The organism is Pseudomonas sp. FJ2-5-13 (assembly GCF_029201605.1).
Taxonomy (GTDB): domain Bacteria; phylum Pseudomonadota; class Gammaproteobacteria; order Pseudomonadales; family Pseudomonadaceae; genus Aquipseudomonas; species Aquipseudomonas lactis.
The window spans coordinates 4,764,354-4,995,039 of the sequence record NZ_CP104045.1 but is presented as its reverse complement, the minus strand read 5'-3'; the positions used below and the strand labels follow the sequence as shown (position 1 = coordinate 4,995,039).

Annotated in this window: 198 protein-coding genes, 3 tRNA genes and 2 pseudogenes (1 of these 203 running past the window's edge); 116 read left to right on the top strand and 87 right to left on the bottom strand. The window is 59.5% G+C overall.

All coding sequences use genetic code 11. From position 1 onward, the window contains the following. Window positions 1–833 carry the 5' portion of a queuosine precursor transporter gene (locus tag N2A98_RS22050; protein WP_044268316.1) on the bottom strand. The gene continues 31 nt to the left of window position 1, outside the view, so only the first 833 of its 864 coding nucleotides appear in the window; its start codon is at window positions 831–833; its stop codon lies off the left edge, out of view. Continuing rightward, window positions 820–1,425, bottom strand: a complete 606-nt coding sequence (locus N2A98_RS22045; protein ID WP_078466397.1) for a helix-turn-helix transcriptional regulator — start codon at window positions 1,423–1,425, stop codon at window positions 820–822. The genes N2A98_RS22050 and N2A98_RS22045 overlap by 14 nt, the downstream gene beginning before the upstream one ends. Before the next feature lie 212 nt (window positions 1,426–1,637). Between N2A98_RS22045 and N2A98_RS22040 the strand changes: the two genes are divergently transcribed. The 7 genes from N2A98_RS22040 to N2A98_RS22010 all read left to right on the top strand — a co-directional run bounded on the left by N2A98_RS22040 (window position 1,638) and on the right by N2A98_RS22010 (window position 9,517). Continuing rightward, a complete protein-coding gene (locus N2A98_RS22040; protein WP_275622644.1) occupies window positions 1,638–2,723 on the top strand; it encodes a pyridoxal phosphate-dependent aminotransferase in 1,086 nt (361 codons plus the stop codon). Window positions 2,724–2,971: 248 nt separating this feature from the next. Beyond that, window positions 2,972–3,637, top strand: a complete 666-nt coding sequence (locus N2A98_RS22035; RefSeq protein ID WP_275622643.1) for a LuxR family transcriptional regulator — start codon at window positions 2,972–2,974, stop codon at window positions 3,635–3,637. Between the two features lie 249 nt (window positions 3,638–3,886). Continuing rightward, window positions 3,887–4,951, top strand: coding sequence for a fatty acid desaturase family protein (locus N2A98_RS22030; protein ID WP_044268307.1), 1,065 nt, complete (start codon window positions 3,887–3,889; stop codon window positions 4,949–4,951). A 4-nt stretch (window positions 4,952–4,955) separates the two neighbouring features. Further along, window positions 4,956–5,927 carry a proline dehydrogenase family protein gene (locus N2A98_RS22025; RefSeq protein WP_044268305.1) on the top strand — a complete coding sequence of 324 codons (972 nt, stop codon included), beginning with the start codon at window positions 4,956–4,958 and terminating at the stop codon, window positions 5,925–5,927. 14 nt (window positions 5,928–5,941) lie between these two features. Further along, window positions 5,942–7,192 carry an ATP-grasp domain-containing protein gene (locus N2A98_RS22020; protein ID WP_078803763.1) on the top strand — a complete coding sequence of 417 codons (1,251 nt, stop codon included), beginning with the start codon at window positions 5,942–5,944 and terminating at the stop codon, window positions 7,190–7,192. Continuing rightward, window positions 7,192–8,394 carry an MFS transporter gene (locus tag N2A98_RS22015; protein WP_044268299.1) on the top strand — a complete coding sequence of 401 codons (1,203 nt, stop codon included), beginning with the start codon at window positions 7,192–7,194 and terminating at the stop codon, window positions 8,392–8,394. Before N2A98_RS22020 ends, N2A98_RS22015 begins: the two co-directional genes overlap by 1 nt. 1 nt (window position 8,395) lies before the next feature. Beyond that, a complete protein-coding gene (locus N2A98_RS22010; RefSeq protein ID WP_044268296.1) occupies window positions 8,396–9,517 on the top strand; it encodes an aminotransferase class V-fold PLP-dependent enzyme in 1,122 nt (373 codons plus the stop codon). A 10-nt stretch (window positions 9,518–9,527) separates the two neighbouring features. On the opposite strand, the gene N2A98_RS22005 is transcribed toward N2A98_RS22010, so the two are convergent. The 8 genes from N2A98_RS22005 to N2A98_RS21970 all read right to left on the bottom strand — a co-directional run bounded on the left by N2A98_RS22005 (window position 9,528) and on the right by N2A98_RS21970 (window position 18,602). Then, complete coding sequence (locus N2A98_RS22005) at window positions 9,528–10,244, bottom strand: hypothetical protein (RefSeq protein WP_032903659.1); 717 nt, start codon at window positions 10,242–10,244, stop codon at window positions 9,528–9,530. Between the two features lie 84 nt (window positions 10,245–10,328). Continuing rightward, window positions 10,329–11,582 (bottom strand): aspartate aminotransferase family protein, encoded by a 1,254-nt coding sequence (locus N2A98_RS22000; protein WP_275622642.1) that lies wholly within the window; start codon window positions 11,580–11,582, stop codon window positions 10,329–10,331. Between the two features lie 109 nt (window positions 11,583–11,691). Then, a complete protein-coding gene (locus N2A98_RS21995) occupies window positions 11,692–12,705 on the bottom strand; it encodes a sensor domain-containing diguanylate cyclase (RefSeq protein ID WP_275622641.1) in 1,014 nt (337 codons plus the stop codon). Between the two features lie 137 nt (window positions 12,706–12,842). Next, window positions 12,843–14,744 (bottom strand): alkaline phosphatase D family protein, encoded by a 1,902-nt coding sequence (locus tag N2A98_RS21990; RefSeq protein ID WP_275622640.1) that lies wholly within the window; start codon window positions 14,742–14,744, stop codon window positions 12,843–12,845. Window positions 14,745–14,859: 115 nt separating this feature from the next. After that, window positions 14,860–15,045: a hypothetical protein gene (locus tag N2A98_RS21985; protein ID WP_044268282.1), complete on the bottom strand. Its 186-nt coding sequence runs from the start codon at window positions 15,043–15,045 to the stop codon at window positions 14,860–14,862. A 142-nt stretch (window positions 15,046–15,187) separates the two neighbouring features. Beyond that, a complete protein-coding gene (locus N2A98_RS21980; RefSeq protein ID WP_044268278.1) occupies window positions 15,188–17,416 on the bottom strand; it encodes an ATP-binding protein in 2,229 nt (742 codons plus the stop codon). Beyond that, a complete protein-coding gene (locus N2A98_RS21975) occupies window positions 17,413–18,027 on the bottom strand; it encodes a biliverdin-producing heme oxygenase (protein WP_044268276.1) in 615 nt (204 codons plus the stop codon). Before N2A98_RS21975 ends, N2A98_RS21980 begins: the two co-directional genes overlap by 4 nt. 212 nt (window positions 18,028–18,239) lie before the next feature. Then, window positions 18,240–18,602, bottom strand: coding sequence for a response regulator (locus N2A98_RS21970; protein WP_044268271.1), 363 nt, complete (start codon window positions 18,600–18,602; stop codon window positions 18,240–18,242). Between the two features lie 162 nt (window positions 18,603–18,764). Between N2A98_RS21970 and N2A98_RS21965 the strand changes: the two genes are divergently transcribed. The 4 genes from N2A98_RS21965 to N2A98_RS21950 all read left to right on the top strand — a co-directional run bounded on the left by N2A98_RS21965 (window position 18,765) and on the right by N2A98_RS21950 (window position 20,227). Then, window positions 18,765–19,196, top strand: a complete 432-nt coding sequence (locus tag N2A98_RS21965; protein ID WP_044268269.1) for a VOC family protein — start codon at window positions 18,765–18,767, stop codon at window positions 19,194–19,196. A 30-nt stretch (window positions 19,197–19,226) separates the two neighbouring features. Continuing rightward, the gene (locus N2A98_RS21960; protein ID WP_044268267.1) at window positions 19,227–19,601 is read left to right on the top strand and encodes a cytochrome c family protein; all 375 of its coding nucleotides are present in this window, start codon (window positions 19,227–19,229) and stop codon (window positions 19,599–19,601) included. A 201-nt stretch (window positions 19,602–19,802) separates the two neighbouring features. Then, the gene (locus N2A98_RS21955; RefSeq protein WP_235369362.1) at window positions 19,803–19,997 is read left to right on the top strand and encodes a T6SS effector amidase Tae4 family protein; all 195 of its coding nucleotides are present in this window, start codon (window positions 19,803–19,805) and stop codon (window positions 19,995–19,997) included. Then, entirely contained in the window at window positions 19,994–20,227 is a 234-nt protein-coding gene (locus N2A98_RS21950) for a hypothetical protein (protein ID WP_078803760.1), read from the top strand. The genes N2A98_RS21955 and N2A98_RS21950 overlap by 4 nt, the downstream gene beginning before the upstream one ends. A 266-nt stretch (window positions 20,228–20,493) precedes the next feature. On the opposite strand, the gene N2A98_RS21945 is transcribed toward N2A98_RS21950, so the two are convergent. Continuing rightward, window positions 20,494–20,865, bottom strand: a complete 372-nt coding sequence (locus tag N2A98_RS21945; protein ID WP_275622639.1) for a PH domain-containing protein — start codon at window positions 20,863–20,865, stop codon at window positions 20,494–20,496. Between the two features lie 156 nt (window positions 20,866–21,021). Here N2A98_RS21945 and N2A98_RS21940 point away from each other — a divergent pair, with 156 nt between their 5' ends. Beyond that, window positions 21,022–21,657, top strand: coding sequence for a LysE family translocator (locus N2A98_RS21940; protein ID WP_044268262.1), 636 nt, complete (start codon window positions 21,022–21,024; stop codon window positions 21,655–21,657). A gap of 8 nt (window positions 21,658–21,665) precedes the next feature. Here the strand turns inward: N2A98_RS21940 and N2A98_RS21935 are convergent, their stop codons facing one another. Then, entirely contained in the window at window positions 21,666–22,358 is a 693-nt protein-coding gene (locus N2A98_RS21935; protein WP_032895378.1) for an NBR1-Ig-like domain-containing protein, read from the bottom strand. Between the two features lie 228 nt (window positions 22,359–22,586). Between N2A98_RS21935 and N2A98_RS21930 the strand changes: the two genes are divergently transcribed. The 3 genes from N2A98_RS21930 to N2A98_RS21920 all read left to right on the top strand — a co-directional run bounded on the left by N2A98_RS21930 (window position 22,587) and on the right by N2A98_RS21920 (window position 24,057). Then, entirely contained in the window at window positions 22,587–22,823 is a 237-nt protein-coding gene (locus N2A98_RS21930; RefSeq protein ID WP_275622638.1) for a hypothetical protein, read from the top strand. 81 nt (window positions 22,824–22,904) lie between these two features. After that, complete coding sequence (locus tag N2A98_RS21925) at window positions 22,905–23,393, top strand: 2OG-Fe(II) oxygenase family protein (RefSeq protein WP_275622637.1); 489 nt, start codon at window positions 22,905–22,907, stop codon at window positions 23,391–23,393. Between the two features lie 25 nt (window positions 23,394–23,418). Then, entirely contained in the window at window positions 23,419–24,057 is a 639-nt protein-coding gene (locus N2A98_RS21920; RefSeq protein WP_044268254.1) for a LysE family transporter, read from the top strand. Here the strand turns inward: N2A98_RS21920 and N2A98_RS21915 are convergent. Further along, window positions 24,028–24,357: a hypothetical protein gene (locus N2A98_RS21915; RefSeq protein ID WP_034133612.1), complete on the bottom strand. Its 330-nt coding sequence runs from the start codon at window positions 24,355–24,357 to the stop codon at window positions 24,028–24,030. The two genes, N2A98_RS21920 and N2A98_RS21915, sit on opposite strands and share 30 nt — an antisense overlap. A gap of 192 nt (window positions 24,358–24,549) precedes the next feature. Further along, entirely contained in the window at window positions 24,550–25,386 is an 837-nt protein-coding gene (locus N2A98_RS21910; protein ID WP_125970662.1) for a hypothetical protein, read from the bottom strand. Window positions 25,387–26,605: 1,219 nt separating this feature from the next. Between N2A98_RS21910 and N2A98_RS21905 the strand changes: the two genes are divergently transcribed. From N2A98_RS21905 to N2A98_RS21880, 6 genes are all read left to right on the top strand, one after another. Then, entirely contained in the window at window positions 26,606–27,721 is a 1,116-nt protein-coding gene (locus N2A98_RS21905; RefSeq protein ID WP_275622636.1) for a DUF4365 domain-containing protein, read from the top strand. Between the two features lie 31 nt (window positions 27,722–27,752). Further along, window positions 27,753–28,418, top strand: coding sequence for a hypothetical protein (locus N2A98_RS21900; protein WP_275622635.1), 666 nt, complete (start codon window positions 27,753–27,755; stop codon window positions 28,416–28,418). 162 nt (window positions 28,419–28,580) lie between these two features. Further along, window positions 28,581–31,517 (top strand): KAP family NTPase, encoded by a 2,937-nt coding sequence (locus N2A98_RS21895; protein WP_275622634.1) that lies wholly within the window; start codon window positions 28,581–28,583, stop codon window positions 31,515–31,517. A gap of 346 nt (window positions 31,518–31,863) precedes the next feature. Continuing rightward, window positions 31,864–32,142 carry a hypothetical protein gene (locus tag N2A98_RS21890; protein WP_125970659.1) on the top strand — a complete coding sequence of 93 codons (279 nt, stop codon included), beginning with the start codon at window positions 31,864–31,866 and terminating at the stop codon, window positions 32,140–32,142. Between the two features lie 257 nt (window positions 32,143–32,399). Beyond that, a complete protein-coding gene (locus N2A98_RS21885; protein ID WP_275622633.1) occupies window positions 32,400–32,696 on the top strand; it encodes a hypothetical protein in 297 nt (98 codons plus the stop codon). A 474-nt stretch (window positions 32,697–33,170) separates the two neighbouring features. Then, window positions 33,171–33,548: an Ltp family lipoprotein gene (locus N2A98_RS21880; RefSeq protein ID WP_017846201.1), complete on the top strand. Its 378-nt coding sequence runs from the start codon at window positions 33,171–33,173 to the stop codon at window positions 33,546–33,548. 206 nt (window positions 33,549–33,754) lie between these two features. On the opposite strand, the gene N2A98_RS21875 is transcribed toward N2A98_RS21880, so the two are convergent. The 3 genes and pseudogenes from N2A98_RS21875 to N2A98_RS21865 all read right to left on the bottom strand — a co-directional run. Next, window positions 33,755–33,934 (bottom strand): hypothetical protein, encoded by a 180-nt coding sequence (locus N2A98_RS21875; RefSeq protein WP_017846200.1) that lies wholly within the window; start codon window positions 33,932–33,934, stop codon window positions 33,755–33,757. A gap of 94 nt (window positions 33,935–34,028) precedes the next feature. Beyond that, entirely contained in the window at window positions 34,029–34,871 is an 843-nt protein-coding gene (locus N2A98_RS21870; protein ID WP_275622632.1) for a chromosome segregation protein SMC, read from the bottom strand. 98 nt (window positions 34,872–34,969) lie between these two features. Continuing rightward, window positions 34,970–36,175 (bottom strand): annotated as a pseudogene (locus N2A98_RS21865) (DUF927 domain-containing protein); the annotation flags it as partial. A gap of 379 nt (window positions 36,176–36,554) precedes the next feature. On the opposite strand from N2A98_RS21865, the gene N2A98_RS21860 reads away from it, so the two are divergent. Further along, window positions 36,555–36,863: a DUF3077 domain-containing protein gene (locus N2A98_RS21860; protein WP_275622631.1), complete on the top strand. Its 309-nt coding sequence runs from the start codon at window positions 36,555–36,557 to the stop codon at window positions 36,861–36,863. 165 nt (window positions 36,864–37,028) lie between these two features. Here the strand turns inward: N2A98_RS21860 and N2A98_RS21855 are convergent. After that, window positions 37,029–37,113 (bottom strand) — tRNA-Leu (locus tag N2A98_RS21855). Between the two features lie 108 nt (window positions 37,114–37,221). On the opposite strand from N2A98_RS21855, the gene queA reads away from it, so the two are divergent. From queA to N2A98_RS21825, 6 genes are all read left to right on the top strand, one after another. Next, the gene (queA, locus tag N2A98_RS21850; RefSeq protein ID WP_044268117.1) at window positions 37,222–38,271 is read left to right on the top strand and encodes a tRNA preQ1(34) S-adenosylmethionine ribosyltransferase-isomerase QueA; all 1,050 of its coding nucleotides are present in this window, start codon (window positions 37,222–37,224) and stop codon (window positions 38,269–38,271) included. A 5-nt stretch (window positions 38,272–38,276) separates the two neighbouring features. Further along, complete coding sequence (gene tgt / locus N2A98_RS21845) at window positions 38,277–39,392, top strand: tRNA guanosine(34) transglycosylase Tgt (protein WP_032803964.1); 1,116 nt, start codon at window positions 38,277–38,279, stop codon at window positions 39,390–39,392. A 43-nt stretch (window positions 39,393–39,435) separates the two neighbouring features. Beyond that, entirely contained in the window at window positions 39,436–39,774 is a 339-nt protein-coding gene (yajC, locus tag N2A98_RS21840; protein WP_003175975.1) for a preprotein translocase subunit YajC, read from the top strand. Between the two features lie 62 nt (window positions 39,775–39,836). Further along, window positions 39,837–41,705, top strand: coding sequence for a protein translocase subunit SecD (gene secD / locus N2A98_RS21835; RefSeq protein WP_003194025.1), 1,869 nt, complete (start codon window positions 39,837–39,839; stop codon window positions 41,703–41,705). A gap of 9 nt (window positions 41,706–41,714) precedes the next feature. Beyond that, on the top strand, window positions 41,715–42,629 hold the full coding sequence (gene secF, locus N2A98_RS21830; RefSeq protein ID WP_032895384.1) for a protein translocase subunit SecF: 915 nt from the start codon (window positions 41,715–41,717) through the stop codon (window positions 42,627–42,629). A gap of 123 nt (window positions 42,630–42,752) precedes the next feature. Beyond that, window positions 42,753–43,295 carry a glycine zipper 2TM domain-containing protein gene (locus N2A98_RS21825; RefSeq protein WP_003194023.1) on the top strand — a complete coding sequence of 181 codons (543 nt, stop codon included), beginning with the start codon at window positions 42,753–42,755 and terminating at the stop codon, window positions 43,293–43,295. Between the two features lie 205 nt (window positions 43,296–43,500). On the opposite strand, the gene suhB is transcribed toward N2A98_RS21825, so the two are convergent. Beyond that, on the bottom strand, window positions 43,501–44,316 hold the full coding sequence (suhB, locus tag N2A98_RS21820; protein WP_005791195.1) for an inositol-phosphate phosphatase: 816 nt from the start codon (window positions 44,314–44,316) through the stop codon (window positions 43,501–43,503). A gap of 145 nt (window positions 44,317–44,461) precedes the next feature. Here suhB and trmJ point away from each other — a divergent pair, with 145 nt between their 5' ends. From trmJ to N2A98_RS21715, 21 genes are all read left to right on the top strand, one after another. Further along, a complete protein-coding gene (gene trmJ, locus N2A98_RS21815) occupies window positions 44,462–45,232 on the top strand; it encodes a tRNA (cytosine(32)/uridine(32)-2'-O)-methyltransferase TrmJ (RefSeq protein ID WP_275622630.1) in 771 nt (256 codons plus the stop codon). A 2-nt stretch (window positions 45,233–45,234) separates the two neighbouring features. Continuing rightward, window positions 45,235–46,017 (top strand): serine O-acetyltransferase, encoded by a 783-nt coding sequence (gene cysE, locus N2A98_RS21810; RefSeq protein WP_044268105.1) that lies wholly within the window; start codon window positions 45,235–45,237, stop codon window positions 46,015–46,017. Window positions 46,018–46,319: 302 nt separating this feature from the next. Continuing rightward, window positions 46,320–46,811 (top strand): Fe-S cluster assembly transcriptional regulator IscR, encoded by a 492-nt coding sequence (iscR, locus tag N2A98_RS21805; protein WP_003194020.1) that lies wholly within the window; start codon window positions 46,320–46,322, stop codon window positions 46,809–46,811. 50 nt (window positions 46,812–46,861) lie between these two features. Further along, on the top strand, window positions 46,862–48,076 hold the full coding sequence (locus tag N2A98_RS21800; protein WP_003194019.1) for an IscS subfamily cysteine desulfurase: 1,215 nt from the start codon (window positions 46,862–46,864) through the stop codon (window positions 48,074–48,076). Between the two features lie 99 nt (window positions 48,077–48,175). After that, window positions 48,176–48,562, top strand: a complete 387-nt coding sequence (gene iscU, locus N2A98_RS21795) for a Fe-S cluster assembly scaffold IscU (RefSeq protein ID WP_003175965.1) — start codon at window positions 48,176–48,178, stop codon at window positions 48,560–48,562. A gap of 28 nt (window positions 48,563–48,590) precedes the next feature. Next, window positions 48,591–48,914, top strand: a complete 324-nt coding sequence (iscA, locus tag N2A98_RS21790; protein WP_003175963.1) for an iron-sulfur cluster assembly protein IscA — start codon at window positions 48,591–48,593, stop codon at window positions 48,912–48,914. An 8-nt stretch (window positions 48,915–48,922) separates the two neighbouring features. Next, the gene (gene hscB, locus N2A98_RS21785) at window positions 48,923–49,444 is read left to right on the top strand and encodes a co-chaperone HscB (RefSeq protein WP_044268102.1); all 522 of its coding nucleotides are present in this window, start codon (window positions 48,923–48,925) and stop codon (window positions 49,442–49,444) included. Between the two features lie 51 nt (window positions 49,445–49,495). Continuing rightward, window positions 49,496–51,358 carry a Fe-S protein assembly chaperone HscA gene (gene hscA / locus N2A98_RS21780; protein WP_044268098.1) on the top strand — a complete coding sequence of 621 codons (1,863 nt, stop codon included), beginning with the start codon at window positions 49,496–49,498 and terminating at the stop codon, window positions 51,356–51,358. A 3-nt stretch (window positions 51,359–51,361) separates the two neighbouring features. Continuing rightward, the gene (gene fdx, locus N2A98_RS21775) at window positions 51,362–51,703 is read left to right on the top strand and encodes an ISC system 2Fe-2S type ferredoxin (protein WP_047711727.1); all 342 of its coding nucleotides are present in this window, start codon (window positions 51,362–51,364) and stop codon (window positions 51,701–51,703) included. A gap of 14 nt (window positions 51,704–51,717) precedes the next feature. Continuing rightward, on the top strand, window positions 51,718–51,918 hold the full coding sequence (gene iscX, locus N2A98_RS21770) for a Fe-S cluster assembly protein IscX (protein WP_003194015.1): 201 nt from the start codon (window positions 51,718–51,720) through the stop codon (window positions 51,916–51,918). Window positions 51,919–52,009: 91 nt separating this feature from the next. Then, window positions 52,010–52,435 (top strand): nucleoside-diphosphate kinase, encoded by a 426-nt coding sequence (gene ndk / locus N2A98_RS21765; RefSeq protein ID WP_003175956.1) that lies wholly within the window; start codon window positions 52,010–52,012, stop codon window positions 52,433–52,435. Between the two features lie 29 nt (window positions 52,436–52,464). After that, window positions 52,465–53,613: a 23S rRNA (adenine(2503)-C(2))-methyltransferase RlmN gene (gene rlmN / locus N2A98_RS21760; protein WP_003194014.1), complete on the top strand. Its 1,149-nt coding sequence runs from the start codon at window positions 52,465–52,467 to the stop codon at window positions 53,611–53,613. Window positions 53,614–53,625: 12 nt separating this feature from the next. Next, the gene (gene pilW / locus N2A98_RS21755) at window positions 53,626–54,384 is read left to right on the top strand and encodes a type IV pilus biogenesis/stability protein PilW (RefSeq protein WP_044268096.1); all 759 of its coding nucleotides are present in this window, start codon (window positions 53,626–53,628) and stop codon (window positions 54,382–54,384) included. Beyond that, window positions 54,384–55,379, top strand: coding sequence for a RodZ family helix-turn-helix domain-containing protein (locus N2A98_RS21750; RefSeq protein ID WP_044268094.1), 996 nt, complete (start codon window positions 54,384–54,386; stop codon window positions 55,377–55,379). The genes pilW and N2A98_RS21750 overlap by 1 nt, the downstream gene beginning before the upstream one ends. A 2-nt stretch (window positions 55,380–55,381) precedes the next feature. Next, the gene (gene ispG, locus N2A98_RS21745; protein ID WP_003175952.1) at window positions 55,382–56,491 is read left to right on the top strand and encodes a flavodoxin-dependent (E)-4-hydroxy-3-methylbut-2-enyl-diphosphate synthase; all 1,110 of its coding nucleotides are present in this window, start codon (window positions 55,382–55,384) and stop codon (window positions 56,489–56,491) included. 23 nt (window positions 56,492–56,514) lie between these two features. Beyond that, on the top strand, window positions 56,515–57,804 hold the full coding sequence (gene hisS / locus N2A98_RS21740) for a histidine--tRNA ligase (protein ID WP_275622629.1): 1,290 nt from the start codon (window positions 56,515–56,517) through the stop codon (window positions 57,802–57,804). Between the two features lie 41 nt (window positions 57,805–57,845). Beyond that, a complete protein-coding gene (locus N2A98_RS21735; protein WP_032895393.1) occupies window positions 57,846–58,487 on the top strand; it encodes a YfgM family protein in 642 nt (213 codons plus the stop codon). Next, on the top strand, window positions 58,480–59,631 hold the full coding sequence (bamB, locus tag N2A98_RS21730) for an outer membrane protein assembly factor BamB (RefSeq protein WP_003194009.1): 1,152 nt from the start codon (window positions 58,480–58,482) through the stop codon (window positions 59,629–59,631). Before N2A98_RS21735 ends, bamB begins: the two co-directional genes overlap by 8 nt. A 260-nt stretch (window positions 59,632–59,891) precedes the next feature. Continuing rightward, complete coding sequence (gene der, locus N2A98_RS21725; protein ID WP_003194008.1) at window positions 59,892–61,361, top strand: ribosome biogenesis GTPase Der; 1,470 nt, start codon at window positions 59,892–59,894, stop codon at window positions 61,359–61,361. A 134-nt stretch (window positions 61,362–61,495) separates the two neighbouring features. After that, on the top strand, window positions 61,496–62,644 hold the full coding sequence (locus N2A98_RS21720) for a pyridoxal phosphate-dependent aminotransferase (RefSeq protein WP_047711723.1): 1,149 nt from the start codon (window positions 61,496–61,498) through the stop codon (window positions 62,642–62,644). Continuing rightward, on the top strand, window positions 62,632–63,423 hold the full coding sequence (locus N2A98_RS21715; protein WP_032897777.1) for an amidohydrolase: 792 nt from the start codon (window positions 62,632–62,634) through the stop codon (window positions 63,421–63,423). The genes N2A98_RS21720 and N2A98_RS21715 overlap by 13 nt, the downstream gene beginning before the upstream one ends. A gap of 179 nt (window positions 63,424–63,602) precedes the next feature. Here N2A98_RS21715 and leuA read toward each other — a convergent pair whose 3' ends face one another. From leuA to N2A98_RS21680, 7 genes are all read right to left on the bottom strand, one after another. Continuing rightward, a complete protein-coding gene (gene leuA, locus N2A98_RS21710) occupies window positions 63,603–65,282 on the bottom strand; it encodes a 2-isopropylmalate synthase (protein ID WP_275622628.1) in 1,680 nt (559 codons plus the stop codon). A gap of 365 nt (window positions 65,283–65,647) precedes the next feature. After that, window positions 65,648–69,232 carry a membrane-targeted effector domain-containing toxin gene (locus tag N2A98_RS21705; RefSeq protein WP_275622627.1) on the bottom strand — a complete coding sequence of 1,195 codons (3,585 nt, stop codon included), beginning with the start codon at window positions 69,230–69,232 and terminating at the stop codon, window positions 65,648–65,650. A gap of 117 nt (window positions 69,233–69,349) precedes the next feature. After that, the gene (locus tag N2A98_RS21700) at window positions 69,350–69,622 is read right to left on the bottom strand and encodes a hypothetical protein (RefSeq protein WP_275622626.1); all 273 of its coding nucleotides are present in this window, start codon (window positions 69,620–69,622) and stop codon (window positions 69,350–69,352) included. A 410-nt stretch (window positions 69,623–70,032) separates the two neighbouring features. After that, window positions 70,033–74,148: a membrane-targeted effector domain-containing toxin gene (locus tag N2A98_RS21695; protein WP_275622625.1), complete on the bottom strand. Its 4,116-nt coding sequence runs from the start codon at window positions 74,146–74,148 to the stop codon at window positions 70,033–70,035. Between the two features lie 141 nt (window positions 74,149–74,289). After that, the gene (locus tag N2A98_RS21690; protein ID WP_032895399.1) at window positions 74,290–75,111 is read right to left on the bottom strand and encodes a M23 family metallopeptidase; all 822 of its coding nucleotides are present in this window, start codon (window positions 75,109–75,111) and stop codon (window positions 74,290–74,292) included. A gap of 3 nt (window positions 75,112–75,114) precedes the next feature. Continuing rightward, the gene (gene xseA / locus N2A98_RS21685) at window positions 75,115–76,494 is read right to left on the bottom strand and encodes an exodeoxyribonuclease VII large subunit (RefSeq protein ID WP_161904601.1); all 1,380 of its coding nucleotides are present in this window, start codon (window positions 76,492–76,494) and stop codon (window positions 75,115–75,117) included. Between the two features lie 10 nt (window positions 76,495–76,504). Further along, on the bottom strand, window positions 76,505–77,395 hold the full coding sequence (locus tag N2A98_RS21680; protein WP_069557283.1) for a LysR family transcriptional regulator: 891 nt from the start codon (window positions 77,393–77,395) through the stop codon (window positions 76,505–76,507). A gap of 101 nt (window positions 77,396–77,496) precedes the next feature. On the opposite strand from N2A98_RS21680, the gene N2A98_RS21675 reads away from it, so the two are divergent. The 7 genes from N2A98_RS21675 to N2A98_RS21645 all read left to right on the top strand — a co-directional run bounded on the left by N2A98_RS21675 (window position 77,497) and on the right by N2A98_RS21645 (window position 85,959). Then, on the top strand, window positions 77,497–78,264 hold the full coding sequence (locus N2A98_RS21675) for a sulfite exporter TauE/SafE family protein (protein WP_044268074.1): 768 nt from the start codon (window positions 77,497–77,499) through the stop codon (window positions 78,262–78,264). Window positions 78,265–78,419: 155 nt separating this feature from the next. After that, a complete protein-coding gene (locus tag N2A98_RS21670; RefSeq protein ID WP_032895403.1) occupies window positions 78,420–78,968 on the top strand; it encodes a hypothetical protein in 549 nt (182 codons plus the stop codon). A gap of 218 nt (window positions 78,969–79,186) precedes the next feature. Next, the gene (gene guaB, locus N2A98_RS21665) at window positions 79,187–80,656 is read left to right on the top strand and encodes an IMP dehydrogenase (protein WP_003193998.1); all 1,470 of its coding nucleotides are present in this window, start codon (window positions 79,187–79,189) and stop codon (window positions 80,654–80,656) included. 80 nt (window positions 80,657–80,736) lie between these two features. Then, window positions 80,737–82,314 carry a glutamine-hydrolyzing GMP synthase gene (gene guaA / locus N2A98_RS21660; protein WP_078466377.1) on the top strand — a complete coding sequence of 526 codons (1,578 nt, stop codon included), beginning with the start codon at window positions 80,737–80,739 and terminating at the stop codon, window positions 82,312–82,314. 243 nt (window positions 82,315–82,557) lie between these two features. Then, window positions 82,558–84,012: a TrkH family potassium uptake protein gene (locus N2A98_RS21655; RefSeq protein WP_044268070.1), complete on the top strand. Its 1,455-nt coding sequence runs from the start codon at window positions 82,558–82,560 to the stop codon at window positions 84,010–84,012. A gap of 116 nt (window positions 84,013–84,128) precedes the next feature. Then, complete coding sequence (locus N2A98_RS21650) at window positions 84,129–84,902, top strand: SDR family oxidoreductase (protein WP_275622624.1); 774 nt, start codon at window positions 84,129–84,131, stop codon at window positions 84,900–84,902. 151 nt (window positions 84,903–85,053) lie between these two features. After that, window positions 85,054–85,959 carry a LysR family transcriptional regulator gene (locus tag N2A98_RS21645; protein WP_275622623.1) on the top strand — a complete coding sequence of 302 codons (906 nt, stop codon included), beginning with the start codon at window positions 85,054–85,056 and terminating at the stop codon, window positions 85,957–85,959. 219 nt (window positions 85,960–86,178) lie between these two features. Here the strand turns inward: N2A98_RS21645 and N2A98_RS21640 are convergent, their stop codons facing one another. Together N2A98_RS21640 and treR are read right to left on the bottom strand one after the other, a co-directional pair. Continuing rightward, window positions 86,179–86,949: an APH(3')-II family aminoglycoside O-phosphotransferase gene (locus tag N2A98_RS21640; RefSeq protein WP_044268061.1), complete on the bottom strand. Its 771-nt coding sequence runs from the start codon at window positions 86,947–86,949 to the stop codon at window positions 86,179–86,181. Between the two features lie 14 nt (window positions 86,950–86,963). Next, window positions 86,964–87,668: a trehalose operon repressor gene (gene treR / locus N2A98_RS21635; protein WP_032895407.1), complete on the bottom strand. Its 705-nt coding sequence runs from the start codon at window positions 87,666–87,668 to the stop codon at window positions 86,964–86,966. A 254-nt stretch (window positions 87,669–87,922) separates the two neighbouring features. On the opposite strand from treR, the gene treP reads away from it, so the two are divergent. The 5 genes from treP to N2A98_RS21610 all read left to right on the top strand — a co-directional run bounded on the left by treP (window position 87,923) and on the right by N2A98_RS21610 (window position 95,517). Further along, a complete protein-coding gene (treP, locus tag N2A98_RS21630; protein ID WP_014719803.1) occupies window positions 87,923–89,365 on the top strand; it encodes a PTS system trehalose-specific EIIBC component in 1,443 nt (480 codons plus the stop codon). Between the two features lie 122 nt (window positions 89,366–89,487). After that, entirely contained in the window at window positions 89,488–91,134 is a 1,647-nt protein-coding gene (gene treC / locus N2A98_RS21625; protein ID WP_044268055.1) for an alpha,alpha-phosphotrehalase, read from the top strand. 166 nt (window positions 91,135–91,300) lie between these two features. Beyond that, on the top strand, window positions 91,301–92,521 hold the full coding sequence (locus N2A98_RS21620) for a carbohydrate porin (RefSeq protein ID WP_044268053.1): 1,221 nt from the start codon (window positions 91,301–91,303) through the stop codon (window positions 92,519–92,521). A 183-nt stretch (window positions 92,522–92,704) separates the two neighbouring features. After that, complete coding sequence (ptsP, locus tag N2A98_RS21615; RefSeq protein WP_275622622.1) at window positions 92,705–95,239, top strand: phosphoenolpyruvate--protein phosphotransferase; 2,535 nt, start codon at window positions 92,705–92,707, stop codon at window positions 95,237–95,239. 2 nt (window positions 95,240–95,241) lie between these two features. Next, window positions 95,242–95,517 (top strand): PTS transporter subunit EIIB, encoded by a 276-nt coding sequence (locus N2A98_RS21610; RefSeq protein WP_044268049.1) that lies wholly within the window; start codon window positions 95,242–95,244, stop codon window positions 95,515–95,517. 124 nt (window positions 95,518–95,641) lie between these two features. Here N2A98_RS21610 and mltF read toward each other — a convergent pair whose 3' ends face one another. Then, window positions 95,642–97,102, bottom strand: coding sequence for a membrane-bound lytic murein transglycosylase MltF (mltF, locus tag N2A98_RS21605; protein ID WP_003193988.1), 1,461 nt, complete (start codon window positions 97,100–97,102; stop codon window positions 95,642–95,644). Window positions 97,103–97,388: 286 nt separating this feature from the next. On the opposite strand from mltF, the gene purL reads away from it, so the two are divergent. The 4 genes from purL (at window position 97,389) to N2A98_RS21585 (ending at window position 103,588) form a co-directional block, all read left to right on the top strand. Further along, window positions 97,389–101,285, top strand: a complete 3,897-nt coding sequence (gene purL / locus N2A98_RS21600; RefSeq protein WP_044268047.1) for a phosphoribosylformylglycinamidine synthase — start codon at window positions 97,389–97,391, stop codon at window positions 101,283–101,285. A gap of 4 nt (window positions 101,286–101,289) precedes the next feature. Beyond that, window positions 101,290–101,601: an NGG1p interacting factor 3 protein, NIF3 gene (locus tag N2A98_RS21595; protein WP_047711711.1), complete on the top strand. Its 312-nt coding sequence runs from the start codon at window positions 101,290–101,292 to the stop codon at window positions 101,599–101,601. Between the two features lie 271 nt (window positions 101,602–101,872). After that, window positions 101,873–102,319 carry a hypothetical protein gene (locus tag N2A98_RS21590; protein WP_275622621.1) on the top strand — a complete coding sequence of 149 codons (447 nt, stop codon included), beginning with the start codon at window positions 101,873–101,875 and terminating at the stop codon, window positions 102,317–102,319. 1,005 nt (window positions 102,320–103,324) lie between these two features. Beyond that, window positions 103,325–103,588, top strand: a complete 264-nt coding sequence (locus tag N2A98_RS21585) for a DUF6124 family protein (RefSeq protein WP_275622620.1) — start codon at window positions 103,325–103,327, stop codon at window positions 103,586–103,588. Window positions 103,589–104,241: 653 nt separating this feature from the next. Here the strand turns inward: N2A98_RS21585 and N2A98_RS21580 are convergent. Next, window positions 104,242–104,709 (bottom strand): EF-hand domain-containing protein, encoded by a 468-nt coding sequence (locus N2A98_RS21580; protein ID WP_275622619.1) that lies wholly within the window; start codon window positions 104,707–104,709, stop codon window positions 104,242–104,244. A 289-nt stretch (window positions 104,710–104,998) separates the two neighbouring features. Here N2A98_RS21580 and N2A98_RS21575 point away from each other — a divergent pair, with 289 nt between their 5' ends. After that, on the top strand, window positions 104,999–105,283 hold the full coding sequence (locus tag N2A98_RS21575; protein ID WP_044272421.1) for a hypothetical protein: 285 nt from the start codon (window positions 104,999–105,001) through the stop codon (window positions 105,281–105,283). A gap of 78 nt (window positions 105,284–105,361) precedes the next feature. Here the strand turns inward: N2A98_RS21575 and nagE are convergent, their stop codons facing one another. From nagE to N2A98_RS21540, 7 genes are all read right to left on the bottom strand, one after another. After that, window positions 105,362–107,059, bottom strand: coding sequence for an N-acetylglucosamine-specific PTS transporter subunit IIBC (gene nagE, locus N2A98_RS21570; protein ID WP_047711709.1), 1,698 nt, complete (start codon window positions 107,057–107,059; stop codon window positions 105,362–105,364). A 26-nt stretch (window positions 107,060–107,085) separates the two neighbouring features. Continuing rightward, a complete protein-coding gene (gene ptsP, locus N2A98_RS21565) occupies window positions 107,086–109,596 on the bottom strand; it encodes a phosphoenolpyruvate--protein phosphotransferase (protein ID WP_275623630.1) in 2,511 nt (836 codons plus the stop codon). A gap of 30 nt (window positions 109,597–109,626) precedes the next feature. After that, entirely contained in the window at window positions 109,627–110,649 is a 1,023-nt protein-coding gene (locus N2A98_RS21560) for an SIS domain-containing protein (protein ID WP_125970639.1), read from the bottom strand. Beyond that, a complete protein-coding gene (gene nagA / locus N2A98_RS21555) occupies window positions 110,630–111,736 on the bottom strand; it encodes an N-acetylglucosamine-6-phosphate deacetylase (RefSeq protein ID WP_047711706.1) in 1,107 nt (368 codons plus the stop codon). Before nagA ends, N2A98_RS21560 begins: the two co-directional genes overlap by 20 nt. A 22-nt stretch (window positions 111,737–111,758) precedes the next feature. Then, window positions 111,759–112,505 (bottom strand): GntR family transcriptional regulator, encoded by a 747-nt coding sequence (locus N2A98_RS21550; protein WP_078803722.1) that lies wholly within the window; start codon window positions 112,503–112,505, stop codon window positions 111,759–111,761. A 262-nt stretch (window positions 112,506–112,767) separates the two neighbouring features. Next, window positions 112,768–113,271 (bottom strand): L,D-transpeptidase family protein, encoded by a 504-nt coding sequence (locus tag N2A98_RS21545; RefSeq protein ID WP_275622618.1) that lies wholly within the window; start codon window positions 113,269–113,271, stop codon window positions 112,768–112,770. Between the two features lie 36 nt (window positions 113,272–113,307). Beyond that, window positions 113,308–113,856 (bottom strand): NUDIX hydrolase, encoded by a 549-nt coding sequence (locus tag N2A98_RS21540; RefSeq protein WP_044272407.1) that lies wholly within the window; start codon window positions 113,854–113,856, stop codon window positions 113,308–113,310. Window positions 113,857–114,003: 147 nt separating this feature from the next. Here N2A98_RS21540 and N2A98_RS21535 point away from each other — a divergent pair, with 147 nt between their 5' ends. The 5 genes from N2A98_RS21535 (at window position 114,004) to purT (ending at window position 117,246) form a co-directional block, all read left to right on the top strand. Continuing rightward, window positions 114,004–114,606: a CoA pyrophosphatase gene (locus N2A98_RS21535; protein ID WP_032895425.1), complete on the top strand. Its 603-nt coding sequence runs from the start codon at window positions 114,004–114,006 to the stop codon at window positions 114,604–114,606. Between the two features lie 35 nt (window positions 114,607–114,641). Then, entirely contained in the window at window positions 114,642–115,166 is a 525-nt protein-coding gene (locus N2A98_RS21530) for a gamma carbonic anhydrase family protein (protein ID WP_044272404.1), read from the top strand. After that, window positions 115,163–115,378, top strand: a complete 216-nt coding sequence (locus N2A98_RS21525; protein WP_003193973.1) for a DUF1289 domain-containing protein — start codon at window positions 115,163–115,165, stop codon at window positions 115,376–115,378. The genes N2A98_RS21530 and N2A98_RS21525 overlap by 4 nt, the downstream gene beginning before the upstream one ends. A 148-nt stretch (window positions 115,379–115,526) precedes the next feature. Continuing rightward, window positions 115,527–115,994: a preQ0 transporter gene (locus N2A98_RS21520; protein WP_003193971.1), complete on the top strand. Its 468-nt coding sequence runs from the start codon at window positions 115,527–115,529 to the stop codon at window positions 115,992–115,994. A 70-nt stretch (window positions 115,995–116,064) separates the two neighbouring features. Next, on the top strand, window positions 116,065–117,246 hold the full coding sequence (gene purT, locus N2A98_RS21515) for a formate-dependent phosphoribosylglycinamide formyltransferase (protein ID WP_017139720.1): 1,182 nt from the start codon (window positions 116,065–116,067) through the stop codon (window positions 117,244–117,246). A gap of 105 nt (window positions 117,247–117,351) precedes the next feature. Here the strand turns inward: purT and N2A98_RS21510 are convergent, their stop codons facing one another. From N2A98_RS21510 to ccsA, 3 genes are all read right to left on the bottom strand, one after another. Then, window positions 117,352–118,662, bottom strand: coding sequence for an MFS transporter (locus tag N2A98_RS21510; RefSeq protein ID WP_044272400.1), 1,311 nt, complete (start codon window positions 118,660–118,662; stop codon window positions 117,352–117,354). Between the two features lie 345 nt (window positions 118,663–119,007). Further along, window positions 119,008–120,246, bottom strand: coding sequence for a transporter associated domain-containing protein (locus N2A98_RS21505; protein ID WP_275622617.1), 1,239 nt, complete (start codon window positions 120,244–120,246; stop codon window positions 119,008–119,010). A gap of 12 nt (window positions 120,247–120,258) precedes the next feature. Next, the gene (ccsA, locus tag N2A98_RS21500; protein ID WP_169918754.1) at window positions 120,259–121,062 is read right to left on the bottom strand and encodes a cytochrome c biogenesis protein CcsA; all 804 of its coding nucleotides are present in this window, start codon (window positions 121,060–121,062) and stop codon (window positions 120,259–120,261) included. A 241-nt stretch (window positions 121,063–121,303) separates the two neighbouring features. Here ccsA and ffh point away from each other — a divergent pair, with 241 nt between their 5' ends. The 6 genes from ffh to N2A98_RS21470 all read left to right on the top strand — a co-directional run bounded on the left by ffh (window position 121,304) and on the right by N2A98_RS21470 (window position 125,371). After that, a complete protein-coding gene (gene ffh / locus N2A98_RS21495) occupies window positions 121,304–122,680 on the top strand; it encodes a signal recognition particle protein (RefSeq protein ID WP_003193965.1) in 1,377 nt (458 codons plus the stop codon). Between the two features lie 251 nt (window positions 122,681–122,931). Further along, on the top strand, window positions 122,932–123,183 hold the full coding sequence (gene rpsP, locus N2A98_RS21490) for a 30S ribosomal protein S16 (RefSeq protein WP_003175899.1): 252 nt from the start codon (window positions 122,932–122,934) through the stop codon (window positions 123,181–123,183). A 5-nt stretch (window positions 123,184–123,188) separates the two neighbouring features. Further along, on the top strand, window positions 123,189–123,725 hold the full coding sequence (gene rimM, locus N2A98_RS21485) for a ribosome maturation factor RimM (RefSeq protein ID WP_003175898.1): 537 nt from the start codon (window positions 123,189–123,191) through the stop codon (window positions 123,723–123,725). Then, complete coding sequence (gene trmD / locus N2A98_RS21480) at window positions 123,707–124,480, top strand: tRNA (guanosine(37)-N1)-methyltransferase TrmD (protein ID WP_153475158.1); 774 nt, start codon at window positions 123,707–123,709, stop codon at window positions 124,478–124,480. Before rimM ends, trmD begins: the two co-directional genes overlap by 19 nt. Window positions 124,481–124,525: 45 nt before the next feature. After that, window positions 124,526–124,876, top strand: a complete 351-nt coding sequence (gene rplS / locus N2A98_RS21475) for a 50S ribosomal protein L19 (RefSeq protein WP_003175895.1) — start codon at window positions 124,526–124,528, stop codon at window positions 124,874–124,876. A gap of 81 nt (window positions 124,877–124,957) precedes the next feature. Beyond that, window positions 124,958–125,371 carry an acyl-CoA thioesterase gene (locus N2A98_RS21470; protein WP_003193963.1) on the top strand — a complete coding sequence of 138 codons (414 nt, stop codon included), beginning with the start codon at window positions 124,958–124,960 and terminating at the stop codon, window positions 125,369–125,371. Here N2A98_RS21470 and N2A98_RS21465 read toward each other — a convergent pair whose 3' ends face one another. Next, window positions 125,372–127,180, bottom strand: coding sequence for a sodium:proton antiporter (locus N2A98_RS21465; protein WP_014719784.1), 1,809 nt, complete (start codon window positions 127,178–127,180; stop codon window positions 125,372–125,374). A gap of 107 nt (window positions 127,181–127,287) precedes the next feature. On the opposite strand from N2A98_RS21465, the gene xerD reads away from it, so the two are divergent. From xerD to N2A98_RS21435, 6 genes are all read left to right on the top strand, one after another. Beyond that, a complete protein-coding gene (xerD, locus tag N2A98_RS21460) occupies window positions 127,288–128,184 on the top strand; it encodes a site-specific tyrosine recombinase XerD (protein WP_044272389.1) in 897 nt (298 codons plus the stop codon). 148 nt (window positions 128,185–128,332) lie between these two features. After that, complete coding sequence (locus N2A98_RS21455) at window positions 128,333–129,064, top strand: thioredoxin fold domain-containing protein (protein ID WP_003193960.1); 732 nt, start codon at window positions 128,333–128,335, stop codon at window positions 129,062–129,064. Window positions 129,065–129,192: 128 nt separating this feature from the next. Beyond that, a complete protein-coding gene (locus N2A98_RS21450) occupies window positions 129,193–130,497 on the top strand; it encodes a homoserine dehydrogenase (protein ID WP_032895431.1) in 1,305 nt (434 codons plus the stop codon). A gap of 67 nt (window positions 130,498–130,564) precedes the next feature. After that, the gene (gene thrC / locus N2A98_RS21445; protein ID WP_003193958.1) at window positions 130,565–131,974 is read left to right on the top strand and encodes a threonine synthase; all 1,410 of its coding nucleotides are present in this window, start codon (window positions 130,565–130,567) and stop codon (window positions 131,972–131,974) included. Window positions 131,975–132,260: 286 nt separating this feature from the next. Then, the gene (locus N2A98_RS21440; RefSeq protein ID WP_275623629.1) at window positions 132,261–135,833 is read left to right on the top strand and encodes a transporter substrate-binding domain-containing protein; all 3,573 of its coding nucleotides are present in this window, start codon (window positions 132,261–132,263) and stop codon (window positions 135,831–135,833) included. A gap of 779 nt (window positions 135,834–136,612) precedes the next feature. Continuing rightward, the gene (locus tag N2A98_RS21435; RefSeq protein WP_044268032.1) at window positions 136,613–137,857 is read left to right on the top strand and encodes an EAL domain-containing response regulator; all 1,245 of its coding nucleotides are present in this window, start codon (window positions 136,613–136,615) and stop codon (window positions 137,855–137,857) included. On the opposite strand, the gene N2A98_RS21430 is transcribed toward N2A98_RS21435, so the two are convergent. After that, complete coding sequence (locus tag N2A98_RS21430; protein ID WP_275622616.1) at window positions 137,826–138,488, bottom strand: response regulator transcription factor; 663 nt, start codon at window positions 138,486–138,488, stop codon at window positions 137,826–137,828. The two genes, N2A98_RS21435 and N2A98_RS21430, sit on opposite strands and share 32 nt — an antisense overlap. 207 nt (window positions 138,489–138,695) lie before the next feature. Between N2A98_RS21430 and N2A98_RS21425 the strand changes: the two genes are divergently transcribed. After that, window positions 138,696–138,980, top strand: a complete 285-nt coding sequence (locus tag N2A98_RS21425; RefSeq protein ID WP_020301357.1) for a DUF3509 domain-containing protein — start codon at window positions 138,696–138,698, stop codon at window positions 138,978–138,980. 170 nt (window positions 138,981–139,150) lie between these two features. Here the strand turns inward: N2A98_RS21425 and N2A98_RS21420 are convergent, their stop codons facing one another. Continuing rightward, on the bottom strand, window positions 139,151–140,350 hold the full coding sequence (locus N2A98_RS21420; RefSeq protein WP_072435087.1) for a CaiB/BaiF CoA-transferase family protein: 1,200 nt from the start codon (window positions 140,348–140,350) through the stop codon (window positions 139,151–139,153). A gap of 137 nt (window positions 140,351–140,487) precedes the next feature. On the opposite strand from N2A98_RS21420, the gene N2A98_RS21415 reads away from it, so the two are divergent. Further along, window positions 140,488–141,030 carry a YaeQ family protein gene (locus tag N2A98_RS21415; RefSeq protein ID WP_003193952.1) on the top strand — a complete coding sequence of 181 codons (543 nt, stop codon included), beginning with the start codon at window positions 140,488–140,490 and terminating at the stop codon, window positions 141,028–141,030. A gap of 158 nt (window positions 141,031–141,188) precedes the next feature. Further along, on the top strand, window positions 141,189–142,898 hold the full coding sequence (gene recJ, locus N2A98_RS21410; RefSeq protein ID WP_044268020.1) for a single-stranded-DNA-specific exonuclease RecJ: 1,710 nt from the start codon (window positions 141,189–141,191) through the stop codon (window positions 142,896–142,898). A 139-nt stretch (window positions 142,899–143,037) separates the two neighbouring features. On the opposite strand, the gene N2A98_RS21405 is transcribed toward recJ, so the two are convergent. The 4 genes from N2A98_RS21405 to N2A98_RS21390 form a co-directional block, all read right to left on the bottom strand. Beyond that, complete coding sequence (locus tag N2A98_RS21405; protein WP_275622615.1) at window positions 143,038–144,318, bottom strand: AcvB/VirJ family lysyl-phosphatidylglycerol hydrolase; 1,281 nt, start codon at window positions 144,316–144,318, stop codon at window positions 143,038–143,040. Next, window positions 144,318–146,960, bottom strand: coding sequence for a bifunctional lysylphosphatidylglycerol flippase/synthetase MprF (mprF, locus tag N2A98_RS21400; RefSeq protein WP_047711697.1), 2,643 nt, complete (start codon window positions 146,958–146,960; stop codon window positions 144,318–144,320). Before mprF ends, N2A98_RS21405 begins: the two co-directional genes overlap by 1 nt. 280 nt (window positions 146,961–147,240) lie before the next feature. Continuing rightward, window positions 147,241–147,317, bottom strand: a tRNA-Met gene (locus N2A98_RS21395). A 166-nt stretch (window positions 147,318–147,483) separates the two neighbouring features. Then, window positions 147,484–147,560: transfer RNA gene (locus N2A98_RS21390), tRNA-Met, on the bottom strand. A 278-nt stretch (window positions 147,561–147,838) separates the two neighbouring features. Here N2A98_RS21390 and dinB point away from each other — a divergent pair. After that, a complete protein-coding gene (gene dinB, locus N2A98_RS21385) occupies window positions 147,839–148,897 on the top strand; it encodes a DNA polymerase IV (RefSeq protein WP_003193948.1) in 1,059 nt (352 codons plus the stop codon). Window positions 148,898–149,373: 476 nt separating this feature from the next. On the opposite strand, the gene N2A98_RS21380 is transcribed toward dinB, so the two are convergent. The 4 genes from N2A98_RS21380 to N2A98_RS21365 form a co-directional block, all read right to left on the bottom strand. Next, window positions 149,374–150,327 (bottom strand): hypothetical protein, encoded by a 954-nt coding sequence (locus N2A98_RS21380; protein WP_044270891.1) that lies wholly within the window; start codon window positions 150,325–150,327, stop codon window positions 149,374–149,376. A 20-nt stretch (window positions 150,328–150,347) separates the two neighbouring features. Then, window positions 150,348–152,063, bottom strand: a complete 1,716-nt coding sequence (locus tag N2A98_RS21375) for a proline--tRNA ligase (RefSeq protein WP_019817246.1) — start codon at window positions 152,061–152,063, stop codon at window positions 150,348–150,350. Window positions 152,064–152,248: 185 nt separating this feature from the next. Further along, on the bottom strand, window positions 152,249–153,781 hold the full coding sequence (locus N2A98_RS21370; RefSeq protein ID WP_044270894.1) for an AmpG family muropeptide MFS transporter: 1,533 nt from the start codon (window positions 153,779–153,781) through the stop codon (window positions 152,249–152,251). A 43-nt stretch (window positions 153,782–153,824) separates the two neighbouring features. Further along, on the bottom strand, window positions 153,825–154,187 hold the full coding sequence (locus tag N2A98_RS21365) for an MGMT family protein (RefSeq protein WP_034133585.1): 363 nt from the start codon (window positions 154,185–154,187) through the stop codon (window positions 153,825–153,827). Between the two features lie 147 nt (window positions 154,188–154,334). Between N2A98_RS21365 and N2A98_RS21360 the strand changes: the two genes are divergently transcribed. The 5 genes from N2A98_RS21360 (at window position 154,335) to groL (ending at window position 158,957) form a co-directional block, all read left to right on the top strand. Further along, the gene (locus tag N2A98_RS21360) at window positions 154,335–155,342 is read left to right on the top strand and encodes a DUF481 domain-containing protein (RefSeq protein ID WP_044270899.1); all 1,008 of its coding nucleotides are present in this window, start codon (window positions 154,335–154,337) and stop codon (window positions 155,340–155,342) included. Between the two features lie 102 nt (window positions 155,343–155,444). Beyond that, window positions 155,445–156,176 carry a HugZ family protein gene (locus tag N2A98_RS21355; RefSeq protein WP_275622614.1) on the top strand — a complete coding sequence of 244 codons (732 nt, stop codon included), beginning with the start codon at window positions 155,445–155,447 and terminating at the stop codon, window positions 156,174–156,176. Between the two features lie 66 nt (window positions 156,177–156,242). Further along, window positions 156,243–156,719 (top strand): FxsA family protein, encoded by a 477-nt coding sequence (locus N2A98_RS21350; RefSeq protein ID WP_275622613.1) that lies wholly within the window; start codon window positions 156,243–156,245, stop codon window positions 156,717–156,719. A 247-nt stretch (window positions 156,720–156,966) separates the two neighbouring features. Then, the gene (locus N2A98_RS21345; RefSeq protein ID WP_003193940.1) at window positions 156,967–157,260 is read left to right on the top strand and encodes a co-chaperone GroES; all 294 of its coding nucleotides are present in this window, start codon (window positions 156,967–156,969) and stop codon (window positions 157,258–157,260) included. A 50-nt stretch (window positions 157,261–157,310) separates the two neighbouring features. Beyond that, window positions 157,311–158,957 carry a chaperonin GroEL gene (gene groL / locus N2A98_RS21340; RefSeq protein ID WP_044270906.1) on the top strand — a complete coding sequence of 549 codons (1,647 nt, stop codon included), beginning with the start codon at window positions 157,311–157,313 and terminating at the stop codon, window positions 158,955–158,957. Between the two features lie 724 nt (window positions 158,958–159,681). Here the strand turns inward: groL and N2A98_RS21335 are convergent. Further along, complete coding sequence (locus N2A98_RS21335) at window positions 159,682–160,395, bottom strand: phosphatase PAP2 family protein (protein ID WP_212614663.1); 714 nt, start codon at window positions 160,393–160,395, stop codon at window positions 159,682–159,684. A 50-nt stretch (window positions 160,396–160,445) separates the two neighbouring features. Next, the gene (locus tag N2A98_RS21330) at window positions 160,446–162,395 is read right to left on the bottom strand and encodes an LTA synthase family protein (RefSeq protein WP_275622612.1); all 1,950 of its coding nucleotides are present in this window, start codon (window positions 162,393–162,395) and stop codon (window positions 160,446–160,448) included. A gap of 201 nt (window positions 162,396–162,596) precedes the next feature. On the opposite strand from N2A98_RS21330, the gene colR reads away from it, so the two are divergent. From colR to N2A98_RS21305, 5 genes are all read left to right on the top strand, one after another. Continuing rightward, window positions 162,597–163,280, top strand: coding sequence for a two-component system response regulator ColR (gene colR / locus N2A98_RS21325; RefSeq protein WP_003193936.1), 684 nt, complete (start codon window positions 162,597–162,599; stop codon window positions 163,278–163,280). Beyond that, window positions 163,270–164,550, top strand: coding sequence for a HAMP domain-containing sensor histidine kinase (locus N2A98_RS21320; protein WP_003193935.1), 1,281 nt, complete (start codon window positions 163,270–163,272; stop codon window positions 164,548–164,550). The genes colR and N2A98_RS21320 overlap by 11 nt, the downstream gene beginning before the upstream one ends. 188 nt (window positions 164,551–164,738) lie before the next feature. Next, entirely contained in the window at window positions 164,739–165,419 is a 681-nt protein-coding gene (locus tag N2A98_RS21315) for a class I SAM-dependent methyltransferase (protein ID WP_003193934.1), read from the top strand. Between the two features lie 4 nt (window positions 165,420–165,423). Further along, a complete protein-coding gene (locus tag N2A98_RS21310) occupies window positions 165,424–166,143 on the top strand; it encodes a lipopolysaccharide kinase InaA family protein (protein ID WP_003193933.1) in 720 nt (239 codons plus the stop codon). Further along, a complete protein-coding gene (locus N2A98_RS21305; RefSeq protein ID WP_003193932.1) occupies window positions 166,140–166,367 on the top strand; it encodes a hypothetical protein in 228 nt (75 codons plus the stop codon). The genes N2A98_RS21310 and N2A98_RS21305 overlap by 4 nt, the downstream gene beginning before the upstream one ends. Before the next feature lie 175 nt (window positions 166,368–166,542). Here the strand turns inward: N2A98_RS21305 and N2A98_RS21300 are convergent, their stop codons facing one another. The 3 genes from N2A98_RS21300 to N2A98_RS21290 are packed head-to-tail and all read right to left on the bottom strand — an operon-like array spanning window position 166,543 to window position 170,178. Then, window positions 166,543–167,640, bottom strand: coding sequence for a DUF1513 domain-containing protein (locus N2A98_RS21300; RefSeq protein ID WP_032902721.1), 1,098 nt, complete (start codon window positions 167,638–167,640; stop codon window positions 166,543–166,545). Between the two features lie 2 nt (window positions 167,641–167,642). Continuing rightward, window positions 167,643–168,707, bottom strand: a complete 1,065-nt coding sequence (locus tag N2A98_RS21295) for an imelysin family protein (RefSeq protein WP_003193930.1) — start codon at window positions 168,705–168,707, stop codon at window positions 167,643–167,645. A gap of 31 nt (window positions 168,708–168,738) precedes the next feature. Then, window positions 168,739–170,178, bottom strand: coding sequence for a di-heme oxidoredictase family protein (locus N2A98_RS21290; RefSeq protein WP_275622611.1), 1,440 nt, complete (start codon window positions 170,176–170,178; stop codon window positions 168,739–168,741). Window positions 170,179–170,318: 140 nt separating this feature from the next. Between N2A98_RS21290 and N2A98_RS21285 the strand changes: the two genes are divergently transcribed. Further along, entirely contained in the window at window positions 170,319–170,882 is a 564-nt protein-coding gene (locus tag N2A98_RS21285; RefSeq protein WP_003193928.1) for an NAD(P)H nitroreductase, read from the top strand. A 135-nt stretch (window positions 170,883–171,017) separates the two neighbouring features. On the opposite strand, the gene N2A98_RS21280 is transcribed toward N2A98_RS21285, so the two are convergent. The 7 genes from N2A98_RS21280 to gap form a co-directional block, all read right to left on the bottom strand. Further along, window positions 171,018–173,156: a methyl-accepting chemotaxis protein gene (locus tag N2A98_RS21280; RefSeq protein WP_275623628.1), complete on the bottom strand. Its 2,139-nt coding sequence runs from the start codon at window positions 173,154–173,156 to the stop codon at window positions 171,018–171,020. Window positions 173,157–173,294: 138 nt separating this feature from the next. Then, window positions 173,295–173,696: a YbaN family protein gene (locus tag N2A98_RS21275; RefSeq protein ID WP_044270915.1), complete on the bottom strand. Its 402-nt coding sequence runs from the start codon at window positions 173,694–173,696 to the stop codon at window positions 173,295–173,297. Window positions 173,697–173,852: 156 nt separating this feature from the next. Beyond that, window positions 173,853–174,461: a biliverdin-producing heme oxygenase gene (locus N2A98_RS21270; protein WP_078803712.1), complete on the bottom strand. Its 609-nt coding sequence runs from the start codon at window positions 174,459–174,461 to the stop codon at window positions 173,853–173,855. Window positions 174,462–174,599: 138 nt separating this feature from the next. Then, complete coding sequence (locus tag N2A98_RS21265; protein ID WP_275622610.1) at window positions 174,600–177,164, bottom strand: TonB-dependent receptor; 2,565 nt, start codon at window positions 177,162–177,164, stop codon at window positions 174,600–174,602. Window positions 177,165–177,279: 115 nt separating this feature from the next. After that, the gene (locus N2A98_RS21260; RefSeq protein ID WP_069558518.1) at window positions 177,280–178,248 is read right to left on the bottom strand and encodes a FecR domain-containing protein; all 969 of its coding nucleotides are present in this window, start codon (window positions 178,246–178,248) and stop codon (window positions 177,280–177,282) included. 74 nt (window positions 178,249–178,322) lie between these two features. Continuing rightward, window positions 178,323–178,841 carry a sigma-70 family RNA polymerase sigma factor gene (locus tag N2A98_RS21255; RefSeq protein ID WP_003193922.1) on the bottom strand — a complete coding sequence of 173 codons (519 nt, stop codon included), beginning with the start codon at window positions 178,839–178,841 and terminating at the stop codon, window positions 178,323–178,325. A 223-nt stretch (window positions 178,842–179,064) separates the two neighbouring features. Further along, window positions 179,065–180,066, bottom strand: a complete 1,002-nt coding sequence (gene gap / locus N2A98_RS21250; RefSeq protein ID WP_003193921.1) for a type I glyceraldehyde-3-phosphate dehydrogenase — start codon at window positions 180,064–180,066, stop codon at window positions 179,065–179,067. Between the two features lie 221 nt (window positions 180,067–180,287). Between gap and edd the strand changes: the two genes are divergently transcribed. From edd to N2A98_RS21230, 4 genes are all read left to right on the top strand, one after another. Beyond that, the gene (gene edd, locus N2A98_RS21245; RefSeq protein WP_275622609.1) at window positions 180,288–182,114 is read left to right on the top strand and encodes a phosphogluconate dehydratase; all 1,827 of its coding nucleotides are present in this window, start codon (window positions 180,288–180,290) and stop codon (window positions 182,112–182,114) included. Continuing rightward, window positions 182,111–183,067 (top strand): glucokinase, encoded by a 957-nt coding sequence (locus tag N2A98_RS21240; RefSeq protein WP_044270924.1) that lies wholly within the window; start codon window positions 182,111–182,113, stop codon window positions 183,065–183,067. Before edd ends, N2A98_RS21240 begins: the two co-directional genes overlap by 4 nt. A 138-nt stretch (window positions 183,068–183,205) precedes the next feature. Next, window positions 183,206–183,940, top strand: a complete 735-nt coding sequence (locus tag N2A98_RS21235) for a response regulator transcription factor (protein WP_003193918.1) — start codon at window positions 183,206–183,208, stop codon at window positions 183,938–183,940. Continuing rightward, window positions 183,930–185,399, top strand: coding sequence for an ATP-binding protein (locus N2A98_RS21230; RefSeq protein ID WP_275622608.1), 1,470 nt, complete (start codon window positions 183,930–183,932; stop codon window positions 185,397–185,399). The genes N2A98_RS21235 and N2A98_RS21230 overlap by 11 nt, the downstream gene beginning before the upstream one ends. A gap of 440 nt (window positions 185,400–185,839) precedes the next feature. On the opposite strand, the gene N2A98_RS21225 is transcribed toward N2A98_RS21230, so the two are convergent. Beyond that, a complete protein-coding gene (locus tag N2A98_RS21225; RefSeq protein WP_003193916.1) occupies window positions 185,840–186,769 on the bottom strand; it encodes an AraC family transcriptional regulator in 930 nt (309 codons plus the stop codon). A gap of 327 nt (window positions 186,770–187,096) precedes the next feature. Here N2A98_RS21225 and N2A98_RS21220 point away from each other — a divergent pair, with 327 nt between their 5' ends. Both N2A98_RS21220 and N2A98_RS21215 read left to right on the top strand, forming a co-directional pair. After that, the gene (locus N2A98_RS21220) at window positions 187,097–187,438 is read left to right on the top strand and encodes an antibiotic biosynthesis monooxygenase family protein (protein WP_044268011.1); all 342 of its coding nucleotides are present in this window, start codon (window positions 187,097–187,099) and stop codon (window positions 187,436–187,438) included. 41 nt (window positions 187,439–187,479) lie between these two features. Continuing rightward, window positions 187,480–187,725 (top strand): hypothetical protein, encoded by a 246-nt coding sequence (locus tag N2A98_RS21215; RefSeq protein ID WP_044268008.1) that lies wholly within the window; start codon window positions 187,480–187,482, stop codon window positions 187,723–187,725. Here the strand turns inward: N2A98_RS21215 and N2A98_RS21210 are convergent. After that, window positions 187,718–187,807, bottom strand: a pseudogene (locus tag N2A98_RS21210) (outer membrane lipoprotein carrier protein LolA); the annotation flags it as partial. The gene N2A98_RS21215 and the pseudogene N2A98_RS21210 overlap by 8 nt on opposite strands. A 17-nt stretch (window positions 187,808–187,824) precedes the next feature. Beyond that, window positions 187,825–188,445 carry a flavin reductase family protein gene (locus N2A98_RS21205; RefSeq protein ID WP_044268006.1) on the bottom strand — a complete coding sequence of 207 codons (621 nt, stop codon included), beginning with the start codon at window positions 188,443–188,445 and terminating at the stop codon, window positions 187,825–187,827. Window positions 188,446–188,622: 177 nt separating this feature from the next. On the opposite strand from N2A98_RS21205, the gene N2A98_RS21200 reads away from it, so the two are divergent. Continuing rightward, a complete protein-coding gene (locus tag N2A98_RS21200) occupies window positions 188,623–189,378 on the top strand; it encodes a membrane protein (RefSeq protein ID WP_032895467.1) in 756 nt (251 codons plus the stop codon). A gap of 101 nt (window positions 189,379–189,479) precedes the next feature. On the opposite strand, the gene N2A98_RS21195 is transcribed toward N2A98_RS21200, so the two are convergent. The 4 genes from N2A98_RS21195 to N2A98_RS21180 form a co-directional block, all read right to left on the bottom strand. After that, window positions 189,480–190,799 (bottom strand): MFS transporter, encoded by a 1,320-nt coding sequence (locus N2A98_RS21195; protein ID WP_275622607.1) that lies wholly within the window; start codon window positions 190,797–190,799, stop codon window positions 189,480–189,482. A 279-nt stretch (window positions 190,800–191,078) separates the two neighbouring features. Next, the gene (locus tag N2A98_RS21190) at window positions 191,079–192,404 is read right to left on the bottom strand and encodes a sigma-54 dependent transcriptional regulator (RefSeq protein ID WP_275622606.1); all 1,326 of its coding nucleotides are present in this window, start codon (window positions 192,402–192,404) and stop codon (window positions 191,079–191,081) included. Beyond that, complete coding sequence (locus tag N2A98_RS21185; RefSeq protein WP_047711683.1) at window positions 192,398–194,164, bottom strand: ATP-binding protein; 1,767 nt, start codon at window positions 194,162–194,164, stop codon at window positions 192,398–192,400. Before N2A98_RS21185 ends, N2A98_RS21190 begins: the two co-directional genes overlap by 7 nt. Before the next feature lie 581 nt (window positions 194,165–194,745). After that, window positions 194,746–196,269 carry a fumarate hydratase gene (locus N2A98_RS21180; protein ID WP_003193907.1) on the bottom strand — a complete coding sequence of 508 codons (1,524 nt, stop codon included), beginning with the start codon at window positions 196,267–196,269 and terminating at the stop codon, window positions 194,746–194,748. 332 nt (window positions 196,270–196,601) lie between these two features. Here N2A98_RS21180 and N2A98_RS21175 point away from each other — a divergent pair, with 332 nt between their 5' ends. Next, the gene (locus N2A98_RS21175; RefSeq protein WP_275622605.1) at window positions 196,602–197,543 is read left to right on the top strand and encodes an iron-sulfur-binding ferredoxin reductase; all 942 of its coding nucleotides are present in this window, start codon (window positions 196,602–196,604) and stop codon (window positions 197,541–197,543) included. 573 nt (window positions 197,544–198,116) lie between these two features. Here N2A98_RS21175 and pyk read toward each other — a convergent pair. Continuing rightward, on the bottom strand, window positions 198,117–199,568 hold the full coding sequence (pyk, locus tag N2A98_RS21170; RefSeq protein ID WP_003193904.1) for a pyruvate kinase: 1,452 nt from the start codon (window positions 199,566–199,568) through the stop codon (window positions 198,117–198,119). A gap of 173 nt (window positions 199,569–199,741) precedes the next feature. Between pyk and N2A98_RS21165 the strand changes: the two genes are divergently transcribed. Next, the gene (locus N2A98_RS21165; protein ID WP_003193903.1) at window positions 199,742–200,116 is read left to right on the top strand and encodes a hypothetical protein; all 375 of its coding nucleotides are present in this window, start codon (window positions 199,742–199,744) and stop codon (window positions 200,114–200,116) included. Window positions 200,117–200,338: 222 nt separating this feature from the next. After that, window positions 200,339–200,698, top strand: coding sequence for a PilZ domain-containing protein (locus N2A98_RS21160; RefSeq protein ID WP_044267885.1), 360 nt, complete (start codon window positions 200,339–200,341; stop codon window positions 200,696–200,698). Between the two features lie 52 nt (window positions 200,699–200,750). On the opposite strand, the gene N2A98_RS21155 is transcribed toward N2A98_RS21160, so the two are convergent. The 6 genes from N2A98_RS21155 to N2A98_RS21130 are packed head-to-tail and all read right to left on the bottom strand — an operon-like array spanning window position 200,751 to window position 207,421. Next, complete coding sequence (locus N2A98_RS21155; RefSeq protein ID WP_275622604.1) at window positions 200,751–202,082, bottom strand: DUF58 domain-containing protein; 1,332 nt, start codon at window positions 202,080–202,082, stop codon at window positions 200,751–200,753. A 7-nt stretch (window positions 202,083–202,089) separates the two neighbouring features. Further along, window positions 202,090–203,085: a MoxR family ATPase gene (locus tag N2A98_RS21150; RefSeq protein WP_275622603.1), complete on the bottom strand. Its 996-nt coding sequence runs from the start codon at window positions 203,083–203,085 to the stop codon at window positions 202,090–202,092. Further along, window positions 203,082–204,239: a DUF4350 domain-containing protein gene (locus tag N2A98_RS21145; RefSeq protein ID WP_275622602.1), complete on the bottom strand. Its 1,158-nt coding sequence runs from the start codon at window positions 204,237–204,239 to the stop codon at window positions 203,082–203,084. The genes N2A98_RS21150 and N2A98_RS21145 overlap by 4 nt, the downstream gene beginning before the upstream one ends. Further along, window positions 204,236–205,765 (bottom strand): DUF4129 domain-containing protein, encoded by a 1,530-nt coding sequence (locus tag N2A98_RS21140; RefSeq protein WP_275622601.1) that lies wholly within the window; start codon window positions 205,763–205,765, stop codon window positions 204,236–204,238. Before N2A98_RS21140 ends, N2A98_RS21145 begins: the two co-directional genes overlap by 4 nt. Then, window positions 205,752–206,732, bottom strand: a complete 981-nt coding sequence (locus N2A98_RS21135; protein ID WP_047711679.1) for a stage II sporulation protein M — start codon at window positions 206,730–206,732, stop codon at window positions 205,752–205,754. The genes N2A98_RS21140 and N2A98_RS21135 overlap by 14 nt, the downstream gene beginning before the upstream one ends. Beyond that, window positions 206,729–207,421, bottom strand: coding sequence for an RDD family protein (locus N2A98_RS21130; RefSeq protein ID WP_044267870.1), 693 nt, complete (start codon window positions 207,419–207,421; stop codon window positions 206,729–206,731). The genes N2A98_RS21135 and N2A98_RS21130 overlap by 4 nt, the downstream gene beginning before the upstream one ends. Window positions 207,422–207,587: 166 nt before the next feature. Between N2A98_RS21130 and sbcB the strand changes: the two genes are divergently transcribed. Then, entirely contained in the window at window positions 207,588–209,015 is a 1,428-nt protein-coding gene (gene sbcB / locus N2A98_RS21125; protein ID WP_275622600.1) for an exodeoxyribonuclease I, read from the top strand. Between the two features lie 90 nt (window positions 209,016–209,105). Here sbcB and mvaT read toward each other — a convergent pair whose 3' ends face one another. Then, window positions 209,106–209,480, bottom strand: a complete 375-nt coding sequence (mvaT, locus tag N2A98_RS21120; RefSeq protein ID WP_019821235.1) for a histone-like nucleoid-structuring protein MvaT — start codon at window positions 209,478–209,480, stop codon at window positions 209,106–209,108. A gap of 351 nt (window positions 209,481–209,831) precedes the next feature. On the opposite strand from mvaT, the gene purU reads away from it, so the two are divergent. Further along, window positions 209,832–210,680, top strand: coding sequence for a formyltetrahydrofolate deformylase (gene purU / locus N2A98_RS21115; protein ID WP_003193893.1), 849 nt, complete (start codon window positions 209,832–209,834; stop codon window positions 210,678–210,680). A gap of 124 nt (window positions 210,681–210,804) precedes the next feature. Here purU and N2A98_RS21110 read toward each other — a convergent pair whose 3' ends face one another. From N2A98_RS21110 to N2A98_RS21095, 4 genes are all read right to left on the bottom strand, one after another. Further along, on the bottom strand, window positions 210,805–211,914 hold the full coding sequence (locus tag N2A98_RS21110; RefSeq protein WP_275622599.1) for a lysylphosphatidylglycerol synthase transmembrane domain-containing protein: 1,110 nt from the start codon (window positions 211,912–211,914) through the stop codon (window positions 210,805–210,807). After that, window positions 211,902–212,654, bottom strand: coding sequence for a polysaccharide deacetylase family protein (locus tag N2A98_RS21105; RefSeq protein ID WP_078803701.1), 753 nt, complete (start codon window positions 212,652–212,654; stop codon window positions 211,902–211,904). The genes N2A98_RS21110 and N2A98_RS21105 overlap by 13 nt, the downstream gene beginning before the upstream one ends. Beyond that, complete coding sequence (locus tag N2A98_RS21100) at window positions 212,647–213,768, bottom strand: glycosyltransferase family 1 protein (RefSeq protein ID WP_044267860.1); 1,122 nt, start codon at window positions 213,766–213,768, stop codon at window positions 212,647–212,649. Before N2A98_RS21100 ends, N2A98_RS21105 begins: the two co-directional genes overlap by 8 nt. A gap of 207 nt (window positions 213,769–213,975) precedes the next feature. After that, window positions 213,976–215,865 carry a methyl-accepting chemotaxis protein gene (locus N2A98_RS21095; protein ID WP_047711676.1) on the bottom strand — a complete coding sequence of 630 codons (1,890 nt, stop codon included), beginning with the start codon at window positions 215,863–215,865 and terminating at the stop codon, window positions 213,976–213,978. Between the two features lie 205 nt (window positions 215,866–216,070). Between N2A98_RS21095 and N2A98_RS21090 the strand changes: the two genes are divergently transcribed. Continuing rightward, entirely contained in the window at window positions 216,071–217,549 is a 1,479-nt protein-coding gene (locus N2A98_RS21090) for a helicase HerA-like domain-containing protein (protein ID WP_047711675.1), read from the top strand. 4 nt (window positions 217,550–217,553) lie between these two features. Here N2A98_RS21090 and N2A98_RS21085 read toward each other — a convergent pair whose 3' ends face one another. After that, entirely contained in the window at window positions 217,554–218,009 is a 456-nt protein-coding gene (locus N2A98_RS21085; protein WP_003193887.1) for a DciA family protein, read from the bottom strand. Between the two features lie 306 nt (window positions 218,010–218,315). On the opposite strand from N2A98_RS21085, the gene secA reads away from it, so the two are divergent. The 3 genes from secA (at window position 218,316) to N2A98_RS21070 (ending at window position 223,481) form a co-directional block, all read left to right on the top strand. Beyond that, window positions 218,316–221,051, top strand: coding sequence for a preprotein translocase subunit SecA (gene secA, locus N2A98_RS21080; RefSeq protein WP_275622598.1), 2,736 nt, complete (start codon window positions 218,316–218,318; stop codon window positions 221,049–221,051). Between the two features lie 124 nt (window positions 221,052–221,175). Continuing rightward, window positions 221,176–222,393 (top strand): bifunctional glutamate N-acetyltransferase/amino-acid acetyltransferase ArgJ, encoded by a 1,218-nt coding sequence (argJ, locus tag N2A98_RS21075; protein ID WP_032895495.1) that lies wholly within the window; start codon window positions 221,176–221,178, stop codon window positions 222,391–222,393. A 143-nt stretch (window positions 222,394–222,536) separates the two neighbouring features. Then, on the top strand, window positions 222,537–223,481 hold the full coding sequence (locus N2A98_RS21070) for a Nudix family hydrolase (RefSeq protein WP_047711674.1): 945 nt from the start codon (window positions 222,537–222,539) through the stop codon (window positions 223,479–223,481). Window positions 223,482–223,607: 126 nt separating this feature from the next. Here the strand turns inward: N2A98_RS21070 and N2A98_RS21065 are convergent, their stop codons facing one another. From N2A98_RS21065 to N2A98_RS21055, 3 genes are read right to left on the bottom strand one after another with little or no spacing between them, the layout of a single operon-like run. Beyond that, a complete protein-coding gene (locus N2A98_RS21065; RefSeq protein ID WP_032895497.1) occupies window positions 223,608–224,186 on the bottom strand; it encodes a cob(I)yrinic acid a,c-diamide adenosyltransferase in 579 nt (192 codons plus the stop codon). Between the two features lie 2 nt (window positions 224,187–224,188). Next, the gene (locus tag N2A98_RS21060; RefSeq protein ID WP_275622597.1) at window positions 224,189–226,225 is read right to left on the bottom strand and encodes an ATP-binding protein; all 2,037 of its coding nucleotides are present in this window, start codon (window positions 226,223–226,225) and stop codon (window positions 224,189–224,191) included. Between the two features lie 46 nt (window positions 226,226–226,271). Continuing rightward, window positions 226,272–227,189, bottom strand: a complete 918-nt coding sequence (locus tag N2A98_RS21055; protein ID WP_275622596.1) for a putative 2-dehydropantoate 2-reductase — start codon at window positions 227,187–227,189, stop codon at window positions 226,272–226,274. Between the two features lie 123 nt (window positions 227,190–227,312). Here N2A98_RS21055 and N2A98_RS21050 point away from each other — a divergent pair, with 123 nt between their 5' ends. Continuing rightward, window positions 227,313–227,798 (top strand): YajQ family cyclic di-GMP-binding protein, encoded by a 486-nt coding sequence (locus N2A98_RS21050; protein WP_003193880.1) that lies wholly within the window; start codon window positions 227,313–227,315, stop codon window positions 227,796–227,798. A gap of 136 nt (window positions 227,799–227,934) precedes the next feature. After that, the gene (locus N2A98_RS21045; RefSeq protein ID WP_056791140.1) at window positions 227,935–228,777 is read left to right on the top strand and encodes a mechanosensitive ion channel family protein; all 843 of its coding nucleotides are present in this window, start codon (window positions 227,935–227,937) and stop codon (window positions 228,775–228,777) included. A 181-nt stretch (window positions 228,778–228,958) separates the two neighbouring features. On the opposite strand, the gene N2A98_RS21040 is transcribed toward N2A98_RS21045, so the two are convergent. Beyond that, the gene (locus N2A98_RS21040; protein WP_275622595.1) at window positions 228,959–230,257 is read right to left on the bottom strand and encodes an OprD family porin; all 1,299 of its coding nucleotides are present in this window, start codon (window positions 230,255–230,257) and stop codon (window positions 228,959–228,961) included. Window positions 230,258–230,686: the final 429 nt, after the last annotated feature.

Genomic DNA, 230,686 nt, shown 5'->3' with positions numbered 1-230,686 from the left:
CCATAGGCGGGCAGGATATTGAAGAACGCAAAGCCGACTTTGATCGCGATCTGGACATAAATCATGCTGAGGATATCGCTGGTCTGCATCGCCCCGTAGAAGGCAATGAAGCAGAACAGGAAGCTGTCGATAATCACCGCGAAGAACGTACTGAGGAATATCCGCAGGTACAGGTACCTGGAGTTGGTCAGCTCCTTGATCTTGCACAGCAGGTAGGAGTTTATGTTCTCCGACACCAGGAACGACACCGAAGAGGCCACCAGCACCGACGATACTTGCAGGATCACGTCGGTATAAGGCCCATCCAGCTTCCAGCCCGGCAGCCCCGGCAGGAACGTGGAGCCATACAGCAGGATGATGATCATCGCGTTGCTGGCAAACGCAAACAGAATGGCCCGCCTGGCCAGGCGCAAACCAAAATTCTCGTTGAGCAAGTCCACGATCAAAAAGGTCAGCGGGTACAGGAACGTGCCCGGCGTGACGATGATGCCCAAGGACTCCAGATAAATCGGCTTGGTCGCGGCAATGCTGGTGAAGATATAGAAGGTGAACAGCAGCAAGTTCAGGATGATGTAGATCATCCAGGAGTTTTCATTGCGGTCGTTTATCTCGTAAGCGGTCAGTGCTCCGCCTTGGGAATAGAACTTCTTGTACAGGTTCTTGATTTCCATCTTGTTGAAGTTGTCCATCATTTCGCTGCTGAGCACTTCACTCAGCTTGATCTTGAGGACCTTGCCCGTGGCGATCACCATGATCACCGCCAGGCGCTTGTCATTTTCAAAACCCAGCAACTTGTATTTGCTGTTTTCAACGGCGCCCTCAGATGGTGTCATTGAAGCGCTCCTCAAGGATGTCGCCGATGACACACAACCGGTCTGAGTTCCCGCAGGGTTCGAGGGTGATGAACAGCTTCTTGGTGGCGCGGTCGTATACCAGCTTTTCTTTATCGTCGCTCGACGAGCCTTTCTGCACGATCAGCAAGTCCCCCGGTTCGTTGAGGCCGGGAATTCCGTGCTCCAGGCGCACGCCGATCAGGTTGCAGGCGCTGCCAAAGTAGTAGGTCAGTGGATGAAGCGTGGCCAGTTCACCGATGCGCTTGCCCAGGTTCTGCATGAGCAGGCTTTCCTTGAGCACAGGCACTGCCGCGGGGTTCTTGTTACCCAGCGGGGAAACGTTGCTCTCGATGACTTCCTTGGCCTCAAAACTGATGGTCTCGATTTCTTCGTAGGACACGCCAAAGAAGTCCGAGATCTTGCGAATCGTCGACTGCTGTACGTTAACGACCTTGCCTTCCAGGATGTTGTAGATAGTCGTCCTGGTCAGGCCGGCGGCACTGCTTAACGAAAGCTGGGTTTCGCCACGACTCTTGATCAAGTACTTGATGTTGCTCTTCAAGTGCTCGGTTTTTTCCCGTCTGTGTATCAAGTGCTCACCACTTCCATTTAGTCATCAGTCCATGCCGGCACAACCCGATGTTGCGGGTTTGGCGGCAGTGAAAGTGTTGCATGCGCCCGCTATAACAATAAAGTACTGAGTGCAGGGATACGCCTTGGTGGTAAATCCGGCAACGGCTTTCTCGTCATACTCTTCTGAACGGCCTGCGCGAATCCCTCGCGCCTCTACAAGGAGTAGTCACCATGGTGCGTGTCAGTCGTCGATCCCTTCTCGCCCTGGGCGCGGCCCTGCCTGTGATGGGGCAGCTCAATTGGGCCGTCGCCAGCCCGGCGCCGACGAAATCTGACAAGGTGCTGCTCAATTACAACGAAAGCCCCTACGGTCCTTCAGACGCGGCTCGCCAGGCGATGCAGCGCGCGATAGCGGCGTCCGGACGTTACCCTTACGGGGATATGTACGCATTGGCCGCGCTGTTCGCCCAACAACAGGGCATAGCCGAAGAAAACGTCGGGGTATTTGCCGGCTCGATGGCCGCCCTGCGTTACGCGGTGCTGGCGTTCACCAGCCAGACCCGCGGCCTGGTGATGGCCACGCCGTCCTACGAAGTACCGCGCCAGGCGGCCGAGTCGATCAAGGCGCGGGTGCAAGAAGTGAACCTCGACGCCCAGCATGCCCACGATGTGCCTGCCATGCTCGCGGCGGACCCACAGGCCGGCATGCTGTACCTGTGCAACCCCAACAACCCGACCGGTACGCTCACCTCGACCGAGGCCATCCGCCAAGCCCTGGCGCACAAACCCAAGGGCAGCGTGCTGGTAGTGGACGAGGCTTATATCGACTTCTGTGACGCCCCCAGTTGCGTGAGCTGGGTCAACGACCATGACGACCTGCTGGTGCTGCGCACGTTCTCCAAGATCTACGGCATGGCCGGTGCGCGCCTGGGCCTGGCGATCGGCCACCCGGCGCTGCTGGAGCGGTTGGCGGTGTTCGGCGGCGACAACGTCCCGGCCGGCGCCAGCTTGTTGGCCGCCCGTGCCAGCCTGGAAGACGCGCAACTGGTGGGCCAACGCAAAGCGCGCAATGCCAGGTTGCGCGATGAGACGATCGCCTGGCTCAAGGGCCGGGGCTTTACCTGCACCGTTTCCCACAGCAATTGTTTCATGATCGACGTGAAGCGCCCGGCTGAGCAGGTGATTGAGCGGTTGGCCGCACAGAATGTGCTGGTTGGGCGGGTGTGGAAGACTTGGCCGCATTGGGTGCGGGTGACGGTGGGTAACTCGCGGGAGATGGAACGTTTTCGCGAGGCCTTTGCGACGCAGGTGGTCTGATCAGGCGGCGCTATAGCTGCTCACGGTCGGTTCGCCATCGGAAGCACTGGACAAGGCCGTCAGGCATGTTTCATTCTTTCCCCTGTTTAGAGAAATTTCCTACGGAGTGGGTCGGCTCTGATCAGAAGCTTCCGGATTGAAGCACTTCCGTCAGATCGCTAGCTTCACCCCGTTGTCACTCATCAGGGATGATATTCATGCGAAGCGATGGTCAAGCCAATAACAACACGCTCATTCAGCCCGCTGATGTGCGTCAATTGCTCGATGCGGAGCTGAGTCGACGTGGCCTCGGACATTTCGAGGTTTATCAATGCGGGCCGACGCTGGATGAAGCGGAAATCATCACCAATTACCCCGATGCGCTGGACCGCGGTGACGCGGCGGATGATTTTTACCAACGCGGTCAATTGTTGTCCTTGTCCAAGCGCCGCATAAAACCGTTTTTCTGGAGCGATGAAAACATCCTGGCCCCTGCGGCAGAAGCGGTGCCGGTGCCGGGGCCTTGTGCACCTGTGGGCGAGGGCGCCAGTTTTATTGTGCATGGCAACCAGGGTTTTTATTCCATTCTCAACCTGTGCAGTTTCGGAGAGCATCAACAGTTTCGCGAAAGAGTGCTGGCCAACAAAAGCGAACTGCAGATGCTGCTGGTCTCGGTTTACGATGAGGCGCTGGAAAGTGGCGCAACCTCGCTCGCCCCTGTTGTACGGAAAACCGTGCTGACTCCTCGCGAAACAGAGGTATTGTCCTGGACCAGCCTGGGCAAGACCTATAACGAAATAGCGCTCTTGGTCTCAATGAGCCCGCGTACGGTAAAGTTTCATATGAAGAATATCTTCAGCAAGTTGAATGTCACCAACGGCAAGTCCGCAATCCGTAAAGCCTTGCAACTGGGCTATATCCGCGAACAGGCCTGATCCGCAGGCACTCCCTTGTAAAAATACCGCGCTCGCCGATGAGTTTTCATCGGCGAGCGCGCGCGTGCACGCCTGATTTGGCGCTACCTGTCTAAAAGGGCAGCTTGTTCACTGTTAAGCGGTGCTTTAGTTTTTTTGCAGCCGATGAGTCTAGCTCAGGCAAAAAAAACAATAGCCGCAGCACTCAAAAATCCTCTTCGTCCTGCGCGGATCGAGTGTTGCAGCGTGCCGCTTAATTATGGAGTGATTATGCTGGTCGATAAAAACAAAGAACCTGCTAGCGAATACGCTGCTGGTATTTCCCGGGAAACATTCGGGATGCTTAAGCACTTGTGTAAAAAAGATAACTATCACTGGGCCATCGCACTGGGTAAGGACTATGCAATTATTGCTTTTGCCATTTACCTGTCGTTGGGCGTCAGCTATTGGTTCTACCCGGTTTCGCTGTTTTTGATCGGCACCACTCAACGTGCTTTGACTAACGTACTGCACGAGTCAACCCACAAGGTGCTGGCGAAAAATCGTGCGATCAACTGGTTTGCCGGTACGTTTCTTTCTGGGTACCTGGTCTTCCACTTGTACCAGTCCTACAGCACTTCGCACATCAAGAACCACCACGTGCACTTGGGGCATCCAGAAAAAGACCCTGACTACAATTTCCATCTCAAGTGCGGCCTGTATGACCTTCAACAAAGCGAGCGCGAGTTCTTCTTGAAGAACGTCGTGATGGCGCTATCCGGCTACAGAACCCTTCAGTACATCAATTATGTGGTCAAGGACCGTGTCCAGGGGCAAGACCCGCGCATCCGCAAGGAACGCATGATGATGTGGGCTTATTGGGCGGTGATTTTTGCTGTGGTCGCCTGGTTTGGGGTGGTCGCTGAATTAGTGTTGTTCTGGCTGGTGCCGCTGTTTACCACCGCCGTGGCCGTAGGCTGGATCATCGAGCTGGCCGAGCATTATCCGATGCCGGCCGTTGAGACCGACAAGCTGTTGTTGACCCGCAACCGTAAAGGCAATGTGCTGGAGAACTTCTTTTTCGGTCGCCACGACGACAATTACCACCTCGTGCACCACCTACATCCGTCCATTCCCCACTGGAATATGCGCAAGGCTCATAAGCTGCTGATGACTCACCCTGAGTACGCGCGCTGGGACAACCTGTGGGCCGGGATCTTTACCCGTGATCGGCAGAGCCGCCATAAGGAAACGTTGCTCAGTTACGCGGCCAAGTTCCGCGCCCACAAGATTGCCAACCACACCGACGATTCGAGTTTCGCACGTCGTATGCTCAACCAGTCCTACGGGGTTTAATGCCATGAACACGATCGACAACAGCCTGCTGGCAACCCTGGCCCTGAAGAAACTGGCGGCGAACAAAACCTATCGCGATTTGTTCCTGCAGAGCGAGACGCTACGCGACTTCCTGCGGCCTGCCGCTCTTCGTTACATCATCTCCGAAGATCGCCTGGAGATGCTTGATAAGCTTGGGGCCCTGCTGGAGAAAGGCTATCGCACCGGTGTCGAGTTCGTTGGCGAGGAAGCGACGACATTAGCCGAGGTCACCACGGCTACCGATGAGTACCTGAAACTCATCGACTTGATTGCACAGCACCCCAAGCTTGGAGAACCCCCGCAGTTGGGGTTCGACCTGTCCAACGTCGGCACCATCATTTCCCGCGAACTGGCGATTGAGAACTGCTCGAAGATCCTGACCCACGCAGCCGATAAGGATATCGGTGTGATCATCAGTATGGAGCGTTCTCAATGGACGGATTCGATCCTCGATATCTTCCTGCAACTGAGCGGGCGCTTCCCCAACGTGGGTATCACCTTGCAGGCGCAACTGAATCGAACCCCGGATGACCTCGGGGCGGTCCTGGAAACCGGCTGCAAAGTACGCTTGGTCAAAGGCGTCTATGCTGAGCCTGCCGCGATTGCTTTACCGCGTGGCAATGCGCTCAACGAGCGTTACCTGGGGTTACTGGACCGAATCAATGGCGGCCGTGGTCCGTTCGCTTTCGCGACCCAGGACCCATTGCTGGTTGAAGAAATCCTCACCAGCCGCATCGCCGACCGAGGCGAGCTGGAGATGCTTCACGGTGTGCGCCCTGAATTGATTCAGAAGGTAAAAAACCAGGGTCAGGTTAAGGCCCGCGTGTCGGCGGTGTATGGCACCAACTGGTACCTGCACCTGTTGCACCGTGTGGCTGAGTTTCCGCAGAACATTTTCCTGGCGCTGGATGACGTGGCTTCGCCACGGGCCTCTGAAACCGCCACTCATTACTGAAAAAGGACATTCTTATGAAGCAGTACGTCGCATTGGTGGATGTCTACTCGAGCGGTAATTTCCTGCCGCAATATTTTCGGGACGCTGGCTTCAGTCTGATCCATGTACAGAGTACTCCAGTGTTGATGCCGAGCATGCTCGGCCCGGATCTGTCGGAGTTCGAACACAATTTGGCGTTCAACGACAACGCTGAAGAGATCGTGCAGCGCCTGCGCGAATTCAACGTAGTCGCCGTCATTGCTGGCCAGGAGCCCGGCGTGCCATTTGCCGATTACTTGAGCGAACAACTGCAGTTGTCCACATCCAACGGCAGCGCGGGGTCACGTGCTCGCCGCGACAAGTTTGAGATGATCAATAAAGTCGCGGCCGCGGGCCTGTTGACCGCCCGCCAGATCAAATCCTCGGACCCCGAGCAACTGCTGGCTTGGGTAGAGGCCGGCCATGTGTTTCCGTGCGTGATCAAACCGCTGAGCTCGGCTTCGACAGACGGCGTCTCGATCTGCCACAACGTCGAGGACGTCAAGCGCGCCTGTGAGGAGGTCATATCCAACCTGGACATCTTCGGCCTGGCCAACACCGAGATTCTTTGCCAGTCCTACCTCAAGGGCCCGGAGTATATCGTCGATACCGTCAGCCGTGATGGGCAGGCCTACGTCTGTGGGATATGGCGCTATGTGAAGCGTGAAATCAGTGGCGGCAAGAACATCTATGACCGTGACGTTCTGATTGCGCCGGACAGTGCCGAGGCCAACGTACTGGTCGATTACATTGTGCAGGCGCTCAAGGCGTTGGGTATCAATAATGGCCCAGCCCATTCGGAAGTGATCCTCACTGAAGCCGGCCCTGCGCTGGTAGAAGTCGGTGCTCGCTTGAACGGCAACATGGAGCCCCGATTCCACGACATCAGCCTGGGCGGCAACCAGGCGCAGCTCACCTACCTGGCGTACTGCGATGGTGAGGCGTTCAAGGCAAACTATGCCGGCAAGCGCTATCAAAAACTCAAGGAAGCCTGTGTCATTAACACCGATACCACGCTGCAAGGTGAGGTCACTGGTTTCAACGACTCCGCTATCCACTTGATCGAGGCGCTGCCCTCGGTGCATAAGCTGAGCGTCAAATACAAGGCCGGCAAGTTGATGAAAAAGACCGTGGACCTGCTCAGCAGCCCCCTGCGGGTGTTTCTGGTATCGGAGAGCCAGCGCAGTATCGACGAGGATTACGAGCAGATTCGCCAGAACAAAGACAACGTCTATGTGATCCGCTGATGATGGGCACCTATCGCGCTTTACGTGGGCTCAATGCCCGCTTGCAGTTGCTGTTCCTGATCACCCTGGTGTTCCGCATGGGCACCATGGCGTTCCCTTTCTATGCGGCGTACCTGATTCATCAGCACGCCGTATCGGCGGGCACCGCAGGTTTGCTGGTGGGCGTGTATGGCGCGGGTGCGTTGTTTGTTGACTTGATCATCGGCGGGGTGATCAAGCGTTTTTCTGCCAATCGGGTGATCCTCGGTTCGTTACTGCTCAACGCGGTGCTGCTGCTGATCATTCCGTCGGTGGAGAACACCGCGGTGTTGTTTGTGCTGTCGTTTCTGTGGGGGGGCTGCTACGAAGCATTCACCCCCGCCACGTTCTCCGAAACTGTAGCTCACAGCAGTAGCGAATCGCGCAAGGTGGCGTTCTCCTGCAACCGCCTGGCGATCAACATCGGCATGGCAATCGGGCCGCTCTTGGGCAGCCTGATTTTCCTGAGTAACGCCGATGCGGTGTTCTACCTCAACGCGGCGTTGTCCCTTGTCGCCTTTATCGCCTGCCTGTGGCTTGGGCGTACGGTACCGGTGACACAAGGGGCTGGCGTTGCCAGTAAAGGCAACGGGCTGCCAGAAAACGCAATGCACGAGCGTTCGCGCTTGCTGGTGATTCTGCTGGCGGCGTTGCCGGTGCACATCGCCTATGCACTGCCGCCAACGTTTCTGTCGGCCTACATCATCAACTACACCGAGTTGCCGGCTTACTACGTCGGCATCATCTTTTTTATCAATGCACTGCTGGTGATTCTGTTCGAAGTACCGATTAACCAACGCATGTCGCACCTGTCGAGCAGTCGCTCCCTGGTGGCCGGTTTCCTGATGGCCGGCGTAGGGTTTTTCCTGATGGGCTTCAGCCATATCGGTGCGTTGTTGCTAGCCGCGACCGTGCTATGGAGCCTGGGGGAGATGGTCGTGTTCCCCAGTATCACCCACTACGTCAGCAGTATCTCCAGCCGTCACACCGTTGACCGCAACCTCGGCTATTACTCGGCGGGAGTGAATATCGGCGTAATGATCACACCGCCGCTGGCGTTCATGCTGATGTCACAGCCATCCCTGCCTTCGCCGTGGCTGCTGGCGGGTACGGTATTGCTGTTGTTCGCAGTGGCAGTGGGCGTGATGAAAGGATCGGCTGTTTTGTGGAACAAGGAAGCATGAAATGAATAGGGTGCATTTGAACACTGCCGGTGCGGGCCTGATGTCGTCGGCCACGCTCAATGCTATACAGCGTTTTACCTCCATTGAAGCGCAGATAGGCAGCTACGAAGCCGAGCTTGCCTATGAAGAGTTGCTCAACGTCGACCTGTACCGGGTGATGGCCGGGCTGTTGAATGCCCAGCCTTCACAGATTGGTTTTTTCAGCAGTGCCACCGAAGCCTGGACAAGCATCCTCGGCAAACTGCAATTTCCCCAGGGTAAGCGGGTCTGGGTATCAACTTCTGAGTACGCGGCAAACCTGATCTTTTTCAACTACCTCAAGCTATCGTGTGGCATTCGCGTCGAAGTGATCCCCACCACGGCCACCAGCCCGCTGGACTTGGAGTGGGTGCGGCGTCATTTGGACGATGATGTGTTCCTGGTCAGTGTGTCGCACCTGCCTTCGTGTTGTGGGGTGATCAATCCGGTGGAAGCGCTGGGGGCACTGCTCAAGGACGCGAATGCGTTGTATGTGGTGGATGCCTGCCAGTCGTTGGGGCAGTTACCGCTGGATGTGCGCGATATCCACTGTGATTTATTGACAGGTGCGGGCCGCAAGTTTCTCTGCGGGCCCCGTGGCAGTGGTGTTGCTTACGTGTCGCCACGATTGCTTGGCCAATTGCAGCTCAATTTTGCCGATTTGCACGCCGCCAGCACAGATGGCCAGGTCAACCGGCTGGACGTGGCCAGTGCGCGGGTGCTGGAAATAGCTGAAAAAAGCCTCTCGGCCCAGGTGGGCTTGCATACGGCGCTGCAGGAATATGTGCAGGTCGGCGGCGGGCAGGTGAGTACGGAGCCCTATGCGCTGTTGATGAAGGAATTGCGACGCCTGCCGCAGTTGACGCTTATGTGTGATCAGTTCGAGCAGACTGGAATTGTCTCGTTTGTGCCGCACAACCTGCCGGCCAAGGCATTTGTCGGCCAAGCCCGCGAGCTGGGGCTCAACTTGTGGGCAGGTACCACCGCTCATACTCCGTTGTTGCTTAAAGACTTGGGCGTCACACACTTTGTGCGTGCCTCGGTGGGCCGGCATATCACTCTCGCCCAAGTCGAGCAGGCTCTGTTGACCCTGCGTAGTTTGTAGTGTCGGGCAATTACTGGGCGGCGATGGCGTAACCGTCAAAGGCGCTTTGCTGTTGCAGCGCGGTCACGATGCTCTTGCGCGTGACCGGCTGCTCGGCGCCGCTGTTGTCGATGAAGGTTTCGCTCGCAAGCTCCGCCTCGCTGCCTTCGCCCACAAAGGTGAAGCCCAGGAACTCCAGCGCTTCGCGGTCCACGTTGAGCTTGGAGCGCGGCGTGCGCAGCGGCAGGGTGACGCTGATGCCATCCTTGCTGATCACAAACACTTCGGTGTCTTTCTTGGTGCGTGCAGCCTTGCCCTTGCCGGCGCTCGGGTTGCTGATGGCCTGGTGCGACTGGTTAAGCACCTTGAGGGCCAGGCCGTAGACCAGTTCCTGAAACTCTGGGTCGTCCTTGAAGCTGGACAGGATGCGGCTGATCGAGAACTGGCTGCTCAGGTGTTCCAGCGCGGCGTTGTCTGCGGCTTCGGCGTCTTTCAATTGCTTGAGCTGGCCCATCAGCTCATAGGCTTTGTCATCGTCAAAGGCATCATGGGCCTGGCGGATGGCAACGCGCAGCTCGCGGATCTGGTCGCTTTCCTTGGAGGTGTGAAACGCGTCCAGCACCATCTCGCTGATGATCTTGGCGGCTGGCACATGCTGTGAAAGATTGATGGCGTTTTCGTATTCGGCTTTGGCGTGCAGGGCGACTACGGATTCTTCGGCGGATTTTTCGGTGTAGGAATCAGACATTAAAATTTCACTGCGTAGTATGCGGAGAGACAAAAAAACGTCGGGCATTTTCAGCGGGTGAGGGGATCAGGTCAAGGCAGGCCGCTATTCGTCCAACTGTGTGAGACACGCCTGGAGAATATCCAGGCCTTCCTTCAACACCTCAGGCTCGATGGTCAGCGGGGCCAGCAAGCGTACGATGTGCCGCGACTTGCCGCTGGGCATCAGCAGCAAGCCCGCCTTGCGCGCCAGCTCCAGCAGTTGCGCCAGTTGCTTGGGGGCGGGTGTGCCGTCGGCATGGGCCAGTTCAATGCCCCGCATGGCGCCGACACCGGTAAGGCGGCCCAGGTAGGGCGACAGTTGTTGCGCGCGCCAGGCTTCATAGCGGCCCACAATCGCGGCCTCCTGCGCGACGCCCCACGCGTTCAGATGTTCATCGCTCATCACCTCAAGGGTCGCCAGCGCCGCCGCACAGGCGATGGGATTACCCGAGTACGTACCGCCCAGGCCGCCTTTGGGCAGGTTGTCCATCAGCGCCTTGCGCCCGAGCACCGCCCCCAGTGGCATGCCGCCGGCGATGCTTTTGCCGAGCAGCAGCAGGTCCGGCTCGATGCCCAGGCGCGAGAAGGCGAAACGCTGGCCGGTGCGCCCGAAACCCGACTGGATTTCATCAATGATCAGCAGGATGTTGTGCTGGTCGCAGAAGCGCCGCAGAGCCTGTGCGAAATCAGTGTCCAGGGCGAGAAAACCGCCTTCGCCCTGCACCGGCTCGATGATGAAGCAGGCCACATCGTTTACGTCGATTTCCACGCTGAACAGACGGTCCATGGCCTTCAGCGCTTCGGCGCAGGTCACACCATTATCGGTGCTGGGGTAGGGCAGGTGATACACAGGGCCGGGCAGTACACCAACCTTCTGCTTGTAGGGCGCGACCTTGCCATTGAGGTTGAGGGTTGCCAGGGTGCGCCCGTGGAAGGCGCCGTCAAAGGCGATCACCGCCGTGCGCCCGGTGGCACCACGGGCGATCTTCAGGGCGTTTTCGGCCGCCTCGGCGCCGCTGTTGGTGAGCATGCCGCTGACCGGGTATTCCACCGGGATAAAAGCGCTGAGACGTTGCATCAGCTCGATGTAGGGCGTATGCGGTGCGGCGTTGAACGCGTAATGAGTAAGCCGGGTGGCTTGCTCGCAAATCGCCGCCACCACGGCCGGGTGGCAATGGCCCAGATTGAGTACGCCGATACCGCCCACAAAGTCGATGTAACGCTTGCCCGCCGTGTCCCAGACTTCGGCGTTTTTACCGTGGCTCAGGCTGATGGGATGAACGATGGAAATCGACTGACTGATGGTGGCGTGGCTCATGACGGGAAGGCTCTGCGGTGGCGTGCGGGAGCTTATCTAAGCTGCGCGCCGGGCCTTGCCGCAAACGAAATAAAGTTGCCGGGTCATTCCACCTTGGAAGGAGCTGCGGCTATTCCGACACCCCATCCTTGCCCGCCGCCTTGGACCGATACAAGGCTTGATCGGCCCGCGCCATCAGCGCAGCCGGGGATTCCCCCATGCGCCGCTCTACTACGCCCAGGCTCAGGGTAACGTTCAACGCGCCCAAGGGGGTCGCCGTCTTGATTTTATGGCGAATCCTTTCGGCCAGCTCTTTGGCCGTGTCCAGGCTGCTTTTGGGCAGCACCACCATAAATTCATCGCCGCCCCAGCGCGCCAGCAAGTCGCTTTTACGTACACAGGCTTCCAGCTGTTCCACTACCCGTATCAGGGTCTGGTCGCCGACGCCGTGGCCGTATTGGTCATTGATCGGCTTGAAGTCATCGACATCCATGGCCACCAGCGCCAGTGGCAGGCGGAAGCGCTCGGCACGGTCGCATTCTTCCAGCAGTACTTTTTCCAGGCGGTACCGATTGGCGATGCGCGTCAGGGCGTCCCGCTCGGCCAAAGAGCGGTTTTCGTCCAGTTGCAATTGCAGTTGCTGGTTGACGCGCGACAACTCAAGGGTGCGCTCCGCGATTAGTGCTTCCAAGGACTGGTTGCGCTTTTGCAGCTGTTCGATGGAGCATTTGCGTGTATGAATATCGCGGTGTGCGCCCACCATGCGCGCCACGGAACCGTCGGGGTTGCGGGCAATGACGTAGCCACGGTCCTCGATCCACAGGTACGTACCGTCTTCTTTGCGACAACGGTATTCGGCCCGGTAATGAGGGGCGCGTTGGCAGATGTAGTCATCGAACCCGGCCATCACGCGGGGGTAATCCTCGGGGTGGATCACGTTCTCCCAGGTGAACACGCTGTTTTCCAGGGAGTGGTGGGAGTAGCCAAGCATTTCGTACCAGCCGGGGTTGCGGTAGACGAAGCCGGTGTTGGCGTTCCAGTCCCAGATGCCATCACTGACCAGTTCCATGATGGCGTGCAACAGGTCGACGTTAAGGTCGGACACCTCATTGCGTAGCGGTTCTTTGCCGGATGTATCGTCCATCTGCGCGCTTCCTGCGGGGGCTGGCGCCCAAGGCCAGTCATGGTTGAAGCCGATACTCCGTGGCTGGCGCTACTGTACATCGGCGCTTGCGCGCTTTGAATAGGGCAGGTGTGCTGCTTATGACGAGTGGCGAAACGCTATTTTTCTGGCGCCATCATCTTTGTCCGAGGCCTTCCATCCGCGTTGTGCTGGTAAATGGACTGCGGTTGGCCCTGCTCATTGAAAAATACCTGGCCAATGCCTGCCGAGTTCCACAATCGCTCACCCGCTTCGGCGTGCTCGGGAATATAGGGCACCACCTGCATGGTGCGCCGGCGAGTAAACCAGTTGAGCGGCGAACGCGGGGAGTAGAGCCAGCGGTTGAGGCGGTCGAACCATTCCAGCAGGCGCGGCGGGAACTCGTTCTTGATGCCGCTGCTGGTGATTTGCCAGATATTGGGGCCGCCGTTGCGGTGGCGGATCAGCACTTGGTAGACAAACGAGTAATGCACGTCACCGGAAAGGATCACGTAGTTACCCGGCGTGCGTGAGTGGCGCAAGATATTCAAAATCACCTGGGCGGCGCCGCGGTGAGCCATCCAGTTCTCGGCGTCCACCAGCAGCGGGAAACCGCACCAGCTGAAGACCTTTTGCACCGTCTCGATCAGCTTGACGCCAAAGACCGGCGCGGGCGAGACAATGATGGCTGACGGGTGGTCCAGCAGGGCTTGTTGCAGTTCACTCAAGGCTTCCCAGTCCAGCAGGCCAGAGGGTTGCTTGAGGGTGAACTCGCTGCGCCAGCGTCGGGTGCGGGTGTCGAGTACCACCAGTGCCGGGCTGGTGGGCAATACGTAGTGCCACTGCTGGAATTTCAGCAGGGCCTCCAGCAACGCGTCTTGCGCCGCTGTGTCGAGATGATTGCCTTGTGCCTGGCCGGTGAGTGCCTGGGTCTGGCTCAGGAGTTCGCCAAATACCTGGGGCTGGTTGCCCCAGCCTTGGCATAGCAGATACGCCAGCAAGGCATTGCCGATGATGCGTTTGGAAAAGGGATGGCCGTAGGCGGTTTCTTCCCACTGCGCGCTGAGGTTCCAGTCGTCGGTGACGTCGTGATCGTCAAACATCATCAGCGTCGACAGGTGCGCGAACACCCGCGCCACTCCAGGCAGGCCGTCGCGGAACTGATTGATATGAACCTGTTCGCGGGCGTAGCGTTGCTGTTCTTGCGCGCTCAGCGGCGGCGGTTCTGGCGTGATCAGCGCCCAGGGTGCTGGCGACCAGGCCAGCAGGTACATCGCGATCACTTCGGCAAAGGTCACCAGGTGATTGTCGGCGGTGCTGCTGGTGAAGATCGGCTTCTTCACGCCGCCGAAAAAGCGTTCGCGCAAGGTCTCGTTACTGTCCAGTGCAGGGAGCAGGTCGGCCCGGTGGTAATAGCTGGCGTGATGCCCATAAAGGCTGGCGCTGTCGCTCACCACCGCGCCCTCCAGGTACTCATCGAACAGGCCCAGGCGCGCAATCAGCCCATGAATGGCGCGGAGCATGGGCCCTGCGACGTCGTCGGCGTAGATCTGGTCGCCATTCATCATCAATAAGGCTGGGCGGTCGAGCGGGGTGCGAGCATCCGCCAACAGGCGGTCGACACACAACAAGCCTTCGTCGGCGCGGTGGTGGGGTTTACGGCACGAGCCATGCACCAAGTGGTGGATGCGGCTATGCAGCACGAAGCTGGGCGTAGTGGCGTCGCCATACAGCAAGTGTGGTGCCCATTGTGCAATGCCGAGGCCGTCAATCAACAGGTCGTAACCGATGATTTCATCCTGTGGCAGGGCGTGGCTCAGGGCGATGTCGATCAGGTGGATAAAGGCATGGCGCCCGACGGGCACGACTTGGCAGTGCGTTGCATCGAGTGGGATATCCAGCGCCTCACCCGAGGGTAATTGCAGCCTAAAGCACAGGGGCAGGGCACGACTGCCCACCAACCAGATAACCAGGCGTTGCGGCTCCAGGCGCCGTAGGAGCGGGCCGGCAATGACCGCGGGCAAAGTGTCGGGTTGAAGCATGAAGAATGCTGCTCATACCAAATGGAACTGGAGAGGATAACGCAGAGGATGTCAGTGTTTTGTTAACGGAGTGCAGCGCTGTGCGCTGCACTTGTTGCCGGTGGCCCGTAACGGTTTAAGTCAGCTTGCCGCCTCCAATGGAGTCCAGACCCGAATTTTTGGGTTTTGGTTGGGTATGTTGCTCCTGTTGGTTGCTGTCAACCGGCGAAGAGGTGGGCGCGGGATTGGCTGGAGGCTGGTTATCTTTCATGCCTTGCTGGATGTTATAGCTGAAGCTGCTAAACGAATTGCCAACGATCATCGGTAAAACCCCTTACTCAATTGGAGGATGGTTATCGCATCAATACTCCCTTTGACTGCGCACTGATTGAGTGGAGCTGGCCGGTTTTTTCGTTCCCGGCCATAGGTAACCAAATGTCTGGCTTGTAGGATTTGAGAGCGTTTCAAGCAGGCTTAGGCACCGTAAACCTGAATTCACTGCCGCGGCCCAATTCGCTTTCGGCCTCGATGCGCCCACCATGGGCCTGGACAATCCCCTGGGTGATATACAGTCCCAGTCCGCTGCCGGTGGGGTTGTTTTCAGTCTGGGTCCAATAGCGATCGAACACATGGGGCAGGTCGTCCGGCGCAATGCCTTCACCGGAGTCGCGCACCGAAAATACAATCTCCTCGCCGTTGCTCATGGCGCTGATGCCGATGTTGCCCTGGCGCGGGGTGAATTTGATCGCGTTGCCGATCAGGTTTGACAGCACCTGGAACAAGCGCTCCGGGTCGGCTTTGATCTGCAGGCCAGGCTCGACATTGAACGACAGGTCGATGCCCTTTTCCGAGGCCAGGGGCGCCAGCAGCGAATACGCCTCTTCAAAAATCTGGCTGACGTCCAGCGCCACCGGCTTGACCACATAGCGGCCGGCCTCGATTTTCGAGGTGTCGAGCAAATCCTCCAGCAACACGTTCATGCGCCCGGCAGCCTGTTGCATGGTGTCGATGGCGGAAGAGATGCGCCGTGAAGTGTGGGGGCCATCGGAGCTGAAGGCTTTTTGCATCATGCCGCAGAGCATGGAGATGACGGTCATGGGGTTGCGCAGATCGTGGGAAACCACCGCGACCAGTTCGTCCCGCGCACGCACCGCTTGTTGCTCGCGCAGCACCTGTCGGGACAGGTCGTTCTCCAGGGCCGAGCGGCGCAAATCATTGGCGGCAAACAGGTCGCCATGGCTCCATTTGGTGGAGATGCCGGCCATTTCCACTTTCCAGATTTCAAACGAGGTACGTGGGCGAAGGCGCATGCCCGCGTCGCAGGTTTCCAGGTTCAGCGGCTTGTTCGGGTCGCCACTCCAGTGGATGTTCTCTTTGACTTCCGGGCGAAACCACAACACGCCGTTATCCACAGGCTTGGGCAAGCTCATGGCAAGCACGCCGCTGGCCACGCTCTGATACTCGGCGGCAGGCGGATAAACCGAGGCCAGGTTATGGCTGGAAAATACCGGTGCGCCGTTGCCCTGCAACCACTTGTGCAGCGCGCGTATCTGCGCCGGTTCCGGGCAGTTGCCGTAGCGGTGCAATTGTTTATCTTCGATGATCGCCACGCCACCAGAGAGGGTCAGGTCCATCAGCATTCGGCCTTGCTGGGCCAGGCCGTCGAATACGTTATTGGCAGAGGCCTTCATCGCCAGGTCCAGCAGCGCCAGCGCTTCGACTTTTTCTTCGCGCTGGCGGGTCAGCTCCAGGGTCTCCATGGCACTGATCTGCAATGACAGCACCTGGCCGATGGTCTGACAGGCCATGCGCAAATCGTTAGGCACCAGCAGTGGCTCGCGGTTGCCGCAGCTGATCAGGCCCCAGAGTTTGTCGCCCTTCATCAGTGAAATACTCATGGACGACAACACGCCCATGTTCTGCATGTACTGGCAGTGAATCGGCGACACGCTGCGCAGGGTGGCGAAGCTCAGGTCCAGGGGCTGGCCCGTGTCCGGGCGCAATTTGGGCAGCAGCGGTACTGGTTCGTAGGACGCATTCGGGATGATCCGTAGCCAGTTGGTGCGGTACAGCTCGCGAGCCTGTTCGGGGATGTCGGACGCGGGGAAGAACAGCCCGTTGAACAGCTCCATGGACGGCGCCGAAGCTTCGGCGATCACCTGGCCATGGCCTTCTTCTTCGAAGCGATAGATGAGCACCCGGTCATAACCGGTCATGGCCTGGATTTCGTTGACGCTGATGGTGTAGAGCGCCTGCAAGGTCTTTGCCGATTGCAGGCGATGCAGCATTTTGCCCAGGTCGCTGGTGCGGCCATTGTGCGCACGGGGTTTGAAATCCTTGAGCCGGGGTTCGAATTCCAGCACCAACACGCCCTGGTGGCGATGCAACAGGCCTTCGAACTGCTCACCCTTGAAGGTGATGAGCAGGGGCGGCGAGTCCAGGAATGCGCTGTCCTCGGCCATGGTTTGCACGGCCTGGGCGTACTCCTCGCCAATCAACCTGTGCAACGGTTGATTCAACAGCGCCTCGGGGGTGTGGCCGAACAACGTACCGACGTTGGCACTTACCTGAATGATGTTCAGGCCGGGCTCCGACAAGGTCAGCAGCACGCCGTGGGGCTGGATGGCCCCCGGAAAACGAATGGGTTCGTCGGCGCAGTTGGCAAGCAGCTCTTCAAAATCTTCGGGTTTCATAGCAATACCTCCTGGCTGTCGAGCCATTGCTCAAAGCCGCTGAATGTCGAACGGGCCGCCATCACCGCGCGCGCGGCGGTATGTGTATCCAGTGGCTGGCGGGCCAGATAATCGAGGAAATCTTTCCAGCGCCGTCCGGTCTCGGCGCCGTATACATTGAGAAAGGCACCGCCGTTGTCGGCGTTCACACCCAGGCGCAGGGCCATTTCCCGGCGCAGCACTTGGCCGCCCAGGGTGGCGCCTTCCAGCACATACAGGGCGCCGAGGCACGCAGCCGGTGTGTCTAATACGGGGAGTTGGGTACAGCGAGGCAGGGCATGGATGGCGTGGTCAGTCAGGCCGAGTGCGTGCAGGTCATGCACCAGTGTTGGCGTTTTCACACGCAACGCAGACTCATATCCCTCGGGAATCAAACCGCTGTCATACAGCGCCGCTTCCATTGGCTGATAAAAGCCGTAATACGCCTGCAGCAAGCGCCGATACCACTGGGCATCCAGGCGCTCGGAAAAAAACGGCAGGCGCTGTTCCAACGCCACATGCAGCAGGCCCGTGCCCGTGCGCAACGTTTCCAACAAGGAGGGCGCACTAACGTCATGGGCCTGTGAATGCATTCAATGAGCTCGAACTGTGGGCCTGTCGGCCATGAATGACGCGTGAAAATGGGCGACGATTCTACACAACTCATTGTCGTCAGCTGAACGCAGAAGCGAAAAGGCTGACCAGCGGATCAGAAAAGTCGCTCCCTGCACATTACATGACCGCAGACCGGGCCCTCAAGTTCGGTTGAAATGATATCGAGCTGCTATCAATGCAGGGGCAGGCCCTAGTGCATCAATGCCGTCTGCACGCACTCGAGCAAGTGGTCGGTACTCCACGGTTTGGGCAGAAACCGCACCGAACTGCCCAACTCGGCGGCGATTTTCGTATTGCCTGAGGTCAGCACCACCTGCACTTCAGGCCAGCGATGGGCGACCACACGGCTCAAGTCATAACCATTGAGCAAACCGGGCATTTGAATATCACTGACAATCAAATCCACCGGGTCATCGCCGCGCTCCAGGTAAATCATCCCTTCGTCTGCCGATGCAAACGATGTCACCACCGCACCAAAGTCTTCCAGCACATCCACCATCAACGCCCGAATGATCTCGTCGTCTTCCAATACCAAAATCGATGGCTGAGCCATGATCCTTACTCCACCATCAGGGGTTCAGTAAGGTGGAGTGGAAGGTGGCCGGATAGGTTCGATTGGATGTTTTTTAAACGATGGGTGGTCATTTGGCTGCTTGTGAACTCTGGGCGCGACAATCCGTTAAGGTGAACGCCACCCCGCCTTCCAAGGAATGCCATGTTCAACCGTAACCCGCTCGTGCCGGAACTGATCGTCACCCGCCTCAGCGCCAGCCTGGCGTTCTGGGTCGAACAGCTAGGTTTCGCCATTGCCTATCAGCGCGCAGAAGAAGGCTTTGCCTACCTCGACCTGCACGGCGCGCAAATCATGCTCGAACAATACGACCCCGATGCCGGCCAGTGGCTCACCGCACCGTTACAGTCACCGTTTGGGCGCGGCATCAACCTACAAATCGATGTGCCCGCCGTGGCGCCTATCCTGCAACGCCTGGCGCAACTCGGCTGGCCATTGTTCCGCGATGTTGAAGATGCCTGGTACCGAGCCGGTGACGTGGAGGCCGGGCAACGCCAGTTTATCGTGCAAGACCCGGACGGTTATCTGGTACGCCTGGTGGAGCGGCTGGGGGAAAGGCCGGTCGAACAGGCATAATCGACGGCAACAGCCGATAGGGAGACCTGAATGAAGTATGTGTTATTGAGCCTCGCCCTGACCGTTATCGCTGCCCCCGCGCTCGCTGCCGGCGACGCCGAGGCGGGCGGCAAACTCTTCACCAAGACCTGCGGCGGCTGCCACAGCATCGGTGAAGGCGCGCGGGGAGGTTTTGGCCCGGAACTGAACGGCATCATTGGCCGGCCTGCCGGTACTACAACGGACTACCAGTATTCGGATGCGATGAAAAATTCGGGCGTGGTGTGGACGCGGGAAAAACTGGCGGCCTACATCGAAAATCCGAAGTCGGTGGTGAGTGGCACGCGGATGATCTTCTGGGGGATCAGTGACCAAGAGAAGATTGAAAATATCCTGGCGTACTTAGCGACATTCCAGCCCAAGTGAGGCGCCCAGGCTGACGGCTACCACCGGGCACAACGCGATCAGAGGCGGGGGGCTTGCCTTCATGCCCGTCAGTTAAACGCAGCCCCTTGTGGGAGCGGGCTTGCTCGCGAAAGCGGTGGGCCAGTGACTGAATAGGTGACTGATACAAAGCATTCGCGAGCAAGCCCGCTCCCACATTGAACTGGGTTCGGCTCAAGGTATATCTTTTTCAAAGTTTTTTGGCGCCGAGGGAATGAGACGTTTGGCAATCGCAGCGGTGACCACATTGACCTTTGGAATGGACGGCGGTTGACGGATTGGCTGAGTTATCCGCGTATCCAGCTGGGGTTTTCGATTGAGGGAACGTTCTCGGACTATCACGAGTCCAGGGAAATCTGGTTTTGGAAGGTCATATGAAGCTGGTTAAGGGCGTGGTGTTTGTCGTCGGGCTGGTTGTAGTGGCGCTCGGAGTGTTTAACGGTTTGGTGGTGGCCGTGTCTGCGTATTTTGGGCCGTTTTACCAAGGGGATGCGGATCAGAGCAGGAATTTTGGGTTTTGGTTGGTTGGGAATGGGGTTGTGGTTTTGGGAGCGGCGTTGAGCGGGGCGGTTTGGTATGGCAGGCGTTTGAGTAGGGGGCGGGAATAATGGTGTACGTCCACGGGGTTAAGAGGCGACTTAAAATTAGGCGAGCTGTGCGACGCTGAACCTGTGGCGAGGGAGCTTGCTCCCGTGACGGCCTGACAGCGGGCGTTGGTGTAGCTGACGCGCTGCGATCCAAATGTGGGAGCTGGCTTGCCTGCGAAGACGGCCTGACAGCTGACACAGTTATACCGAGTACATATCCATTCCTGAGGTAACGGCCACCTAGGGTTCCGCCCCAACGGTGGCTCACTTTTGAACAGCGATGTGGGTCAACTCAGCAGATGCTTGGAAATCAGCCGGGAGATTTCCACGATCGAGGTCTTGCCGGTGAATTCGAACTTCACCTTCCCCAACGAAGAAAAGTAAATCTCCAACTCCGAATCCAGATCAAACGTCCCTGAAGTTTCCACCGAGTACGCCACGATGTTCTTGTACGGCAATGAAGTGAAGTCCTTCTTGCTGCCGGTAATCCCCTGCACGTTCACCGCAATGATGCGTTTGGTGGTAAACACGACGCCGTCGCGCATGGCTTTGTAGGCGTCGACCACTTCTTCACCGTCCAGCAGCAGGGCCGCTGCGCGTTCGGCGTATTCGTTGTTTTGCTTGAGTTTGAAGAAGCCTTTGTTGTTGAAGTCGATCATGTGCCTGTCCTGGGTAAGTGGTGCCGCGGGTGTATGACGTTTTACTTGCGGATCTGTATCTAACGCCTGGGCCTGCAAGCCCCTAGCATGACGCTCAACACGACCGCGTCGGCGAAGGATTTCACGCTGGCAGCCTAAAAAACCAGGAGCCAATCCATGCCTGATATGTCCAGCTTGCTCGCCTACGGCCTGATTTCACTCGGCATGGTACTGACTCCCGGGCCGAACATGATCTACCTGATTTCCCGCTCCATCTGCCAGGGGCGCACGGCCGGGTTGATTTCTCTCGGTGGGGTGGCGCTGGGGTTTGTGGTGTATATGGTGTGCGCGGCGCTGGGTATCACGGCGTTGGTGATGGCGGTGCCGTTTGCCTACGACGCGTTGCGGTTCGGCGGGGCGCTGTATCTGGTGTACCTGGCCTGGCAGGCGGTCAAGCCGGGTGGGCGCTCGCCATTCCAGGTGCGCGACTTGCCCAAGGACAGCCCGCGCAAGTTGGTGACCATGGGCTTGGTCACCAACCTGCTCAATCCCAAAGTGGCGGTGATGTATTTGTCGCTGCTGCCCCAGTTCATCGACCCGAATGGGCATGGCAGTGTGCTGATGCAATCCCTGGCGCTGGGTTCCCTGCAGATTGTTATCAGCGTGAGCGTCAACGCGGTGATTGCCTGCATGGCGGGTTCCATCGCGGTGTTCTTTGTCACCCGGCCGGGTTGGCAGGTGCTGCAGCGCTGGCTGATGGGGTCGGTGTTGATGGGCTTGGCGGTGCGGATGGCGGTGGAAGGGCGGCGCTAAATCTGCTTTCAGCGTGCCATGACGTTGACGATCACATGCAGGATGAATGCAGGCCCGTAGCAGGGGCGCCCGTGTTCATCTTCGATACGCCAGATCGAGGTGACCGTACAGGTCTCCCGCGGCGCTCCAAACTCCACCGTGATATGCACCGGCTGCCCAGGCAGGGTTTCGGCGATCGGCACCTCGCTGTCAAGGCTGCGCAGATGGCTGTCCATCACCACTTCCAGGGGCGCGCCTGTAGCCGTTCGACGGGCGATGACGTATTCACCGTCGACTCGTACCAAGCGTCGACCGCGCCAGGCGCGGGTGCCGACATTCTGGATCTCCCAGGTTTTCTGAAATGTTTCGCCTGGCAACACGACGGTCTGGTCGGGGGTGGTGACATCGGCGTTGAATACCACAACGTCGCCAGGATCATGCAGGCCGATGGCTCGGTTGGTGGTTGCCATTGAATGGGCATCGACCGGCGAGCCGGACAAATCGGCGAAGTAGCGGAACAGCATTAAGGGGGACACCTGCAGCGCCTTGGCCAGTTTGATCAAGGTGCGTACCGACGGATCTTTTGAAATACCACCCGCCAATCCGTACAAATAGGTTCGTGAAATACCGGCTTCCTTAGCCAGGGTTGTCATGGACTTTCCCAGTTCCCGACTGCGTCGTATGACCAGTGCCTGGAGGGTGTCGCGGGTTTTGATGCTCATGTCCGTATGTGATCCCAATCCTTGAAAAAAGTCGTCAACTTGTTCGCCAAAAAGGACAACTTGCTCGCCGTTGCGTGTATTGGACCGTGCACACTCGCAACCTGCTAGCGACGTTGTGAAGGACATGGATCGGTCCCTTTCTGTTTGACTATATCCAGTGTCGCGGTTTCTCGCATGCTTGCGAACCTGGTGTGTTGCATTCCTTTACAACTATCTTTGGATATAGCTATGTCTCAATTTAAAGCATGCTGCGAATCCATAGCCCGATCAGGCTTTGGCATCCTGCAAATTCCTGATGCGATGTTGCAGGACTACAAAAAGATCATTGATGGGTATTCGGCCATTCCCCAGGCCATCAAGGATGAATTTTCCTTTGCCCAGGACACAGATGGGTTTTTCCCTTTTGGCGCCGAGTACTCCCTTGCCGAGGATCACCCGGACCTGTGCGAGCGGTTTTGTTACTAGCCCGCCCACGCTTCAAAAAGAACCGCTTTCGAATTCACCCGAAGTACTTTCGTTGCCGCAGTCGGCAGTTATGAGCGACAGATGAGCGAGTTGGCCCAGGGAGTGATGGATGGCATTTGCGCGGAGTTTGGCGTTCAATCCTTGGCCCCCTTTCGCTCGGCATCGTACATCCAGTTGTGTGTCTATGGCCCACAAGTCAAAGACAATTCTCGTAAATATGCCCAGGACCCTCATGAAGACGGGCATATGCTTTCGTTTATCAAGCCTACCCGCGAAGGGCTGGTTTTGATGAAAGGACGATCATTGGAGCCGGTGCGCCTTCTGGAGAACGAGGTCGCGGTGCTGGCGGGCTCCTTGCTGACAGAACTCTCCGATCATGCCGTGCCTGCCGCCTACCATGCTGTACTTGCGCCCAGCAAACCGGTTGCCAGAAGCTCATTGATCTACTTTGCAAACCCCAATCCGGATCAGTTGCTAACGACTTTTTACCGCCAGAAACCCATTGATCTGGGCAGTACTGTGAATGCTCGTCATACCGGTTTCGGTAATCAACCGATTCAACTGCGCTAATAGTCTTGGAGGGCTTGAACAGTCCATGTTTCCTCACTTCAATGCCCTTTACCTCGAAGGTTTGCTCTTGGGTATCGGACTGTTCGCCGCCCCTGGCCCGAAAGACACCTTGGTGATCCGCCAAGGTGTCGGTCGCGGGCCGATCTGGGGCGTTGTCGCTATTTGCGTATTGGCCGATATTTTCCTGATCGCTTTCGGGGTCACGGGTTTAGGTTCGTTGTTGGGAAGTCGGCCTGAGGTGATGGCACTGTTGCTGTTGTCCGGCGCTGCCTATCTGCTTTGGTTTGGTGGCCAACGTCTGTTGGCTTGTATCCGGGATCAGTCCATGCCGGATGCTCAAGGTGGCAACTCGCAAAGAGGGCTGTTGCGCTCGGCGGTCATACTCGGCTTTGCCAACCCTTACGCCTGGCTCGATACCGTGGTGTTGATTGGTTCCATCGGTGCCACGAAACCTGCGGGCCAACAGGCGCTGTTCGCGACAGGCGCCATGACGGCATCACTCGTGTGGTTCGTGGTGTTGGCGCTGTGCTGTCAGCGATTGACGGTATTATTCCGCAAGCCTGCGGTCTGGCGCTGGCTGGATGCAGGGGTGGCGGTGTTGATGGTTTACTTGGCGGTTATGCTGATCAACGATTCATTGCACATCTTTCAGATAGCCCTTTAGTACGGTCAGCGGGCAGGTCAACTCATCAAGACGAGCGATGTTTTGCACATCGGTGGATAGCCTTTGCAATTCACGCCCGAGAACGCTGTCCGCTCCACCCAATGCAATCAACGCCTGGGTGATGCACTCATCGAGCTTCAACTGGATCTCAGCCAGGTTTCCCTGGCGCACTAACAACCCGAACACCTCGCGATCATAGCCCTCCATCACGGGATCATCGCGCAGCAATGGGCTGCCGTGGTCAGTCTCATGCACCAGCTTCAACGCGAACAATGCAACCGCTTCAAGCGTCAACTCCATGGTCCCGCTACCTCCACTGCCGCGCCTGGCACTTTTTTGCAGGCGAAAAAAAAGACCTTGAATTTCAAGGTCTTTCTTTAAGATGGTGCCCCGAGGGAGACTCGTGCGTTCTATATAGTCCGTGCCTTGTAGCGGGATTATAAGGTCAGGGATACAGGTAGGGATACATTGTTAGCAGCCCTAGGGTAGTTTTCATCGAACTATTCTAAATCGCTCTTGGCGAAGTTTCGCTTCAATTTCGTGATCATTGCTCAAGGTTTTCGCAATGTCGAAGGCGCTAAGAATACCCTCGCTCTGGACTCGACCTGCCGCCTCATGATTGATGCCAGCTAGACGCCCAAACTGCGCTTGCATACCTCGTGACTCCCAGTCGATGGTTTCTGAAAAGGTAATCCAGTCAGGGAGTGTGCTGGAGAAAAGGCTGAGGTCAACGAAACAGTTTGGACCTCCAAGGCCTGCTTTTGATCCAGATTCGTCTGCGAGGTAAGCACGAGTGAGTGCGAAATTTCCTTGAAGCTCCGGAACAGCATCGAAATATTGTCTGGCTTTAAGGGCTTCGTTAATCGCTTGCTCTGGTGTGATAGTCCCTTCCCTAAGCTTTGTTTTGATCAATTTGCCTTTACCATCATTCAAATGTTGCTCGAAGCTATGTACGCGCCTGACTCGGAACCCTGGCGCAATGACCATGCGTGCTCCTGGATGCGATAGCTCATTCTGATCAACGTTATTGACATGATGGAACAGATCAATACTTCTACGTAGGAAGTCGTAAGTGACGCTGTGGGCTCGAGGTGAAAGATCCCTGTAAGCAATTACCCCGTCATTCATTGCCAGTGTAGGAAAATACCGATTTGCCTTTTCACTAACGGCGGTATGAAACCTATCAAGGCGGCGAATCGCTGCAGCGGCAGATTCATGTGCAGGATTGAAGTCTGATTCGCTGATTTGACTTCCGTATCCAAGAAGGTCGATCCATGCCACGCATGCAATCTCGACCTTTCTCATTGACCCTTTTGCCGTCTTCGCCATCACATCATCCTTGGGGGGTATCTAGATACTAACGCTATCAAATTGCCATCAGTGTGTCCAACGGCAGTCCCATGCGAAGGGTAAATGGGAGATCTTTCTAGGCACCGATCAGACTCTGGGGTTCACTCCTGGTGGATTAGGGGAAGATTGACTGATAGGGGTGAGATTCAGTGCTGGGGACCCTGACGAAGTCAGAGATGCACGGGGCATGAAACCCGCGGGATCGAGTTAGTGGGAGGCGTGGGAAGTTACTGAAATTTCAATCGTTGAAATTGAAAGGATCTTGAAGAAATTAGGTCATCGTTACCGTCCTGGTAATGATGCCCTCAGATCGCCCAAACGGTAGGGCAAATGCACAGGTGAACTGGAGTTCACCAGGTTCACCTGTTCACTAAGCTGGGAGGCTTCCCGCTAACACGATTCCGCGGGTTTCATGCCCCATACCTAGAAGAATTATCGAGGGTCCCCACCATCGAACCCAAGCCCAGAGCATGATCCACCTCGCTTCGCTGAAGGAGCAATACCACAGGGGCTAGGGGGCTACCCTAATAAAACCGTGTTCCCGGTGTTACGCGTGTTACACAAATATATAACTGTATGATTTTAATAGATTTATTTTGCGTTACACAGCTGGGTATGGTTTGCCGATATGCGTGTTACATGGCGAAGAGGTGTTACATCAATTAATGCCTTGGCAGGAGCTGATTGTTATGATTGCGGCGGGTGCCATCGACCTAGGGGCTGCGTTTAGAAGGGCCGCTACCGGCCCAGATTGTGTAAAAACGCTTCGCCAAAATTGAAGTGTGCGTGTCTACGTTAAATCTGAAATTTATCGGCAAGTCTGCAGATGTGGATTTCGCGTAGAAACGCGATTTCCAGTCCGGTTTGGGGTACCTGACGCGCTCAAAAACGTTTTTACACAGCCTGGACCAATAGCGGTCGTTTGGCCCCGGCAGAAATAGGCTAAAGCGGCTGTTCGATAGGATTTAAAACGGTGGCTTTCGCATCGTCTTTACAGGGGCTTTCGACAGCAGTCGCTGAGAATCCTATAGGGCGCCGAATTGTTCTCGAAAACCGGTCACGTTGCCGACATCAATGGTCGTATTTGTACGCTAAGCCTAGCGCAGCTGCTCTATATGGATTTGGTGGGTTGCCTGCTTTAGCATCCGAGTGGCATATTCTAACATCGTAAAATATTAGCTTAATCGGGATGCCGTGAATGACACCTGCTGAAATTGGTACTCTGGCTGGAAGAATCTTCACTTACAACCTCCCGCCCAACTGGTTATTCAGACCCCAGGAGGATCAAAACGATCACGGGATAGATGCGGAAATTGAGGTCGCAGATCAGAGGGGCGTGGCCCGAGGCAGCGAATTCGTTTTTAAGGTACAAATCAAAGGGGAATTCAATTGTACCCTCTTAAAAAATCAGCAGACCGTCTCATACACCTTGTCGACTAACAAGCTTAAATACTATCTATCGTTCAACATCCCGGTCATTCTGGTGTTAGTGGAAGTCTCGAGTGAAACTATTTACTGGCTTTCTATTACTGACGATGAAGAGCTTATCTCGAAAGCGAACGGCGTAGAGACAAAGTCCATTCAGATACATATTCCTACGCAAAACATCATAAAAAAGCGTGACGAAAAACTAGCTCAGAATATCATTGATGCGGTGATTGCTTCTTGGGACTATTTGGCGCTCAAAGGTGTTAGAGGCTCAATCCAGCGATTTTCCAACCTGGATCCGCAGCGATTAGAAAGCAGAATTGAAGAGATGGGTAATGCTCTGTACAAAGCTCACCATCAAAATCTAGAAAACCTTCTTAGAAAACAAAATTTCCCAAAGATCTACAAAGTCGCAAAAGAATTGATAGTGTCGCCAATCGTGCCCGCAGCAGACCGTTTTGTAGCTGGGCTTTATTACCGCATAGCGTTGAAAACAGCGCCATTGCATAAAGCTATGGTTGATCAAGCTAACGACATTGCAAGTATAAGTATGGTAATTATCGCCCTTGCTAGAGAAGAGAGGTCTGCCACTCTCAGGTATTTCGCTTTTGGATTAGCAAGAGCTGCCAAACTAAAGTATGAAATTGACAGTTTAATGGCGAACCACAATGCTGCAAAAGCACTTCACAGCACTGGTGAAGGTTATATTTTTCGCATCGAATTGCACAGGCAGTATAAAAGTGTTTGCACAAGCATTAAAAATGCTAATCGATCTTCTCAGCTTAACTGCAAAAAATGGGCAATATCAAATCCTCTACGAGACGTACCTGGAGTGTGTGCCATCGTTGATACTCTTTCGCATAATCCAGAAGGAGCGAGGCAGTGAAGAATCTATTGGTTTTTTCCAGAGCTGGATGGTGGCCATATTCCAATTTTGTCTAACCTATTCTTTTCTCTCCAATGATCTCGGTCGGGCGGAAAAGCTGTATTCACTGGCTCTCCATTCGAACCTACTCAGCGACGTAGAGTTACAATCGCTAAAAGTGACTCTTGGTAGTCTTGCGTCTCAGACGCTTCAGCTAATAAAAACTGTTGAAGAAAACCATCAACCGAAGGCTGAAGTAGATTTTCTAAAAATTAACACAGAGGAGCAAAAGGCATATTTCCGAAACACTGCGCGAAATATGGGGATGGACCCTGAAGACCCAAAGAATGTAATGGGGCAAATCGTTGCCAGAGCACTGATCAACTTTGATCCGACAGAAATTGTAAAAAATTGCGAACATCTGTTTGTTCACTACAGGCCCGGAGGCATAGTCGCACAGACATTACAGATGCACTCTGCCGGAGGCATGCACATCATCGTCTGTCTGAAACACAAATACGCTCACGGGACAGGCAACTTGCTGAATCTTCTCTACAATCCAGAAATCGATATACCTGGGCACGGATTCAAGAGGACCCATTGCGACAAATGCTCTGACTGCATCCCTCGAACTTCTAATTGGCAATGGTCTTTGGCCTGGCATGAAGCTGAGAAAGCAAAGCATGTGGAAATATTGAAACTCTTCAAGGAGTGGTAAACCTCTCTGGTACGTGTAGGTGTCTCACTATGCATAAGGTTACAGAGAATTCCCCATATCCATATGAGTATTTCTCCCGAAGAATTGATTGATAATACGCAGCTCCACCTGAGTAAAAAGACCACCACAGCATGAAGTCTGAAATCAACTTTAGGAGTAAAAATGGTCATGGTGACGCCAGAGATGAAAATGCCAGAACTCATGGTGTTTTTTCGCACATTTGCGGTTGGCTTTCTGGCAGCAGAAGTCTGGAGGGTGGCATCCTATCTCGGCAACAATTTTTCCCCTGAATTGATCAATGTTAATTTTTGGATTCAAATTTCAGCCATCTTAATTATTACAGCCCTCTGCGTCTATTACGCTCTCAACCGAGGAGCTATTTCAGATTCCGCTCGTATAATACGCAGCTGTAGGGTCGACCTACTCCTTGCAGTAATAGTTGGAGTATGGGCAAATTCTCTTGTGGCACTTAATCTCAAAAAAATTCACGATATCATTCAGGGTGCAGACCCCTACTGGGCACCTGCAATACTCGCAATCTTATGCACCATGTTGTTATCGCCAATAGTCCAAAACTTACGAGCGCGATCAAGAAAAGATAGACCTCAGCTATATTTCTTATCAGATGATGAAATACAGCAGAACAAAGAGGATGCATTGGATTGCGGATCGCAAGCTGAGTCATTTGCTAGAACCGTAATGGCTAGCAACGCACACCCAGGCTTGGTGTTCGGTATCGATGGGCCTTGGGGCGTTGGTAAAACCAGCTTCATAAACTTGGCAGCTCGTCATTGGGAAAAAAAACCTAAAGAAATCATTGTCTGCCGCTTCGAACCCCTTCGCTTTGCTTCTGAGCCTGATCTGACAGACAGGCTTATCAAAGAGCTGTCGGCGACTATTCAACGAGAAGCCTATGCGCCCGAATTTCGACCAGCTGCTAATCGGTATTCGCGCCTGATTAAAGGCAAAGCAGATATATCGTTCTTGGGCTTCAAGTTCGCCGTCGAGCCTTCGCAAGAAACCCTGGATGAACTTTTAGATGATATTGACGATGTGCTTCGCCGTATTGGCAAACGCGTTGTCATCGTTATAGATGATCTCGATCGATTAGATGCCAAGACAGCCAACTCGGTTCTATTTGCTACCCGCAGAACGTTCAGACTATCTCAGGCAACATTCATACTCTGCTATGACACCGAAATTCTAGCTGGTATTCAAGAGGAAACCTCGCGCGCACGCGAGTTCCTCGAAAAATTCGTTACTGTAAAACTCAGCTTGTTTGTCGACACCTCCTCAATACGAAATTTCCTAACAAGGGACTGGCACAATGAGGAGCAAAAACTTACATCGGTACCTTCAGACACGATGGTACGGCTTGGTGAAGTGCTCAGTGAACTTGCGGATATCATTGATGGAGATAAAGCAGCAAGCTATTTACCGTTTGTCGGGAATCTTCGAAAGGTAAAACGTTTCGTAAACGCCCTTCTTATTCTACAAATGGAACGTAGCGACCTATCACGGACAGACTTCAATAAGGTTGATCTGATTAATCTCATATTATTACATTTGTTTTACCCAGGCACGTTCAGGCTGATTTATGCAGAAGAGACAGAAGGTAGATCTGGTCGATTCTCACTGAAGAGAAATACTGGTGCCGACAATTTTATAAACTCACCAGCGTTCTCAGGGCATTTGGAAATGGAGCCGGCCCAAGCTTTCCTGCTACGTCAACTCTTCGACGCAGAAACTCTTGAACTGCCCGCGCGCGCAGACATAGAGCCATCAGTAAGAGCTAGCCGTGCATGCTTTAACCATGAAGGCTCTCGAAACCTAGAAAACTACCTAAAGCTTATTGTAAGATTTGCCACTCCTGAGCCCCAAGACACTTTCGCTCTGTATCAGAAAGCTGTTGAAGAAGTGATGAAAGGAAAAAAAATCTCCATCATCCTATCATCAGAGAACTTTGACCTGGTTGTTCACGAGCGAGCCCACGACCAATTCTGGAGACTGCTAGTCAATAGCTCTTCCAGCTTCAATCAGGTTGCAGCCGAGGATGCCATTAACACCTTGGTCGAATACCTACCCCGCTACGCATCTATCGGTCGGTTCGACGGAAGCTTGCGCCATAGATCTATCTACTCACTTTTGAGACTTCTTGATCGAGCCGGCTGGGGGAGGACGGATAGCAAGCGCCTCGAAAACTCCAATGAAAATGTAGTAGAGATCGCTCGACGAATTTTTGGCACTGAAGAGTACAAAAACAAAGGGCTGCTTGACCGACTTGCCGGCGCTGAGCGGGGCGCCTTGGGTTGGAATGACCTAATGCTATTTAGGCTTCAATGCTCTGCAGATCGCCAAGGCCAACTGTATAACCTTCAAAAAGCACTCATAGTGTTTGATCATCCGAAAGCAGCAACTTCTGGAATGGTAAGTGGATTGGCAATTATGGGAATGAGAAGAATCTCCCAAGTGGTGTTCGCTAAATTCAAAGCCGATTACATTGATAGGAAAGTAAACTTTTACTCTGCAGTCGATGCAATTCCGGTCGAGAATTTTGACACTATGGGGCTGTTGATTGCCCATAAAGATGACCCGAACACTAAAAATGCGGTCCTCAGTAGCATATGTGCTAGCCGCTCGGGCGTAAAAGGCTTTGTAATATACCAGTTAAGCAATAGCAAAGAAGCGAATGGCTCTGGAGTCGGCTGTGGTTACTACGATGAGTCAGGGGTTGAGGATAGTCACGAAATATCAAAGCTAATGGACCGTTACATATTCGGCTTTTGCTTCAACCCTAATATTGATGAAAATAATGCCCATCACTTCCTTAACCATTGCCTTAGTCACCTCACCAATTCGTATTTTGAGGGGATTCCAGGTGATGGCTTCGTGGCCTCTAAAGACGGTTTGATAGGGCACTTCGATATTGAGAGCATTGCCAGGTATTGGAGAGAGCATGGAGCTTTTGTCCGTGCAAAAGCTGAAGAAATCCCCAACCGGGAGGTGGTGATGTCTAACTATATCGCTACCTATGCCGAAGATTTAGACGGAGTATTCAAGGTGCTTGATGAAATTGTGAACGAAAGAGAGCCAGCATAACTAAAAAAAATTGGCGAAACGTCTGCCCTGAGTGCGAGAAAATATTGTCCGCTTATGTCCCAGAGTGTGTAAAAACGCTTCGCCAAAATTGAAATGCGCGTCTACGTTAAATCTGAAATTTATCGGCAAGTCTGCAGATGTGGATTTCGCGTAGAAACGCGATTTCCACTCCGGTTTGGGTACCTGACGCGCTCAAAAACGTTTTTACACAGCCTGGGCCGATTGCTGCCCTTCAGATGTTTTAATATTGCCCGTCAAGAAGCTTGCTTGGGCCTAGCTTGATGCGTCCATGGCCGGGGACTTATGAACGCTTTATCAATGCAGCAACGAGTTCGAGGAAAAGATCATGAGCAGTGACGAAAACGAGCACAAAATCACTCTGCCCCCCGGCTCTCGATTTCGGCGACAGGCTGGTCCGTATGACTTAGATACCGGCCGTCCGTGTTACGCCGTCCAGGTAGTCGCGCCGGATGAGCAGGCGAGACGCCAGGTCGAGGACAACTCACAGATCATGGGCACTCCTGGCAAGCACTTTTATGTGTGGGATATCAAGAACGGCTCGACTTGGCCTGTTTTTCTGACCCTGGCAGTGGATGGAGTGAGGGTAGGCAAGGACAACGACTGACAAACTGTTCGAGGAAACCGAAGCATGGAGCCCCGCCATACGCTGATAGCTTTAGGTTTGATTATCGCCGCGATAATTGCGGCGAATACTTCAGCCTGCAATCCACCGGCACATACAGCATCCTCGACGCAGCAAGCGAAGCAGATCTGCGATGAAGTTTACGATGACAGCGAGGACGCTAGTGGATACGGCGATTGCGTCAACTCAGCAAAGCGAAGCCTCGAAAATACTAATTGACGGAAAAAGGAAACTCCGCATTGAAATATCTCATCGTTTTAAGCGTCACCGTGCTCTTGGCCGGCTGTGGTCAGGAATCCAAGCCAGCAGCTGTATTTCACCTTGCTCCGATCACACCTGGTGCTATTCCCGAAAAGATCGGTGGCTGCGGGGAAGGTTGTAAGAAACTGGACAAGTTTGCTAAGTGGCAACCGCTGCTCGCTCCGCTGGTTGAAATGCACCGCAGGCAGAAGAAGTGCTCCTCAGTTGAATATGCGATGCCCGATACCGACTCTGACCCAGTGGACCGAAGTTTTATGTACAGTGCAAAGAAGTGAGAAGCGGCCAGCTTTACAACACCTTCTACACTCGGACACAGATCGAGATGGGCACGCCGGCTACGAGTGAGCCTGTTTCCCGTGCGTATGCTGAACCTCTTTGTGCAGGCCAATTGGCTGAAAAACTGCCCGGCGCGACAATTGCCAATCAAGGCTTTTACGAAGCTCCGAACGGCTCGGTACGTCTAACCTATGACTTAAAAGTAAATGGCGTCGACAGGAGGGCGGCTTGTCTAGTTAGCCACGAGTCTGTTGAGTTCAACCTCGTCCGGTAGCTCAGTAATCAAGGAAAAAATGACTCTCGCAATAAACGTGATTCTTGGCCTATCGCCGCAGCTGCAGGCACTGATTGACCAGGTGAAAGCCATGGAAATTCGCTCAGTTCCCTCAAAGGGACGTGTCATGTAAAGTTGAGCCGTAAGACAAGAATTTTAAGGCCGTTAGAGACGCTGCATGGGTTCTGGAGATATTCCGATGAATTTTTTGAAAGTAATATTGGCTGTCACTTTTTTTGCTGCTGCTCCCTCATGGGCTGGAGATTTGACTGGACCTCAAAATAATGCAGTCAGATCAGCGAAGCAGTATCTCAGCATGACGGGCTTCTCACGGAATGGGCTTATTCATCAGCTTTCATCTGATGCTGGAGAGGGTTACGACGTTTCTGACGCTACGATAGCAGTGGACAGCATGAACATTGATTGGAACCAGCAGGCGGTGAGGTCTGCGAAGCAGTATCTCAATATGATGGGCTTCTCGTGCAAAGGCCTCATTAAGCAACTTTCCTCGAGTGCTGGAGAAAAATACACTGTGGACCAAGCAACCTACGGGGCAAAACATGCAGATGGTTGCTGAAAAACGGCGTGCTTTAAATCGCCCCTAGTTTCGTAGACGCCATCAAGCTACAAGGAAGGTTTGCTAACCCTGCATAACTGTCCGCTTTTGGTCAAAAGCCGTCGTATTCCCACAAACGCCACAGATCAGAAGCTGAAAAATCTAAAGCCCTGGTTGTAATGGGGGATCTAGCGAAGCGGAAGCTGTTTTAGGCTTCCGCTTCTCAATTACCCGTCCTTTCTTTTGAGTTGAAGGTCAATGAAGTCAAGCTCTGCCTTGATTGCATCAATCGTGAGCGTCTCAACTTTAGTTTCTTTGATTCCTTTTGCGTTGAGCTTTTTCATTCCGCAGATGCCGACAATTATTCCGTTCAAATGCAGCTTTCGGGCCTTTAGGTAATCAGGCATCTGAGCGCTGTTCAGTGGTGGTTAATTCATGGTTAGACCGATGGTAGGCCCGAAACAGCTTGCCTTTCTCAGGCTGCTTCGAGAAAGGTTTGGGTTAGACTGCCAGTAGGTCAATCAGGCTGTGTTGGCGCGAGCGATCTGCGAGTTCTTGCCACGTCCAGCTTCCAAATCGCTCGCCCTGTTCAGGGATATCCAGCTTCATCAATGCAACCGGGTCTCGATTAATCAAGTCGCGTGCGGCCCACAACTTACCGCCTGTTTCCAGCAGCGCTTTCGCGGCCTCATTCCATTGTTCCTCCAGCACAATGTTAGCCAGGTGAGCCGCTTTTTTCTCGATCTTGGCACGTTCTTTTTGTGTCTCTGTGATGTGCAGATCAATCGTTACCAGCTCTTGTTCCAGGGCGGTAATCAGCAGTTGTTGACGACGATGATGCTCAACCGCAGTCGTGAGGTTTTTTGCGGCCTTTTGAGCTTCGGCGTTTGCCGCTTTCTCGCCCTCCACATCGCCCCAGGCGACAGCCTGCGCATAGGCGGTGGCTGCGTCCGTTTCAGCTTGTCGAGCCTTTGCCATGTCTTCCTGAACGCTCTGGCGTACTTGCTGCAACCGGGTCTCAATGCTGCTGCGCTTTTCGTTGAGTTCCATCTCATCGGCTTTCCAGTTCGCCATGCCACTGAGGTGGCTCGCAGCCAAGCTCTCACGGTTCGCCAGTTCCTCGAGGCGATCAGTCTTTTGATTCAGACGGTGGATCTCAAAGCTTCGCGAGTCTATGCGTCTTTTGTGATCGTTGATTTCATCCTGCACTGCCCGTTGACGGCCTTGCTGGATGACCTCTGGGCTTTCCAGCGCTTCTTCGAGGGGCGCCAGGTCGCGCTGAATGCTCTCCACTTCGAGGGTCAGTTGGTCGCGGCGGTCTTTCAGTTCTTGGATAGTGTTCATCTGCATTGTCTCTGGGTACTACGGTTGATAGGGATGGTTATCGAACGGCTGGCGAGGCCGGGATTGAGCCGGCGCTACCTCGATCAGCAGGCATGCCATCAGGCGGCCTTGACCTCGTTTTCATCTGTTCCAGGAACTGTCTTCACCACATAGCAGCGCTGAGGTCCTAACCCCGGCAGGCGAATCAAGCTGTACGCCTTGCCGTCGCTTCCCGGTTCGAGCACGCCCCGTTGCAGCAACTCCTTATTCACCGCACTGATATTCATGCCCTTGAAGATCTCGGCCCTCTAGGCTTCCGGCAGCACGTAGTAGGTGTTGGTGGTGTGCAGGGCGTCGCCCATGCCGTGTTCCAGGGTCTTGCGAAAGCCCAACCGATCAATCGTGCGTGGGCCGTGCTCATCGAGCTTGGCGGTGGCGGATTCCCTGCGGGTAAAGCGGCTTTCTCCAAACCGCTCGATGACCTGGCGCAGCCGCGCCAAGATCGCATCGCCCTCGAAGTTTCCGGCGCCGCCGCGTTCGGCCAGCCACGCATGCAGACAAACCCGAGCGGCGGTCGTGGCTGTGCCATCCGGCCAGCCGGTAACACCAAAGGCGGTAGCCAACTCTCCGGCGGCGGCTGCGAGGCCGAAGCGAAGGGCGGCACGCTGCGCCTGACCACTGGCCGAGGCTGGTAGGTGTTGGGTGATGAACTGTTCCACCGTGAGCATTTCCCCAGGCGCACACAATGCGTGCAGGAAAGCGGTGAGGGGCGTGCCGTTATATTTGGCTACTCGGGCCTTGAGCGCATCGGAGAGGGCGGCAGCGTCCTCAAAACCATTCAGCACATAGAACATGCCGAGGCCTTTGCTGGCATCCGCTGGCATGGCGAGCATGCGCACCTCCATACCGGCTTTCAGCTCCTTGTTTGCATCCGCCATGTGCTGCGCCAACGTCTTCTCGCCGGTCGAGAGAAACAGCAAGCGCCACTCCTGCACCTGTCGGCCCGCTTGTCCTCATCGTTCGCTTGGGCTTTACCCGTGCCATTTCAGAGCATGCACACCGTTTCGCTAATGATGTGCAGACCACCACACATGCCAGTTTCATCCTGCACCAAGATGCATCTGAATGTGCAGCGGCGATGGGCTTTATGGCGTTATCTGGCGCGTGCCACCAACGCACCAGGCGCTGCCCATCACAGACCGAGGCAGCGACTTCAAATCGGGTTGTCTTGCCCTCGGAGCTATGGCCATAGAAATGGAAGCCGACAAAGTAATGTCCGAGTAGATTCAGGCCACAGATACGACAAATGCCAAGCGGTGGTTGCCAGTTCGCTGGAAACTTCTCGCCACAGATACCAACTGTCATCTCTAACTGCTCCTGCGCTACCTTTCTCCCGTCGCTTCCAATCCAGCGACCGGACTTGAGAATCCGAGAAACAATAGGCGCATAGGCGCCACCATCCATTAGACTGTTGGCGCTTTTTTGTGTCCGCATGTCTGTGCAATGGCGGCTATGTGTGGGAGACCTTCGGGTCTGCCGGGTTCCTATTGTCCCGGTTTCTCAGCCCGCGCATAGCTGCCACCCATTCGCATGAGAAACGAACGTGGCAGCTCACTACATAGGAGCTTAAGCAATGAGCGTTTCTGATAGGCCGTACCTTCGCAATTCCTCGACCCACACCTCCACCCCCCTGGGAGGTGCCCAATGATCAACCCACCCCTCAACAAAACCCTCGGCGTCATTACTTTTTCCACCTGTGGCAAACAGCCCGACCTCCATCGTCTATTCCGCGTCAATTCCGGTGTACCCATTCGTGATGCTCTGGAGCATGCCTCCGAGCTCCTCCATTGTTCAAAAATGCTGGCTTTGGATGCGGCGATGGACAAGAGCGCAGACCGCTATGCCTGGGCGGCGCATTATTTGGGGGAGATGGCGAAGGCGGTGGTGGATGATTTGGCGAATGGGATGTTGCCGAATGGGGTGACAGAGGAGGGGGATTCGGTTGGCGTGTAGGCAGATGGTTTGAAGGTGTTGGGACTGGCGCAATCGCAGGCAAGCCAGCTCCCACATTGGATCGTGTTTCAGCTTGGTAATGGGCGGTGAGCAACGAATCAGCCCGCCGCCCACTTTTTTACAGGCGAAAAAAAACACCTTGAATTTCAAGGTCTTTCTTTAAGATGGTGCCCCGAGGGAGACTCGAACTCCCACTCCTTTCGAAAACGGATTTTGAATCCGCCGCGTCTACCAATTCCGCCATCAGGGCTCAATGGCGGCGAAGTATAGAGATGAGATTACCGTTGGTCAATCACGTTTCATGGTCTATTTTCACTATTTCCGCTAGACTTCCCGGCCCTGCTAGACGAACCCCATCATGCGCGTTGCTGACTTTACTTTTGAGCTCCCTGATTCGCTGATCGCTCGCCACCCTTTGGCCGAGCGTCGCGCCAGTCGACTGCTGACCCTGGACGGGCCCAGCGGTGCCCTCGCACACCGTCAATTCACTGATTTGCTTGAGCATTTGCGCCCAGGCGATCTGATGGTTTTCAACAATACCCGGGTGATTCCGGCGCGGCTGTTTGGCCAGAAAGCGTCCGGCGGCAAGCTGGAAATCCTGGTGGAGCGGGTGCTGGACAGCCATCGTGTGCTGGCCCATGTGCGCTCCAGCAAGTCGCCCAAACCGGGGTCGAGCATCCTGATCGAGGGCGGTGGCGAAGCCGAGATGGTCGCGCGCCACGATGCCTTGTTCGAGCTCAAGTTTGCTGAAGAGGTGTTGCCGCTGTTGGAGCGTGTCGGCCATATGCCGTTGCCTCCTTATATAGACCGCCCCGACGAAGACGCGGACCGCGAGCGCTATCAGACCGTGTACTCACAGCGCCTCGGCGCCGTCGCCGCACCGACTGCCGGGCTGCATTTCGACCAGCCACTGCTGGATGCGATTGCTGCCAAGGGCGTCGAAACCGCCTATGTGACTCTGCACGTGGGGGCCGGGACGTTTCAGCCGGTGCGTGTGGATAACATCGAAGACCACCATATGCACAGCGAATGGCTGGAAGTCAGCCAGGAAGTAGTGGATGCGGTGGCGGCGTGCAAGGCGCGGGGCGGTCGGGTGGTGGCCGTGGGCACCACCAGCGTGCGTTCGCTGGAGAGCGCGGCGCGTGATGGCGTGCTCAAGCCGTTCAGTGGCGACACCGATATCTTTATTTTCCCAGGGCGGCCATTCCATGTGGTCGATTGCCTGGTCACCAACTTCCATTTGCCCGAATCCACGCTGTTGATGCTGGTGTCGGCATTTGCCGGTTACCCGGAAACCATGGCTGCCTACCAGGCCGCCATCGCCAACGAGTACCGTTTTTTCAGCTACGGTGATGCGATGTTTATCACCCGTAACCCGGCGCCGCGCGGCCCTGAGGACAACTTATGAGTCGTATGTCGTTTGAATTGCTCGCTACGGACGGCAAAGCCCGTCGCGGTCGCCTAACCTTCCCGCGTGGCACTGTGGAGACCCCGGCGTTCATGCCGGTCGGCACCTATGGTACCGTCAAGGGCATGTTGCCCCGTGACATCGTCGCCACTGGCGCCGAAATCATTCTCGGCAACACCTTCCACCTGTGGCTGCGCCCGGGCACGGAAGTGATCAAGAAGCATGGCGACCTGCATGACTTCATGAAGTGGCAAGGCCCGATCCTCACCGACTCTGGTGGTTTCCAGGTGTTCAGCCTGGGCGCCATGCGCAAGATCAAGGAGGAGGGCGTGACCTTCGCCTCGCCGGTCGACGGCGCCAAGGTGTTCATGGGCCCGGAAGAGTCGATGCAGGTCCAGCGCGACCTGGGTTCGGACATCGTGATGATTTTCGACGAGTGCACGCCGTACCCGGCCGATGAAGACGTGGCGCGTATTTCCATGGAGCTGTCGCTGCGTTGGGCCCAGCGTTCGAAGAACGCCCATGGCGACAATACGGCGGCGCTGTTCGGTATTGTCCAGGGCGGCATGCATGAAAGCCTGCGCAAACGCTCGTTGGAAGGCCTCGACAAGATCGGCTTTGACGGCCTGGCCATCGGCGGTTTGTCGGTGGGCGAGCCCAAGCACGAAATGATCAAGGTGCTGGATTACCTGCCGGGCCTGATGCCCGCAGACAAACCTCGTTACCTTATGGGCGTTGGCAAACCGGAAGATCTCGTAGAGGGTGTGCGCCGCGGTGTGGACATGTTCGATTGCGTGATGCCAACCCGTAATGCCCGCAATGGGCATCTGTTCATCGATACAGGCGTGCTGAAGATCCGTAACGCGTTCCATCGCCATGATGATTCGCCGCTGGATCCTACCTGTGACTGCTACACCTGCCAGAACTTCTCCCGTGCTTATCTGCACCATCTGGACAAGTGCGGAGAAATGTTGGGTAGCATGTTGAATACCATCCACAATTTGCGTCATTACCAAGTCCTGATGGCTGGTTTGCGCGAGGCTATTCAACAGGGTACATTGGCCGCCTTCGTCGATGCCTTCTATGCCAAGCGTGGCCTCCCTGTGCCGCCCTTGGACTGAGTTTTCCGACCCTAAGATTCACTATTTGCAACTGGAGTGCTAAATGAGCTTTTTTATCTCTAACGCCATGGCTGACGCCGCTGCGCCTGCTGCTGCCGGCCCTATGGGCGGTGGTTTCGAGTGGATTTTCCTGGTCGGCTTCCTGGTCATCTTCTACCTGATGATCTGGCGTCCACAGGCCAAGCGGGCCAAAGAGCAGAAAAACCTGCTGGGCAGCCTGCAAAAAGGCGACGAAGTCGTAACCACTGGCGGCATCGCCGGCAAGATCACCAAGGTTTCCGATGCTTTCGTGGTACTGGAAGTCTCCGACACCGTGGAAATGAAGTTCCAGAAGGGCGCCATCGCCGCCACGCTGCCTAAAGGCACGCTCAAAGCGATCTAAGTAACAACCTTTACCAATCGACGGGGCGCGCAAGGCGCCCCGCGTTATAAGCGGGCGGCGTGATGCTGAACAAATACCCTCTGTGGAAATACGTACTGATCCTGGCGGTGCTGGCGATCGGTTTTATTTATTCCGCTCCCAATCTCTATCCTGATGACCCGGCTATCCAGATCTCTGGCGCCAGCACTTCGCTGCAAGTCAATCAGGCAGACCTGGACCGTGCGAGCAAAGCGCTCAACGACGCGGGTATCCAGGTTAAAGCGGCAACCTTGGCGGCTGGATCCAAAGGCGGCTTGTTGCGCCTGACCAAGCAAGAAGACCAATTGCCGGCCAAAGATGTCGTACGCAAGGCCATGGGTGACGACTACGTTGTCGCGCTAAACCTGGCCCAGACCACGCCACAATGGCTGCGCAGCATTGGCGCGCACCCGATGAAGCTGGGCCTGGACTTGTCCGGTGGTGTGCACTTCCTGCTGGAAGTCGACATGGACAAGGCCCTGGACGCACGTCTGAAGGTCTACGAAGGCGACGTGAAGAGCCTGCTGCGCAAAGAGAAGCTGCGCTATCGCAGCCTGCCGCAGCTCAACGGTGCCATCCAGCTTGGTTTTGCTGACGAAGCATCCCGCGAACAGGCCCGTGCGCTGATCCGCAAGAACTTCAATGACTTCGACATCGTACCGGCCGACCTCAATGGTCAAGCGGTACTGCGTCTGGCGATGAGCCCGGCCAAGATCGCGGAAATCCGCGAATACTCCATCAAGCAGAACTTGACCACGGTGCGTAACCGCGTCAACGAGCTGGGTGTGGCCGAGCCGATCGTGCAGCGCCAGGGTGCCAACCGCATCGTGGTCGAGCTGCCGGGTGTACAGGACACCGCTGAAGCCAAGCGTATCCTCGGCAAGACCGCCAACCTGGAGTTCCGTCTCGCGGCCGACCCAGGCGCTACGCGTGCCACTTCCGAAGAGTTCGAATTCCGTGAAGGCAACCGTCCTCCTGCGTTGATCGAGCGTGGTTTGATCATCACCGGTGACCAGGTGACCGACGCCAAGGCCGGTTTCGGCGAGCACGGTACGCCTGAAGTGAACATCCGCCTGGATGGCCATGGCGGCGAACTGATGAGTCGCGCAACGCGCAGCAACGTCGGTCGCAGCATGGCAGTGATCTTCATCGAGCAGCGCCCGGTGACCACCTACACCAAGCAGATGGTCAACGGCGTCGAGAAAGACGTGCCGGTGCAGACCTTCAAGGAAGAGAAGAAGATCATCAGCCTGGCGACCATCCAGTCGCCGCTGGGTGCTCAGTTCCGTATCACTGGCCTGAACGGCCAGGGCGAGTCGTCCGAGCTGGCGTTGCTGCTGCGTGCCGGTGGCCTGGCTGCACCGATGTACTTCGCTGAAGAACGTACCATCGGTCCGAGCCTGGGTGCCGACAACATCACCAAGGGTGTCGATGCGGCGCTGTGGGGCATGTTGTTCGTGTCGCTGTTCATCATCGCCATCTACCGCTTCTTTGGTGTGATCGCCACCGTTGCCCTGGCGGGCAACATGGTGATGTTGCTGGCTCTGATGTCGTTGCTGGGTGCCACACTGACCCTGCCAGGTATTGCCGGTATCGTACTCACCATGGGTATGGCGGTGGATGCCAACGTGCTGATCTTCTCGCGGATTCGTGAAGAGATCGCCGCCGGCATGACCGTGCAGCGTGCAATCAACGAAGGCTTCGGCCGGGCATTTACCGCGATCCTCGACTCCAACCTGACCACACTGTTGGTCGGCGGGATTCTCTTCGCTATGGGCACAGGCCCGGTGAAAGGTTTTGCGGTGACCATGTCCCTCGGGATCTTTACCTCGATGTTCACGGCCATCATGGTGACCCGCGCAATGGTCAACCTGATCTTTGGCGGGCGTGACTTCAAGAAGTTGTGGATTTAAGGGGCTGCCATGTTACGTACAATCAACTTCATGGGCGTTCGCAACGTTGCGTTCGGCGTCACCGTGCTCCTTACCGTTCTGGCGTTGTTCAGCTGGTTCCATAAGGGCCTGAACTACGGCCTGGATTTCACCGGCGGTACGCTCATCGAGCTGACCTACGAGAAGCCGGCCGACGTTACCCTGGTGCGCAACGAGCTGGTCAAGGCCGGCTATCACGAAGCCGTGGTACAGAGCTTTGGTGCCACCACCGACCTGCTGGTGCGTATGCCTGGCGAAGACCCGCAACTGGGTCACCAGGTAGCCGAGGCCTTGCAGAAGGTGGGCGGCGACAACCCTGCGTCGGTCAAGCGCGTCGAGTTCGTCGGCCCGCAAGTGGGTGAAGAGCTGCGCGACCAGGGCGGCCTAGGCATGCTGATGGCGCTGGTCGGCATCATGATCTACCTGGCGTTCCGCTTTCAGTGGAAGTTCGGTGTCGGCGCCATTGTGTCGCTGATCCACGACGTGGTCGTCACCGTGGGCATCCTGGCCTACTTCCAGATCACCTTCGACCTGACCGTACTGGCGGCCGTGCTGGCGATCATTGGTTACTCCCTCAACGACACCATCGTGGTATTCGACCGGGTTCGTGAGAACTTCCGTGTACTGCGCAAGGCGACGTTGATCGAGAACATCAACATCTCCACCACCCAAACCTTGCTGCGGACCATGGCGACGTCGATCTCCACCTTGCTGGCGATTGCTGCGCTGATGATCTTCGGCGGCGACAACCTGTGGGGCTTCTCCCTGGCGCTGTTCATCGGTGTTCTGGCGGGTACCTACTCGTCGATCTACATCGCCAACGTGGTGCTGATCTGGCTGAACCTCAACAGCGAAGACTTGATCCCTCCTGCCGCTACCGACAAGGAGGTTGACGACCGTCCTTGATGGGCGCTTGTTGATCCGCTGTTACAAGAAAGGCGCGAGTATTGAACTCGCGCCTTTTTTTTTGCTCCAAGGCTGGGTATAGCGCGGATCTTTCGGTCCGCTTGTGATGGTCAGGAGGTTCATGTGAACAAGTCGTTGCTGGTTGGTGCGGTATTGGGTGCTGTCGGTGTGACTGCCGGAGGCGCTGTTGCCACCTACAGCCTGGTAAAAAGCGGCCCTGAGTATGCGCAAGTACTGGCGGTACAGCCGGTGAAAACCCAGATCAAAACCCCGCGTGAGGTCTGCAAGGACGTCACCGTGACCCGGCAGCGTCCGGTGCAGGACCAACATCAAATCGCCGGTACCGTGGTGGGCGCCCTCGCAGGTGGCCTGCTGGGCAACCAGATTGGTGGTGGTAATGGTAAGAAGCTGGCCACCGTGGCCGGTGCGGTCGGTGGTGGCTACGCCGGTAACAAGGTTCAGGAAGGCATGCAGAACCGCGATACCTACACCACCACGCAAACTCGCTGTAACACCGTTAACGACATCAGTGACAAGGTGGTCGGTTATGACGTGCGTTACAACCTGGATGGCAAGGAAGGTACCGTGCGTATGGAGCGCGACCCTGGTAGCCAGATTCCGGTGGACAAGGAAGGCCGTCTGATCCTGGGTCAGAACCAGCAATAATTGCTGGGCAGTCACCGTTCAAAATGTGGGAGCGGGCTTGCTCGCGAAGGCGTACTGTCAGTCGGTAGATGTTTTGACTGGCCCACCGCATTCGCGAGCAAGTCCGCTCCCACATTGGGTATGTGCTATGGCAGAAAATGCTGCATTACCCAAATGCCAGGCAAAAAAAAGCACCCCGAGGGGTGCTTTTTTTGTGCTCGCTCGCTTAACGCTTCAGCGAAGCCGGCAGGTGCGGCTGGATCGCCGTCAGTACTGCTTTGAAGCATTTGGTGTTGCCAGCTACGACGTGGCCTTTCTCCAGGAAGTCATGACCACCGGTGAAGTCGCTCACCAGGCCACCTGCTTCTTGAATCAGCAGGGCGCCAGCAGCCATGTCCCACTCGGACAGGCCCGACTCCCAGAACGCATCAAAACGACCGGCGGCTACATACGCCAGGTCCAGGCTGGCTGCACCGGCGCGGCGGATGCCGGCGGTCTGGCCAACCAGGGCGCGGAACATGCCCAGGTAGTTTTCCAGGTTGTCCATCTGGTCGTCGCGGAATGGGAAGCCGGTACCCAGCAGAGCGCCTTCCAGGCTGGTACGGCCGCTGACGCGCAGGCGGCGGCCGTTCAACTGGGCGCCACGGCCACGGCTGGCGGTGAATTCTTCCTGGCGAACCGGGTCCAGCACAACGGCGTGTTCCAGGCGGCCACGGTATTTGCAGGCGATGCTCACGGCAAAGTGCGGGATGCCGCGCAGGAAGTTGGTGGTGCCATCCAGTGGGTCGATGATCCACAGGTAGTCTTCGCCTTCGCCGCTGCCTTTGTGCAGGCCGGTTTCTTCGCCGAGGATGCCGTGGGTAGGGTAGGCCTTGCGCAGGGCGTCGATGATTTTCTGTTCGGCGGCGCGATCCACCTCGGATACATAATCCTTGGCGTCTTTTTCGTCGACCTTGATGGTATCCAGGCGCTCGATGGAGCGGAAAATCAATTCACTGGCGCTGCGGGCGGCGCGCAGCGCGATATTCAGCATGGGCTGCATGGATAGGTCACCTAAGGTTGTTAAAGAAAGCCGAGCATTCTAGCAGAAACTTTCTTCAGGTGAAGGACGACGTTCGCTTTCATGGCATAACCTTAGGCGGTTCTGTAAGATTTGCTCCCCTTTCCTGTGTCCGAGAGCGCCTCCCTTGCTGCAAAACATTCGTGTCGTCTTGGTCAATACCAGTCATCCCGGCAACATCGGCGGGGTGGCGCGAGCCATGAAAAACATGGGGCTGACGCGCCTGGTGCTGGTTGAACCGCGGGTATTCCCGCACCACGAGGCGGATGCCCGTGCGTCCGGCGCCAATGACGTGCTCGAAAACGCCCAGGTGGTCGCCACCTTGGAGGACGCCCTGGTCGGCTGCAATCTGGTGCTCGGCACCAGCGCCCGTGACCGGCGTATCCCTTGGCCGCTGCTGGACCCGCGTGAGTGCGGCACCAAAGTGGTGGAAGAGGCTGCTGGCGGCGCTGAGATCGCCTTGGTATTTGGCCGTGAAGACTCCGGCCTGACCAACGAAGAACTGCAGCGATGTCATTACCACGTGCATATCCCCTCAGACCCTGAGTTCAGTTCGCTGAACCTTGGGGCTGCGGTGCAGGTGCTGACTTATGAAGTGCGCATGGCCTGGCTGGCTGCTGCCGGCCAGCCGAGCAAAGTGGAAAAGGAAGAGGTTGCCTCGACCAAAAGTGGCGAGCTGGCCACCATGGACGAGCTGGAACGGTTCTATGAGCACCTGGAGCAAACCCTGGTCGCCATCGAATTCCTCGACCCTGAAAAGCCACGGCACTTGATGGCGCGCCTGCGTCGCTTGTATGGCCGCAGCTCGGTGAGCCGAGCTGAAATGAACATATTGCGTGGCATCCTCACGGAAACCCAGAAAGCGGCCCGTGGTGAGCTTCTTAAGCGGAAGGATTAAAAATGTTCGAGCGTTTGCGAGAAGATATCCAAAGTGTTTTCCACCGTGACCCGGCGGCGCGCAACGCCTTTGAAGTGCTGACCTGCTACCCGGGCATGCACGCGATCTGGATCCACCGCTTGTCCGGCGCCCTGTGGGGTATGGGCTGGAAGTGGCTGGCGCGGCTGGTATCGAACTTTGGGCGCTGGTTGACCGGTATCGAGATCCACCCGGGTGCCAAGGTGGGCCGTCGGTTCTTTATCGACCACGGCATGGGCATCGTGATCGGCGAAACGGCCGAGATCGGCGATGACGTCACCCTCTATCAAGGCGTGACCCTGGGCGGCACCACTTGGAACAAGGGTAAGCGCCACCCAACGCTGGGCGATGGCGTGGTGGTAGGGGCGGGCGCCAAGGTGCTCGGGCCGTTTACCGTGGGTGCTGGCGCCAAGGTTGGCTCCAATGCGGTGGTGACCAAGGCTGTGCCGCCGGGTGCCACGGTTGTAGGTATTCCAGGTCGCATCATCGTCAAGCCGCAAGTCGGTGATGAGCAAGAGGCCAAGCGCAAGGCAATGGCCGAGAAGATTGGTTTCGATGCCTATGGCGTCAGTGAAGACATGCCCGACCCGGTGGCTCGCGCCATTGGTCAATTGCTTGATCATTTGCAGGCGGTGGACGGCAAGCTGGAGGGTATGTGCGGTGCGCTGAAGGAGCTGGGCAGCCCGTACTGTGCCAAAGACCTGCCTGAACTGCGCGAAGAGGATTTTGCTGAGATCAAGGACGAGGCTGCCACCAAGGCAAGCTGAGGTTTCGCAATCACTGCAAAACCCCTGTGGGAGCGGGCTTGCTCGCGAAGGCGGCGTGTCAGTCGCCGGGTATATTGACTGGCCCATCGCATTCGCGAGCAAGCCCGCTCCCACATTTGCCCTCCGTTTGTCCTGCTTTCTCGGCTCTGCCCTGTTCCCGCTGGTCCATCCCACCCCATCCTGCTATGATTCGCGCGCCCTTTTTACGGGTAATCCTGACTAAAGTACTAGGTCTTATAGTTGACTTAAATACTCGGGAATCGCATACTTGCTCCCATTCTGAAACACCTTGGTACTTGTCCATGAGACTGACTACAAAAGGCCGATACGCGGTGACCGCCATGCTCGACTTGGCCTTGCACGCGCAAACTGGGCCGGTGTCCCTGGCCGATATCTCCGAGCGCCAAGGCATTTCCCTGTCCTATCTCGAGCAGTTGTTCGCCAAATTGCGCCGTAGCAATCTGGTTTCCAGCGTTCGCGGTCCGGGTGGTGGCTATCAGTTGTCCCGCGACATGCAGGGCATTCAGGTGGCCCAGGTGATCGACGCGGTCAACGAATCCGTCGATGCCACCAAATGCCAGGGTTTGGGTGACTGCCATGCCGGCGACACCTGCCTGACGCACCACTTGTGGTGTGACTTGAGCCTGCAGATCCATGAGTTTTTGAGTGGTATCAGCTTGGCTGATCTTGTGACTCGCCGTGAGGTGCAAGAAGTAGCCCAGCGTCAGGACCAGCGCCGTTGCAACACCAAGGCGCCGCGTCTGGACAAGATTGAAGCGTCCGCCGTCGAGTGACAGCCGAAGAGCTAACGGCACGCCAGCCAGCCTGATTTAGGAGAAAGTCCATGAAATTGCCGATTTACCTTGATTACTCAGCGACCACCCCGGTTGATCCGCGTGTCGCGCAAAAAATGAGCGAATGCCTGCTGGTCGACGGAAACTTCGGCAACCCGGCCTCCCGTTCCCACGTATTCGGCTGGAAAGCCGAGGAAGCGGTCGAGAACGCTCGTCGCCAAGTCGCTGACCTGGTCAATGCCGACCCGCGCGAAATCGTCTGGACCTCCGGTGCCACCGAGTCCGACAACCTGGCTATCAAGGGCGCGGCGCATTTCTACGCGACCAAAGGCAAACACCTGATCACCACCAAGATTGAGCACAAGGCTGTCCTGGACACCATGCGCCAACTGGAGCGTGAAGGTTTCGAGGTCACCTACCTCGAGCCGACCACCGACGGTATCGTCACCCCGGCCATGATCGAAGCCGCGATGCGTGAAGACACCATCCTGGTTTCCGTGATCCACGTGAACAACGAAATCGGCACCATCAACGACATCGCCGCCATCGGCGAGCTCACCCGCTCCAAGGGTGTGTTGCTGCACGTCGACGCTGCTCAGTCCACCGGCAAGGTCGATATCGACCTGTCCAAGCTGAAAGTCGACCTGATGTCGTTCTCTGCCCACAAGACTTACGGCCCTAAAGGCATCGGCGCGCTGTACGTGAGCCGCAAACCTCGCGTGCGCATCGAAGCCACCATGCACGGCGGCGGTCACGAGCGCGGCATGCGTTCGGGCACCCTGGCGACCCACCAGATCGTCGGCATGGGCGAAGCCTTCCGTGTAGCCAAGGAAGACATGGCTGCCGAAAACGTGCGTATCAAGGCGCTGAGCGATCGCTTCTACAAGCAGGTCGAAAACCTTGAAGAACTGTACATCAACGGCAGCATGACCGCCCGTGTACCGCACAACCTGAATTTGAGCTTCAACTACGTCGAAGGCGAGTCGCTGATCATGGCGCTCAAGGACCTGGCGGTATCGTCCGGTTCGGCCTGCACCTCGGCGTCCCTTGAGCCTTCGTACGTACTGCGCGCCCTGGGCCGCAACGACGAACTGGCACACAGCTCGATCCGCTTTACGTTCGGCCGCTTCACCACCGAAGAGCAAGTCGACTACGCCGCGCAGAAGGTCTGCGAAGCCGTCAACAAGCTGCGCGTTCTGTCGCCACTGTGGGACATGTACAAAGACGGTGTCGATATTTCCAAGATCGAGTGGGCGGCACACTAACTATAGAAGCCGCCACCCAAGCTCTGTAGGAACGTGGCGGAAAACGCAGGCGTTTCTACAGGGTTCCAGAGCGGCCCTGATGAGTGAGGATTCAGTACCATGGCTTACAGCGAAAAGGTCATCGACCACTACGAAAACCCGCGCAACGTCGGCAAGATGAACGCGGAAGATCCTGATGTCGGCACCGGCATGGTCGGCGCTCCGGCGTGCGGCGATGTGATGCGCCTGCAGATCAAGGTCAACGATGCTGGCGTTATCGAAGACGCCAAATTCAAGACTTACGGCTGCGGTTCGGCCATCGCCTCCAGCTCCCTGGCGACCGAATGGATGAAAGGCAAGACCCTGGATGAGGCTGTCACCATCAGCAACACCCAGCTGGCCGAAGAACTGGCGCTGCCGCCAGTGAAAATCCACTGCTCGGTACTCGCGGAAGACGCCATCAAGGCAGCAGTTCGCGACTACAAGCAGAAGAAAGGCTTGATCTAAGCATTTGGCGACGAGTAAGGAGTCAACGATGGCTATCAGCATGACAGAAGCGGCTGCGCAGCACATTCGCCGCTCCCTGAATGGGCGCGGTAAAGGTGAGGGGATTCGTCTGGGTGTACGCACCACGGGCTGTTCCGGCCTTGCCTACGTGCTGGAGTTTGTCGACGAGGTGGTTGCAGAGGATCAGGTGTTCGAAAGTCACGGCGAAAAGGTGATTATCGACCCGAAAAGCCTGACCTACCTGGACGGCACCGAACTCGATTTCGTCAAGGAAGGGTTGAACGAAGGCTTCAAGTTCAACAACCCTAACGTGCGCGGTGAGTGTGGCTGCGGCGAAAGCTTCAACATCTGAGGCTACTCGTGGGTACTCCTTGTCATTTCGCTTTATTCGAGCTGCAGCCGAGCTTTCGGCTGGACCTTGAGCAGCTTGCTGCGCGCTACCGTGAGTTGGCGCGTGGCGTGCATCCGGACCGCTTTGCCGACGCTTCCGAGCGTGAGCAACGCTTGGCGCTGGAGCAATCGGCCAGCCTCAACGAAGCCTATCAGACGCTCAAAAGCCCCCCGAAACGCGCGCGTTATTTACTGGCGATGAAGGGTGGTGAGTTGCCGATGGAAGTCACCGTGCATGATCCGGACTTCCTGATGCAGCAGATGCAGTGGCGCGAAGAGCTCGAAGACTTGCAGGACGAAGCCGATGTGGCTGGCGTCGTGGTCTTCAAGCGCCGTCTGAAGGCGGCCCAGGATGAGCTCAACGAAAGCTTCGCAGCCTGTTGGGATGATGCGGCGCAACGCGAACAGGCCGAACGCCTGATGCGGCGCATGCAATTCCTCGACAAGCTCACCTACGAAGTGCGCCAGCTAGAAGAGCGCCTCGACGATTAACCCAGTGCTGCCCGTGATGCACGCCTGATAGACAGATAAGACCTGATTACCATGGCTCTACTGCAAATCGCCGAACCCGGCCAAAGCCCTCAACCGCACCAGCGTCGCCTGGCGGTCGGGATTGACCTGGGCACCACCAATTCCCTGGTTGCTGCCTTGCGCAGCGGCCTGTCCGAGCCATTGCCCGATGCCGATGGGCAGGTGATCCTGCCGTCCGCCGTGCGTTATCACGCCGACCGCATCGAAGTGGGCGAATCGGCCAAGCTGGCCGCGTCCGCAGACCCCTTGAACACGGTGTTGTCGGTCAAGCGCTTGATGGGTCGTGGGCTGTCCGACGTCAAGCAATTGGGCGACCAACTGCCGTACCGCTTTGTCGGCGGTGAATCCCATATGCCGTTCATCGACACCGTCCAGGGGCCCAAGAGCCCGGTGGAAGTGTCGGCTGATATCCTCAAGGTGCTGCGCCAGCGTGCAGAAAGCACCCTGGGCGGTGAACTGGTAGGGGCGGTGATCACTGTGCCGGCGTATTTCGATGACGCCCAGCGCCAAGCCACCAAGGATGCGGCGAAACTTGCCGGCTTGAACGTGCTGCGCTTGCTCAACGAGCCGACTGCGGCGGCGGTGGCCTACGGCCTCGATCAGCACGCTGAAGGCCTGGTCGCCATTTATGACCTGGGTGGCGGCACCTTCGATATCTCTATCCTGCGCCTGACCGGCGGTGTTTTCGAAGTGCTGGCCACCGGTGGCGACAGTGCCCTGGGCGGCGATGACTTCGACCACGCCATTGCCGGCTGGATCATCACCAGCGCAGGTTTGTCTGCCGACCTGGATCCGGGCGCGCAGCGTAACTTGCTGCAAACTGCCTGTGCGGCCAAAGAAGCGCTGACTAATGCTGCATCCGTTGAAGTGACTTACGCTGATTGGTCGGCACAACTGACCCGCGAAGCCTTTGACGCGCTGATCGAGCCAATGGTCGCCCGCAGCCTCAAGGCTTGCCGTCGTGCTGTGCGTGACTCCGGCATTGAGCTGGAAGATGTCGGCGCTGTGGTCATGGTCGGTGGTTCCACTCGCGTGCCGCGTGTGCGTGAGGCGGTTGCCGAAGCGTTTGGTCGCCAGCCGCTGACTGAAATCGACCCGGATCAAGTGGTGGCCATTGGCGCCGCAATTCAGGCCGATACCCTGGCCGGCAACAAGCGCGATGGCGGCGAATTGCTGTTGCTCGACGTGATCCCGTTGTCTCTGGGCCTGGAAACCATGGGCGGCCTGATGGAGAAGGTGATCCCGCGCAACACCACCATCCCCGTTGCTCGCGCCCAGGATTTCACTACCTACAAAGACGGCCAGACGGCCATGATGATTCATGTGCTGCAAGGCGAGCGCGAGCTGATCAGCGACTGCCGCTCCCTGGCGCGCTTTGAATTGCGCGGCATTCCGGCGATGGTGGCCGGTGCCGCCAAGATTCGCGTGACCTTCCAGGTCGATGCCGATGGCTTGCTCAGCGTGGCTGCGCGCGAACTGGCCTCGGGCGTTGAGGCCAGCATCCAGGTCAAGCCTTCTTACGGTCTCACTGACGGTGAAATCGCCAAGATGCTCAAGGATTCGTTCCAGTATGCCGGTGACGACAAGGTCGCTCGCGTATTGCGTGAGCAACAAGTGGATGCCCAGCGCCTGCTCGAAGCGGTGCAGGGTGCGCTTGAAGCCGACGGCGAACGCCTGCTTGATGCCGAAGAACGCATGGTCATTGACCTGCAGATGCAGGAACTGGCCGAACTGATGAAAGGCAACGATGGTTACGCCATCGAGCAACAGACCAAGCGCCTGTCGCAAGTGACTGATGCCTTTGCCGCCCGCCGTATGGATCAGACGGTTAAAGCCGCGCTGGCGGGCCGCAACCTGAACGAAATTGAGGAATAACTGATGCCACGGGTCACTTTTCTACCGCACGCCGAACATTGCGCTGAGGGCATGGTCGTGGAGGCTGAGACCGGCAAGTCCCTGCTTGAAGTTGCCCACGACAACCATATCGAGATCGAAAGTGCCTGTGGCGGCGTCAATGCCTGCACCACCTGTCACTGCATCATTCGTAAAGGTTTCGACAGCCTCAATGAGGCTGACGACCTGGAAGAAGACTATCTTGATCGGGCGTGGGGCCTGGAGCCGACGTCGCGCCTGAGTTGCCAGGCAAAAGTGGGGACTGAAGACCTCACCGTCGAAATCCCGAAATATTCGCTCAACCATGCGGCCGAAGCGCCGCATTGATTCAAGGAAGTGTCATGAGTCTTAAATGGGTTGATGTGCAAGAGATCGCTATCCTGTTGGCCGATGGCAACCCGGATCTGGATCCTTACTCCCTGAACTTTGTAGCTTTGCGTGACATGGTCATGGCATTGCCCGGGTTCGAAGATGAGCGTGATCGTGGTGGTGAAAAGGTCTTGGAAGCTATCCAGACTGCCTGGAAAGAAGAACAGGACTGACGCCTCCCTCACGCAGTTAGGCAATACCCAATAACCCGCGTATAATTCGCGGGTTTAATTTTTCGTAAATTACCGTTTCTGGAGTTACACCATGGCTGTTCAACGTACTTTCTCCATCATCAAGCCTGACGCTGTTGCAAAAAACGTCATCGGCGAGATCACCACTCGTTTCGAAAAAGCCGGCCTGAAGGTTGTAGCTTCGAAACTCAAGCAACTGTCCAAGGCTGAAGCTGAAGGCTTCTACGCTGAGCACAGCGCTCGTGGCTTCTTCGGCGACCTGGTTGCCTTCATGATCTCCGGTCCTGTTGTTGTTCAGGTTCTGGAAGGCGAAAACGCTATCGCTCTGAACCGTGAGCTGATGGGCGCTACCAACCCTAAAGAAGCGGCTGCCGGCACCATCCGTGCTGACTTCGCTGAATCCATCGACGCCAACGCTGTTCACGGCTCGGACTCCGAAGCTGCTGCTGCTCGCGAAATCTCGTACTTTTTCGCTGCTACTGAAGTAACCGCTCGCTAAGCATCGGCTTAAAGAGTGAGGGTGAATCCATGACTACATCGACTGTTAAAACCAACCTGCTGGGTCTGACTCAGCCGGAAATGGAGAAATTCTTCGACTCAATCGGGGAGAAGCGTTTCCGTGCCGGTCAGGTAATGAAGTGGATTCACCACTTTGGCGTCGACGATTTCGACGCCATGACGAACGTCAGCAAGGCCCTGCGCGACAAGCTCAAGGCCATTGCCGAGGTGCGTGGTCCCGAAGTGGTCAGCGAGGACATATCCAGCGACGGTACCCGTAAGTGGGTCGTGCGCGTGGCGTCCGGCAGCTGTGTCGAGACCGTGTACATTCCCCAGGGCAAACGTGGCACGTTGTGCGTTTCGTCCCAGGCAGGCTGTGCCCTGGACTGCAGTTTCTGCTCCACCGGCAAGCAAGGCTTCAATAGCAACCTCACCGCCGCCGAAGTCATCGGCCAGGTGTGGATTGCCAACAAATCCTTTGGCAGCGTCCCGGCGACCGTCGACCGTGCCATCACCAACGTGGTGATGATGGGCATGGGTGAGCCGCTGCTGAACTTCGACAACGTGATTGCGGCCATGCACCTGATGATGGACGACCTGGGCTACGGCATCTCCAAGCGCCGTGTGACCCTGTCGACCTCTGGCGTGGTACCGATGATTGATGAGCTGGCCAAGCACATCGACGTCTCCCTCGCGTTGTCGCTGCACGCACCTAATGACGCATTGCGTAACCAATTGGTGCCGATCAACAAGAAGTATCCGCTTAAGATGCTGCTCGAGTCGTGCCAGCGTTATATGGCGACCCTGGGTGAGAAGCGTGTGTTGACCATTGAGTACACCATGCTCAAGGACGTCAACGACAAGCTGGAGCACGCTGTCGAGATGATCGAATTGCTCAAGGACACCCCGTGCAAGATCAACTTGATCCCGTTCAACCCGTTTCCCCATTCTGGCTACGAGCGGCCGAGCAACAACGCCATCCGTCGTTTCCAGGATCAACTGCATCAGGCCGGCTATAACGTCACTGTGCGAACCACCCGTGGTGAAGACATCGATGCCGCGTGTGGCCAATTGGTAGGGCAGGTGATGGACCGCACCCGCCGCAGTGAACGTTATATCGCCGTGCGCGAACTTAACGCCGCTGAAGATTTACCGCAAATCGCTGTGAATCGAATCTGAGAGAGGATCTCTATGCCCTTGCGCCTTGCGCTGCTTTTACTCTTTACCGGCCTGGTGGCCGGTTGCGTTTCATCGGGCCATGACAGCCCGTTGCGCACTGATAAAGGCCGTGATGAGGCGCGAGTTGCCTATGTGCAACTGGGTTTGGGGTATCTGCGCCAAGGCATGAGCGAGCAGGCCAAGGTGCCGTTGAAAAAGGCCCTGGAGCTGGACGCAGATGATGCCGATGCCAACGCCGCGCTGGCCCTGGTGTTTCAGGCTCAGGCCGAGCCTGAGCTGGCCGATCGCTATTTTCTCAAGGCCCTGGCCTCCCGTCCTGCCGACCCGCGGCTGCTGAACAACTACGGCAGTTTTCTGTTCGAGCAGCAGCGGTATGACTTGGCATCACGTTATTTCCAGCAAGCCGCCACCGATACCCTCTACCCGCAGCGTTCGCGGGTGTTCGAGAACCTCGGTGTGACCTCGATGCGCCTCGGCCAGCGCGACAGCGCCCGCCAGCAACTGGAAAAAGCCCTGCATTTGAATAGTCGCCAGCCACGGGCATTGCTCGAAATGGCTGAGTTGTCTTACGAAGACAGGCATTATGTGCCGGCACGTGACTATTACGAGCGTTTTAGCCTGCTCAGCGGGCAAAATGCACGTAGTCTATTGCTCGGTGTGCGCCTGGCGACGGTTCATGAAGAACACGACACGGCCGCACGTTTTGGCCAGCAACTCGAACGACTCTATCCCGGTACGCCGGAATATCAGCAATACCTGTCGGAGCAATGATGAAAGCCGCGCACCCGGAAGATGTAGCAGCTAATCGCGTCAACCCAGGCGAAACCTTGCGCCAGGCCCGCGAAAGCAATGGTTGGTCGCTGGCGGAAGTGGCCCTCAAGCTCAATTTGACCAGCACCTCCCTGGCCAACCTGGAAGCTGGCGCGTTCGACAAGCTGCCTGGGCACACCTTTGCCCGCGGCTATATCCGCGCCTATGCCAAATTGCTGGGTATCGATCAGGCTGTGCTGGTCCAGGAGTTCGACCAGTTCACCGGCACCGATGCCCAGGGCAGTAATGTCCATGGGTTGGGGCGTATCGAAGAGCCAACGCGGGTTTCCCACACCATTTTGCGGATTGTCAGCCTGTTGTTGCTGATCGCCGTGGTCGGCGGCGGTTTTGTCTGGTGGCAAGACCAGACCTCCCAGCGCAACAAAGACCTGACCAGCAACGCCATGGAACATGTCGAAGTCGAAAGCGCCGACGGCACCACCCAGATTCACCCCCTGGACGAGCCGGAAGACCAGGCCGTGGTAGAAGGGCAAGCCGCGTCGCAAGCGCCGGCCACTGCCGAGCAACCGGTGCCAGACGCTGGCACGGCCCCGGCTGCGACGGCTGCGGTACCCACCCCGGCTGCTCCGACCACTGCGGCAGCACCCGTGGCCCAGGCTCCGGTGGTTCCGACACCTGCACCTGCGACCCCTGCGCCAGCCGCACCCGCAGCGCCGGCGATGTCGCCTCCCACCAGCCCTGCGTTGATCGCCGGTGATGGGCGCGTACAAATTACCTTCATCGCTGACTGCTGGACGCAGGTCACCGATGGCAACGGCAAAGTGCTGTTCAGCGGTTTGAAGCGTAAGGGAGATACGCTTGACCAGGGCGGCAAGCCTCCTTTGACGCTGCGTCTGGGCTTCGCCCGTGGCGCGCAAGTGGCCTACAACGGCCAGCCTGTAGACGTGGCGCCGTTCACCAGTGGCGAGACTGCTCGCCTCAAGTTGGGACAATAGTCATGCACGGCGAATCTCCAATCAAACGTCGCGTATCGCGCAAGATCTGGGTCGGCTCGGTGCCGGTGGGTGGCGATGCCCCTATCGCAGTGCAGAGCATGACCAACAGCGACACCAACGATGTGGCCGCCACCGTGGCCCAGATCAACCGTCTGGAAGCGGCGGGTGTGGACATCGTGCGGGTGTCCGTTCCGGACATGGACGCAGCCGAGGCCTTTGGTCGTATCAAGCAGTTGGTCAAGGTGCCACTGGTTGCCGATATTCACTTCGACTACAAGATCGCCTTGCGCGTGGCCGAACTGGGTGTGGACTGCCTGCGTATCAACCCCGGCAACATCGGGCGTGAAGATCGCGTGCGTGCCGTGGTGGATGCTGCCCGGGATCGTGGTATTCCGATCCGCATCGGCGTCAACGCCGGCTCCCTGGAAAAAGACCTGCAAAAAAAATACGGCGAGCCCACGCCGGCAGCCCTTGTTGAGTCTGCACTGCGCCACGTTGAACACCTTGAACGCCTGAATTTCCAGGACTTCAAGGTCAGCGTAAAGGCCTCCGATGTGTTCATGGCGGTAGAAGCCTACCGCTTGCTGGCCAAGGAAATCGTGCAACCGCTGCACCTGGGCATCACCGAAGCGGGCGGTTTGCGCTCAGGCACAGTGAAATCTGCGGTGGGTCTCGGTATGCTGCTCGCCGAAGGGATTGGCGATACTATTCGCATCTCCCTGGCGGCAGACCCCGTAGAGGAAGTGAAAGTCGGTTACGACATTCTAAAATCCCTGCGTTTGCGTTCCCGTGGTATCAACTTCATCGCCTGCCCGAGCTGCTCGCGGCAGAACTTCGACGTGGTGAAAACTATGAACGACCTGGAGTTGCGCCTCGAAGACCTGCTGGTGCCGCTGGATGTCGCAGTGATCGGTTGTGTGGTCAACGGGCCGGGTGAGGCCAAAGAGGCCCACGTGGGCCTGACCGGTGGTACACCGAACCTGATTTACATCGACGGCAAGCCGTCGCAGAAGCTAACGAATGACAATCTGGTGGATGAGCTGGAAAAGCTGATCCGCGAGAAAGCGGCCGAGAAGGTCGCCGCTGACGCAGCGCTGATCGCTCGCGGCTGATTGACCGAATTTAAGGATCTGATGTGAGCAAGTCTCTGCAAGCCATTCGTGGCATGAACGACATCCTGCCGGAGCAGACGCCACTGTGGCGCTACTTCGAAAGCACTGTCGCGCGCCTGCTGGATAACTACGGTTACAAGCAGATCCGCATGCCGATCGTCGAGTTCACCGAACTGTTCAAGCGCTCCATCGGTGAAGTGACCGACATCGTCGAAAAAGAGATGTACACCTTTGAAGACCGCAACGGCGACTCCCTGACCCTGCGTCCGGAAGGCACTGCCGCGTGCGTGCGCGCCGTACTGGAACATGGCATCACCGGTGGTGGCCAGACCCAGAAGCTGTGGTACATCGGCCCGATGTTCCGCCACGAGCGCCCTCAGAAAGGCCGTTACCGCCAGTTCCACCAGATCGGTTGCGAAGTGTTCAACCTGGACGGCCCGGACATCGACGCCGAGCTGATCGTGCTGACCTGGCGCCTATGGGGCCAGTTGGGCATTCGTGACGCGGTCAAGCTTGAACTCAACAGCCTGGGCACCAGCGAGTCCCGGGGCCGCTATCGTGAGGCCCTGGTCGAGTACCTGTCGGCCCACCTGGACAAACTGGATGAAGACAGCCAACGCCGTCTGAAGACCAACCCGTTGCGCGTCCTGGATACCAAGAACGCCGACACCCAGGCCGTGCTGGTCGATGCGCCGAAAATGGCCGATTACCTGGACGACGAGTCCCGTGTGCACTTCGAGGGCCTCAGGGCTCGCCTGGATGCAGCCGGTATTCCCTACGTGATCAACCCCAAGCTGGTGCGTGGCCTCGACTACTACAGCAAGACCGTGTTCGAGTGGGTCACCGACAAGCTCGGCGCCCAGGGCACCGTGTGTGCCGGTGGTCGCTACGACGGCCTGGTCGAGCAAATGGGCGGCAAGCCGACCACGGGCGTGGGCTTTGCCATGGGCATCGAGCGGTTGATCCTGCTGCTGGAAACCCTGGAGCAGGTCCCGCAAGAGATTTCCCGTCAGGTGGACGTGTACCTGTGCGCCTTCGGCGAGGCTGCCGAACTGGCGGCCCTGGCCTTGAGCGAAAAAGTACGTGACCAACTGCCGAGCCTGCGCCTGCAGGTCAATGCCGGCGCTGGTAGCTTCAAGAGCCAGTTCAAGAAGGCCGACAAGAGCGGTGCGCTGTACGCACTGATCCTCGGCGATGACGAGCTGGCCCAGCAAGTGATAGGTTTCAAACCCCTGCGTGGCCAGGGCGAACAACAGAACATTGCCTTTGATGCGCTCGCTGCGCACTTGGCCACCTGCGTTGTGCAGGGTTGAAGCTGTCGAACAGCCGAATTTAGCGATTAAGGAGTATTGGGGTGTCGAGTACTGATGATGAGCAACTGGCCGACTTCAAGGACTGGTGGCAGCGTAACGGCAAGCCCCTGGTCACAGGCGGCCTGCTGGCGCTAGTGGTGGTGTTCGGCTGGCAAGCCTGGACCAAGTATCAGGCCAACCAGTCCCAAGGTGCCTCGATCGTTTATCAGCAATTGCTGGAAACTACCCTGACCCCGGACGGCAAGCCTGACCCTGCGCAGGTAGCAGACCTGGCCGGCAAGCTGAAGAACGAATTCGGCGGTAGCACTTACGCCCAGTACGGCAGCCTGTTCGTCGCGAAAGTCGCGGTCGACACCGGCAAGCTGGATGACGCGGCCACCGAGCTGAAGGCCATCGCCGACAAGCCGACCAACCCGACCCTGGGTGAAATCGCACGTCAGCGCCTGGCACAGGTATTGGCTGCACAGAACAAGGCTGACGAAGCACTCAAACTGCTCGACGGCGATGCTGACAAGGCATTCGTGGCCACTCGCGAAGAGCTCAAGGGCGACCTGTTGGTCCAATTGGGTCGTACCGACGAAGCCTATGCTGCGTACCAAAAAGCCAAGGCGGCGCTGTCTGATGAAGCAGCGGTCGGTGGCTTACAAATCAAGCTCGACGACTTGGCCAAAGGGGATGCGTGACGTGATCCGTTGGAAACATGCAGCATTGCTGGCTCTGGCCGTTTTGGCCGCGGGTTGCAGCAGCAACAGCAAAAAAGAACTGCCTCCTGCCGAGCTGACCAGCTTCAAGGAAGAAGTAGTCCTGCAAAAACAATGGAGCCAATCCATTGGTGATGGGCAGGGCGACCTCTACAACCTGTTGCAGCCGGCGATTGACGGCGACAACATCGTGGCCACTGATTCCACTGGCGTCGTGGTTGCCATGGATCGCATGAACGGCGACGTGAAGTGGAAGAAAGACCTCGAACTGCCGGTTTCCGGCGGTGTGGGCGTCGGCTACGGCATGGTGCTGATCGGTACCCTCAAGGGTGACGTGGTCGCACTGGACTCCAGCACCGGTGAAGAGAAATGGCGCGCTCGCGTGACCAGTGAAGTGCTCTCGGCACCGGCGACCAACGGCGATATCGTCGTGGTGCAAACCCAGGACGACCGCGTGATCGGCCTGGATGCCTCCACCGGTGACCAACGCTGGTTGTACGACAGCACCCCTGCGGTGTTGACCCTGCGTGGTACCAGTGGTCCGATTGTGACCAACAACCTGGCCGTTGCAGGCCTGTCGACCGGTAAAGTGGTTGCCCTCAATACCCAGAACGGCGTGCCGGCCTGGGAAACCCGTGTGGCCATCCCGCAAGGTCGTTCCGAACTGGACCGCGTTGTAGACATCGACGGCGGCTTGCTGCTGTCGGGTGAAACGATCTACGTCGCCACCTACCAGGGCCGTGTTGCCGCGCTGGACCTGCAAAGCGGCCGCATCAACTGGCAGCGTGATGCTTCCAGCTATGCGGGTGTCGCCCAAGGGTTTGGCAGCGTCTATGTGAGCCTGGCATCCGGCACCGTTGAAAGTGTCGATGAGCGTTCCACCACTGCGCTGTGGAGCAATGACTCCCTGGCTCGCCGTCAGCTGTCGGCACCGGAAGTCTTCTCCAGCTACGTGGCGGTCGGTGACTTCGAAGGCTACCTGCACCTGCTGAGCCAGGTGGACGGTCGTTTTGTCGGTCGCCAGCGTATCGACAGCGACGGCCTTCGTGCGCGTCCGCTGGTGGTGGGTAACATGCTTTATGTGTATGGCAACGGCGGCAAGCTGGAAGCCCTGACCATCAAGTAAAGGTTTGACTATGCTTGGGGTAACCCCCAGGCGGCCCTGCTTCAATGCTCTGTGTAGGAGCGAGCTTGCTCGCGAAGGACGTCAACGATAACGCGGGTTTTCTGGATAAACGCGTCGTTCTCGGTTTTTTCGCGAGCAAGCTCGCTCCTACAGTAGTAGTGCCAGAGTAGGGCATGTGGCATTTCAAATGCCGCCCCGAGCACCAGCCGCTGCCCTGCAGCGGCTTTTGTATTTTCTGAAATAACGAAGTGGAGAGCCGCATGGTTCCCGTAATCGCCCTGGTGGGCCGACCTAACGTCGGCAAGTCCACCTTGTTCAACCGCCTGACCAGGACTCGCGACGCCATTGTCGGCGACTTGTCCGGTCTGACCCGTGATCGCCAATACGGTGAGGCAAAGTGGCAAGGGCGCTCCTACATTATTGTCGACACCGGTGGTATCTCCGGTGACGAGCATGGCATGGACGAAAAAATGGCCGAGCAGTCGCTGCTGGCCATTGAAGAAGCCGATGTCGTGTTGTTCCTGGTGGACGCCCGCGCGGGCTATACCGCCGCTGACCAGATGATTGGCGAGCACCTGCGCAAGCGCAACAAGCGTTCCTATCTGGTCGCCAACAAGATCGACAACATCGATCCTGAGGCAGCCCGTGCCGAATTCAGCCCGATGGGCCTGGGCGACGCGATCCCGGTCGCCGGTGCCCACGGTCGTGGCATCACCCAGATGCTGGAAATCGCCCTGCGCGATTTCCCCAAGGATGACGTCGAGGAAGAAGAGGGCGAGGAAGAGATCGTCGCTGAAGGCGAGGAAGCCAAGCGCATTCCTGGCCCGAGCGAAAAAGACGGTATCAAGATCGCTATCATCGGCCGCCCGAACGTCGGCAAGTCGACCCTGGTCAACCGTATGCTCGGTGAAGACCGCGTTATCGTCTACGACCAACCCGGTACAACCCGCGACAGCATCTACATCCCGTTTGAACGCAACGAGGAAAAGTACACGCTGATCGACACCGCCGGTGTGCGCAAGCGCGGCAAGATCCACGAAGAAGTTGAAAAGTTCTCCGTGGTCAAAACCCTGCAAGCCATCAAAGACGCCAACGTGGTGATCTTCGTAATGGACGCCCGCGAAGGCGTGGTGGACCACGACCTCAACTTGCTGGGCTTTGCCCTGGAAGCCGGTCGTGCGCTGGTGATCGCGATCAACAAGTGGGACGGCATGACGCCGAGCGAGCGTGATTTCGTCAAGATCGAGCTGCAACGCCGCTTGTTCTTCGTCGAATTCGCCGATATCCACTTCATCTCGGCACTGCACGGCACTGGCGTGGGCAACCTCTACGCGTCCGTACAGAACTCGTTCAAGTCTGCGGTCACCCGCTGGCCGACCAACCGCCTCACCCAGATCCTGGAAGACGCGGTGGGCGAGCACGCACCGCCGATGGTCAACAACCGCCGGATCAAACTGCGTTACGCCCACTTGGGGGGTGCCAACCCGCCGATTATCGTGATTCACGGTAACCAGATCGAGAAGGTGCCCAAGTCGTACGTGCGTTACCTGGAAAACACCTACCGCCGTGTCTTGAAGCTGGTCGGTACGCCGATCCGTATCGAGTTCAAAGGTGGCGATAACCCATACGAAGGCAACAAGAACACACTGACCGACCGTCAGGTGAACAAGAAGCGTCGTTTGATGACTCACCACAAGAAGGCCGACAAGAAGCGCCGTGACAAGAAATAACGGCAGCTTTGAGTGGTAAGCGACACGCTGCGAGAGAGGGCTCCTTTGGAGCCCTTTTTTGTGCGCGACCGTTTGTGCCTTGACCCGATGCAATAGGCAGCTTAAAACTTGGGGCTCACCTGCAGGGGCTTTTGATGATCACCAGTAAGCTGCCAAACGTCGGCACGACCATTTTCACCACCATGTCGCAACTCGCCGCCGAAACTGGCGCGCTCAACCTGTCCCAGGGTTTTCCCGATTTCAATGGCCCGCAGGGCTTGCTCGATGCGGTGGGCAAGCACATCGCCCTCGGCCATAACCAGTACGCCCCCATGACTGGCTTGCCGGCGCTGCGCCAGCAAGTGGCGGCCAAGATTGCTCGCAGCTATGGCGCCACGGTGAATGCGGACACTGAAGTGACCATCACGCCTGGTGCCACCGAAGCGATCTTCTGCGCGATCCAGGCGGTGATTCGTAGCGGCGATGAAGTCATCGTGTTCGACCCCAGCTACGACAGCTACGAGCCTTCGGTTGAACTGGCCGGTGGTCGTTGCGTGCATGTGCAACTGAGCCTGCAAGGCTTCGCTCTGGACTTCGAGAAACTCAAGGCTGCGCTTTCACCGCGTACGCGCATGATCATCCTCAATAGCCCGCACAACCCCACTGGCGCCTTGATCAGCCGTGCCGAGCTGGACCAGTTGGCCGAACTGATCCGCGACCGCGATATCTACCTGGTCAGCGATGAGGTCTACGAGCACCTGGTGTTCGACGGTGTGCCCCATGTCAGTGTATTGGCCCATGAGGAGCTGTATCAGCGCGCGTTCGTGGTCAGCTCATTCGGCAAGACCTATCACGTCACAGGCTGGAAGACCGGCTATGTGGTCGCGCCACCGGCCCTTAGCGCCGAACTGCGCAAGGTGCATCAATATGTCAACTTCTGCGGCGTCACCCCTTTGCAGTACGCTTTGGCGGACTTCATGGCCGAACACCCGGAACATGTCGAAGAACTGCCGGCCTTCTATCAGGCCAAACGGGACTTGTTCTGCGACCTGCTGGCGCCTTCGCGCTTGAGCTTCACCCGGGTGACCGGCACTTACTTCCAACTGGTGGATTACTCGCAGATTCGCCCAGACCTGGATGACGTGGCCATGTCCCTGTGGATGACCCGCGAACATGGCGTGGCGACCATTCCGGTTTCGGTGTTCTACCAGCACCCACCCCAAGGCCAGCGCCTGGTGCGCCTGTGCTTTGCCAAACGCGAGGAGACGCTGCGACATGCGGCGCAAAAACTATGCGTGATCTGAGTACATTGCCCAATCTGAACATTGCCCTGGTGCAGACGAGCCTGGCCTGGCATGACCGCCAGGCCAATTTCGAACACTTCGAGTTGCTGCTGGAGCAGGCCAAAGGCGCCGACTTGATCGTGCTGCCGGAGATGTTCACCACAGGGTTTTCCATGGAATCAGCAGCCCTCGCCGAGCCGGAAAACGGCCCCACCCATCATTGGCTACAGGCCCAAGCGGCAAAGTATCAGGCCGTGATAACGGGCAGTGTGATCATCCAGGCCGCCGATGGCAGCCACCGCAACCGCTTGCTGTGGGCGCGGCCGGATGGCGAGGTGTTGCATTACGACAAGCGCCACCTGTTCCGCATGGCCGGTGAACATGACCATTACACCCCAGGCGAGCGCCAGGTGCAGTTCGAATTGAAGGGTTGGCGCATTCGTCCGCTGATCTGCTATGACCTGCGCTTCCCGGTGTGGAGCCGCGATGCCCAGGATACGGACCTGCTGCTGTACACCGCCAACTGGCCAGGTGCGCGGCGTCAGCATTGGAATCGGCTGTTGCCGGCACGGGCGATTGAAAACCTGTGCTATGTGGCGGCGGTGAACCGGGTGGGCACCGACGGCAAGGGCTTTGCCTACACCGGCGATAGTCAGGTGTTGGATTTCCAGGGTGAGACGTTGCTGAGCGCAGGGGAGGCGGATGGGGTGTTTCAGGTGATCCTGGATGCGGCGGAGCTGGCGGCTTACCGTACGAGGTTCCCGGCGAACCTGGATGCCGATAGCTTTCAGTTTGTCTGACGGACCGCTTTCGCGAGCAAGCCCGCTCCCACATGTTGACCGCGTTTAACCTGCAGGAATACGGTTTAAATGTGGGAGCGGGCTTGCTCGCGAAGAGGCCATCAGCATCCCCCAACATCCAAAGCAAAAAAAAGCCCCTGGATTCTCACCCAGGGGCCTTTTGCATTGCTGCGATAACGTTACGCGACTTTGGCTTCCAACTGGCTCAACGAACGGTTCAGCGCACTGAACAGCGCCTTGAAGCTGGCGGTAGTGATGTTTTCATCGATGCCCACACCATGCACCGGGCGTTCGCCGTTAACGCGCAGCTCAATGTAAGCCGCCGCCTTGGCATTGGTACCCGCACCAATCGCGTGCTCGTTGTAGTCCATGATCTCCACACCAATCGGCAGGCCCGCTACCAGGGCTTCCAATGCGCCGTTGCCTTTACCTTTCCAGTGCAGGTTGGTTTCGCCCTGGCCTTTGCCGGAGACTTCCACCTCGACAAAACTGTTTCCGTTCTCTTCCTGCAGACGATGGCTGACCAATGCATACGGCGTGTTGGCTTGCAGGTATTCACGCTGCAGCAAGGCGTAGATCTGTGGCGCGGTCATCTCCAGGCCCACGCGGTCGGTTTCGGCCTGCACCACCTGGCTGAACTCAATCTGCATGCGACGCGGCAAGCTGATGTCGTATTCCTGCTCCAGCAGGTAGGCGATGCCGCCCTTGCCCGACTGGCTGTTCACGCGGATCACCGCCTCGTAGCTGCGGCCAATGTCGGCCGGGTCGATCGGCAAGTACGGCACTTCCCACAAGGCATCGTCTTTCTGCTGGGAGAAGCCCTTGCGGATCGCGTCCTGGTGCGAGCCGGAGAACGCAGTATGTACCAGGTCGCCGACATACGGGTGACGTGGGTGCACCTGGATCTGGTTGCATTCCTCGACCACTTTGCGCACGCCGTCAATGTCGGAGAAGTCCAACTGCGGGTCCAGGCCCTGGGTGTACATGTTCAGCGCCACGGTGACCAAATCGACGTTACCGGTCCGCTCGCCGTTGCCAAACAGGCAACCTTCCACACGGTCGGCGCCGGCCATCAGGCCCAACTCGGTGGCCGCCACGCCGGTGCCACGGTCGTTGTGGGTGTGCAGGCTGATGATCACGCTGTCACGACGGTTGATATGGCGACCGAACCACTCGATCTGGTCGGCATAGATGTTCGGCGTGGCGCACTCGACGGTGGCTGGCAGGTTGAGAATCATCTTGTGCTCAGGCGTCGGGTTCCACACCTCGATCACCGCGTCGCAGACTTCCTTGGCGAACTCCAGCTCTGTGGCGCTGAACGTCTCTGGGGAGTATTCAAAGGTCCACTGGGTTTCCGGCTGCTGGGCAGCGTACTTGACGAACAGCTTGGCGGCGTTGACTGCGATGGCCTTGATGCCGTCCTTGTCCTGGTTGAACACGATGCGGCGGAACGACGGCGAAGTGGCATTGTACAAATGCACAATGGCTTTCTTGGCACCGCGCAGGGATTCGAAGGTGCGTGCGATCAAGTCTTCACGGCCCTGGGTCAGCACCTGGATGGTGGTGTCCTCGGGGATGTGGTTGTCTTCGATCAGGGTGCGCACGAAGTCGAAGTCGGTTTGCGACGCGGCCGGGAACGAGGCTTCGATTTCCTTTACGCCAACGGCTACCAAGGTCTTCCAGAAGCGCAGCTTTTTCACCGCGTCCATCGGCTCGATCAGCGACTGGTTGCCATCACGCAGGTCGGAGCTGCACCAGATTGGCGCTTGGGTAATGGTTTTCGACGGCCAGGTACGGTCCGGGATGTCGATGGTCGGGAACGCGCGGTATTTCGAAGACGGGTCTTTGAGCATGCTCATCGGAAAATCCTTGGTTGTAGGGGCCGAGAAAAGGCGGCCTGCCGTAGTACTGTTATTGGGGATAAAACGTGAAGACGAGGCAGATCGATTCAGCCTGGCAGTCGTGCGCTGACGAGGCACAGGCTGCGGTGCTGGCGGAGCTGAATGAGGGTGTGAGAGGTTTTCATGCAGTCAACCCTAACCGCGAGACTGAGGGATGGCAAGCATCGAAAAAAAATTGGTATAACTTCTATTTTTTTCTGATTTGTTGGTTTTTTATTGTTGGTATTTGCAGGTTTTATAATATTTATTCTCTGTTTGGTTTTTTGTAAGCAATAGTGCTCCACGCAGCCCAAAGGCTGCGTGGTGGTGTTTGCAAGGAGCCCTCAGACGAGCAGGCCATCTATGTTGTATTCGATGTTCACGTCTCCAACGGGTCGAAAGTTGCCGCCCCGTGTGAGTTTGATCGGGGCAGGCTTGGTATGGGGAGGCTGACGAACTCGGCTTGAGGTGCCTTTCAAGGCGGATGATACGGATATCCCGACCGCTCCGGTCTGTTCCGCAATGCCCGGCACACCCACAAAATTATTCATATGCGCGCTACCCACAACGCTCACGAATCTTTCCCAAGGTGGGGTTTTCTGGATGATTTGTGACGCGAAATAGTTGAACTCTGGAAGGCGTTCGTTCAGGTAGCCGGGTTGGGCTCTCCATGCGGCGGCCTTCCCGGAGTGCAGGGTCAATTCGTAGTGCTCGAGCCCTATGACGTTAATGTCGTGTTTTCTGGCTTCGATGATGACGTCCAGCATCGTGGGGCCGCCCGTATATTCGGGGTCATAGTGGCGAGGTGACAGGTATTGAGCATGAGCCTCTGTTAACGCCGAAGCATTTAATCTCGAAGAGCCTTCAATAAACGGGGCGCCTTCAAGGTAAATGGTGGTCACACCGCTATTGGCGAAAGTTTGCATCTGATCAATCAGCAGTTGAAAAGGTGCAGGGTCATTGTGTGATTCACCGATTACGATGCCGCGTACTCCCGGTTGAGAAAGAATATTCTCAATGGCCGTTTTCGGCGAGGTGCTCTTGGACGTCAGTGCAGGTACGGAAGGCCGTTGAGTCGCTCCTGCTTTTCGGAGTTTTTTGTAGTGGGCCTTCATATCGCGCCTGTGCCATCTGCGGATAGTTCTGACTGTCGCATCCGTTGGGTTTACAAAGTCATCGGCAGCTGCCCCCGAGAGCACTCTATCCATATATCGCTCAGGGGCTTGGGGCAGAGCATTGCCTGGTTGAACGCCACCCGTCATCTGATTGAGTCGCCATTCACCATTTCCTGCCGATTGCAGAAACGCCACTGTCCTCTCGCTTCTGGAAGCCGTCGCCGGGGCGTTGGGGTTGATGATATCGACCCGCCCGCTGGAGGCGTGGAACGCTGAGTGGATCTGATAAACCCGGTTTTCTCCGGTAACGTCGGTGTACCGTATATACCAATTACCACCGACGTTATAGGTGCCGTTGGACCCTAGGTGCGCCCCACGGATGACGTCGTCGGCTACGGCGTAAGCACTCAGGTCGCGGTTTGGCACGGCGACCGTGGTCGAGGGGGGCGTGGCGACGATGGTGACGCCGCTGCTGGTGGAGGCGACTGCCGTGGGAGGGATGGCGGGCGCCGGCAGCGCTCTGGGGCCCGAGCGTGCCACCAGCGGGCCGGCTTGGCCGGTGGCTCTGAATACCGCTCGCATGGGGGCCGCACGAAGATTGGAGATGCCTGTGGCAGCCAGGCTGAAGTCACTGTAGATCGTGCGTGCCAAGCCAGGTTTTCTGATCAAGTGCGGCAAGATCTTGCTATTGGCGCGCAGCGCAGTCACACCGGCTTTACCCAGTCGAACACCTGAGGACACCCCTTTACCGATCACGGGTATCAGGTCCGCGAAGATCAAAGCCACTTCGAGGCCGAACTCGATTTTGTTGAGGGTGGATTGCTTCGCCACTTCCTCGCTGCTTACCGACTGATGATCCGCTCGGTCGAGCACCATCTGTACGTGTTGTGTGTACAGGTGTTCCTGAACATCGCCTTCGATCGGCTTCAGGCTGATCGCACTGCCCAGTAGCTTGACCGATGAAATGATCAGTTCAGGGGAGATCAGCGTCAGAGGGTTGTATGCCTTTTCTTTAAGGGCTTCTTTGAATTGCGCGATGTCATCTTTACTGACGGGTGATTTTCTTTTTGCGATATAGGACGCCCACTCACCTTTAGCCAGAAGAGCGTCCAGGGCTTTGTGGTCCGCCACTTCGCGAAAGGTGATGCCGTCGGGAGCCTTGGGGGTGTAAAGCACCAATGCCGAGTCCGTCTGATTGCCGATCACCATCACGCCTTGCACCGCCAACCCACGGTGGACAAGGCTGTTGGCCACGATGTTTTTTCCATCCACTTGGGGGCGCGTGACGGGATTGGGGTGGTCCACTACCGCATCAACCCACTGCACCGCACGCTTGGTGCTAGTGTCTTGCTGGGCTTTTTCCGTGTAAGCGTCGGGATTGAGTTCTGATAAAAACGCCTCCTTGGCCATCGCGTCTTCCAGATTGGCTTTCCAGGCTGTACGCAATTGCGCGGCGCTGCCAACCTCGGTGTCAGTGGCCATCTCCTGTTTGAGCAGCTTGGTGTATTCGCCGCCGACATCGACGGTATTGACCAGCTTTTTAAGCGCGTCGGTGTCCAGGATCACCGGCTTGCCAGCCACGTCCAGTACGGGCCTGCCTTGCGTGTCGAGCAATGCCGAGGTCATTTTTACATCGGTAAACGTGCCCCTCTCGATGGCTGGAAAACCACTGGGATTGTCCAGCGCCAGGTCGGTCAGCGAGACGGAGTGCTGTTTGTCATAAAGCGGCTGGCCAGTCCCACGCCCACCCTGGATGCCGGTGCGGGTGTGTATCTGTACCTTTAATTGGTCAGCATCGACCGCTGCGTTCGGGTACTGCTTCTTGATGGCCGCATTCAGTCTGTCCCGTGAGAAGTCTCCCAGTGACGGGATTTTTGCGAGCAGTGGCGCCAGTGTCTCCAGGCTTTTCTCTTGCACACGCTCCAAATGCAAAAACACCGCTTCTTGAACCGCAGACAGGTTCTTCAACCATTGCGGTTGGTTTTTGTCAGTCAGTCTCGCATCCCGGGCCAGCATCGCATTGCTGCCATCGAGCAGATACGACCAGTCAGCCGCGTGATCGATGCCTTGGGCTGAGGCGTTGTCGAGCAAAGGGCTGGTGGTGCTGCCTGGCGCCAATGCGTTGTCCAAACCGGCCTTGGTTTCTGCTTGCTGGCGCCTGACCATCCAAGCCACGGCTTCTGCCAACACATCCCCGGACGATGGCGAGGCGCTGCGCATCAGGTCATCGCCGGAGAAACCGTCAGCCCGGTTTTGCAGGGCCGGTGGCAGGGTTTGTAGCAATAGCTGGGCCGCGGTGCCGCCTTGATCCAGTCGCTCGGCCAGTGCCTGACGTGCCTGGGCGGGCGTTGCAAACTCTTCGAATCCTTCGCCGGGTGTGTACAGCACGACGGGGCCATGAGTGTCGTTGAGTTCAAGGGTGCGCCCATTCGGCCAGGCAGGCGGCAGGGCCTGTGAACCGTCGTTTTTGGTGATAAGAAACGCGCCCGCCAGCATCGCGCCGCGTTCGGTTTTGTTATCGACCGTGATGGGGTACACACCCAGTCGATCACCATCGGCGAAGTTTTTCTCGCGGGCATCCAGCGTGGGGTATCGCAGCGCGTCGTCGATCAGTGCTTTGCTTTCTGTACTGAGGGTTTGATCGCTGACACGCAAGGCTGCCAGGATCGACAATTGGCGTTTGTGCAGGGTCAACAGCTGATTCAATGGCGACTCGTGCTTGCTCGGGTCTTCATGCACCGGGCTGGCGGTGTTCCAATAGCGTTCAATGGCTTGTGGGTACTGCGTGGCGATGCTGCGCGCGATGGTTTGCAAGGTGCTCGTGGTGGCGGCGGGCAGTGCCAGATCGTCGTCCAGGCTGGTGCGATGAGTGAATTGGGTGTGTATGTCGCGCTCAGGGCTGATCAGCTTGTCGGGATTAGCCAGGATGTCTTAGACCCTCCTGGCCAGGGCGGTCATTAGCGGTTCGGATGACTCCTGTGACACCTCATTGCCGTTAATGCGGTAACGATTGATGCTCATTGTCTCGGCGTCCAGAGGCCGGACGGCGGGGAATGCTTCCTCGAGTTGCGCCTGTATGAAGGCTTTGAAGCTTGGCTGTTGGTTGTGCAGGCGCTGCATGTCCTCCGTCAGGAGGGCGTGTTCAACGGTGTAGGCTAATTGTTTGCTGGGTTTGAAATGTTTCTCCAGGTGGGGGTAACGCATTTGCGCGCTGGCTATGCCGGGCGAAGTGGGGACGGGGGGAGTGTCGGGGGCGTAGGTTGAAGCGCGAGCAAGCGCTTGTGTCGTACTAGACGGCGTGGGAAGAGCGGGGGATGCAGGAACCGCAGAATCGATCAGGACTTGTTGTGCGTGTCGTGCTGCCAAGGCTTGGGTCAGAGAGTACATAGAATGAGTCTCACAGGTTTCGGATTTCCACTGGTCAGGTCATGCTCATTACGCTCCGTGTAAGTTGTGGAATAGGTGGGTGGTGGATGTCGGATGGTTCCTGTCGCAACTGTAAGAGGTGTGCAACAGCTTGCTTCGAAGTCACCGCTTTTGAGGGGGCGATGGTAAAGGCGGGCAGGTGTGTGGCGTGGCGCGCTGATTCAGTCAGCGCGCCGTCGTCAGGTTGATCAAGACGTTTTGAGGTAGGGGTCGACGTTCTGGTGGACTTGGTAGTCCCCCACCGTTGCATCGGCGGCGAACTTTTCTTCAGGTGCCGGACGCGAGCCGGTGTTTTTGACGGCATTACTGCTGGCGCCTTGCGGTGCGTCATACACGCCTACGCTGACGGCCCCGGTTTGCTCAGCGATGCCGGGGACGCCCTGGGTGGTGTTCATGTGCCTTCTTCCCACTACGGCGATCCACTTTTCCCCAGGGGGGGTCTGCTGAATAATCTTGCTGGCAAAGTAATTGAACTCACGCAGCCGGTCAGTGGTGTGCGCCGCGTTACCTGCTTCACCTATGGGCGTTCGGGTTATGTGCATCGTCATATGTTCATGTTCGAGACCTACGATTTTAATACCATGTTGTTGCGCGGCAGCGAGCACGTCATCGCGTGTAGGCGTACCGCGTTTATACTTTTTCGCATCAGCGGGCGTCTGCCATACCCCATCCACCCCGCTGGCGCTATTCCAGTAGGCCCCCTCCAGGTACAGGGTCGTGACGCCTGAATCTGCGTAACCCTGCATGTTCTTTATCAGCATGACGTTGGTGGAAATCTGATCGTGCTTCTCTCCAAATACGATACCGTCCGAGACGCGCAGCAGTTCACGTGTCATTTCGCCGGGAGAGGTGTCAGGCGTCAGAGCCGGCATGTTCGGGCGAGGTCTCGGTGCGACGGCATGATTGGCATAAGATTCAGTCATCCCTTCTCTGAACCAGCGTATCGCCATGCGCCTGTAGCATGGTTGGGTGCTTGAATCAGGTAGGCCTACGATCAGGTAATCGACGAAATTTATATTCCAGTGTTGTTGAATGTGATTTTTCCTATGCCGCCTGCCACCAGGCAGTTGATTGATGCGCCATTCGCCATTGCCGGCCGATTGCAGGGAGGCCACCGTTCTGCTGCTTCTGGACGCCGTCGCTGGGGCATTCGGATCAATGATATTGACGTGCCCGTTGCGGGCGTGGAATGCCGAGTCGATCTGGTAAACCCGGTTTTCTCCGGTACTGTCGGTAAAGCGCACGTACCAGTTGTCCCCCACGTTGTACGTGCCGTCGGGCCTTAACGGGCGACCGGTGATGACCTCATTCGGCACAGTGTAGGCGCTCAGGTCGCGGGTTGGCCGGGCGACCGGGGTGGCGACGCTTGTCACGCCACTGCTGGTAGAGGCAGTGGCTGGCGGTGTGCTGGGCGGGGTTCCCGTCGAGGTGCCGGTCACTTGACGTGGCGCAGGCGCGCGTGCCGTTGTCGACTGTCTGAAGACAGGCCGTAGTGGCCCTGCACGCACACCCTTGATACCGGTTGTAGCCAGTAGGAAATCAATATAAAGCGTCTGCGCCAGGCCGGGATTTTTCATGAGCTTGGGCAACAGTTTTCTGTTGGCGCGCAAAGCGATTAAAGCGGCTTTGCTCAGATGAGTCGTGGTGCTTGCGACCTTGCCGGCACCTGGCAAAAAGTCCAGGAATAGCATTCCCACTTCGACGCCAAACGTGGCCTTATTGATGAACGATTGCTTGGCCACTTCTGCACTGCTGACGGATTGATGGTCTGCCTTGTCGACGATCATCTGAACGTTTTGCTGGTACAGGTGATCCTGGACATTGCCCCTTATTGGTTTGAGTGCCGAGCCACCGAGCATGACCTTTGTACTTTTGTCGGCTATGTCCAGGACTTTATCGGGCGCCAGGGCGGTGAATGGATTGTTGGGGATATCCCTGACGACCTCGTCGAATTCAGCTACATCATCTTTCTTGACCGGTGATTTTCTGTCCGCGATATAGGCTTTCCACGCGTCTTTTTTCAATAAGGCGTCCATTGCCTTCTGGTCCGCAACTTCGCGAAACGCGATGCCGTCGGGCGCCTTGGGCGTGTAGAGCACCAATGAAGAATCGACCTTGTTGCCAATCACCATCACTCCATGAACCGGCTGTCCGTAGTCGTACAGGGCATTGGCGATAATGTTCTGGCCATCGACTTTGGGGCGGTTGGCGGGGTTGGGGTGGTCCAGGATTGCCGTAACCCATTGCGCTGCGCGTTTGCTGTTCTTGTCTTCGGCGGCCTGCTCTGTATAGGCCGTAGGGTTGAGCTCCGCGAGAAAGGCGTCTTTCTCCATGGCATCGCTCAGGTTGGTTTTCCACGCCTCCCGTAGAGGTGAAGGGGCATCAGGTGCCAGTTCTTTTTTAAGCAGCTTGTCGTATTCGCCTCCCACATCTGCAGCCTTGATCAAGGCTTTTAGCTGTTCATCATTGAGTATGATCGGCTTGCCACGGCTATCGCGAATCGGGTTGCCCTGGGTGTCAATCAACGGCAGTGTCAGTGTGATAGTGGTTTTTTTCTGAATACTTCTTGGAAGAAAACCGGTGGGGTTTTTCAGCGCCAGATCCGTCAGTGAAAGCTGTTTTTGTTCTGACGAGGTCGTTACGCGGTTACCCATTATTGACATGGCCACGTCCGCTAGGACGAAGTTGGTCGAATTGTCCCGGGTTGTGGTTTGGTCTATTTTCACCGTTAATTTATCGGCATCAATCTGCGCAGTGGGGTACAGCTTCCTGATAGCCTCGTTCATCCTGTTGCGAGCGAAGTCCGACAGGGACGGGATTTTTTCAAGCAGGGGCAGTAACGCGTCAGTGCTCTTTTTCTCCCACTGTTCCAGTTTCAGGAAGATGGCTTCTTGAGCCGGGGTCAGGTTTTTCAACCACTGCGGTTGTTGTTTTTCGATCAACTTGGCGTTGTAAGCCAACAGGGCATTGGTGCTGTCGAGCTGGTACGACCAGTCGGCGGCGTCATCTATGGCTTGGGCTGACGTCGGGTCCGTCAGTGGGTTAGCTGGCGTAGTGGCTGTCAGTGTCTGGGTGAGCTGTTTATTGATTTCCTCTTGCTGGCGCTTGAGCATCCACGGAATGCCCTCTGCCAGTACCTCCGCAGCCACAGGCTCAACGCGCCATGTCAGGTCATCTCCCGAGGGCTGTTCTGTTCGGTTTTGCAGCGCCAACGGCAGCGTTTGCAACAACAGTTCGGCCTCTACTCCACCTTCATCAAGGCGCTTGGCCAATGCTTCGCGGGCTTGGGCGGGTGTGGCGAACTCCTCGAACCCTTTACTTGGGGTATACAGAACCACCGGGCCGTGGCTGTCGTCGAGCGCTAAGGACCGACCTTTAGGCCATGCGGGCTCGGTCGCGAAGGAGCCGTCGGTCTGGGTGATGAGGAAGGTCCCCGCCAGCAGTGCACCCCGTTCAGTACCGTCATCCACGGTGAGTGGGTACACCCCAGGGCGGGCACCGTCAGCAAAGGCATTTTCCCGCGCGGCCAAGGTGGGGTATTGCAGCGCCGTGTCGATCAGTTGTTTGCTCGCCGGGCTCAAGGTGCCATCGTTGGCGCGCGCTGCGGCCACGGTTGCCAGTTGCTGCTTGTACAAGGCCAACAGTTCGTTCTGTGGTGTGGTTCGCACGTGCGGGTTGTGCGGGCTTTGGCGAGGCGTGGTCCAGAACTTCTGTTGCGTGGTCGCGTATTGGACGATGCGCTGGGCAATCGTGTGCAGTGAGTGCGAAGGGGTAACCAGGGTGGGCGGCACACCGGTACTGCCCCGGGTGAAAAAATCTCCGTATAGGTTGTTGCCTTCGCCTGCTTTTTTCCCAGGGTTACGCAGCTGTTCCTGGATTTCTTTATGCAGTGCGTCGAGAAAGGGTTCTACAGACAGCGTTTTTATACTGCCATCGTTTTGCTTGCGCCAACGCTTGAAGGTGAGGTCTGCAACATTGAGGTGGGGCTGGTCGGGAAACAGTGTGGCCAGTTGTTGCTGCAGGAAAGTCTTGAAGTTCGGTTGCTCTTTGTAGAGCTGCTGTATCGCATGGGCGGCTTCGTTGTGTTGCTCTATGAGGCTGCTATTGCGTGGAGGTGTGACGGCGGCAGGTGGCGTACTTGGCGAATCGGGTACAGGCAAATCGTCTGGTGCGTAGGTCGAAGACGCTACGAACGGGGCGGCCTGGCTTTTTTCTAGGTGGGGTGTCGGTGTTCCGGCAGGTTGGTGAAAGGGTCGATGCTGATCCAAAGGGGTTTGGACTGTAGAACTGGCTGGCGCAAGCATAGAAACAACCTCATCACTTAATGGAAATGGTGTCGTTACGGTCCTTGTAAGTCGCCAGGTAAGTGATGGGGTGTGTTGGGTTGGTTCCGGCTGCAAATGTAAGGAAAGAGGTATGCCCTGTGCCAGGGCATTGGATAAAAATCAGGGTTGAAACGCGCCGATGAATATCGCCGGGTCTACCCGGGCATCGTTGAGGCTGATGTTCCAGTGCATATGCGGCCCGGTCGCACGGCCTGTCGAGCCGACCTTGCCCACCACTGCGCCGCGCACCAGTTGCTGGCCCACCTTCACGTCGATCTTGGACATATGGCAGAACATGCTGATAAAGCCCTGGCCGTGGTCGACGAACACCGTGTTGCCGTTGAAGAAGTAATTGCCCACCAGGATCACCTTGCCGTTCGCAGGCGTCTTGATCGGCGTACCGGCCGGCACCGCGAAGTCCAGGCCCGAGTGCGGGTTGCGCTCTTCGCCATTGAAGAAGCGCCGCACGCCAAACTTGCTCGACAACGGCCCGTTCACCGGTTTATCCAGTACCAGGTTGCTCGGCAGGTTCGGGCTGAAACTGCGGTAAGCCTTGATCTGCACGGCCAGCTCATTTTCGATGCGCTTGAGCTGGGCCGGGTCGGGGTTGACCTGGCTTTTGTTTTTCAAGGTGATGCGCTGTTCCGGGTACTTCTTGTAGCCGACGATAAACGGCAGGTTGCGCCCACCGCTGCTGATGCGCTCGTTACCGGGCTTGACCGTCAACGGGATGCCGACAATCGCCAGCCAGTTGTCCTGCTCCTTGACCACCAGCACCGGCTTGCCCTGGTAGGTGGCTTTCGGCGCCGTGGCCGAAGGGCCTAGTTCGACGACGGCCACGCCGCCAGGCACGGGTTTGTTCAGGGTTCGCGTGATGTAGCTGTCGGCGTGGGCGTTAAACGTGAGGCACAACAGCATCAACAGGCTCAGTAGGCGTGGCATCGATCAATCCAATAATGAAAGGGTGACGGGTGTCAGGTGGTTGTCTTCCACCCGCACTTGCAATTGGCCTTCACCCAGGCGCGCGGTGAGGCGCTGGCCGGTGTGGGTTTGTGCGGCGTTGCGAATCGCCTGGCCGCGCTCGTCCAACAGGATGCTGTAGCCACGGCCCAGGGTTGCCAGCGGGCTGACCACCTGCAACGTCTGCACCTGGCTTTGCAGTTGCAGGCGCCGCGCCTTGAGACCTTCGCGCATGGCGCGGGGCAGGCGTTCAGCGAGGCTGTCCAGGCGCTGGCGCAAGAGGGCCAGTTGACGGCCCGGGTGCTGGCCGGCGAGGCGGGTTTCCAGGCGGATCAAGCGCTCGCGACGGGTATTGAGGCTGCGCTCAAACGCACGACGCAAGCGCATGTCCAGGTCATCCAGGCGCTGGGCTTGTTGGCGCAAGCGCTCACCAGGGTGACGCAAGCGGCGGGCCATGCCTTCCAGGCGCAGGCGGCTGTGGCTCAGGCGGTTGCGCATCAGCATCACCAGGCGGCGCTGCAGGTTTTCTACCTGGCGCACCAGGTGGCTGGCGTCCGGGGCGAGCAACTCTGCGGCGGCGGAGGGAGTAGGGGCGCGCACGTCCGCCACGAAGTCGCTGATGGACACATCGGTTTCATGGCCGACGGCACTGACGATAGGGGTAACGCAGGCATCGATTGCGCGGGCCACGGCCTCTTCGTTGAAACACCAGAGGTCTTCCAGGGAGCCGCCGCCACGGGCCAGGATCAGCGCGTCGAAACCGCGTGCGTCGGCGAGTTTCAGCGCTCGCACAATCTGCGCGATCGCTTCGCGGCCTTGCACGGCGGTAGGGATCAGGGTCAGCTCAACGCTCGGCGCGCGGCGGCGGAACACGCTGATGATGTCGCGAATCACCGCACCGGTGGGTGAGCTGATAATGCCAATGCGCCGAGGATGCACCGGCAGCGCCACTTTGCGTTCGGCACTGAACAGGCCTTCGGCGCTGAGTTTTTCCTTCAAAGCATCAAAGGCCAGGCGCAGCGCACCATCCCCGGCCGGCTCCACGGTGTCGAGGATCAGTTGGTAATCGCCACGGCCCTCGAACAACGAGACCTTGCCGCGCACCTTCACCGCCAGGCCGTCTTTCAGTGCCTGGCGTACCCGCGCCGCGTTATTGCGAAACAGCGCGCAACGCACCTGGGCGCCACTGTCCTTGAGCGTGAAATACACATGACCGGAAGCCGGGCGGGCGAGGTTGGAGATCTCGCCTTCCACCCAGATATTGGTGAATACGTCTTCCAGCAACACCCGCGCACGGCCGTTGAGTTGGCTGACAGTCAGGACTTCGCGGTCCAGGCCCAAGCGGGCAAAAGGATCTTTAATCATGGGCGGCAGTTTATAGGCATTCGTGCAGGGTTTGACAGAATTGCTCCACCAGCGCGTTCGGCGCTTGCGCGCAGGCCAGCGCTACGGTGCTGTGGCAGTCCGGGTCGGCCAAGGGCAAAAAATGCACATTGGGCGGGGCAATGTCCTGCATGGATTTTGGTAACAAGGCAATACCGAAGCCGGCCTGGATCAATTGCAACTGCGTGGTCTTGCGCGACATCACCCGCGCAGCCTTGGGGAAAAAACCGGCGCGCATGCACAATTCGGCTGACAGATAACTCAGCCCGCCGCGCTGAGGGTGGGGGATCGAAATAAACGCCTCGTCCTTGAGTTGCATTAATTCGACCGCTGCGTTGCCACGTGCCAACGGGTGACCCGTCGGCACTGCCAGCGCCAACGGCTCGGTGTACAAAGGCACCACGCGCACGCCTTCGCGCTGGCGCAACACCGGCAACCGCAGCAGGCCGACGTCCAGGCGCCCCTCGGCGATTTCTTCCAGTTGGGCTTCGGAGGAGAGCTTGACGATATCCATCGACACACCCGGGCAGCGCTCCAGCCACATGCTGATGCCTTGCAGTAACGCGCCGCTCATCGGCACGGTGCTCGAATGGCTCAGGCGCAAGGTGCCGAGTTGGCCATGGCCCACTTGCGTCGCCAGGTCGCTGGCCTTGAGCAACTCACTCAGCAGGTTGCGCGCCCGTGGGTAGAAGGCTTCGCCGGCGGCCGTCAGCCGTGGCTGGCGTGCCGTGCGTTCGAACAGCGGGGTTTGCAGGTGGGATTCCAGCGCCTTGATCTGCCGGCTCAACGCCGATTGCGCCACGAACAGGCGTTCGGCCGCGGCACTGTAGCTGCCGCTGTCGGCGATTTCGACGAAATAACGCAGTTGGCGAGTGGAGATCACAAGTCATGCCTTTTTGAGATGGGTAGCGAGCTTTGAAGATATTAGTCGCAACACTCGTCGATGGCTAAAGTGAGTGGCATCTGAAATAGAAGGAATAAGTCATGAGCCCGGTTGAGCTGATGAGCCAGTGGTCGTTCGGCGGTGTTGATTGGCTGGTGATCGGCCTGGGCGTGACGGTGGCTTACATCGTGTTCGGCATTGCCGGATTCGGTACCGCGCTGGTGGCGGGGCCGATCCTGATTCTATTCATGCCGCTGTCGAAGATCATCCCGTTGCTGGTGCTTCTGGACTTTGTCGCGGCGTTTGGCGGTTTGCTGCAAACCCGGCGCGATGTGAACAAGCCGGAACTGTTGCGGTTGCTGCCCTGCATGGCCATCGGCTGCACCTTGGGGGTGGTGTTTTTGCTTAACCTGCATTCGGACCTGTTGCTGTTGTTGATGGGGCTGTTTATCAGCGCCTACGCGATTTACAGCCTGGCGGTGAAAGCTCGGCCGACTCAGTTGGCGGCGGGCTGGTCGATTCCCATGGGCACTGTGGGTGGCCTGTTTGGTGCGCTATTTGGCAGTGGCGGCTTTTTATATGCGATCTATCTGAATAGCCGTTTGCCCAAGGACGCAGCGCGGGCCACGCAAAGCGCGCTGATCAGTTGCAGCACGGTGGTGCGTTTGAGTCTGTTCCTGATTGCCGGGGTGTATGCCGATTGGCCGTTATTGATGTTGGCGGTTTGTCTGTTGCCGGCGATGGTTCTGGGGTTGTGGTGTGGGCGCAGGCTGACGATGCGGTTGTCCCGTGAGGCGTTCGTGCGGTTGGTGACCTGGTTGGTGTTGGCCAGTGGTATTGCGTTGATCGGGCGGTATTTGAGTACTTGACCGGTTTTTTTCAGGGATTAAGCTGCCAGCCTTCAGGGCCTCTTCGCGAGCAAGCCCGCTCCCACAGTCGACCGCATTTAATCCTGCAGGATCGCGGTCGAATGTGGGAGCGGGCTTGCTCGCGAAGGCGTCAGACGGCACACCGCAGGACTCCCATGAATTCCCAAAGCATCCTTGTCCCGAAAATCTCCACCTTGCCCGTCCACGAACCCCGCGCCCGGGCGATTGTGCGCTGGCTGGTGCGCAAGAACATCATCAAGGAAGAGCTCACCACTTGCGGGCGTACCGGCAACCGCATGGGCTACGCCCTGGCCGATGGTGCCCGCGCCGTGGTGCTGCACCCCGAGGCGCTGCCATTCAACGAGCCGGTCAACGGTTTGGAGATCATCTACAAGCGTTGCATCTACACGCCGGCCAAGGGGTTCCTCGAAGAAGCTGGCTGCCCGGAGTGCCTCAAGGAAGTCGGCGAGGCGCTGTTTGAAAGCCTGGAAGACTGGATGCCTGGCCACACCGATAACTTCACCTGCCCGCTATGTGGGCATGAAGACGACATCAATGGCTTCCTGTTCCTGCAGGAATGCGGGTTTTCCAACCTGGGCTTTATCTTCAACAACTGGGCAGAGGCGGGCTTCAAGCAGAGCTTTATCGACGAGTTTGCCGACTGGTTGGACCAGAAGATTGCCTGGGTCAAAGTTGAGCTGTAGGAGCGAGCTTGCTCGCGAAAATCGTCAACGATAACGGGGTGAGTCTGATTTAACGCGGTGCCTTTGCCTCCTTCGCGAGCAAGCTCGCTCCTACAGAAAAAGCTGCGGGTTTTCTCCATCTATCAGTATTACCAAGTTTGTCAGAGTTTTACATTGAGCCCGGCAGGGTGCATGTATATAATGGCGCGCTTCCATTTTCCCGCTCGGGAGCCCCCGCGATGCTGCGTATCAGCCAAGAAGCTCTGACATTCGACGACATTCTCCTAGTGCCCGGTTATTCCGAGGTGCTTCCTAACGAAGTCAGTCTCAAGACCCGCCTAACCCGTGGCATCGAGCTGAATATTCCCCTGGTTTCTGCTGCCATGGACACCGTCACCGAAGCCCGTTTGGCAATCGCCATGGCTCAGGAAGGCGGCATCGGCATCATCCACAAGAACATGACCATCGAGCAGCAAGCTGCCGAAGTGCGCAAGGTCAAGCGTTACGAAGCCGGTGTGGTGAAAGATCCGATCACCATCGAAGCCGACGCCACCGTGCGTGACCTGTTCGAACTCACTCGCATGCACAACATCTCCGGCGTCCCGGTGCTGCACGATGGCGACCTGGTCGGCATCGTCACTTCCCGTGACGTGCGTTTCGAGAACCGCCTTGAAGTCACCGTCCGTGAAGTGATGACGCCTAAAGAGCGCCTCGTCACCGTCAAGGAAGGCGCCGACAAGAACGATGTGCGCGAACTGCTGCACAAGCACCGCATCGAGCGCGTGCTGATCGTCGACGACAAATTCGCCCTCAAAGGTATGATGACCGTCAACGACATCGAAAAAGCCAAGGCTTACCCGCTGGCCAGCAAGGATGACCAAGGTCGTCTGCGCGTTGGCGCTGCGGTCGGTACCGGTAAAGACACCGGTGACCGCGTCTCGGCCCTGGTCGCTGCCGGTGTTGACGTGGTGGTGGTCGACACCGCCCACGGCCACTCCAAAGGCGTGATCGACCGTGTGCGTTGGGTCAAGCAGAACTTCCCTGACGTGCAGGTGATCGGCGGCAACATCGCCACCGGCGCTGCCGCCAAGGCCCTGGCCGAAGCGGGCGCCGATGCAGTCAAGGTCGGTATCGGCCCAGGCTCCATCTGCACCACGCGTATCGTTGCCGGTGTCGGCGTGCCGCAGATCAGCGCCATCGCCAACGTTGCCGCTGCCCTTGAAGGCACAGGCGTACCGTTGATCGCCGACGGCGGCATCCGTTTCTCCGGTGACCTGTCCAAGGCCATCGTTGCCGGTGCCTCCTGCGTGATGATGGGCTCGATGTTTGCCGGTACCGAAGAGGCGCCAGGCGAGATCGAACTGTTCCAGGGCCGTTCGTACAAGGCTTACCGTGGCATGGGTTCGCTGGGCGCCATGTCCCAGGCGCAGGGCTCTTCCGACCGTTACTTCCAGGACTCTTCGGCAGGCGCCGAGAAGCTCGTACCGGAAGGCATCGAAGGCCGTGTGCCGTACAAAGGCACCCTGAGCGCGATCATCCACCAACTGATGGGCGGCCTGCGTTCCTCGATGGGCTACACCGGCAGCGCCAACATCGAAGAAATGCGCACCAAGCCAGAGTTCGTGCGGATCACCGGCGCCGGCATGGCTGAGTCCCATGTCCACGACGTGCAGATCACCAAGGAAGCGCCAAACTACCGTGTAGGTTGAGCCTTCCAGCAAAATGTTAAGTAACCGGGGCTGTTCTTCAGCCCCGAGTTGTTTCTGATTCATTAGACGAGACTGACTTCATGGCCCTCGACATTCACGCCCACCGCATCCTGATCCTCGACTTCGGTTCCCAGTACACCCAGCTGATCGCCCGCCGCGTGCGTGAAATCGGCGTGTACTGCGAACTGCACCCGTTCGACATGGACGATGAAGCGATCCGCGAATTCGCACCTAAAGGCGTCATTCTCGCCGGTGGCCCCGAGTCCGTTCACGAAGCCAACAGCCCGCGCTGCCCGCAAGCGGTATTCGACCTGGGCGTGCCGGTGTTCGGCATCTGCTACGGCATGCAGACCATGGCCGAGCAACTGGGCGGCAAGGTTGAAGGTTCCGAACTGCGTGAATTCGGTTATGCCCGTGTCGACGTGGTTGGCAAGAGCCGCCTGCTGGATGGCATCGAAGACCACATCGACGCCGACGGCCTGTTCGGCCTCGACGTGTGGATGAGCCACGGTGACAAGGTCACCAAGATGCCGGAAGACTTCCACATCCTGGCCAGCACCCCAAGCTGCCCGATCGCTGGTATGTTCAGCGACGAGCGTCGCTACTACGGCGTGCAGTTCCACCCGGAAGTGACCCACACCAAGCAAGGTGGGCGCATCCTGTCGCGTTTCATCCTCGACATCTGCGAGTGTGAAGCTCTGTGGACCCCGTCGAAAATCGCTGAAGACGCCATCGCCCAGGTGCGCGCCCAGGTCGGCACCGACAACGTGCTGCTCGGCCTGTCCGGCGGCGTGGACTCCTCGGTTGTGGCGGCCTTGCTGCACAAGGCCATCGGCGACCAGCTGACCTGCGTATTTGTCGACAACGGCCTGCTGCGCCTGCACGAAGGTGAGCAAGTGATGGCCATGTTCGCCGAGAACATGGGCGTCAAGGTGATCCGCGCCAACGCTGAGGAACAGTTCCTCAACAACCTGGCCGGCGAGTCCGACCCGGAGAAGAAGCGCAAGATCATCGGCCGCACCTTCATCGACGTATTCGATGCCGAGTCCACCAAACTGGACAACATCAAGTACCTCGCCCAGGGCACCATCTACCCCGACGTGATCGAGTCGGCCGGCGCCAAGAGCGGCAAGGCCCACGTGATCAAATCCCACCACAACGTGGGTGGCCTGCCTGAGGAAATGAACCTCAAGCTGGTAGAACCGCTGCGTGAGCTGTTCAAGGACGAAGTCCGTCGTCTGGGCCTGGAACTGGGCCTGCCGTACGACATGGTCTACCGCCACCCATTCCCAGGCCCGGGCCTGGGCGTGCGTATCCTGGGTGAAGTGAAAAAGGAATACGCCGACCTGCTGCGTCGCGCCGACCACATCTTCATCGAAGAACTGCGCAAGGCCGACTGGTACCACAAGGTCAGCCAGGCATTCGTGGTGTTCCAGCCGGTGAAATCGGTTGGCGTTGTCGGCGATGGCCGCCGTTACGCGTGGGTTGTTGCACTGCGTGCCGTAGAGACGATCGACTTCATGACAGCGCGTTGGGCACACCTGCCTTACGAACTGTTGGAGACGGTCAGCGGCCGTATCATCAATGAGATCGAAGGTATTTCCCGCGTGACCTATGACGTGTCGAGCAAGCCGCCGGCGACGATTGAGTGGGAATGATGGGACGCCCGGCATTGTCCGGCACCCACTAGCAAAAAATGCCCTGAAGCCCGCGTAATTGCGGGCTTTTGGCTTTTTTGGGTTGTCACTTTCAGCCACTTTGTGCATCGCCAGGTATGGGTGGCTACCCCTTCGACACGCGTCGCCTGACTAATCGCGCGTAAAAATTTTACGGAGAATTTACGCAGCCTGTTTGGGGGGGCATCCGATACTGCGCGGTGCTCATTTCGGAACGCTACTGTGATGTCACTCGCAGCAATTCGGCTTATCGGCTTCATCTTAGGTATTTTTTTGATCACGCTGGCCGTCAGCATGGCTATTCCCATGATTACGCTGGTGGTCTATGAGCGCAGCGACGATCTCTCGGCCTTCCTCTGGGCGAGTTTGATTACGCTTATTTGCGGTCTTCTGTTGATCGTGCGAGGGCGCCCCGATACTGGCCATCTTCGCCCAAGGGACATGTACTTGCTGACTACCGCAAGCTGGGTAGTTGTGTGCACGTTCGCCGCGTTACCCATGGTATTCATCAGTCATATCAGTTACACCGACGCCTTCTTTGAAACGATGTCTGGCATCACAACCACTGGCTCGACCGTACTCAGCGGTCTGGATAGTTCATCTCCCGGATTGCTGATCTGGCGTTCGATGCTCCATTGGTTGGGCGGCATCGGTTTTATCGGCATGGCTGTGGCGATTCTTCCACTTTTGCGCATCGGCGGGATGCGTCTGTTCCAGACAGAGTCCTCAGATTGGTCTGAGAAAGTGACCCCTCGCTCCCATGTGGCAGCCAAGTACATTCTTTTGCTCTATCTGGGGCTTACGGGCCTCGGAACCCTGTCGCTCTGGCTCGCTGGAATGACGCCATTTGAAGCGGTCAACCATGCGATGTCGCTGATCTCTACCGGAGGATTCTCAACCTCGGACGCCTCCCTTGGGCATTGGACGCAACCAGCGATTCACTGGGTGGCAGTAGCCATCATGGTTCTGGGCAGCCTGCCATTCACCTTGTACGTTGCAACATTGCGAGGTAATCGGCGTGCGTTGATCAGGGATCACCAGGTGCGCGGATTTATTGGATTCTTGCTCATCACATCGCTGGCTGTGGGTACCTGGCTGCACGTTCACAGCGATCATGGATGGTGGGATGCGTTTCGTATCGTGGCCGTCAATGTGACCTCGGTGGTCACGACCACTGGCGTTGCGGTGGGCGACTACACCTTGTGGGGCAGCTTCGCGGTCTTGCTGTTTTTCTATTTAACCTTTGTCGGAGGCTGTTCCGGCTCAACGGCAGGCGGTCTTAAAATCTTCCGATTTCAAGTAGCTGCCGCTTTACTGGTCAGCAGCTTGAAGCAGTTGATCCATCCTCGAGCCGTGATTCAGAAAAAATACAACGGCCATCCCATCGACGAGGAGATTGTGCGCTCGCTTTTGACCTTCTCGTTTTTCTTCACCATCACGATTGCCGTTATCGCTTTGGGCCTGGCGCTCATTGGGCTTGATTGGATAACCGCGTTGAGCGGCGCCGCCACGGCGGTGTGTAACGTCGGGCCAGGTCTGGGCACCATCATTGGGCCGGCCGGCAATTTTTCATCATTGCCGGATGCGGCCAAATGGTTACTTACCGTTGGAATGCTTCTGGGAAGGTTGGAAATCCTGACGGTGCTGGTACTCGTAACTCCGGTTTTCAGAAGGTACTGAAATTCTGGATTAGGTTGTTTTTCTGGATTATTCATCCAGCCAGCGGTGGTTTATCGCGCTGGGTGAAGCCGCCTAAGCTGAACTCTCCATCGAATCGTGAAGAAGGAGATTCCCCCATGACAGACCATTCCATCCGAGGCAAAGTCGTTCTAATCGCCGGCGGCGCCAAGAATCTTGGGGGGGTGATCGCGCGCGACCTGGCCGCTCAGGGCGCCAAGGCAGTCGCGATCCACTACAACAGTGTGGCGTCCAAGGTCGATGCCGATGCAACTGTCGTCGCAGTGCAAGCCAGCGGTGCGCAGGCTGTGGCGTTGCAGGGCGACCTGACAACGGCCGGCGCCGTCGAAAAGCTGTTCGCCGATGCTGTCGCTGCTGTCGGCAAGCCCGACATCGCCATCAATACCGTCGGTAAGGTGCTCAAGAAGCCAATGGCCGAAATCAGCGAGGCGGAGTACGACGAGATGACGGCAGTCAATTCGAAGACCGCTTTCTTTTTTCTCAAGGAAGCCGGCAAGCACCTCAACGACAACGGCAAGATCTGCACCGTAGTGACCTCGCTGCTGGGCGCTTTTACGCCGTTCTATGCCGCCTACGCAGGCACAAAATCGCCCGTGGAGCATTTCACTCGCGCCGCCTCCAAGGAGTTCGGTGCGCGCGGTATTTCGGTGACGGCGGTCGGCCCAGGCCCGATGGACACGCCATTTTTCTATCCGGCCGAGGGTGCCGATGCAGTGGCGTATCACAAGACGGCTGCGGCGCTTTCAACATCCAGCAAAACTGGCCTGACCGACATCCAGGATGTAGTGCCCTTTATTCGGCACTTGGTAAGCGACGGATGGTGGATTACTGGACAGACCATCCTCATTAATGGTGGGTACACCACCAAATAAGCCGCGGCGGCACCGTTTTGCCGATATAAGGAAAAATCACCAACGGACAGCACCCCGGTGGCGGGGTGCGAGTACGATGAATGCCTTGGTTTTGCTGGATGAGGGGGTGTTGCGCCTCCTCAGTTAGAGCGGGCGCTATGGAAAGGGATGAATGGATAGGCTCGATCAGTACCGCATATTTGTTCAGGTTGCCGAGATGGGCAGTTTCATCAACGCTGCCCATGCGCTGCAAGTGCCGCGGGCGTCGGTGTCGGCTGCTGTGCAGCAACTCGAATCGACCATGGGCACGCGCTTGCTGCACCGAACGACGCGACATGTGCGGCTGACCGCTGATGGTGTGCAATTGTTGGAGCGGGTGCGTCTGTTCCTTTGCGACGCGGAAGACATTGATCAGTTATTTCATGCCAGCCAACGCAAGATTTCGGGGCGTCTGAATGTGGACGTGCCTAGCCGTATTGCTCGTCGGCTGATTGCCCCTGCGTTGCCAGGCTTTTTGCGCCGCTATCCTCGCCTCCAGTTGGCGTTGGGTTCGACCGATCGCGCGATTGATCTGGTGCAGGAGGGTGTTGACTGTGCCGTGCGGATTGGAGCGCTGCACGACAGCAGTCTGGTCGCGCTTCCCTTGGGTCATATCGCATTGATCAACTGCGCCAGCCCAGGCTACCTGCACGAGCATGGTGTGCCGACCAAGCCGGATGAGCTGCTGCAAGGACACTTTTGCGTGGGGTATGCCTCGCCTTCCACAGGGCGGGAGCTTCCCTGGGACTGCTATGTGTCGGGTGAGGAGCGGCAGCTTGTCGTACCCAGTCGGGTGATCGTCAACAACGCTGAAAGCTACATCGCCTGTTGCGTCTCGGGGGTGGGATTGATCCAGATTCCCAGATTTGACGTTCAGCACCTGCTCGACGCAGGCGAACTGGTTGAGGTTATGCCCGACTTTCGTGCCGCGCCGATGCAGGTATCGCTTGTCTATCCGAACCGCAGGCAACGTTCTCGTCGTCTTAACGCATTCCTCGAGTGGTTCCAGGCCTTGGTGCAACCTCACCTGGACCGCTGATTATTAGGGAAGTAGTGATCGAATCAAATCCGTATCGAACGGTGTTGTCCCTTGATCAGGCGCAAACACCGTCTGTGCCAGCTGGGGTAACAAAAGAGGGGGCGCTTCGCGACCCAGCGGGAGCAGGCTCCCTCGCCACGGGTTGCTTTGTGTCCTGTAAGTGGCGGCACTACGACTTAAACTGAGGGTGTAGAGAGGGTATCGACAGTACGCTCAGTGTCAGAAAAACTCATCCAGCAGACAATAGAACTTCATACGCTGCTCATCGGGCTCAACGCCATAAACCTCGAAAAATGGCTTCACCCATTCCTGCCCCAGGTTGCTTTCAATACTTCGTGCTGCCAGGGCAAGGTCTTGGAACCGATCGCTGACCCCGAGGCGTCCACAGTCGATGAAGCCGCTGAAGCAACCCTCTGCTGCCATGAAATTCGGCAGGCACGCGTCGCCATGGGTCACTACCAGATCATGAGTCTTTGGCTGAGTCGCCACCAGTTCGGCAAACACATCCTCAGCGCTTTGCCCCAGTCGCTCGTCATCGAAGTCTGCCTCGTCCACGAGGCCGGCACTGACGTGCTCCCGTGCGCGTGCAATGCGCAGCTCAAGGGAGTGATCGAAGGGGCAGAGGGCCACGGGTAACTGGTGTAAAGCACGCAGCGCGGTTGCCAGGATGTGAATGATTTGCCCGGCAGGAAGCTCGTTGGTGCTGGCCAGGTCCCGTCCCGGTACGGCGGTCATCAGTAACCAATGGCGATGGACCTCTTTAACTTCATCCAAGACCGCAGGCGCCGACAGACCCATGTGCTGCAGCCACCTAAGCCGATCAATTTCGTCTGCCAACTCACCGTGTTCCTCGAGGGGCTCGGATTTCAGGAACAGATCCGTGCCACTGTCTTGGCGCAGGCGAAAGACGTCAGCGCGCGATTCACCAATGGCCTGTTGTTCAATCAGCGCATGGGGGAATTGTTCACGCCATTTTTGGGGGATATTCATCGCTGTCTCTGGCTTTAGCGCCGCGCCACATCCGAAAAGTAAAACTTATCCAACGTATGCCGCGACTCGGTGTACTCGAATTGCCTTCCATCCTGCAAAAACGTCTGGTTGCTCACCACAATCACATGGCTTTGCCCATCCAGATCCAGATGCGCCTGGTCGTCCTTGCTGCGCGGCAAGGCTTCGATGGTGCGTTGCGCGTAGCTGATCTGCAGCTGCAGCGTTTGCTCGATAAACGCGTAGATCGACTGCTCGGCGATGTCGCGGTCCAGGCCGGGAATCAGGTCGCTGATGAAATGGTTGATGTCCAGGATCACCCGTTTGCCGCCGATGCGGCGTACCCGTTTGATGCGCGTGATCAGGGTGCCGGGCTCGGCCTCGATGTGTTGCAGCAGTGACCCTTCCAGTGGGATCTGGGTGAACTCGACCACCTCGGTGCGTACGTCATCACCCAGGTCGGCGTGGGTCTCGTGGAAGCTGACGATGCCGCCCAGTTGGAACTCAATCGGGTTGGGCGACAACACAAAGGTGCCCTTGCCGTGGATTTTTTGTGCAAAGCCGCGTTCCTGCAACTGCTCGATGGCGCGCCGCACGGTGCCACGGCTGGCCTGGTAGGCGTCCATCAATTCGGTTTCGGAGGGAAGGCGCGTACCGCGTTGCAGGCGTTCGGTGGTGATGCTGGCAAGCAGATCCGTATAGATCTGGTTGTATTTGCTCATGGGATGGCTCTTGCCCGGCGTTATGAAGGTGGACTGCGCGTTCAAGGCAGGAACCATAGTGGCAGAGGTGGGGTTTGTCCATTGGACAGCGGTGCGAGCTGGGGAAAAATCTGACAGAAAGCTCGCAGGCATAAACAAAAGTGTAACTCGTACAGACGAGTTGTTGATTTAACTCGTACAGACGAGTACTTTTCCCTTCTCGGCGTGCTGCCAACGACTGCCACCCATAAAAACAATCACAGTGGAAAACGAGCATGAGCCACGACTATTCAACGATTGCCCGCGAGATTCTCGACAACCTCGGGGGCCGCGAAAACCTTGAACAGGCCGCCCATTGCGTGACCCGCCTGCGCCTGGCGCTCAAGGACCCCAGCCTGGTCAACAGCAGTGCGCTGAACCAGGTAGACCTGGTCAAAGGGTCGTTCTTTACCGGTGGCCTGTTCCAGGTGGTGATCGGCCCCGGCGAAGTGGAAAAGGTCTACGCCGCCCTGCGCGAACTGACCGGCCTTGCCGCCTCGACTATTGCCGACGTCAAGAAGGCCGGCGGCGACAAGACCAACCCCATGCAGCGTCTGGTGCGGGTGTTCTCCGATGTGTTCATGCCGATCCTGCCCGCGCTGATCATCGCGGGCCTGTTGATGGGCGTGAACAACCTGATGGGCGCCAAGGGCATGTTCATCGAAGGCAAGACGCTGCTGGAGGCCTACCCGAACCTGGATGGCCTGTGGAGCCTGATCAACCTGATGGCCAACACCTCCTTCGTGTTCCTGCCGGCGCTGGTGGGCTGGTCGGCGGCCAAGCGGTTCGGCGGCAGTGAAATCCTCGGCATCGTGCTGGGCCTGATGCTGGTGCACCCGGACCTGCTCAACGCCTGGAACTACGGCAAGGCGGTCGCTGGCCTCGACGGCCAGAGCCTGCCGTACTTCGATATCTTCGGTTGGTTCCAGATCGAGAAAGTCGGCTATCAAGGGCAGATCCTGCCGATCCTGATGGCGGCCTTTGTCATGAGCGTGATCGAAAAGTGGCTGCGGGCGCGGGTGCCGAATGCCATTCAACTGCTGGTCGTGCCGATCACCACCATCGTCGTCACCGGTGTGCTCGCCCTGGCGATCATCGGCCCGGTGACCCGTCACCTTGGCATCCTGATCACCGAAGGTTTGGTGACGCTGTTCGAGATCGCCCCGATGATCGGCGGCGCGATTTTCGGCCTGCTCTACGCGCCGCTGGTGATCACCGGCATGCACCACATGTTCCTGGCGGTCGACCTGCAGCTTATTTCCACCCAGGGCGGCACCTTTATCTGGCCGATGATCGTCATGTCCAACCTGGCCCAGGGCAGCGCCGCCCTCGGGGTGTTCTACATGACCCGCAACGCGCGGGACAAAAGCATGGCCTCGACCTCGGCGATTTCCGCTTACTTCGGCATCACTGAGCCGGCGATGTTCGGCGTGAACCTGCGCTTCAAGTTTCCGTTCTATGCCGCGCTGCTGGGCTCGGCGCTGGGCAGCATTTTCCTGTCGTTGAACAAGGTGCAGGCCTCGGCCATCGGCGTCGGTGGGCTGCCCGGGTTTATCTCGATTGTGCCGAGCGCCATTCCGATGTTCGTGATTGGCATGGTCGTGGCGATGGTCGTGCCGTTTGCGCTGACGTGCATGTTGAGCATGAAGATTGTTCGGCCTGGTTACCGGGTCGCCTGAAGGTCGTTATCGCAGGCAAGCCAGCTCCCACAGTGATTTGTGAACACATTCAAATGTGGGAGCTGGCTTGCCTGCGATGAGGCCAGAAGGGCCAGCCCCCAACTCTACTGAAGGAACCCACCATGCAAACCTGGCAACACTCGGTGATCTACCAGATCTACCCCAAAAGCTTCCACAGCCACGCGGGTAACGCCACCGGTGACCTGTTGGGCATCGTGGACAAACTCGACTACCTCAAGTGGCTGGGCGTGGATTGCCTGTGGGTCACCCCGTTCCTGCGCTCGCCCCAGCGCGACAACGGCTACGACATCAGCGACTACTACGCCATCGACCCCAGCTACGGCACCATGGCCGATTGCGAGCTGCTGATCAGCGAAGCCGCCAAGCGTGGCATCAAGCTGATGCTCGACATCGTGGTCAACCACACCTCCATCGAACACGAATGGTTCCAGCAGGCGCGCAGCAGCCTCGACAACCCCTACCGCGACTTCTATATCTGGCGCGACCAGCCGAACAACTGGGAATCCAAGTTCGGCGGTTCGGCCTGGGAATACGAAGCGCAGACCGGCCAGTACTACCTGCACCTGTTCGACCACACCCAGGCCGACCTCAATTGGGACAACCCCCAGGTGCGCGCCGAAGTATTCAAGATGATGCGCTTCTGGCGCGACAAAGGCGTGGGTGGGTTCCGCCTGGATGTGATCAACCTGATCTCCAAGCCCGCCGATTTCCCCGAGGACAACAGCGACGGCCGCCGTTTCTACACCGACGGCCCGAACGTGCATGAATACCTGCAGCAAATGCACCGTGAAGTCTTTGAAGGCCATGACCTGATCAACGTGGGTGAGATGTCATCCACCCGCCTGGAACACTGCATTCGCTATTCGAATCCAGCGTCTAAAGAACTGTCGATGACGTTTAACTTCCATCACCTGAAAGTCGATTACCCCAACCTGCAGAAGTGGGTGAAGGCCGACTTCGACTTCCTGCAACTCAAGCAGATTTTCTCCGACTGGCAGATGGGCATGCAGGCCGGTGGCGGCTGGAATGCGTTGTTCTGGTGCAACCACGATCAGCCGCGGGTGGTTTCGCGTTTTGGTGACGACGGCGAATATCGCGTGGTCTCGGCCAAGATGCTCGCCACGGCGCTGCACTTTCTGCAGGGCACGCCGTATGTGTATCAGGGCGAAGAGCTGGGCATGACCAACCCCGGCTTCGACAGCATCTCGCAGTACCGTGATGTGGAAACCCTGAACATCTTCCGGCTCAAGCGCGATGCGGGCGAGTCCGAAGCCTCGAGCATGGCGGCGATCATGCAGAAGTCCCGCGACAACGGGCGTACGCCCATGCAGTGGAGCACCGAAGCGAACGCGGGGTTCAGTCGCGGTGAACCCTGGATCGGTATCCCCGCCAATGCCGCGCAGATCAACGTCGCAAGCCAGATGGATGACCCGGATTCAGTGCTGCATCACTACCGCAGGCTGATCGACTTGCGCCGCCGCGAACCGCTGATACAGCAAGGCGTTTACCGCCCGTTGCTGCAAGACCATCTCCAGGTCTGGGCGTACCTGCGTGAAGGTCACGGCGAGCGCCTGTTGGTAGTCAACAACTTCTATGGATCACCGTGCGAGATCCAACTGCCTGAAGGCGTGATCAACGCCGCGAACGAGCAACGCCTGCTGATCAGCAACTACCCCGACTGCCCACCGCGCACGAGCACGCTGGTGCTACGCCCTTATGAATCCTTCGTGCTGCACCTGACGGGTTGAAACACCCCCTGTAGGAGCGAGCTCGCTCGCGAAGATCGCCAACGAAAACGCGCCCCTCCAGGTGTTGCGTGGAGGCTGCAAGTTCTTCGCGAGCAAGCTCGCTCCTACAGGTGATCGCGTCACGCAAGACCGTAAGAAAAAACAATAAAAATAAAAGGAGCGCTTCATGAAAACAACAATCAAGCTGGGCCTTATAGCGTCCTGCCTCACGGTGCCTTTCGGCGCCCAAGCCCTGGAGTTTGCCGGGTATTTGCGCAGCGGTGTGGGCACGTCAACCGGAAGTGGCAAGCAGCAATGTTTCCAACTGCCGGGTGCGCAAACCAAATACCGCCTGGGTAACGAATGCGAGCAGTACGCCGAGCTGGAACTGCGTCAGGATTTGCTGACCCTTGACGATGGTTCGGTGCTCAGCGTCGATGCCATGGCTTCCCTCTACAACAAGTACGACCGCGCCCTGAAGTTCCAGGGTGAAAACAACGGCTCGGCGCGCATGCCACAGATGTATGCGCAGTGGTCCAACCTGCCCAGCCTCAATGGCGGTTCGCTGTGGGCCGGGCGGCGTTACTACAAGCGTAACGACATCCATATCTCCGACTTCTACTACTGGAACCAGAGCGCCACCGGTGGCGGGATCGAGGACGTGCTGATCGGCGGATTGAAATACAGCTACGCGCTGTCGCGCAAAGACAACCTGTACCAGAAGGAATACGCCACCCGTCACGACTTCAACGTCGCAGGTTTCAAGACCAACCCCGGTGGCGAGCTGGAGCTGGGCTTGAGCTACATCGCCAAGGCCGGTGGACGTGACACAAACAGCGGCTGGGCGCTGACGGCGCAGCATGTGCAAGCGGCCTTCCTGGGCGGCAAGAACAAGTTTGCCCTGCAGTACGGCGAAGGCCCCGGCACCGGCCTGGGCTACACCGGCAATACCGCGCTGGACAAGAGCAGCAAAAGTTACCGCGCGGTGGAGTTCTTTGATTGGCAGGTAACGCCGCGTTTCGGCGGGCAAGTCGAGGCGGTGTACCAGAAAGATGTGCGCCCAGGGCGTCAGGACCAGAACTGGATGTCCTTGGGTGTGCGCCCGGCGTATGCGCTCAGCGAGCAATTCAAACTGGTCACTGAGCTGGGGCACGATCAGGTCGAGGCCACAGGCGGTACGCGCAAATTGAGCAAATTTACCTTCGCCCCGACCTGGTCGCCCAAAGGCCCTGAATTCTGGGCACGGCCGGAGGTGCGGTTGTATTACACCTATGCATCCTGGAACAAAGCGGCCAAGCGTGCGGCCAATGAGCTGGCGGCGGGCTCGGCGTTGTCCGACACCGGCGCCTATGGCACGGCGCGGCATGGCTCGAACATAGGCATGCAGGTCGAATATTGGTGGAAGTAATCAGGAGGGAGTACGCGGGCTAATGTGGGAGCGGGCTTGCTCGCGAATGCAGTGGGGCAGTCAGTGAATGTGTCGCCTGATACACCGCATTCGCGAGCAAGCCCGCTCCCACACTGACCTTCGTCATCCTCAACCTTGCATCGACTCAACGATTTTTAAAGAACAACACAAACAGGTGAAGTCATGACCACATCTCAACCCCTGGAACTGCTGGCACCCTTGTCCGGGGTTTTGCTGGCGCTGGACCAGGTGCCCGACCCGGTATTTTCCGGCCGCGTGATTGGCGATGGCCTGTGCATCGACCCCACCTCGCAAACCCTCTGCGCGCCGTTGACCGGGGTGATCAGCAACATTCAGGACAGCGGCCATGCGGTCAGTGTCACCGCCGATAACGGTGTGCAGGTGCTGCTGCATATTGGCCTGGATACCGTGAACCTGGCGGGCCAGGGCTTCACCCGGCTGGTCGAGGAGGGCCAACGGGTGGAGGCCGGACAGCCGCTGATCGAGTTCGATGCCGACTATGTCGCGCTCAATGCACGCAGCCTGCTGACCTTGATGCTCATTGTGAGCGGCGAGCCGTTTGTGCCGTTGGTGGCCGGTCAGGCGCTGGTCGAGTCCGGCCAGCCACTGTTGCAGGTCTCGCCGGGGCCGATGAAAGCTGAGGTGGACGAGGAGGAGGGCAATGCGCTGTTTTCCAAGCCAGTGACCCTGCCCAATGACAGCGGCTTGCACGCCCGCCCTGCGGCGGTGTTTGCCCAGGCGGCGAAGGGGTTCAGTTCCAGCATTTTCCTGCACAAGCAAACCCTGAGCGCGAATGCCAAGTCGCTTGTAGCGATCATGGCGCTGCAGACCTCCCAGGGCGACAGTGTGCAAGTGAGCGCGGCGGGGGAAGATGCCGAGGCGGCGATTCAGGCGCTGGTGGCGTTGTTGCTCGACGGCTGTGGCGAGACGCTGCCGGTAGCGGTCGAGAAAGTCAGCAAGCCCGCTGTGCCGGCGTCTTCGGCGTCCGTGTTGCGAGGCGTCTGTGCCTCGCCTGGCTCGGCGTTCGGCCAGGTTGTCCAAGTGGCTGAACCGGTGCTTGAGATTTCCGAAGCCGGTGCGGGAGAAACCTTCGAACGTACCGCATTGGCGCGTGGCCTGCGGGCGGCAAACGAGGCGTTGCAAGCGTTGCAGGCCAAGGCGGCCGGCAGCGCCCAGGCCGAGATCTTCCGCGCCCATCAGGAACTGCTTGAAGACCCGACCCTGCTTGAACAAGCCCATAGCCTGCTGGCCGAAGGCAAGAGCGCTGCCTTTGCCTGGAACACCGCCACAGTGGCGACCGCCAGACTCTTCGAAGGCTTGGGTAAAACGCTGCTGGCTGAGCGTGCGGCGGACTTGGCCGACGTCGGCCAGCGCGTACTCAAATTGATCCTGGGCGTGCCAGAGCGGTCCATGGAACTGCCGGAGTGTGCCATTCTGGTCGCTGAACAACTGACACCCTCACAAACCGCCGGCCTGGATACCAGCAAAGTGCTGGGCTTTGTCACGGTCGCCGGGGGCGCTACCAGTCACGTGGCCATCCTCGCCCGGGCCCTCGGCCTGCCATCCCTTTGCGGTGTACCCAGTCAAGTACTGGCCTTGGCCAACGGCAAACGGGTACTGCTCAATGCCGACAAAGGTGAGCTGCAGTTGGAGCCGAACCTGGCCGAAATCGAACAACTGCAGGCGGTGCGCCAACAGCAAAAGCTGCGGCTGCAGCGTGAAGTGGCACAGGCCTCACAGGCGGCGGTCACCCGCGACGGTCACCACGTCGAGGTCACAGCCAACGTCGCCTCATTGCAGGAAGTGGAGCAGTCCCTGACCCTGGGCGGTGAAGGCGTGGGCCTGCTGCGTTCGGAGTTCCTCTACCTGGAACGTAACCGTGCGCCGAGCGCAGAGGAGCAGGCCGACACCTACAGCGCCATCGCCCGCGCCCTCGGCACCGAACGAAATCTGGTGGTACGTACCCTGGATGTGGGCGGCGATAAACCCTTGGCCTATGTGCCGATGGACAGCGAGACCAACCCGTTCCTAGGCCTGCGCGGTATCCGCTTGTGCCTGGAACGCCCCGAACTGTTGCGTGAACAGTTACGTGCGATTCTTGCCAGCGCCGGCTTGGCGCGGCTGCATATCATGTTGCCGATGGTCAGCCTGCTGTCGGAGCTGCACCTGGCGCGCAAAATGCTCGAAGAGGAAGCACAGGCCCTTGGCCTGAGCGAACTGCCCAAGCTGGGCATCATGATCGAAGTGCCGAGCGCGGCGTTGATGGCGGATGTGTTTGCGCCCCATGTGGATTTCTTCTCCATCGGCACCAACGACCTCACCCAATACACCTTGGCCATGGACCGCGACCACCCGCGGCTGGCCAGCCAGGCCGACAGTTTTCACCCGGCGGTGCTGCGCCTGATCGACATCACCGTCAAGGCCGCCCATGCCCACGGCAAGTGGGTGGGCGTGTGTGGTGCGCTGGCGTCCGAAACCATGGCGGTGCCGGTGTTGATCGGTCTGGGTGTGGATGAGCTGTCGGTCAGCGTGCCGCTGATCCCCACCATCAAGGCCACCGTGCGCGAGCTGGACCTGCACGACTGCCAGATCATCGCCCGCCAGGTGCTGGGCCTGGAAGAAGCCGACCAAGTGCGCGAGGCCCTGCGCCTGTACCACGCGGCCACCGTTGAAACCTCACCTGTCGTGGAGCACTGAGCATGTTCGAGAAATTGCAGCGGGCGTTCTGGAAAGCCCTGACGCCTGATTTGGTGGCCGAGACGGTTACCGCGTCGACCCCCAGTCTGTTGTCGGCCGAGATGCTGAGTGCATTGGGCGGGGAGGGCAACGTCACGTCACAGCAGCGCGTGGCACTCACGCGGGTGCGGGTGCAGTTGCGGGAGGCGGGGCGTTTGGATGAGTCGGCGTTAAAGGCAGCGGGTATACCCGTGATGGTACTGCCGGGCGGCGTGGCCCACCTGCTCACCGGCCTCTAGGCCAAGTGAAGATCCAAATGTGGGAGCGGGCTTGCTCGCGAAGGCGGTGTGTCAGTCAGCACATGTATTGACTGATCCACCGCCTTCGCGAGCAAGCCCGCTCCCACATGAGTATGTGGTGTTTTTATAACTGTGGGGTGTCTTGCGCAGGCTTGGTCTTGTCCACGCCCGGCACATGCAGGTTGCCTTCCACCACCTGGTTACCTTCCAACTGCGGCTGGGTCACCCAGGTGAGGATGTCGTAGTAACGCCGGATGTTCGCCACAAAATGCACCGGCTCGCCGCCGCGGGCGTAGCCGTAGCGGGTCTTGCTGTACCACTGCTTCTGCGACAGGCGTGGCAGCATCTTCTTCACGTCCAGCCACTTGTTCGGGTTCAGGCCTTCTTTTTTCGCCAGGATGCGCGCGTCGTCCAGATGGCCGGTGCCCACGTTATAGGCGGCGAGGGCGAACCAGGTGCGGTCGGGTTCGGCGATCTTGTCGTCCAGCTCATCCTTGATCCGCGCCAGGTACTTGGCGCCGCCCATGATGCTCTGCTTGGGGTCCAGTCGGTTGGACACGCCCATCGCTTGGGCGGTGTTCTGAGTCAGCATCATCAGGCCGCGCACGCCGGTCTTGGACGTGACCGTGGGTTGCCACAGCGATTCCTGGTAACCAATGGCTGCCAATAAGCGCCAATCGACTTTCTCGGCCTTGGCATAGGCGCGAAAGTGCTTCTCGTACTTGGGCAAGCGTTGTTGCAGGTGTTGGGCAAAGGTATAGGCGCCGACATAGCCGAGGACATCGACATGCCCGTAGTAGCGATCCTTCAGACGCTGCAGGGTGCCATTCTTCTCGACCTTGTCCAGGTAACTGTTGATCTCGTTGAGCAGGCTGTTGTCTTCACCGGCCGCCACCGCCCAGCTCTGGTTGCTGGCATTGCCAAGGTCGAAGGCCACGCGCACGTTGGGGAAGTACACCTGGTTCATGGCCACTTCGTTGGAGTCCACCAGGGTCAGGTCGATTTGCCCTTCGTCGACCATGCGCAGCAAATCCACCACCTCAACGGCGTCGGATTCTTCGTATTCAATCGCCGGGTTCTGTTTTTTCAGCGCTGCCAGTTGTTCGGCGTGGGTGCTGCCCTTGAGCACCATGATCTTCTTGCCCACCAGGTCGGCGGCGTTGGTCGGGCGCGACTGGCCGTTGCGGTAGATGATCTGTGGGGTGACTTCAAGGTACGGGTGGGAAAAGCGCACCTGCTGCTGGCGCTGATCGCTGCTCACCAGGCCGGCGGCGGCGAGCACCGGGCCGTTGGGTTTGCTCAACTGGTTGAACAGGTCGTCAAGGTTGTCGGCCGTCTCGATTTCCAGTTTCACGCCCAGGTCGTCGGCAAAGCGCTTGACCAGTTCGTATTCGAAGCCGGTTTCACCGTTGCGATCCTGGAAATACGTCGCGGGACTGTTGCGAGTGACCACCCGCAATACGCCATCCTCCTTGATTCGCTCCAGTGTGCTGGGTTTATCAACACAGGCACTGAGCATCAGGAAGAGCAAGGTGGCGATGAGCCATTTGACGCATCGCAGGCGCGAAACAGTTGGGAAGAACATCTGCGCAGTATACGCAAACGGCTCACGGCGCCATATCTCGACAGCGGCGCACTTGTCTGCTAGCCAGCGCAAAACTGTGCTGCAGCCCGCAGAAACGGGGGTTGGCGAGCGTTTGTGACGGTTAAAATAACTGCGCCCAATGCCCTGGATAACGCCGTGATCGCAGGCAAAGCGTGCCAACTGACGTTCGGCGGCGGCCACCGGTAGCGTTTCGGGTGCCGTTGGCGAAGGTTTACGCTAGAATGCACGGCCTCAAAGCACACCCCTTCCCGAGGCTGTCCCGAAGATGTTGATCCTGCGCGGCGCTCCTGCCCTTTCTGCCTTTCGCCACAGCAAACTCCTTGAGCAACTGAGCCAGAAGGTTCCAGCTGTTACAGGCCTGTACGCTGAATTTGCTCACTTCGCCGACGTAACCGGCGTCTTGACCGCCGACGAACAGCAAGTGCTGGCACGCCTTCTGAAGTACGGCCCAAGCGTTCCCGTTCAAGAGCCGACTGGCCGCTTGTTCCTGGTTCTGCCGCGGTTCGGCACCATCTCGCCCTGGTCAAGCAAGGCCAGCGACATCGCCCGCAACTGCGGCCTGGATAAAATCCAGCGCCTGGAACGTGGGATCGCCTTCTACGTGGCTGGCCAGTTCAGCGACGCCGAGGCCGAGTTGATCGCCAGCAGCCTGCACGACCGCATGACCCAGATCATCGTCAGCCAGTTGGAACAGGCTGCCGGCCTGTTCAGCCACGCCGAACCCAAGCCGCTCACCGCCATTGACGTGCTGGGCGGTGGCCGCGCCGCCCTCGAGAAGGCCAACACCGAGCTGGGCCTGGCCCTGGCCGAAGACGAGATCGACTACCTGGTCAACGCCTTCAACGGCTTGAAGCGCAACCCCCACGACATCGAACTGATGATGTTCGCCCAGGCCAACTCCGAGCACTGCCGTCACAAGATCTTCAACGCCAGTTGGGACATCGACGGCCAAAGCCAGGAAAAAAGCCTGTTCGGCATGATCAAGAACACCTACGTGATGCACAGCGAAGGCGTTCTGTCGGCTTATAAGGACAACGCCTCGGTGATCGTCGGCTCCGTCGCCGGCCGTTTCTTCCCCGACCCTGAAACCCGCCAATACGGCGCGGTGCAGGAGCCGGTGCACATCCTGATGAAGGTTGAAACCCACAACCACCCGACCGCGATTGCCCCGTTCCCGGGCGCAGCCACAGGTTCCGGCGGCGAAATCCGCGATGAAGGTGCCACCGGCCGTGGCGCCAAGCCCAAGGCGGGCCTCACCGGTTTCACCGTGTCCAACCTGCAGATCCCGGGCTTCGAACAGCCGTGGGAAGTGCCGTACGGCAAGCCTGAGCGCATCGTCACCGCGCTGGACATCATGATCGAAGGCCCGCTGGGCGGCGCCGCGTTCAACAACGAATTCGGGCGCCCGGCGCTCACCGGCTACTTCCGGACCTTCGAGCAGTCCATCACCACCCCGCGTGGCGATGAAGTGCGCGGCTACCACAAGCCGATCATGTTGGCCGGCGGCATGGGCAACATCCGTGAAGAACACGTCAAGAAAGGCGAGATTCTGGTTGGCTCCAAGCTGATCGTGCTCGGCGGCCCGGCGATGTTGATCGGCCTGGGCGGCGGTGCGGCTTCTTCCATGGCCACCGGCACCAGCTCGGCAGACCTGGATTTTGCTTCCGTACAGCGCGAAAACCCTGAGATGGAGCGCCGCTGCCAGGAAGTCATCGACCGTTGCTGGCAGTTGGGTGACAAGAACCCGATCAGCTTCATCCATGACGTCGGCGCCGGTGGTTTGTCCAACGCCTTCCCGGAACTGGTCAACGACGGCGACCGTGGTGGCCGTTTCGAACTGCGCAACATTCCAAACGACGAGCCGGGCATGGCCCCGCACGAAATCTGGAGCAACGAATCCCAGGAACGCTACGTACTGGCCGTCGGCCCTGAAGACTTCGCACGCTTCCAGGCCATCTGCGAACGCGAGCGTTGCCCGTTTGCCGTGGTCGGCGAAGCCACTGCCGAGCCACAACTGACGGTCACCGACAGCCACTTCGGCAACAGCCCGGTGGACATGCCGCTCGAAGTGCTGCTGGGCAAGGCTCCGCGCATGCACCGTTCGGCGGTACGTGAAAGCGAACTGGGCGATGACTTCGACCCAAGCACACTGGACCTGGCCAACAGCATCGAACGCGTGCTGCACCACCCGGCCGTGGCGAGCAAAAGCTTTTTGATCACCATCGGCGACCGCACCATCACCGGCCTGGTTGCCCGTGACCAAATGGTCGGCCCATGGCAAGTGCCGGTGGCCGACGTTGCCGTCACCGCCACCAGCTTCGACGTGTACACCGGTGAAGCCATGGCCATGGGCGAGCGCACACCGCTGGCCTTGCTGGACGCTCCGGCGTCGGGCCGCATGGCCATTGGTGAAACCCTCACCAACATCGCGGCCTCGCGTATCGGCAAGCTGTCCGACATCAAACTGTCGGCCAACTGGATGTCCGCTGCCGGCCACCCGGGTGAAGATGCGCGCCTGTACGACACGGTCAAAGCCGTCGGCATGGAGCTGTGCCCGGAGCTGGGTATCACCATTCCGGTGGGCAAGGACTCCATGTCCATGGCCACCCGTTGGAACGAAGACGGCACCGACAAGAGCGTCACGTCGCCGCTGTCGTTGATCGTCACCGGTTTTGCGCCGGTCACCGACATTCGCCAGACCCTGACCCCGCAACTGCGCATGGACAAGGGCACCACTGACTTGATCCTGATCGACCTGGGCCGTGGCCAGAACCGCATGGGCGCCTCGATCCTGGCGCAAACCCACGGCAAGCTCGGCAAGCAGGCCCCGGACGTCGATGACGCCGAAGACCTCAAAGCCTTCTTTGCCGTGATCCAGGGCCTGAATGCCGACGGCCACCTGCTGGCTTACCACGACCGTTCCGACGGTGGTTTGCTGACCAGCGTTGTCGAAATGGCCTTCGCCGGTCACTGCGGCCTGAACATCGTGCTCGACAGCGTTGCCGAGGATGCTGCCGAAATCAACGGCATCCTGTTCAACGAAGAGCTGGGCGCGGTGATTCAGGTGCGCCAGGACGCGACCCCAGACGTGCTCGCGCAGTTCAGCGCCGCTGGCCTGGCCGAGTGCGTGGCGGTGATTGGCCAGCCGATCAACAACGGCGAAGTCAATATCTCGTTCAACGGCGACACGGTCTTTACCGGCCAGCGCCGCTTGCTGCAACGCCAGTGGGCCGAGACCAGCTACCAGATCCAACGCCTGCGCGATAACGCCGACTGCGCCGAGCAGGAATTCGACGTGATCCTGGAAGAAGACAACCCGGGCCTGAGCACCATGCTCAGCTTCGACGTCAACCAGGACATCGCCGCGCCTTACATCAAGAAGGGCATCCGCCCACAGGTTGCCGTGCTGCGTGAGCAGGGCGTCAACGGCCAGGTGGAAATGGCGGCCGCGTTCGACCGCGCCGGCTTCAATGCGATCGACGTGCACATGAGCGACATCCTCGCCGGTCGCGTTGACCTCAACGAGTTCAAAGGCCTGGTGGCCTGCGGTGGTTTCTCCTACGGCGACGTGCTGGGTGCCGGTGAAGGCTGGGCCAAGTCGGCCCTGTTCAACAGCCGTGCCCGCGACGCGTTCCAGGGCTTCTTCGAACGCAACGACAGCTTCACCCTGGGTGTGTGCAACGGTTGCCAGATGATGTCCAATCTCAGCGAACTGATCCCGGGCAGCGAGTTCTGGCCGCACTTTGTGCGCAACCGTTCCGAGCAGTTCGAAGCCCGTGTTGCCATGGTGCAGGTGCAGGAGTCCAACTCGATCTTCCTGCAGGGCATGGCCGGTTCGCGCATGCCAATCGCCATCGCCCATGGTGAAGGCCACGCCGAATTCAGCAGCGAAGAAGCGCTGCTTGAAGCCGACCTGTCCGGCACCGTGGCCCTGCGCTTTGTCGATAACCATGGCAAGGTCACCGAAAACTACCCGGCCAACCCGAACGGCTCGCCGCGCGGGATCACCGGCCTCACCAGCCGCGACGGCCGCGTGACCATCATGATGCCGCACCCGGAGCGCGTATTCCGCGCCGTGCAAAACTCGTGGCGTCCGGAAGAGTGGAACGAAGACGGCGCCTGGATGCGCATGTTCCGCAACGCCCGCGTGTGGGTGAACTAAGGCCGTGTACAAGCTCGCCTTCTTCGTGCCCGACAGCCATGTAGAGACGGTGAAAACCGCCGTCTTCACCGCTGGCGGCGGGCGCATCGGCGACTACGACAGCTGCGCCTGGCAAGTGCTGGGCCAAGGCCAATTCCGCGCGTTGGACGGCAGTCAGCCGTTTATCGGGCAGGTGGGCCAGGTTGAAGTAGTTGAAGAGTGGAAGGTTGAGTTGGTGGTGGCAGATGAATTGATCGTGGCCGCTGTGGCTGCTTTGAAACTCAGTCACCCGTATGAGACACCGGCGTATGAGGTGTGGCAGTTGGCGGATTTTTGATCGGCTGGCTGCATAAACACGAAACCCGCTGGGCCAGTTTGGCCGGCGGGTTTTTTATTGGCTGTGAGGGCCTCATCGCGGGCAAGCCCGGCTCCCACAGTTTGATCGTGTTGTCCTGTCATGCATCAACCCACTGTGGGGAGCTGGCTTGCCTGCGATGGCGGTGGTGCAGGCACCTCAGACTTTTCTGACAAGCCTTTCAGGTTGTCCCTCGGAACCTGTCTCAATAGCCTTCTTCGGTCGCTGTCAGTTCATTATTTGGAGGCTGCGGATGGCGAAGCCTTTTAACGGTCCAGTCCTCTCGTCCGCCTTGGACACACTGGTCAAAAGCCCTTTGAACCAGGCTGATGATGCTGCCCTGGTCAGTGCAGCGAAGGCTGTGTGGTATTCGGATACGAATCTTGTGGGCGAGGTGAGGGCGTTCATGGAGGAACACTCCAGTGAGTTGGAGCTTCGTCGCGCGGGTTATTTGCTTGAGCGATTCACGCGCTTTTCGTGCGCGACAGATAATCGGGTAAAGGAAGCGTTGAAGGCGCTTGAACTGTTTTCAGCTTCCAGGCAATACGTGAAACCACAAGGCGCTGTTGCGTTGCGCAGTCGCCGTGACGATCTCGCAATGTCTTGGGGGTTGAGTGAGGGACTGGGTTTGAAGGTTCAGGCCTTGATGCCTTTTCAGACCCGCCATTACGAAGCGCAGCAACGCGCAGCGTCTGCCTAGGCGGACGTCAAATGACAAGTGTGTGAAACAAGAAACCCGCTGGGCCAGTTTGGCCGGCGGGTTTTTTGTTGTCTGCAATGGCCTCATCGCGGCATAGGTATCTACACAACTCTGTAGCGCCCCAACGGTAACCACGATGCGAAGCGAGCCGCTCTTGATCTTGATCTGCTTTTGATCTCAGGCGCCCCGTTAAACCACGCTGGCCGAACGCAGGCTTGAATTCGTGGGTAACCCGGCAGGACGCCGGGTTAGCCGCCCCGCGCCATGGATGGCGCGTGGCGGCGGCCCACGGATTCAAGCCTGTGTTCGGGCACACCGAGCCTAAGCGAGGTGCCGAGTGGTGGGGCAAGAGCGTTTTGCTTACTTTTGCGCTTTTCAAAAGTGAGCCGCTGTCAGAGCGGAACCTTAGGTGGCCGTTACCGCAGGAATGGATATGTACACGGTCCAACTGTGTTAACTGTTAGGCCGTCTTCGCGAGCAAGCCCGCTCCCACATTTGGATCGTGGGGTGTCAGGTAGATAGGCGTCGGCTGTCTAATCGTCACGGGAGCAAGCTCCCTCGCCACAGATTTAGCTTCGTGCCGAAGTTGTGTATAGCTATGCTCATCGCGGGCAAGCCCGGCTCCCACAGTTTGAACGTGTTGTCCTGTCATGCATCACCCCACTGTGGGAGCTGGCTTGCCTGCGATGGCGCCGGTGCAGGCGCCTCAGAACTTTCCGACAATCCTTTCAGGTTGTCCCTCAGAACGGGTACCACTAACCTTCGTCGGTCGCTGCCAATTCAGCGACCGGGACTGCAAGCCCGCCGAAACCTCACCAGTTAGTCACAAGCGCCTTTATAATTGCGGCGCTTTTTCATGGTCGCCATTTATGGCGGCTGTGTGCGGGAGACCTTCGGGTCTACCGAGACTTGCTGGTGATTCTCGGTCTTGCAGGCCCGCACACAGCTGCCACCCATCATCTGCAAGTGATGCTGGTAGTCCTTACTTCACACCAGAGGTTTACCATGATCAAAGACAGCCCAAATCCCCCATCTGATTCTCTGCCCACCGACCAAATCTTCACCGTCCTAACCAACCTGAACAGCGAAACCCTGCTCGCCAACGCCTCCCAAGACCTGGCTTCCGTACAGGCGCTGGCGGGTAATCTGGCTTTTGAAATCGACGGCCCGCACCGTGATGCGGTGCTGGGGATTCATCGGATGGTGGAGGGCATTCAGTTGATGGTGGATCGAGTTCTGGATCTCCAGGAAGTACCCATCAGTAACTGAACCCTCGCCATAGGGTTGATCGTTCCCGCGCTCTACGTGGGAGCGATCGGTATATTCACAGCTCAAAATGTGGGAGCTGGCTTGCCTGCGATGAGCATAGGTATCTACACAACTCTGTAGCAGTCGACGGCAACCACGATGCGAAGCGAGTTGCTCTTGATCTTGATCTGCTTGTGATCTTGATCTCAGGCGCCCCGTTAAACCACGCTGGCCGAACGCAGGCTTGAATTCGTGGGTAACCCGGCAGGACGCCGGGTTAGCCGCCCCGCGCCATGGATGGCGCGTGGCGGCGGCCCACGGATTCAAGTCTGCGTTCGGGCACACCGAGCCTAAGCGAGGTGCCGAGTGGTGGGGCAAGAGCGTTTTGCTTACTTTTGCGCTTTTCAAAAGTGAGCCGCCGTCAGGGCGGAACCCTAAGTGGCCGTTACCTAAATAACGGATATGTACGCGGTCAAATCCAACATCCCGGTCGGCTGTCAGGCCGTCTTCGCAGGCAAGCCAGCTCCCACAATAAGATCGTGGGGCGTCAGGTAGATAGGCGTCGGCTATCCGGTCGTCACGGGAGCAAGCTCCCTCACCACAGGTTCAGCGTCGTAACGAAATTGTGTAGATGCCTATGCTGCGATGAGGCCAGTTCAGGCAGTGATGGACTGTCAGTGTTCAAACTGGCGGATAAGGCTGATGAACAGTTCGTTCCAGGTGATTTCCCGATCCTGATCAATATCGTAATGCTGGGTCAGGTGAGTGATGGCGCTCTCAATATCGTAGCCACTGTAGTTCTGATTTTTCAGCGCCTCGGTGATCTCAATGGTTGACGCTTTGCCATCATTGTTGGTGTCGTATTCTTTGAAGGTTTTATCCAGATTTTCCAGCATCTGGAGATAAGCGACCTTACGGCCTAGGACATCGTTGACATAATCGACGAGGAATTCGAACCACGTAATTTCACCATTGTGATCGGGGTCCAGTTCATTCAGCGCCTCATCAATGGTGTTGTCTGAAACTCCATAGCCTTTCAGCGCCTGTCGGTATTCATCTGCTGTTAACAGGCCGTCATGGTTCGCGTCATTTCTTTCAAAGTCACGACGAGCGATTTCTAATTTTTCGACAGTGATAGCCATTGCCGCATCTCCAGACTCAGTCAATAAGAATCAGGGCGACGGCTACACGGGAGTACTGTCCTGTCAGCCAAGACTAGTGCTCGCTTTCTCGAATATCTACTGTGAGATCTGACAGTAGACACGTAACCGATCGGTCAGGCGTTGATTGGTCGGGTAACCAACCGCTCCAACGCCTCGCCCAACCACTAAAGTGGCCCGAACCGCTCATCGAAACTGTTATTTCTAACAGTTACCCCTGTTCGCCAATAATGGCTCACTGGCTCCTCACTTACGCAGATGGAGAATGATCATGGTTGTTTTGATTACCAGCGTTAAAACGGCAGGTGGGCAAGAGATTCCAAGTGGCGGCAATACGCCTCGTAGAACTTTGATCTTTACCGGTCGCGTCTCTGTTTCTGGGCTTGTTGATATCAAAGATGGCCCGCAAGGGCAGGTCTTAGGGAGTGCGCAAGCCACGGCTGGTACCCCCTTCGAAGTTACTGTGAACAATTTGGATGCCAAGAAATACGAGTTCGTGGCCGTTAACAGAGATACACAAGATAGCTCGGAACCATGGGTGATCACGGTTACTTAAGACGCTTACTAATGTTTGATCGTTCCCACGCTCTGCGTGGGAACGCATCCCGTGACGCTCTGCGTCACCCTTGCGCCGTCAGGCATTGATCGGGTGAGTCACCAACCGCTCCAGCGCTTCACCCAACCCCGATGCCTTGTCACCCATCAACAGGTGCCAAACACCGCTCTCAAGCTGACTCACACCCTGACAGCCCAGCGCAGTGAGCTGAGCCTCAGACAACCGCGAATCATCCCCCAACTCCACCCGCAACCGGGTCATCGCTACCGCTTCCAGATGGCGCACATTCCCCCGGCCACCCAAGGCACTCAGCCACTTCTCAGCCTCCTGCACATTCACCGTTACCGGCTTATCCACAGGTGCAACCGCTACAGGCGCTGCGGCAATAAACCCCGGCATCGCTAAGCGAATTTCATCGGCAATGCTATCGGCCATCGGCCCAACCACCACCTGCAAACTCCCCCCATTCCCCGGCCGCACCACAGCCATGGCACCCAGCGCTTTGAGCTGCGCATCCACCGCCTTGTTGCGATCCACCATGTCCAAGCGCAGCCGCGTGGTACAAGCACCCACACTCAGCAAGTTCTCAGCGCCGCCCAACGCCTGGATATAAGCCGTCGCACGCTGGTTATCACTCATCGCTTCAGCCTGCACCACCTGGATGTCTTCACGGCCCGGTGTCTTCAGGTTGAAGCGGCGGATGCAGTAGCTGAACACGCTGTAGTAGATCACCGCGTAGGCCAGGCCCACCGGTACCACCAGCCAGCCATTGGTGGACTTGCCCCAGCCCAGCACCATGTCGATAAACCCACCGGAGAAGGTAAAGCCCAGGTGGATATTCAGCAGGTCGGTGACCGCCATCGACAGGCCGGTGAGCAGCGCGTGGATCAGGTACAGAAATGGCGCCAGGAACATGAAGGCAAATTCAATCGGTTCGGTCACGCCGGTGAGGAACGAGGTCAGCGCCATCGACAGGAAAATCCCGCCCATTACTTTACGCCGCTCAGGCAGCGCATTGCGGTACATCGCCAGGCACGCGGCGGGCAGGCCGAACAGCATCACCGGGAACATGCCAGTCATGAACTGGCCGCCTTTGGGGTCGCCGGCAAAGTAGCGGGTCAGGTCGCCCGTGACCACCGCGCCGGTTACCGGGTCGGTAAAGCTGCCGAACACGAACCACGCCATGTTGTTAAGGATGTGATGCAAGCCGGTGACGATCAGCAGGCGGTTGAACACGCCAAACACGAACGCACCGAGGCTGCCGCTTTCCATCAGCAGCACGCCGAAGCTGTTGATGCCGTGCTGGATCGGCGGCCAGATCAGGCCGAAAATCACGCCCAGGCCCACCGCGCTGAAGCCGGTGACAATCGGTACAAACCGTCGACCACCGAAGAACGCCAGGTATTCCGGCAACTTGATGTCCTTGAAGCGGTTGTACAGCCCACCGGCCATCAGGCCGCTGGCGATACCGGCGAGCATGCCCATGTTGATGGTGGTGTCCATCACCTTGAGCGTGGAGATCATCACCAGGTAGCCAATCGCCCCGGCCAGGCCCGCAGTGCCGTTGTTGTCACGGGCAAACCCCACGGCAATGCCGATGGCAAAGATCAGCGCCAGGTTGGCGAAGATCGCCTGGCCGGCGTCGTGCATCACCGCAATGTTGAGCAAGTCGGTGTCGCCCAGGCGCAGCAACAGGCCGGCAATCGGCAGGATCGCGATCGGCAGCATCAAGGCACGGCCCAGGCGTTGCAGGCCTTCGATAAAGTGTTGGTACATGGCGTGTCTCCCTATTCTTGTTGTTTTCAGCTCAGCGGCCAGTGGTGTTGACAGGCTTGGCGAACGGCCTTGGCGCTGCTCAGGTTGAGCAGCTCCTGGCTCAGTTGCCGGCATTGCGCCGCGTCCAGGTGGCGAACGCGGTCCTTGATCTCTCCGATCTGCGGCGGGCTCACCGACAGCTCACTGACACCCAGGCCGACCAGCACCGGCGTAGCCAGCGGGTCAGAGGCCAGCGCGCCGCACACGCCAACCCAACGGCCATGCTTGGCTGCGCCGGCGCAGGTTTGCGCGATCAGCCGCAACAACGCCGGGTGCAGCGCGTCGACACGGGCGGCCAGGCCTGCGTGGTCGCGGTCCATGGCCAGGGTGTACTGGGAAAGGTCATTGGTGCCGATGGACAAAAAGTCCGCATGCTCGGCGAGCTTTTCGGCCATCAGCGCGGCGGCGGGCACTTCGATCATCACCCCCAGTTCGGGGCGCTCGGTCAGTGCCAGCTCCACACACAACTCATCCAGGCGCTGACGAATCTGCAGCAGTTCATCCACCTCGCTGACCATCGGCAGCAGGATGCGGCAACGCCCCAGCGGCGAGACTTGCAGCAAGGCACGCAGTTGCTGGTCGAGCAGTTCCGGGCGTACCTGGGCCATGCGAATGCCGCGCAGGCCCAGCACCGGGTTGGCCTCGACGGGCAGCGGCAGGTAGTCGAGTTGCTTGTCGCCGCCCACATCGATGGTGCGGATGATCACCGACTTGTCACCCATGGCGTCTAGCACAGCCTGATAAGCCTGGCGTTGTTCCTGCTCATCCGGCGCGGTGCGACGGTCGACAAACAGGAATTCGGTGCGCAGCAGGCCGACGCCATCGGCGCCGTTTGCAAACGCCAGTTGGGCTTCGCTGCTGGAGGCGACATTGGCGGCGATTTCGATGGTCACGCCATCGCGGGTACTCGCCGCTTGCTGGGCTTGGGCCTGCTGTTGCTGACGTCGTAGTTTTTGTGTTTCGCGAATCTGGTGCACTTCGGCATGGCGCGCGTCGCTGGGGGCCAGTTCCAGGCGGCCATTGGCGGCGTCGAGCACCACCCGTTGGCCTTGGGGCACGTTGAGCACTTCATCGCCCAATGCCACCACACAGGGCAAGCCTTTGCCCCGCGCCAAAATGGCCACATGGGAGGTCGCGCCGCCTTCGGCCATGCAGATGCCCGCTGCGTTTTGCGTGCTCAGTTGCAGCAAGTCCGAGGGCGTCAGTTCATGGGCGCTGACAATCGCCCCGGCCGGCAATTCGAAGTGCCAGGCTTCACCCAGCAACGCACGCAATACCCGTTGTTGCAGGTCGCGCAGGTCGTTGGCGCGCTCGGCGAACAGCGGCTTGCCCAAGGCCAGCAGCACGGCGCATTGGGCCTGGATCGCATCGCGCCAGGCGTGGGTGGCGGCGCTGCCCTGTGCGATGGCGGCGGTGGCCGCGTCGAGCAATGCGGGGTCTTCCAGCAGGGCGAGGTGGGCGGCGAAGATCTCTTCTTCTTCGACATTCTTGCATTGGCGAGCGTGGTCCAGGGTGCTGCGGATTTCACCGCGCACTTGTTCAAGGGCCGCATCCAGCTGTTGCCGTTGCTCGCCGACATTATGGCTGCCGGTGTCTTGCGGTAGCTCGATGCCCGTGAGGCGGAACAACGGCCCACACACCAGGCCCGGTGCCGCGCACACGCCTTGCAGTACATTGGCTTCTGTATTCACGCGGCGGGGCGTGGCCACGACCGGCGCGTGATGTTCATCGTGCACCACCACAGACAGCGCGGTAATCAGTGCCTGCAACGCGGCGTCGCAATCGGTGCCACGGCAGGTCACCCGCACCTCGTCGCCTTCGCCAATGCCCAGCCCCATCAGGCCGATCAGGCTGTCACACGCCGCTGACTTATCGCCGATGTGCAGCTGCGATTGGCTGCTGAAACCTTGCGCGGTCTTGCGCACCAGTGCGGCAGGGCGCGCATGCAAACCGCCGCGGTGGGTGATGCGCACGCTGGCGCTGGCTTCGGCGCTGGAGTTATCCACAGCTGCTTGCACGGCGGTGGCCGACCGCGGGGCCAACTGCATCAGCGGCTCGCCGGCCTTGACGCTTTTCACTGCCAGAGGCGTCAGCGCAAAACGCTCGCTGTTGGTGAGGATGATCAGGCTCACCAGGCTCTTGCACTGGCGCGCAATGCGGTCCAGGTCAAACCGTACCAGTGCCTGGCCTTGGCTTACCCGTGCGCCTTCCTTCACCAGCAAGGCAAAGCCTTCGCCATTGAGTTGCACGGTGTCGATGCCGATGTGCATCAACACTTCGGCACCGTTGTCGGCGCGCAGGGTCAGGGCATGCCCGGTGCGGGCGACATGGATGATCACGCCGTCACAGGGCGCCTGCAGGCAATCGTTCAGCGGGTCGATAGCGAGACCGTCGCCCATGGCACCGCTGGCGAACACTTCGTCGGGGACGCGGCTCAGGGCCAGCACCGGCCCACTCAAGGGGGCGCTAAGGGTCAATGGATTATTGTTGTTGGGCATGGGCACGGTACTCATCAGGAAAACGCCGCTTTAGTGCGTGCGGGTGACTTTGCTCAGGTGGCGCGGCTGGTCCGGGTCCATGCCCCGAGCTTCAGCCAGGCCGGCGGCCATCACGTAGAAACTCTGGATCGCCAGGATCGGATCCAGGCTCGGGTGTTCAGCGCGGCTCAGGGTCAGGTCGCGTTCGGCGATGTCATCCGGCGCAGCCAGCAGCACGCGGGCACCGCGTTGGCGCATATCGGCGGCCAGGCTCAACAGGCCGGCCTGCTCGGCGCCGCGTGGGGCGAACACCAGCAGGGGGTAGTTCTCGTCGATCAGCGCCATCGGCCCGTGGCGCACTTCGGCGCTGCTGAAGGCTTCGGCCTGGATCGCCGAGGTTTCCTTGAGCTTGAGCGCGGCTTCCTGGGCGATGGCAAACCCGGCGCCTCGACCGATCACCATCAAGCGCTGGCTACCTTTGAGCGCGTCGATGGCCGTGCGCCAATCCTGTCTGGCCGCGTCACGCAGGCCCTCGGGCAAGGCCTGGCAGGCTTGCAGCAAGTCGGCTTCTTGATTCCAGTGGCCGATCAGCTGCGCGCTGGCGCTGAGGGTGGCGATAAAGCTCTTGGTGGCGGCCACGCTGAGTTCCGGCCCGGCGCACAGCGGCACGTGGAATTCACAGGCGGCTTCCAGCGGCGAGTCTTCGGCGTTGACCAGTGAGATGCTCAGGGCGCCACGTTTGCGCAACAGGCGCAGGCTGTTGACCAGATCCGGGCTCTGCCCCGACTGGGAGAACCCAAACGCCACTTGGCCGCTGACTTTCATCGGCGCCTGCAACAGGGTCACCACCGACATCGGCAACGACGCCACCGGAATGCCCACATGCTGCATGGCCAGGTAGGCGAAGTAGCTGGCGGCATGGTCAGAACTGCCACGGGCGATGGTCATCGCCACTTGCGGTGGCTGGCGGCGCAGGCGGCCGGCGATTTCTTCCAGCATCGGGTCCAGGCGTTGCAGTTGGGCCGCGACGGCGTCGCAGGAGGCCAGGGCCTCTTCAAGCATTTTTGAAGTCAATGGTGTCTCCTTCGACCATTACGTCGGTGAGTGTCAGGGAGCGGTCCAGGCGCACGCAGTCGGCAAAGCTGCCGGGTTGCAGGCGGCCGCGTTCTTCCAGGCCCAGGTAGTCCGCAGGAAATTGCGACAGGCGTTGTGAGGCTTCACTGAGCGGCAGGCCGATTTTCACCAGGTTGCGCAGCGCCTGATCCATGGTCAGGGTGCTGCCGGCCAGGGTGCCGTCGGCCAGGCGCACGCCACCCAGGCATTTGGTCACGGTGTGGCTGCCCAGCTTGTATTCGCCGTCGGGCATGCCGGCGGCGGCGGTGGAGTCAGTGACGCAGTACAGGCAGGGGATCGAGCGCAGCGCCACGCGCATGGCGCCGGGGTGCACATGCAGCAAGTCCGGGATCAGCTCGGCGTACTGGGCGTGGGCCAGCGCGGCGCCGACGATGCCGGGTTCGCGGTGATGCAGCGGGCTCATGGCGTTGTACAAATGGGTGAAGCTGGTGGCGCCGGCGGCCAGGGCCGCAACGCCTTCTTCATAGCTGCCAAGGGTGTGGCCGATCTGCATGCGCACGCCGCGTTCGCTGAGGGCGCGGATCAGGCCGTCGTGGCCGGCGATTTCCGGGGCGATGGTGATCACCCGGATCGGCGCCAGGCGCAGGTAGGCTTCCACTTCCTGCATCAACGCGGTGTGAGCGAAGTTGGGTTGGGCGCCGAGTTTTCCCGGATTGATGTAGGGGCCTTCCAGGTGCACGCCGAGTACGCGGGCGCTGCCGGCTGGGCGCTGTTCGCAGAACGTGCCGAGTTCACCGAGTACCCGGGAGATTTCTTCCACCGGCGCCGTCATGGTGGTGGCCAGCAGCGAGGTGGTGCCAAAACGCACGTGGGTACGGGTAATGGTCTCGAAGGCGCCCGCACCTTCCATGATGTCGGCACCGCCACCGCCGTGTACGTGCAGGTCGATAAAGCCCGGCAGCAGGTAGGGCAGGTCGTTATCGGCCGGGTCGCACGGCGTGCCGTCAATGGCGACCACCTTGCCGTGCTCGTGCACCAGGCGACCGCGCATCCAGCCGCTGGGCGTGAGGATATTGTCTTCAGTCATGGGCAGTTCTCTAAGTTCGCCTTCAGGCGGAGTAGTCATGGCGGCGCAGCTCTGCGACAAAGTCGTAGTAGTCGTTGCGGCAATAGGTGTCGGTGATTTCAATCGGCGTGTTGTCGGCGGTGTAGCCCACGCGAGTCATCAGCAGCATGGCGGTGCCGGGGGCGATGCCGACCAGTGCGGCGAACTCGTCCGAGGCATTGATCGCCTGGATGTGCTGCAAGGCGCGCACGATGGGTTTGCCGATGCTTTCCAGGTATTCGTACAACGAATTGCCGATGGCCTGGGGGTTGGGCAACACCGACGCTGGCATGGCGGTCATTTCAATCGCCATCACCGTGTCATCGGCTTTGCGCAGGCGCTTGAGGCGCGCCACTTTGTCGGTGGGCGATAGGCCCAGGCGGATCAGTTCTTCATGGGTTGGCGGGGTAATGTCGCGCTCCAGCCACTGGGACGTGGGCACAAACCCCTTGAGCCGCAGCATTTCGCTGAACCCCGACAGGCGCGACAAGGGTTGTTCCAGGCGCGGCGTGATAAAGGTGCCGGAGCCTTGGCTGCGACGGATCAGGCCTTGAGCCAGCAACACTTCCAGCGCTTTACGGGCGGTGACCCGCGAGATGCTCAACTGCTCGCTGAGGGCGCGTTCCGAAGGCAGGGCCTGTTCGGATTTCCACTGGCCGGCATGGATCGCTGCTTCAAGGCTGCGGGCCAGTTGCAGGTAAAGCGGCGTGGATTGCTTGTCGTCGGGGCGCAGGGCCAGGATGGGGTTCATCTGTCAGGTTTCCGATGCGTTATTGGAGTGTTGTCGCCCGGTAATGGCCGAAAACTAATACCACTTAAATACCATGTCAATGCTACCAAAACGGTGCGAATCCCGGTTTCAGGGCACTTTAATGGGGCTTGGTATCAAGTGGTATTAGAGAGGTCTTTGTGGCGCGCACAAGTGCAGGGTCCCGCGCGGTGAACTGGTATTCACCGGCAAGCGCTGCCTGGGGCAGGAATTATTTTCGAATTATTTTACGAACGGCGTGGGATTACGGCCGAATCTCGATGAGGGTGCCGTCTTTGACCAGGTTCCACACTTCGCGCATGTCCACGTTGCGCATGCCGATGCAGCCGTCGGTCCAGTCCAGGGTGTGGAACCACTGTTCCGGGTAGTCTTCGGTGTCGGGGGTGCCGTGGATCATGATCATGCTGCCCGGCTTCACGCCTTCGCGGCGGGCGCGGGCGGCGTCGCTGATGTTGGGGTAGGAAATGTGCATGGCCAGGTTGAAGCGGTCGCTGGTCTTGCGCCAGTCGAGCCAGTAGAGGCCTTCGGGTGTGCGGCGGTCGCCTTCGATCAGCTTGTGGCCCTTGGGGTTCTTGCCCAGGGAAATGCGATAGGTCTTGAACGGCTTGCCGTCGTTGATCAGCTGCAGCTGGTGGGCGGACTTGAGGACCAGGACTTTCTCGACCGTTTTACCGTCAAGGGTTTGTACCGTGGAGGCCAGGGACAGCGTGGCGAACGATAGGCAGATCAGAGCAAGCAACCAACGCATTGAAACGGTATCCCTTTGGCGACATTGGCCGGCTTGTTATTGGGCGGGCTTGGACAGCGGTGGCACGGACTCGCTACGTACCGGGTACGCCTGTTGGCGACGGTCAGCGAAGAAGCATTCTAAGGTACGCCCGACCGTGCGGAAAGCCAGCTCGGACCAAGGGATATCGGCTTCGTCGAACAGCCTCACTTCCAGGCTTTCCTGGCCTGCGGCGAAGTTCAGGTCGATGAGTTCGGCGCGGTAGAAGATATGCACCTGGCTGATGTGCGGCACATTGATCAGGGTGTAGATGCTCAGGTTACGCACCCGGGCGCAGGCTTCTTCCAGGGTTTCGCGCATGGCGGCCTGTTCGACGGTCTCGCCATTTTCCATAAAGCCTGCGGGCAGGGTCCAGTAACCCAGGCGTGGCTCGATGGCGCGGCGGCACAGCAGCACTTGGTCGCCCCACACCGGCACGGTACCGGCGACGATATTGGGGTTCTGGTAATGAATGGTCGAGCAGTGGTCGCATACATAACGCAGGCGTGCGTCGCCTTCGGGAATGCGTTGGGTCACCGGTTTGCCGCACTGGCTGCAGAAATTCATGCTGGGGTTCCTGGACAATGGGCACATCTTGGCTCGGTGCCGGGCGTTCCTGCAAGTTGTCGTTTCGCGACAGCCCTGCGGTTTTGGGGTTGGGCGCTCGCACGCTTTGGTGCATGATGCAAGGTAGCCAACAGACCGAGATGACTCATGCTGGACGAGCTACTTCGCCGGGTAAGCAATCACACCCCCCACACCCTGGAAACCGACGGGCGTTTCCCCGAGGCGGCGGTGCTGGTGCCGATTACCCGCAGTGACGAACCCGAGCTGATCCTGACCCTGCGCGCCAGCGGCCTGTCGACCCACGGGGGCGAAGTGGCCTTTCCCGGCGGGCGCCGCGACCCCGAAGACCCGGACCTGATCTTTACCGCCTTGCGCGAAGCCGAAGAAGAAATCGGCCTGCCGCCGGGGCTGGTCGAGGTGATCGGGCCATTGAGCCCGTTGATCTCCCTGCATGGCATACGCGTGACCCCGTATGTAGGCGTGATCCCCGATTATGTCGAATACCTGGCCAACGACGCCGAGATTGCCGCCGTTTTCAGCGTGCCTTTGGACTTTTTCCGACAGGACCCACGCGAACATACTCACCGCATTGATTACCAGGGCCGCAGTTGGTATGTGCCCAGCTACCGGTTCGGCGAATACAAAATCTGGGGGCTGACGGCGATCATGATTGTCGAGCTGATCAACCTGCTCTATGACGATGCCAAGATCAGCCTGCACCAGCCGCCCAAGAGCTTCATCAATCTATAAGCCATCGCTTAAATGGCATGCCGTGAGGAAAAACCATGAAATACCGCCTGGGCGACGCCCGCGTCGAGACGCACCCCCACAGCTGGGTGGCGCCTAATGCCACTTTGGTGGGCAAGGTCAAGCTGGAGGAGGGCGCCAACGTCTGGTTTAACGCGGTGTTGCGTGGCGATAACGAGCTGATCCTGATCGGCAAGAACAGCAACGTGCAGGACGGCAGCGTGATGCACACCGACATGGGCTACCCGCTGACCCTCGGCACCGGCGTGACCATTGGCCATAACGCCATGCTGCACGGCTGCACCGTCGACGACTACAGCCTGATTGGTATCAACGCAGTGATCCTCAATGGCGCCAAGATCGGCAAGCACTGCATCATCGGCGCCAATTCGCTGATCGGTGAGGGCAAGGAAATCCCCGATGGCTCGCTGGTCATGGGCTCGCCGGGCAAAGTGGTGCGCGAGCTGACCGAGGCTCAAAAGCGCATGCTCGAAGCCAGCGCCGCGCACTATGTGCATAACGCGCAGCGTTATGCCCGTGACCTGGCTGAGCAGCAGGAATGAGCACAATTGAACGACCGGTCGCCTCGCCCTGCGTGAGCATTTGCGCGCTGGATGATGACGATATCTGCACCGGCTGCCAGCGTAATGTGGATGAAATCACGCGCTGGAGCCGCATGGACAACGCCGAGCGCCGGGTGGTGCTGGGGTTGTGCCATGAGCGGGCGGTGGCGAGTGGGATGATGTGGATGACCCCTGGGAAATCTGGCGCCTGACAGGCCGCCATCGCAGGCAAGCCAGCTCCCACCCTTGATGTGTGAATACCCTCAAATGTGGGAGCTGGCTTGCCTGCGATGAGGCCTTGCCAGACGACATCCTTGTAATTGTGTACCCTGTGCGGCATTGCCCACAGGTCCATCCTCCATGTTTTTCCTGATCGCCTATATCAGCAGCGTCGTGCTGATCAACTTCGCCTTCTCCACCGCCCCGCACCTGGACGTCATCTGGTCCGCTTGGGGTGGCCTGGTATTTATCCTGCGCGACATGGTGCAAACCCGCTTCGGCCATGGCGCAATCATCGCCATGCTGGCGGCGCTGGTGCTGTCCTATATCACCTCCGACCCGTCCATCGCCCTGGCCAGTGCCACGGCGTTTGCGGTGTCCGAGTGCATTGACTGGCTGGTATTCAGCATCACCAAGCGCCCGCTGCATGACCGCCTGTGGATAAGTTCGGCGCTGAGCATTCCCCTCGATACCTTTATCTTTTTCGGCCTGATCGGCGCACTGACGCCAGCGGTGGCGGGCACTGCACTGGTGTCCAAATTCGCCGGGGTCACCGTGGTCTGGCTGATCATGGCCTGGCGCATCCGCCGGCGGGCCGTCGCCAACTGAGGCCAATTTTTACAGTTCATGTAAAATGCCGGCCTTTCTCCCCCATGATCCGCTCCCCTGAGGACCTGAGATGACCCGAATCGGAACTCCATTGTCGCCAACCGCGACCCGCGTTTTGCTGTGTGGCTGCGGTGAGCTGGGCAAGGAAGTGGTAATCGAACTGCAACGCCTGGGCGTTGAAGTGATTGCTGTGGATCGCTACGCCAACGCGCCGGCCATGCAGGTGGCGCACCGTAGCCATGTGATCAACATGCTCGACGGCGCCGCATTGCGTGCGGTGATCGAGGCGGAGAAACCGCACTTCATCGTGCCGGAAATCGAAGCCATCGCCACCGCGACATTGGTTGAGCTGGAGGCCGAAGGCTTCACCGTGATCCCCACCGCCCGCGCCACGTCGCTGACCATGAACCGTGAAGGCATCCGTCGCCTGGCCGCCGAAGAGCTGGACCTGCCGACCTCGCCGTACCACTTCGCCGACACCTTCGAAGACTACAGCAAGGCCGTCCAGGACCTGGGCTTCCCGTGCGTGGTCAAGCCGGTGATGAGTTCGTCGGGCAAGGGCCAGAGCCTGTTGCGCAGCGCCGACGACGTGCAGAAAGCCTGGGACTACGCCCAAGAGGGCGGGCGTGCCGGCAAGGGCCGGGTGATCATCGAAGGTTTTATCGACTTCGACTACGAAATCACCCTGCTGACCGTGCGTCACATCGGCGGCACCACTTTCTGCGCGCCGGTGGGCCATCGTCAGGAGAAGGGCGATTATCAGGAATCCTGGCAGCCGCAGGCCATGAGCCCGATTGCCTTGGCGGAATCCGAGCGCGTTGCCAAGGCGGTAACCGAAGCCTTGGGCGGTCGTGGTCTGTTTGGTGTGGAATTGTTCATCAAGGGCGACCAGGTGTGGTTCAGCGAAGTGTCGCCGCGCCCCCATGACACTGGCCTGGTGACCCTGATTTCCCAAGACCTGTCGCAGTTTGCCTTGCACGCTCGCGCCATCCTGGGTCTGCCGATCCCGTTGATCCGTCAGTTCGGCCCTTCGGCGTCGGCGGTGATTCTGGTGGAAGGGCAGTCCACCCAGACCGCATTCGCCAACCTTGGCGCCGCGCTGAGCGAGCCGGATACAGCGTTGCGTCTGTTTGGCAAACCTGAAGTGAACGGCCAGCGCCGCATGGGCGTGGCGTTGGCGCGGGATGAGTCGATTGAAGCGGCTCGGGCTAAAGCGACCCGTGCTTCCAAGGCTGTTGTTGTAGAACTCTAAAGCGGTCCCTGTAGGAGCGAGCTTGCTCGCGAAGGTATTTCAGGCACATTGCGGTGTCGGATGTACCTTTTTCGCGAGCAAGCTCGCTCCTACAGTTTTTGGCTTTCAGGCGACCTTGTTCAAGTCGTTATCCCGCGTCTCTTTCAGGCACAGCACCGCAATCAAACTCAGCAACGCTGCCGCCGACACATACCCGCCGACATAACTCAAACCACCCATCGCCACCAGCTTGGTCGCGAAGAACGGCGCCGCCGACGCCCCCACGATTCCACCCAGGTTATAGGCGGCCGATGCGCCGGTATAACGCACGCGGGTCGGGAACAGTTCTGGCAGCAGGGCACCCATCGGTGCGAAGGTCACGCCCATCAAAAACAGCTCCAACGCCAGAAACAGCGCCACGGCCCAGGTGGAGCCATGGGTCAGCAACGGCTCCATGGTAAAGCCCGAGAGAATCGCCAGGATCGCACCGACGATCAACACCGGCTTGCGCCCGTAGCGATCACTGGCCAAGGCGGCCAATGGTGTCGCCAGCCCCATGAACAACACCGCAAAGCACAGCAGGGCGAGGAAGGTTTCACGGCTGTAGCCCAAGGTGGAAACACCATAGCTCAACGAGAACGCCGTGGTGATATAGAACAGCGCATAGCACACCACCATCGACGCCGCGCCCAGCAGTACCGGCAGCCAATGCTGGCTGAACAGTTCCACCAATGGCACTTTCACCGGTTTTTCCTTGGCCACGGCATTGGCGAATACCGGCGTCTCATGCAGCTTGAGGCGCGCATACAGGCCCACCATCACCAGCGCGGCGCTGAGGATGAACGGAATGCGCCAGCCCCAGCTGCGGAACTGCTCGTCATTCAGGCTCATGGCCAAAATCAGAAACAAACCGTTGGCTGCCAGGAAGCCAATCGACGGGCCCAGTTGCGGGAACATGCCGAACCAGGCGCGCTTGCCCTTGGGCGCGTTCTCGGTTGCCAGCAAGGCCGCACCGCCCCATTCCCCACCCAGGCCCAAGCCTTGGCCGAAGCGCAAAACACACAAGAGGATCGGGGCCCAGGCGCCGATGCTGTCGTAGCCCGGCAGCAAGCCGATCAAGGTGGTACACACGCCCATCAATAGCAGCGAAGCCACCAGGGTGGATTTACGGCCGATACGGTCACCGAAGTGGCCGAATAACGCCGACCCCAACGGGCGGGCGATAAAGGCGATGCCGAAGGTCAGGAACGACGCCAGCATCTGCGCGGTGCCGGAGGTCTGGGGGAAGAACACCGGGCCGATCACCAGGGCGGCGGCCGTGGCGTAGATGTAGAAGTCGTAGAACTCGATGGCGGTGCCGACGATGCTCGCGGTGGCGACGCGGGCGGTCGAGTTGGCTGGGGCGGCGCTCGCGGCCTCTTGGTAGGTGGTGCTCATGACGTTATCCCTGACGGTTATTGCGCGTTTGGACGCGGATTATTATTGGTCGAACACCCATGGATCAGGGTTGTGCGCGGGGCGGCTCGGGATGGGAGCAAACACCGGTCGGACATGGTAAGGCGGTGCCAGGACACGCTGGGTGCGGGTAGCACGCGGTCGGGCGGGGCTTGGGTAAGCCGCAAGGATTATAGGAAGGGGTTTGTGGGTTTGGGAACCCACAGCAGATCAAGTGTGGGAGCGGGCTTGCTCGCGAATGCGGTGTATCAGTGGCAGATGTTCTGACTGAACCACCGCATTCGCGAGCAAGCCCGCTCCCACATGGGAATGTGTGTGTCCAGATGCTTATGCAGCGACTGGCACGTGGCTGGTATGCCAGATCAACACCTTGCTCACCCGGTTGTCCTCGGTCTCGAGGATTTCCAGGCGATAGCGGCCGACTTTCAGGCACACCGCGCAATCGGGAATGGTCTCCAGCGCCTCGGTGACCAGGCCGTTGAGGGTCTTGGGGCCGTCGCTGGGCAGGTGCCAGCCCAGGCTTTTGTTCAGTTCACGGATCGAGGTGGCGCCGTCGATGATGTAGCGACCATCGGGCTGGGCTTCGATATGCGGGTTATCCACAGCCTGATCGCTTTCGAATTCGCCGACGATCTCTTCCAGAATATCTTCCAGGGTGACGATGCCCAGCACTTCACCGTACTCGTCCACTACCATGCCCAGGCGCCGCTGCTGCTTGTGGAAGTTCAGCAGTTGCAACTGCAACGGCGTGCTTTCCGGTACGAAGTAAGGCTCGTGGCAGGCGGCGAGCAGGGCCTCTTTGGTCAGGCTGGCGTCAGGCAGCAGGTGTTGGACCTGCCGGGTATTGAGCACGGCCTGCACCTGGTTGATGTCGCTGTGGAACACCGGCAGGCGGGTGCGTGGCGAGGTACGCAACTGTTCGATGATGTCTTCTATCGGCTCATCGAGGTTGATGCCGTCCACTTCGCTGCGCGGCACCAGGATGTCGTTGACCGTGATGTTGTCCAGGGCATGGATACCGGGCAGGCCAGGCGTGCGGTCGGCGTCGGTGTCGGGTTCTGTGTCGTCGTCATGGTCGGGCACGGGCTCGTCGCTGTTTTTGACCATGCCGGATTTGCGTGCGAACGGGCGCAATAACAGCAGGCTGATGCCATTGAGCAGCCAGGCCAGGGGGTAGAGGATTTTCAGCGGCACGCCCAGCAATGTATTGCCAAAGCCCAGCACTGCTTGCGGGTGACGGGTGGCCAGGGTGCGGGGCAGGTAGTCGGCCAGCACCAGCAGCCCTGCGCAGGAAATCAGCCAGCCCAGCCAGGGCCCGTTCTCTGCCCAGGCATAGATCGCCAGCAGGGTGCAAAGAATCACCACGGCGGCGCGGCACAGGCTGTTGCACAGGATCAGGCTATGGCGCGGGAAACTCAGGCGCGCAGCCGCCTTGTCGCCCTGGCGTGTGCCTGGGCGCAGGGCCAGCAGGTGTTGTTGTGCAGCTTCTATGGCGGTAAACAGCGCCGCCCATAAAATCAGCAGGGCAATTACGGCGAGCATCGGCCCTAAGGGCAAGTTGTCCATGATCACTGCCCGTCAGATATGCAGGATGTATTCGCGAACCAGCTTGCTGCCGAAATAGGCCAGCATCAACAGGCAGAAACCGGCCAGGGTCCAGCGAATGGCCTTGTGCCCACGCCAGCCGAGGCGGTTGCGCCCCCACAGCAGCACGCTGAACACCACCCACGCCAGGCACGCCAGCAAGGTTTTATGCACCAGGTGCTGGGCAAACAGGTTTTCGACGAACAGCCAGCCGGAGATCAGCGACAGCGACAGCAGGGTCCAGCCGGCCCACAGGAACCCGAACAGCAGGCTTTCCATGGTTTGCAGCGGCGGGAAGTTCTTGATCAGCCCCGACGGGTGCTTGTGCTTGAGCTGGTGATCCTGCAGCAGCAGGAGCAGGGCCTGGAACACCGCGATGGTGAACATGCCATAGGCAAGGATCGACAACAGGATGTGGGCAAGGATGCCCGGCTCCTCGTCGATCACCTGTACGGTGCCGGTGGGGGTGAACTGCGCCAGCAGCACCGTCAGCATTCCCAGGGGGAATAGCAGCACCAGCAGGTTCTCCACCGGAATCCGGTAGCAGGCCAGCAGCGTCAGCGCGATGACGGCCGCGGCGATCAGGCTGGCGGCGCTGAAAAAGTCCAGGCCCAGGCCAACCGGGGTCATCAGGTGGGTGAACAGGCTGGCGGCATGGGCCAGCAGGGCCAGCACGCCAAGGCCGACGAGCAGACGTTTGTCCGCTTTGGTGCCTTGGGCCAGACGAGTGCCCTGATAGAGGGTCGCAGCGGCATACAAAATGGCGGCGGCGAGGCTGGGTAGCAAACTGGGTGACAAGGGGAGCATAAATCCTGGTAGGCAAGCCCGAAAGGCGTTGAGTTTGGCACACACCTGCGTTGCACGAAAGACTCCCGCGCCAGACAGCGGGTGTGCATGGGCGCAGTCTTCGCTATAATCCGCGACCTGCCCACGCCGCAGGCTCGGCGAACGCTGTTTTTAATAGCGATTTCCCCCAGCCTTGGCCGCCATTACCTCGGTCTACCTGCATTTCGATGAGTAGGGCCTGAAAGGATCGCGCATGTTTGAAAACTTGACTGACCGTCTCTCGCAGACGCTGCGCCACGTTACCGGCAAGGCCAAGCTGACCGAGGACAATATTAAAGACACCCTGCGTGAAGTGCGCATGGCGTTGCTGGAAGCCGACGTGGCTTTGCCGGTGGTGAAGGACTTCGTCAACTCGGTCAAGGAGCGTGCGGTCGGCACCGAAGTGTCCCGCAGCCTGACTCCGGGCCAGGCCTTCGTGAAGATCGTCCAGGCCGAACTCGAAAGCCTGATGGGCGCGGCCAACGAAGACCTGAACCTCAGTGCCGTGCCGCCAGCCGTCGTGCTGATGGCGGGTTTGCAGGGTGCGGGTAAAACCACCACCGCCGGCAAACTGGCGCGCTTCCTTAAAGAGCGCAAGAAGAAATCCGTGATGGTGGTGTCGGCCGACGTATACCGTCCGGCGGCCATCAAGCAATTGGAAATGCTCGCGGGCGAAGTGGGCGTGACCTTCTTCCCGTCCGACCTGAGCCAGAAGCCGGTCGACATCGCCAACGCCGCTATTAAAGAAGCCAAGCTGAAGTTCATCGACGTGGTCATCGTCGATACCGCCGGTCGCCTGCACATCGACGAAGAGATGATGGGCGAGATCAAGGCGCTGCATGCCGCGATCAACCCGGTCGAGACGCTGTTCGTGGTCGACGCCATGACCGGCCAGGATGCGGCCAACACCGCCAAGGCCTTTGGCGACGCACTGCCGCTGACCGGCGTGATCCTCACCAAGGTCGATGGCGACGCCCGTGGCGGTGCCGCGCTGTCGGTACGTGCCATCACTGGCAAGCCGATCAAGTTCATCGGTATGGGCGAGAAGAGCGAAGCGCTCGAGCCGTTCCACCCTGAGCGTATCGCCTCGCGCATCCTCGGCATGGGTGACGTGCTCAGCCTGATCGAGCAGGCCGAAGCCACGCTCGACAAGGACAAGGCCGACAAACTGGCCAAGAAGCTGAAGAAGGGCAAGGGCTTCGACCTCGAAGACTTCCGCGACCAGCTGCAACAGATGAAGAACATGGGCGGCCTCGGCGGCCTGATGGACAAGCTGCCCAACATCGGCGGTGTGAACCTGGCGCAAATGGGCAACGCCCAGGGCGCGGCAGAGAAGCAGTTCAAGCAGATGGAAGCCATCATCAACTCCATGACCCCGGCCGAGCGCCGCGACCCTGAGCTGATCAGTGGTTCGCGCAAACGCCGGATCGCCATGGGCTCCGGCACCCAGGTGCAGGACATCGGTCGCTTGATCAAGCAGCACAAGCAGATGCAGAAGATGATGAAGAAATTCTCCGCCAAGGGCGGTATGGCCAAGATGATGCGCGGCATGGGCGGTATGTTGCCCGGCGGCGGCATGCCGAAAATGTAAAGTATTCGAGCGCAAGCCTTGCTTGCGCTCCGCCCCACAGGGATGTGGGATCTCCAGCAAACCCGCCGTTGGCGGGCGCTGACTCGCCGTTTTAACCGACGGCTCTATAGCAGATCTGAATGGCACGCTGATAGGCGCCAGAAAAAGACATTTGCAAAAGTCCGGATATTCCTTAGAATATGCGGCCTTTCGGGCACCTATGCCCGCTGTGCATTTAGATTTGCAGCACCGACTACAGGAACGATGTTCACATGCTAACAATCCGTCTTGCCCTTGGCGGCTCCAAAAAGCGCCCGTTTTACCACTTGACCGTAACCGACAGCCGCAACCCGCGTGACGGTTCGCACAAGGAACAGGTTGGTTTCTTCAACCCTGTTGCTCGTGGTCAAGAAGTTCGTCTGTCCGTGAACCAAGAGCGCGTAGCCTACTGGCTGAGCGTTGGCGCACAGCCATCCGAGCGCGTTGCAAAACTGTTGAAGGACTCGGCTAAGGCCGCAGCCTGAGCAATATGAACGCGACGCCAGCTGTTGCTGATGATTTGATCGTTATCGGCAAGATTTACTCTGTTCATGGCGTTCGCGGCGAAGTGAAGGTGTATTCCTTTACTGATCCGACTGAAAACCTGTTGCAGTACAAGACCTGGACGCTCAAGCGCGAAGGGAGTGTGAAACAGGTAGAGCTGGTCAGTGGACGCGGGAGCGACAAGTTCCTGGTCGCAAAGCTCAAGGGTCTTGATGACCGTGAAGAAGCTCGTCTTCTGGCCGGTTATGAGATCTGCGTGCCGCGCAACCTGTTCCCTGAATTGACCGACGGCGAGTACTACTGGTACCAGCTGGAAGGTCTGAAGGTTATTGATCAACTCGGGCAATTGCTGGGGAAAATCGATCATCTTCTGGAAACCGGCGCCAATGATGTAATGGTGGTCAAGCCTTGCGCTGGCAGCCTGGATGACCGTGAACGCCTGTTGCCCTATACCGAGCAATGCGTGTTGGCCGTCGACCTGGCAGCGGGCGAGATGAAGGTGGAATGGGACGCGGACTTCTAAGCGTGGCTAATTTGCGCATTGAAGTGATCAGTTTGTTTCCCGAGATGTTCTCCGCCATCAGCGAGTACGGCATCACCAGTCGGGCGGTGAAACAGGGGCTGTTGCAGCTCACCTGTTGGAACCCGCGAGACTACACGACGGATCGACATCACACTGTGGACGATCGCCCATTTGGCGGTGGCCCGGGCATGGTGATGAAGATCAAGCCCCTGGAAGATGCGTTGGTTCAGGCCAAGGCAGCCGCCGGGGAGAAGGCGAAGGTAATTTACCTGTCCCCTCAAGGCCGTCAGCTGAAACAGGCGGCGGTACGCGAACTGGCGAATGAGGAAAGTTTGATCCTGATTGCCGGTCGCTATGAAGGCATTGACGAGCGTTTTATTGAAGCTCATGTCGATGAAGAGTGGTCGATTGGGGACTATGTCCTGTCTGGCGGCGAGCTGCCGGCGATGGTCCTGATAGATGCGGTTACACGACTGCTGCCCGGAGCTTTAGGGCATGCGGACTCCGCGGAGGAAGATTCCTTCACGGATGGTTTGCTGGATTGCCCGCACTACACCCGTCCGGAGGTGTATGTGGATCAGCGTGTTCCCGACGTATTGCTAAGTGGCAATCACGCACACATCCGGCGTTGGCGTTTACAGCAGTCCCTTGGTCGGACCTATGAACGACGCGCCGATCTTCTGGAAAGCCGCTCGCTTTCTGGAGAAGAGAAGAAGCTGCTCGAGGAATACATCCTCGCGCGGGACGATAGTTAACAACGTATCGATGGTAGGTCCATTGACTTACCTTAGGAGCACAGCATGACTAACAAAATCATCCTTGCACTCGAAGCAGAGCAGATGACCAAAGAGATCCCTACCTTTGCCCCGGGCGACACTATTGTCGTTCAGGTGAAAGTGAAGGAAGGCGACCGTTCGCGTCTGCAAGCGTTCGAAGGCGTGGTAATCGCCAAGCGTAACCGTGGTGTGAACAGTGCTTTCACTGTTCGTAAAATCTCCAACGGTGTTGGCGTAGAGCGTACTTTCCAGACCTACAGCCCGCAAATCGACAGCATGGCCGTTAAGCGTCGCGGTGACGTACGTAAAGCCAAGCTGTACTACCTGCGTGACCTGTCCGGTAAAGCAGCTCGCATCAAGGAAAAACTGGCTTAAGTCCAGCTTCCCGATGCAGAAAAAAGCAGCCTACGGGCTGCTTTTTTGTGCCTGAAATTTGCCTATCTGTTGGTATTGACCATGACCACCCGCCTCGAAGAAATCCAGCGCCGCACCGATCTGTCGGTCACTCACGTGACCAAGGCCGTGTTCCCGCCCACCACTAACCACCACAACACCCTGTTCGGCGGCACCGCCCTGGCATGGATGGACGAAGTGTCGTTCATCACCGCCACGCGTTTCTGCCGCTTACCTTTGGTGACGGTCTCCACTGACCGTATCGACTTCAACCACGCGATCCCGGCTGGCTCTATCGTTGAGCTGATCGGTCGGGTGATTAAGGTTGGCAACACCAGCCTCAAGGTCGAGGTTGAAGTGTTCGTGGAGAGCATGAGCGCTGATGGCCGTGAAAAAGCGATCCAGGGCGTGTTCAGCTTCGTCGCGATTGACGCAGATAAACGCCCTGTCCCGGTACTGCCAGGCTTTGTTGACTGATTACTCGGCGGTGCTGGCCTGCGGTTGAATGACCGCCAGCAAGGTCCAGCCCGCTACAGGCTTCAAGTTGCTCTCGGGCGAGACCACGTGTACCCAGCCGCTGGTGTCCCGGGCAAACAGCAAGGTGGCGCGCTCGCCGTGCAACGCCTGGTACTGCTCCCACCCAAAGCCGTCGGTGAGGCTGGTGCTGTACAACTCGGCGCCTTGGCCCAGCAGGCTGGCCAATTTGGTGTAGCTCAAGGGTTGGCTGCCCAGCAAGTGTCCGCGGTGTTCATGGCTGGCCTTGTGCTTGTCGGTGCGACGGTTTTCCTGGCTGCTGGCCAGGGCGAACAGGCGATGGCCGAAGTCATGGCGAAAACGCATGGTGGCCAAGGCATTCAGTTCGCCAGAAGGCGAGAGCGCGAGCAGATGCCCCAGGCCGACCAGGTCCAGATGGGACTCGGCATGCTGGGAGGCCGGGTTACCGAAGTACGTAGGCAAGCCTTCCATACGACTGGCGCGGATGTTTTCCCAGCTTGAGTCGGTCAGCAGTACGCGGCTGCCCAACTGCTGCAACGCCTTGCCGAGCGCCCGCGCCGGGCCGTTCGCACCCACGATCAGGAAGCCGCTGGGTGCCGGCTCAGCGACTTTGAGCAGGCGGGCCAAGGGGCGTGCCGTAGCGCTTTGCAGCACCACGGTGCCGATGATCACTGCGAAGGTCAGCGGCACCAGCAACAACGCACCTTCGTGGCCGGCCTCATCCAGGCGGATCGCAAAGATCGCTGACACCGCCGCCGCCACAATGCCCCGTGGGGCGATCCAGGCCAGCAGCGCGCGCTCGCGCCAGTTCAGCCCGGAGCCAAAGGTCGAAAGCGCCACGTTCAACGGGCGAGCAATGAATTGGATGATCAACAGCAGGATCAACACAAACGGGCCCAGGGCGATCATGGCGTTCAGGTCCAGGCGTGCCGCCAGCAGAATGAACAGCCCGGAAATCAGCAACACACTGAGGTTTTCCTTGAAGTGCAGGATGTGCCGTACATCCACGCCTTTCATGTTCGCCATCCACATGCCCATCAGCGTGACCGCCAGCAGGCCGGACTCATGCATCACCTGGTTGGAGGCGATGAAGATGCCCAGCACGCCCGCCAGCGTCGCCAGGTTATGCAGGTATTCCGGCAACCACTGGCGGCGCATGATCTGCCCCAGTACCCAGCCACCGGCGATGCCGAACAGGCTGCCGCAAAGGATAACGCCGCCGAAGGTCAGCAGGCTGTGGCTCAAACCGTCGCCCGATGCACTGGCGATGATAAAGCTATACACCACTACCGCGAGCAGTGCGCCAATCGGGTCGATGACGATGCCTTCCCAACGCAGGATATTGGCGATGGAGGCTTTGGGGCGTACCACGCGCAGCATGGGCACGATCACGGTTGGGCCGGTGACCAGTGTCAGGGTGCCGAACAGCAGCGCCAGCATCCAGTCAAAACCCAGCAGCCAGTGGGTGGCCAGGGTGATCACTGCCCAGGTCGAGAGTGCGCCGACGGTGACCAGTCGGTGGACGACGCTGCCGATTTCCTTCCATTCCGACAGGTGCAGGGTCAGGCTGCCTTCAAACAGAATCAGCGCCACCGCCAACGACACCAACGGCATCAACAGTGGGCCGAACATTTCCTGCGGGTCGAGCCATCCGAGTATCGGCCCTGCCAGAATCCCGCTCAGCAGAAGAAACAGAATCGCCGGCAGTTTCAGGCGCCAGGCCAGCCACTGGCAGCCGAGTGCGGCCACGCCAATACCGCCAAAAGCCAACAAAATCTGTTGTTCGTTCATTAAAGCTTCCTGTTCCTTGAATTAGCGGGCTATGAAAGACTAATGGCTCTTGCCACAGTTCACTAAATAATTCACGTACTGCCTTGTGCTAAGTCGCTTGAGTGCCCATGCCTGCCATTGACCATCCCCTGATCGACCGCTTCCTCGACGCCCTTTGGTTAGAAAAAGGCCTGTCGGACAACACACGCCAGGCGTACCGCAGCGACCTGGCGCTGTTCAACGGCTGGCTGCAGGAGAAAAACCTTGAACTGATCAATGCCGGGCGCGAGCTGATCCTCGATCACCTGGCCTGGCGCCTGGAGCAGAACTACAAACCGCGCTCCACCGCGCGATTTCTCTCCGGTGTACGTGGCTTTTATCGCTACCTGCTGCGGGAAAAACTCATTGGCGTCGACCCGACCCTGCAAATCGACATGCCGCAACTCGGCAGGCCGTTGCCCAAGTCCTTGTCGGAAGCCGACGTCGAGGCCTTGCTCGCGGCCCCGGACCTGAGCGAGGCCATCGGCCAGCGCGACCGCGCCATGCTGGAGGTGCTGTATGCCTGCGGCCTGCGCGTGACCGAACTGATCAGCCTGACGCTGGAACAGGTCAACCTGCGCCAGGGCGTATTGCGCGTGATGGGCAAGGGCAGCAAGGAGCGGCTGGTGCCCATGGGCGAGGAGGCGATTGTGTGGGTCGAGCGCTACATGCGCGATGCGCGCCACGAACTGCTCGGTGGGCGCCCCAGCGACGTGCTGTTTCCCAGTCAGCGCGGCGAGCAGATGACCCGCCAGACCTTCTGGCACCGCATCAAGCACCAGGCCAAAGTGGCCGGGATCGGCAAGGCGCTGTCGCCCCACACCCTGCGCCATGCGTTCGCTACCCACTTGCTCAACCACGGCGCGGATTTGCGCGTGGTGCAAATGCTGCTGGGGCACAGCGACTTATCCACAACCCAGATCTACACCCATGTGGCACGCGCACGTTTGCAGGACATGCACGCCAAGCATCACCCACGCGGATAAAACCGTCAGAAATGGCCCATTTTACCTGTCGCGGGCTGCCCTCCCGCCCAACTGTGGTAGGCTTTGCCGGTTCGCAAAGGGGACGGCATCCATTGTGGTCCAGATCAGTATTCTGCTCCCGTCCCTGCCTCTGCCTTCAGGAGTTCCCATGCGCTTGACCCAGATTATTGCCGCCGCAGCCATTGCGTTGGTTTCCACCTTTGCGCTCGCCGATGATGCGGCCGAGCAGACCATCCGCAAGAGCCTGGCGAACCTGGCGCTCGACACGCCTATCGAAAGCATCAGCGCCAGCCCCATGGCCGGCCTGTACGAAGTCAAGCTCAAGGGCAGCCGCGTGCTGTACGCCAGTGCCGATGGCCAGTACATCGTCCAGGGCTACCTGTTCCAGCTCAAGGACGGCAAGCCGGTCAACCTGACCGAGAAGGCCGAGCGCCTGGGCGTGTCCAAGCTGATCAACGGCATCCCGGTGGCTGAAACCGTGGTTTACCCCGCCATTGGCGAAACCAAGACCCACATCACCGTGTTTACCGATACTACCTGCCCTTACTGCCACAAGCTGCACGCTGAAATCCCGGCGCTGAACAAGCTGGGCGTGGAAGTGCGCTACGTTGCCTTCCCGCGCCAGGGCCTGGGTTCGCCGGGTGACGAGCAGTTGCAGGCAGTGTGGTGCTCGGCCGACAAGAAAGCGGCCATGGACAAGATGGTCGATGGCAAGGAAATCAAGTCGGCCAAATGCGCCAACCCGGTTTCCAAGCAGTTCGCCCTGGGCCAGTCCATTGGTGTGAACGGTACACCGGCCATCGTTTTGGCCGACGGCCAGGTGATTCCGGGCTACCAGCCGGCGCCGCAAGTTGCCAAACTGGCACTGGGTGCCAAGTAAGCATTTATCGTTGAGCCTTTGACGATCATGGCCCGCCGAAACGTCGGCGGGTCATTAATTGAGAGCCGCAGTTGTGCGGCTGTTTTCACGGCCGACCTAGCGTCGGCCGTTTCATGGGGAGTTCTTCAGTGAAACCGGTCAAAGTAGGCATCTGTGGGTTAGGGACCGTCGGTGGCGGTACCTTCAACGTACTTCAGCGTAACGCTGAAGAAATTTCCCGCCGCGCAGGTCGCGGGATTGAAGTGGCGCAGATTGCCACGCGTTCGCCAAAGCCTCAGTTCGAAACGACCGGTATTGCGATTACCAACGATGTGTTCGCCGTGGCCACCAACCCTGAGATCGATATCGTTATCGAGCTGGTGGGCGGTTACACCGTGGCCCGCGAGCTGGTGCTCAAGGCCATCGAGAACGGTAAGCACGTGGTCACCGCCAACAAGGCGCTGATCGCCGTGCACGGCAACGAGATCTTCGCCAAGGCCCGCGAGAAGGGCGTGATCGTGGCGTTCGAAGCCGCGGTGGCCGGTGGTATCCCGGTGATCAAGGCGATCCGTGAAGGCCTGTCCGCCAACCGCATCAACTGGGTGGCCGGCATCATCAACGGCACCGGTAACTTCATCCTCACCGAAATGCGCGAGAAGGGCCGTACCTTCGAAGACGTGCTGGCCGAAGCCCAGGCCCTGGGTTACGCCGAAGCCGACCCGACCTTCGACGTGGAAGGCATCGACGCGGCCCACAAGCTGACCATCCTGGCGTCCATCGCCTTTGGTATCCCGCTGCAGTTTGACAAGGCCTACACCGAAGGCATCACCAAGTTGACCACCGCCGACGTCAACTACGCCGAAGCCCTGGGCTACCGCATCAAGCACCTGGGCGTGGCGCGCAGCACCGCGGCGGGCATCGAGTTGCGTGTGCACCCGACGCTGATCCCGGCCGACCGCCTGATCGCCAACGTCAACGGCGTGATGAACGCGGTGATGGTCAACGGCGACGCCGCCGGTTCCACCCTGTTCTACGGCGCCGGTGCCGGCATGGAGCCGACAGCGTCGTCGGTGATCGCCGACCTGGTGGACGTGGTTCGCGCCATGACCAGCGACCCGGAAAACCGCGTGCCGCACCTGGCCTTCCAGCCGGACTCGCTGTCGGCCCATCCGATCCTGCCGATCGAAGCCTGCGAAAGTGCCTACTACCTGCGCATCCAGGCCCAGGACCATCCAGGCGTGTTGGCCCAGGTGGCCAGCATCCTGTCGGAGCGCGGTATCAACATCGAGTCGATCATGCAGAAGGAAGTCGAGGAGCAAAACGGCCAGGTGCCGATGATCCTGCTGACCCACCGCGTGCTCGAACAGCACATCAACGATGCCATCCACGCCCTGGAAGCCTTGCAAGGCGTAGTGGGCCCGGTGGTGCGGATTCGCGTTGAACACTTGAACTAACCGATTTGTTCCAGGGGCCCCGTCCATTCGGCGGCCCCTGTTCGAGAATGTTTTAGAGGAGCCAGTCATGCGTTATATCAGCACCCGCGGCCAGGCACCGGCCCTGAATTTCGAAGACGTTCTGCTGGCAGGCCTTGCCACCGACGGCGGCCTGTATGTGCCGGAAAACCTGCCACGCTTCACCCAGGAAGAAATCGCTTCCTGGGCCGGCCTGCCGTATCACGAGCTGGCTTTCCGTGTGATGCGCCCGTTCGTGACCGGTAGCATTCCGGATGCGGACTTCAAGAAGATTCTGGAAGAAACCTACGGCGTGTTTTCCCACAACGCCATCGCGCCCCTGCGCCAATTGAACGGCAATGAGTGGGTGCTGGAGCTGTTCCACGGCCCGACCCTGGCGTTCAAGGACTTCGCCCTGCAACTGCTGGGTCGCCTGCTCGACTACGTGCTGGAAAAGCGCGGCGAGCGCGTGGTGATCATCGGCGCCACCTCCGGCGATACCGGTTCGGCGGCCATCGAAGGGTGCAAGCACTGCGAGAACGTCGACATCTTCATCCTGCACCCACACAAGCGTGTGTCGGAAGTGCAGCGTCGCCAGATGACCACCATCTTCGGTGAGAACATCCACAACATCGCCATCGAAGGCAACTTCGATGACTGCCAGGAAATGGTCAAGAACAGCTTCGCTGACCAGAGCTTCCTCAAGGGCACGCGCCTGGTGGCGGTGAACTCGATCAACTGGGCGCGGATCATGGCCCAGATCGTCTACTACTTCCACGCCTCGCTGCAGTTGGGTGGCCCGGCGCGTTCAGTGTCGTTCTCGGTGCCTACCGGCAACTTCGGCGATATTTTTGCCGGTTACCTGGCGCGTAACATGGGCCTGCCGATCAACCAGTTGATCGTCGCCACCAACCGCAACGACATCCTGCATCGCTTCATGAGCGGCAACCAGTACGTGAAGGAAACCCTGCACGCCACGCTGTCGCCGTCCATGGACATCATGGTGTCGTCGAACTTCGAACGCCTGCTGTTCGACATGCACGGTCGCAACGGCGCAGCCTTGGCCGAGCTGATGAACAGCTTCAAGCAAGGTGGCGGCTTCAGCGTCGAACAAGAGCGCTGGACCGAAACCCGCAAGCTTTTCGATTCCCTGGCCGTGGACGACGCTCAGACCTGCGAAACCATCGCGCAAGTCTATGCCGAGACCGGCGAAGTGCTCGACCCGCACACGGCCATCGGCGTGAAAGCCGCCCGCGAATGCCGCCGCAGCCTGGATATTCCAATGGTGATCCTCGGTACCGCGCACCCGGTCAAGTTCCCGGAAGCGGTGGAGAAGGCCGGCATTGGCAAGGCGCTGGAACTGCCGGAGCATTTGACCGACCTATTCGAGCGCGAAGAGCGCTGCACTGTGTTGGCCAACGACCTGAAGGCGGTGCAGGCGTTCGTCAGCCAGCATGGCAATCGGGGCAAGCCGCTCTGATCGACAGGTCTGCCTGACGGCCGAGGGGCATCTTTGTGCTGCCCCACGATCCAAAATGTGGGAGCGGGCTTGCTCGCGAATGAGGTGGATCAGTCACACATTCAGTGACTGACACAGCGCTTTCGCGAGCAAGCCCGCTCCCACATTCGAGACGGTTTCATCCACCCAAGACGTGGTGGGGCAACAGTCAGCTTTTTTTGCAGTCGGCCAAGCCCGTCCTCGTGACGGGCTTTTTCATTCTGGCGAGCCATACTTGCCCATTCGCCCAATCAAGGAAACCCAACCGGTGCAGGTGTTGATCCAATGGACGTTGAAGCTGGTGTGCCTGTTGTGGCTCACTCAGGTACCCATGAGCCTGGCCGCCGTCAGCCTGCCGTTCAAACTGGTGCCGGCGTTTATCGCGCTTGAACCTATGCCCCTGGCGCCGACCGAGCAGCAGTGGTTGGCGGCGCACCGGACGTTGAAGGTGGGCATTTCGATCGATGACTACCAGCCGATCGACATCACCCGCGACCGCAATCGCTACCAGGGCATCAGCGCCGATTACTTGAGCCTGGTCGGCGCACGGCTGGGCGTGCCCATGCAAGTGCTGGGCTTCTCCGAGCGCGCCCAGGCGGTTGAAGCGCTGCGCAACGGCACCATCGATATTCTCACCAGTGCCAATGGCTACGAGCGTGACGTACCCGGCCTGCAGTTCACCCCGGACTACATGCCCGACCGTTCAGTGGTGGTGCTGCGCCGCGACGATACCCAAGGCGACGACCTGGCCGGCAAAAAGCTGGTGTTGCTCGACGGCTACGCCAACGTGCAGAAGGTTCACGCGGCGTATCCGGACAGCCACATCATGCTCGCGCCCAACCTCTACAGCGGCCTCGAAGCCTTGAAGCAGGGCGACGTCGATGCGTTTATCGGCAATGAAGTGATCGTGCGCGCCTATAAATCGCTGCGGCCTTACCTGGGGTTGCAGATCAAGGAGCAAAGCCGGCTGGCGCCCATCGGATTTGCCTTCGCCACCCGCCAGGCAGATCCGTTGTTGGGGGCCATGATGAATCGCGCGCTGGCAAGCCTCGACGAGTCGGTGCAGCGCGAAATCCTCTCGCGCTGGACCACCGGGCTCGGTGTCGGCATCAGTGGTGAGCGCATTGCGTTGTCGACATCGGAACGGGCCTGGGTGCGCGAGCATCCCCATGTCGTGGTAGTGGCCCAGCAAATGTCGCCTTATATCTTCAGGGACAAGGACGGCCGCTGGGTTGGCTTGAATGTCGACCTGTTGAACCGCATCTCGCGCATGACCGGTTTGCAGTTCATTTATGAAGAGGTGGGTTCTACCGCGCAAACCCTGGAATGGCTAGAAACCGGCCGGGCGCAGATGAACACCACCCTGGCGGTGAATCAGGAGCGCAATGCGCTGCTCAACTTCAGCCATGGTTTTGGCGGCTCCGGCTGGGTGTTTATCGAACGTGCCGATGCCGCGCCCCTGATGGGCTTGAACCAGTTGGACGGCAAGGTGCTGGCATTGCCGGCGCGCCACGTCATGGAGAGCCAGATTCGCCATGACCACCCGCGCATCAAGTTGCGCTTGGTAGACAATTACACCCAGGCCCGTGAGCTGGTACGACGGGGCGAGGCCGCCGCCACGATACAGACTGAAGTGGAAGTGCAGAGTTACGCGCAGGACGGCTTGCGTATGGGCCGCAGTGTCGACGGCCAGTGGTCGTCCAACTGCCTGTCGGTACGCAAGGACCAGCCTGAATTGCTGAACATTCTGAACAAAGCCCTGGAGGCGTTGCCGGTGGCTGAGTTGAGTGCCTTGCGCCTGCGCTGGATCGGTGCCGTGACGATTCCCCCGCCCGTCTGGCAGCGTGTACCGCCCTGGGCTTATTGGACGATGGCCACGGCGCTGCTGTTCGTGTTGGTGTCGTTGGTGTGGAACAGCCGGCTCAAGCGCCAGATCCGCCAACGGCTGGAGGCCGAGCAACGGCTCAATGATCAACTGGCGTTCAAGCGTGCATTGCTCGACGGTATGCCCAACCCGCTGTTCGTTCGCGACCTGGACGGGCGTCTGGTGACCTGCAATAAAAGTTATGAACAGCAATTGGCAACCCGGCTGGAGCTGATCCAGGGCCTGACGCTGATGGAAAGCAAGGTGGTGCCCGACGCCACGGCGGCGCGCCTGCACGAAGGGCACATGGAGCAATTGGCCACGCAGCAGCCGTTGTTTGTCGACCGGCAATTGGAGCTCAATGGCGGCACTTATCACGTCTATCAGTGGACCGTGCCCTTTTTCGACGCTCAGGGCCGCTTGCAGGGGTTGTTGGGCGGCTGGATCGATATCAACGAACGCAAAGACCTGGAGCGCCAGCTGATGGACGCCCGCCAGGCCGCCGATGAGGCGAACTACGCCAAAAGTGCATTTCTCTCAGCCTTGAGCCATGAGATTCGCACCCCCATGACCGCCATCATTGGCTTGCTCGAACTGGAGCAAGAGCGTTGCCTGGCAAGCGGTCAGCCGGTTTCCGAGGCGCTGCAAGTGGCCCATCGTTCGGCGCGCGAGCTGATTGCGTTGATGGGCGACAGCCTGGACTTGGCCAAGATCGAGGCCGGCCACCTGCAACTGGCGCCACAGACCACCGAGCTCAAGGGTTTTTTCGAGGGTATCCAGAGCCTGTTCGAAGCCACCGCGCAACAGAAGGGCCTGCATCTGACCCTGGCGTTTGATCCGGCTGCTCAGGGCTATTACTGGTTCGACCCGCTGCGGTTACGCCAGGTGATGCACAACCTGTTGGGCAATGCGCTCAAATTCACCGAGCGGGGCGGGGTTCACCTCAGCGTGACCTGCCAGCGGGATGAACGCGATAGCGAATACCTGCACCTGTGCGTCAAGGACAGTGGCCCGGGCATCAGCGCCGAGCAACAGCCGCGGGTGTTCAAGCCATTTACCCAGGTAAGCGCCTTGACCGCCGCGCAGCATGGCGGCACCGGGCTGGGCCTGAGTATCTGCAAGCAACTGGTGGAATTGATGGGCGGGAGCATTCACCTCGACAGCGCGGTGGGCGAGGGGACGGTGGTGTGCATTGACCTGCGCCTGGACCGGGTCAGCACCGATGATGTGCCGGCAACGCCCACCGCGACGTTGTCACCGACGGGGCGTAGCCTGTCGGTGCTGGTGGTGGATGATTTGGCGGCCAACCGCCTGGTGCTGGCGCAGCAGTTGCAGTTCCTCGGTCACCAGGTGGTCGCCCTGGAGTCGGCCGAGGCCGCGTTGCAACGCTGGCGTGAGCAGCGTTTTGACGTGCTGGTCACCGATTGCCAGATGCCCGGCATGTCCGGCTATGCCTTGAGCGCGGCGATCCGGCGCCTCGAAGCCGAGGAGCAACGGCCTCGTAGCGCGCTGGTGGGTTGCACCGCGAACGCCATGAAAGATGAACAACGCCGCTGCGAGGACGCCGGTATGGATGAGCTGCTGGTCAAGCCCGTGACTTTGGAACACTGGACCCAAGTGCTGGCCCGCGTGGCGCCCCTGCGTTCGTTCGATATCCAGGCCCTGCGCACCATGACCCAGGCCGACGGGCCGGTGCTACAGAGCATGTTGCAGGAACTGGCCAAGAGCCTGGACCACGAACACGAGGTATTGGCGGGCGCCTTGGCCGAGCGTGACATGGCACGCTTGAACGCATCGCTGCATCGGCTCAAGGGCATTTGCTCCTTGGTGGACGCACTGCCACTCGCCAAGGCCTGTGTCGCCCTCGAGCAGTGCGCCCGTGAGCAGCGCGGCGCCGAGCTTGAAGAACCCTGGTTGCGCTTGTCCGAGGTGCTCAAGGCGTTTCGTCGCGACCTGCAACCCTATCTGGATGCCTGACACCCTAATGCCGGTCAGCTAAGCGAGCGCACCGCTCAACGCAACGACGATCAAGTGTGGGAGCTGGCTTGCCTGCGATAGCCGTAGGTATCTACACAACTTTGGTGCGACGCCGGACCTGTGGCGAGGGAGCTTGCTCCCGTGACGGCCCTGCAGCCGACGCTGATCTAACTGACGCGCCGAGGTCTAAATGTGGGAGCTGGCTTGCCTGCGAAGACGGCCTAGCAGCCGACACAGTTGGATTGTGTACATATCCATTCCTGCGGTAACGGCCACCTAGGGTTCCGCCCTGACGGCGGCTCACTTTTGAAAAGCGCAAAAGTAAGCAAAACGCTCTTGCCCCACCACTCGGCACCTCGCCTAGGCTCGGTGTGCCCGTAATCCGCCAGTGATTTGGGGGGCCGCCGCCACGCGCCATCCATGGCGCGGGGCGGCTAAACCGGCATCCCTGCCGGTTTACCCCCCAAATCCCTGTCGAATTCCGGCCAGCGTGGTTTAACGGGGCGCCTAAGATCAAAAGCAAGATCAAGAGCGGCTCGCTTCGCATCGTGGTTACCGTCTGCTGCTACAGCCCACAAAGTTGTGTAGATACCTATGCTGCGATGAGGGCAGGTCAGCCAACTTATCTGCAAACTGACACACCGTCTTCGCAGGCAACCAGCTCCCACAGGGGATCTGCCCTTCCCACATTTAAGGACGCTTTTAGGACACGTCCTATGGGGCACACCGCAGCATATGACTACTGTGCAAGACTTTCCCTGTACCGACACCACTTACCCATGCGATCCCTGAACGTCCTGATCCTCGAAGACAACCCGTTTCAACTGATGGCCTTGCACCAGATGCTCAATGCCAACGGCGTGTTCAATGTACGCGCCGCGGAAACGGTCGAAATCGCCCGCCAATCCCTGGACAGCAAAGGCCCGGTGGATATCGCCATCTGCGATCTGTACCTGGAGCAGGGCGATGGCCTGGCGTTGATCCGTGAGTTGGCGGAACGTCGCCTGGCCCAGGTGTTGATCCTGCTCAGCAACGCCGAGCCCGACGTGCTGGAAGGCGTGGCGAACATGGCCCGCCAATTAGGGCTCAAGGTCTTGGCGTGCTTGCCCAAGCCGGCCTCGGCCAAGCTGATCGGGCAAGTACTGAGCGATTGTCAGGAGCACTTGCGTCCAGGGCCAGCGGTGCTGTCCTGGGAGCGCGTCCGTCAACTGCTGAGCTTGAGCGAGCAGGAACAACTGCCGCCCTCGGCGGATGTCAGCCAGGTCACTATCGCGGCGTGTGGCACGGTCTGGTACCAGCCCATCGTCAGTCAGGCCGGGGTGTTGCAAGGGGTGGAGGCGCTGGCGCGTTGGCAGTTGCAGGACGGTGAGCTGTTGCTGCCTGACGAGTTCCTGCCGGTGCTGGAGTTTGCCGGCATGGAAGAGGCGTTTACCTGGCATGTGCTGGAGCAGGCGCTTGGCTTGGCGAACCAGGTGATGGGCGAAAGCGGCCAGGTGCTGCCGGTAGCGGTGAACATCCCCGGGCGCATGCTGGAGCGCGAGCACTTCCCCCAGGTACTGCAAGGTTTGCTGCAACTGCACGGCGTGCCCGCCCATAGCCTGACCCTGGAGCTGGTGGAAACCTCGACATTGAAAACCGACAGCGCCCATGTCACCGGGTTGCTGCGCTTGCGCATGTTGGGTTGCCAGTTGTCCATCGGCGACTTCGGCATGGGCGGCACCAGCCTGCAGCATTTGCTGGAGCTACCTTTTACCGAACTGAAAATCCCCCCGGCGTTTGCCTGTGGGATGGCCAATGATGATCGCAAGGCCGCGGTGGTGGCGGGCGCCATGAGCATGGCGGCGCGCCTGGGCGTTGCCGTGGTGGTCACCGGCGTGGAAACCGCCGCCGACTATCACGCTGTGGGCGAACTGGGCGCGGCGTGGCTGCAAGGCTGCTTTATCGCGCGGCCGATGGAGGCCACGGCGCTCAAGCAATGGATCGCGTTCCAGGCTAGGCCAGCCCGTGTTCCTGCACGTAAATAAAAAGGGCGGCATCATTGACCAGCCCGAGCTTGCGCATGGCGCTGACTTTTTGCGCGCTGACGGTCTGCTTGCTGCGGTGCAGGTGCGCGGCGATCTCGCCCACCGTCATGCCACCGGCCAACAGGCGAATCACCTCCAGCTCCCGGGGTGACAGGTGCTCCTGGGAATGCAGGCGATCAGCGCCGACTTCCCCGGCCAGGCTCAGCGCCTGGCGGATGGTCTGGGCCACGTAGGTGCGTTGCTGGCGCACCTGGCGGATCGCCTGGGGCAGCTCATCGGCCAGGCTGGCCTTGCTCAGCAAACCCATCACACCCAATTCCAGGATGGAATGAAACAAGCCGGCATTGTTGAGCATGGTCACCACCACAATGGGCAGGTGCGGATAGTGCCGGCGCAGTTGCTCGATCAAGCGCAGCCCGTCGGCCTGAGGCTCGACGGGCATCATGAAGTCCGTCACCACCACATCGCAGGCACAGTGTTGCAACACTGCACTGAGAGACTGAGGGGAATTGGCCTCGCCGACGATGCTGATCTGCGGGTCCCGTTCGAGCACGGCGCGCAGGCCGATCAGGAAAATCGGGTGATCGTCGGCAATCACGATACGCAAAGGCGGTTCAGACGCAGCTCTCAAGTCAGGCTCCCGGGATAATCCAGGGATTCTAGCCTGTGCGCCGTTGTTTTTTCTCTGTCATCTTTTCCGTGCATGCTCGTTTTCCTCAAGCAGTGGATTACACAAAAGGTAGAACTTTCTGCTTTGAGCACGGGTCACTTGAATGTCAGCCTCTTCGTGACATTTTTGTTTTTCGAACCTTTTTCGAATGATTGAGTGGTGATCGAGATGGAAAGTATCAACCTATTGCTCAGCCAAGCACTGAGCCCTTATCAGGTTACGCTGACCTCTGCCGGTATGCGCGACGACTGCCTGGTAACCGTGAAGAACCCCGGTGGCGCCATCGTGGTTGAACGTGAAGTCGATCGTGCGCAATTGAGCGACAAGCGCGCGCTGGTGGATGTGGTGGATTGCCTGCTTCGCGACCTGAAAATTGCCGAAGGCCGCCTGGAACCTTCAGTCATCGCCGCCTTGCGCAACGCCTCCCAGACCCGTGGCGGCGCACTGGCATGAAACATTATTTTTCTTCGGAACCTTCCTACAAGGTGTTCAGTCAGAGTTTGTAACAGCAAGAGCAGGCATTGTGCTCCGGTGTTTGTAGCTTGCTGTACTGGTCTTTGTAGGCCACGTTTAACCCCGAGTTGTCTCCCCACTGCTCGGGGTTTCTTTTTGCCTGCAATTTGTCAGATCGCCCCGTCCTCGCGCAGGCGGGTGATAGCTGCGGCGTCGTAGCCCAGGGCATTGAGCACCAGGCTGTTGTGTTCACCCAATTGCGGGCCAACCCATTCGCAACTGCCCGGAGTGTCCGAGAGCTTGGGCACGATGCCGGGCATCTTGAAGTCCTTGCCGCCTGGCAACTGCGCCTTGAGGAACATTTCCCGGGCCAGGAATTGCGGGTCGCCCAGCATGTCTTCGGCGCTGTAGATACGGCTGGCGGGTACCTCGGCTTTATTCAGATGCTCAATCACCTGGTCGAGCGACAGCGAATTGACCCAGCGATCAATCACGCCGTACAGCTCGTCGCGGCGAGCGTCACGCCCGTCATTGCTGGCCAGTGCAGGGTCGTTCGCCAGGTCGTCACGGCCGATCACCCGCATGAAGCGCTTGAAGATCGCATCGCCATTGGCGCCGATCTGCACATGCTTGCCGTCTGCGGTGGTGTGGATCGAGGACGGGGTGATGCCGGGCATGATGTTGCCGGTGCGCTCACGGATAAACCCGAACACATCGAACTCGGGGATCATGCTTTCCATCATGGCGAAGATGGCTTCGTACAGCGCCACATCCACCACTTGGCCCAGGCCGCCATTGACCTCGCGGTGACGCAGTGCCATCAGCGCGCCGATCACCGCCCACAACGCGGCGATCGAGTCGCCGATGGAAATGCCGGTGCGCACTGGCGGGCGGTCCTCGAAGCCGGTGATATAGCGCAAGCCGCCCATGGACTCGCCCACCGCGCCAAACCCCGGTTGGTCCTTCATCGGCCCGGTCTGGCCGAAGCCCGAGAGGCGCACCATCACCAGCTTGGGGTTGAGGGCGTGCAGGGTTTCCCAGCTCAGGCCGAGTTTCTCCAGCACGCCTGGGCGGAAGTTTTCGATCAGGATGTCGGCGTCGGCCAACAGTTGCTTGAGGATCGCCAGCCCCTCAGGGTGCTTGAGGTTGAGGGTCAGGGACTGCTTGTTGCGCGCCTGTACGAACCACCACAGCGAAGTGCCTTCATACAGCTTGCGCCATTTGCGCAGCGGGTCGCCGCCGTCCGGGGATTCGACCTTGATCACCTCGGCGCCGAATTCGGCGCAGATGCGTGAGGCAAACGGGCCGGCGATCAGAGTGCCCAGTTCGATGACTTTCAGGCCGGCAAGTGGTTTGGCATTGAGCGACATGGGGATCCTTACAAGCGCTGGACGATGATGTACTGCTTTTTAACATAGGCGAGCTGCGTGGATGCAGCGCAGTATTCGTTCAATGCCCTCGCCATCGGTTAGACTGGCCGCCTTTCCTTGTCTTTAGAAGCCCGTTCATGGCCCAGCCGTCCACGACCTACAAATTCGAACTCAACCTCACCGACCTCGACCGCTCGGTGTATGAGAGCGTCAAACAGACCATCGCCCGCCACCCTTCGGAAACCGAAGAGCGCATGACCGTGCGCCTACTGGCCTACGCCCTCTGGTACAACGAGCAATTGGCGTTCGGGCGTGGCCTGTCGGATGTGGACGAACCGGCCCTTTGGGAAAAAAGCCTGGATGATCGGGTTTTGCACTGGATCGAAGTCGGCCAGCCGGATGCCGACCGCCTGACCTGGTGCTCGCGCCGCACCGAACGCACCAGCCTGCTGGCCTATGGCAGCCTGCGCGTGTGGGAAGGCAAGGTAGTGCCGGTGGCCAACAACCTGAAAAACGTGCACATCGCTGCCGTGCCCCAGGAAGTGTTGGAGACCCTGGCCAAGGACATGCCGCGGGTGATCAAGTGGGACGTAATGATCAGCGAAGGCACGATCTTTGTGACCGATGACCGTGGCCAGCATGAAGTGCAACTGCAATGGCTGGTCGGCGAGCGCGGTTGAAAAAGGTGGGAGCTGGCTTGCCTGCGATGGCATCCACTCGGTGTGCCTGATGTACCGAGTTGTAGGCATCGCAGGCAAGCCAGCTCCCACACTTGATCTTTGTTGCGTTCACTATCTGTGTTTAACCGATGTATTAGAAGAGAAGCTCCCGTCACCCCATGCGTATCGATCCCCGCCCTTTGCCCGCCGTCCTGCCTTTTCTCGGTGAACTGCCGCCGTTGTTGACCCGCCTTTACGCCGCACGCGGGGTGCAATCGGAAGCCGAGCTGGACAAGAGCCTGGCGCGGTTGATTCCCTATCAGCAGCTCAAGGGCATCGACGCGGCGGTGGACTTGCTGGTGACGGCCCTGGAGCAGCGCCAGCGCATCCTGATCGTTGGTGACTTCGACGCCGATGGCGCCACGGCGAGCACCGTGGGCACCCTGGGCTTGCGTTTGCTCGGCGCGGCCCATGTCGACTATCTGGTGCCCAACCGCTTCGAATACGGCTATGGCCTGACCCCGGAAATCGTCGCGGTGGCCCTGCAGCGCGAGCCGCAGTTGCTGATCACCGTGGACAACGGCATCTCCAGCGTCGAAGGCGTGGCGGCGGCGAAGGCGGCGGGGTTGCAGGTGCTGGTCACCGACCACCACTTGCCCGGTGATGAACTGCCGGCCGCCGACGCCATCGTCAATCCGAACCAGCCGGGCTGCACGTTTCCCAGCAAGGCCCTGGCCGGGGTCGGCGTGATCTTTTACGTGCTGATGGCCCTGCGCGCGCGCTTGCGCAGCCTGGGTTGGTATGACAGCAAGCCCCAGCCGAACATCGGTGAACTGCTTGACCTGGTGGCCCTGGGCAGCGTCGCTGACGTGGTGCCGCTGGACGCCAACAACCGCATCCTCGTGCACCAGGGCCTGGAGCGTATTCGGGCCGGTCGGGCACGGCCGGGGATCAAGGCGATTCTGGAAGTGGCCAAGCGTGATCATGCGCGTATCACCTCCACCGACCTGGGTTTTATCCTCGGCCCGCGCCTGAATGCCGCCGGACGCCTGGACGATATGAGCCTGGGCATCGAATGCCTGCTCACCACCGACTTCGCCGCTGCACGGGAAATGGCCGCGCAACTGGACGGCATGAACCAGGACCGTAAATCCATCGAACAAGGCATGCAGCGCGAGGCCCTGGCCCAGCTCAAGGACTTGCCGGTGGAGTCGATGCCGTACGGCTTATGCCTGTTCGACCCGGAGTGGCACCAAGGGGTGATCGGCATCCTCGCGTCGCGTATGAAGGAACGGTACTTTCGCCCGACCATCGCCTTCGCCGATGCCGGCGATGGCTTGCTCAAGGGCTCTGGACGCTCGGTGCAGGGCTTTCATATCCGCGATGCGCTGGCGGTCGTCGCCAGCCAGCATCCCAACCTGATCACCAAATACGGCGGCCACGCCATGGCGGCGGGGCTGACCTTGCCTGAAGCCAACTTCCCGTTGTTCGCCGAAGCCTTTGATGCCGAAGTGCGTCGGCAACTGCGCGAAGAAGACCTCACCGGCCGCCTGCTTTCAGACGGTACCCTGGCGGTGGAAGAGTTTCACCTGGAACTGGCCCGCGCCCTGCGCCATGCCGGCCCGTGGGGGCAGCACTTTCCCGAGCCGTTGTTTCACGGGGTATTTCAGTTGGTGGAGCAGCGGGTGGTGGGCGAGCGGCATTTGAAAGTGGTGCTCAAGAGCGAATGCGGGTCGGTGAAGCTCGATGGCATTGCCTTTGGCGTGGACCGCGAAGTGTGGCCGAACCCGACCGTGCGGTGGGTGGAGTTGGCGTACAAGCTGGATGTGAATGAATTTCGTGGCAATGAGACGGTGCAGTTGATGATTGCCCACATCGAACCGCGCTGATTATTAGCAACACCACACATCAAAAATGTGGGAGCGGGCTTGCTCGCGAATGCGGAGTGTCAGTCAATACTGCTGTGACTGATCCACCGCTTTCGCGAGCAAGCCCGCTCCCACATTTTGTTTTGTGTATGGCTCGGGATTACTCGGCTTTGGCCTGATGCTTGACGATAATATCCACCAAGCGCTTGGCCAGCGCCGGGTAGTTCTCATCGAAGTGATGCCCGCCCGGCAGCTTCATGGCCTCGCCCACGGCGGTTTTGTCGGTGCAGCCGCTCTCGTCGACTTCTTCGGCGCCGTAGATGCACACGACTTTTTCAGGCGGCAGCTTGGCCATTTCCGGGCCGGTGGCGGCTTCTTTGCCGGCGTTGCCCAGCCAGCCTTCCACTTCGATTTCAAAGCTGCCGGTGCGGGCGAAGGCCAGCAGGATGATCGCGTCTACCCGTTGCTGTTCGTTCTCTGGCATACGGTTGTAGATCGCCGGCAATACGTCGGCGCCGAACGAGTAACCGGTCAACACGAAGCGCTTGGTGCCCCACTTTTGCCGGTAGTGTTGCATCAGCTCGGTGAGGTCCTTGGCGCTTTGCTCAGGCGTCTTGTGCTGCCAGTAGTAGCGCAGGGTGTCGATGCCCACCACCGGGTAGCCGATCTTCGCCATCTCGCCCGCCACGTCGCGATCCAGGTCGCGCCAGCCGCCGTCACCGGAGAGGAACAGGGTCACGGTGTCCTTGGCTTGGCCGGCGGGTACTTCCACCACCGGAATTGCCAGGCCGCCGTTGTCCGAACCGACCAGTTGCTTGCGCAGTTCGTTGTTCAGCACCTGTGGGTAATGAATGTCGTAGTCGCTGATGCTGGTCGTGGCGCGCGGTGTGTCACGTACGAAACTGGCGCTCTCATCGTCGGGGTTATCGTTCCACGCCACCAGCCAGTTGCCATGGGCGGCGGTTTTCGGCAGCGGGTCGTTGCAGCCTTCCTGTTTCAGGGCGAAGCCCACAGAGATGGCGTTGGCCTTGTCGTCGTTCTGGGTGGCCAGCCAGCGCCAGGCGAGTGCGGCGCCAGGGCCGATGCCGCTGACCAGGGTCGCCGGGCCTTTGAGCTGGGCCAGGGCGCCTTGCAGGGCTTTTTGCTGCGCCGCGCAGTCATCCTTGGGCAGCACCACCTGAACCAATTGCGCAGCACCGCCCTGGCTCAGGGCCATCAGTTGGCTGTCGGTCAAGGTTTCGTCGGCCATCACCGCCACGGCCACGCGGGCTTTTGCGTTGCTGGCCGGGGTTACGCGGGTCATTACCGAACCGTCGGCCTGGGGCAAGTGCTCCAGGGTCGGCTGCGGGGCAGGGCGGTTCCAGTACCAGAAGCCACCCGCCGCGATCAGCGCAAGCAGCACCACTAAAGCCAATACATACCGCCAGGAGCGTCGAATCATCAGCGTTTCACCAATCCAGTCAAGCCGCCCGCGATCAGGGCGGCGGTATCGGCCAATGCCACCAGCGGATCCAGTCCTGCGGGCACGGCCATGTAACGGGGTTCCCAGTCTGGCTGGAACTTGTCTTTGAAGCGGCGCAAACCTTGGAAGTTATACAGTTGCTCGCCACGGCGGAACACCATCGAACCCAGGCGTTGGGTCAGCGGTGCGCCACGGCGCGGTTGCAAGCCCGACAACGGCACCATGCCGAGGCTGAAGCGCGCGTAGTCGTGGCTCTTATAATGTTGAATCAGGCCCACCATCATGAATTCCATGGTCAACTTGGGCGCGTCCGGGTGGGCACGCATCAGGTCGAGGCTGGCCAGGTCATGGTTGTAGGTTTCGAGCAAGTTGGCGAAGGCCACCGGGCGCCCTTCGAAGCGAATGATCGCGATACGAAAGTGCTTGAGGTAATCATCGCTGAAACGGCCCAGGGAGAAGCCCTTTTCCCGCACATTCTTACCTGTAAGCCAGGCATCGGAGATGACTTTTAATTCATCCATAGGCGCCTTGCCCGGTTCGCAGATCTCCAGGGACAGGCCGTCCCGGGTGCCACGGTTCCAGGTGTAGCGCAAATCCTTCATTTCTTTGCCCTTGGCTTCCAGGTCAAAGCGTTTCAGATCGACGCGGGCTTCTTCACCCAGCTTGATCGCGGTGAGGCCGATGTCCATGTAATACGGCAGGTTCTCGGCGCGTACCTGGTAGAACACCGGGCGGGCGTGGTGGATGTCGCACAGGTCGCGGAACTGCCAGATCATCTCGGCGCGCGGCTGGGTCGGGCCGATCGGGTCGTACAGGGCCACCAGGCTACGCCCGCGACGGGCATACATCAGGAAGGCTTCATCGTTGGGGTGAAACAGCAGCGCCTTGTCGCCGGTGAGCGCCAGGCCGCCGTCGGGTTGGGACGAGGCCATCAGGATCTTGCTGGCGCGCTCCAGTTCTTCCGGGGTCGGCAGGTGAATGACCGGGCGTGCGGTGCGCAGCAGCCAGGTCAGCGACACGATCACCAGCAACACGGCGGCGCCGAGCAGCGAACGCAAGCCACGCGGGGCGTTGGCATCGAGGGTGAACTGCCACCAGAGTTGGTGACTGTAGGGCACGTCCTGATAGGCAAACAGCAGCAGCCAGATCGAGGCACCGAGCACACAGACACTGGCCACCAGGTACAGCGGCGAAAACGGCAACTCGGTCAGGCGACTGGCGCGGTAGAACGAGCGGCGGAAGATGGCCAGCAGCACTGCAGTCATGGTCATCAGGCTGGCTTCTTCCCAGTCGAAGCCTTTAAGCAGCGAGAGCAGGGCGCCGACCAGCAGCAGCACCATGGTCAGCATCCAGGCGGCCGACAAGCGCCGACGCAGGCCCTGGGCGAGCAACAGGCACAACACGCCGATCAGGCTGGCACCGAAGTGCGACGCGTCAATCAGACGATGGGGGATCAGGAAGCCGATGTTTTCCAGGCGTGAGTCGATTTCTGGCGTGGCGCCGGAAAACAGCAGGACCACGCCGGACAAAAAAACCAGGACGGCCAATACTGGCGCTGCCAGCCCTGATGCCACCCGCAGGCTTTGCTGGGTCTGGAACAGGCGCTGGGCCTCGTTGACCAGCAGGAATACACAGGCGATCAGCAGCGGCAGCACCACGTAGATCATGCGGTACAGCAACAAGGCAGCAGCCAGGGGCGCGGCACCGAGTTTGTCGGCAAAGGCCGCCAGCAGGATCGCTTCGAATACACCCACGCCACCCGGCACATGGCTGAGCACACCAGCGGCCAGGGCCAGCAGGTACACCAGCAGGAACGGGCCGAAGGGCGGTGCTTCCGGCAACAGCAGATACAGCACGGTAGCGGCTGCGGCGACGTCCAGTGCGGTGATGATCAGTTGCAGGAACGTCAGGCGTCGGCCTGGCAGGCGCAGGGTACGGCGCCCGGCCTTGACCAGCAGGTTGTCGGGGTAGGGCTGTTCCGGCAGGCGGCGGCGATAGATGCCGATGCACAGCAGCACCGACAACAGCAGCACGGCGCCGGCAATGCCACCGAGCAGGCTTTGCGATAAATGCAGGTAAGTGGAAGCGGCCGGCAAGTTGCTCAACGTGGCCAGCGCGGCCAGCGGCGGCAGGGCACAGCCCAGGGCCAGGCTGGCGAATACGGTCATGTGCGCCACTTCCGAGGCGCCGATGCCATGGCGTGCATATAAACGGTAGCGCACCGAACCGCCCGAGAGCATCGACAAACCAATGGCGTTGCCGATGGCAAAGGCGGTGAAACCACCCAGGGCCAGGGTTTTGGCGGGCAATTGCACGCCAGCATACCGCGCGCCGGAGAACTCATAACCGAGCAGGATAATGAAGCCGCCAACCGCTGCCGCAAAGGCACCCAACAAGGCGGGCTTGGGCACTTCCAGGATCGAATCGTGCAGGGCGTAGAGGTCCAGCTCCAGCAACAGGTGTCGGCAGGCGATCAGGGCGATTGCAAACAGCAGGAGCGTCACGGCCAGGCCGATGGGCTGGCGATACTTGCTCAACAGGTCCAGCCACCGCAAACGGGTGGGAGTGATCGGTTGTTCTGCTGTGACGGTGTCTTGTGGTTCAGACGAGTTGGCGCGCATCAATCACCTCGTGGATTGTGCGCGACAGGATGGAGGTATCCAGCCAAGTTACCAATCCCTATGGACAAAATAATTACAAATATTAACGCGGATCACCGGGCGCGGCGACTGCGGCCATTGGTCGTAGAGGGGTAGCGCTTGAGCAGTGAGCCTAGCGTGCAATGAGATGGACTCTGCAAACCGTCTACGGTTTCATGAAAGATGCCATGCCATTGTTTCAGAAGAACTTTTTCGCCAGATACAAAAAAGGCCACTCTTTCGAGTAGCCTTTTTTGATGTTTGGTTGCGGGAGCCGGATTTGAACCGACGACCTTCGGGTTATGAGCCCGACGAGCTACCAGACTGCTCCATCCCGCGTCTGTGGGCGGCATTCTACAGCCCAACGGCAGGGTGTCAACCGTTAATGAGCCAATCGCTGAAATAAGCGCTAATTATTCTGAAATCAAGGTGTTGGGCGCTTTGTGCAAGGGAAAACAAGCGCGCACAAAAAAGGCCACTCTTTCGAGTAGCCTTTTTTGATGTTTGGTTGCGGGAGCCGGATTTGAACCGACGACCTTCGGGTTATGAGCCCGACGAGCTACCAGACTGCTCCATCCCGCGTCTGTGTGTCGGCATTCTACAGAGGAACGCGAGTGTGTCAACCCGTAAACTGAAGAAAAGCGCTTGTGCTTCAATCGGTTAGCGCTTCAGAGGTCGGTTCGTGAGGGTTCCAGGCCAGGCAGGACAAGGCTTTCAGCTCTATTGGGATGCTAGATTCGATTGAGAAAATATATTCATCTACGAAATTTCCTACCGCTCAGGCGGAAGATTCAAACTACTGGTGCTATATACAGGGGTGAGTGCGATACTGGCCACCCGTTGGTTAACACCCCGTTTATATGACGCAGCGCAAAATCATCCACGTCGACTGTGATTGCTTCTACGCCGCCATCGAGATGCGCGACGACCCGAGCCTGGCGCAAAAGCCCTTGGCCGTCGGTGGCTCGGCAGATCGGCGCGGGGTGATCGCCACCTGCAACTACGAAGCGCGGGCGTATGGGGTGCGTTCGGCGATGTCGTCACGTCATGCCTTGAAACTGTGCCCGGACTTGACCATCGTCAAGCCGCGCATGGATGCCTATAAAGAAGCATCGAAAGAAATCCAGCTGATTTTCCGTGACTACACCGACTTGATCGAGCCGTTGTCGCTGGATGAGGCCTACCTCGACGTGTCTGACAGTCCGCATTTTGGCGGCAGCGCCACGCGTATTGCCCAGGACATTCGGCGCCGGGTCTCCAATCAGTTGCATATCACCGTGTCTGCCGGCGTGGCGCCCAACAAGTTTTTGGCCAAGATCGCCAGCGACTGGAAAAAACCCAACGGCCTGTTCGTGATCACGCCGGACCAAGTCGAAGACTTTGTCTCGCAGTTGCGTGTCAGCAAGCTGCATGGCGTGGGCAAGGTCACCGCCGACAAGCTGGCGCGCCTGGGCATCGAAGACTGCCTGCAATTGCGCGACTGGAACAAACTGGCGCTGGTGCGTGAATTCGGCAGTTTCGGTGAACGCCTGTGGAGCTTGGCCCGTGGGATTGATGACCGCGTGGTGCAGAACGACAGTCGGCGGCAGTCCATCAGTGTGGAAAATACCTTCGACGTGGACCTGCCGGACCTTTCAAGTTGCCTGGCGAAACTGCCGGAACTGATGGAAACCCTGGCCGGGCGCATGGCGCGTATCGACAGCAGCTACCGGGCGGGTAAGCCGTTCGTCAAAGTGAAGTTTCATGACTTTACCCAGACGACGCTGGAACAGGCCGGGGCAGGGCGGGATCTGGAGAGTTATGAACAGTTGATGACCCAGGCGTTCAATCGCGGGGGCAAGCCGGTGCGGTTGCTGGGGATAGGGGTGCGGTTGCTGGACCTGAGCGGCGGCAACGAACAGCTCGAGTTTTCCTGGTAGAAGCCCGAAACAAATGTGGGAGCTGGCTTGCCTGCGAAGGCGGCCTAACAGTCAACACAGTTGGACCGGGGACATATCCATTATTTAGGTAACGGCCACTTAGGGTTCCGCCCTGACGGCGGCTCACTTTTGAAAAGCGCAAAAGTAAGCAAAACGCTCTTGCCCCACCACTCGGCACCTCGCCTAGGCTCGGTGTGCCCGTAATCCGCCAGTGATTTGGGGGGCCGCCGCCACGCGCCATCCATGGCGCGGGGCGGCTAAACCGGCATCCCTGCCGGTTTACCCCCCAAATCCCTGTCGAATTCCGGCCAGCGTGGTTTAACGGGGCGCCTGAGATCAAGATCACGAGCAGATCAAGATCAAGAGCGGCTCGCTTCGCATCGTGGTTACCGTTGAGCGCTACAGATTTGTGAGATACCTATGGCTACCGCAGGCAAGCCAGCTCCCACCGTTTGATCTTCACAAGCATTGAGCGATCAGCGTGCGCCAGGGTCTGCCACCAACCGCCCCGCATCCTTGGTCAACGCCTGCACAAACTCCTGCTGCAACTCCGGGTCATTGCGCGTCAGTTCGATCAGGCTTTGTTCCAGCTCGCTGGCTTCTTCTTCCAGGCCCAACTCCGACAGGCGTTTGACCCGGTGCACCCACTGGTTCACCTCGTCATCTTCCAGATCGTCGTAGATCAGGGCATGGGCTTCGAGCAACTTGCTGCGCAGCGTGTTGCTGACCGCCAGGGTCGAGTCGGTATGCACGTCGTCCTGGCCATCTTGCACACTGATCTTCAAGGTGGTGACGCGGTTCAGGTCCTGCTCGGCAAACGGGCTGTCCAACAGGTTCAGGCGCAGTATGCCGTTGCGGTCGGTGGTCAGTTCGTGGGTCTGCTTGCCGGCGGTGACTTGTACCGGGCGTTCGCTCCAGGGCAGGCTCGAATACTCCAGGCGCTTGTCACGCTGGACTTCATCGATAGCCGCCAGGTTCTGTTGCGCACGGCCGTGGGATTGCACGTTCATGAACGGGTTGATGCCGTCCACGCCATAGCTCAACCAGTCATGGGTCACACTCGTGGGCAGGTTGCCGAGGGCGAAGATATTCACCACGTTGGCACCCACGCCCGCCACCAGCGCCACGGCACCCAAGGGCATCTCATAGAGTTTGCGCCAGGGCTGGTAGGGTGTGTAGCGGTCGTAACGACGGGTGACTTCGAATTCGGTGACCTCGAAGGTCTTCTGCTCATGAATGCGAACCCGGCGTTGCGGCAGCTCCAGCACTTTAGGCTCGCCTACGTCGATCTGCAGGCTGTGGTCGAGCAACTTACGCTCGACCCGCTCCTCGTGCTCACTGCGTTGCGACATCTGATTGGCGCAGCCGCTGACCAGCAGGGCGCCGCACAAGGCGGCGCCCCCCAGGGCTCTGGTGTTTCGCTTGAACATGACTTCTCTTGATCTGGTTTTCAGCGACGAATACGCGCCTGAAGGAAAGACAGCACGTCAGCCACCGGCAACGGTTGGGCTTCGGCTTCGGTCCGGCTCTTGTATTCCAGATTGCCATCAGCCAGGCCGCGGTCGCTGACCACGATCCGGTGCGGGATGCCAATCAGTTCCATGTCGGCGAACTTGATGCCCGGGCTGGTTTTCTTGTCCCGATCATCGAGCAGCACTTCAAAACCGGCAGCGGTGAGTTCCGCGTACAGTTTGTCGGTGGCTTCGCGTACTTGCTCGGTTTCATAGCGCAACGGCACCAGGGCCACCTGGAACGGCGCCAGGGCGTCACTCCAGATAATGCCTTTCTCGTCGTTGTTCTGCTCGATGGCAGCGGCAACCACGCGGGACACGCCGATGCCGTAGCAGCCCATGTCGAGGGTGATCGGCTTGCCGTTCTCGCCCAGTACTTCGCACTTCATCGCCTTGCTGTACTTGTTGCCCAGCTGGAAGATGTGCCCGACTTCGATGCCGCGCTTGATCTCCAGGGTGCCCTTGCCATCCGGGCTCGGGTCGCCGGCCACGACGTTGCGCAGGTCGGCCACGGTCGGAACCGGCAGGTCACGCTCCCAGTTCACGCCGAAGTAGTGCTTGTCGTCGATGTTGGCGCCTATACCGAAGTCGCTCATCAGCTCCACCGAGCGGTCGATGATGATCGGCAGCGGCAGGTTCAGCGGGCCCAGGGAGCCCGCACCGGCGCCAATGGCGTCGCGCAGTTCGGCATCGGTGGCCATGACCAGCGGGCTGGCTACGCCAGGCTGGTTGGCGGCCTTGATTTCGTTGAGCTCGTGGTCGCCACGGATCACCAGGGCGATCAGCTTGCCTTCTTCTTCGGCGCGCACGATCAGGGTCTTGATGGTCTTTTCAATCGGCAGATTGAATTTCTCCACCAGGGCCGCGATGGTCTTGGTGTCTGGCGTGTCGACCAGGCGCAGCTCCTCGGTGGGAGCAGGGCGCGAGGTTTCACGTGGTATGGCTTCGGCCTTCTCGATGTTCGCCGCGTAGTCGGAACCGTTGCTGAACACGATATCGTCTTCGCCGGACTCGGCCAGCACGTGGAATTCGTGAGAGCCGGCACCGCCGATGGAGCCGTTATCCGCTTCAACCGGACGGAACTTCAGGCCCAGGCGCGTGAACACGTTGCAGTAGGCCTGGTGCATGCGATCGTAGGTCGCTTGCAGGGAAGCCTGGTCGGCGTGGAACGAATAGGCGTCCTTCATGATGAATTCGCGGCCACGCATCAAGCCGAAGCGTGGGCGGATTTCATCACGGAACTTGGTCTGGATCTGATACAGGTTCAGCGGCAACTGCTTATAGCTGCTCAGCTCGTTGCGCATCAGGTCGGTGATGACTTCTTCGTGGGTCGGGCCGGCGCAGAAGTCGCGGCCATGACGGTCTTTAAAACGCAGCAACTCAGGGCCGTACTCTTCCCAGCGCCCGGATTCCTGCCACAACTCCGCCGGTTGGGTGCTCGGCATCAACACTTCCAGAGAGCCGGCAGCGTTCATTTCTTCACGAACGATGGCTTCGACCTTGCGCATCACCTTCAAGCCCATGGGCAACCAGGTGTAAAGGCCCGAGGCCAGTTTGCGGATCATACCGGCGCGCAGCATCAGCTGATGGCTGATCACAACCGCGTCGGAAGGCGTTTCTTTCTGTGTGGCGAGCAAATATTGACTGGTACGCATGGTAGGCCGTTGTCGGTTGCTTGGACTTGAAATGACTTGGGATTGTACGGGCGCTTAGTGCTGGAGTACAGGCATCAGAATGCAGAGGGGTCTGTGGGAGCGGGCTTGCTCGCGAATGCGGTGGGTCAGCCCAAGACTCGGAGGCTGACACGCCGCATTCGCGAGCAAGCCCGCTCCCACATGTGTCAGTCTTCCTGCGGGGGATTCAGCCGGGCGCGGCGGTTCTCCTGGAACCAATGCAGCGCAATCAGGAACAGCGTCGGCACACCCATCAGGCAGGTGATCATAAAGAAGTTGTGATACCCGAACTTCTCCACCATCACCCCCGAATACCCACCGATCAAACGTGGCAGCAACAGCATGATCGAGCTGAGCAACGCATATTGGGTGGCGGAGAACTTGAGGTTGGTGAGGCTCGACAGGTAAGCCACGAACGCTGAAGTGGCCATGCCCGAGCTGAAGTTGTCCAGGGAGATGGTGACGATCAACATCTGCAGGTCGGGGCCCATGTCGGCGAGCATCACGAACAGCAGGTTGGTGCCGGCCGAGGCCACGCCGCCGATGAGCAGGATCGGCAATATCCCGAACCGCACGATCAACAGCCCGCCCATGCCGGCACCGAGCAGGGTCATGATCAGGCCGAAGATCTTGCTCACCCCGGCGATCTGGTCCTTGGTGAAACCCTGGTCGATATAAAACACATTGGCCATGACGCCCATCACGGTGTCGGACATGCGATAGGTCGCAATCAGCCCGAGCAGTAGCAGCGCCTGCCAGCGGTAGCGCAGGATAAAGTCGTTGACCGGCGTCAGCACCGGCGCCAGGCCCCGGCGGCCCATGGCCGAAAGGCACAGCGCAGTGAGGGTGATATAGAGGATGGCACGCAGGAAGGCACGGTCTTCCATCAGCAGTTCCCACAGGCTCACGCCCTGGAACAGTACGCTGGCAAAGTCGGTGTTATACAGCTGGGTAAACATCGCCGGCACCGAGACCAACAGCACGATCAGTACAAACACCGACACCAACTGGTGCGCGAAGCTGTAGCGCCCGGCCTGCAGTTGGGTGCGCAGTGGCACATCGGGTTCACGCATAAACAATGTGGTGAGCAGCGCCGGCACCATCAACACGCCGAACAGCACATAGGTGCCGGTCCAGGCCGAGTGTTTATAGTTGAAACCGGTGGAGCCGAAGCCTTCGGCAAAGAACAGCGCGCCGGCCGTGGCCAGCAGGGCGGCGATGCGATAACCAGACATGTAGCTTGCCGCCAGGGCGGCCTGACGGCTGTCGTCGGCGATTTCCAGGCGGTAGGCATCCACGGCGATGTCTTGGGTGGCCGACGCGAAGGCGACTATCACCGCAATGGCGATCAACCAGGACAGGTGTTTTTGCGGGTCGCAAAAACCCATGCCGATCAATCCGAGGATCACCAGCGATTGGGCCAGCACCAGCCACGAGCGACGGCGCCCCAGTTTCCCCAGCAACGGCAGGCGCCATTGGTCGAGCAGCGGCGACCAGACCCATTTGAAGGCGTAGGCCAGACCGATCAGGCTCGCATAGCCAATGGTCTCGCGGGCCACACCGGCTTCACGCAGCCACACTGAAAGCGTCGAAAACACCAACATGTAAGGCATGCCGGCGGCGAAACCGAGCAACAACAGCACTAACGTCGAAGGGCTGGCATAGGCGGCGAGCGCGGCGCGCCAGGTTTTACGGGGCATGGGCTGGAGTCTGCCTCAGATTTGCGGAAACAAAGCGCGCACTCTAACCGCTGTGCTCTACCGGACGCCAGCCATGACGCTGAATATCAACACGATTGTTCAGGATAGTGACGCCTTCGCTACGTAAACGCGCACGTTGTTCGTCACCCGAGGCACTGCCCACCGGCAGACTTATCCGACCACCGGCACCCAGCACCCGATGCCAGGGCAATCGCGTGTCCTGCGGCAACTGACTCAGGGTGCGCCCGACCCAACGGGCAGCACGCCCCAAACCTGCCAGGTGTGCCAGCTCGCCGTAACTGACCACGCAGCCTTCGGGCACCTGCGACAGCGTCAGGTACAGGGCAGTGCGGCGTATCTCGGCGGGGCTTTGTGGCGTATCGGCAGGTGAAATCACTGTGGGCATATCCGTTGAGATCGTCGTTGTTTTGTCAGAAACGTCTGTAAACATGACGATGAGTATTGAACTCAATATAAATCCTTGAGTCAGTTCTAGCCATGTAACACTATAACGCCCCTTTTTTTTCGCCTACCCTGAGCCCCGTACTTGCTTATGTTGTCCAGAACCCTGTTGTGCCTTGCTGTTTTCAGTGCTTCCACGCCCTTGCTCGCCGATACCGTCTGGTTGAAAAACGGTGACCGGCTCACCGGCAAGATCAAAGTCTTCGACGGTGGCAAGTTGCTGATCCAAACCTCCTACGCAGGCTCCATCCCGGTGGACTGGAAGCAGGTCAAAACCCTGGAAAGCGACCAGGAACTGCTGGTCAAGCAGGACGCCTACACCGGTGAAAAGGCCAAATCCTTGCAGGCAGCCGATGATGGCAAGGTGGTGCTGGCTAATGGCGAGGCGCCCAAGACGGTGGAACTGGCAAGTATCCAACAGATCATGAAGCCCAAGCCTGTGATCGAAGACCTGGTGTGGAAGGGCAACGTCGACCTGGCGCTGGACTACAAGCGCGCGGACAAAGACACCAACGACTACGACATCGACTTCAAGACCTCGGCCCGTCACGGCCAGTGGCGCCATACGGGCAAGGGCGAGTACAACCGCGAGTTCCAGGACGACGTCACCACCACCGACAACTGGGCCCTGGAATACGACCTGGACCGCTTCATCACCGAGCACTGGTTCTGGCAGGGGCGCCTGACCTACAAGCGCGACAAGGTCGAAGACCTGGCGCGCCAGCGCACCGTGGGTACCGGCCCGGGCTACCAGTTCTGGGACGATGAGTTGGGCGCGTTCTCCCTCGGCTCGCTGGTCAACCGCACCGATTACGAATATGCCGACGGCGGCAAGGACAACTTCTACTCCCTGGCCATGAAGTGGAACTACAACCGCTACCTGGTGGGCAAGACCGTGGAGTTCTTCACCAATGGCGAACTGGGCAAGCCCCTGGACGGCCCGGCCGATTACTCGCTGGATGCCGAGATGGGCCTGCGCTACAAAGTCACCGAATGGGCATCGCTCAACCTCAAGGCCGAGCGTGACGTCATCAGCGGCGACTCCGACAGCAGCTTGAGCAAGACCCGCTACACCGCAGGCTTTGGCGTGGCCTGGTAAACCAGCGTCGGCCCCTCTGGCAACCTGCGCAGATATTGATTACCTTGTGTTGAGATCCATTCCCATATGCCATGGGTCGCGGAACATCCGAGGAATCCTATATTGAGCACGCAGGTTGCCAAGAACGCCCGAGAGCTGTTGCTCAAGGAATACCGTGGGGCGCTCGCCACACAGTCCAAAGCCATGCCCGGTTTTCCCTTCGGCTCGGTGGTGCCCTACTGCCTGGACGAGCAGGGCCGCCCGCTGATCCTGATCAGCCGCATTGCCCAGCACACCCATAACCTGCAAAAAGACCCCAAGTGTTCGCTGCTGGTGGGTGAGCGCGAGGCCGATGATGTGCAAGCCGTCGGGCGCCTGACCTACCTGGCCGAAGCCGAGAAGCTAGAAGACGCCGCCGCCATCGAAGCAGCTGCCGAGCGCTACTACCGCTACTTCCCTGATTCGGCCAACTACCACAAGGCCCATGATTTCGATTTCTGGGTGCTCAAGCCGGTGCGCCACCGTTATATCGGTGGGTTTGGCGCGATCCATTGGGTCGACCAGTTGACCTTGGCCAACCCGTTTGCGGGCAAGGCCGAGCGCAGCATGATCGAGCACATGAACAGCGATCACACCAAAGCCATTGCCCATTACGTCGAGCTGGGCGGTTTGCCAGCCTCCGAGCCTGCGCAGTTGGTCGGTATCGACAGCGAAGGCATGCACCTGCGCATTGGCCAATCGTTGCATTGGCTAGGGTTTGCCGAGCCCTGCAATACGCCGACACAAGTACGCGAAGCCCTGGTTTCATTGGCGCACGCCGAGGTCTGGCCGAAAAAAACCGTGGCTACTGCTTGAATTCACGCAATGGCGACGTCATCTAAGGTGAACTGGCAAGGCATTCTTGCGTTGAGGAACCATTTGATGCGCCCTTTTTTATTGCTCTTTCTGCTGTTTCCGGTGTTGGAGCTGTTCGTATTCGTTAAAGTCAGCGGTGCGATCGGTTTCTTCCCGGCGCTGCTGCTGATCATCGCTGGCTCCATGCTTGGCGTGCTGGTGCTGCGTGTCGCCGGCCTGGCGACTGCGCTGCGTGCCCGTGAAAGCCTGAACCGCGGCGAACTGCCGGCCCAGACCATGCTTGAGGGCCTGATGATGGCCCTGGCCGGTGGCCTGCTGATCCTGCCAGGCTTTATCAGCGATGTGCTCGGCCTGGTGCTGTTGCTGCCGTTCACCCGCAAGCTGCTGGCCGGCAAGATGCGCCAGCGTGCCGAAGAGGCCGCGATGCGCCAGCGTGCGTTCGCCGACGACCTGCAACCCCGTGGCGGCCCGGCTCCGCGCCACCCCCTGGGGCGTGAAGGTGATGTGATCGAAGGCGAATTCGAACACCGCGACCCTAAGTAACCGCTTCACTGGCACGGCACCTTCGGGTGCCGTGTTGCATTTACCCTTGAACCGACACAAAAAATTTCATCCTCGGCCCCTTGTAATAAGCCTGGGCGCCCTTATGTAACGGTCACCGCAAGGTTTCTGGTGGTGACATCAGACAGACTTCCGCGTCTCGCCCAGCGAGCCGCGACCGGCACCGCCGGAATTTAACCCGCCGGAATTGATACCGGCCGATGAAAAACACAATTAGGAGAGATCGACAATGAAGCTTCGTCCTCTGCACGACCGCGTCGTAATCCGTCGCAGCGAAGAAGAAAAGAAAACCGCTGGCGGGATCGTTCTGCCAGGTTCGGCTGCTGAAAAAGCCAACCACGGTGTGATCGTCGCTGCTGGCCCAGGCAAAACCCTGGAGAACGGTGATGTACGCGCACTGGCCGTGAAAGTGGGTGACAAGGTTGTTTTCGGCCCTTACTCCGGCAGCAACACTGTGAAAGTAGACGGCGAAGACCTGCTGGTAATGGCTGAGAACGAAATTCTCGCCGTTCTGGAAGACTGATTTCCTCGCTCATTTTCCCGTTACTACAAAGTATTTAAGGAATATCGATCATGGCTGCTAAAGAAGTTCTGTTTGGCGATTCCGCCCGTAAAAAAATGCTCAAAGGCGTTAACGTCCTGGCTGACGCGGTAAAAGCGACCCTGGGCCCGAAAGGCCGTAACGTGATCATCGAGAAGAGCTTCGGCGCTCCGACCATCACCAAGGACGGCGTTTCCGTCGCCAAAGAAATCGAACTGAAAGACCGTTTCGAGAACATGGGCGCGCAGCTGGTCAAAGACGTTGCCTCCCGTGCCAACGATGACGCAGGCGACGGCACCACCACTGCTACCGTACTGGCTCAGGCGATCGTCAACGAGGGCTACAAGGCCGTTGCTGCCGGCATGAACCCTATGGACCTCAAGCGTGGCATCGACAAGGCGACCATCGCCATCGTTGCCGAGCTGAAAAACCTGTCCAAGCCGTGCGCCGACACCAAGGCCATCGCTCAGGTAGGCACCATCTCCGCCAACTCCGACAGCTCCATCGGCGACATCATTGCCGAAGCCATGGAAAAAGTCGGTAAAGAAGGCGTGATCACCGTTGAAGAAGGCTCGGGCCTGGAAAACGAACTGTCGGTTGTAGAAGGCATGCAGTTCGACCGTGGCTACCTGTCTCCTTACTTCGTCAACAAGCCAGAGACCATGGTTGCCGAACTGGACAACCCGCTGATCCTGCTGGTCGACAAGAAGATCTCCAACATCCGCGAAATGCTGCCAGTACTGGAAGCCGTTGCCAAAGCCGGCCGCCCATTGCTGATCGTTTCCGAAGACGTTGAAGGCGAAGCCCTGGCGACTCTGGTTGTGAACAACATGCGTGGCATCGTCAAGGTTGCAGCCGTCAAGGCTCCAGGCTTCGGCGACCGTCGCAAGGCCATGCTGCAGGACATCGCCGTATTGACCGGCGGTACCGTTATCTCCGAAGAGATCGGCCTGAGCCTGGAAAGCGCCACCCTGGAAAACCTGGGTAGCGCCAAGCGCGTGACCATCTCCAAGGAAAACACCATCATCGTTGACGGTGCTGGCGTTGAAGGCGACATCGAGTCCCGTATCGCGCAGATCCGTGCACAGGTTGCCGAAACTTCCTCGGATTACGACCGTGAAAAACTGCAAGAGCGCCTGGCCAAGCTGTCCGGCGGCGTTGCAGTGATCAAGGTTGGCGCTGGTTCTGAAGTTGAAATGAAAGAGAAGAAGGCCCGCGTTGAAGACGCCCTGCACGCAACCCGTGCAGCCGTTGAAGAAGGCGTGGTACCTGGCGGTGGCGTTGCGCTGATCCGTGCTCTGGAAGCGCTGACTAACCTGACCGGCGAAAACGCCGACCAGAACGTCGGTATCGCTGTGCTGCGTCGTGCTGTTGAAGCACCGCTGCGCCAGATCGCTGCCAACTCCGGCGACGAGCCAAGCGTTGTGGTCAATGAAGTCAAGAACGGCAAAGGTAACTACGGTTACAACGCTGCGACTGGCGTCTACGGCGACATGATCGAAATGGGCATTCTGGACCCTACCAAGGTGACTCGTTCCGCGCTGCAGGCAGCAGCCTCCATCGGTGGCCTGATCCTGACCACTGAAGCTGCAATCGCTGACGAGCCGAAGGCCGAAGGCGCAGCTGGCGGCGGTATGCCAGACATGGGCGGCATGGGTGGCATGGGCGGCATGATGTAAGCCAGCCTTACCCGGCGCTATAAAAAGCCCCGCCTGCAGTGATGCAGGCGGGGCTTTTTTATGCACGGTTGCATGCTGGACCTGTGGCGAGGGAGCTTGCTCCCGTGACTGGCGCAGATCTCCCAGACACCCCCGCGATCCAACTGTGGGAGCTGGCTTGCCTGCGATGACGCCCTGCCAGCCGACGGCAATCTCCCTGACACCCCGCGATCCCAATGTGGGAGCGGGCTTGCTCGCGAAGGCGGCCTGACAGTCAACACAGTTGGACCGGGTACATATCCGTTATTTAGGTAACGGCCACTTAGGGTTCCGCCTGACGGCGTCTTACTTTTGAAAAGCGCAAAAGTAAGCAAAACGCTCTTGCCCCACCACTCGGCACCTCGCTTGGGCTCGGTGTGCCCGTAATCCGCCAGTGATTTGGGGGGCCGCCGCCACGCGCCATCCATGGCGCGGGGCGGCTAAACCGGCATCCCTGCCGGTTTACCCCCCAAATCCCTGTCGAATTCCGGCCAGCGTGGTTTGACGGGGCGCTTAAGATCAAAATCAAAAGCAGATCAAGAGCAGCTCGCTTCGCATCGTGGTTACCGTTGGCTTTCGCAGGCAGCCCTAATGGCTTTTTTTTAGGAGCGAGCTTGCTCGCGAAAAACTCAAAGGCGCCGCGTTCATTCAGCAAGCACGCGTTATCGTTGAAGCTTTTCGCGAGCAAGCTCGCTCCTACAGAAAGCTATGACCGTTGCCGCGCAGGCCGGTACAGCAACAAGCAGTACAGCCCCAGGCAAATCAACCAGCAAAAAATCGCTGTCCACACGTTGTGGGAAAAAAAGTGCGCCCCTTGCAGCATACGGCTGACGGAGAACACGCTGCCCAGGCTGACAGCAAAGATGAACGCGTAGCGCGCCAGTCGTGGCCGTCGATCCCGCAGGGCGAAGAACCAGGCGAACAAGGCAAACCCGGTGGCGGCATGCCCGCCGGGCCAGCAGCGGCCGGGTTTATCGGTAGGCGGGCGCGGGCTGAGCAGTTCGCTGTAGGTTTCCTGGCCGCCGAACTCCTTGAGACTCCAGGGGCATTGCACGGCGGTGATGGTTTTCAATGGCGACACGAACGCCGTCGCCATGCCCAGCGATAGCACCAGGCACACCAGTTCACGGCGGTACGGTTTGAGCCGCTGCAGGATGAAGCTGCCGACCAGGCCGAGAATCGCCAGTACCGAAAACAGGATCACCAGTTGCTTGGCACGGTCATGCAGGATGTCTTCAAGGAAAAAGCTATAGCGGCCAATGAAGCCGCCAGCCTCTGCGCTATAGAAATGCCTGGCCAGGTCCATGTCCACTGACGTCAGTTCAAGCAACAGCAAGGCTACTGCAGCGCCGGCAGGCAGGCCCAGGCACAGCCAGAAATCAAGCGGTTTGGAAACCGGTAAAGAGGAGGGGGATTTCATCTCGAACCTTGGTAAAAAAGCCCCGTGCTCACCTGCACGGGGCTTTTTGATTAGCGTTTGCTTAAGACTGGAGCCTCTTCCTTGGGCGCTTTCCAGCTCAGCAGTTGCTGTTTGTAGTCGTAACTGGCGGCCTGGTAGTAGGTGATCGCCCGTTGGATCAAGGGGTCATCGCTACCGACGCGCAGCTCCTGGCTCTCGCCCAGGGCCTGGTCGTGGCGACGCAAACCTTGGCGCGGGCTGAGGATTGCCAGGTCCTTGCCATCAAACAGACCCAGGTGCTGGTAATTGCCCACCACCACCCGTGGAGGCAGTGGGTTGTCTTGCAGCAGGTTGCGGCCAAAGAATGTCGATTCGTAGCTCAGGTTGAGCAGGCCCAGCAAGGTCGGCGCCAGGTCGATCTGGCTGGACAGTTGAGCGGATTCCCGTGCGTCGATCAGCTTGGGCGCGTAGATAAACAGCGGAATCTGGTAGTTGGTGATCGGCAAGTCTTCCTTGCCTGCGCTGCCGGCGGTGTGGTCGGCGACGAACACGAAGATCGTATTATCGAACCAGGGCTTCTGGCGTGCAGCTTCGAGGAACTGGCCGATGGCGTAGTCAGTGTATTTCACCGCGCCGTCGCGGCCCTTGCCGGACTTGATGTCGATACGCCCGTCCGGGTAGGTGTAGGGGCGATGGTTGGAGGTGGTCATCAGTTGCAGCAAGAACGGCTGTTGCTTGGCGTAATCGGCGTCGGCCAGTTTCAAGGTCTGTTTGAACAGGTCTTCGTCGGCCATGCCCCAGGCGTTTTTGAATGAGATTTCTGCCTCGGGCACGCTGCTCTGGTCCACCACCCGATAACCGTTGCCGCTGAAGAACGCGTTCATGTTGTCGAAGTAACCGCGCCCGCCGTAGACAAACACGCTGTCATAACCGATGGCCGAGAGTTGTTGACCCAGGCTGGCGAACCCGCTTTCGCGGCCGATGCGCTTGACGATCGAACGCCCCGGCGTCGGTGGAATTGCCAGGGTAATGGCTTCCAGGCCACGGTCGGTGCGCGTACCGGTGGCATAGAAGTTATTGAAGTACAGGCTCTGTTGGCGCAACGCATCCAGATTGGGCGTGAGGTTGCGCGCATCGCCATTGCTGCCCATGTACTTGGCGCTGAAACTCTCGATGGTCACCAGTACGATGTTGGGCTTGCGCAGTGTGCCGGGGTTGGTGATGGCACGGCGAATATCCAGCGGGTCCTGGTCGATAAAGCGGGCGTTGGGCTCACTCAGTTCGGCGCGCAACTGCTTGGCGACGACATCGGCCGGCAGGCTTTTGTAGAACTGGGTGTAGTCCAATTCGTTGTTACGGAACGCGGCAAAGAACTGATAGGGGCCGTTGCTGGCCAATTCGTTGTTATACGCGTTACCGCCTTGGGTGCGCGGGCTGTCCTGGCTGACCAGTTGCAGGCTGAGGCCGGCGAGCACCAGCAGGCCCAGGGCGTTGACCAAACGGCCACGCAGCGCAGGCAAGGGCGCTGCCATCGCGGCATTGAAGGGCTTGCGCAGAGCCACGCTCAGAATCAGTGCAAGCATCGCCAGCAGGCTCAGCAGCTTGCCGATCGGGTAAGACTCCAGCAGGTTGTTCAGTACCTCATCGGAGTACACCAGGTAATCGACGGCGATAAAGTTGAAGCGCACGCCAAACTCATCCCAGAACAACCATTCGGCCACCGAGGTGAACAGCATGGCGAACAGGCTGACGGTCAGCACCGCTTGCAGGAACCAGCGATGGCCACGGCGGCGCCACAAGGCAGGCGGGCAGAGCAGCAGATACAGGCCAAGCGGTAAAGCTGCATAGGCCAGGAAACCCAAGTCGTAGAGCAAACCCACGCCAAACACCGGCAACAGGTTGCCACCGACTTCATCCAGGTGAGTGATGAGCAGCACACTGCGGGTAAGCAGGAAAACCAGTAACCAAGTACCGGTAATCAACAGCAGGTAGCGCATTGGTGCAGTTTTGATAAACCCCATGTCTATGTTCCTTAGATCAATGGGGGGCGATCTTCTTCCTGAGGCTGTAGTCAGTTTGTGAAGCTATAGTGAAAAACTTGTTCGGCTCTACAAACAGTTGAAAACCTTTATCGGCGGGGCTCTGCGCTCTATCCCTGAGCCTCGCTTGGCCTTAAGCTGCGCGAGCCAACACGGCCGTTACCGCGTACGGAGACACTGCCCATGCGAATTCTATTGGTTGAAGACAACCGCGATATCCTCGCCAACCTGGCCGATTACCTGGGGCTCAAAGGCTACACAGTGGACTGTGCGCAGGACGGTTTGTCGGGCCTGCACCTGGCGGCCACCGAGCATTACGACCTGATCGTGCTCGACATCATGCTGCCCGGCATCGATGGCTACACCTTGTGCAAACGCCTGCGTGAAGACGCGCGCCGAGATACGCCGGTGATCATGCTCACCGCGCGCGACCAACTGGATGACCGGCTGCAGGGCTTCAAGTCCGGCGCCGATGATTACCTGCTCAAGCCGTTCGCCTTGTCGGAACTGGCCGCGCGTATCGAAGCGGTGTTGCGCCGTGCCCAAGGCGGCGGGCGTCGTGCCCTGCAAGTGGGTGACCTGAACTACGACCTCGATACGCTGGAAGTCACCCGCGAAGGGCGCCTGCTCAAGCTCAACCCGGTGGGTCTGAAACTGCTCGCCGTGCTGATGCAGAAAAGCCCGCATGTTTTGCGCCGGGAAGTTCTCGAAGAAGCCCTGTGGGGCGACGACTGCCCGGACAGCGACAGCCTGCGCAGCCACGTTCATCAACTGCGCCAAGTGATCGACAAGCCTTTCGCCAAACCGCTACTGCAAACCGTGCACGGTGTGGGTTATCGCCTGGCCGAGGGTCGTGATGGAGTTTAAGCAAAGCCTTGCCCAGCGGATCATCATCGCTTTCGCCTTGATGAGTGCGTTGGTGGCGGGGGCCTTCGCCGTGGGCATCATTGCGACGGTGCACCTGGTGGAAGAGAAGTTGATCTCGGCGGGCCTGGGCGGTGACCTGCAACGCCTGTTGCTGATGGACAGCGTCGAAGACTGGAGCCACCGGCCAGAGCCGGACCAGCTGTTTTACTTCAGCGGCGGGCGTGGCGATTTTGAACTGCCCAAGGATCTGCGCCATCTGGACCCTGGGTTTCATGAGGTGTTTCGCGAGGCGTTGTCGTACCACGCCATGGTTGAAGTGGTCGATGGCCGGCGTTATGTGTTGCTGCAAGACCAGAGCGATTTCGAAGAACGTGAGCGTGTGCTGTTTGCGGTGGTGCTGGTGGGCTTCGTGCTCAGCCTGGCGCTGGCGGCGTTCCTCGGCTGGGTGCTGGCCCGCAAGGTGATGGCGCCGGTGGTACGCCTGGCTCGCCAGGTCCGTCATCGTGACCAACTGTTAGGCCTGGCTCCGCCCCTGGCGCCGGATTACGCCGCCGATGAAGTAGGCGAACTGGCGGTGGCGTTCGACGCCACCCTCGGCCGTTTGCGCCAGGCGTTGTCACGCGAGCAGCTGTTTACCAGCGATGTGAGCCATGAGTTGCGCACGCCCTTGATGGTCCTGGCCAGTTCTTGCGAACTGCTGCGCGAAAACCCGGCGATCGATCAACGTGGTCGCAACCAGGTCGAGCGCATTGCCCGTGCCTGTGAAGAAATGCGCGAGCTGGTGCAGACCTTCCTGATGTTGGCCCGCGCCAAACACGACGACGCTGCCAGTTCGCCCCAGGGCAACCTCACCCAGGTGGCCGAAGACCTGCTCGGTATCTGGCGCGAGCCCATCGAGAAAAAAGGCCTGGCGTTGATCTACCTGCCGGGCAACCCCCTGGACACCCGCTACAACACCACCTTCTTGCATGCGGTGATGGGCAACTTGCTGCGCAATGCCCTGCATTACACCGAACACGGGTTTATCCGCCTGACACTGGAGCCCAGTGGCTTCGTGGTGGAGGACTCCGGTGTCGGCATCCCCGAAGAGAAGCGCGAAGCGATGTTCGAGCCGTTCGTGCGCGGTAGCGAGAAACGTGGCGAGGGCCTCGGCCTTGGCCTGTCGCTGGTGCAACGGATCTGCGAAAGCCAGGGCTGGAGCGTAAGCCTGAGCACCATGGAGCCCAATGGCTGCCGTTTTCATGTGGAGCTCAACCCAGTCAAAACCTGACCCTTCAGTCTGTCGTTTTGCTGATGCAGACTGCCTGCTTTTCGGCGAAGATGGCCCGGTGCTACTGAATGTTTCTGTAAAGTCTTGAAATGTATGCAGTTGGACAGGACAAGATTTTCACAACGAGTTGACCTGTTGATCACAGTTCGCTGCTTAAGGTCGTAGGCATCAGTTACTGGAGACGTAAGATGCCTTCCCCGATCAAGCTGGAATTTTCTGACAAGTACGACGATCAACACGCGCAGAAATATTTGCTCAAGCATCAGGACAATCTGGCTCGCCGGTTGTCCCACAAACGCGACGAGCAGTTGGCGCGCGGCGCATTGGCCATGGCCGGTGAGCCGGGCCTGGTGTTGGACCTGCCGTGTGGCGCTGGACGCTTCTGGCCGTTACTGGCCGAAAAACCCAACCGTGTGATTATCGGAGCTGACAATTCGGCGTCGATGTTGAAGATCGCCACCGCTGCCCAACCGGCAGAGGTGGTGAAACGGGTACGCCCTTTGCAGACGTCTGCCTTTGATATCGATTTGCCAGATAATTCCGTCGACAGTATTTTCTGCATGCGCTTGATGCACCACATTGGTGAGCCGGAGCACAGGCTGACAATACTGCGCGAGTTTCAACGTGTTACCCGCGACAGCGTGATTATTTCGCTGTGGGTGGACGGCAATTTCAAGGCCTGGAAGCGCAAGCGCAGCGAAGTGCGTCGTCGCAAAAAAGGTGAGCAGGAAGGTTACCAAAACCGGTTTGTGTTACCGGCTGCTACTGTCGAGGCAGAATTCGAGCAGGCCGGTTTCCGTGTTCAGGAATCCCTGGACTTCATACCGCTCTACGCCATGTGGCGAGTGTATGTATTGCGCAAGAGGTAACAGGATGGCAGTTGAGTGCGTAGTAGGCAGTCATGTAGCTCCCGAAGAACGATTTGATTTTTTCTGGCGTCAGCAAGGTGAATGGGTGGAAGAACCCAACCGTCGCCGTGGTGGTGAAAGTGGCGTGCAGCGGGTGATCAGCCCTAACGGTCGCTTGCTCTATTGCAAGCGCCAGACCGGCCACATTTACCGCAGCTGGCTGCACCCCTTTGGGCGTCCGACCGTGCTGCGTGAGCGTGATGCCCTCAAAGGCCTGCGTTTGCTGGATGTGCGTGTGCCGGAACTGGTGTTTTGCGAAGCACGTCGCGACCCGGAGCACCAATGGAAAGCCCTGTTGGTGACCGCATCCCTGGACGGTTTCGACGAGATTGAAAACTGGTACGCCGCCGGTGGCCGCCAACAGTATGGCGAGGCGGTCCACGAGCGTCTGCTGCAAGAGTTGGCCGGCACCTTGGCCCGTATGCACAAAGGCCGCTGGCAACACGGTTGCCTGTATATCAAGCACATTTTCGTGCGGGTGACCGGTGAGCCTGATGCGGCGACAGTGGAAGTGGCCCTGCTGGACTTTGAGAAATGCCGCCAGCGCCTGACCGCTTATCGGGCCGCGTCCCACGACATGCTGCAATTGCGCCGCCATTCGTCGTGGAATGATACCGACTGGAAAAAACTCAGCTACTTTTACGAGACGGCGTTTGGCAGCGCTATCAAGGGTTTAACCAGATGAAGCTAGAAATAGCACGAGGTTTGTTTCTGGTCGGGGCATTGGGTGTTGCAGCCCTGGCCCTGGCGGTATGGGAACAACCTCGTACACAAGTGTTGAGTGCGGTAGACGGTGGCGGGCAATGCCTGCTGCCACGCATTGCCAAGACGAGTGTGGCGGCCAAGCCCGACCATGAATTGCTGTTATTCATGTTCGGCATGTCTCAAGCGATGAGGCCGCAAAGTTGAAACGATTGACCCCAAAAGGGCCTTGCGATGCAAGGCCCTTTTTTGTGTCTGACACCTCAACTGTTGTAGGAGCGAGCTTGCTCGCGAAAAGCCCACAGACGATACGTTCATTCAGGATGGTCGCGTTATCGTTGGCGATCTTCGCGAGCAAGCTCGCTCCTACAGAAGGGTAATTTCAGACCAGGTGCAGGTGGTTATCCCAGAACCCCGCCGGCAACTCCAGTGGTGTTGCCAGTAACTTTTCCTGGCGGCAGTCATAGAAGCGGCAACGCCCCTGGCCGGATGTCACCACAAACCCATCCGCCACCGCGCCCACCCCCGCACAGTCCGGCAAGGGCCCATCCAGGCGCAGTTCGGCGGTGTCCATGTCCCAGATAAAAAAGCGGTTGCCCCGCGGTGCCGTCAACGCCACCAGGCGCAGTTCGCTGTGCACCGCCACGCTGGCGGTGTAATGCCCCATCGCCTGCAACTGCTCATCGGCCACCGGGAACGCCACGAACGGCTGCCCCGGGCGCTTGATCGCCAGCAACTCGGAACGCTCCTGGGACGGGCCCATGAACTGCTGCCCGGTGAGGATGGTGCCATCGCTGGCAATGCCCATGTGCCGCACGCTGTTCATCTGCTGGGCCAGGGTTTCCTTGCTGATCAGGCTGCCGTCGCGGCGCATCAGCACCAGGCTCGGCTCCATGGCATTAAGGTTCATCTCTACCCGGCTTTCGGCTTCGGTGCGAATGCCGCCGTTGGCCACGATCAGCGTCTCGCCGTCGGGCATCCACGAGACTTGATGCGGGCCGATGCCGTGAGTGGATATCTCGCCGCTGTGCACCAGCCGCTCACCTTCGAACTTATACACACCCAACAGGCCACGGCCGGGGTCGGAGGTGTCGTTCTCGGTGGCGTACAGCCAGTCGCCGCTCTTGTGGATCACCGCATGCCCATAGAAATGGCGGTTGGCGTTCGAGGTGATGGTTTGCAGCAGTCTGCCGTCGCGCAGGTCGATCAGGTAGCTCTCGGTGCCTGGGCGACGGGCGACGAACAGTGCAATCGGCAAGGTCGGGTGGTTGATGATGTCATGGCAGCGCTGGCCGACCTGGGTGGCAAATACCGGCTTGCCGTCCAGGCGATAGCCGACAGCGTAGTGCTTGCCGTCGGCATCATCGCGCGCCGACAGCAGCAGCGGGCCTTTGTCTTTGTGCTTGAACAGCGTCCAGCCACCCAAGGTGATAGCGCTGAGCAGCACGCTGCCCACCGCCAAAGCCTGTCGCCTGAGCATCATCAGTCACCGTCGTTGGCGTTAAAGCCCAGTTGTACGCCCAGCGCCTTGGCCAGTTCGCCTTCATGCAGGCGGTGGACCACGTTGAGGCTGTCGTAAATGTCGTTGAGTTGCTGGCGCCCGGCGTCGTCGTTCAACAGTTCGTTGAGGGTGCGCTGGTTGCTGGCGAACAGTTTCAGGGACGCTGCGTAGGCGGCGTCGATTTTCTCGGCCAGTGGCTTCTGGTCCGCCGGCAGCAGGCCACGCAGGCCTTTGTTATCGACGCCTACCCATACGGTTTGAGCGGCGGCAAGGCTGGCTTCCAGGCTTTGCAGGGACGACTGGCTGCGCCAGGCATCGGCCTGGAACGGTTGTGGGATGCCCTTGGTCTGGCGGCCCATCGGGGTGCCGAGTTTTTTCTTCAGGGTGTCCAGGGCGGTCACTTGCACGCGCAGCAGGTCGGCGATGGCTTCGTGGGAATCAGCGTAGCGCTGGTTCGGAAACTTGGTCATCTGCGCGAGCATGCCGTCGGTGCTGTTCCAACTCGCCAGGATCTCTTCGGCCAGGACTTTCTGGCGTTCACCGATCGCCATCAGCAGCGGGCAATAGCGCGCTTTCTGGGCGTCGTCGGCGACGTCGGGCTTGGCGTCGTAGAGAATGTATTCGTAGGCAGACAGGCCTTGCACCACCACGCTGGATTTCGCCAGGGCCGCGGCGTCGATCTGCGGCTGGGCGCTGACCAGTTGCTCGACCTGACGGCCTACCAGGTTCTTCTTGTCTGGCCAGAATTGCACCTGCCACGCCCGGTTGCCTTCGGCCAAAGGGCCGATCAGCAGCGGTTGCAACTCGGCCCAGGCTTTTTGTGCGTGCAGGAAGTCGGCGCGGGCGGTGTCCAGGCTTTCCTTGCCTTGGCAGTAGGCCAGGGCGCTGACTGCCAGTTGACGGTCGGCCTCAACCCAGCGGCTGTAGGTTGGCAGGATCACTTGCTTGGCGATGGCCGCCGAGGTCACCGCTTGCGGGTCTTGGGGCGAGCAAGCGCCCAAGGCCAGGGCGGCGAGGCTGGTGAACAACAACTTGGGACGAAACATGTCGAGCTCCCTTCTGTAAGTGGGGCAAAGCTTATAAAGAATTCAGGAACGCCAGCAACGCGGCACGTTGCTCGGCATTGAACGACAACACATGTTGCTGCGCCGCTTGGGCTTCACCGCCATGCCACAGCACGGCTTCAAGCAGGTTGCGGGCGCGGCCGTCATGCAGGAACTGGGTGTGGCCACTCACGGTTTGCGTCAGGCCGATGCCCCACAGCGGCGGGGTGCGCCAGTCGCGGCCGGTGGCTTTGAATTCGCTACGGTTGTCGGCCAGACCTTCGCCCATATCGTGCAGCAGCAGGTCGCTGTAGGGGCGAATCACCTGGTTGGCCAGTTCAGGTTCGGCGGCATTGGCGGCCGTGGTGAACGTGGGCTTGTGACAGCCCTGGCAACCGGCCTGGTAGAACAGGTTCTTGCCGGCCAGCACTTGCGGCGTATCAACGTCCCGACGTGCGGGCACTGCGAGGTTGCGGGTGTAGAACAGCACCAGGCGCAGGATGTTATCGCTGACTTCCGGTTCACCCTCGGGGCCATTGCCGTTGGGCGCCTGTTTGCAGGCCACTTGGGCGTCGGTGCAGTCATCGAAGGGTCTCAGGGACGTGGTGAGGCCCATATCACCAGAAAACGCGTGAACGTTTTGTTGATTGAGGTTGGGCTGTCCGGCTTTCCAGCCAAAACGCCCGAGGACAGTTTTGTTCTGGGCGTCATCCCAGACCCAATTGGCGCGGCCCACGATGGCCTCTTTGTCGGCGGTCTTGGGGTTAGTGTTGCGCAGGATATCGGCATCGCTGATCGCTTCGAGCAGGCCCAGGCCGATCATCGGCGGGGCGATACGCGCCGAGAAGCGTGTGTCGGGGTGCATCGGGCCGTAGCCGAGTTGGGTGATTTGCAGGTCGGGCTTGCGCAACTCGACCAGCGTGCCGTCCTTGAACCTGACGTTGACCGGTGTGTAGTCAACCCGCACCTTGCCTTCCGGCGCGACGCCGGGCACGGCCATGTCCTGGAGTTGCCCGCCGTAGACGGGCTCGGGCACCACGCCGATCTGTTCGATGAGCTTGGCGTAGGCTGGCTGCTCTGCAATAGAGGGATGGATGGACAGGCGCACCAGCATCGACACGGCATTGGGCGCGTCAGGCAGTGGCGGGTGGCCACGGCCATCCTTGATATGGCAGTTCTGGCAGGCGTTGGTATTGAACAGCGGGCCCAGGCCATCGCGCGCCGTGGTGGTGGACGGCGCAATCACCCACGGGTTGCGAAAGAAACTGTTGCCGACGCTGAAGTCCAGGCGCCGCGTGGGCGCCAGGTTGGCCGAGGGCAGGGAAAAGGCGTTCTGGTCGCGCTTGTTTACCGTCGCCGCGCCACCGGCCCGCGATTCACCCGGCTCTGCTTTGGTGAAGCGAGGGGCGTCATCGCACGCAGTCAGGCTTAAAGCCATCAACGCTGCTGGCAGGTATAAAAGCGCACGGAACATCGAGATTCCTGGACGAGGGCAGAAAATTAAGGCGCAAAGTCTAACAGGGCAGGGCAGATTGAATAAGAGCAATTATCGTTTGGTGGCATCCCGATTCTTTCCCGTTAGAATGACCGCACATTTTTCTATGGAGGTGGCCAATGCAGGCTCTCGACGCTTTGCTCAACCGTGTTTCCGTGCCGCGTTTGCTCGACCCGGCACCGACCCAAGAGCAGCGCGACCTGCTGTTCGCCGCCGCCATGCGCGCGCCCGATCACGGCCAACTGCGCCCGTGGCGTTTCCTTACCGTGGAAGGTGCAGCGCGTGAACAGATGGGCACGCTGTTGGCCGAAGCCGCCCGCCTGCAGGACGCCGACGCACCGCAAGCCGCCATCGATAAAGCCCAGAACGGCCCGCTGCGTGCGCCGCTGGTGGTGGTGGTGATTGCACGCTTGCAAGAGCATTTCAAAGTGCCCAAGTCCGAGCAATTGCTGGCCGCCGCCTGTGCGGCCCACGGCATTCTGCTGGCGGCGTATGCCCAGGGTATTGGCGCGGTGTGGCGTACCGGCGAATTGTCCTACTCGGCTCACGTTGCCAAAGGCCTGGGGCTGGCGGCGAATGAAGAAGTGATTGGCTTTCTGTACCTGGGCACGCCGCAGAACCCACCGCGCACGGCGCCGAAGGAAGACTTGACGCCGTTCGTCCAGGCCTGGCCCGGCCGGTAATTCACCACCCTCCTGCTTTATGTGGGAGCTGGCTTGCCTGCGATGGCATCGACTCGGTTTCACAGACACACCGAGTTGTCTGCATCGCGGGCAAGCCCGGCTCCCACCCAGGTGTTTAGTATTTTCAGAACCGAATCAGACCCTGAACTGATCCATCAACTTCATTTGCTGGCTGGCCAGGGCATTGAGCTGGCTGCTGATCGCCGCTGACTCGGTAGCCTGGCCGGTGAGGGTTTCAGTCACAGTACGAATCGCCGAGACGTTGCGGTTGACCTCTTCGGCCACCGCGCTCTGCTGTTCGGCCGCGCTGGCGATTTGCAGGTTCATGTCGCTGATCACGGTGACCGCGTCGCTGATCTTGCCCAGGGCTTGCACGGCTTGATGGATCTGCCCGGCATTGCTCTGCGCCTGGTGCTGGCTGGAGTGCATGGTCGCCACTACGCCACGGGTGCCGCTCTGGATACGCTCGATCACCAGGCGGATTTCCTCGACTGAGTCCTGGGTGCGCTTGGCCAGGTTGCGCACTTCGTCGGCCACCACCGCAAAACCACGCCCGCTTTCCCCGGCGCGTGCCGCTTCAATCGCTGCGTTCAACGCCAGCAGGTTGGTCTGTTCGGCAATGCTGCGGATCACCTCCAACACTGAACCGATTTGCTCGCTGTTGACCGCCAGGGCTTCGACTTCGCCCACGGCTTTGCTGACTTCGTCGGCCAGAGTGGTGATATCACGGGTGCTCTGCTCGATGATCGACATGCCTTCGCGTGCCGACTGGTCGGCGCCGCGTGCCGCGCTGGCGGCATTGGAGGCGCTGTTGGCCACGTCGTGGGCGGTGGCGCTCATTTCGTTCGACGCGGTGGCGACCTGGTCGATTTCACGGAACTGCACCTGCATGCCTTCGCTGGTCTGGCGCGCAATAGCGGACGATTGATCGGCCGTCCCGCGGGCTTCGGTGATGCTTTGCTTGATCTGCGCAATGGTCGGCTGCAGCTTGTCGAGGAAGCGGTTGAACCAGTTCACCAACTCGCCCAATTCGTCCTTCTTGGCGTAGGCCAGGCGCTGGGTGAGGTCGCCGTCACCGCTGGCGATGTCCTTGAGCATGGCGGCCACGCTATTGATAGGGCGGGTCACGCCAGTAGCGGTCAGCCAGATCAGCAGCAAGCCCAGCAGGCCGGCGGCGGCGGCCACCAGCAGGGCTTTGAGCGTGCCCGTTGCCTGGGCCTCGTCGAGTACGGCTTGCAGTTTTTCGTTGTCGGCCAGCATTACCGCTTTGGGCAGCTTGATCACCACGCCCCAGGATTTGGCACCGGCAATCGGCTTGAGCGGGTACACGGCACGAATGGTGTCGTCCTGTTCACGGATAACCGGGCGGTCATTGGCCAGCAGTTGCACGATCTCTTTGCCTTCAGCGCCAATGCTGTCGATCAGGTTCTTACCGACTTTGGCCGGCTCACCACTGTAGGCGGCGATCAGGCCGGTGCTGGACAGAATCTCCAGGTGGGCGGCGCCGTTGAACAGGTCTTTTTGCGCCGCATCGGTGGTCGCTTGCAGGGCGGTGAGGGCGATGTCCACGCCGACGACGCCGATGACTTTGCCGTCGACGATCAGCGGCAGGGAAATGGTGGTCATCAGTACCGGTTTGCCGGCCACCGTGTCTTCGTACGGGTCCAGCAGGCAAGTGCTGCGCGTGTCCCGTGGGCAGGTGTACCAGATGTTGTAGGGCGTACCGCTGAGGTTGAGGGTGGTCTTGGTCAGGTCATCTTCGACCATGATGGTGTTCTGGCCTTCGCCGCCAGCCCGGCTCCAATAGCTGGAAAACCGGCCTTTTTCATTGGAGACGCGCGCCTTGTCGTCGATGAATTCGCTGTCCTTGCCATCCAGCCCGTTGGGTTCGAACGACAACCAGATGCCCAGCACCTTGGTGTTGCGCTCGAACGCGGTTTTAACGCTGCGGTTGAGTTCTTCACGCAGGGCTCCGGCTTCCAGGGAACGCTGGGTGCCCAACTGACGCAGGTCTTTGATCTGGTCGGCAAGGGCGGTGATTACCAGCAGGTTTTCGCCGAAGGTCTGCTGTAAGTGGCCGGCCTGTTCGGCCGCTTTGGATTGCAGCAACTGCTCCACGCTGGCGGTGAGCATTCGTGAGCTTGAATCACTGACCAACCGATCGTTCTGGTTGGTGTTGTAGATATTGATGCCGACCACCAGTGCAATCACACCCAGCAGACACAGGCCGGACAGCAACACGATTTTCAAGCGGATGGAGATGGTGTCGAACATAGGTTCACTCACGAATGGACTTGTTGGAATGCACGCAAACGCGCCAAGTCCCTTCGGCGTCATGCCTGAAACATCGGCGTCACAAATCAATTCATGAGGAAGAGGCGATGAGCGGTAGGAAAACGCCTACAGGCCGCCTTAGACGGGACGTGCCAGCTGTTCGGGGCGGGACCAGATCCACAGGTTGCCCAGGCTCATCCCGGCAATCGCCAGGTACACCGGCCAGCCGTGATCGAGCATCACCAGCATCAACGCGGCGCACAGCAACATGCTCACCGTGGCGCTGACCTTGGCTCGACGGGCGATGATCTTGCCATTGCGCCAGTTGGACAGGATCGGCCCGAACAGGCGGTGGTTTTCCAGCCAGGCGCTGAGGCGCGGCGAGCTTTTGGTGGCGGCCCAGGCGGCGAGCAGGATGAATTCGGTGGTGGGCAACCCCGGTATCACAATCGCCACCAAGCCGATCCCCAGGCTGACGTAGGCCAGCAGGCCAAAGAGGACTTGGGCGATTTTGGAGGAGGATTGGGGTTTGCCGGTCATGGGTAGGGAGATCGCAGAAAATCAATTTGAAATGAGGGCTAAATGTGGGAGCGGGCTTGCTCGCGAATGCGGTGTATCAGTCGCCTGATCTATTGGCTGAACTACTGCATTCGCGAGCAAGCCCGCTCCCACATTTGATTGCATTTCAATCCAGGGTTACGCCAGTTCTGGGGCGCTAGCGTACGCCTGTTCCAGCAACACGGTGAAGCGCACAAACGCATCAATCGCGCCTTTTTCCACCGCAGCTTCTTCTTCGGCACTGAATGTCAGGCCGTCGAGGGTGCGGGTGAAACTCTTCCAGCCCTCGGCGCGACCGCCGGCCGGCTCGCCCAGGTGGCGCGCACCGAAGGTTTCACTCAGGCCCAGGCCCACGGCGCGCTTGATCAGGAACGCCGCGCCCAGCTTGGAGCCTTCAGAGACGAACAGCCAGCCCAAAGCTTCAGCTTTGCTGGGGTTGTTCACCGCGCCGGCAACCGGGGCCGGGATTTCGGTGTCCAGGTCTGCCAGGTCGAGCTTGGCCGCTTCGGCGCGGCAGCGGGCGGCCAGGTCAGGGATGATCTGGTTCAGCTCGGCATCGTTGTACAGGGCCACCAGTTCCGATTGGAACAGGTACTGGGCCACGACGAAGCGGGCGAAGTTGGCCCGGGTTTCGAACGGCGCGTGAGCCTTCACCAATGCGTCGAGCTTGGTGTGCGGCTCGTTGGTGATTTGGTTCAGGCGTTGGGAGCGCAGGCTTGGGCGTTCTGCGGTGGAAGAAGCGGTCATGAAAAAAGTCCTTGAGAAGAGAAGCGCCTGGGTGCCCTTAAAGAGAGCTGTTATCAACTAGACGAACAAGAAGACGCGGCACAGTAAAAAATCCTCACCTCGCCGCAGATGCATGGGCGGCGAGGTGGGGCGCATGGGTCAGATGTCCCAGATCACGTTGATCGCGAAGTTGCGACCGGGCTGGGTCAGGCGGTCGAGGTTGGCCGGGCCGGTGACACCGGCTTCGCCGACGCTGTCATAGCTGCGCACGTCATCCCAGTTCCAGTACTTCTTGTCGGTGAGGTTGTAGAGGCCACCGTTGACGGTCACGTCTTTGCTCACCTTGTAGTAAGCGGTCAGGTCGAGGATGCCGAAGCCCGGGGTTTTGAACGGGCCATCGGTGCCGCCGTCGGGCGCGTGGAAGGTCGTGCTGTCGACGCGGTCCTGTTTCTTCACCACGGTCCAGCTCAGCAGGCCACCGTAGTTGTCCTGGTCGTAGCCCAGGCCAAACACGCCCTTGAGTGGGTTGACGCTGTTCAGCGGTTCGCCATTGTCGTCGTTGCGACCGTAGGTGTAGGCAACCGAGCCCTGGGTATACAGGCCCTTCGGCGCGCCGAAGGTATCCAGGTTCAGGCGGCCCTTGGCTTCCACGCCCTTGATGGTGGCGCGTTTGATGTTGACCGCCTGGAACTGTTCCACGGTGCCGCCGACCACGGCGTTGTCTTCGTCGATAAAGTCACGGTACTTGTTGTAGTACACCGCAATATCGAAGGAGCCTTCGTCGAACTTGCCGCGAATCCCGGTTTCGATGCCTTTGCTGGTTTCTGGCTTGAGGTCGGGGTTGGGTTCGACGGTGTAGCCCAGGTTCAGGTTTTCGAAGCGACCGTACAGGGCCTTGGCGGACGGCGTGCGGAAGCCCTCGGCGTACTGGCCGAACCAGGTGTAGTTGTCGGTCAGGGCGTAGGTGAGGCCGAACTTGGGCGTGACGCGGTTCCAGGTTTTGTCTTTGCCGTCGACGGCATACTCGCCGGTCGGGTTGACGGTGTTGAGGAACTCCTGGGTCAGCTTGGGCTTGAGCCGGGTGTAGTCATAACGCACGGCGGGCAGGAAGGTCCATTTGTCCCAGGTGATCTGGTCCTGGGCGAACAGCGAGTAGGTGTTGATGGTCGGGTCGGGGAAGTCGCTGGCCTTCTTCACGCTGTCGCCGGCTGACGGGCTGGGCCCGCCAATGGCGGTGCAGCCGGCGCCAATGGCCAGGCACGAGGCCGAGCCTTCGCGGGAACCGGTGACTTTCTGCTGCTTGAGGGTGGTGCCGTAGGTGACCTGGTGCTCGGTTTCACCCAGGCTGAAGGCCTTGTCTAACTGAGCGTCGAAGACCCACTGTTTTTCTTCGTAAAGCGTGTCGCGGGTGCGCAGCACGCGACGGCCGGCCTGGTAGATTTCGGCGGTGGTCTGGTCGGTCTTGGCGATCTGGTAGTTGAGGCTGGTCTTGATGCGGTCGGCAATCGGCGACTCCAGGGCGAAGGTGTTTTCCAGGCCGAAGCGCTCGCGGGTGATGGTGTCGTTACCGCGACGGTCGCGGTACAGGTTCATGCCCCGGCCACCGATGAACGGGCCGCCCACTGCGTTTTTCAGATTGACGTCGCGGTCATCCTTGAACTTCTCGTAGGTCAGGCCCAAACGGTTGTCATCGCCATAGTTCCAGCCCAGCTTGGCCAGCACGTTGGTGGTGCGCGCATCTTCCGGGTTGGCGCCGGTGCGGGCCAGGCCGGTGGCGTTATTGCCGTCGTAGGATTCGGTTTCATGGCCGTTGCGCTGGCTCAGGTGCAGCAAGCCGTCGAAGTCCTGCACACGCCCGGCGAAGGTGCCGGAGGTCAGCCAGCTCTCGTCGGCGGAGCTGTAGCCGGTCTTCAGGCGGGCGCCGACGTCCTGGCCTGGCTTGATGATGTCGTCCGGGTCGAGGGTGAAATAACTCACCGCGCCGCCGATGGCGCTGCTGCCATACAGGGCCGAGGCCGGGCCGCGCAGGATCTCCACGCGTTTGACGATTTCCGGGTCGACGTAGTTGCGGCGGGTCTTGGCGTAGGGGCCGTTGAAGAAGTTGTCGGGCACTTCGACGCCATCCACCTGGGTGAGGACGCGGTCGCCGTCGATACCGCGAATGTTGTAGCCGGCGTTACCCGAGCGGGTACCGGCGCCGCCGACGGAGACGCCGGGTTCGTAGCGCACCAGTTCACGGATGTTGTTGACGTTCTGGCGGTCCAGCTCTTCGCGATCATGCACGCTGACGGTGCTCGGTACGCTGTTCACATCCTGTTCGTTACGGGTGGCGCTGATGGTCACCTGTTGCAGGGCGAGGGCGCTGCCGGCGCTACGTTTTTCCAGCACGATATTGTTGCTGCCCAGTTTGCGATAGCTCAGGTTGGTCCCCACCAACAGCCGCTCCAGGGCTTTTTCCGCTGGCAGCGGGCCGCGCACGCCCGGGGACGAAACGCCCTGGCCCAGTTCGGCCGGCAGGCCGACTTGCCAGCCGGTCACGGCGGTAAAGGCATTAAGCGCCGACACCAGTGGCTGCTGTTCAATGCTGAAGGTGTAATTGGCGTGGCTGCGAGCGGCAGGTTCGGCGGCGGTGGCGCTCATGACGGGCGCGCCAGCCAGCAGGATCGCGGCGGTCAGCAAGGACAAAACGGGCGAAGCAGACCGGCGGTTGAAACGAGAGGACATCGAGAGCGCTCCGGGATACGAATCTTATAGTTGCGAACCGAACCAAATAGGAATCAGTTGCATTGGCTATAACGAGACGTATCGCCGGTTAACATCGAGTAAAAATAATTCTCATTTAGTTCAGGATCACGAGTGCCGGGTATTCCGACAGCTTGGCCGAGGTGATGTGGGCCAGGGAGCGCACCACGTCCAGGGGTTGGTCCAGGCGGTAGTTGCCGGTGACGGCGACGCTGGCCAGTTGCTCGTTGTTGTTGACGATCCAGCCGGGGTAATAGCGGCGCAGCTCAGCCAGCACTTCGCTCAGCGGGCAGTTTTCGAACACCAGACGGCCCTGGACCCAGGCCAGGTCTTTGCTGGCATCGAGCTTGGCCGGTTGGCCGAAACCCTTGGGGCCGATGCGGATGCTTTCACCGGCGCTCAGGCGCACACGGGCATCGTCGAACGTGTTGCTCAGGTCGACATCGCCGCGCTGCACCTGGACCTGGGCTTCGCCATTGAGGTAGCGCACGGCAAAGGCGGTGTCACGCACGCTGGCGCGCACCGGGCCGGCGTCGATCTCCAGGGGCAGGCCACGGGTGGGTGCTATCTCAAAGAACGCTTCGCCCTGGTACAGGCGGGCAATGCGCTGATGGTCCTTGATGCTGCTGGAAAAGGCCGAGTTGGTGTTCAGCAGCACCTTGGAGCCATCGTCCAGTTGCAGGCGCTGGCGCTCGCCCACCACCGTCAGATGGTCGGCCTGCAAGCGCACCGGCAGGTTGCTGAAACTGAACAGGCCGACCAGCAACACGGCGGCGGTGGCCAGGGGTTTCCAGTGCGGTTTGATCCGGCGCCAACCGCTGGGCTTGCGCGGTGCGGCGAGGGCCACGGCGGCGCTGTGTACCGGTGCGTCACCCCAGGCGGCCTGGGCCTTGCTGAAGGCGTGGACATGGGCCGGATCCTGGGCCAGCCAGGCGTCGAACGCGGCCTGCTGCCCAGGTTGCGGGCACTGCAAGGCGATCAGCCAATCGAGGGCTTGGTCCATGGCCGCGTCTTGCAACACCTCATGAGCCAACGCATGGGGGCGCAGTTTATTCGGGTCCGTCACGGTGTTCCTCGGGTCTTCGCCACGTTCTATTCATTTTTCCTACAGCTTGGATCGACACCTCTGTCGGGTGAAGCTTAAGGCTGATCCAGCCGTTCGGCCACACCCACACAGATGGCCATGATCAATTTGAGTTCCTTTTGCACTGTGCTCAAGGACACACCCAACTGATCGGCAATCTCCTGATAGCTGCAACCGTGTAGGCGGCTGAGGATGAAAATCCGCTGCTGGCGGGCGCTCAACTGGCCGAGGCTCACACTCAGGTGCTCCAGCAGTTGCTCGGCCTGGGTGGCTTCCTCCGGCGTGCTGGCCGGCGCGGCGACGCTTTGCAGGACATCCAGTGGGACATCCTCCTGCAGGGTACGCGCCTGAATCCTGCGCGAGCGCAAATGATCCAGCGCCAGGTTACGGGCTGTCTGGTAGACAAAAGGTTCAAGGTGGTCGATTGGCCGCTCGCTCAGGGCCCGAGTCACGCGCAGGTAGGTTTCCTGCAACAGGTCCTCGGCAGTGCTGTGGTTATGCACCATGCGTTGCAGAGTTCGTAGCAGGATCACCCGTTGGGTGAGGAAGACGTGGTTGAAGCGAGATTGGCTCACAGTGATACCAGACCGATTTGCAGTGAATGATAATGCTTATCATCAACTGAAATGGCAAGTGGCTATTTCGCTGGGCCAGCGCAGGTGCAAGGAGATGCACTAAACCCATGTGGGAGCGGGCTTGCTCGCGAAAGCGGTATGTCAGTCAACGAATAGGCCAACTGAGCCACCGCATTCGCGAGCAAGCCCGCTCCCACACGCGCCCGGCTCCCTCAAGAGGGGCTTATTCGGCGTTACACAGCGCCAGGCAGTTATCCAGCATACGGTTGGAGAAGCCCCACTCGTTGTCATACCACGCCAGCACTTTGAGCAATTTGCCGCTGACCTTGGTGTGATTGGCGTCGAAGATCGACGACAGCGGGTTATGGTTGAAGTCGCTGGAAACCAGCGGCAGGGTGTTGTAGCCGAGGATCTTCGAATGCTGGCTGGCGTGTTTGAGCAAGGCGTTGACCTCATCGGCCGTGGCTTCTTTTTTCAGCTGCACGGTGAGGTCCACCAGGGACACGTTAATCACCGGTACACGCACCGCCATGCCGGTCAGCTTGCCTGCCAGTTCCGGCAGCACCAGGCCCACTGCTTCAGCGGCGCCGGTCTTGCTCGGGATCATGTTCTGGGTGGCCGAGCGCGCGCGGTACGGGTCGGTGTGGTACACGTCGGTGAGGTTCTGGTCGTTGGTGTAGGCGTGGATGGTGGTCATCAGCCCGCTTTCGATGCCTAGCTCGCGATGCAGCACCTGGGCCACCGGCGCCAGGCAGTTGGTGGTGCACGATGCGTTGGAAATGATCTGGTGGGATTGACGCAAAATGTCATGGTTTACCCCGTAGACCACCGTGGCGTCCGCGCCTTTGGCCGGGGCGGAGATGATCACCTTGCGCGCGCCGGCACTAATATGGGCGGCAGCCTTGTCACGGTCGGTGAACAGGCCGGTGCATTCGAACACCACGTCAATCTTGTGCGCAGCCCACGGCAGGTCGGCGGGGTTGCGAATGGCACTCACGGCAATCCGGTCACCATTGACGGTCAGGCTTTCCTGATCGTGGGCGACCTCTGCGTCGAAAGTGCCGTGTACGGTGTCGTACTTGAGCAGGTGGGCATTGATCGAGCTGTCGCCCAAATCGTTGATGGCGACGATCTGCAAATCCTGGCGATAGCCTTGGGTATACAGTGCGCGCAGGACATTACGGCCGATACGGCCAAAACCATTGATTGCGATTCGAAGAGTCATCGGAAAGTGCCTGTCGTCGATTTGTTGTAAGAATTACAAGATTATTCGCATAAAAATAGAAAACAAGCCTTTTTAGTGGCAATATTTTGTTCAATCTACAACGAGTGACCTGAATCAACTGGTCCGATGATCCAAACGACCCCCTGCCATCCCATGAGCCGTGGGCGTTTGATCAGCATAGACTCTCAGGTCGCCACATCCGTTAGCCTGGAGTTCTATACATGCATCCCCGCGTTCTTGAGGTCACCGAACGGCTTATCGCCCGCAGCCGCGCCACCCGCGAGGCTTACCTTGCGCTCATTCGCGGCGCAGCCAGCGACGGTCCGATGCGCGGCAAGCTGCAATGCGCCAACTTCGCCCATGGCGTGGCCGGTTGCGGCACCGAAGACAAAAACAGCCTGCGCATGATGAATGCCGCCAACGTGGCAATTGTTTCTTCTTATAACGACATGCTCTCGGCGCATCAGCCCTACGAGCATTTCCCCGAACAAATCAAAAAGGCCCTGCGCGAAGTCGGCTCGGTCGGCCAGTTCGCCGGCGGCACCCCCGCCATGTGCGACGGCGTGACCCAGGGCGAGCCGGGCATGGAGCTGAGCCTGCTCAGCCGTGAAGTCATCGCCATGTCTACGGCGGTAGCGCTGTCCCACAACATGTTCGACGCCGCGCTGATGCTGGGCATCTGCGACAAGATCGTCCCTGGCCTGATGATGGGTGCGCTGCGCTACGGCCACCTGCCGATGATCTTCGTGCCGGGCGGGCCGATGCCGTCGGGTATCTCCAACAAGCAGAAGGCCGATGTGCGTCAGCGCTACGCCGAAGGCAAGGCCAGCCGCGAAGAACTGCTGGAATCGGAGATGAAGTCCTACCACAGCCCCGGCACCTGCACCTTCTACGGCACCGCCAACACCAACCAGTTGCTGATGGAAGTCATGGGCCTGCACTTGCCCGGCGCTTCGTTCGTCAACCCGTACACGCCGCTGCGCGATGCGTTGACCCGCGAAGCCGCGCACCAGGTCACGCGCTTGACCAAGGCCAATGGCAACTTCACGCCGATTGGCGAGATTGTCGACGAGAAGTCCATCGTCAACTCCATCGTTGCGCTCAATGCCACCGGCGGCTCCACCAACCACACCATGCACATGCCGGCTATCGCCATGTCGGCAGGCATCATCCTGACCTGGCAGGACATGGCCGACCTCTCCGAGGTGGTGCCGACCCTGTCCCACGTGTATCCAAACGGCAAAGCTGACATCAACCACTTCCAGGCGGCGGGCGGTATGTCGTTCCTGATCCGCGAACTGCTGGAAGCCGGCTTGCTCCACGAAGACGTCAACACCGTGGCCGGCAAGGGCCTGAGCCGCTATATCCAGGAACCTTTCCTGGTCGACGGCGAACTGGTCTGGCGCGACGGCCCGATCGAAAGCCTCGACGAAACCATCCTGCGCCCGGTGGCTCGTGCGTTCTCGCCGGAAGGCGGCTTGCGCGTGATGGAAGGCAACCTTGGCCGTGGCGTGATGAAGGTTTCGGCAGTAGCGCCGGAGCATCAGGTGGTCGAAGCGCCGGCGGTGGTGTTCCAGGACCAGCAGGACCTGGCCGATGCCTTCAAGGCCGGCCTGTTGGAAAAAGACTTCGTCGCGGTGATGCGCTTCCAGGGGCCGCGCTCCAATGGCATGCCCGAATTGCATAAGATGACCCCGTTCCTGGGCGTGTTGCAGGACCGTGGTTTCAAAGTGGCACTGGTGACAGATGGGCGAATGTCCGGCGCGTCGGGTAAGATCCCTGCCGCGATCCACGTCAACCCCGAAGCCCAGAGCGGCGGGCCGCTGGCGCGGGTCCAGGATGGCGATATCATCCGTGTGGATGGCGTTACCGGCACCCTGGAGCTTAAGGTGGACGCCGAAGTATTTGCAGCGCGCACGCCTGCCACGGGCCTGTTGGGCAATAACGTGGGAGCCGGTCGCGAGCTGTTTGCATTCATGCGCTTGGCCGCAAGCTCCGCAGAGCAGGGCGCCAGCGCCTTTACCTCTGCCTTGGAGACGCTTAAGTGAAGCTTGCGCTGGTCGGTGACATCGGGGGGACTAACGCCCGTTTTGCGTTATGGCGGGATCAGGAACTGCATTCGATCCGCGTGCATGCCACGGCGGATCACGGCAGCCCTGAAGAGGCGATCAAGCTCTACCTCAAAGAAGAGGGCCTGCAAATCGGCGACATCGGTGCGGTGTGCCTGTCGGTGGCCGGGCCGGTGAGCGGCGATGAATTCAAGTTCACCAACAACCACTGGCGCCTGAGCAAAACCGCGTTTTGCCAGGCCCTGCAGGTGGATGAACTGTTGCTGGTCAACGATTTCTCGGCCATGGCCCTGGGCATGACCCGGCTCAAGCCCGACGAATTTCGCGTGGTCTGCGAAGGCACGCCGGAACCCTTGCGCCCGGCCGTGGTGATCGGCCCGGGCACCGGCCTTGGCGTCGGCACCTTGCTGGACCTCGGCGCAGGCCGCTGGGCAGCATTGCCGGGGGAGGGTGGGCATGTCGACCTGCCCCTGAGCAGCCCACGGGAAACCCAATTGTGGCAACACATCTACAGCGAGATCGGGCATGTCAGCGCCGAAACCGCGTTGAGCGGTGGCGGCTTGCCACGGCTGTACCGGGCGATTTGTGCGGTGGATGGGCATGAGCCGGTGCTGGACACCCCCGAAGCCATCACGGCGGCGGGCCTGGCCGGTGACCCGGTGGCCATGGAAGTTTTGGACCAGTTCAGCATCTGGCTGGGCCGGGTGGCGGGCAATAACGTCTTGACCACCGGTGGGCGCGGTGGCGTGTACATCGTGGGTGGGGTGATACCGAGGTTTGCCGACTTCTTTATCAACAGCGGTTTCGCCAAAAGCTTTGCGGATAAAGGCTGCATGAGCGACTACTTCAAAGGTATTCCGGTGTGGTTGGTGACGGCGCCGTATTCCGGGCTGACTGGGGCGGGTGTGGCGCTTGAGCAAGCTTTTGCATAGGTCATAATGGCGCCATCGCAGGCAAGCCAGCTCCCACCGTCTGGAATGCATTCCAAGTGTGGGAGCTGGCTTGCCTGCGATGGCGGCCTAAAGGGCACCCGATGATTTAAGCCAGGCCATAACAACAAGGAGGCCCCCGTGAGCGTAATCAGTAAATCCATTCTCCTCGTCGACGACGACCAGGAAATCCGCGAATTGCTGCAAACCTACCTCAGTCGCGCCGGCTTTCAGGTCCGTGGCGTGTCCGATGGCGCGGGGTTCCGCCAGGCGATGAACGAGGCACCGTGCGACCTGGTCATCCTCGATGTGATGTTGCCAGACGAAGACGGCTTCAGCCTGTGCCGCTGGATCCGCCAGCACCCGCGCCAGGCGCAGGTGCCGATCATCATGCTCACCGCCAGTTCCGACGAAGCCGACCGCGTGATCGGCCTGGAGCTGGGCGCCGATGACTATATCGGCAAGCCGTTCAGCCCCCGCGAGCTGCAGGCGCGCATCAAGGCACTGCTGCGCCGCTGCCAATTCGGCCAGGAGCGCAGCAGTGGCGGCGATGTGTGGGTGTTCGATGAATGGCGCCTGGATATGATCAGCCACCGCTTGTTTCATGTGGACGGCGAAGAGGTGATCCTCTCCGGTGCCGACTTTGCCTTGCTCAAGTTGTTTCTCGACCACCCGCAGCAGATTCTCGACCGTGACACCATCGGCAACGCCACCCGTGGCCGTGACCTGATGCCCTTGGACCGTATCGTCGACATGGCCGTCAGCCGCCTGCGCCAGCGCCTGCGCGACACCGAGAAACCCCCGCGGCTGATCCGCACCGTGCGTGGCAGCGGCTATCAACTGGCAGCCAGCGTGGTTGCCGGCAATGCCCACTGAACCGCTGAGCGAACGTCGCCGCCGCTTCCCGGTACCCCGCTCGCTGCTGGGGCGCATGTTATTGCTGACCTTGCTGGCGGTGTTGTTCGCCCAGGCGCTGTCCAGCGTGATCTGGGTGTCGCAATTGCGCGCTACCCAGCTTGAGGGCCTGGTGACCAGCGCCCGCAGCCTCGCGCATTCAATGACCGCCAGCGTGAGTTACTTCCGGTCGCTGCCGGTGGCCTATCGCCCGTTAGTACTGGACCAATTGCGCAGCATGGGCGGCACGCGTTTTGTAGTGACCCTCAACGATCGCCCGCTGGACATGCAGATACTGCCCGAAACCCCGCGCAAGCAAGCGGTACTGGTGGCGGTGGATGAAGTGCTGCGCCAGACCCTGGGCGCCGACGTGCATATCTCGGTAGAGTTCGTCAGCGCCGAAGACCTGCGCATCTTCAATGCCGGCCTGAAGCTCGACGAACTGCCACGCTCCTGGGCCCATTACGCGCTAACCCTGGAGCCGGTGAACCCGCCGGTGCTGGTCACCCAGATTCAACTGGCGCCCGGCGAATGGCTGTACATCGCCTCGCTGTTGCCCGAGCCCTACACCAGCCTGGAAGAACAAGGCCTGCCGTCCCAGCAGGTGTGGTTTATCGTGCTCACCAGCGGTTTTCTGCTGCTGTTCATCGGCCTGCTGGTGCACTGGCAAAGCCGGCCGCTCAAGCGCCTGGCACGAGCGGCGCGGGACATGTCCCTGGGCGCCGATGTGGAGCCGGTGGCGGAAGGCGGCGGCAGTGAAGTGGTGGAAGTGGGCCGTGCATTCAATGCCATGCGTGAACGCATCAGCCGTTACCTGACCGAGCGCAGCCAGCTGTTCAGCGCGATTTCCCATGACCTGCGCACACCCATCACCCGCCTGCGCCTGCGCGTGGAATTGCTGGAAGACGAGAACCTGCAAAACAAATTCGGCCGTGACCTGGATGAGCTGGAATTGCTGGTCAAGGGCGCGCTGCAATGCGTGAAAGACACCGACATCCACGAAAACATCCAGCCGGTGGACCTCAACCACGTCCTCGAATGCCTGGTGGAGCCGTACCTGGCACCCCATGGCAATGGCCGAGTGACCCTCGATGGGGCGGCGCTGTCAGCCTACCCAGGCAAGCCGCTGGCGCTCAAGCGTTGCATCGGCAACCTGATCGACAACGCGCTCAAGTACGGGCAGAACGCGCATTTGCATATCGAGGACGATGGCGTGCAGTTCATCCTGCACGTGGATGATGAAGGCCCAGGCGTGCCGCAGCAGCGACTGGAGCAAGTGTTTGAACCGCACTTTCGCCTGGCCGGCCAGCAGCAGGGTTACGGGTTGGGGTTGGGGATTGCGCGCAACATTGCCCACAGCCATGGGGGCGAAGTAAGTTTGCAGAACCTGCGTGAAGGCGGCCTGCGCGTCACCTTGCAGCTCCCCCGCGGATTAGACTGAATATACGCAGACCTACTGTGGGAGCTGGCTTGCCTGCGATAGCCATAGGTATCTACACAACTTTGCAGCCTGTAGCAGCCGACGGTAACCACGATGCGAAGCGAGCCGCTCTTGATCTTGATCTGCTTTTGATCTCAGGCGGCCCCCCAAATCACTGGCGGATTACGGGCACACCGAGCCTAGGCGAGGTGCCGAGTGGTGGGGCAAGAGCGTTTTGCTTACTTTTGCGCTTTTCAAAAGTGAGCCGCCGTCAGGGCGGAACCCTAAGTAGCCGTTACCGCAGCAATGGATATATACCCAATCCAACTGTGTCGCCTGCCAGGCCGCCTTCGCGAGCAAGCCCGCTCCCACAGTTGGATCGTGGGGCATCAGGTAGATAAGTGTCGGCTGCCAGGCCGCCATCGCAGGCAAGCCAGCTCCCACATTTTGCTACGCACGCATCAGATGCTTTGGCGCAACCGGGCCAAGTCGCGCAGCGGCGGCGCACCAAACAACCGGCTGTACTCCCGGCTGAACTGCGACGGGCTTTCATACCCCACCCGATACCCCGCCGCCGAAGCCTCCAGCCCTTCGGCGATCATCAGCCGCCGCGCTTCCTGCAAGCGCAGTTGCTTCTGGTATTGCAGCGGGCTCATGGCGGTGATCGCTTTGAACCGGTGGTGCAAGGTCGAGACGCTCAGGTTCACTTCCTTGGCCAGGTCGTCGATACGCAGCGGCTGTTCGTAGTTGCCATTCAACCAGGTGATTGCCTGGCTCACCCGATGGCTCTGGCTGTTAGCCACAGCAATTTCATACAGGCGATAACCCTGCGGGCCACGCAGCAAACGGTAGAGGATTTCACGGTTGATCAGCGGCGCGAGCATCGCGATGTCTTTAGGCGTGTCCAGCAAGCGGGTCAGGCGCAGCACCGCATCGAGCAGTGCGTGATCAATGCGGTCGACGTACATGCCTCGCGAGGTCGGGCGTGAGGGCACGCCCATTGGCCCGGCCTCTGCGATCAGCGCGGTGAGCTGCGCCGGGTCGATGTTGATGCGCACCGAGAGGTTCGGGTCCTCGGCGGTGGCGTCGATGATGCGGCCGGCCACCGGCATTGCCACCGAGAACACCAGGTAGTTGAGCGGGTCGTAGGCAAAGATCTCGTCGGCCAGGCGCACTTCCTTGCTGCCACTGGCGAGGATGCACAGCGCAGGTTCCACCAACACCGGCATGAAATCCCGGGGCGCGTTGTGGCGGTTCAAGTACAGCGAGGTGATCGCCGTGCCGTAGGAGCCGTCCTCCCAGGTATGGCGGTGCACGATACTGGCCAGCTCGGCGCGTTGTTTCTCCATCTCGGCATCAAGGGGAACGGGCTTGGATTCGGGCGACGGCATGGGGTGTCCTCTACACGCGGCTTTGATGGGCTCAGCTTAGCGGCGGCTGTTCAAATAGTGTTACGTCGATTCTGCAGCATCCTTGCCTGATCCTGCGAGATAGCGTGAATCAGGCAAGTGCGCAGCCTGTCATCTGCCTGAAACATGGGCTCTGGGCCTGGAATAAATCCTGGGGTCGGACGTCCTCCCTACGCTTCTCGCAGGATTGTGCAATAAGCCTGCAGGAATTGACTAACCGCGCTTACCGCCGCGCCGCTATCTTTGATCCTGTGGCAACACGCCCTCATTGTGCTTGCCGAGCATCACTTCTCAACGGGAGAGTCGAACATGTCCACCCCCATTCCCGCGAGCCATATGGCCTTTATCCGTGCCCGTAGCGGGTGCAGCACCGAACTCGGTGCACGCTTGAGCAGTTTGATTGAACCGGGTCGCCAGGCCCAGGGTTGCCTGCAATTCTCGTTGCAGCACTCCCAGGTCGACCCCGATGTGTGGCTGGTGTCCGGGTTCTGGAGCAGCGAGCAGGCCATGAGCGCCTACTTCAGCTCTCCGGCCCTGATGATCTTCACCGAGCTGTTGAACGACATGGTCGTGCGCAGTATGGACTTCCAGACTTTTACCGACGCATCGGCCGCACAGGCGTACGGCGAGTACCTGCAACTGGCCGGTTAGCGGTTAGAATGGCCGACTTTCCATTGGCCAGGACCTGCAACATGGCACGTAAACAATTTGCCCACCACGAAGCCGTTTCCGCCGTAGTACCGGGCGAAGGTGGCTACAGCGCCGCCGTCGCCGTCAAGGCACTGGATGGCATGGGCGCACCCAGGTTTCACAAGATCCTTGATGGGCAGACGTTCAAGACGGCTTCGGATGCTGATGATGCGGCGACGCTGCAACTTGAGCGTCTGGTCGATGTGGATGCAGAAGGCCAACTGACCTGGGCTCCCGCCGCACTGTAGGAGCGCGCTTGCTCGCGAAAAACTCAAGAGCACCGCGTTCAGCCTGGTGCCCCGCGTTATCGTTGACGATCTTCGCGAGCAAGCTCGCTCCTACAGGGGCTATTGAGGTCTGTACATCTTGAACAGCGCTTCCGGCCCCAGCTGGAAATAATCCGCCGGGCCACCCCCACGCAAAATCGGCTCGGCGGCAGCGGTGTCGTAGATCCCATCCTTGAGCAACCACTTGGCGATGTGCACCGCAACCACCTCGCCCAGCACCAGCCAGCTTGGCACCAACTGTTGGTCGGCACGTTGCAGTTGGATGATCTGCGTCACCTTGCACTCGAACGACACCGGGCTCTCGCCCACCCGTGGTACGCCGACGATTTTCGAAGCCACTGGCGTTAAGCCGGAGAGTTCGAATTCATTCACCTCGGGCGATACCGGCGCGCAGCTCTGGTTCATCTGCTCGGCCAGCGGGCGGGTGGCCAGGTTCCAGACGAACTCGCCGGTCTGTTCGATATTGTTCAGGCTGTCTTTGCGCCCGACACTGGAAAACCCAATGATCGGCGGAATGTAGTTGAACGCATTGAAGAAGCTGTAGGGCGCCAGATTCAGGCGGCCTTCGCGGTCGTGGGAGGAGATCCAGCCAATCGGGCGTGGGCCGACGATGGCATTGAACGGGTCGTGAGGCAGGCCGTGGCCGTTGGCGGGTTCGTAAAAGTGGATATCGTCAGGCATGGCCGGGGTTCCTGCTACGCGGTTTGAGAGACCGTCATAGTGCAATTCATGGCGGTGAATTTCCACGGTGCCCATGGATTTTTCATACATAGGCCACCTATTTTTCACAGCTTTCCCTTCAGTCTGCGCCCAAGGTCAATACCCCCTATAAGACTGAGCCTTGGAGCCATCTACTGCATGAACAAACTTCCTCAGATCACCTTGGCGTTCTGGGTCATGAAAATCTGCGCAACCACCTTGGGCGAAACCGCCGGGGATTTGCTGTCGATGACCTTGAACGTTGGTTACGCCATCAGCTCCATGATCCTCATCAGCGTGTTCCTGGTGACCCTGGTGACGCAACTCTGGTCGAAAACCTACAACCCGGTGCTGTACTGGATCGTGATTTTGTCCACCAGCACGGCGGGTACCACGATGTCCGACTTCATGGACCGCACGCTGGGGCTGGGCTACGCCACAGGGTCGATGATCCTGATCGTGATCTTGATGATCATCTTTGCGGTGTGGCACCTCAGTGGTGACTCGCTGAATGTAAACAAGGTGCAGACCTTCCGGGGCGAGCTGTTTTACTGGATGGCGATCCTGTTTTCCAACACCTTGGGCACCGCATTGGGCGATTTTCTCGCGGACGATTCGGGGTTGGGCTTCGCCGGTGGCGCATTGCTGATCGGTTCGACCATCGCCGCGGTGGTGGCGCTCAAGTACTTCACGCGCATCTCGTCGGTGCTGTTGTTCTGGGTGGCGTTTGTACTGACACGGCCGTTTGGCGCGACCTTGGGGGACTTCCTGACCAAACCCCATGAAAAGGGCGGCCTGGATTTTGGCACCGTCGGTTCATCGGCGGTGTTGGCGGCGGTGCTGCTGGTGATGATTGTCGGCGCGTCGTATGCACAGCGGCGTTATGGACGGAGTGAGGCCGCAGAGTTGTCCTAAGACTAAATGTGGGAGCGGGCTTGCCCGCGATTGCGGTGGGTCAGTTGATACAACTTTGACTGATCCTCCGCTATCGCGGGCAAGCCCGCTCCCACATTTTTTTAGTCCGTGGTGATTCGAGAGTGCTTACGCGTGTCCTTCATGGTCACGTACACCATCAACGACACCGCGATACACGCCGTCACGTACCAGTAGTAACCGGTTTCCATACCGATGCTCTTGAACCACAGCGCGATGTATTCAGCGGTGCCGCCGAAGATCGACACGGTCAGGGCATACGGCAGGCCCACGCCCAGCGCACGGATTTCGGTCGGGAACAGCTCGGCCTTCACCACGGCGTTGATCGAGGTGTAGCCGCTGACGATGATCAGCGCTGCCATGATCAGGAAGAACGCGCCCCACCAGCTTTGGATGGTGTGCAGGGTGGTGAGGATCGGCACGGTGAACAGGGTGCCAAGCACGCCGAAGGCGATCAGGATCGGGCGGCGGCCGATTTTATCCGACAGCCCGCCGATGATCGGTTGCAGGCACATGAACAGAAACAGCGTCGCCGCCGAGATGGTGGTGGAGTCGGAGATGCTCATGCCGACGGTGTTCACCAGGTATTTCTGCATGTAGGTGGTGTAGGTGTAGAACGCCAGGGTGCCGCCCATGGTCAGGCCGACCACGGTCAGCAGTTCCTTGGGGTGGCGCATCAAGGTGCGCATTGCGCTTTCCTTGGCTTTTTCTTTCTTGGTGAACGACTCGGTTTCTTCCATGCCACGACGCAGGTATAGCGCGACCACTGCACACAAGGCACCGATGGCGAACGGGATACGCCAGCCCCAGGCGTACAACTGCTCGGTGGTGAGCACCTGTTGCAGCACAATCAGCACCGCCAGCGCGATGAGCTGGCCGGAGATCAGGGTCACGTACTGGAAGCTGGAGTAGAAACCGCGACGTTCCTTGGTGGCCATCTCACTCAGGTAAGTGGCAGAGGTACCGTATTCGCCGCCGACCGACAGGCCCTGCAGCAGGCGGGCAAACACCAGCAGGATCGGCGCACCGATACCAATGATTTCATAGCCGGGGCTCAGGGCAATCAGCAGCGAGCCGAAGCACATCAGGTACACCGAGGCCATCAAGGCTTTTTTACGCCCCACTTTGTCGGCGTACAGGCCCATCAGCCAGCCACCGATCGGGCGCATCAGGAAGCCTACGGCGAAGATCGCGGCGGTGTTGAGCAGTTGGGCAGTGGTGTCGCCTTTGGGGAAGAAGGCTTTGGCGAAGTACAGCGAGAAGGCGGCGTAGACGTACCAGTCGTACCATTCGACCATGTTGCCGACCGATCCGCTGAAGATCGACTTGATGCGGCTGGAGGTGGTGCGCTCCTGCGCTTTGACGGCCGTCGATCCCAGAGGCACGGTGTTGGAGTTATCCATTGAAGGATCCTTCATCTAGTTGTTTTTATGGAGCGGCGCGTGCGCAGCCTGTTGGGGCTATAGCAGGAGCTGTGCCAGGTAGAGGAAGGCCCGGAATAGAAGGGTTGCGGGATTTTATTGAGCGGAAATTCGCTGATGGTTTTGGGGTGATGAGCGGAAATCCGCTTATGGCTAATGGCCTCTTCGCGAGCAAGCCCGCTCCCACAGGTTGAAATGCATTTCAAATGTGGGAGCGGGCTTGCTCGCGAAGACGTCCTTACAATCGATACAGAAGCGGGATCAGAGAAACATCTCCCTCACCAACCCATGCCGCTGCATCTTCTCATTGAAGGTACGGCGCGGCAGTTGCAACTCGGCCAGCACCGCCTTGATATCGCCCTTATGACGCGTCAACGCGGCCTTCAGGCAGTGTGCCTCGAACGCCTCCTGTTGTGCCGCCAACGACTGCCCGGCTTCGATCCCTTGCGGTTCCGGCTCGTCCAGCCCCAGCACCTGGCGCTCGGCGACGTTGGCCAGTTCGCGCACATTGCCCGGCCAGTCATGGCTGAGCAGGCGCCCCAGCTGTGGCCCACTCAAGGGCTCGACCTGGCGGCCCAGACGCTCGGCGGCGCTTTGCGCAAAATGCTCGTACAACAGCGGAATATCTTCGCGACGTTCACGCAAGGGCGGCAGGCGCAGTTGGGCGACGTTGAGCCGATAGGCCAAGTCTTCGCGAAAGCGCCCGGCACGGGCTTCTTCCAGCAGGTCGGGCTTGGTGGCGGCGATGATGCGCAGGTCCACATGGATACTCTGGTTGGAGCCCAGCCGCTCCAGCTTCTGCTCTTGCAACACACGCAGCAATTTCACCTGTTGGGCCAGGGGCATGCTTTCTATTTCATCCAGAAACAAGGTGCCGCCGTGGGCATATTCCAGCTTGCCGATACGTTTGCCCTGGGCGCCGGTGAAGGCGCCGCTTTCATGCCCGAACAGCTCGGCTTCGAACAACTGCTCGGGGATCGCCGCGCAATTGAGGGCCACGAAGGGCTTCTTGGCGCGTGGGCCGAAGTCATGCAGGCAGCGGGCGACCAGCTCCTTACCGCTGCCGGTCTCGCCACGAATCAGCACATTGACCGGTAAACTCGCCAGGTCCAGCACTTGGCGGCGCAAACTTTGCAGGCCCTTGGACACGCCCAGCAGGCTGGACTCCAACTGCGCGCGATGATCGGCTTGTTGATGCAGGCGGCGGTTTTCCAGGATCAGGCCGCGCTTGTCCAGCGCCCGGCGCAGGCTGTTGAGCAAGGCGTCGGGGCTGAAGGGTTTTTCCAGGAAGTCGTAGGCCCCGTCGCGCATGGCTTCGACGGCCATCGGCACGTCGCCATGACCGGTGAGCAAAATCACCGGCAAATCGGCATCGCGGCGCTGCACCTCGGCCAACAACTCAATACCGCTGAGCCCCGGCATGCGCACGTCACTCAGAATCACCCCGGCAAAGTCCTTGGGCAGTTGCGCCAGGCACTCTTCGGCGCGACTGAACAACTGCACGTCAAACCCCGACAGGCTCAGCCATTGCTCGACGGCCGTGCGAATACTCGCTTCGTCATCGACCACAATCACCGCGTTCAACATAGGTCTGGCGTCTCCAGGACGATAGGCAGGGTCAAGGTGAAGATTGCGCCATCGCCACGGTTAGCGGCACTCAGGCGGCCGCCCAGTTCATGCACGATAGCGTAGGACACCGCCAGCCCCAAGCCGAGCCCGTCGCCCACCGGCTTGGTGGTGAAAAATGGGTCGAACACACTGCCCAAGTGTTCTTCGGCAATCCCGCCGCCGCTGTCGCAGACGCTCAACTGCCACAGCTGCTGATCGGCGTGCAGGCGGATTTCCAGGCGCTTGCGCGGTTTGTCGGCCATGGCGTCCAGAGCGTTGCGCAACAGGTTGATCAGCACCTGTTCGAGGCGGATCGCGTCGCCACGTACCCAGGCCGGGCGTGTGAGGTCCAGCACCACACCGATGGCTTCGTCACGCAGGCGCGCATCGAGCAGGTGCAAGGATTGGTCGACCACCGTCGCCAGGTCCAGCTTTTCGCGCAGGCCACTGGGGCTCTTGCGCGCGAACGTCTTGAGGTGGCCGGTGAGCGCGGCCATGCGCGTGAGCATGTCATCCAATGGCGTGAGAGCCTTGTAGGCATCGTCCACGCGACCATGGTCGAGCAACAGCCGCAGCGTCGCCAGTTGCATGCGCTGGGCGGTCAGTGGTTGGTTGATTTCATGGGCGAGGGCGGCCGACATCTGCCCCAGTGCTGCCAGCTTGGCCGACTGCACCAGGCCATCCTGGGCGGTGCGCAACGCCTGGGTGCGTTCTTCGACCAATTGCTCCAGTTCTTCACGGCTGCGCTGGCGCAAGCGGGCCAGGCGCCAGCGCTGGCTGAGGAACAGCACCAGAAACACCAGTGCCAGCCACGAACCCGCAGCGGCAAGGCCCGCGTTACGTTGGTCTTCAAAGGCAAACTGGGGTTTGCGCAACAGGTGCAGGGTCCAGCCTTCGCGCTTGAGCGGCAGCGACTCCCAGATGTAATTGGCGTTGCCGTCGGGGCCGTTGACGCGGATCAAGTGGCTGTTTTCGTCAAAGCGTTGCAGGGGCTGGGTGTCCAGTGGCTGCAGTTGCTTCTTGTCGTATTGGCGGGTGGCCTTGAGTTCAGCCAGGTCATTTTCAGACAACGGCCGCAGGTTGCGATAACGCCAGCCCGGCTGGTTGGCGATAAACACGATGCCCCGCGCATCGCTGACCAACAGCAGGTCATTGCCCTGGGCCCATTCGCGTTCCAGCTCGGGGAACTCGAGCTTGACCACCATGGCGCCGAGGAATTGCTCGTGCTCATCCACGACCGCACTGGAAAGAAAGTAGCCCGGAATGCCCGTGGTCACCCCCACCGCATAAAAGCGCCCGGTGCCCTGGCTCAGGGTCTGGCTGAAATACGGCCTGAACGCGTAATTGTGGCCGACATAACTGCTGGGCAGGTTCCAGTTGCTGGCGGCCACGGCCAGGCCGGTGCGGTCCATCAGTTCCAGCGTCGAAGACTGCGCGGCGCCGTTGATACGCTCCAGCTTGCGGTTGAGCCGGTCTTGCGTGGCGGCGTCCAGCGGGCCCTTCAAGGCGCTGATCATTTCCGAGTCCAGCGCCAGCACGGCGGGCAGGGCACGGTAGCGTTCGATCAGGGTGTGCAGCGAGTTGGCGTACAGCGCGAGCTGCTGATTGGCACGGGCGGCGTCGTCCACCAGGGCCTGGCGTTCGGCATGGCGCGTGGCCAAGGCGGCGGCCAGCACCGCACCGGCGATGATCAACAGGGAGTAGAAGGTCAGGCGCAGGGGGCGAGGGATCACGATCATACGATGATGAACAGGCACGGTAAGGGGCGAGCACCATAGCATGGGCGCCACATATCTTGTGGCCAAGGAGCTTGCGTGGGAGCTGGCTTGCCTGCAATGACGGCCTGCCAGCCGACGGCTATCTACCTGACACCCCACGATCCCAATGTGGGAGCGGGCTTGCTCGCGAAGGCGGCTTGGCAGTCAACGCAGTTGGGTTGTGTACATATCCATTGCTGCGGTAACGGCCGCTTAGGGTTCCGCTCTGACAGCGGCTCACTTTTGAAAAGCGCAAAAGTAAGCAAAACGCTCTTGCCCCACCACTCGGCACCTCGCTTGGGCTCGGTGTGCCCGAACGCAGGCTTGAATCCGTGGGCCGCCGCCACGCGCCATCCATGGCGCGGGGCGGCTAACCCGGCGTCCTGCCGGGTTACCCACGAATTCAAGCCTGCGTTCGGCCAGCGTGGTTTAACGGGGCGCCTGAGATCAAGATCACAAGCAGATCAAGATCAAGAGCGGCTCGCTTCGCATCGTGGGTAGGGCATAAAAAAGGCGACTGGGCCATGGGGCCGCAGTCGCCTTTATGCTTGGGGAGAAAGTGCTTACTGCACTTCTACCGCCAGGCTGTCACTGATCTTTTTCTGCCAGATGGCAGGACCGGTGATGTGGACGGACTCACCTTTGCTGTCCACGGCAACGGTGACCGGCATGTCTTTGACGTCGAACTCGTAGATGGCTTCCATGCCGAGTTCGGCGAAGGCAACCACGCGCGACTTCTTGATGGCTTGGGCCACCAGGTAAGCGGCGCCGCCCACGGCCATCAGGTACACGGCCTTGTGGTCCTTGATCGCTTCGATGGCGGTCGGGCCGCGCTCGGATTTGCCGATCATGCCCAGCAGGCCGGTTTGCTCGAGGATCTGGCGGGTGAACTTGTCCATCCGCGTCGCGGTGGTCGGGCCCGCTGGGCCAACCACTTCTTCGCGCACCGGATCAACCGGGCCGACGTAGTAGATAAAGCGGCCCTTGAGGTCCACCGGCAAGGTTTCGCCCTTGTTCAGCATCTCGACCATGCGCTTGTGCGCCGCGTCGCGACCGGTGAGCATCTTGCCGTTGAGCAGTACGGTTTCGCCCGGCTTCCAGCTCTGCACTTCTTCCGGGGTCAGGGTGTCGAGGTTGACGCGGCGGGCCGATGGGCCGGCTTCCCAGACGATTTCCGGGTAGGCGTCCAGCGGTGGCGCTTCCAGCGACGCCGGGCCCGAGCCGTCGAGCACGAAGTGCGCGTGACGGGTGGCGGCGCAGTTGGGGATCATGCACACCGGCAGGGAAGCGGCGTGGGTCGGGTAGTCCATGATCTTCACGTCGAGCACGGTGGTCAGGCCACCCAGGCCCTGGGCACCGATGCCCAGTTGGTTGACCTTCTCGAACAGCTCCAGGCGCATTTCTTCGATACGGTTCTGCGGGCCGCGCTTTTTCAGCTCGTGGATGTCGATGGACTCCATCAACACTTCCTTGGCCATTACCGCGGCTTTCTCGGCGGTGCCGCCGATGCCGATGCCGAGCATGCCCGGTGGGCACCAGCCGGCGCCCATGGTCGGAACGGTCTTGAGCACCCAGTCGACGATCGAGTCGGACGGGTTGAGCATGGCCATTTTCGACTTGTTCTCGGAACCGCCACCCTTGGCCGCCACGTCCACTTCCACGGTGTTACCCGGGACGATGGAGTAGTGGATGACCGCTGGGGTGTTGTCCTTGGTGTTCTTGCGAGCACCGGCCGGGTCGGCGAGGATCGAGGCGCGCAGGACGTTTTCCGGCAGGTTGTAGGCGCGACGCACGCCTTCGTTGATCATGTCGTCCAGGCCCATGGTGGCGCCGTCCCAACGCACGTCCATACCCACGCGCACGAACACGGTGACGATACCGGTGTCCTGGCAGATCGGGCGGTGGCCGGTGGCACACATGCGCGAGTTGATCAGGATCTGGGCGATGGAGTCACGGGCTGCCGGCGATTCTTCGCGCAGGTAGGCTTCGTGCATGGCCTGGATGAAGTCAACGGGGTGGTAGTAGGAAATGAATTGCAGGGCGTCGGCAACGCTCTGAATCAGGTCGTCTTGCTTGATCACGGTCATGAGTCGCGCTCCTCTATAAGGGAACATTCAATAAAGATGGCGTCAGTGTTGCATCGGTCGGCTGACGCCATCTTTCCAAGGCACGCCAGAATGGTGCAGGCGCGACGCTAAAAAGGCGCGGCAGTATAACCCGGCACGGTGGCCGATACACCCGACTATGGTCAAACTCTGAGGAGTGTGAACACAGGCCAATGTGGGAGCGGGCTTGCTCGCGAAGGCGGTGTACGCTTCGACGTAGGTGGTTGCTGATACTCTGCCCTCGCGAGCAAGCCCGCTCCCACCAAACGCTACCCGCATTATGGATTAGCCTTTTGCAATGATTGAGTCCTTATATGCCTGAACTGTACGTCGGCGAACGCCACTGGTCGGTCACCTCCGGCAGCAACCTGCTGGATGCCTTGAATCAGGCGGGCGTGGCCGTGGCCTTCAGTTGCCGGGCCGGCAGTTGCCATGCGTGCCTGGTGCGTTGCGAGGGTGAGGTTGACGACCAGCAGCCCGACGCCCTGAGCCCGACGCAGCGCCAGCAAGGTTGGCGCCTGGCGTGCCAGTGCCGGGTGAGTGCAAACCTGAAGGTCGAAGCGTTTGACCCTCAGCGCGATGGCCTGCCCGCCCAGGTGGTGGGCGTCGATTGGCTGAGTTCGACGGTACTGCGTCTGCGCCTGCAACCGGAACGTGCCCTGCGGTACAGCGCCGGGCAGCATCTGGTGCTGTGGGCGGGGCAGGTGGCACGTCCGTATTCCCTGGCGAGCTTGCCCCAGGAAGAGCCGTACCTGGAGTTTCATATCGAGTGCCGCCAGCCTGGTGCATTCAGCGATGCCGCGCGACAGTTCAAGGTCGGTGAGCCTCTACGGCTGGGCGAACTGCGGGGTGGAGCGCTGCACTATGATCCTGACTGGCAATCGCGGCCATTGTGGCTGCTGGCTTCCGGTACCGGCCTGGGCCCCTTGTGGGGCGTGTTGCGCGAGGCTCTGCGCCAGGATCATCAAGGCGAGATTCGCGTGATTCACCTGGCCCATGAGGCCGAGGCTCATTATCTGGCCGAACCTCTGACGGCGCTTGCCGCGCAGCATGGGAACCTGACCGTGGAGCTATGGACTACAGCGCAGTTGCAGTCGGCATTGGCACAACTACGGCTTGTTTCCCGGCACACCCTGGCCTTGCTCTGCGGACACCCGACCAGCGTCGAGGCCTTTTCCAAGCGCTTGTTCCTGGCAGGGCTGCCGCGTAATCAACGGCTGGCGGATGTGTTTCTGTCCCGCCCTTCCACTTTATGAAAAGCCAGCTCCCACAGTAGGCCGAATTGTCTGACTAGACACGGACACTGTGGGAGCTGGCTTGCCTGCGAAGGCGGCCTAACAGTCAACACAGTTGGACCGGGTACATATCCGTTGTTTAGGTAACGGCCACTTAGGGTTCCGCCCTGACGGCGGCTCACTTTTGAACAGCGCAAAAGTAAGCAAAACGCTCTTGCCCCACCACTCGGCACCTCGCTTGGGCTCGGTGTGCCCGTAATCCGCCAGTGATTTGGGGGGGCCGCCGCCACGCGCCATCCATGGCGCGGGGCGGCTAAACCGGCATCCCTGCCGGTTTACCCCCCAAATCCCTGTCGAATTCCGGCCAGCGTGGTTTAACGGGGCGCCTGAGATCAAGATCACAAGCAGATCAAGATCACAGGCAGAGCAAGAGCAAGAGCGGCTCGCTTCGCATCGTGGTTAGCGTTGAGTGCTGCAGGGTTGTGTAGATATCTATGCTGCGATGAGGCCCTGAAGTTCAACACATTGGCCTGCATTGAAATGCAAAAAGCCCCGCCATTCACATGGCGGGGCTTTTGTTTTTCAGCCTGTCACTCAGACCTGCGGGTCGCCTACATGCAGGATCTTCATGCCATTGGTGCCACCGGTGGTGTGGTAGCTGTCGCCCTTGGTCAGGATGACCCAGTCGCCTTTTTCCACGACGCCGCGTTTAACCAGCTCGTCGATCGCCTTCTGGCTGACTTCGTTCGGCGCCAGTGACGCCGGGTCGAACGGGATGGTGTACACGCCACGGAACATGGCCGCGCGGGCCTGGGCTTCGCGGTGTGGGGTGAACGCGTAGATCGGCACCGAGGAGCGGATGCGCGACATGATCAACGGCGTGTAGCCACTTTCGGTCAAGGCGATGATCGCCTTGACACCCGGGAAGTGGTTGGCGGTGTACATGGCAGCCAGGGCGATGCTCTGGTCGCAGCTTTCGAAGACCTTGCCGATGCGGTGGCTGGAGGTCTTGCTGGTCGGGTGCTTTTCGGCACCGACGCAGATACGCGCCATGGCCTGCACGGCCTCCAGCGGGTACGGGCCAGCGGCACTTTCAGCCGAGAGCATCACGGCGTCGGTGTAGTCGAGCACGGCGTTGGCCACGTCGGACACTTCGGCACGGGTCGGCATCGGGTTCTGGATCATCGACTCCATCATCTGGGTCGCAACGATCACCGCTTTGTTGTGACGGCGTGCGTGCAGGATGATCTTCTTCTGGATACCGATCAGCTCGGCGTCACCGATTTCCACGCCCAGGTCGCCACGGGCAACCATCACGGCATCGGAAGCCTTGATCAGGCCGTCGAGGGTTTCATCGTCTGCCACGGCTTCGGCGCGCTCGATCTTCGCCACCAGCCAGGCGGTACCGCCGGCTTCGTCGCGCAGCTTACGAGCGTATTCCATGTCGGCGGCGTCGCGCGGGAAGGACACGGCGAGGTAGTCCACTTCCATTTCGGCGGCGAGCTTGATGTCGGCCTTGTCTTTTTCAGTCAGGGCCGGCGCCGTCAGGCCACCACCGCGACGGTTGATGCCTTTGTGGTCGGACAGCGGGCCGCCGATGATCACGGTGCAGTTCAGTTCGGTCGGCGTGGCGGTGTCGACGCGCATCACCACACGGCCGTCGTCCAGCAGCAGTTCGTCACCGACGCCGCAGTCCTTGACCAGGTCCGGGTAGTCGATGCCCACCACGTCCTGGGTGCCTTCGGTCAGCGGGTGGCTGGTGGAGAAGGTGAATTTGTCACCAATCTTCAGCTCGATCCGCTTGTTGGTGAATTTGGCGATACGGATTTTCGGGCCTTGCAGGTCGCCCAAGAGTGCAACGAAGCGGCCATGCTTGGCGGCGAGGTCACGCACCAGCTTGGCGCGAGCCTTGTGCTCGTCCGGGGTGCCGTGGGAGAAGTTCAGACGGGCGACGTCCAAACCAGCCAGAATCAGCTGTTCGAGGACTTCCGGCGAGTTACTGGCCGGGCCAAGGGTGGCGACGATTTTGGTACGACGGACGGACATGCACGGACTCCTGAGTTCAAGCGCTGGGGAAGGCTACTATGCTCTTTCGTTGTAGTCATTGTTCGTTTGCACTACTTATCGACGATTGGCTTGTTTTGGCTGCGGTTGAATGGGCAAACGCCTTGAAGATTTTCGACCTGGGGTCGATACACTGCACAAGACAGGAGAACCCCATGCGAATTTTGCTCGTTGCTGCCCTGGCCGTCAGTGTTGTCGGCTGTACCCGCTGGTCGATGGACCACCATTTGAACAACGCTTACCGCGCCTATGGGGTCGGTGATTGCCAGCGTGTCACCCTGGAGTTGTCCCAGGTCGATCGCGAGAGCCGTACCCGCCGCTACGTGCAACCGGAGGTTTCGATGTTGCGCGGGCAGTGCCTGGAACGCCAGAAACTGTTTGTCGATGCCGCACAGACCTATCAGTTCATCATCGGCCACTACCCGTCGAGCGAGTACGCCTATCGAGCCCGCGCGCGGCTCGATACCTTGCAACAATTGGGGCATCTGCCGGCTGCAGGCCTGGCAAAACCACGGCCTGCGTCGCTGTGAGGGTATTTGTCGCTTCAGAGCTGGCCGGTCGCCAGTCTTGCGCTATTCTTTGAATGTCTGTTTGTGCAGTTTCCCATTCGAACGGATGCAAGGCCCGGATTCGGCAGCTGTTTGGTGACAAGCGGTACCTGTTGTCACACCGAGATCCAGGGAGAGCGAGCGATTGCTTGTTCCGAATCACTGGCACGGCCAGATTTTTGGCTATTGGATGGCGACTTCACCATGTTTACCGAACGACGGATCGAACGGCATCAACTGCCGTATTTTTTGCAGGTGTTCAATCGTATTACTGACAAGCCAATTGGCTTTCTTGGAAATGTGTCTGAAAACGGTCTGATGCTGATCAGCTCGTTACCCATGATGACCGAGGTGGATTTCGAGCTGCGCTTGAAAGTGCCGGTGGCTCAAGGCGAGTTCAAGGCGATTGACCTCACGGCAACCTGCTTGTGGAGCCACGAAGATGTCACCCCGCAGCATTACGACTCGGGGTTCCGCGTGCTTCAGGCGCCCGAAGAATACGGACACCTGATCAACGCGCTGTTGCAGTACTTCAGCTTTTATCCTTTGCAGGCCTCTGTCTGAATTATGCGTGGGGTCGTGGCTGTTTCCTGGTCATGACCCTGCGCAGTCATCCTCAGAATACCCCGGCCTTTTTCCATTCCAGATAGCGCGTGACCAGCCCGGCACCCAGCGCCGATGGCAAGGTATCCAGCACCGAGAGTCCATGGGCACTCAAGCGATCATGGCGTTGGTTGCGGGTATTGAGGTAATCGACCGTGCCGCAGTAAGCCAGCGCTTCGGGCAATGTTTGCACAGGGGCCTGGCGTAGTTGGTCGAGGACCTCCTCCCGTAGACTGGCCACCAGTACCCGGTGATGCCTACCGATACGCTGGACGGCGGCCATCAAGGCTTCATCCTCCTCATCCCGCAGGTTGGTAACGATGATCACCAGTGCCCGGCGTTTTTGCCGCGCCAGCAACTGGCTGGCGGCCATTTGGTAGTCGGCGGTTTTTCGCGTGGTCTGCAGGTCGTAGACCGCATTGAGCAACAGATTCAATTGGCCACTGCCCTTGACCGGCTTCAGGTAGCGCGGCGGGTCGCTGGCGAACGTGCACAGCCCTACGGCATCGCCCTGGCGCAAGGCGACGTAGCTCAGCAGCAGGCATGCGTTGAGGGCGTGATCGAAATGGGACAGCTCATCATCCTGGCTGCGCATGTGCTGGCCGCAGTCGAGCATGAACACGATTTGCTGGTCGCGCTCATCCTGATATTCCCGGGCAATGGGCGTTCGTTGGCGGGCGGTGGCTTTCCAGTCGATCTGACGCAGGCTGTCGCCTTCACGAAACTCGCGCAGCTGGTGAAACTCCAGGCCCAATCCTCGCCGCTGATGTTGGCGCACGCCCAGTTGGCTCAGCCAGTTATCCACACCCCGCAACTGCGCGCCGTATAAGCGCGCGAAATCCGGGTAAACGCGGGTGGCATCGTGGGTGTCGACCCAGCGTCGTGCCGACCACAGCCCCAATGGGCTGGGCAGCAGCAGCTCGCAGCGACTGAAGTGGAAGTGCCCGCGCCGCAAGGGGCGCACGCGATAGCCCAGCTCAGCACGTTCACCGGGGCGTAGTTGAATGGATTGAGGCAGACTATCCACCGCCAGGCCATCGGGCACGTGATCGAACACCTGCACGGTCAGTGGCTGTGGATAGTCGTGCTCCAGGCACAGGCGTATTTCTTCCCAGCGCCCCAGCGCCAGGCTGCCAGGCAATGTTCTGTACACGCGGGCCGAAGGGCGGCGACGCAAGCGTGCAGCATCCAGCATCGCCAGCAGCAACAGGGCCAGCAGCAGGCCCCAGGCTACCGAATGCAAGGTGGCGGGCACTTTGAACTGCAACGCTGCCGAGGTGCCCAGCAAGATGTTCAAGCCGAGCAGAACGCCCAGCCAGGTCAGCAGCAGACGAGTCGGTTTCATGGCCGCGTCATTGCCTTGGTGCTGCAATCTGGTCGAGTAACTGCTGGAGCACCTGGTCGACTTCAAGGCCGTCGATGTCCAGTTCGGGTGCGATGCGTACCCGGTGACGCAGTACTGCCAGGGCGCAGCCCTTGATGTCATCGGGGGTGACGAATTCGCCACCGCGCAACAGCGCACGGGCACGGGCGCCGCGTACCAGGGCAATGGAGGCCCTGGGGCCGGCACCGATGGCCAGCCCCGGCCAACTGCGCGTGGCACGGGCCAGGCGCACGGCGTAGTCGAGCACCTGTTCATCCAGTGGCAGGTCACTGGCAATTTGCTGCATCGCTACTACGTCCTCGGCTTGCAGCACCGTACGCAACGGCTGTACCTCCAGCATGTCGGCCTTGGACGAGCGCGTCACTTCGCGGACCATATCCAGCTCTTTTAGAGCATCTGGGTAGTCCATTCGCACCTTGAGCATGAACCGGTCCAGCTCGGCCTCGGGCAGTGGGTAGGTGCCTTCCTGCTCGATGGGGTTCTGGGTCGCCAGCACCATGAAGGGTTGGCCGATGGGTAATGCCTCACCCTCAAGGGTCACTTGGCGTTCCTGCATGGCTTCGAGAAGCGCTGCCTGGGTTTTGGCCGGTGCACGGTTGATCTCGTCGGCCAGCAGCAGGTGGGTGAATAACGGCCCCTTGCGCAGTTTGAACTGTTCGGTCTGCAAGTCGTACACGGCGTGGCCGGTGACATCGCTGGGCATCAGGTCCGGGGTAAACTGGATACGGGCAAAATCACCGCCAAAGCAGCGGGCCAGGGCGCGTACCAGCAAGGTCTTGCCCAGGCCGGGCACGCCTTCCAGCAGAACGTGGCCGCCTGCGATCAGAGCGGTGAGCACGTCGTCAATCACAAGGTCCTGGCCAATCACGGCCTTGCGCAATTCCACGCGCAGCGCCTGGGCCTGCTGGCTGGCATGCTGAAGGTTCTCGGCGGTCAGGGCGGTGGCCAGTGGAGAGTCGCTCATAAGGCATTCCTGAGGGTTTGCAGGCTCGCCACCTGTCGGCTGAAGTCGGCGCTGGAAAGCCGCTTCAGCGCAACAGGCTCTAACGCCTGGCTGATGATATGAGGGGGTTGTCGCGTAAGGTGCTCCAGCACTTGGCGTTGCCCTGGCGCATCGAGGTGTTCAAACCCAGGATGGCGTCGCCGGGCTGCACGCAGAATGTCGTGTTGCAAGGCTTGCAACAACGTGCCCTGGCCGCTGCGGCGCAACAGGAAATCCGCGCTGGCCTTCAAGTGTTCCTGCAACTGGCGACGAGCCTTGGGCGCCGGTGCCTGGACCGGGCCGTGGCGCATGCCTGCTTGCCACAGCCCCAGGGCAACCAGCGCAATCAGGGCGACGAGGGCCTGGGGGAAATAACGGAGCAACAGGGTAAACAGATCGTCCGTGTCGCTGTTGAACAGCAAGGTGACGTCAGTGCCCTGGTTCAGATACCACAGCAACCAGGCGTTATCATGTTTGCCGATATCCGCGGTTTTCCACAGGTCGCTGTCGGTGATCACCGTGACGCGGCCTTGCCCCAGGTCAAGTTGCATCAGGTGGCTGGACTTGGCGCTGTTGGCGGAAAACTGCGCCAGGTGCTTGGGGTCGGTGAGGTTGAAGTCGGTGTCAAAACTGAAATAGGCCGGTGCCGTTTCGTTGTCGACATACAGCTTGGTCAGGTCCGGCTTGGTTTTTTTACGCGGTGGCGCGGGTTCGTCGAAGGTGTCGCTCAAGGTTTGGCGCACAGTGAGGCGATCAAGCAGCAAGTCACCGCTAGTGCCGGTTTCTTCATCCCATAATGCCTCGGCGACCAAGAGCAGGTGGCCGCCGGCTTTTGCCCAGCCCAGCAGTTGTTCGACCTGGCGTGGGGTCATGCTGCTGCGCTCCCCCAGCAGCAACAGGCTATGGCCTTTGGCGGGCAGTTCGGCGAGTCGTTCAAGGCCATTGGCATGCGCCACCACCACGCCTTGCTGGCGCAAAAAGTGCTCGGCGGCCAGGTAAGGGTTGGCGCGTGCCTCTGGTGACGGGCCGCGATTTACCACTTCCTCGTAGGGAATTACCTTGTGCCAGGCATATAGGCCGCCCGCACCCAACAGGCACGCCAGTAGCAGCGCTACCCACCATAACGCCCGGTTCATTGGCTCGCTCCGTCACTGAAAAGAGCACGCCAGTCGCTGCACAGTTTTTGTTGGGCTGAAGAGGGCGGTAGGCGGTGACCATAGGCCAGGTTTTGCCAGTGGCGTGTCAGTTCGTCGCTGAACGCCAGTAACTGCGGTTGTTGCAAATGATGAATACGCTCCAATACCTGCCCCTCGGTATCGGCGCTTGTCAGTGGCAGGTCGAACTCATGCAACAGCCGGCTGAGCAAACCGCGATACAGCAGGCCAAGAGCTTCCCGGGGCTGGGTGGGCCATAGTTGCTCGGCGGTACTGGCGATATCTTCGGGCAATGTCTCGGTGCCCAGCTCTAGCCCGAACAACTGAGCGGGAACGGGCGAGGGAGCGGCCGTGCGAGTGGGCCCAAGGCGGCTGACGAAGGTGCGCAACCATTCACGGTAACGCCAGCACACCAGGGCCAGGCCGCCAATCACAAGGCTCCAGAGCAGTATTTCCAAGATTTTGGCGACGTATTTGAAGGTGTCGCTGTTGAAGTTGTCGAGCAGTGCCTGGAGCCAACCAGGTAATTTGCCGTCGCCCTTGGCCGTGTTTTTAACCGGCGCTTTTTCCTCACCAAACCGATAGCGTGTGACGGTTTCCGGGTTCTTGAAGGGGGGCTTTTCCAGCAATGCCTGGATGGATTGGCTGGCGGCCTGGGTGCTGAGGGGCTTATGGGCTGTAGCTTCATCTGCCATGGCGGGTGGGCTGACGTGTAGCAGCGCCAAGCCGACGACCAGCAACAACAGCGGTGCGACGTTGCTCAGGCGCTGGCGCAGGCGACGGAATACCAGCTCCAGGTCCCAGGCCTCCAGCACCGTGCGGCGGTTCAGGTACAGGCTGAAGCCACAGGCGACATAGATAGGTTCCCAGAACACCAGAACCAAGGCATAGAAGGCATTGCTCAGGTGCTCCAGCCAAAGCACGTCCGAGCCTGACGCCAATATCAGTCGTTGCCAGTCCCAGTCCAGTTCGATCTGTTGCGGTATGAAGAGATAGAACAGGGCCATGGCGCCAAACCACAGGCCGATTTCCAGGTGCACGCCGATCGTTGTCAGCCAGCGTGCGGCGCCAGCGTTTCGTTGCAACAACACCCCAAGGCGTCGTTGACGTGCGTCACCGTCCAAGCCTTCCAGTTGGCTGACGGGTAGGGTGAAGCTGCGGCTCATGCTCAGCCGCCGCCAGGTCAGGCTGGCGAACAGCTGCCCTTTGAGCAACTGCGGCCAATGGCGAACGGCCTGTTTGAGGCTGGGGGGCTCACCAAACAGGGCCTTGGACAGAATGTACAACGGTAAGCGGTCGAAGGCCGGCTTGAGCCACCAGAACAGGAACATGGCCACAGACGGGTAATTCCAGAGCAGCACTGTCAACAGGCTGAATACCGGCAGGCTCACCAGCGCCCAACTGCCCATCAGCAGGGCGCGGTGTTCCCTGGCCATCAGCACCCCCAGGTCCATGGCTTCCCAGGAAGTGCGCGGGCGAATCACCACGCTGGCGTCAGTCAGGCGCATGGCGACTCCGCCCGGCCAGGGTCAGGTAAGCGGCCACCAGCAGCCAGAGCGCGACGCCTACTGCGTATTTGATCCAGGGCTCAATGCGGGTGGTTGAGGACCAGTAGGCTTCGATAAAGGCTGCGATCAACAGGAAGACCATGACACCGCAAAGCATCCGTACGCTTTTGCGCGCGGCCAGGCGCAGGGCCTCTCTGCGCGCCAAGCGCCCGGGGGCGACCAATGACCAGCCCAGTTGCAAGCCTGCGGCACCGGCCAGTGTGATGGCGGTCAACTCGAATGCGCCGTGACCAATGACAAACGACCAGAAGGTCTGGCCATAGCCGATATCGGTAAGGTGCCCGGAGACCGCACCTATGACCAGACCGTTGAAAATCAGGAAGAACACACTGCCCAGGCCGAATAACAGGCCGGCGGCAAAGGTCTGGAAGGCGATGCCGATGTTGTGCATCACGTAATAGCCAAACATCATCCAGTCTTCGCTGGAGGCACGTTCGGCCGCGCGGCCCAAGCGGCTGGCGTCGGGGTTGTACATGCCCTGCATCTCGGCCACTTGCTGGGGGCTGATGATGCTGTAGACAAGGTCCGGGAACAGGTACACCAGCAGGGCTATCCCCACCAGGCTGCCAAAGAACAGCAGGCCGGCGATCAGCACAAAGCGCCACTGTTCGCGTACCAGGCGCGGGAAGCCGGCCAGAAGAAACGCCAGTATGTTCGCCGTCAGTTGGCTGCGATGGCGATACAGTTGTTGATGGCCGCGCAGCGCCAGTTGTTGCAACGGGTCGACCAGGTAACTGCTGTAGCCGCGTTGCTGAGCCAGGGCCAGGTGTTGGCACAGGCGTCGATATTGATGCGGGAAGTCGGCAACGTCGGCGGCCTTGGCTTTACCTTGCTCCAGTTGCGTCAACTGCTCCGCGAAGGTTTGCCATTGGTGCTGGTGGCGGCTTTCAAAAAGGCTCTGTTTCATGTCGGCCCCAACAAACCACGGGCTACACCGTTGAGTTGCTCCACGGCGCGCGGCGCAGACACTTGCAGGGGCCCTGCGAGGATGGCGGCCAGTTCATGCACTCGTTCGGCCGAGAGCTCGGCCTGGCGTTCGGCGAAACCGAGGATGGCTCGCTGTTCGCTCAACTCCAGGGCGAAGGGCAGGCGCAGGGCGGGTGCTTGAGGGATGCTTGGGCGTGCCAGCGGCAGTTCGCGGTACACCACCAGCGTACCGGCCGCCAGGTCGCCGAGCCGCTTGAAGTGCGGATGCTGCAGGCAACTGATCGCGCCGAGGAAATAACCGAAGGGCAGCATGTCGACAAAACGCAGCAGGTTGCGGATCAGCGATGCCGACCAGCCGATGGGCGTGCCGTCATCTTGCACCACGCGCAGGCCCATGACCTGTTTGCCCGGCGAGCAGCCCTGGTTGAGCACTTCGAACAACACCATGTACCACCAGCTCACCAGGAACAGCAGCAGCGAACCCAGCCCGACCCCTACATTGCCGAGCAACGCCAGCGGCACCAGCAGGATACCCATGATGATCCCGCGCACGCCCAGGTCGAATGCAAAGGCCAATGCCCGGGAGGGCAGGCCAGCAGGGCGCAGGGGCAGGTCGATGCCCTCCGGCGTTTCTATCTGATAATGGGTATCCAAAGGCGTTGATGGCATTGCGATCCTTGGCAGTGCGAGGCGACTTAGAGACACGGATGCTAGCAGTGTCGAGGATGGAAGCAACCACCCGAGGTTTTTCTGGATATTTATACAGTAAGGTATCGCTGGCCCCAAACGCCTTGCAGCGCCTAGACTTTGTCGGTCTTCAGCACAGGAATAGCCCGTGACCTCGATTTTCTGGTACGACTATGAAACCACCGGCATCAACCCGCGCAACGATCGTCCGCTCCAGGTAGCCGGGATCCGCACCGACCTTGCGCTCAATGAGGTCGGTGCGCCGATCAATCTTTATTGCCAGCCCAGCGACGATATCCTGCCTCATCCAGCAGCGTGCTCGATCACGGGTATCACGCCGGGTATCCTCGCCGAGAAGGGCCTTGCCGAAGCCGATTTCATGACCCGGGTGCACGCCGAACTGGCCGCGCCAGGTACCTGCGGCGCCGGCTACAACACCCTGCGATTTGACGATGAAATGACGCGCTACAGTCTGTACCGCAATTTTTTCGACCCGTATGCGCGCGAGTGGCAGGGCGGCAACAGCCGCTGGGACTTGATCGATGTCATGCGCACCGCCTACGCCCTGCGGCCGGAGGGCATCAACTGGCCCGAGCAGGAAGGGCGTGTGATCCTCAAGCTCGAACGCTTGACCGAGGCCAACGGCATCGACCATGGCCAGGCTCATGATGCGTTGTCGGATGTGCGTGCAACCATCGCCCTGGCGCGGTTGGTCCGGGAGAAACAACCGAAGTTGTATGAGTGGTTGTTTCAACTGCGCAGCAAACAGCGGGTCATGGATCAGGTGCGGTTGCTGCAACCGATGGTGCATATCTCCGGACGTTTCTCTGCCGAGCGCCATTACCTGGGCGTGGTCTTGCCCCTGGCCTGGCACCCGCGCAATCGCAATGCCTTGATCGTCTGTGACCTGGGGCTCGATCCACAAGGGCTGTTGGACCTGGATGCGGCGAGCCTGCGCCAGCGTCTTTACACGCGCCGCGATGAGTTGGCCGAAGGTGAGCTGCCGGTTCCGCTCAAGTTGCTGCATATCAACCGCTGCCCGGTGGTCGCGCCGTTAAAGGTGCTGCGTCCGCAAGACCTGGAGCGCCTGCAATTGGATAAGGAGGCTTGCCTTGCACGGGCGCTGCGGCTAACTGACGCACAGGAAGTTTGGCGGGACAAGTTAGCAGCCATTTATGCCGAGGAAGACTTTGCGCCGAACGCGGACCCGGAGCAGCAGCTCTACGATGGTTTTATTGGTGACCGTGACCGTCGTTTATGTGAGCAAGTTCGCATGGCCGAGCCCGCGCAGTTGGCCCGTCAGCAGTGGCCGTTCGATGATCATCGTTTGCCGGAATTATTATTTCGCTACCGGGCGCGTAACTTTCCTGAAACCTTGAACAATGAGGAGCAACAACGCTGGAAACTTTTCTGTCAGCAACGTTTGTCGGATGCACAGTGGGGGGCGCCGAATACCCTGTTGGGGTTTAAGCAGGCGCGTGAGGAGTTGGCGGTTAGTGCTACATCGTTTCAGTGTCAGGTACTGGCGCAATGGCAGGACTATGTAGATTCCTTAGCGGCGCGCCTGAATCTGTAGGTGCGTAACTACAGAATATTCCGACAATGAAAAACGCCAGCAAGCTGGCGTTTTTCATGTGTGACGTATCGGGTGAACGTCCGACCGGGCTTAGCCCAGCAGGGTTGCCCAACCTTCAACTACGTCACCGCCCCACTTGGCTTTCCACTCTTTCAGAGTTTTGTGGTTGCCACCTTTGGTTTCAATCACTTCGCCGTTGTGCGGGTTTTTGTACTGCTTGACCTTGCGAGCACGCTTGGTGCCGGTAGTTTTCACAGCGCCACGCGGTGCTTTAACTTTCGACTCTGGATCCAGCAGCGCGATGATGTCACGCAGGGATTTGGAGTATTCACCCATCAGGGTGCGCAATTTGCCTTCGAATTCGAGCTCGGTTTTCAGCTTGTCGTCTTCGGACAGGTTCTTCAAACGGGCTTGCAGCTCTTTGATAGCTTCTTCGGTGGCGCGGTATTCGTTGATCAGTGACATGTGGACTACCTTATGTAGAACGCTGATTGACAGGGTGAGTGGCCTAATAATAGTCAGGCAATTTCATCAAGTAAACATTTAAGACGTTATTCAGGTGAATGACATTGAATGTGTGTGAGAAAACCTGGCCGATGAGTTAATTAGTAAGCGTTATGCGCAAAGATAATCGCGTTAATTTTTTGCTACTGGCCTGAGCATACCGTTGTACCGTCATATAGCGGTGGTAAAACCTTACACGATTAAGGGGTGTTGCCACGGCGAGGGCTCAAGATCAGGTGCAAGGGAATACTGCAGTTTTTTTGCGTAATCGCTAGAATAGCCGCCTTTGTGAAGTTCTGGAGTTTCCCCCTAATGCGCACTTTTCGGCTGGTGATTGCTTGCCCGGACCGGGTTGGCATCGTTGCCAAGGTCAGTAACTTTCTGGCTTCCCATAATGGCTGGATCACCGAGGCGAGCCATCACTCGGACGATCTCAGTGGTTGGTTTTTCATGCGTCACGAAATCCGTGCCGATACGCTGCCCTTTGGCCTGGAAGCCTTCCGCGAGGCGTTTGCGCCGATTGCCGAAGAGTTTTCGATGACTTGGCACATCACCGACACCGAGCAGAAGAAACGCGTGGTGCTGATGGCCAGCCGCGAATCCCACTGCCTGGCAGACCTGCTGCACCGCTGGCACAGCGACGAACTCGATTGCGAGATTGCTTGCGTGATCTCCAACCACGACGACCTGCGCAGCATGGTCGAATGGCATGGCATCCCTTATTACCATGTGCCGGTCAACCCACAGGACAAGGAGCCGGCATTTGCCGAGGTGTCGCGCCTGGTCAAGCAGCACGACGCGGATGTGGTGGTGCTGGCGCGCTACATGCAGATCCTGCCGCCGCAGCTGTGCCGCGAATACGCGGGCAAAGTGATCAACATCCACCACAGCTTCTTGCCGTCGTTTGTCGGTGCCAAGCCGTATCACCAGGCTTCCCTGCGTGGCGTGAAGTTGATTGGTGCAACCTGCCACTACGTGACCGAAGAGCTGGACGCCGGCCCGATCATCGAGCAGGACGTGGTGCGCGTCAGCCACAGCGACAGTATTGAAGACATGGTGCGCTTCGGCCGTGACGTCGAGAAAATGGTGTTGGCGCGTGGCTTGCGCTACCACCTGGAAGATCGCGTGTTGGTGCACGGCAACAAGACCGTGGTTTTCTGACTCAGCGGTTTTGATTGAAAGACGCAGGGGCCTGGAGGTAAAACTCTCCAGGCCCTTTTTTTATTTCTGTTTCAGGAGATTCCCATGAGCGACCCGCTCGATAAAGCCACCTCACGGGCGCCTGCTACCTTGGGCGAGGGCTGTTTGAGTCGTTACGACCCGGACGCGCTGGATGCCGAGGATGGAACTGATTTTCCAGGCGCGGCGCGTTTATGGGAGCAGACACAGGCGCAGGACGAGCCGCCTGCCGCCCCTGAAAAAGACGCTTGAGCAGCGGTTTGCCGACCATCAATAAAAACACTGGCGCACCGGCCAGCAAATAGAAGTAATAGGTCACCGCTCGCCAGATCAGAATCGCCGCCGCTGCTGTGGATGTGCCCACCATGGGCGCCAGCAGTGCCGCGCACGTCAGCTCCGCTGCGCCGGCCCCGCCTGGCGCCAGGCTGAACTGCCCGGCAGTCAGCGACAGCATCTGGATCAGAAAACTCCAGGCCCACTGCACCTCACCGCCCAACCCGCGCAGCGCCAGGTACAGCACGCTGTAACGCAGCAGCCAATGCAGGCTGGTCAGCGCAAAGACCCCAAGCAAGGTACTCCGGGGGAGCTTGAGGGTGGCGCTGAACGCCGCCAGAAAACGCAGCAACCGGCGTGCCCAGCGTCGGCGGGTGGTAGCGCCGACCTTCATAGCCTTGAGTGCCAAACCCGCCAGGCGAATCAGCCGCCGGTGAAAATGCACCACGGCCCAGCCACTGATCACCCCACCCACCATCGACACGGCGCTGAGCCCCAGCAACCACTCCATACGCGGGCTGAGGCTATGAAACAGCGCATACAGCAGGATCCCCACCAGTGCGCAGAGAAAAAACACCAAGTCGCTCAGTTGGTCCATGGCAAACACCGCACTGCCGTGGGCGGGGCGCACGCCATTACGTGCCAGCAGCGCCATCAGGGTCAACGGTCCGCCGCTGCCGCCGGGTGTGGCGCACATGGCGAATTCGGTGGATATCACCACGCCTAGACTTTTAAGCGGCCCTAGCCGAGCGCAATGCTCGCCAAGCAACAGGCGGATGCGCAGGCTGTTGATCAGCCAGCAGCCGATGATCATGGCGAACATCCCCAGCAACTGGGGCAGCGGAAACTGGCGCAGGCGCGTAATGCTTTCGCCGCCGCCCAGCCATATCGGAATGGCCAGTGCCACCAGGAGAGCAAGCACCAGCCAGATCAGTCGGCCCATGGTTGCGTTGCCAGCCAGGCGGCCTTGGTTTGGGGGACGCGCCCCGCGTTGAGCAGGCGTTGCAGGGTGTGCAGCCAATAATCGCGGGAAAACCTGTGGCGCATGTCCACCGGATGCAATCCCAGTCGGATCAGCGGGGCTGTCTGCCAACGCTGTTCCCGGCGGTCGCTGAGGACTTTGGACAATCCCCGGCGCCAGGCACTGCGCGCACTCCACACCAGGCCGGGGGCATTGATGGGCGTGAAGTCCGGCAGGCGATAAAGATGTTGTGGGTCGCTGGTGTAGCTCAGCGGCAACTGGCGCAATGCCTGCCGGGTGCCGTCGCTCATCAACCAGGCGGGTGCAACAAAGCCATGCAGCGGCCAGCTATTGCGCTGGAATACCTCAATGCCGGCGGTCAGCCGCCGCAACGCCTCGGCCTCGGACAGCTGGTAAAACTCGCCTTCATGGGTATAGATGCGTCGCATAAACCATTCTTTTGGCGTACGTGGCCGAGGTTGGTCGTCGCAATGGTAGTAACCATGCAAGGTGAGTTCATCGCCCTTGGCGACACGGCTATCGAGCAGGCGCCGAAAATCGCGGTGGGCGGCCAAGTCGTCATGGTGATGAAAGTCCGGCACCACCAACCAAGTGATGGGCACGTTGCCCAGCGCATCGACGGCCTCGACGAAGGGCCGGTAGTCGGCCCAGGTATGCGGTGCCACGTCGTGCAGTACCAGCATCAGCGCGCGCTCAGCCATGGGCGAGCATCGGTTCATGGCTGCCCAGCACGGCGTAGTAATGCCCCAACAGGCTGTCGACTACCGTGTCCCACGCATAACGCTGCTCGACATGGCGCCGAGCCTGGGCCCCCAGGCGTCGGCTGTCGGTACTGAACAGCTCGCGCACCGCATCGGCCATGGCCTTGGGGTTGTTCGGCGTACACAGCAGGCCACAACGCTCATCGACAATCTCGGTAAAGGCCCCGGCCGCCACGGCGACCACCGGAATACCGCAGGCCATGGCTTCCAGAATCACCAGGCCGAAGGTCTCCTGGTCGCCGCCATGCAGTAACGCGTCGGCGCTGGCCATCAGCCGCGCAACATGCTGGGCGGGCCGGAATCCATCGACCACGGTGACATTGTCCGGCACGCTGGCCGGCATGCCGGAGCCCACCAGCAGCAAGTGGTAGCCATCCCCCAGGCGCTTCATGCAGTTGAGCAGCACCGGCAGGTTTTTCTCTTTGGAGCCGCGCCCGGCGAAGATCAATAGCCGAGTGTCTTCGCCAATCCCCAGTTCGGCGCGCAGGCCGGGGTCACGTACCTCAGGGGTGAAGGTTTGCAGGTCTACGCCCAGGGGTTGCACGAAGACATTTCTGACGCCAAGCCCGGTGAGCTTGTCGGCCATGACCTGGCTGGGGGCGAGCACTCGGTCAAAATTCCCATAAAGTTTGCGCACATAGGCTTCAACATTGGGAGTAAACCAAGGCCCCATGCGGTTACTCACCAGCAGTGGCAAGTCGGAGTGGTAGAAGCCGATGACCGGCACATCCAACTGGCGCCGTGCATCCAGGGCGGCCCAGGCGGTCAGGTAAGGGTCTCCCACTTCGATCAGATCGGGCTGTAAATCGTGCAGGACATTTCGCCATGGCGCCAAGCGAACGGGGAAACGGTAGCCTTTGCCGAAGGGCAGGGCGGGCGCCGGTACTTTGAAGATGCCGTCCTGTTCGCTCAAATGTGCGCCGGGGATCAACAGGCTGTGGCGAATGCCCGGCTTGAGCGCCAGACGCCGGTGCTTGGCGTCAAGGTAAGTGCGTACGCCACCGCTGGCCGGGGCGTAGAACATGGTTATGTCAGCGATATGCACGATGAACATCCCTCCGATCCATTGCTCTCCCTAGATGGACCTGAGGTAAGGATAGATGTTCGATTGGGATTGGTGTGTTTGCCGGTCGGTTAAACGCAGGTCCCCTGTGGGAGCGGGCTTGCTCGCGAAAGCGGTGAATCAGTCAGTACATCTTCAACTGACAGACTGCTTTCGCGAGCAAGCCCGCTCCCACATTGGATCGCATTGCGTTGCCCATCAGATCCGGAAGCTGCCCACCAATTGCTTCAAACGCGAGGCCTGTTGTTCCAGGTCCGAGCAGGCGCGCAGGGTCGATTGCAGGTTTTCCACCCCTTCCTGGTTGAGGGTGTTGATCTCGGTGATGTCCATATTGATCGACTCCACCACCGAGGTCTGTTCTTCAGTGGCGGTGGCGACCGACTGGTTCATGCCGTCGATCTCGCCAATGCGCTGGGTCACGCTGTTCAGGCGCTCGCCGGCCAGGTTGGCGATTTCCACGCTGTCCAGGCTGTGGCGTTGGCTTTCGCTCATGGTCGTCACCGAGTCCCGGGCGCCCACCTGTAGCTCTTCGATCATCGTCTGCACCTGTTGCGCCGACTCCTGGGTGCGATGGGCCAAGTTGCGCACTTCATCGGCTACCACCGCAAAGCCACGCCCGGCTTCCCCGGCGCGCGCCGCTTCGATCGCCGCGTTGAGCGCCAGCAGGTTGGTTTGCTGGGAAATGCTGGTGATCACCTCAAGGATCTGGCCGATATTCACCGTTTTGCTGTTAAGTGCTTCGATATTGGTACTTGAGGTGCTGATCATGCTGGATAACTGCGTCATCGCCTTGATATTGCGTTCAACCACCTGCTGGCCGTCCTCGGCCAGGTGCCGTGCATCGCTGGCCTGACTGGAGGCTTGGGCGGCGTTGCGTGCGATCTCCTGGGCCGCGGCCCCCAGTTGGTTGATGGCGGCGGCGACGCTGTTAGTGCGGTTGGCCTGTTCGTCGGAGTTGACCATCGATGAGTTGGAGGCACTGACCACCCGCAGGGCCACTTCATTGACGTGCTCGGTGGCGGAAGACACTTCGCGAATCGAGGTATGAATGCGCTCCACGAAGCGGTTGAACGCATTGCCCAGGGTGCCGAACTCATCATTGTTCTGGATGGTCAGGCGGCGGGTCAGGTCGCCTTCACCGTCGGCAATGTCCTGCATGGCGCGGGTCATCAGGTGCAGAGGTTGCAGCAAGACGCGGATGAGCATGCCGAGCAGGGCGATGATGATCACCACCGCGATGATCGTGGCGATCACCGCCGAGGTGCGAAACTCACTGAGCATGGCGAAAGACTTGTCTTTATCCACCGAAACGCCCAGGTACCAGTTCACCGAGGGCAGGCCCTTGATCGGTGTGAACGTCACGATATTGGTCTTGCCATTGGCTTGCACTTCGCTGAAGTCGCCGCTGATCTTCGGCGTGTCTTTTGGATACACATCCGCCAGGGTTTTCATCACCAGGGCTTTATCGGGGTGCACCAGCACTTTGCCGTCAGCGCTGACCAGGAACGCATAGCCCATGCCGCCAAAATCCAGCGCGCCGATGTTATCCACCAGGGTCTGCAGGCTCAGGTCGCCGCCGACCACGCCGATGCTCTGGCCACCCTTGGCGCTGGGCGTGGCGACAGAAATGATCAGTTGCCCGGTCGCCGCGTCGATATAGGGTTCGGTCAGGGTCGAGCCATTACTGGCCTGGGCGCCTTTGTACCAGGGGCGAACACGCGGGTCGAAGCCGTCGGGCATCTTGGTGTCAGGGCGGATGGTGAATGTGCCCTGGCTGTCACCGACGTAGGTGGCCATGAATGACGAGGTCAGCGCTTTCTGCTCCAGCAGGCTGGCGACCACGCTTTTTTCAGGGTTGATGGCGATGTTCTGTGCGGCGTTTTCCACCAGGGCGATACGCCCGGTGAGCCAGGTCTGGATGTTGCTGGCGGTGACGTCGCCCATCTCATGCAGGTAGTTATTGAGGTCGTCACGAATCGCGTTGCGCTGCAGGTAGTCGTTGTAGAGGGTAAACAACGCAAAGGCGGCGATGACGATAAGGGAGGCTGCAAGCAGGATCTTGTGGCTGAAGCGCAGATTTTTGTTCATGGCTTGAAGGGTCCGCTAAGGTCTTAATATCCGAGGCGCATCCTATGCGGGAGGCGCAAAATGGCAGCGTCAAAAAAGGTGTGGTATTTCTGGTGATAGCTCCGTTGGTCCGTATCGGAATTATCTGACCGTTTTTTAGTCTTTGTCGGGCTTACATCTGTCTATATCGACCTCGCGGCACTAAAGATTAACCATAGGTGACGAAATGCCTGACTCCACACAACTGCTTATCGGTGCCGGCCTTGACGGCCAGCCCATCGCCCAGTCCATGCGCCTGGCCAACCGTCATGGGTTGATCGCTGGCGCCACGGGCACCGGCAAGACCGTCACCTTGCAGCGCCTGGCGGAAGCCTTCAGTGATGCGGGCGTGGCGGTGTTCGCTGCCGACATCAAGGGCGATCTCTGCGGCCTGGGCGCCGCCGCCAACCCCCAGGGCAAAGTGGCCGAGCGTATTGCCGGCATGCCCTTCCTTAATTACACCGCCCAGGCGTACCCGGTCACCTTGTGGGATATCCACGGCCAATCCGGTCACCCACTGCGCACCACCATCAGTGAAATGGGCCCGCTGTTGCTCGGCAGCCTGTTGGAACTCACCGACAGCCAGCAATCGGCGCTCTATGCGGCGTTCAAGGTGGCCGACCGCGAAGGCCTGTTGCTGCTGGACCTCAAGGACCTCAAGGCACTGCTCAATCACCTGCGCTATCACCCGGAACTGCTGGGCGAAGACGCCGCCTTGATGACCACCGGTTCCAGCCAGGCCTTGTTGCGGCGCCTGGCAGTGCTGGAGCAGCAGGGCGCCGAAGCCTTGTTTGGCGAGCCGGCCCTGCAACTGGAAGATATTTTGCAGCCCGCCAGCGATGGGCGTGGGCGCATCCACCTGCTGGACGCCAGCCGCTTGGTGCATGAAGCGCCGAAGGTCTACGCGACCTTCCTGCTGTGGCTGCTGGCAGAGTTGTTCGAACAATTGCCGGAACGCGGCGATGCCGACAAACCGTTGTTGGCATTGTTTTTCGATGAGGCGCACTTGTTGTTCGCCGATACACCAAAGGCCTTGCAGGAACGCCTGGAGCAGGTGGTGCGCCTGATTCGTTCCAAAGGCGTCGGCGTGTATTTCGTCACCCAATCGCCGGGCGACTTGCCGGATACGGTACTGGCGCAACTGGGCCTGCGCATCCAGCACGGTTTGCGTGCGTTCACCGCCAAAGAACAGAAGTCCCTGCGGGCGGTGGCGGATGGTTTTCGTCCCAACCCGACGTTCGATACCTTGTCAGTGCTCACAGAGTTGGGCACCGGTGAGGCATTGGTGGGAACCTTGCAGGAAAAGGGCACGCCGGAAGTCGTCCAGCGCGTACTGGTTGCTCCTCCGCAATCGCGGATCGGGCCGCTCACCGAAGCTGAACGCAAAGCGTTGATCGCCAGTTCGCCGCTGTTGGGGCGCTATGACAAGCCGGTGGATCGTGAGTCTGCCTATGAAGTGCTGATGGCCCGCAAGGAACTTGGGCCTGCCGAGCAGGCCGCGCCGGCCGCCGAAGAGCCGAGCTTCACCGACAAGGCCGGTGCCTTCCTGGGCACCACGGCGGGCAAGGCGTTGAAATCAGCCATGCAGCAGGCCGCCAATCAGATGGGGCGCCAGTTGGTGCGGGGGCTGCTCGGTTCGTTATTGGGCGGCAGCAAACGCAAGTAGCGCTTCAGGCTTTAGGCCGGGCATGGGCGGCCAGCCGTTCCAGGGCGGCGCGCAAGCCCGGGTCGTTGATCCCTTCGGCGGTGGCCTGAAGGGTTTCAGCGGCCGTTTCCGACAGGTCCAGGGTATGTCCCACTGCGCCTTGCGGCACGGTGGGCGGCTGCACCTTGAACTGAATGCGCGTCAAACCGGCGAACTCTTCAAACACCATCAACTGGCGCTGCAAGCGTTTTTGCTGATAACGCAAGCGGGTGGCCCAATGACCATCGGTGACAATTAATAGCAGATTGCCTTCACGCCAGGACGCCACATGACAGTGCTCACGTGCGGCCGGTTGTAGCTGGCTTTCAAGCAGGCGTTGCAAATGGCCCAGGCGCTTGGCATGGCCAAAGATGGCTTTCAACGGCTTGGCTTCGCGAAGCAACACGCCGGGAGCGCGGGCTGTGAGAGGGCGAAATGCCATGTTTAGACACCTTAGGTAACAGAGCGGCTATCTTAGCAGAAAGCGCCTGCACACCCCGAGGCTCTGCGTCGGCTGGGCTTTGCCCATGAAATCAATAAGTAACTTCTGCACTCTATGGGTTGAAGTTCGCGCAAAAGCCCTTATTTTAAACAAGCCCTCTCACAGCGCCGTGCCTGCCTCGGGGAACAACGCCACTTTCCTCACCCACGATTCCGGGTAGAATGCGCGTTCGCAATGCGGCCGTGAGGGCTGCTCGGGCCACTCACGGTGCGCCCTCCATCCCTATGTGTGGAAGAACCTGCCGATATGTTTGCGCCTTTGTTAAAGAAACTTTTTGGAAGCAAGAATGAGCGCGAAGTCAAACGCATGCTCAAGACGGTGCAGCTGGTCAATGCCTTCGAAGAGCAGATGGTTGCTCTGTCGGACGAGCAATTGCGCGCCAAGACCCAAGAGTTCAAGGCCCGCATAGCCAAAGGTGAAACCCTCGACAAGCTGCTGCCCGAAGCCTTCGCGGTCGCCCGTGAAGCCGGTAAGCGCGTCATGGGCATGCGCCACTTCGACGTCCAGTTGATCGGCGGCATGACCTTGCATGAAGGCATGATTGCTGAAATGCGCACCGGTGAAGGCAAGACCCTGGTGGCAACCCTGGGCGTCTACCTCAACGCACTGTCCGGCAAGGGCGTGCACGTTGTGACGGTGAACGACTACCTGGCTCGCCGGGACGCCAACTGGATGCGCCCGCTGTATGAATTCCTCGGCCTGACCGTCGGCGTGGTAACGCCGTTCCAGCCGCCGGAAGAGAAGCGCGCTGCGTACGCCTGCGACATCACCTACGGCACCAACAACGAATTCGGTTTCGACTACCTGCGCGACAACATGGCGTTCAGCATGGATGAAAAATTCCAGCGTGAACTCAACTTTGCCGTGATCGACGAAGTCGACTCCATCCTCATCGACGAAGCCCGTACTCCGCTGATCATCTCCGGCCAGGCCGAAGACAGCTCGCGCCTGTACACCGAGATCAACAAGTTGATCCCGCGCCTGGAGCAGCACATCGAGGAAGTGGAAGGCGTGGTGACCAAAGAAGGTCACTTCACCATCGACGAGAAGACCCGCCAGGTCGAACTCAACGAAGCCGGTCACCAGTTTGTCGAAGAGATGCTCACCCAGATCGGCGAGCTGGCCGAAGGTGAAAGCCTGTACTCGGCGCACAACCTGGGCCTGTTGACCCACGTGTATGCCGGCCTGCGCGCCCACAAGCTGTTCCATCGCAACGTCGAATACATCGTGCAGGAAGGCCAGGTGGTTCTGGTCGACGAGCACACCGGTCGTACCATGCCCGGTCGTCGCCTGTCCGAAGGCCTGCACCAGGCCATCGAAGCCAAGGAACACCTCAACATCCAGGCCGAAAGCCAGACGTTGGCGTCCACCACCTTCCAGAACTACTTCCGTCTGTACAACAAGCTGTCCGGCATGACCGGTACGGCCGACACCGAAGCGTTCGAATTCCACCAGATCTACAACCTGGCCGTGATGGTCATCCCGCCGAACAAGCCGTTGGCGCGTAAAGACTACAACGACCTGGTGTTCCTGACCGCCGAAGAGAAATACGCGGCGATCATCAATGACATCAAGGACGGCATGGCCAAGGGCCGCCCGATCCTGGTGGGTACCGCCACCATCGAGACTTCCGAGCACGTGTCCAACCTGCTCAACAAGGAAGGTATCGAGCACAAGGTACTGAACGCCAAGTTCCACGAAAAAGAAGCCGAGATCATCGCCCAGGCCGGTCGCCCAGGCGCACTGACCATCGCCACCAACATGGCCGGTCGTGGTACCGACATCCTGTTGGGCGGCAACTGGGAAGTGGAAGTGGCTTCGCTCGACAACCCGACGCCTGAGCAGATCGCCCAGATCAAGGCCGACTGGCAGAAGCGCCACCAGGCCGTGCTGGAATCCGGTGGCTTGCAGGTGATCGCGTCCGAGCGTCACGAATCGCGTCGTATCGACAACCAGCTGCGTGGCCGTGCCGGTCGCCAGGGTGACGCCGGTTCCAGCCGTTTCTACCTGTCGCTGGAAGACAGCCTGATGCGTATCTTCGCGTCGGACCGGGTGAAGAACTTCATGAAAGCCTTGGGCATGCAGTCCGGTGAAGCGATCGAGCACCGCATGGTGACCAACGCCATCGAGAAGGCCCAGCGCAAAGTAGAAGGCCGTAACTTCGACATTCGTAAGCAACTGCTCGAGTTCGACGACGTCAACAACGAACAGCGTAAAGTGATCTATCACATGCGTAACACGTTGCTGGCCGCCGACAACATTGGCGAAACCATCGCTGATTTCCGTCAGGACGTGCTCAACGCCACTGTCAGCGCCCATATCCCGCCACAATCGCTGCCTGAGCAGTGGGATGTTGCCGGCCTGGAAGCGGCATTGAAGAGCGACTTCGGTGTGGACTTGCCGGTTCAGCAATGGCTGGACGAAGACGACCACCTGTACGAAGAAACCCTGCGCGAAAAACTGATGGCCGAGCTGCTGGCGGCGTACGACGAGAAAGAAGAGCAAGCGAGTGCCGAAGCACTGCGCACCTTCGAGAAACAGATCGTATTGCGCGTGCTGGATGACCTGTGGAAAGACCACCTGTCGACCATGGACCACCTGCGCCACGGTATCCACCTGCGTGGCTACGCCCAGAAGAACCCGAAGCAGGAGTACAAGCGCGAGTCGTTCACGCTGTTCTCTGAACTGCTGGATTCGATCAAGCGCGACTCGATCCGCGTGCTGTCCCACGTTCAGGTGCGTCGCGAAGACCCGATCGAGGAAGAAGCACGCCTGCGTCAGGAAGCCGAGGCCCTGGCGGCGCGCATGCAGTTCCAGCACGACGAAGCGCCGGGCCTGGACGAGCCTGAGGCCTTGGGTGAAGAGGTCGATGTGGCCTTGGCCCAGACGCCGGTTCGCAATGATCAGAAGCTGGGTCGCAACGAGCTGTGCTACTGCGGTTCGGGCAAGAAATTCAAACACTGCCACGGCCAGATCGAATAAGATTTTCGCCTGACGCTGCAACACCCCGCGCCGCGACCGGCCTTTGCCGTCGCGGCGTTTTGCCATTAATTCCCACCGTCGATAGCGACGGCACAGACATCACCTATTTTTAAGGAGCGCATTCATGGCTGTTGGTCTTGGTCCTTTGCCCACGTTGCACCCGGTTGCCGGTTTTGAACTCGGTATCGCTTCGGCCGGCATCAAGCGCCCGGGGCGCAAGGATGTGGTGGTGATGCGTTGTGCTGAAGGCTCGACCGTGGCGGGTGTGTTCACCCTCAACGCCTTCTGCGCCGCACCGGTGATTCTGGCCAAGCAGCGCGTGGCCGGGTCGATTCGCTACCTGCTGACCAACACCGGCAATGCCAACGCCGGCACCGGCGAGCCGGGCCTGGTCGCGGCGGCGCGCACCTGCGCCAAGCTGGCCCAGCTGACCGGCGTCGATGCCAGCCAGGTGCTGCCGTACTCCACCGGTGTGATCGGTGAACCGCTGCCGGTGGAAAAAATCGAAGGCGCCCTGCAAGCCGCGCTCGATGACCTGTCTGTGGATAACTGGGCGGCTGCCGCTACCGGCATCATGACCACCGACACCTTGCCAAAAGGCGCGAGCCGCCAGTTCGTGCATGACGGCGTGACCATTACCGTTACCGGTATCAGCAAAGGCGCAGGCATGATCCGCCCGAACATGGCCACCATGCTCGGCTATATCGCCACCGACGCCAAAGTCTCCCGCGATGTGCTGCAACGCCTGATGCTGGACGGCGCCAACAAGTCGTTCAACCGCATCACCATCGACGGTGATACCTCCACCAACGACTGCTGCATGCTGATCGCCACCGGCCAGGCTAACCTGCCGGAAATCACTTCCACCGAAGGTCCATTGTTTGCGGCGTTGAAGCAGGCGGTGTTCGAAGTGTGCATGGACGTGGCCCAGGCCATCGTGCGTGACGGCGAGGGCGCGACCAAGTTCGTCACGGTTGAAGTCAACGGCGGCGGCAACCATCAGGAATGCCTGGATGTGGGCTACACCGTGGCGCACTCGCCGCTGATCAAGACCGCGCTGTTTGCATCGGACCCGAACTGGGGGCGTATCCTTGCGGCTGTCGGCCGTGCTGGCGTGCCGGACCTGGACGTGAGCAAGATCGACGTGTTCCTGGGCGATGTGTGCATCGCCAGCCGTGGCGCCCGCGCCGAAACCTACACCGAAGCCCAGGGCTCGGCGGTGATGCAGCAGGAAGAAATCACCATCCGTATCGAGCTGGGTCGCGGCGAGTGCAGCGAAACCATCTGGACCACCGACCTGTCCCACGAGTACGTGAAGATCAACGCGGAATACCGTACCTGAAAATGACCCTCCCCCTGTAGGAGCGAGCTTGCTCGCGAAAAACTCAAGGCCACCGCGTTTATCCAGGATGCACGCGTGATCGTTGACGTTCTTCGCGAGCAAGCTCGCTCCTACAAAGGGCTACGACGAGAGGAAGCAGTGGCGTGAAACGAGTGCATGTAGCAGCAGCGGTGATCCGCGGTGTCGATGGCAGGATCCTGCTGGCGCGCCGTGCCGATACTCAGCATCAAGGCGGCCTCTGGGAGTTTCCCGGCGGCAAGGTGGAGGCCGATGAGTCGGTTGCCACGGCCTTGTCCCGTGAATTGCAGGAAGAGCTGGGCATCCAGGTCACCACGGCGCGGCCGCTGATCAAGGTGCAACATGACTACCCGGACAAACAGGTATTGCTGGATGTGTGGGAAGTCTCGGCCTTTACCGGCGAGCCCCATGGCGCCGAAGGGCAGCCTTTGGCGTGGGTGGCACCGCGTGACCTGGTCAACTATGAATTCCCGGCGGCGAATGCGCCGATTGTCGCTGCGGCACGCTTGCCCGCCGAGTACCTGATCACCCCTGGCGAGCTCGAAACCCCGACGCTGTTGCGCGGTATCCAGAAGGCTATCGCCGGTGGCATCAAGCTGGTTCAACTGCGTGCGCCCAACGGCTATGACCCCAAATACCGCGACTTGGCAGTAGATGCGGTGGGCCTGTGTGCCGGCAAGGCGCAGTTGATGCTCAAGGGGCCGTTCGAGTGGCTGGGGGATTTCCCCGCTGCCGGCTGGCACATGACCTCGGCGCAGTTGCGAAAATACGCGAGCAAGGGCCGCCCGCTGCCCAAAGACCGTTGGCTGGCCGCCTCGTGCCATAACGCTGAAGAGCTGGCGCTGGCAGAAATGATGGACGTGGATTTTGTCACCCTGTCGCCGGTGCAGCCGACCCAGACTCATCCGGATGCCCAGCCGTTGGGGTGGGAGCAGGCGCAGCAGTTGATCGCCGGGTTCAGCAAGCCGGTGTTTCTGTTGGGCGGGGTTGGGCCGGCGCAGCGGGAGCAGGCTTGGGAGGCTGGTGCGCAAGGTGTGGCAGGTATTCGAGCGTTCTGGCCGCAGGTGTGATGGTGCTCTGACTGACCTCTTCGCGAGCAAGCCCGCTCCCACATTTGACCGAGTTCTACCATTGGAATGCGATCAAATGTGGGAGCGGGCTTGCTCGCGAAAGCGCCCGATCAAACACCGCAATGCTCAGTGGGGCTTGGCCGCTGCCTGCCACAACACTTCCGCAACACCTTGGCGCTTGGCAATCACCCTGGCCGCCACAAACAGCAAATCCGACAACCGATTGATATACGCCAGCCCCACACCCTCCAACGGCTCCACCGCATTCAGGTGCTGACAGCGGCGTTCGGCGCTGCGCGCCAGGCTGCGGCACACATGGGCCTGGGCGATCAAGGCTGAGCCGCCGGGCAGAATGAAGTTCTCCAGCGGTCCAACCTCTTCATTCCAACGATCAATCGCTGCTTCCAGTCGATCCACTTCCGCCGCATTCAGCGCCTTGTACACCGGCATGGCCAGCTCACCGCCCAAGTCAAACAGACGGTGCTGGCAAGGGGTTAGCACTTCAATCACATCCTTCAACGCCGGGTGCTTGCCGCTTTGTTCTTCAAGGTTGGCCAGCAGCAGGCCGAGTTGGCTGTTCAGCGTATCCACCTCGCCAATCGCTTCCACGCGTGGATGGTCCTTGGGCACGCGGCGGCCGTCGCCGAGGCCGGTCTCGCCTTTGTCGCCGGTACGGGTGTAGATCTTCGACAGGCGAAAGCCCATGGTCAGTGCTCCAGTTGGGTAAGTTCAGTGGGGGGCAATTGGCTGCCGGCCAAGGGCAGGCGCAAGGTAAAGCAGGTGCCCTGGCCCAGGGTGGAATGCACTTCCATCTGGCCCTTGTGGTTGTTGGTGATGATGAAATATGACACCGACAGGCCTAGCCCGGTGCCCTGGCCGATTTCCTTGGTGGTAAAGAACGGTTCGAACGTGCGTTTGCGCACGTTTTCGCTCATGCCGATGCCGTTGTCTTCTACCTGGATTTCTGCCCACGGCGGGTTGAGGCGGGTGCGCAGGATAATCCGCCCCGGCTCGCTGTCGTCTTCACGCAGGTGAATGGCCTGGGCGGCGTTCTTCAACAGGTTGAGCAGCACTTGTTCCAGCTCGTTGGCAGTGCCGGGTACCGGGCCCAGTTGCGGGTCGAACTGGCGGATGATCGCCTGGCCCTTGAAATCGAAACCGATGGTCAGGTCGAAGTCGTTGCCAGCGATTTCCACAGCCTGGTCGATCAGCGCCGGTAAATCGCAGGGCGCCATCTGCCGATTGCTGCGGCGGCTGAAGCTGAGCATGTGGGTAACGATTTTCGCGGCACGCGCCCCGGCCTGCTGAATGCCGTCGAGCAGTTGCGGGACTTCGCGACCTTGCAGGTAACGATTGACCGTCTCCAGCTCGATGCCCACCTGCTCGGCAAGCTCCAGGTTCTTGGGCAACTCGGGGGACAGGCGCCGACGGATGTTTTGCACGTTGTGCAGGATCGCGCCCAGCGGGTTGTTGATCTCATGGGCCATACCTGCGGCCAGGCCGCCCACGGAGAGCATTTTTTCCGATTGCACCATCATTTCTTCCAGGGACAGGCGCTGGGTGATGTCGTCGATTCGGATCACCACACCGCGCCCGGCGCCGCCCATCAAGGGGTAGAACGTCAGCGCGTAATGCTTGGGCTCGTCGTCCTTGATCCAGGTGACCCGTTCTATTCGCTCCACCGAGTGTTGCTCCACGGTGGCCTTGATTTGCGGCAGGTACGGCTTGAGCGGCTGGAAGGCCAGGAATACCGGCTGGTTCAAGGCTTCGTCCAGGCGCGTGCCGGAGAGGGCGGTGGCTTCCTGGTTCCACTGGGTGACGTAAAGTTGTTCGTCCAGGGCGATCAGCGCCGAGGGCATCGAGTCGATAATGCTGTTCAGGTAGTTCTGGAAACCCGTGAGCTTTTTCTCGATCTTGCTGCGTACCTGGACTTCCAGTTCCAGCTTGCGGTTGGTATGCCGGGTTTCTTCGGCCAAACCCTGGGCCTGGTCAAAGGCGGCCTGTGAGTCGTCGCGCGCGCGTTTAAGTTGCTGCTCACGGGCTTCGATACGCGACAGCATGGTGTTGAACGCTTCGGCCAGGCTGCCGATTTCATCACGGTTGCCACGCCCGGCGCGTAACGCGTAGTTTTCCTCGCGGGTCACCTGGCGGGACAGTTCTTCAAGTTCATGGATCGGCCGTGTGATCAGGCGTTTGATCTGCCGGGCGATGACCAGCCACAGCAATACACTGAAAATCAGGATACCCAGGCTCGCGGTCAGCGTGCCGGTATAGAACGCCACCGGCAGCTCACTGCTGGCCACCAGCAACAAATGCCCTGAAGGCTGGTTGCCGCGGGGCAGGGTGATGACCTGGTTGCTGCGAAATTCAGTGAGGCGCCACGCTTCGATATGGCGGTAGTGGTCCGGCAGGTGCAGGCGGTCGCCGTGCTGCATCTGCGCCAGGCGGTTGCCTTCGCCGTCGTACAGCGCGGCGGCGCGCAACGGTGAATAGCTGGTCAGCTCATTGAGCAGCGCCTCGGCCTTGGTCGGAGACTCAAGGGCCTCGGCGGCGAGCGCGGGGTTGGACACCAGTCGACCGATGGACTGCAAGGCCTGGGGGGCCATGCTTTCCTGGGAGATCCAGTAGGCGGCGCTGATAAACGTCAGGTTGGCCACCAGCAATACGGTGGTCAACAACACCAGCAGGGCTGCCAGCAGTTTCTGCCCTACTGGTAGATTTTCAAGACGCTGGCGCAGTGGCATCAGGGTTTTCCCAGGTGATAGACAGGTAGGCAGGGTAGCGCGTGCCTCAGTCGCTGGCCAATCCGCGTGCGCGCAAATGCTCGACCAGGCGCGCTTGCAACTGTTGCAGGTGCGGCAACACCAATTGATGGCGGGCGGCCGCCTGGCAGGCGTAGCCCAACAGGTAGCTGATCTCGGTACGCCGTGCGTTGGCCACGTCCTGGTACATGGACGAGTAATTGGTCGCCGTGGCCTGGATCACTCGCTTTACTTCGCTGTGCAGGTCCTGTGCGGCGGCGGGTTGGCCGCAGCATTCGAGCAGCTCGGCCAGTTCCGCGCACAAGGTCGCCACTTCACACGCGTGGGCTTGCAAGCCGCCGTTGCGGCATTCGTAAAGCACGGTCAGGGGATTGATGGCGCAATTGAGCGCCAGCTTGCGCCACAGGCGCGTGAGAATATCGCTGGCCCAATCGTGGGGAATGCCGGCTGCTTGCAGGTCGTCCAGCCACAGCGGTGGCGTGGGGTGGCTCGCATCCCCCAGCCAGGTGAAACCATGGCCGGCAAATACCACTCGCCAGTCGCCTTCGCGAAAGGCGCCTTCGGTACTGGAGGCATAGATGCAGCGGGCCGACGGTACTTGTGCGGCCACTGCGTCCTGGCTGCCGAGGCCGTTTTGCAGCAGGATCAGTTCGGCGTCGGGCGCCAGTCGAGGTTGCAGCTGGGCAATGGCGCTTTGGGCGTCGTAGGCTTTGCACGCCACCAGCAAGCGATGAATCGGCTCTGGGCTGTCAGGCGTTTCGCCGACTACCGGATAAGTCTGTTCCACACCCTGCTCGACCAGGGTCAGCCCCTGGCCGGCTCGATAGTCGGCCAGGCGCGCCTCATTACGCAGGATCAGCCTGACGGGCACGCCTGCGCGCGCCAGCCGTGCGGCCCAGAGGGTGCCCAGGCTGCCGGCGCCAAGAATATGCCAGGGGGTCGCCATCAGTGTGTACTCCATAAGCTCGCCAGCGGTGAACGGCGCGAAAGAACCGCTATAATGCCCCGGCATTTTAGCTCGGGCGCGCTCCATCTCTACTGAGCCCGCCCCTTATATTGGAGAAATCACATGCCTTCGTTCGACGTGGTATCTGAACTGGACAAACACGAAGTCACCAACGCCGTCGAGAACGCCGTCAAGGAACTGGACCGTCGCTACGACTTGAAAGGCAAGGGCAGCTTCGAATTCAAGGAAAAGGAACTGACCGTCAACCTGACCGCTGAAGCCGATTTCCAGCTGGAAGCGATGATCGAGATCCTCAAGCTGGCCCTGGTCAAGCGCAAGATCGACGTGCAATGCCTGGAAGTCAAGGATGCCTACGCTTCCGGCAAGCTGATGAAGCAGGAAGCCGTGCTCAAAGAAGGCATCGACAAAGAGCTGGCCAAGAAGATCGTGGCGCACATCAAGGACGCCAAGCTCAAAGTCCAGGCCGCCATTCAGGGCGAGCAGGTTCGCGTTACCGGCAAGAAGCGTGACGACCTGCAAGAGGCCATCGCGGCCCTGCGCGCCAAGACGTTTGATATGCCGCTGCAGTTCAATAACTTCCGCGACTGATGGCACTTTGGGGAACCTGTGGGCACTTTTGACGTCCCACGCCCCAGCATCATTGCCTACAATTGAGCCCTTCGGGGCTCAATTGCGTTTTCAGGCAGTCAGTCGAGCCTTATCGCCGCCCAACAGGAGAAAGTAGATGGATTTGAACGCTGAAATGGATCACCTGATCAAGACCTCCCAGTCTTGGATCCCCATGATCATGGAATACGGCAGCCGCGTATTGCTGGCGTTGGTCACCCTGGCCATCGGCTGGTGGCTGATCAATGTCTTGACGCAACGCGTGGGCCGCCTGCTGGCCATGCGTAACGCGGACATGGCGTTGCAACACTTCATCACCAGCCTTGCCAACATCGCGCTCAAAGTCATGCTGGTGGTCAACGTGGCCTCGATGATCGGTGTGGCCACCACCTCGTTCGTGGCGGCGATCGGTGCCGCTACCCTGGCTATCGGCCTGGCCTTGCAAGGCAGCCTGGCGAACTTTGCCGGCGGCGTGCTGATTCTGTTGTTCCGCCCGTTCCGCATCGGTGACTGGATCGAAGCCCAAGGCACCTCGGGGACCGTCGACAGCATCCAGATCTTCCACACCGTATTGCGCACCGGCGACAACAAGACGGTGATCATTCCCAACGGCAGCCTGTCCAACGGCCTTATCACCAACACCAACCGCCAGCCGACCCGCAAGGTCGTGTTTGATGTGGGTGTGGACTATGAGGCGGACCTGCAGAAGGCCCGTGAAGTGCTTCTGGCTCTGGCCGAAGACCCGCGCGTACTGAAGGACCCTGCCGCCGTGGCGGTGGTGTCGACCTTGGGCGACAGTTCCATCACCGTCTCCCTGCGTTGCTGGACCAACACCCCGGATTATTGGGACGTGGTGTTTATGCTCAATGAACTGGCGCGTGACCGTTTGAAAGCGGCCGGGATTGATATTCCGTTTCCGCAACGGGTTATTCGCGTGATGCAGGAAAGTGCAACGAAATAACTTGGCGTGATGCTATCGAACTTGGCCGATAGGTCAGCTTTGATAAACTAGTTACTTAGCTTGCTAGTTGTTTTGTTGATTGAAATAAAACTGCAATAAAAAAGCCGCTCCCTGTTAAACAGAGGAGCGGCTTTTTGTTTGAGGCCGAAGCCTCAAGTCATCGCTGTAACGAAACCGATCGTTACAAGATGTTCAACGGGTATTGCGCAATCAGGCGCAGTTCGTCGATAGAGGCGGAACCATAGTAAACGCCATCAGACGAACGATAGGTTGCCTGACGGATACGCAGGCTCAGGTCTTTAGCTGGGCCGCTCTGGATCACGTACTTGCCTTCGATGTCGCGTTCCCACTCTTTACCGTTCGACGTGGTGCCAGTGTTGGCGCCGCTACCGGTTACGTAACGAGTCATGAAGCTCAGGCCAGGAATGCCGAAGGTTGCCATGTTGATGTCGTAGCGCGCCTGGAACGATTTCTCGCCCTCGGCGTTGAAGTCGGAACGCGCGATGGAGTTAGCCAGGAACACAGTGCCGCCGCCGTCTACGCCGTATGCGTAATCGCCGTCACCGCTGACCTTTTGGGCTGCCAGGGTGAAGGTGTGGGCGCCAACGGTGTATGCGCCTTGCAAGCTGAACGCACGGTTATCGAGCTTGGTTGTGCCATCTTTCTCTGCGCGGGTCAGGCCCGCACCATCGCTTTTGGTACTGTAGATGTTGAAATCAACAGCAACAGATTGGTCATCGCTGAGGGCGTGAGTCCAGTTCACGTTGGCGTAGAGTTTCTTCCAGTAGTCTTCTACTTTCGAGTAGTAGAGGCTGGTGGTGAATTCTGGTGTCCAGGAATACACGCCACCGACGAAGTTTGCGTCTCGCAGGCCAGTACCGGTACCGGGTTCGGCGCTGGAGATACTGTCTTTGTAGGTGTGGTCTTGAGCAACAATCGAGGTGAAGTGACCGGCCTCCAGCTTAAGATCCTTGATTTCGTTGCTGGTGATGGAGATGCCTTGAGGCAGTTCCGGCAGCAAGCGGCTGTCATCGGAGGCGAACACTGGCGCGGTGGTGTATTGATCACCGACCTTCAGCACGGTGTTGGAGATACGGAATTTAACCGCTCCGCCGCCTTTGGAGTATTCATCCTGCGAGCGACCATCGGAGCCGGTTGGGAACAGACCGGTACCGGAACGGCCTTTGCCGCTGTCCAGTTTCACGCCCAAGAGGCCAATGACATCAACGCCAAAACCGACGGTACCCTGGGTGAAGCCCGACTGATACAGACCGTTGAAACCCAGGCCTGTCTCGTTGGTGTAGCTCTTGCCTGAGTCGTTGTTGCGGAAGTCCCGACGGAAGTTCAGCAAGCGGGTGTTGATGCTGAACGTACTGTCTTCAACAAAGCCCTTGGAATCGTCCTGGGCGGACGCCATTGCGAACTGCGAGGTGCCTGCTGAAACAGCCAGGGCGATCATGCTCCACTTCATCACGCGCATCGTGATTTGCTCCTTTGGTTTTAGGAAGAGTACTGCCGTCCCACCTGTATTTTTATCTGGGCGGCTCTTTCTTTTTGTGTCGGCGCAAAGTTAGCTCACGCAGACCCTATTGACGATACTTACTCAACTATCCTTTCAGCTTCTTTACGAGGCTGTCGTAAATCGCTAGATCCATGTCGCAAATTCACAGCCTGAAATGTAGCCAGGCTGACAACTTCAATGCTGTTTTCAGACTTCTTTCAAAGTTTGAACACATCCCTGATACACATTGAAACGCCACTATTTTTATCGCGAAACACCTGTGTCCAAACGGGTGCCGTTGCCGACGATAGAGGGGTGAATGCAACAAGCGTGCTCAAACCGCCGACCGAATGTCATTTTTTCGTGAAAAGTGTGATGAACCTGTAAAAACCGCATAAGCACGGGGGT

Bases quoted from the DNA above. Each gene is read 5' to 3' on its own strand.
- nagA (WP_047711706.1), bottom strand. From the start codon at position 111,736: ATGACTGAAGACAATATCCTCACGCCCAGCGGCTGGATGCGCGGTCGC.
- N2A98_RS21175 (WP_275622605.1), top strand. From the start codon at position 196,602: ATGCCTGAACTGTACGTCGGCGAACGCCACTGGTCGGTCACCTCCGGC.
- bamB (WP_003194009.1), top strand. From the start codon at position 58,480: ATGCGTGACGTGATCCGTTGGAAACATGCAGCATTGCTGGCTCTGGCC.
- N2A98_RS21095 (WP_047711676.1), bottom strand. From the start codon at position 215,865: ATGAACAAAAATCTGCGCTTCAGCCACAAGATCCTGCTTGCAGCCTCC.
- N2A98_RS21305 (WP_003193932.1), top strand. From the start codon at position 166,140: ATGAAGCTAGAAATAGCACGAGGTTTGTTTCTGGTCGGGGCATTGGGT.
- N2A98_RS21405 (WP_275622615.1), bottom strand. From the start codon at position 144,318: ATGATTCGACGCTCCTGGCGGTATGTATTGGCTTTAGTGGTGCTGCTT.
- N2A98_RS21225 (WP_003193916.1), bottom strand. From the start codon at position 186,769: ATGCCGTCGCCCGAATCCAAGCCCGTTCCCCTTGATGCCGAGATGGAG.
- fdx (WP_047711727.1), top strand. From the start codon at position 51,362: ATGCCACGGGTCACTTTTCTACCGCACGCCGAACATTGCGCTGAGGGC.
- N2A98_RS22025 (WP_044268305.1), top strand. From the start codon at position 4,956: ATGAACACGATCGACAACAGCCTGCTGGCAACCCTGGCCCTGAAGAAA.
- N2A98_RS21965 (WP_044268269.1), top strand. From the start codon at position 18,765: ATGTTCAACCGTAACCCGCTCGTGCCGGAACTGATCGTCACCCGCCTC.
- N2A98_RS21510 (WP_044272400.1), bottom strand. From the start codon at position 118,662: ATGAGCACCACCTACCAAGAGGCCGCGAGCGCCGCCCCAGCCAACTCG.
- N2A98_RS21890 (WP_125970659.1), top strand. From the start codon at position 31,864: ATGAGCAGTGACGAAAACGAGCACAAAATCACTCTGCCCCCCGGCTCT.
- N2A98_RS21270 (WP_078803712.1), bottom strand. From the start codon at position 174,461: ATGACCGCTTCTTCCACCGCAGAACGCCCAAGCCTGCGCTCCCAACGC.
- N2A98_RS21300 (WP_032902721.1), bottom strand. From the start codon at position 167,640: ATGCTCAGGCGACAGGCTTTGGCGGTGGGCAGCGTGCTGCTCAGCGCT.
- N2A98_RS21535 (WP_032895425.1), top strand. From the start codon at position 114,004: ATGCTGGACGAGCTACTTCGCCGGGTAAGCAATCACACCCCCCACACC.
- N2A98_RS21520 (WP_003193971.1), top strand. From the start codon at position 115,527: ATGTTTTTCCTGATCGCCTATATCAGCAGCGTCGTGCTGATCAACTTC.
- rplS (WP_003175895.1), top strand. From the start codon at position 124,526: ATGACTAACAAAATCATCCTTGCACTCGAAGCAGAGCAGATGACCAAA.
- edd (WP_275622609.1), top strand. From the start codon at position 180,288: ATGCATCCCCGCGTTCTTGAGGTCACCGAACGGCTTATCGCCCGCAGC.
- N2A98_RS21670 (WP_032895403.1), top strand. From the start codon at position 78,420: ATGAATTCCCAAAGCATCCTTGTCCCGAAAATCTCCACCTTGCCCGTC.
- ispG (WP_003175952.1), top strand. From the start codon at position 55,382: ATGCACGGCGAATCTCCAATCAAACGTCGCGTATCGCGCAAGATCTGG.
- N2A98_RS21585 (WP_275622620.1), top strand. From the start codon at position 103,325: ATGATCAAAGACAGCCCAAATCCCCCATCTGATTCTCTGCCCACCGAC.
- iscR (WP_003194020.1), top strand. From the start codon at position 46,320: ATGAGACTGACTACAAAAGGCCGATACGCGGTGACCGCCATGCTCGAC.
- mprF (WP_047711697.1), bottom strand. From the start codon at position 146,960: ATGCGCGCCAACTCGTCTGAACCACAAGACACCGTCACAGCAGAACAA.
- recJ (WP_044268020.1), top strand. From the start codon at position 141,189: ATGCGTATCGATCCCCGCCCTTTGCCCGCCGTCCTGCCTTTTCTCGGT.
- purT (WP_017139720.1), top strand. From the start codon at position 116,065: ATGACCCGAATCGGAACTCCATTGTCGCCAACCGCGACCCGCGTTTTG.
- N2A98_RS21875 (WP_017846200.1), bottom strand. From the start codon at position 33,934: ATGCCTGATTACCTAAAGGCCCGAAAGCTGCATTTGAACGGAATAATT.
- N2A98_RS21315 (WP_003193934.1), top strand. From the start codon at position 164,739: ATGCCTTCCCCGATCAAGCTGGAATTTTCTGACAAGTACGACGATCAA.
- N2A98_RS21205 (WP_044268006.1), bottom strand. From the start codon at position 188,445: ATGCCTGACGATATCCACTTTTACGAACCCGCCAACGGCCACGGCCTG.
- N2A98_RS21505 (WP_275622617.1), bottom strand. From the start codon at position 120,246: ATGGACAACTTGCCCTTAGGGCCGATGCTCGCCGTAATTGCCCTGCTG.
- N2A98_RS21425 (WP_020301357.1), top strand. From the start codon at position 138,696: ATGGAAAGTATCAACCTATTGCTCAGCCAAGCACTGAGCCCTTATCAG.
- N2A98_RS21375 (WP_019817246.1), bottom strand. From the start codon at position 152,063: ATGCGTACCAGTCAATATTTGCTCGCCACACAGAAAGAAACGCCTTCC.
- N2A98_RS21950 (WP_078803760.1), top strand. From the start codon at position 19,994: ATGAAGCTGGTTAAGGGCGTGGTGTTTGTCGTCGGGCTGGTTGTAGTG.
- N2A98_RS21945 (WP_275622639.1), bottom strand. From the start codon at position 20,865: ATGATCGACTTCAACAACAAAGGCTTCTTCAAACTCAAGCAAAACAAC.
- colR (WP_003193936.1), top strand. From the start codon at position 162,597: ATGCGAATTCTATTGGTTGAAGACAACCGCGATATCCTCGCCAACCTG.
- N2A98_RS21465 (WP_014719784.1), bottom strand. From the start codon at position 127,180: ATGAACGAACAACAGATTTTGTTGGCTTTTGGCGGTATTGGCGTGGCC.
- ndk (WP_003175956.1), top strand. From the start codon at position 52,010: ATGGCTGTTCAACGTACTTTCTCCATCATCAAGCCTGACGCTGTTGCA.
- N2A98_RS21280 (WP_275623628.1), bottom strand. From the start codon at position 173,156: ATGTTCGACACCATCTCCATCCGCTTGAAAATCGTGTTGCTGTCCGGC.
- N2A98_RS21105 (WP_078803701.1), bottom strand. From the start codon at position 212,654: ATGGCTGAGCGCGCGCTGATGCTGGTACTGCACGACGTGGCACCGCAT.
- N2A98_RS21100 (WP_044267860.1), bottom strand. From the start codon at position 213,768: ATGTTCATCGTGCATATCGCTGACATAACCATGTTCTACGCCCCGGCC.
- secF (WP_032895384.1), top strand. From the start codon at position 41,715: ATGTTACGTACAATCAACTTCATGGGCGTTCGCAACGTTGCGTTCGGC.
- der (WP_003194008.1), top strand. From the start codon at position 59,892: ATGGTTCCCGTAATCGCCCTGGTGGGCCGACCTAACGTCGGCAAGTCC.
- N2A98_RS21290 (WP_275622611.1), bottom strand. From the start codon at position 170,178: ATGTTCCGTGCGCTTTTATACCTGCCAGCAGCGTTGATGGCTTTAAGC.
- N2A98_RS21285 (WP_003193928.1), top strand. From the start codon at position 170,319: ATGCAGGCTCTCGACGCTTTGCTCAACCGTGTTTCCGTGCCGCGTTTG.
- N2A98_RS21925 (WP_275622637.1), top strand. From the start codon at position 22,905: ATGAGCGAGTTGGCCCAGGGAGTGATGGATGGCATTTGCGCGGAGTTT.
- N2A98_RS21610 (WP_044268049.1), top strand. From the start codon at position 95,242: ATGTTCGAGAAATTGCAGCGGGCGTTCTGGAAAGCCCTGACGCCTGAT.
- N2A98_RS21990 (WP_275622640.1), bottom strand. From the start codon at position 14,744: ATGCTTCAACCCGACACTTTGCCCGCGGTCATTGCCGGCCCGCTCCTA.
- N2A98_RS21045 (WP_056791140.1), top strand. From the start codon at position 227,935: ATGGATTTGAACGCTGAAATGGATCACCTGATCAAGACCTCCCAGTCT.
- N2A98_RS22005 (WP_032903659.1), bottom strand. From the start codon at position 10,244: ATGTCTGATTCCTACACCGAAAAATCCGCCGAAGAATCCGTAGTCGCC.
- N2A98_RS21060 (WP_275622597.1), bottom strand. From the start codon at position 226,225: ATGCCACTGCGCCAGCGTCTTGAAAATCTACCAGTAGGGCAGAAACTG.
- secD (WP_003194025.1), top strand. From the start codon at position 39,837: ATGCTGAACAAATACCCTCTGTGGAAATACGTACTGATCCTGGCGGTG.
- iscU (WP_003175965.1), top strand. From the start codon at position 48,176: ATGGCTTACAGCGAAAAGGTCATCGACCACTACGAAAACCCGCGCAAC.
- N2A98_RS21860 (WP_275622631.1), top strand. From the start codon at position 36,555: ATGATCAACCCACCCCTCAACAAAACCCTCGGCGTCATTACTTTTTCC.
- N2A98_RS21370 (WP_044270894.1), bottom strand. From the start codon at position 153,781: ATGCCCCGTAAAACCTGGCGCGCCGCGCTCGCCGCCTATGCCAGCCCT.
- N2A98_RS21620 (WP_044268053.1), top strand. From the start codon at position 91,301: ATGAAAACAACAATCAAGCTGGGCCTTATAGCGTCCTGCCTCACGGTG.
- N2A98_RS21700 (WP_275622626.1), bottom strand. From the start codon at position 69,622: ATGCGTTACCCCCACCTGGAGAAACATTTCAAACCCAGCAAACAATTA.
- N2A98_RS21985 (WP_044268282.1), bottom strand. From the start codon at position 15,045: ATGATCGTTGGCAATTCGTTTAGCAGCTTCAGCTATAACATCCAGCAA.
- gap (WP_003193921.1), bottom strand. From the start codon at position 180,066: ATGACTCTTCGAATCGCAATCAATGGTTTTGGCCGTATCGGCCGTAAT.
- N2A98_RS21195 (WP_275622607.1), bottom strand. From the start codon at position 190,799: ATGGATAACTCCAACACCGTGCCTCTGGGATCGACGGCCGTCAAAGCG.
- N2A98_RS21530 (WP_044272404.1), top strand. From the start codon at position 114,642: ATGAAATACCGCCTGGGCGACGCCCGCGTCGAGACGCACCCCCACAGC.
- ptsP (WP_275622622.1), top strand. From the start codon at position 92,705: ATGACCACATCTCAACCCCTGGAACTGCTGGCACCCTTGTCCGGGGTT.
- N2A98_RS21090 (WP_047711675.1), top strand. From the start codon at position 216,071: ATGCCTGACTCCACACAACTGCTTATCGGTGCCGGCCTTGACGGCCAG.
- N2A98_RS21980 (WP_044268278.1), bottom strand. From the start codon at position 17,416: ATGAAACCCGAAGATTTTGAAGAGCTGCTTGCCAACTGCGCCGACGAA.
- N2A98_RS21525 (WP_003193973.1), top strand. From the start codon at position 115,163: ATGAGCACAATTGAACGACCGGTCGCCTCGCCCTGCGTGAGCATTTGC.
- iscX (WP_003194015.1), top strand. From the start codon at position 51,718: ATGAGTCTTAAATGGGTTGATGTGCAAGAGATCGCTATCCTGTTGGCC.
- purU (WP_003193893.1), top strand. From the start codon at position 209,832: ATGCGCACTTTTCGGCTGGTGATTGCTTGCCCGGACCGGGTTGGCATC.
- N2A98_RS21675 (WP_044268074.1), top strand. From the start codon at position 77,497: ATGAGCCCGGTTGAGCTGATGAGCCAGTGGTCGTTCGGCGGTGTTGAT.
- queA (WP_044268117.1), top strand. From the start codon at position 37,222: ATGCGCGTTGCTGACTTTACTTTTGAGCTCCCTGATTCGCTGATCGCT.
- N2A98_RS21320 (WP_003193935.1), top strand. From the start codon at position 163,270: ATGGAGTTTAAGCAAAGCCTTGCCCAGCGGATCATCATCGCTTTCGCC.
- N2A98_RS21265 (WP_275622610.1), bottom strand. From the start codon at position 177,164: ATGTCCTCTCGTTTCAACCGCCGGTCTGCTTCGCCCGTTTTGTCCTTG.
- treP (WP_014719803.1), top strand. From the start codon at position 87,923: ATGAGCCACGACTATTCAACGATTGCCCGCGAGATTCTCGACAACCTC.
- N2A98_RS21215 (WP_044268008.1), top strand. From the start codon at position 187,480: ATGGCACGTAAACAATTTGCCCACCACGAAGCCGTTTCCGCCGTAGTA.
- N2A98_RS21935 (WP_032895378.1), bottom strand. From the start codon at position 22,358: ATGAGCATCAAAACCCGCGACACCCTCCAGGCACTGGTCATACGACGC.
- argJ (WP_032895495.1), top strand. From the start codon at position 221,176: ATGGCTGTTGGTCTTGGTCCTTTGCCCACGTTGCACCCGGTTGCCGGT.
- tgt (WP_032803964.1), top strand. From the start codon at position 38,277: ATGTCGTTTGAATTGCTCGCTACGGACGGCAAAGCCCGTCGCGGTCGC.
- dinB (WP_003193948.1), top strand. From the start codon at position 147,839: ATGACGCAGCGCAAAATCATCCACGTCGACTGTGATTGCTTCTACGCC.
- N2A98_RS21110 (WP_275622599.1), bottom strand. From the start codon at position 211,914: ATGGGCCGACTGATCTGGCTGGTGCTTGCTCTCCTGGTGGCACTGGCC.
- thrC (WP_003193958.1), top strand. From the start codon at position 130,565: ATGCGTTATATCAGCACCCGCGGCCAGGCACCGGCCCTGAATTTCGAA.
- N2A98_RS21310 (WP_003193933.1), top strand. From the start codon at position 165,424: ATGGCAGTTGAGTGCGTAGTAGGCAGTCATGTAGCTCCCGAAGAACGA.
- hscA (WP_044268098.1), top strand. From the start codon at position 49,496: ATGGCTCTACTGCAAATCGCCGAACCCGGCCAAAGCCCTCAACCGCAC.
- N2A98_RS21150 (WP_275622603.1), bottom strand. From the start codon at position 203,085: ATGAGCGACTCTCCACTGGCCACCGCCCTGACCGCCGAGAACCTTCAG.
- guaB (WP_003193998.1), top strand. From the start codon at position 79,187: ATGCTGCGTATCAGCCAAGAAGCTCTGACATTCGACGACATTCTCCTA.
- N2A98_RS21365 (WP_034133585.1), bottom strand. From the start codon at position 154,187: ATGCCCACAGTGATTTCACCTGCCGATACGCCACAAAGCCCCGCCGAG.
- N2A98_RS21690 (WP_032895399.1), bottom strand. From the start codon at position 75,111: ATGCCACGCCTACTGAGCCTGTTGATGCTGTTGTGCCTCACGTTTAAC.
- N2A98_RS21960 (WP_044268267.1), top strand. From the start codon at position 19,227: ATGAAGTATGTGTTATTGAGCCTCGCCCTGACCGTTATCGCTGCCCCC.
- N2A98_RS21130 (WP_044267870.1), bottom strand. From the start codon at position 207,421: ATGCCATCAACGCCTTTGGATACCCATTATCAGATAGAAACGCCGGAG.
- N2A98_RS21715 (WP_032897777.1), top strand. From the start codon at position 62,632: ATGCGTGATCTGAGTACATTGCCCAATCTGAACATTGCCCTGGTGCAG.
- purL (WP_044268047.1), top strand. From the start codon at position 97,389: ATGTTGATCCTGCGCGGCGCTCCTGCCCTTTCTGCCTTTCGCCACAGC.
- N2A98_RS21085 (WP_003193887.1), bottom strand. From the start codon at position 218,009: ATGGCATTTCGCCCTCTCACAGCCCGCGCTCCCGGCGTGTTGCTTCGC.
- N2A98_RS21640 (WP_044268061.1), bottom strand. From the start codon at position 86,949: ATGAATATCCCCCAAAAATGGCGTGAACAATTCCCCCATGCGCTGATT.
- N2A98_RS21800 (WP_003194019.1), top strand. From the start codon at position 46,862: ATGAAATTGCCGATTTACCTTGATTACTCAGCGACCACCCCGGTTGAT.
- N2A98_RS21720 (WP_047711723.1), top strand. From the start codon at position 61,496: ATGATCACCAGTAAGCTGCCAAACGTCGGCACGACCATTTTCACCACC.
- N2A98_RS22040 (WP_275622644.1), top strand. From the start codon at position 1,638: ATGGTGCGTGTCAGTCGTCGATCCCTTCTCGCCCTGGGCGCGGCCCTG.
- N2A98_RS21545 (WP_275622618.1), bottom strand. From the start codon at position 113,271: ATGCGTTGGTTGCTTGCTCTGATCTGCCTATCGTTCGCCACGCTGTCC.
- trmD (WP_153475158.1), top strand. From the start codon at position 123,707: ATGGGACGCGGACTTCTAAGCGTGGCTAATTTGCGCATTGAAGTGATC.
- N2A98_RS21575 (WP_044272421.1), top strand. From the start codon at position 104,999: ATGGTTGTTTTGATTACCAGCGTTAAAACGGCAGGTGGGCAAGAGATT.
- N2A98_RS21040 (WP_275622595.1), bottom strand. From the start codon at position 230,257: ATGCGCGTGATGAAGTGGAGCATGATCGCCCTGGCTGTTTCAGCAGGC.
- N2A98_RS21345 (WP_003193940.1), top strand. From the start codon at position 156,967: ATGAAGCTTCGTCCTCTGCACGACCGCGTCGTAATCCGTCGCAGCGAA.
- xerD (WP_044272389.1), top strand. From the start codon at position 127,288: ATGCCTGCCATTGACCATCCCCTGATCGACCGCTTCCTCGACGCCCTT.
- rpsP (WP_003175899.1), top strand. From the start codon at position 122,932: ATGCTAACAATCCGTCTTGCCCTTGGCGGCTCCAAAAAGCGCCCGTTT.
- N2A98_RS21910 (WP_125970662.1), bottom strand. From the start codon at position 25,386: ATGGCGAAGACGGCAAAAGGGTCAATGAGAAAGGTCGAGATTGCATGC.
- N2A98_RS21920 (WP_044268254.1), top strand. From the start codon at position 23,419: ATGTTTCCTCACTTCAATGCCCTTTACCTCGAAGGTTTGCTCTTGGGT.
- xseA (WP_161904601.1), bottom strand. From the start codon at position 76,494: ATGATTAAAGATCCTTTTGCCCGCTTGGGCCTGGACCGCGAAGTCCTG.
- cysE (WP_044268105.1), top strand. From the start codon at position 45,235: ATGTTCGAGCGTTTGCGAGAAGATATCCAAAGTGTTTTCCACCGTGAC.
- N2A98_RS21540 (WP_044272407.1), bottom strand. From the start codon at position 113,856: ATGAATTTCTGCAGCCAGTGCGGCAAACCGGTGACCCAACGCATTCCC.
- N2A98_RS21470 (WP_003193963.1), top strand. From the start codon at position 124,958: ATGACCACCCGCCTCGAAGAAATCCAGCGCCGCACCGATCTGTCGGTC.
- pilW (WP_044268096.1), top strand. From the start codon at position 53,626: ATGCCCTTGCGCCTTGCGCTGCTTTTACTCTTTACCGGCCTGGTGGCC.
- guaA (WP_078466377.1), top strand. From the start codon at position 80,737: ATGGCCCTCGACATTCACGCCCACCGCATCCTGATCCTCGACTTCGGT.
- N2A98_RS21200 (WP_032895467.1), top strand. From the start codon at position 188,623: ATGAACAAACTTCCTCAGATCACCTTGGCGTTCTGGGTCATGAAAATC.
- N2A98_RS21645 (WP_275622623.1), top strand. From the start codon at position 85,054: ATGGATAGGCTCGATCAGTACCGCATATTTGTTCAGGTTGCCGAGATG.
- N2A98_RS21420 (WP_072435087.1), bottom strand. From the start codon at position 140,350: ATGTCGCTCAATGCCAAACCACTTGCCGGCCTGAAAGTCATCGAACTG.
- N2A98_RS21590 (WP_275622621.1), top strand. From the start codon at position 101,873: ATGGCGAAGCCTTTTAACGGTCCAGTCCTCTCGTCCGCCTTGGACACA.
- N2A98_RS21435 (WP_044268032.1), top strand. From the start codon at position 136,613: ATGCGATCCCTGAACGTCCTGATCCTCGAAGACAACCCGTTTCAACTG.
- N2A98_RS21230 (WP_275622608.1), top strand. From the start codon at position 183,930: ATGCCCACTGAACCGCTGAGCGAACGTCGCCGCCGCTTCCCGGTACCC.
- N2A98_RS21380 (WP_044270891.1), bottom strand. From the start codon at position 150,327: ATGTTCAAGCGAAACACCAGAGCCCTGGGGGGCGCCGCCTTGTGCGGC.
- leuA (WP_275622628.1), bottom strand. From the start codon at position 65,282: ATGAGCATGCTCAAAGACCCGTCTTCGAAATACCGCGCGTTCCCGACC.
- yajC (WP_003175975.1), top strand. From the start codon at position 39,436: ATGAGCTTTTTTATCTCTAACGCCATGGCTGACGCCGCTGCGCCTGCT.
- N2A98_RS21915 (WP_034133612.1), bottom strand. From the start codon at position 24,357: ATGGAGTTGACGCTTGAAGCGGTTGCATTGTTCGCGTTGAAGCTGGTG.
- nagE (WP_047711709.1), bottom strand. From the start codon at position 107,059: ATGTACCAACACTTTATCGAAGGCCTGCAACGCCTGGGCCGTGCCTTG.
- N2A98_RS21190 (WP_275622606.1), bottom strand. From the start codon at position 192,404: ATGTTGAACGCGGTGATTGTGGTCGATGACGAAGCGAGTATTCGCACG.
- N2A98_RS21335 (WP_212614663.1), bottom strand. From the start codon at position 160,395: ATGAAATCCCCCTCCTCTTTACCGGTTTCCAAACCGCTTGATTTCTGG.
- N2A98_RS21995 (WP_275622641.1), bottom strand. From the start codon at position 12,705: ATGGACGATACATCCGGCAAAGAACCGCTACGCAATGAGGTGTCCGAC.
- N2A98_RS21360 (WP_044270899.1), top strand. From the start codon at position 154,335: ATGTTGTCCAGAACCCTGTTGTGCCTTGCTGTTTTCAGTGCTTCCACG.
- N2A98_RS21185 (WP_047711683.1), bottom strand. From the start codon at position 194,164: ATGATCGTGATCCCTCGCCCCCTGCGCCTGACCTTCTACTCCCTGTTG.
- pyk (WP_003193904.1), bottom strand. From the start codon at position 199,568: ATGTCCGTCCGTCGTACCAAAATCGTCGCCACCCTTGGCCCGGCCAGT.
- N2A98_RS21930 (WP_275622638.1), top strand. From the start codon at position 22,587: ATGTCTCAATTTAAAGCATGCTGCGAATCCATAGCCCGATCAGGCTTT.
- iscA (WP_003175963.1), top strand. From the start codon at position 48,591: ATGGCTATCAGCATGACAGAAGCGGCTGCGCAGCACATTCGCCGCTCC.
- N2A98_RS21655 (WP_044268070.1), top strand. From the start codon at position 82,558: ATGTCACTCGCAGCAATTCGGCTTATCGGCTTCATCTTAGGTATTTTT.
- N2A98_RS21695 (WP_275622625.1), bottom strand. From the start codon at position 74,148: ATGCTTGCGCCAGCCAGTTCTACAGTCCAAACCCCTTTGGATCAGCAT.
- mltF (WP_003193988.1), bottom strand. From the start codon at position 97,102: ATGTTCTTCCCAACTGTTTCGCGCCTGCGATGCGTCAAATGGCTCATC.
- N2A98_RS21455 (WP_003193960.1), top strand. From the start codon at position 128,333: ATGCGCTTGACCCAGATTATTGCCGCCGCAGCCATTGCGTTGGTTTCC.
- N2A98_RS22020 (WP_078803763.1), top strand. From the start codon at position 5,942: ATGAAGCAGTACGTCGCATTGGTGGATGTCTACTCGAGCGGTAATTTC.
- mvaT (WP_019821235.1), bottom strand. From the start codon at position 209,480: ATGTCACTGATCAACGAATACCGCGCCACCGAAGAAGCTATCAAAGAG.
- N2A98_RS21275 (WP_044270915.1), bottom strand. From the start codon at position 173,696: ATGACCGGCAAACCCCAATCCTCCTCCAAAATCGCCCAAGTCCTCTTT.
- N2A98_RS22000 (WP_275622642.1), bottom strand. From the start codon at position 11,582: ATGAGCCACGCCACCATCAGTCAGTCGATTTCCATCGTTCATCCCATC.
- secA (WP_275622598.1), top strand. From the start codon at position 218,316: ATGTTTGCGCCTTTGTTAAAGAAACTTTTTGGAAGCAAGAATGAGCGC.
- N2A98_RS21050 (WP_003193880.1), top strand. From the start codon at position 227,313: ATGCCTTCGTTCGACGTGGTATCTGAACTGGACAAACACGAAGTCACC.
- N2A98_RS21160 (WP_044267885.1), top strand. From the start codon at position 200,339: ATGTTTACCGAACGACGGATCGAACGGCATCAACTGCCGTATTTTTTG.
- N2A98_RS21180 (WP_003193907.1), bottom strand. From the start codon at position 196,269: ATGACCGTGATCAAGCAAGACGACCTGATTCAGAGCGTTGCCGACGCC.
- N2A98_RS21065 (WP_032895497.1), bottom strand. From the start codon at position 224,186: ATGGGCTTTCGCCTGTCGAAGATCTACACCCGTACCGGCGACAAAGGC.
- N2A98_RS21550 (WP_078803722.1), bottom strand. From the start codon at position 112,505: ATGAACCCCATCCTGGCCCTGCGCCCCGACGACAAGCAATCCACGCCG.
- N2A98_RS21155 (WP_275622604.1), bottom strand. From the start codon at position 202,082: ATGAAACCGACTCGTCTGCTGCTGACCTGGCTGGGCGTTCTGCTCGGC.
- N2A98_RS22030 (WP_044268307.1), top strand. From the start codon at position 3,887: ATGCTGGTCGATAAAAACAAAGAACCTGCTAGCGAATACGCTGCTGGT.
- treC (WP_044268055.1), top strand. From the start codon at position 89,488: ATGCAAACCTGGCAACACTCGGTGATCTACCAGATCTACCCCAAAAGC.
- N2A98_RS21220 (WP_044268011.1), top strand. From the start codon at position 187,097: ATGTCCACCCCCATTCCCGCGAGCCATATGGCCTTTATCCGTGCCCGT.
- N2A98_RS21975 (WP_044268276.1), bottom strand. From the start codon at position 18,027: ATGCATTCACAGGCCCATGACGTTAGTGCGCCCTCCTTGTTGGAAACG.
- rimM (WP_003175898.1), top strand. From the start codon at position 123,189: ATGAACGCGACGCCAGCTGTTGCTGATGATTTGATCGTTATCGGCAAG.
- N2A98_RS22010 (WP_044268296.1), top strand. From the start codon at position 8,396: ATGAATAGGGTGCATTTGAACACTGCCGGTGCGGGCCTGATGTCGTCG.
- N2A98_RS21145 (WP_275622602.1), bottom strand. From the start codon at position 204,239: ATGAACCGGGCGTTATGGTGGGTAGCGCTGCTACTGGCGTGCCTGTTG.
- rlmN (WP_003194014.1), top strand. From the start codon at position 52,465: ATGACTACATCGACTGTTAAAACCAACCTGCTGGGTCTGACTCAGCCG.
- N2A98_RS21140 (WP_275622601.1), bottom strand. From the start codon at position 205,765: ATGCGCCTGACTGACGCCAGCGTGGTGATTCGCCCGCGCACTTCCTGG.
- N2A98_RS21895 (WP_275622634.1), top strand. From the start codon at position 28,581: ATGGTCATGGTGACGCCAGAGATGAAAATGCCAGAACTCATGGTGTTT.
- N2A98_RS21650 (WP_275622624.1), top strand. From the start codon at position 84,129: ATGACAGACCATTCCATCCGAGGCAAAGTCGTTCTAATCGCCGGCGGC.
- N2A98_RS21165 (WP_003193903.1), top strand. From the start codon at position 199,742: ATGCGAATTTTGCTCGTTGCTGCCCTGGCCGTCAGTGTTGTCGGCTGT.
- N2A98_RS21350 (WP_275622613.1), top strand. From the start codon at position 156,243: ATGCGCCCTTTTTTATTGCTCTTTCTGCTGTTTCCGGTGTTGGAGCTG.
- groL (WP_044270906.1), top strand. From the start codon at position 157,311: ATGGCTGCTAAAGAAGTTCTGTTTGGCGATTCCGCCCGTAAAAAAATG.
- N2A98_RS21135 (WP_047711679.1), bottom strand. From the start codon at position 206,732: ATGAAACAGAGCCTTTTTGAAAGCCGCCACCAGCACCAATGGCAAACC.
- treR (WP_032895407.1), bottom strand. From the start codon at position 87,668: ATGAGCAAATACAACCAGATCTATACGGATCTGCTTGCCAGCATCACC.
- N2A98_RS21880 (WP_017846201.1), top strand. From the start codon at position 33,171: ATGAATTTTTTGAAAGTAATATTGGCTGTCACTTTTTTTGCTGCTGCT.
- N2A98_RS21330 (WP_275622612.1), bottom strand. From the start codon at position 162,395: ATGGGGTTTATCAAAACTGCACCAATGCGCTACCTGCTGTTGATTACC.
- N2A98_RS21580 (WP_275622619.1), bottom strand. From the start codon at position 104,709: ATGGCTATCACTGTCGAAAAATTAGAAATCGCTCGTCGTGACTTTGAA.
- ffh (WP_003193965.1), top strand. From the start codon at position 121,304: ATGTTTGAAAACTTGACTGACCGTCTCTCGCAGACGCTGCGCCACGTT.
- ptsP (WP_275623630.1), bottom strand. From the start codon at position 109,596: ATGCCCAACAACAATAATCCATTGACCCTTAGCGCCCCCTTGAGTGGG.
- N2A98_RS21750 (WP_044268094.1), top strand. From the start codon at position 54,384: ATGAAAGCCGCGCACCCGGAAGATGTAGCAGCTAATCGCGTCAACCCA.
- N2A98_RS21870 (WP_275622632.1), bottom strand. From the start codon at position 34,871: ATGAACACTATCCAAGAACTGAAAGACCGCCGCGACCAACTGACCCTC.
- N2A98_RS21415 (WP_003193952.1), top strand. From the start codon at position 140,488: ATGGCCCAGCCGTCCACGACCTACAAATTCGAACTCAACCTCACCGAC.
- N2A98_RS21905 (WP_275622636.1), top strand. From the start codon at position 26,606: ATGACACCTGCTGAAATTGGTACTCTGGCTGGAAGAATCTTCACTTAC.
- N2A98_RS22015 (WP_044268299.1), top strand. From the start codon at position 7,192: ATGATGGGCACCTATCGCGCTTTACGTGGGCTCAATGCCCGCTTGCAG.
- suhB (WP_005791195.1), bottom strand. From the start codon at position 44,316: ATGCAGCCCATGCTGAATATCGCGCTGCGCGCCGCCCGCAGCGCCAGT.
- N2A98_RS21970 (WP_044268271.1), bottom strand. From the start codon at position 18,602: ATGGCTCAGCCATCGATTTTGGTATTGGAAGACGACGAGATCATTCGG.
- N2A98_RS21055 (WP_275622596.1), bottom strand. From the start codon at position 227,189: ATGGCGACCCCCTGGCATATTCTTGGCGCCGGCAGCCTGGGCACCCTC.
- N2A98_RS21940 (WP_044268262.1), top strand. From the start codon at position 21,022: ATGCCTGATATGTCCAGCTTGCTCGCCTACGGCCTGATTTCACTCGGC.
- N2A98_RS21295 (WP_003193930.1), bottom strand. From the start codon at position 168,707: ATGTTTCGTCCCAAGTTGTTGTTCACCAGCCTCGCCGCCCTGGCCTTG.